Below are 229,913 nucleotides of genomic sequence, written 5' to 3' on the forward strand. Positions count from 1 at the left end.
CCACGGTCCTGCTGGCCACCGTGGCGGCGGTCGCGGGCCTGGTGGCGCAGATGCTGTCGTGGCGCGCCCTGCTGGGTGGCACGGGTCCGGTGCCACCCGTCATGGCGTCGGCCAGGATCTACTTCCACGGCCAGCTGGGCAAGTACGTGCCCGGCAGCGTGTGGACCGTGGTCGCCCAGGCGGAGCTCGGCAAGGCCCACCGCATCTCCCGCGCGCGCAGCGCGGTGGTGGCGCTCGGGGCGATGGCCGTGATGGTCGTCGTCGGCGGCGCCTTCGCGGTCGTCTGCCTGGCTGCGGGAGCCCCCGGGTCGCTGACCGAGTACTGGTGGGCGGTCGCCGTGGTCCCCGTGGGCGTCGTCGGCCTGGCGCCGCCGGTCTTCAACCGCGCGGTCGCGCTCCTCATGCGCGTGACGCGGCGCGGCCCGGACACCGTCCGCGTCGACGGCCGCGGCCTGCTCGCGTCCGCGGCGTGGTCCCTCGCGATGTGGCTGCTCTTCGGGGCGCACGCCGCGCTGCTCGTGACCGACCTCCACCCGGACGGCGGGGCGACCGCGGTGGTGATCGCCGCCGGCGCGTTCGCGCTCGCGTGGGTGGTCGGGTTCGTCGTCATCATCGCGCCGGCGGGCGCCGGGCCCCGCGAAGCGGCTCTGGTGCTCGCGCTGAGCGGCCTGATGGGCCGGCCGGACGCGCTGCTCGTCGCCCTGGTCAGCCGGGTGGCGATGGTGGTCGCGGACGCGGTGGTCGCGGCCGGCGCCGCCGTCCGGGCGCGCGGGGCATCGACCCCCGCTAGCGAGACCCGTACTGGATCTCCTTGATCCGCTCCAGCTGGTCCTCCAGGAGGACCCGGTTGGTGCGCTGCAGGTCGGAGAGCACCCCGAGCGCGCCGGCGAGGAGCGCGGCCACGGACATGATGGCGGCGAAGATCAGCGACTGGATGTTGCCCGAGTTGTCGCCCTGCAGGATCCAGATGATCAGGAACCGCACCATGGGGATGAGCGCCAGCACGCCGAACACGACGGCGAGCGTCGCGAAGATGACGTACGGCTTGAACATCAGGTAGCTGCGGACGATGGCCGACCCGGACTTGGCCATGTGGTGGAAGATGTTCTTGAACAGCCGGGACTCGCGCGTCTTCGCGTTGGTGGTCACGGGGACGGAGGCGATCCGCAGCCGCTTGTGCCCCGCCTGGATGATCGTCTCCATGCAGTAGGAGAACTCCGTGACCACGTTCAGCCGGTAGAGCGAGGCGCGGGAGTACGCCCGGAACCCGCTCGCCGCGTCGGGCAGCCGCGTGTCGGCCGCCTTGTTCACGACCGCGCTGCCCACGCGCTGCATCAGGCGCTTGAACGGCGAGAAGTGCGCGATCGTGGCCGTCTGGCGGTCCGCGATCACGATGTCCGCCACACCCTCGATGATCGGCGTGACCAGGTCCGGGATCCGGTCCTGCGGGTACTGGTTGTCGCCGTCGGTGTTGACCACGATGTCGGCGCCGTGCGCCAGCGCGTAGTCGACGCCGTCCCGGAACGAGCGCGCCAGGCCCATGTTGCGCGAGTGCCGCACGACGTGCGTCACGCCCAGCTCGCGCGCGACCTCGACCGTGCGGTCGGACGACCCGTCGTCGATCACGAGGATCTCGAGCTCGTCCACCCCCTCGATCTCCCGCGGGATCGACGCCAGCACCGAGGGCAGCGTCTCCTCCTCGTTGAGGCAGGGGATCTGGACGAAGACCTTCATCACGTTCCTGGATCGAGGGAGGAGCCGGCGTTCGGGCGACTGCCGAGGTTACCTCACCCGTGCCCGGGACCCGGGTGGCCCCCGGGAACCGCCCCGATGGGCCAGACTGTGTGCCCATGCGCGGCATCATCCTCGCGGGAGGCTCCGGCACCCGCCTGCACCCGATCACCCTGGGCGTCAGCAAGCAGCTGGTCCCCGTCTACGACAAGCCGATGATCTACTACCCGCTGTCCACGCTGATCCTCGCGGGGATCCAGGACGTGCTGATCATCACGACGCCGCACGACGCGGAGCAGTTCCGCCGGCTGCTGGGCGACGGATCCCAGTTCGGCATCTCGATCAGCTACACCGTGCAGGCGGAGCCCAACGGCCTGGCCCAGGCGTTCGTGCTCGGGGCGGACTTCGTCGGCGACGACTCGGCGGCCCTGGTCCTGGGCGACAACATCTTCTACGGCCCGGGCCTCGGCTCGCAGCTGAACCGGTTCGAGGGCATCGACGGCGCCGCCGTGTTCGCCTACCGGGTCGCGGACGCCACCGCCTACGGCGTCGTGGAGTTCGACGCCGACGGCCGGGCGCTGTCGCTCGAGGAGAAGCCCGCGCAGCCCAAGTCGCCCTACGCCGTCCCCGGCCTGTACTTCTACGACAACGACGTGGTGGCGATCGCCCGCGACCTCGAGCCGTCGGCGCGTGGCGAGTACGAGATCACCGACGTCAACCGCGCCTACCTCGAGCAGGGTCGCCTGCAGGTCGAGGTGCTGCCGCGGGGCACGGCCTGGCTCGACACCGGCACGTTCGACTCCCTGCTCGAGGCGTCCGACTACGTCCGCACGATCGAGCACCGGCAGGGCCTGAAGGTCGGCGCGCCGGAGGAGGTCGCCTGGCGGCGCGGGTTCCTCAGCGACGACGAGCTGCGCGAGCGGGCCGAGAAGCTGGTGAAGTCCGGGTACGGGACGTACCTGCTGGGGCTGCTCGCCGACGGCCGGGACTGACGCCGGCGCGGGGCCCCGGTCCGGGGCCCCGCGCCGCACGGGTCGCGCTCAGCCGAGGACGGACTCCGCGGCCACGGCCCAGCGCTCCCGCCAGTCGCCGATGGGCTCGACGCCCGCGGCGCGCACGCTCGCGTGGTCGAGCACCGAGTACGCGGGGCGCGGCGCGGGCCGGGTGAACGCCGCGCTCGTGGTGGGCCGGACGATCTGCTCGTCGAGGCCCGCGGCGCCCACGACGGCCTGCGCGAAGCCGTGCCAGCTCACCTGGCCCGACGACGTCCCGTGGTAGGTGCCCGCGGGCGCCTGCGCCTGCACGAGCGCGACGACGAGCTCCGCGAGGTCGGCCGTCCAGGTGGGCTGCCCGACCTGGTCGTCGACCACGTCCAGGCCGCCGCGCTCGCGCGCGACCCGGGCGATCGTCTTCGGGAAGCAGCCGCCGTGGGCGCCGTAGAGCCACGCCGTCCGGACCACGAGCACGTCGTCCGCCCCGGCGCGCGCGGCCCACTCGCCGGCCAGCTTCGTGCGGCCGTAGGCCGAGCGCGGCGCCACGGGCGCGTCCGCCGGGTACGGGTCCGTCGCGGAGCCGTCGAAGACGTAGTCGGTCGAGATCTGCACGAGCCGGCTCCCCGAGGCGGCGCACGCGCGCGCGAGGTTCGCCGGGCCGACGGCGTTCACGGCGAAGGCGGCCGGCTCGTCCGTCTCGGCGGCGTCCACGGCGGTGTACGCGGCGCAGTTCACCACGACGTCGTAGCCGCGGACCGCGGCGAGGGTCGCCGCCGGGTCCGTGACATCGAGCCCGGCGCTGCCCAGCCCGTCGGCGTCGTACCCGCGCTCGCCGAGCACCCGCAGCAGGTCCTTGCCGAGCATGCCGGTCGCGCCGACCACCAACCACCGCACGTCGTCTCCTGTCCGTCCCGTCCGCCCCGGTCCGGGCGGACACCTCGTCCAACCTACCCGGCTGGATAGGCTGTGCCGCGTACCCGCCGCACGAAGGAGAACCATGACATACCGCCCGCTCAGCGTCCCCGGCGCGTGGGAGATCACGCCGACCCAGCACGGTGACCCGCGGGGCGTGTTCCTGGAGGCGTTCCAGGGCGGCCCGTTCGCGGAGGCGGCCGGCCACCGGTTCGACCTGCAGCAGGCGAACCTCTCGGTGTCGGCGGCGGGCGTGCTGCGCGGGATCCACTTCGCGGACGTGCCCCCGGGCCAGGCCAAGTACGTCACGTGCCCCAAGGGCGCTGTGCTGGACGTCGTGGTCGACATCCGCGTGGGGTCGCCGACCTTCGGCACCTGGGACTCCGTGCTGCTGGACGACGTCGACCGCCGCGCGATCTACCTCGGCGAGGGCCTCGGTCACGCGTTCCTCTCGCTGGAGGACGACTCGACGGTGATGTACCTGTGCTCGACCGGGTACTCGCCCGGTCGCGAGCACGGCATCCACCCGCTGGACCCGGAGGTCGGCATCGACTGGCCGACGCAGGGGCGCGACGGCTCGCCGCTGACCCCGCAGCTGTCGGACAAGGACCTCGCGGCTCCGTCGCTCGCCGACGCCCGCGCGGCCGGCCTGCTGCCGGACCACGCGACCGTGCAGGCGTACCTGGCCGGCCTGGCCTGACCGGCCCGCGCAGCAGCTCCTCCGGCGCTGGTCGCCCCGTCCTCAGCGGCGGGCGGCCAGCGCCTGCTCGTAGGCGGCGACGTGCGCCCGCGCGGCGGCCTGCCAGGTGAAGGTGCCGGCCCGCTCCGTCGCGGCCGCCGCGAGGTGCACCCGGCGCGGGGCGTCGTCCAGCAGCTCCCGCAGCGCGACCGCGATCTGCCCCGCGGCCGTCCCCGTGTAGGCCACGGCGTCCCCGCCGACCTCGGGCAGCGAGAGCTCCCGCGTGGTCAGGACGGCGGCGCCGCAGGCCATCGCCTCGAGCACCGGCAGCCCGAACCCCTCGCCGAGGCTCGGGTACGCGAGCACCGCGGCACCGGACAGCAGCCCGGCCAGGTCGCCGAGCGGCAGGTAGCCGGTGCGCAGCAGCCGCAGCCCCGCGGGCACCGCCGCGATCGCGGCGTCCACCCGGGTGTCCCAGCCGGCGCCACCGGCCAGCACCAGCGCCGGCGGCGTGCCCGGCAGGCCGGCGCACGCCTGGACCCACGCCTCGATCAGCGCGGGGACGTTCTTGCGGGGCTCGAGGGTCCCGAGGAACGCGACGTACGGCTCGTCCTCGGCCAGGCCCACCGCGGCCCGGACGCGGGCCCGCTCCGCGGCGTCGACCGGGTGGAAGATCGCGGTGTCCACGCCGTGGTACGCCACCGTGAACCGTGCGGGGTCGCCGTGCACGTACCGGACCACCTCGTCGCGCGTGGCCCGGGACGGCACCACCAGCGCGGCCGCCCGGCGGACCGCGAGCCGGGTCCAGGTGCGGAAGAACCGCGCCTTGACCGGCGAGTGCAGCTGCGGGTGGCTGAAGAACGTGGCGTCGTGCAGCGTCGCCACCACGGGGACCGGGGCGGCGAGCGGGACGGTGTAGTGCGGGCTGTGCAGCAGGTCGGTGCGGCCGGAGCGCGCGAGCGCCGGCAGCCCCGACTGCTCCCACGCCAGCCGGGCCGGCCGGCGCTCGACGACCGCCGGGACCGTGACGACGTCGGCGGCGGGCACGAGCGCGGCGGTCTGGTCGGCGTCCCGGGCCTGGCACACCACCCGCAGGTCCACCCCCTCGTCCGCCAGCGCCGGGAGAAGGGCGTCGACGTAGCGGCCGACGCCGCCCCGGTCGGCGGGGATGGCCGTCGCATCGAACAGAACTCGCACCGGCACATCGTAGGTGCGCCGCGCCGGGCCGGGGATGCGGGAGGATGTCCGCCATGCACCCCGCGATCCCCGGCACGCCCGCATGACGGCCGCCACCCCGCAGGAGCTGGCGCCCGCCCGCACCGACGTCCGTCCGGCGCCCACCGCGCGGCTCGGCCGCTGGCAGGGGCACCAGCTGGACCCGCGCCGCAACGGCCTCAACGTCGTCCGGCTGGGCCTGGCGGCCCTGGTGCTGCACGCGCACGCCTACTACATCGCCGGGCGCGGCGAGGGCCCGCACGTGGACGGCGAGAACCTCGGCGGCTGGGCGGTCTTCGGCTTCTTCGCGGTCAGCGGCTACCTCATCACGGGCAGCCGGTGGCGCAACCCGCTGTCGACCTACCTCGTGCACCGCGTCGCGCGCATCCTGCCCGCGTTCGTGGTCTGCCTCGTCGTGATGGTCGTGGTCTTCGGTCCGATCGGCTTCCTCGCCGCGCACGGGACGCTGGACGGCTACCTGACCACCAGCACGACGCCCGCGAACTACGTGTTCAGCAACCTGTTCCTGCGGATCAACGTGTACGACGTCGCCGGGACGCCCGCCGGCGTGCCGTACCCGGGCGCCTGGAACGGCTCGCTGTGGAGCCTCTACTACGAGTTCCTCTGCTACCTGGTCGTGGGTGTGCTGGCCCTGGTCGGCTTCGTCCGGCGCAGCACCTGGGCGCTCGCCGGGGCCTGGCTGCTGTCGGTCCTCGGCCACGCGGGCTGGGCGCACGGCGTCGGCACGCTGCTCGGCGGCAACTACGACGCCCAGCTGCTGCTCAAGCTGCTGCCGCTGTTCCTGGGTGGCGCGCTGGTCGAGCGGCTGCGGCACCGGCTGCCCATGAGCGCCGTCGCCGCGGCGGTGTCGGTCGCCGTGGTGGCCGGTGCCGTCTGGCTGCTGGACGGCTGGGGCGCCCAGCTCACCGCGCCGTTCCTCGCCTACGCCCTGATCTGGTTCGGCTCGGTGCTGCCGATCCCGGGGCTGCTCCGCCGGCACGACGTGTCCTACGGCGTGTACATCTACGCCTTCCCGGTGCAGCAGCTGCTGGTCCTGGGCGGGGCGGACACGCTGCCCCTGGCGGTCTTCGACGTCCTGGCGCTGGCCGCGACGGCACCCCTGGCGATCGCGAGCTGGCTGCTCGTCGAGCGGCCCGCGATGCGCTGGGCCCGCCGCTCGACGACGGCCACCGCGCAGCCCGCCCCCGCCACGGTCTGACGCGGGGGCGGGCGGGCGGTCAGGCGCCCTGCTGCTCGTCGACCCAGCGGGCGAGCCGGTCGACGCCCTCGGCCAGCGACACCTGCGGGGCCCAGCCCAGGGCCTCGGCCGCCCGGGTGACGTCGGCCCACGCGTGCCGGACGTCGCCCTGCCGGTACTGGCCGGTGACGTGCGGAGCGGGCGCGCCGTAGAACTGCGCGATCAGCTGCGCGGCGTCGGCGATCGTCTGGTGCTCCCCCGAGCCGATGTCGATCGGGTCGCTGCCCGGTGCCGGCGCGGTGGTCGCGGCCAGCAGCGCCCGGGCGACGTCGTCCACCAGGACGAAGTCGCGCCGCACGGCGCCGTCCTCGTACAGCGGGATCGAGGTCCCCTCGCGGGCCAGGCGGCAGAACAGCGCCATGATCCCGGTGTAGGAGTTGGTCAGCGACTGGCCGGGCCCGTAGACGTTCTGCAGCCGCAGGACGACCGCCTCGACGCCCTCGGAGTTCGCCCACGAGGTGATGATGTGCTCCTGCGCCAGCTTGGTGGCGCCGTAGACGCTGACCGGTGCCGGGCGGGTGGTCGCGGCCGACATCGCCACCGGCTCCGCGCCGGGGAAGTCCCACTCGTGCCGCTCGAGGATCTCCGCGGTGCGCTGCCCCGGCAGGAACAGCGAGCCGTCGGCGCGGCGCCAGGCGCCCTCGCCGTAGACGGCGCGGCTGCTGGACAGCACGATCCGGCGCGGGCGGACACCGGCGCGGCGCAGGCCGTCCAGCATCTGGGTCGTGCCGACCACGTTGGCCTCGGCGTGCCGGGTGGACTCGGTGAGCGACTGCCCGGTGCCGGTCTCGGCCGCGAGGTGGACCACCACGTCCGGGCGGACGTCGGCGAGCAGCGCGTCCCACGCGGCCGGGTCGGTGACGTCGCCGACGACGAGCTCCACGCCCTCGGCCAGGTCGGCCGGGCGCTCGGGGCGGGCGTGCACCTGCGGGTGCAGGTTGTCGAGCGCGACCACGCGCCCGAACGTGCGCACCAGGTCCGCGGACATCGTCGTGCCGATGAAGCCCGCCCCGCCCGTGACGAGGACCGTCTCCTCCTGGGGCGTGCGGGCGGGCGTGGGCGCGTTCACTGCGGGGTCCTCTCGTCGGGTGCCGGCGGGTCGTCCGCCGTGCGTCGGTGTCGGGTCGGCGGTCACGGGCGCATGGGCCCGAAGGCGTGCCGGAGCATCGTGCTGACGCCGGCGCGCCCGGTGCGCGCCGCACGCGGCAGCAGCGTGAGCGCGTGCAGGCGCGAGGTCACGGCGAGGCGGGCGGCGCGCGCCGCCCGGTGCCAGCCCTGCGCGTCGCACCGCGCCGCCACGTGCGCGAAGTACGCGCGCTCGCCGCGGAACCGGCGGCCGTCGAGCAGCGACGCGGACGACGCGCTGTGGCCGTGCCGGCGGTACCGGAAGCAGACGGCGGGCTCGAGCACGAGCTGCTCGCCGTCCAGCACCATGTCCATGACCAGGGCCAGGTCCTGGATCAGCGGCAGGTCGTCGAGGAACGGCGTGCGCACCAGCACGTCCCGGCGGAACACCAGCGACGGCCAGTACAGCCAGTCGCCGTGCATGAGGTTGGCGGCGAGCGGCTCGCCCTGCAGCACCCGGGTGCCGCTCGCGCGCGGCCGGACGACGTCCTGCTTCACGCGGTCCGCGAGCGGGCGCACCACCCGGCCGTGCTCGTCGATCACCTCGACGCCGGGCTGGATGACGGCGGCGTCCGGGAACCGGGTCCGGGCGGCCAGGACCACGTCGACGAAGTCCGGCAGCAGCACGTCGTCGCAGCCGAGGATCACCACGGACTCCTGCGTCGCCATCGACACGCAGGTGCGGTAGTTCGCGGTGATGCCCTCGTTGACCGGCTTGCGGACGTAGGTCACCCGGGGGTCGTCGATCGTCGCGAACCACGCCGGGACGGACTCGTCCGGGTAGGCGTCGTCGACCACGGTGAGCAGCCAGTCGCCGTTGCGCTGGGCCAGCACGCTCGCCACCGTCTCGCGGAGGAGGGCGGGGTCGCCCCAGTACGGGACGAAGATGTCGAGCGGCATGCAGGGCCTTCCGTGACGGGCGGGTGACATGGGCCAGACTAGAGGCGCCGCGCCCGGCGGCCGACCCGACCCGGAGGAAGAACCCCTGTGACCGACTCGTCCACCGCCCTCCCGCGCGTCGCGCTCTCCATGCTGACGCTGGTCCCCGGGGGGATGGGCGGGACGGAGACGTACGCGCGGGAGCTCGGCCGGGAGCTGGCGACGTCGACCCGGGTGCGGGCGTCCGTGCTGCTGCCGGCCGCCGCCGCGGGCTTCGTCCCGGACCTCCCGGAGGCGCTCGCGCCGGAGATCACGCCGGGGCCGTCGACGGCGGCGCGGGTCCGCACGCTCGCGACCTCCGTGCGGCACCGGGACCGCCTGCTGGGCCGTGCACCGGCGGGCGCGGTGGTGCACTACCCGTTCACCGCGACGGTGCCGCTCCCCCGCCGCGGCGACCGCGTCGTCCAGTCGCTGCACGACGTCCAGCACCTCGACATGCCGCACCTGTTCTCCCGCGCGGAGCTCGCGTACCGCCGGCTGTACTACGACCGGGCGGCACGCCGCGCGGACCACGTGATCACGATCAGCGAGTTCAGCAAGCAGCGGATCGTGCACCACCTGGGCGTCCCGGCGGAGCGCATCACCGTCGCGCACCTGGCGGTCGACACGACGGCCTTCACCCCGCAGCTCGGTCCGCGCGAGCGGTTCCTGCTGTACCCCGCGCGCGGCTGGGCGCACAAGAACCACGCCCGGCTGCTGGAGGCGTTCGCGCTGCTGCGGACGACCGATCCCGACCTGCGGCTGGTGCTGACCGGCGGCGGGCACGAGACGCTCGGCCCGCTGCCGGACGGCGTCGAGTCCCGGGGCAACGTCCCGCGCGCCGAGCTGCTCGAGCTGTACCGGACGGCCGCCTGCCTGGTGTTCCCCAGCCTCTACGAGGGCTTCGGGATGCCGCCGATCGAGGCGATGGCGTCCGGCTGCCCGGTCGCCTCGTCGTCCGCCGGCGCGCTCGCCGAGGTGTGCGGCGACGCGGCCGTGCAGTTCGACGCGACCGACGCGCGCGCGATCGCGGACGGTGTGCGCGCCGCCCTCGCCGACGCGGCGGGCCTGCAGCGTCGCGGGCTGGACCGCGCCGGGCTGTTCACCTGGTCCGCGTGCGCGACGGCGCACGAGGACGCGTACCTGGCCGCGGCCCGGGGCAGCGCGTGACCGCCGACGCCGGGCCGGCGACCGGGCCCGCGACCGGAGGGTCCGCCCGGGTCGGCGGCGTCGGGCTCGCGTCCCTGGTCGCCGCGGCGGCGGGGTACCTGGTGCTGCTGGTGGCGGCGCGGGTGCTCACCCCCGCCCAGAACGCGGACTTCCTCGCGTTCTGGGCGCTGCTGTTCTTCTTCTTCGGCGTGCTGGGCGGGCTGCAGAACGAGACCACGCGCGCCGTGCACGTCGCCCTCGCGGCGCCCGGGGGCGCGCCGGGCCGCGGCCCCCGCGTGCTGCGCGCGGGGCTGCTCGTCGGCACGGCGCTCGCGCTCGCGCTGCTCGTCACCGCGCCCCTGTGGGGCGGTGCCGTGCTCGGGTCGCGGCCGTGGCCCCTGGTCGTCGTGGTCGCGGTGTCCGTGGTCGCGTTCGCCGGGCACGCCGCCGTGGCCGGCGCGCTCGCGGGCAGCGGGGCGTGGTCCGCCTACGCCCGGCTGGTCGGCACGGAGTCCGTCGTGCGGCTCGGTCTGACCGGCGTCGCGGCGGCCGTCGGCCTCGGTACCGCGGGGATGGCGGCCGGCGCCGGCTTCGCGGCCGCGACCTGGCTCGGGTTCTCCGCGGTGCCGGCCGTCCGCGCCGCGCGGGCGCTGCAGGTCGGCGTGCCGGGCCGGGCGTTCGCCGGGGCGACCGCGCAGGCGATGGCCGGCGCCGCGGCCAGCGCCGCCCTGGTGGTGGGGTTCCCGGTCCTGCTGCGGCTCACGACCCCGGCCGACGTGTACGAGCTGGCCGCCCCGCTGCTGATGGCCGTCCAGCTCACCCGGGCGCCGCTGCTGATCCCGCTCAACGCCTACCAGGGCGTGGCGATCACGCACTTCCTGGCGCACCGGGACCGCGGCGCGCGGCCCCTGCTGCAGGTGGCGGCGGTGGTGCTGGGCGTCGGCGCGGTCGGGGCGGGTGCGGCGGCCCTCGTGGGTCCGTGGCTGATGGCCACCGTCCTCGGCCCGGACTACCGCGTCGCCGGGGGCGTCCTCGCCGCCCTGACGGCGAGCGCGTGCGCGCTGGCGCTGCTGACCCTCACCGGCGCCGCGCTGCTGGCGCTGGGACGGCACCGCGCGTACGCCGCCGGCTGGCTGGTGGCCACCGCGGTGTCCGCCGCCGTCCTGCTCGCGCCCTGGTCGATCGAGGTGCGGGCCGTCGTCAGCCTCGCGGCGGGCCCGCTGGTCGGCGTGCTCGTGCACGCCGTGGCGGTGCGCCGTGCGACCGCCGGGCACCGCTAGGATGGCGCGCATGCTTTCCGCCAGCAGCGCGCGGATGCTCGTCATCGTGCCGGCCTGGAACGAGCAGGACACCGTGGCCAGCGTCGTGTCCGAGCTCCGCTCCGCCGTCCCGGACGCCGACGTCCTCGTCGTCGACGACGGCTCCGCCGACCGCACAGCCGAGCAGGCGGACCGCGCGGGCGCCCTGGTGCTCGAGCTGCCGATCAACCTGGGCGTGGGCGGCGCGATGCGCGCCGGCTACACCTACGCGATGCGGCACGGCTACGACCTGGCCGTGCAGGTGGACGCCGACGGCCAGCACGACCCGCGCGAGATCCCCCGGCTGCTCGCCGAGATGCAGCAGGAGCAGGCGGACATCGTCATCGGGGCGCGGTTCGCCGGGGTGGGCAGCTACGAGGCACGCGGCCCGCGACGGTGGTCCATGCGGCTGCTCGCCGGTGTGCTGTCCCGCGTCTGCGGCACCCGCCTGACCGACGCGACGTCCGGGTTCAAGATGAGCAGCCGCCGCGCCATCACCCTGTTCTCCACCAACTACCCCGCGGAGTACCTGGGCGACACGGTCGAGTCGCTGGTGATCGCCGCCCGCGCAGGCCTGGTCGTGCGCCAGGTCGGCGTGGCGATGCGACCGCGGGCCGGCGGCACGCCGTCGCACTCCCCCGTGCGCGCCGCGGTGTTCCTGGCCCGCGCGGCGCTGGCGCTCCTCATCGCGCTGTCGCGGCCGACCGTCCCCGCCCAGCCCGCGCTCGACATCGAGGCACCCGCATGAGGCTCACCGTCGTCGCGATCGTCGTCTGCCTGGCGCTGGTGCTGTCGCTGCTGCACCTGCTGCGGACGCGCCGCATCCGCGAGAAGTACGCCGCCGTGTGGATCGTCCTGACCCTGGCCGTCGTCGTGATCGGGGTGTTCCCCGGTCTCGCGTTCTGGCTCTCCGACCTGGTGGGCGTGCAGACACCCGCGAACCTGGTGTTCGCCCTGGCGAGCCTGGTGCTGCTCGCCGTGTGCATCCAGCTCAGCACCGAGGTGTCCGCGCTCGAGGAGGAGACCCGCACCCTCGCCGAGGAGGTCGCGCTGCTCCGCCTGGACGTCCGCCAGCACCTGGTCCGCGTGCAGGAGCACCAGCACCGGCCGGACAGCAGCCCGCCGGCCGCAGGGCCCGGCGACCAGCCCAGCCAGGAGGACGCCCGGTGAGGTCGCACGACAAGGTCTTCTGGGGCTGGTGGGCGGTCCTGTTCCTGCTGTCGTCCCTGTGGGCACTGGCCAACCCGCTCATGGCGTCGCCGGACGAGCCCGCGCACACCGTCAAGGCCGCGGCCGTGGCGCGCGGGCAGCTGCTCGGCGAGGACACCCAGGGCGGCACCGCCGTCGACGTCCCGTACTTCTACCGCCTGGTCACGGCCTACCCCACGTGCTACATGTTCGTGCCCGACGAGCCCGCCGGCTGCGACATCGTGCCGACGGAGGAGCTCGACGCCGCGTCGGACGCCGTCACCCCGGCCGGCCGGTACAACCCGCTGTACTACTCGGTGGTCGGGCTGCCGACGCTGCTCCCCGCCGGTGACGGCGCCCTCTACGCGATGCGGATCCTGTCGGCGGCGCTGACCACCTTCTTCGTCGCGCTCGGACTGCGCGCGCTCGCCCAGACGGGGCCCGCCCCCTGGGCCGTGCCCGGCCTGGCGGGCGCGCTCACCCCGATGGTCGTGTTCCTGACCTCGACGGTGAACCCCGCCGCGATCGAGATCACCGCGGCCTTCGCGCTGTGGAGCCTGCTGCTCGCGCTGCTGCGCCACCCCGATCCCGCGCTCGTCCGCAGCCGGATGTGGTGGGTCGCCCTGGCGACGACGTTCTTCGTCAACGCCCGCGGGCTGTCGCTGCTGTACTGCGCGGTACTGGTGGCCGCCGTCCTGCTCGTCTCGCCGTGGCGCTCGTTCCTCGACGTGGTCCGCACCCGTGCCGCCTGGCCGCCGCTGGCCGTCGTCGTCCTGGCGTGCGTCGCCGCCGCCGGCTGGGTGGTCGGCACCAACTCCCTGGGCTCCGGCGACGCCGTGAACCACCCGGACCTGACGTTCGTGCCCGCCGCGAAGCTGACGTTCTTCGCGTGGGACGGGTTCGTGCTCAACATGGTGGGCCAGTTCGGCTGGATGGACACGCCCCTGGAGGGCTGGGTGCTGATGGCGTTCGCCGCCGGGTCCGCGTTCGTCGTGCTCGCCGCCCTGGCGGTCGGCCGCTGGCGGGACCGCGCCGGCGTCGTGGCCGTCGCCGCCGCGACGTTCGCGCTGCCGGTGGTCGTGCACGCCTCGCAGGCGCACTTCCTCGGCTTCATCTGGCAGGGGCGCTACATCCTGCCCGTCGCGATCGGCGTCCCCGTGCTCGCCGCGTACGTGCTGCACGGCCGGTCGCAGGAGGTGCCCGTCGCGTGGGCCCCGGCCGTCCGGCGGATCGGCGCCCAGGTCGCCGTCGTGCTGGGCGCCCTGCTCGCGTTCGTCCAGCTCGCCGCGTTCCTGGAGAACCTGCACCGGTACGTGAACGGCGAGACCGGGGGCTGGTTCTCGCTCGCACCGGACGCGTGGCTGCCGCCGGTGCCGCTCGCCCTGCTCCTGCCGCTCGGGCTCGTCGCGACCGTCGCGTTCGGCGTCCTGGTCGCGTGGACCGCCCGGCAGCCCGGACCGCACCCGGCGGTCCCGGCTCCCGGCGGAGAGAGCGTGGCCGCCGATGAGCACGCCACCGCCGCGCCGGGCCGTGACCTCCCCGACCCGGACACCCGGGACGACCGCCCGGCAGGACCAGGACGCCCCGCGGTGGGCTCGGTCGGGTCCGCCGGGTGACCGTGCGCTCGGTCAGCGTCGTGGTCGTCACGTGGAACGGGCTCGACCTCACGCAGCGGTGCCTCGACTCGCTCGGCCGGCAGCAGGTCCCGGGCCGGGAGGTCGAGGTGGTGGTCGTCGACAACGGCTCGACGGACGGCACCGTGGCGGCGCTGCGCGCCCGGGGTGACGTGCGCGTGGTCCCGCTGGGGCGCAACACCGGGTTCGCCGGCGGCGTCAACGCCGGGGTCGCGGCGACCTCGGGCGACGTCGTCGTCCTGCTGAACAACGACGCCGTGGCGGAGCCGGGGTACCTGGAGCACCTGGTCGCACCGTTCGACGCCGAGCACGGCGGGCACGGCGGGCACGGCGTGGACGGCGCGCGGCTCGGCGCCACGACCGGCCGTGTCGTGCTCAGCGGGCGGTTCCGGTCCGGCGCGCCCGGCGAGCCCGGCCTGGTGGACCACGCCGGGGGCACCTGGGTCCGCACCGACGACGCGTCGGGTGCGCTGCTGCTGAACAGCACCGGCAACGAGGTCACCCGCTCGGGGAACGGCCGGGACCGCGACTGGCTGGCGCCCGCGTCGGCGCCCGCCGCACCCGCGGCGGTGTTCGGGTTCAACGGCGGCAGCGCCGCGATCGCCCGCGCCGCGCTCGAGGACGCCGGCCCGCTCGACGAGTCCCTGTTCATGTACTACGAGGACACGGAGCTGTCCTGGCGCCTGCGCCGCCGGGGCTGGGCGGTGGCGCACGTGCACGACGCCGTCACCGTGCACGACCACGCGGGCTCCTCCGACGCGACGTCCGCGTTCTTCCGGGACCACAACGAGCGCAACCGCCTGCTCGTCGTCCTCGTGCACGCCCCCGTGCCCGTCGTCGCCCGGGCGTTCGCCCGCAGCCTCGCGCGCGTCGTCCTCGGCCCGGAGCGACGGCGCCGCGCCACGGTGCTGGCGCGGGTGCTCGGCAGGACGCCCGGTGCGCTGCGACGGCGCCGCACGGTGGACCGCGCAGCACGCGTCCCGCGCGCGGACGTCGCGGCGCTGCTGGTGCCGGACGGGTCGCCCGCGTGACGGCGCCGGTGCACGTCGGCGTCACGGTCGAGCAGTCCTGGCAGCGGGTCCCAGGCGGGTCCGCGGCCTACACGGTCGCGCTGCTCGAGGCGCTGCGGGAGCGGGACGACGTCCGCCTGACCGGGCTCGCGGCCGCCCACCGGCACCCCGCGCCCGAGGAGTACCGGTCCCCGGTGCCCGTCCGGTCCATGGGGCTGCCGCGCTACCCGCTGTACCGCGCGTGGAACTGGCTGGGCGCCCCGCGGCCCGAGTGGGCGGTGCGCGGGCTCGACGTCGTGCACGCCTCCACGTGGGCCATCCCGCCGACGTCCCGGCCGCTGGTCGTGACGGTGCACGACGTCGCGTTCCTGCGCGACCCCGGGCACTTCACCCCCCGCGGCGTCTCCTTCTTCACCCGCGCGCTCGACCGGACCCGCCGCGAGGCCGCCGCGGTCGTGGTCCCGTCGCGCGCGACGGCCGACGACTGCGTCGCCGCCGGCATCACCGCCGAGCGCGTGCACGTCGTCCCGCACGGCGCGCCGCGCTGGACCGTCGGTCCCGACGAGGTCGCCGAGGTCCGGGCCCGGCTCGGGCTGCCCGAGCGGTTCGTCCTGTGGTGCGGCACCCTCGAGCCCCGCAAGAACGTCGGCGGGCTGCTCGCGGCCTTCGCGGAGCTGGCCGAGCGCGACCCCGCGGTGCACCTGGTGCTGGTCGGTCCGCCCGGCTGGGGGGACCTGCCGACCCGGCCGCCCGCCGGGGCGTGGGAGTCCCGCGTGCTGTCGCTGGGCCGGCTCGCCGCCGCCGACCTGCACGCCGCCTACGCCGCCGCGTCGGCGTTCTGCTTCCCCTCCACGTGGGAGGGCTTCGGGCTGCCGGTGCTCGAGTCGATGTCGGTGGGCACGCCGGTCGTCACGTCCCGCGGCACCTCGATGGCCGAGGTCGTCGGCGACGCGGGCGTGCTCGTGGACCCGCTGGACCCCACCGACGTCGCCGCCGGCCTCGAGCGCGCGCTCTCCGGCGACGGAGCGGCGCTCGGTGCGGCCGGGCGCGCGCGGTCCGCGCAGTTCCGCTGGGCCGACGCGGCCGAGCAGCACGCCGCCGTCTACCGCGCGGTCGCCCGCTGACCACGACGGCCGGCCCCGGCCCCACCCTCCGACCCGCCCCGGCACGAAAGCGAGCGCGCGTGGACATCCTCGTCGTCACGACCTCCGGCACCGCGGCACGGGCACGGTCCACCGTGCGCTCCGCCCTGCCCTTCGGTGCGGTGACCGTCCTGGACCTCGACGGGGGCTACCGGCCCGTCGGCGAGGAGCACGTGCAGGGGCCGGACGGGGTCCCGGTCACCACGACGGAGCTGCACCGGTGGGCGGTGCGGCACCCGCTGGACGTGGTCCGGTCCCGCGCCGCGCAGCGCCACCTCGCGCACCGCGACCCGGGGAGCCGCGCGGTGGTGGTGGTCGAGCCCGGCGTGCTGCTGCTGTCCGCACCGGACCGGCTGGTGGCCGCGGCCGCGGAGGCGGGTCTCGCCCTGGTCGCCCGGGCGGGTCGCCTGCCCGACGACCGCCGGGAGCCGACGCCCGCGGACCTGCTGGCGGCCGGGCCGCACAGCCCCGCGCTGCTGGCGGTGCGGCCGGACCGCGGCGACGCGCTCGCCGCCTGGGCGGACGGGCTGCGCGCGACGGACGACGTGGCCGCCTGGCCGCAGCTGGCGGCCGGGACGGTGCCGCACGCGGTCCTGCGGGACCCCGCCGTGCTCGTCTCCTCCTGGTCGCTGCTGCCCGAGCACGTCGTGGCCGACGGCGACCGGGCCGGGTTGCTGCTGGACGACCGCCCGGTCACCGCCCTCGACCTGACCCGGGCGGACCCCGCGGTCCCGTGGCTGCTGGACGCCGGCGTCTCCGGGGACCCGCGGGCCCGGCTGAGCGAGCACCCCGCCCTCGCGGCCCGCGTCGCGACCGCCCTGGCCCGGCTCGCCGAGGACGAGGTGACGTCGCCCCCGGGGGCCGAGACCTGGGCCCGGACGTCGCTGGGCGGCCGGGTCGACGCCCCGCTGCGCGCGCTGTACGCGGTGTCGGACGACGCGCCCGACCCCTTCGACCCGACGCAGCGCGCGGCGCTGCTCGACTGGCTCACCGCGCCCGCCGCCGACGGCGGCCCCGGCCGGTACCTGCGCGCCGTGCGGGCCGGCCGGCCGGACCTGGCCGGGTTCTTCGCCGGCGTGCCCGGCCGCGACGAGGAGGCCTATGTCGCGTGGGCGGTGGAGCACGCGGCCACGGAGGGCTTCGACGAGGACCTGGTCGCCGAGTCGGTCCGGCGCTGGACCGCCCCGCCGGCACCACCCGCGACGTACGAGCCGGGCGTGAACGTCGTGGGGTTCCTCCGTGGCGAGCTCGGCATCGGGGAGTCCGCCCGGCTGCTCGTCCAGGCGCTCGACGCCGCCGGCGTGCCCCGGGCCACCGTGCCGGTCGACACCCACCTGAGCAGCCGCCAGCGCCCGGCCGACGGACCGCCGGCGGTGCGCCGCGCTCCCCTCGCGACCACGGTGCTCTGCGTCAACTCGGACCTGACGCCGACCGTCGCGTCGACCCTGCCCGTCGCGTACGACGGCACCTACCGGATCGGCATGTGGTACTGGGAGGTGGAGGAGTTCCCGGCGTCCCAGCACGGCGGTCTGGCCGCGGTCGACGAGGTGTGGGTCGCGACGGACTTCGTCCGCGCCGCCGTCGAGCCGCACACCACGCTGCCCGTGCGCACGCTGACGCCACCGCTGCCGCAGCGTCCGGCGACGGGTCCCGCGCTGTCCCGCGCGGAGCTGGGGCTGCCGGACGGCCCCCTCTTCCTGTTCGCCTTCGACTTCCTCAGCACCGCCGAGCGCAAGAACCCGCTGGGGCTCGTCGACGCCTTCTGCGCGGCGTTCGGCCCGGAGGACGGTCCCGTGCTGGTCGTGAAGTCGATCAACGCCGACCAGCGGCCCGCCGACGCCGAGCGGCTGCGGCTGCGCGTGGCGGCGCTGCCGCACGTGCGCCTGGTCGAGGAGTACCTGGACGCCGACGCCCGGGACGCCCTGATGGCGGCGTGCGACTGCTACGTGTCGCTGCACCGCAGCGAGGGCCTCGGGCTCACGATGGCGGAGGCCATGGCGTGGGGGAAGCCCGTCATCGCGACCCGCTACAGCGGCAACCTGCAGTTCATGACGGACGCCAACAGCTACCTGGTCGACTGGACGCCCGCACCGGTGCCGGCGCACGCCGCGCCCTACCCGGCCGGCTCCACCTGGGCCGACCCCGACCTGGCGCACGCCGCCCGCCTCATGCGCGAGGTCGTCGCCGACCCGGCCGGTGCCGCCGCGCGCGGCGCGCAGGCGGCGCGGGACGTCGCCGAGCTGCACTCCCCCGCTGCGGCCGGCGCGGCGATCGCGGCCCGGCTGGCCGAGATCGCCGACCGGCCGCAGGCCGCACCGGCGTCCGCGCCGCGCCGGCTGCTCGGGCGGCTGCGGCCGGGACGGGACTGAGACGACGCGACCCGGTCCGGGCGGGTGCCCGGACCGGGTCGGTGGTCCTGCCGGTGCGCGGTCAGGCGCCCCCGGCCATGCGGCGCACCCGGCCGGCGGCGCGCCGGGAGACCTCGCCGAGCCCGCCCGCGCGCAGGTAGTCCCGCGCGAGGGCCAGATCGGCCCGGACGCTCGGTCGCGGGCGGATGTCGGGCACGCGCTCCGCCCGCTCCGCGGGTCCGCGCAGCGCGACGTCCACCGCCCGCCGGGGAGCCCGGCAGAACTCGACGAGCGGCGTGAGCACCCGCGACCAGGCGTAGTCGCCCGCGAACTCCCGCACGGCGGACCGGGCGGCGTCGGCCGCGGCGGAGTCGAAGAGCATCTCCTCGAGCGCCGCCTCCAGCGCCTCGACGTCCTCGGCCGGGACGACGCGGCCGAGGCCGTGCTCCCGGATCAGGGTCCCGAAGGTGTCGCCGTCCGTCGCGACGATCGGCAACGACGCCCACAGGTAGTCGAGGATCCGGGTGCGGAAGCTGAACGCGGTCTCGACGTGCTGGAAGTGGGTGGAGACACCCACGTCCGCGTCGAGCAGGTAGTCCGCCCGCTCCTCGTAGGGCACCCAGCCCTCGTTGAAGAAGACGTGCCGGCCGGTCAGACCGAGCTCGCGCGCCAGCTCCTGCGTCCGCCAGGCCACCTCCATGTCCGGGACCCCGGGGTTCGGGTGCTTCATCCCGAGGAAGTACAGGCGCACCTCGGGGTGGCGCTCGGCGAGCCGGGCCACCGCGCGCACCAGCGTGAGCGGGTCGAACCAGTTGTAGACGCCGCCGCCCCAGAGGATGACCTTGTCGTCCGGCCCGATCCCGTCGACCGCGCCCTTGATGCCGTGACGACGCTGGACCGGCGCCTCGTCGGCGACGCCGAACGGGACCACGGCGAGCAGGTTGTCGAGGTTCGCGTGCTCGTCGTACACGGACGGGTTCACGCGACCCTGCGCGGCCAGGTGGCCGAGCCAGAAGTCGCGCTGCTTCTCGGACGCGCACAGCAGGAAGTCGGCCCGGCGGATCTGCTCGTTGAGCAGGTCCGTGGTGGCGCGGACGGCACGCTCGCGCCCGTCGGGGCCGAGGTCCTTCGCCTGCTCCAGCTGCTCGAGGTGCATGGGGTCGTAGATGTCCGCGACGACGATCTTGTCGCTGTCCTTCAGCCAGGGCGCCTGCTCCAGCAGGAAGCCCTGGAAGATGATGACGTCGGCCCACCGCGTGGCCTCGACCAGGGCGGCCCCGTGCAGGTACTCCACCGAGAACGCCGACGACGTCCGCTTCGCGCCACCGGTCGAGACCAGCCGCACGTCGTGCTCCGCGGACAGGGCGGTCGCGACCTCCCAGGCGCGGATCGCCGGCCCGGCCATCCGCTCGAGCAGCGGCTCGCCGGTGACGACGAGCACGCGGTGCCGGCTGTTCACGTGCTCGGCGATGCCGAACGCCTCGACCAGCACGTCGTGCGCGGCCAGGTACGACGGCATGCCGTACGCGGGCTCCAGCGCCTTGCGGAACAGCGGGAACAGGTCCCGGTCGCTCCGCCGGCGGGTGGCCTGCAGCTCCCGGCGCGTCTCGAGCAGCGTCGGCAGCTGCTCGACGAAGTAGTCGATCGCGTAGGTCCCGGTCAGTGCCATCTTCGGCAGCTCGAGGCTGCCGACGTCGTCGCCGCCGGGCGAGCGCTGCAGGTCCAGCGACGTGGCGTCCACGTCCGCGCGCGCCAGGGACCGGCGGACGGCGAGCGCCATCGCCGCCGGCAGGGCGCGCGCGAGCGACTCGTCGTCGTAGTTCTTGTACATCGAGAGCAGCGCGTTGCGCTCCAGCAGGTAGCTCTCGCGGAAGTTGCCGAACTTCTTCATGGTCACGTGGTGCTTGTGGAACGCGACCGAGCCGGGGACGTACCGCACCCGGTGGCCGAGCAGGTTCAGGCGCCAGCCGAGGTCCACGTCCTCGTAGAACATGAAGAACCGCTCGTCGAACCCGCCGACCTCGCGGTACAGCTCGGCACGCACGAACATCGCCGCACCGGTGCCGAACAGCACGTCGTGCGCGGTGTCCCACTGGCCGGTGTCGGGCTTCTCGACCTCGCGCTTGTAGCCCATCCCGAACCAGGTCAGCGAGCCGTCGACGTAGTCGATCAGGCCGCCCTCCCAGTCGAGGACCTTGGACGCGACCGAGCCGACGCCCGGGTCGGCGCGCATCGCGTCGACCGCCGCGCGGACCCAGCCGCGGTCCGGGCGGGCGTCGTTGTTGATGAACGCGACGAACTCGCCGGTCGCGTGCGCGACGCCGAGGTTGCACCCCCCGGCGAACCCGGTGTTGGACCCCGCGTCCACGACGACGGCCCCCGGCACCGCAGCGCGGATCCGCTCCACGCTGCCGTCGCCGGAGTCGTTGTCGACCACGATCAGCTCGAGGTCCCCGGCGGGCCAGTCGACGTCGTCGAACGCGCGCAGGCAGGTGATCGTGTCGTCCGCACCGCGGTAGTTCACGAGGACCACGGACACCACGCCCGGCCGCACCTGCGGCCGCTTCTCCTTGCCGCTGCTCACGCCCCGGCCTCCCTCTCCACCAGCTCCAGGTCGTGGTCGACCATGCGACCGACGACCTCCTCGAAGTCCACGGTCGGGCGCCAGCCCAGCTCGCGCCGCGCCCTGCCGGGGTCGCCGACCATCACCGAGGTGTCCGCGGGCCGGAAGAACTCCGGGGCGGACTCCACGTGGCGCTCCCAGTCGTCGCCGAGCCCGGCCCGCCGCAGGGCGGCCTCCGCGAACTCGGCGACCGTGTGCGTCGACCCGGTCGCGACGACGAAGTCGCCGGCCACGTCGTGCCGGGCGGCACGGACCATCGCGTCGACGTAGTCCGGCGCCCAGCCCCAGTCGCGGCGCGCCTCCAGGTTGCCCAGCCGGATGGTGCCGGACCCCGTGCGGGCGATCTGGGCCGCGGCCGACGTGATCTTGCGGGTGACGAACATCGTCGGACGGCGGGGCGACTCGTGGTTGAACAGGATGCACGTCGCGACGTGCAGCCCCCGGCCCCGGTACACCGCCGCCGCGTGGTGCGCGTAGGCCTTGGCGGCACCGTACGGCGACACGGGGCTCAGCGGGGTCGACTCGTCCTGCGGGGACGACGGGGCGTCCCCGAAGATCTCCGAGCTGCTCGCCTGGACGAACGACACCCGCCGGCCCGTGCGCTCCTGCACGCGCGTGGCGGCGTCCAGCAGCACGGTGACCGCGAGACCGCTCAGCCGGCCGGTGAGGACCGGCTCCTTCCAGGACAGCGCGACCGAGCTGATCCCGCCGAGGTTGTAGACCTCGTCGGGCTCGACGTCGTCGAGGAGCCGCCGCAGCGACTCCTCGTCCCCGAGGTCGCCGTGGTGCAGCCGGATCCGCGGGTGCGACTCCGCGAACGCCGCCGTGGCGGCGTCCGCGGAGTGCACCAGCCCGTGGACCTCGGCACCCTCGTCGACGAGACGCTCGGCCAGGTAGCTCCCGTCCTGACCGGTGACGCCGGTGATGACGACACGTGCCACGTGTCAGCGCCCGGCCTGGGCGCGCTGCTCCTGGAGGTCGTTCTCGACCATCATCGTGACCAGCTCGGAGAACCCGACCTGCGGCTCCCAGCCGAGGACGTCGCGCGCCTTGGCCGGGTCGCCGATCAGCAGGTCCACCTCGGCAGGACGCATGAAGGCGGGGTCCTGGCGGACGTAGCCCGACCAGTCGTCGATGCCGACGGCCGAGAACGCGATGTCCAGCAGCTCGCCGATCGAGTGGGTCTCCCCCGTGGCGACGACGTAGTCGTCCGCGGTGTCCTGCTGCAGCATCCGCCACATCGCCTCGACGTAGTCGCCGGCGAAGCCCCAGTCGCGCTTGGCGTCGAGGTTGCCCATGACGATCTCGTCCTGGAGGCCGAGCTTGATGCGCGCCACGGCCTGCGAGACCTTGCGGGTGACGAACTCCGGCCCACGGCGCGGCGACTCGTGGTTGAACAGGATGCCCGAGGAGGCGTGCATCCCGTACGACTCGCGGTAGTTGATGGTCATGTAGTGGCCGAACACCTTCGCCACGCCGTAGGGCGAGCGGGGCCACAGCAGCGTGGTCTCGCGCTGCGGGACCTCCTGCACCTTGCCGAACATCTCCGAGCTGGACGCCTGGTAGAAGCGCACCTTCGCCGGGTCGTCGTGCGAGTAGAGGCGCACCGCCTCCAGCATGTTGAGCACGCCCTTGCCGGTGACCTCGGAGGTGAGCAGCGCGTTGTCCCACGAGTACGCCACGAACGAGATGGCGCCCAGGTTGTACACCTCGTCCGGCTGCGCCACCTCCAGCGCGCGGATCAGGCTCGACATGTCGGTCAGGTCGCCGGTCACCAGACGCACGTCCGGGACCGTGGACCGGACCAGCTCGAGCTTGGGGTTGTTCTGGCCGCGGATGAGGCCGTAGACCTCGTACCCCTTGGACAGCAGGAGCTCGGACAGGTACAGGCCGTCCTGGCCGGTGATGCCGGTGATGAGTGCGCGGGGCATGTTTCCTCGGTACGTGGTCGGGGCAGGGCGGCCCCAGAGTACCGACTCCCGGGGCGACGACCACCCTGGACAGGGCGCGGCCCTACAATCCATCAGGTGCCCGAGAACACGTTCGTGTCGTACGCCCAGAACCGCGAGGACGTCGTGCTGTGGCGCGCGCTCCGTGACGTCGGCGCAGGCCGCTACGTGGAGGTCGGCGCCAACCACCCGCGTCACGACTCGGTGACCCGCGCGTTCTACGAGCGCGGCTGGAGCGGCGTCACGGTCGAGCCGGTCCCGGCGTTCGTCGACCTGCACCGGGCCGAGCGGCCCCGCGACACCCAGGTCGAGGCCGCCGTCACGAGCCGTCCGGCCGAGACGGTCACGCTGCACGTCGTGGGCGGCACCGGCCTGTCCACGCTCGTCGACAGCATCGGCGCGGACCACGCCAGCGTCGGCCTCGACGTGAGCGAGGTCGAGGTCCGCGCGGCGACCCTGGACGCGGTGCTCGACGAGTCCCTGGCCGAGGACGACCCGATCCACTTCATGGTCGTGGACGTCGAGGGCGCCGAGCGCGAGGTCCTGGAGAGCGTCGACCTGCGCCGGCGACGCCCGTGGGTGCTGGTGGTCGAGGCCACCGCGCCGAGCAACGGCCGGTCGGACGACCGGGCCATCCGGCCGACCCACGACGAGTGGGAGGCGATCGTCACCGGGGCCGGGTACGTCTTCTGCCAGTTCGACGGGTTGTCGCGGTTCTACGTGGCGGAGGAGCACGCCGAGCTCGCCGAGGCGCTGTCCGTGCCGGCGGGCCCCCTCGACTTCTTCACGACCGACGAGCTCGTCGGCCTGCGGACCCGGATCAGCGCGCTGGAGGAGACGCACGACGAGCTGGAGCGCCAGACGGTGCACTGGCGCGCGGTCGCCATCGCGCAGTGGTCGGAGGCCCTGGCCACGGTGACCGCCGCCGCCCAGCCGCCCGTCGTGGTCGACGACGGCGGCCCGGCACGGGCGGAGCTCGCCGCGATGCGCCGCACCGTGTCCTGGCGCGTGACCCGGCCGCTGCGCCTCGCCCGCCGGGTCGCCGGCCGCGTGAAGCGGGCCCTGCGGTGAGCGCGACCGACCGCAGCACCCCCGCGGCCGACGTCCTGCTGGCCGCGTTCGCGCAGCGCCTCGCGGCCGCCGGGGCGGTGACCGGCCTCGTCGTCCCCGACGGCGAGCCGCCCGAGCGGGTCGCGGCCCGGCTGCTCCCCGCGCTCCTCGACGCGTGCCGGCCCGCGGACCGGACCGACCTGCGGTGGCTCCTGCTCACCGTCGTGCACGCCGCGTTCCCGACGGAGGCGGACGTCCAGGACCTCGGCCGGCGCCTGGAGCTCGCGCCCACCGAGCACGTGGAGTCGTGGCTGCTCGCTGAGGCGCTCGCGCGCGGCGGGTCGGGGCGGCACGACCTGCACGCGACCGTCGTGGACGGCGGCACCGTGGTGGACGTCGACTTCTGCGCCCGGTACGAGACGCACACCGGGATCCAGCGGGTCGTCCGTGAGACCGTGCCCCGCTGGGCGCGGGACCACGACCTCACCCTGACGGCGTGGGTCGACACCTACGACGCGATGCGCGCCCTCGCCCCGCGGGAGGACGCGCGCGTCCTGCACCACGGCGAGGTGGTCGACATCCCGCTCGAGGACGAGCTCGCCTACCGCCCGCGGCTCGTCGTGCCCTGGCGCAGCCTGGTGGTGCTCCCCGACGTGCCGAGCACCGCGACGTGCGACTGCCTGGCGGCGCTGGGACGGTTCTCCGGCAACCGGGTCGGGATGATCGGCTACGACATGATCCCGATCACCAGCGCCGAGCAGCGCCCCGACGTGGACGCCGTGGCGAGCGCGCAGTACCTCACCGTGGTCAAGCACGCGCACCGGGTCGCCGGGATCAGCGAGTCGGCCACCGCGGAGTTCGCGGGCTTCGTCCAGGCCCTGGCGGCCCAGGGCGTCCGGGGCCCGGTCGTCGCCGAGGTCGTGCTGACCGAGGACGCACCACCGCCCGCGGCCGCACCGGCACCGGACGCCGCGCAGCCCGCTCGCCGTCGACCGGTCGTGCTGGCACCGGGCACCCGGGAGCCGCACAAGAACCAGCGGACCCTGCTGCACGCGGCGGAGCGGCTCTGGTCGGAGGGGCTGGACTTCGAGGTCCGGCTGGTCGGTGGCCGCGGCTGGTCCGACGCCGTGCTCCAGCCGGCGATCGAGCGGCTGCTCGCGGACGGCCGGCCCCTGTCGGACGTCGGCCGGGTGCCCGAGGACCAGCTGTGGCGGGAGCTCCGCTCGGCCGACCTGGTCGCGTTCCTCTCCCTGCACGAGGGGTACGGCCTGCCGGTCGCCGAGGCGCTCGCGTGCGGCACCCCGGTGCTGACCGCCTCGTTCGGCAGCCAGGCCGAGATCGCCCGTGGTGGTGGCTGCGTCACCGTCGACCCCCGGGACGACGACGCCGTGACCGCCGCCCTGCGGCGGCTGCTCACGGACGAGGACGAGCGGGCCCGCCTCGCCGAGGCGGCCCGCTCCCGGCCCCGCCGGACCTGGGACGAGTACGCCGCCGAGCTGTGGGACTTCTACACGACGACGGAGGACCAGGACTGATGCGCGTACGTCTGCGCCGGACCGCGCCCGTGCCGGCGCCCGAGGCCGACGGCGCGCGCTGGGCCGTCTGGGCCGACCGCTCGGCGGAGCTCGCCCGCGCCCTGGGTGCGCCCGTCCCCGCCGGACCGCTCGCGTCGTCCGCCGACCTGGCGGCCGCGCTCGAGGGCGTGGTGGACGCGACCGACCGGGGCCACGTCTGGCTCGCGCTGGCCGTCCTGACCGCGCGGTTCCCCGACGAGCCGACGGTCGTGGAGGTCGCTCGCGCCGGGGAGTTCCGCGGTGCGGCCCCGCTGGCCGAGGAGATCGAGCGGCGGACGGGGCCCGAGGACCTCACCCGCCGGGTCCGGGTGAGCGACGAGGTGCTCGTCGACGTCGCGCACACCGTGTCCACCCCCCTGATGACCGGGATCCAGCGCGTGGCCCGGGAGACCGCGCGCCGCTGGCTCGACCGGCCGCGGGTGACGCCGGTGTCGTGGACGGCCGGCTTCGCCGCGATCCGCGAGCTGAGCCGGGCCGAGCACGACCTGCTGGTGAGCGGCCGGGCGTCCGCCTCGGAGCTCGCACCCCGGCCCGACGACCTGCTCACGGTGGTCGTCCCCTGGCGCGCGACCTACCTGGTGCCGGAGCTGGGCGCCGAGCCGGGGCGGACGGCGGCCCTGCTGGCGCTCGCCCGGTTCTCCGGCAACCGCACCGGGTCCATCGGGTTCGACCTGGTGCCGATCACGACCGCCGAGACGACGCAGCGCGGGTTCGCCGCCGTGTTCGCCCGCAACCTCGCGGCCGTGCGGTACTTCGACCGCGTCGCCGCCATCTCGCAGGCCGCGTGCACCGAGTACGAGGGCTGGCGGTCCATGCTCGCGGCGGTGGGCGTGCCCGGGCCGTCCATCCGGTCCGTCCCCCTGCCCGTCCACGCCGCCGAGCCGACCGTGCAGGACACGGCGAGCGCCCGCGAGCACTTCCTGGTCGGCACCCTGCCGACGGTCCTGGTGGTCGGCAGCCACGAGCCGCGCAAGAACCACCTCGCGGTGCTGCACGCGGCCGAGCTGCTCTGGCGGGAGGGCCTGCGCTTCTCGCTGTCGTTCGTCGGCGGCAACGCCTGGGGCAGCGACGCGTTCCAGGCCCAGCTCGCCGCGCTCGTGCGGGCGGGCCGGCCGGTCGACTCCCGCCGCGGGCTGTCCGACGGCGAGCTGTGGGCGGCCTACCGGCTCGCCCGGTTCACGGTGTTCCCCTCGGTGAACGAGGGCTTCGGGCTGCCGGTGGCCGAGTCGCTGGCGGTCGGCACACCGGTCGTCACCTCCGACTTCGGCAGCATGGCCGAGCTGGCCCGGGACGGGGGCGCCGTCACGGTCGACCCGCGCGACGACCACGCCCTCGCCGACGCCATGCGGCTGCTGCTGACCGACGACGAGGGGCTCGAGGAGCTCCGGTCGGCCGCGCTGGCCCGCCCCGGGCGCGACTGGGACCAGTACGCCGACGAGGCCTGGCAGTGGCTGACGGGACCCGCGGTCCTCCCGGAGGCGACAGCCGGCGCGTGACGGGCACGACGAGGGGGGCACCACCCGGTGGGTGGTGCCCCCCCCTCGTCACGTCAGCGCGGGAACCGCTGGACGGCCTTGTTCTTGTACTCCTGCGACCCGGCGATGCCCGTGCGCACCGCACCCTCGCCGCTGCGCAGCAGCACGTCCGCCCAGCCCTGCAGGCCCGGACCGTCGGGCTCGCGCTGCAGGAACACGCGGTAGTAGGCACCGGCTCGGCGCTTCGCGGCCTCGTTGGAGAACCAGATGCCGTCGACCACCCGGCCGCGGCCGAACTCCGGGGACGTCATCCGCGGCACCCAGACGGCCAGGTCGGCCGCCGAGGCGGGACGCCCGAGCACGGTCTGGTAGAGCCGCTGGACGTAGCCCGTGTCGGTCCCTCCCGAGCGGTTGAAGTACTCCACCGAGTCGTAGAACCGCCGCTGGACGTCGTCGACGGTCGCCCCGCCGCGGCGGATCACGTCCAGCCAGCCGGCGGCGCCGGCGGGCTCGGGCTCGCGCCCGAGCACCTCGACGTACGCCTGCCGCACCCGCTTGCTGATGTACTCGTCGCTGCGGGTGAGGGTCGCGACCAGCTCGGACTGGCTCGTGCCCTGCAGCAGCCGGTTGGTCCAGGTGCTCAGGCCGGTCGGGTCCGGGCCGCGGCCCAGCAGGTCGACGTACAGCGCGGTGACCACCGACGCGGCCTCCCCCGGCGAGGTCCAGCTGATGCTGAACCAGTCGCTCTTCAGCCCCAGGGCGACGCGCACCTGGTTGCCGGTCATGGTCGTGGAGCCGCTGGTCCCGGTGACGGCGACCTGCAGCACCCGGCCGCCCTCCGCACCGAGGCCGTTGCGGTGCGTGACGGCGATCGAGCGGATGGTGCCGACGCCCAGCCGGGCGGACGCCGTCGCGAGCGAGATCGGCGCGACCCAGCTGTGGTTCGGGTTCGAGGCGACCGCGTCGCCGGCGTCGACGACGGCCGGGAAGACCCCGCCCGCCGTGTAGCCGCCTGTCGACGAGCTGAACTCGGTCCGGGCGATCGCGCCGGTGCCCGGGACCTGGCGGACCACCCCGGCGGTGGCGTCGATCGCCTGGTTCGTCGCCGCGGCGTCGAGGACGGTCTGCGGCTGGCTCCACGGCTGGAACGCCGCGCCCGAGTAGACCTGGCACGCGGTGGTGTCGCACGTGGTGGCGCCCGAGGGCCGGGTGCCGGAGAGGGCGTAGCTGCGGGCGGCGACCGACTGCGCCATCAGCGCCTGCATGCCCCGTCCTCCGCCGGACGACCCCCAGGACGCCGGCGACTCGCGCGGCACGACGCCGCGGAGGTAGTCCTCCGACGCGACCTTGTTGAACGTCATCTGGTTGCTGCCGACCCGCTGGACGGTGAGCGAGCCGCGGTAGGCGCGCTCGCCGGCCCCCTCGCAGACCCGGATGAGGCGGTCGAAGCCCGCCTGGCTCGCGGTGCCGATCTCGAGGCTCCCCGCGCGGTAGGTGCCCGCGAGCCGCGTCCAGGTGGGACCGGCGCAGTTAGCACCGGTGAACAGCTGCACCGACCCGTCGGCCTGGGCCCGGGCGAGCAGCGCGACGTTCCCGCTGCCGACCGCGGCCCCGTTCACCCGCAGGTCCCGGCCGATGACCACGAGCTCCTTGCCGGTCAGCGCGGTGAGCTCCACCGTGATCTGCCGGCTGCCCACGTTCGCGGCGACCGTGCCGCCGTAGTAGTGGTCCAGGATCTGCGCCGCGCTCCAGCCGTGGTTCACGGCGTAGCCGAGGGCGCCGTACTGGCCCATGCCGCGGCCGTGCCCCCAGCCGTGGCCCGAGAACGTCAGGGTGTCGCCCGCCGCGGCGACCGTCCCGCCGGCCGCGGGGGCCAGGGCCGACGCCGGTGCCGGGGCCGGGCCCGTCACGAGGGCGACGGCAGCCACGAGGGCGAGCGTCGCGAGGCGCGCGACCGCTCGCGCGAGTCTGGCGGGCATGGTGGGCTCCGATCGTGCGGCGGACCCGCGGGGCGCGAGCCTGACCCGTTCATTATCGGCACCGCCCCTCCCGTCCTGAGGGCGTCCGCCAGGGTGCGTCCGGGTGACGGGTAGGCTGTCGGCGCCGGTCGGGCAGCCTCGACCGCAGGACGACCTCCCAGGAGAACGATGGACCTCCGCGACGCGCGCGCCGTGCAGCTCGCCGCCCAGCCGCTGCGAACCGCCGGGAGCCGCCCCGGCTTCTTCCGCGGGTTCAGCTCCTCCGTCCAGGACATCTGGGCCCACCGCGAGCTGCTCGACCTGCTCATCAAGCGCGAGGTGAAGGCCCGCTACAAGGACAGCGCCCTCGGCTTCGTGTGGAGCCTGATGCGGCCGCTGGCGATGCTGCTCATCTACTACATCGCGCTGGGCAAGTTCCTCGGCGCGGCCCGGGACATCCCGGACTTCGCGATCTTCATCTACACCGGCCTGACGGCGTGGGGCCTGTTCTCGGAGGCCGTGTCGACCGGCACGGCCTCGATCGTGCAGAACGCCGGGCTGGTGAAGAAGGTCTACCTGCCCCGGGAGATCTTCCCGCTGTCCTCCCTGGGCTCGGCGCTGTTCAACTTCGCCATCCAGCTGGGCATCCTGGTCGCGGCCACCGTCGCCGTCGGCAACTTCCCCACGGGGACGCGCTGGGGGTACCTGCCGCTGTCCCTCGCCGTCATCGTGGTGACCGCGCTCGGGTGGTCGCTGCTGCTGTCCGCGGTCAACGTCTACCTGCGGGACATCCAGTACCTGGTCGAGATCGCGCTGATGATCGCGTTCTGGGCCTCCCCGATCGTCTACTCGTGGGCGCTGGTGCAGGGCGAGCTCAGCCCGACGCTGCAGAACCTCTACCTCACCAACCCGATGACCGCCGCGATCATGGGCTTCCAGCAGACCTTCTGGGTCGCGGGGGCCGACCAGCCGGTGCCGGACGACCTGACCGGCATGCTGTGGGCCTGGCTGGGCATCGGCATCGTGTTCACGTTCATCGCCCAGCGCGTGTTCGCGCGCCTGCAGGGCAACTTCGCTCAGGAGCTCTGATGACCACCACCACCGTCGTCGAGGTCCGCGACCTGTCCAAGCGCTTCGTCATCCGCAAGGAGAAGTCGCTCAAGGAGCGCATCGTCAACTTCGGCCGCTCGAACCTCCACAAGGAGGACTTCTGGGCGCTGCGGGACGTCGACCTCAGCATCGAGTCCGGGACCACCGTCGGGCTCATCGGCCCGAACGGCTCGGGCAAGAGCACCCTGCTCAAGGCGATCGGCGGCATCCTGCAGCCGACCTCGGGCACGGTGCAGACCCGCGGCCGGATGGCGGCGCTGCTCGAGCTCGGCGCCGGGTTCCACCCCGACCTCACGGGCCGCGAGAACGTCTACCTCAACGCGTCCATCCTCGGCCTGTCGACGGCGCAGACGGACAAGTACTTCGACGCGATCGTCGACTTCTCCGGCATCGAGCGGTTCATCGACACCCAGGTGAAGTTCTACTCGTCCGGCATGTACGTCCGCCTCGCGTTCGCCGTCGCGGTGCACGTCGACCCGGACATCCTCCTGGTCGACGAGGTGCTCGCCGTCGGCGACGAGCCCTTCCAGCGCAAGTGCATGGACCGCATCCGCGAGTTCCAGCACGACGGCCGGACCATCGTCCTCGTCACGCACTCGCTGGACCAGGTGGCGGACGTCTGCGACCGCGCCGTCGTCCTCGAGAGCGGCCGGGTGATCGCCGACGGCGAGACCCGCGACGCCCTGCGCACCCTGCGCCACGAGTTCGACCAGCAGCGCCAGGAGGACATCGAGCACCGCCGCGAGACCCTGGAGAAGGTCGACGAGCCCGTCGCCCCGCGCGTGACCGTCCACGCGGTCGAGCTGCTGGGCCCCGCGGGCGAGCCGGTCAGCGAGATCACCCCTGGGTCCGACGTCACCATCGCGGTGACGGCGGAGGCGCTGGAGGCCGTCGCCGAGCCGATCATCGGGGTCGGCATCGAGACGGGGCTGGGCGTCACCGTGTTCGGCACCAACACCGCGCTGCTCGGGCAGACGCTGTCCCCGCTGGTCGGCCGGCAGCGCTACGAGATCCGCCTGCGGGACCTGCGGCTCGGCGAGGGGCAGTACAGCTGCCACGGGGCGGTCGCGGCCACGAGCGGCGCCGAGCTCGCGCGGCTGCGCGAGGTCGCGAGCTTCTCCGTGGCGTCGGACGGTGCGACGGTCGGGCCGGTGTGGGCTGCGCCCGAGCTCGTCCTCGACCATGTCTGAGGTTCGCACCTCCCCCCGGCCGGTCCGCGGCCGCCGGCTCCTGGCCGCGGTCGCGGGCGTGCCGGACCGCCTCGTCGTCCTGCTCTTCTGGACCTCGGTCGTCGTGTCGGTCACGGTCCTGGTCGGGCAGTTCACGCCGGTGGTCGTGCTGCCGCTCCTGGTGGCCGTGCTCGCGGCGACCTGGCGCCTCGTGCCCGCGCCGGTGCTGCCCACCCGGTCCGCCGCCCTGGGTGCCCTGAGCGCTCTCGGGCTGGTCGCGCTCTGGGTCGCGCTGAACGTCCCCTACGTGGCGCGGTACGTCGTCGTGACCCGCGACCCCGGGTTCCTCACCCTCGAGGGCTTCTGGCTCACCGAGCACGCGTCGCCGGACATCCCGATGGGGTCCGCCGAGGCCGTCGCCGACTCGGTGCGCGGCTTCACCGCGGAGACGGGTGCGTACTTCCCCTCGGACGGCGCCCTGCACGCCCAGGGCGCGAAGCTGCTGCCCGGGCTGCTCGGCCTCGGCGGGTGGGCCGGCGGCGACGCCGGGGTGCTCGTCACGAACCTGCTGGTGAGCGGGATCGCGCTGCTCGCCGTCTACGGCCTCGCCCGCCGGGTCGTGGGCTCCTGGTGGGCGCTGCTGCCCGTGGTGGCCCTCGGCGCGTCGATCCCCATGCTGGTGTTCTCCCGGGCGGCGTACACCGAGCCGCTGAACGTCGCGCTCGTGTTCGGGGCGCTGACCTTCTCGTGGACGGCGTTCGAGACCCGGTCGTGGTGGCGCCACCTGCTGTCCGGCGCGCTCGTCGGGGCGACCGCCCTCGCCCGGATCGACGGCGCCGCCTCGGTGATCGGCTTCATCGCCGGGCTGGCGGTCGCCGCCGGTGCCGCGCTGCTCCCGCGCGCCCGCCGCCGGGGCCAGGCGGCCTTCTTCGCCGCCGGAGGCGCCGCGCTGCTGCTGGTCGCGCTCGGCTACGCGGACCTGCGCCTGCACAGCCCCGGGTACCTGTCCGACCTCGGCGACCAGTTCGAGATGCTCGCCGGGGTGCTCGTCGCGACCGCGGTGGTCGGCGTGCTCATCACGGTCCCGAGGTTCTGGGACCCGCTGCGCCGCGTGCTCGTGCGCCGTCGCCGTGGGCTCGCCGCCGCCGCCGTGGTCGCGGTGGTGCTGGTCGCCGTGCTGCTGAGCACCCGGTTCCTCTGGCTTCCCGGGCACGACCTCGACCCCGCGAGCGGCTACGCGAACGTCGTCGCCGGGCTGCAGGAGCGCGAGGGCATGCCGGTCGAGCCGTCCCGCAGCTACGACGACTGGTCGGTGCGCTGGCTCTCCTGGTACTACGGCTGGCCCATGGTCGTGCTGTCCTTCGCCGGTCTGGCCGTCCTCGCCCACCGCGCGATCGCCCGGCGCGACCCGCGCCTCCTGGTGCTCCTCGCCGTCATCGCGGCGCCGTCCGCCCTGTACCTCTGGCGGGTCAGCATCACGCCGGACCAGGTGTGGGCGATGCGTCGCCTGCTCCCCGTCACGCTCCCCGGGTTCCTCGTGGCGACGGCGGTCACCCTCCACGCTCTCTGGACCGCCCGCCGCCGGTGGCTGCAGGTGGTGGCCGCGGCGCTCGCCGCCGTCGTCGCCGTCACGCCCTTCACCACGTGGACGCCGCTGCTGCGGGTGCCCGAGCAGGACAACCGGCTCGGTGAGATCCGCGCGATCTGCGCCGCGCTGCCCAGCGACCACGTGGTGTACATCCAGGCGGGGGGTCCGAACTACCTGGCCACGCTGCGGTCGATCTGCGACGTCGAGGTGATCCAGGTCGAGCGTCCGCCCACCGCCGACGAGCTCGAGCGCGTCCGCGAGGCCTGGGACGTGCCGGTGGTGTCCGTCGTGGCGTTCCGGCCGGACGACCTGCCGTTCGCCGGCGACGAGGTGCCGGCTCCGTTCCGGACGACCGAGATCTCCACCTGGTCGTACGCGCTGTCCTACCTGCCGTTCGAGCCCGAGGTGCGGACGTCGACCGTCTGGATCGGCACGGTCGACGAGGACGGCACCATCGTGACGCTGCCGCCCGAGGGCACGCCGGCCGGCTGACCCGGCCGGCGTGCACGAGGACGGCCGGCGGAGATCTCCGCCGGCCGTCCTGGTGCCCCGCTGCCTCGTCCCGGTGTCAGGCCGGGTACCGGACCAGCGCCTTCTTCTGGTACTCCTGCGACCCGGCGATGCCCGTGCGGACCGCGCCCTCGCCGCGCTGCAGCAGGACGTTCGCCCAGCTCTGCACCCCGGGGCCGTCGGGCTCGCGCTGCAGGAACACGCGGTAGTACGCACCGGCCCGCCGCTTCGCCGCCTCCTGCGAGAACCAGATGCCGTCCACGACCGCCGCGCGACCCTGCGGCGTGCCCATGCGGGGCGCCCACACGGCGACGTCCGCCGCGGTCGCCGACCGGCCGAGGACCGTCGAGTAGAGCAGCCGCACGTAGCCCGCGTTCGTCCCGCCCGAGCGGTTGAAGTACTCCTGCGAGTCGTAGAACCGACGCTGCGCGTCGTCGACCGTCGCGATGCCGCTGCGGACCGCGGCCAGCCAGTTGGCGGCACCCGCCGGCTCGGGTTCGCGGCCGAGCACCTCGCGGTACGCCTGCCGGACCCGCTTGTTGATGTACTCGTCGCTCCGCGTCAGCTCCGCCACCAGGTCGGCCTGGCTCGTCCCCTGCATCAGCCGGGTGGTCCACGTGCTCAGACCGGTCGAGTCGGTCCCCCGGTCCAGCAGGTCGGCGTACAGCGCCCGCACCACCGCCTGCGCCGTCGCGCGGGGCATCGCGGGCACGCCGAGGTTGGCGGCCGCGACCGCCCGGATGGTCCCGAGCGCCGCGTAGCCGCCGTTGCCCGGGCAGGCCGTGTAGGAGACGTCACGGTGCCCGAACACCCGCGGCAGGCTGACGGTCTGGTTCTTGTAGCGGGAGTTCTCGCCGTTGCCGGTCGCGTAGGACATCCAGCCCTGCGGGTCGCGGCTGTACACGCCCAGGCGCCAGCCGATCACCCGGCCGACCGCGTCCTGCGTCGCCGCGGACGGGGCGGCGTCGTAGGTGCCGAGCATCGCGACACCGACCGTGCCGGTGTTGAAGCCGCCGGCGTGCACGCCGATGACCGCCTTGCTCATGCTGCCGACGCGGCCCTCGTAGATGTTGCCCCACTTGTCGACGACGAAGTTGTACCCGATGTCGCACCAGCCGCGACCGCCGATGTGGTACGCCTGGTCGTTGCGGATCTGCTGCATCGCGGCAGCCACGGAACCGTACGAGTTGCTGCCGGCGGTGTGGTGCACGACCGCGCCGACGAGCGAGCCGGCGACGTCCGGGCTGCACACCGGCGCCTGGGCGCCCCACTGGGCTCGCGTGATGACGCCAGGGGTCGAGGCCGCGGGCACGACCGTCGCGGCGGCACGCGGGGTCGTGGCGACCGCGTTGCTGAACACGGCCTCGCCCGACGCGGCGCTGCTGCGTGCCGTCGCAGCTCCGGCGGGCTCGACCAGCGCGGACCCGACCAGCGTCAGGTCCAGGTCGGCCGGACCGCCGGCACCCGTGGCGGCGAACGACAGCTGCACCGCGTCGGCCTCGCCGATCCAGAACGAGTCCGTGCCCCCGCGCCGCTCGGCCCGGGCGTCCGCGGTGCCCTCGTCCGGACCGTCGTCCGCGACGTCGAGCTCGCTCCAGCCGGACCACTCGCCGGCGGTCAGCGTGCGCGCCCGGGGCGCCAGCTCGGCGGCGTCGGCGCCCTGCGGCCACGTGACGCCCAGCGTCTGCACGCCCTCGGTCGCGACGGACGGCGTCAGCACGCGACCGTCCTCGGTCAGCGCGTCGGCGACGACCGGCTCCTCGGCGGGGTCGACGCTCTCCTCGGCCGCCTCGTCCTCGGTGGCACGCGGCGTCAGGAGGGCACGCGCGCCCTCGCCCGCCGCCTCGCCGGCCCCTTCCGGGGCGGGCTGCTCCGGCGCGCCGGGAGCGGCGGAGGGCTCCGGGACGCCGGGCGAGGCGGACGGCGACGGCGTCGGGTCCGGCGCGGCGTCCGGCGCGGGCGCCGGGTCGGCGGTGAAGGCGTCCGCGGTCGCGGCCTGCGCGTCGGCCGCGGAGGCGACGACGAGCTCGGCGCTCGTGATCTCCACCTCCGGGTCCGTCGCCGGTGCGTCGGCAGCGGGCCGCACGACGGCGTCGGTCCGGCTCGAGGTGGTCGCGACCGAGGGGGACGCGAAGCCCGCCCCGGTGACGGCGACCGACAGGGCGAGGAGCAAACGCAACAGCATGACGAGTCCTGACATCGACCGGGCACGTACTCCGTGGAGGGTGAGGCCTCCTTGACAACGAGTCAAGGAACCGCGCGGAACCGGTCCTGTTTGCTCCGGTATGCCCGGCACCCGGCCCGCACGCGGACTCGGTATCGTGGTCCGTCGCAGCACCCCCGACCTGGAGGACCTTCCCGTGCGCATGCTCGTCACCGGCGGAGCCGGCTTCATCGGCTCCAACTTCGTCCACCAGGTCGTGCGCGAGCACCCCGAGGTCCAGGTCACCGTGCTCGACGCGCTGACCTACGCGGGTGACGAGAAGAGCCTGGCCCCGGTCTGGGAGCAGATCACCTTCGCCAAGGGCAGCATCACGGACCACGACGTCGTGGACGAGCTCGTCAAGAACAGCGACGTGGTCGTGCACTTCGCCGCCGAGTCGCACAACGACAACTCGCTGCACGACCCGTGGCCGTTCGTGCACACCAACGTCATCGGCACCTACACGCTGCTCGAGGCGGTGCGCCGGTACGACGTGCGCTACCACCACATCAGCACGGACGAGGTCTACGGCGACCTCGAGCTGGACGACCCGGCCAAGTTCACGCCGGACACCCCGTACAACCCGTCCAGCCCGTACTCGTCCACCAAGGCGTCCTCGGACCTGCTGGTGCGCGCGTGGGCGCGGTCGTTCGGCGTGCGCGCCACGCTGTCGAACTGCTCGAACAACTACGGGCCGTACCAGCACGTCGAGAAGTTCATCCCGCGGCAGATCACCAACGTCATCGACGGCATCCGCCCCAAGCTCTACGGCACCGGCGAGAACGTCCGCGACTGGATCCACGTCGAGGACCACAACAGCGCCGTCTGGGACATCATCACCAAGGGCCGCCTCGGCGAGACCTACCTGATCGGTGCGGACGGCGAGGAGAACAACAAGACCGTCGTCGAGCTGATCCTCGAGCTGACCGGTCAGCCGTCCGACGCCTACGACCTGGTGAGCGACCGCCCGGGCCACGACCTGCGCTACGCGATCGACGCGTCCAAGCTCCGCACCGAGCTCGGCTGGGAGCCGCGCTACACGACGTTCCGCGACGGCCTCGCGGCGACCATCGACTGGTACCGCGCCAACGAGGCGTGGTGGCGGCCGCAGAAGGACGCGACCGAGGCGAAGTACGCCCAGCTCGGCCGCTGACCCGCACCCGGCTCCACGACGGCCGCCCGACCCCGCGTCGGGCGGCCGTCGTCGTCCCCGGACGGGGCCGCGGAAGCGGGCCGCCGAGCGGGTGATCTGCACAGATCCTCCACGGCGCGCCCCCGGGTGGTCCGCCGGGCTCCGAGGGTCGGCTCCTATGCTTCCGTCCGTGACCTCCCGCCACGCCGCTCCCGCACGCCCGCGCGCCGTCCGCCACGGGCGGCCCCGGCGCAGCCACGCGGTGCTCCGCGGCGTCGCGCTCGGCGTGGTCGCGGTCCTGTGCTTCGGCGCCTCCGGAGCGGCGGCGCTGTACCTGCAGCTGAACAGCAACATCAACACGATCGACGCCAGCGACCTCATCCAGGCGCTGCCCGAGCCGACCCCCACCGGTCCCGCGGACCCCGACGACCCCAACGCCGGCCGGGACGTCAACATCCTGCTGATGGGCTCCGACGAGCGCGACGGGGAGAACGAGGCCATCGGCGGCTTCGTCGGCGGCATGCGGTCCGACACCACGATCGTGGCGCACATCTCGGCCGACCGGAGCCGCGTCGAGCTGATCTCGATCCCCCGCGACTCCCTGGTGGACATCCCGTCCTGCACCATGACGGACGGCTCCACCAGCTACGCGCAGCGCGACGCCATCTTCAACTCCGCCTTCGCCATCGGCGCGGACCAGGGCGGCGACATCGCCTCCGCCGCCGCCTGCACCGTCAACACGGTGCAGCAGAACACCGGCGTGCGGATCGACCACTTCGTCGTCGTCGACTTCGCCGGGTTCACCAAGATGGTCGACTCCATCGGCGGGGTCCCGATCTGCGTGCCGAACGACATGTCGGCGCCCAAGGCCGGCCTGTTCCTCAACGCGGGTCAGCAGACGCTCACGGGGTCCCAGGCGCTGGCCTTCGCCCGCGCCCGCACCGGCCAGGGCGTCGGCGACGGGTCCGACACCAACCGCCTGGGCCGGCAGCAGGAGCTGCTCGCCGCCGTGGTGCGCGAGGTGCTCGGCAAGAACATGCTGACGGACATCACCCAGCTGATCCGGTTCCTCGACTCCGCGACCGAGTCGCTGTCGATCGACAGCGGGTTCAGCTCGATCTCCGACATGGCCGGGCTCGCCTACAGCCTGCGGAGCACCTCGGCTGGGAGCATCACCTTCATGACCATCCCGTTCGCCGCGGCGCCGAGCGACCCGAACCGGGTGGTGTGGACCTCCGAGGCCGACACCATCTGGGCGAACCTCGCGGGCGACCAGCCGATGCTGGCCGGCACGTCGCAGGACGGCTCCGGGACCGGCACCGACGGTCCCGCCGACCCGGGCGCCGGCACGACCGATCCCGGCACGGGCACGACCGACCCCGGCACGGACGTCGGCGCCGACCCCGGCACCGGCACCGGCACCGCGACCACCGCTCCGGCCCCCGAGGTCGCCCAGACCCGTGAGGCGGGCAAGGAGGCCTTCTCGGCCGGCGACATCACCGCGGTCTGCGGCTGATCGTGGCCCGCCCCGAGGACCGCAACCCCCGCGACGCGTCCCGCGGGACGCCGCCCAGCTTCTCGCCGGGCGCCGCCGGCCGCCGGCCGTCCGCGGACGGCGCCGTGCCGGTCGGCGAGCCGCGCCCCGGCGCGCCCGCCCCTGGCGAACCGGCCGTACGGCGCGCGACCCGCCCCGGTCGTCCGCCCGTCCGCCCGGCCGCGCCCGGGCGGACCTCCGTGCCGCGCGCTGCGGGCGCTGGCGCCATGGGCGCTGCGGGTACGGCGGGTGCCGCCGACGCTGCTGCTCGCGGGCCCGCGAGCTTCGCACCGCAGGCCGGCGACGACGACGCCCGTCCCGTGCGCGTCTCCGGGCGCAGCACCGCGGAGCCGGCGCGCTCGTCGGTGCGCGCGGGCTCCCCGGCGGTGCCCGTGGGAGCCGACAGCCCTGCGCGCGCGCCGCGGCAGAGCGCACCGGTCGGTCCCGGTCGGGCCCGGCCCGCGAGCCCCGCCCGTCCGGGTGGCCCCGCCCGTCCGGGTGGCCCGGGTCAGCCGGGTGGCCCCGGTGTGCCAGGTACCGTCCCCGGCGGACCGCCCGCCGCCGCCCCGCGCCGCAGGCGCCGCCGCGGCCGCGTGGTCGCCGCCGTCGCCGTGCTCGTCCTCGTGCTGCTCGTCGCCTGGCCCGTGGGTCTGCTGTGGTGGGCGAACGGCAAGATCGAGCACGTGGACGCCCTGTCGGGCGCCGCGGACACGCCCGGCACCACCTACCTGCTGGCCGGCTCGGACTCCCGCGAGGACGGCGTGATCGAGGACGCCGAGACGGTCGGCTCCCGCACCGACACCATCCTGGTGCTGCACGTGCCGGAGTCCGGCCCGTCCGCGCTGATCTCGCTGCCCCGCGACACCTACACCGACATCCCCGGCTACGAGCCGAGCAAGCTCAACGCCGCGTTCTCGTGGGGCGGTGCCCCGCTGCTGGTGCAGACCGTCGAGGGCCTGACGGGCCTGACGGTCGACCACTACGTGGAGATCGGCTTCGGCGGCGTCGAGCAGATCGTCGACGCCCTCGGCGGGGTCGAGCTGTGCCTGGACGGCAGCACGGGGATCACGTTCCCGGTCAACGAGCCGCAGTCGGGGCTGATCTGGGACGCCCCGGGCTGCCAGACGGTCGGCGGCGAGATGGCCCTGGCGTTCTCGCGCATGCGGTACGCCGACCCGTCCGGCGACATCGGGCGCGGCCTGCGCCAGCGGCAGCTGATCAGCGCCGTGGCGTCGAAGGCCGCCGACCCGTCCGTGCTGGTGCAGCCCGGCAAGCAGGTGTCGCTGATCGACTCCGGCACCGGTGCGCTCACCGCCAGCGACGAGACCGGCATCGTCGACCTCGGCCGGCTCGCCCTGGCGTTCCGCGCCGCCACCGGCCCGGACGGCGTGACCGGCACCCCGCCGATCGCCGACCTGGACTACCGGCCGGGTGGGGTGGGCGCGACGGTCCTGCTCGACGAGGACCAGGCACCCGCGTTCTTCGCGGCGCTCCGCGACGGCACGCTGGAGCCGGGCTCCGTCGTCGGCGGCGTCCCCACGCCGTAGCCGGCCCGGACCAGCCGCCCGAGCGCGACGCCCGCGTCGCGGACCCGCTCGCAGCCCTGGGTGGTCGCCCGGCGCAGCCGCGGACCGAACGGGCGCTCGACGAACCGGTGCACCAGCCACGCCAGCACCAGCGAGAACCCCGTCGCGGCCAGCAGCACCGCCCACACGGGCAGCCGGTCGCCGAGCAGGTGGATCACCCACAGGCCCCAGTACTCGTGCGTGAGGTACAGCGGGTAGGTCAGCGCACCGGCGGCGGTCAGGCCGGCCCAGCGCCACCGGGCGAGCGGCGTGAGCGCCACCAGCGCCACGAGGCCGACGCAGCCCAGCAGCCCGGCGGTGAGCAGCCGGGCGTCCGGCGCCACCACCGAGTTGGCGCCGAGGGACTCCATCCGCGCCGGCACCAGGGCGGCGGTCGCCAGCGCCGCGTTGCCGGCGACCAGCAGCCACGGCAGCACCGCGTGCCCGGTCCGGAAGATGACGTACAGCGCCATGCCGGCCGCGAACAGGGGGGCGTACGGCGCGACGAGCCAGGTCACGGCGTCGTGCAGCCCGGCCTCGCGCGCCAGCATCGCGGCGGCGGGCCACAGGGCCGCGAACCACAGCACCCGGCGGCGGGTGATCCCGACCGCGGCGAACAGCGCGATCAGCACGTAGAACCGCAGCTCCACCCAGAGCGTCCAGTACACGCCGTCCACGTGGCCGACGTCGACCAGGCTCTGCAGCAGGGTCAGGTTGACCAGGACCTGGCCGCCGGTGATCTGCTTGCCCTCCCACACGAGCAGCAGCAGGGCACCGGTCAGCAGCACCGCCACCCAGTACGCCGGGTACAGGCGCGCGACCCGGGACCCGATGATATCGGGGACCGACCGGCCCCAGGCCGTCATGAGGATGACGAACCCGCTGATCACGAAGAACAGCTCCGGGCCGAGCGAGGTGTAGGTGGCCCAGCCGGACACGGCCGGCGCGACCTCGGCGAGGTCGCGGCCCCAGGCGTCGGTCTGCCGGGCGGTGAAGTGGTAGGCCAGGACCCCCACCGCGGCGAGGAACCGCAGGGCGTCCAGGGCCGCGAGCCGCGGGGCGCGTGCGGCGGGCACGGCGGCTCCGGGAGCGGCGACCGCGGCGGCGGTCGCGGCGTCGGCGTGGCGGGTCGGCGCGGTGGTCGTCACCACTCGACGCTAGGTCGCCTCCCGCACGACCGCCCGTCGAGCAGCCCCCGGTTCCCGGGTTCTCGACGAGACCTCCACACCGCCCCGAGGAACCCGCCCGCGGCGGCCGGGGCGCCGCGCCGGCGTCAGCTGCCGAAGCCCACCGACGGCCGGCGGCCCGCGCCGTGGGTGGCGCGCAGGCGCTCGCCCTTGGCGTCGGCCTGGGCGCGCAGGTCGTCCTGGAACGCCAGCATCGCGGCGGCGACGCGCCGGGCGACGTCGTCCGTGCCGGACCCGAGGATGCGCGCGGCCAGCAGCCCGGCGTTCCGGGCACCCCCGATCGACACGGTGGCGACGGGCACGCCCGCAGGCATCTGCACGATGGACAGCAGCGAGTCCATGCCGTCCAGGCGCGCCAGCGGCACCGGGACGCCGACCACGGGCAGCGGCGTCACGGCGGCGAGCATCCCGGGCAGGTGCGCCGCTCCCCCGGCGCCCGCGATGATCACGCGGAGCCCGCGGGCCGCGGCGCCGCGGCCGTAGTCGACCATCTTGTCCGGCTGCCGGTGCGCCGAGACGACGTCCACCTCGACCGGCACGTCGAACTCGCCGAGCGCCTGGGCGGCCGCCTCCATGACGGGCCAGTCCGAGTCCGAGCCCATGACGATGCCGACCAGCGGGTTCATGCGGAGCCTCCGGGGGTGGTGTCGGGGTCCTCGCCGCGCAGCACGGCGGCCGCGGCGACCGCGCGCCGGCGCACCTCGCCGAGGTCGTCGCCGCTCACGGTGACGTGCCCGAGCTTGCGGCCCGGGCGGACGCCCTTGCCGTACAGGTGCACCTTCGCGCCGGGGTCCAGGGCCGCGACCTCGGCCAGGCCGTCGGTCAGGGCGGCGCGGGTGCTGCCCAGGACGTTGGCCATCACCGTCCAGGGGGCGCGTGCGTCGGTGCTGCCGAGCGGCAGGTCCAGGACGGCGCGCAGGTGCTGCTCGAACTGGCTGGTCACCGAGCCGTCGATGGTCCAGTGCCCGGAGTTGTGCGGCCGCATGGCCAGTTCGTTCACCAGCACCCGCGGCGCACCGCCCTCGGGGTCGGCGACCTCGAACAGCTCGACGGCGAGCACGCCCGTGACGCCGAGGCCGTCGGCCACCTCCCGCGCGATCCGCTCGGCGGTCGCGGCGCTGCGCGGGTCCAGGTCGGGCGCGGGAGCGATCACCTCGCTGCACACGCCGTCGCGCTGCACGGACTCCACCACGGGCCAGGTGCGCACCTCGCCGGACGGGGTGCGGGCGACCAGCACCGCCAGCTCGCGGGTGAACGGCACCCGCTCCTCGGCCAGCAGCGGGGCGCCGGTGCCCTCGGCGGCGGCGGTCAGCCAGTCGGCGGCCTCGTCCGCGGACCGCACCACGCGCACGCCCTTGCCGTCGTAGCCGCCGCGCGCGGTCTTGACGACCGCGGTGCCGTCGCCGGCCGCGAGGAACGCGACCAGGTCCTCGGCGGCGGCCAGCGGCGCCCAGCGCGGGCACGGCACGCCGAGCGCGGTGAGCCGGGTCCGCATGACGATCTTGTCCTGGGCGTGCACCAGCGCGTCCGGGCCGGGGCGTACCGCGACGCCGCGGTCCTGCAGCTCGGTGAGCAGGGCGTTGGGCACGTGCTCGTGCTCGAACGTGAGCGCGTCGGCGCCCACCACCAGGCTCTCGACGGCGACCGGGTCGGCCGCCGCGCCGACGGGCGCGTCGACGACCACCTGCGCCGCCGAGGACACCGCGTCCTCCACCAGCACCCGCAGGTGGATGCCCAGCGCGGTCGCCGCGGGCGCCATCATGCGGGCGAGCTGCCCACCACCGACCACTGCCACCACGGGTGCTGCCACGGGAAGGGAGCCTAGTGGACGACCGGATGCGCGAGATCAGGCCGAGATGTCAGGTTTGTCCTGATCTGCGCGATCGGTGTCTGAAGCAACCCCCGCTCTTCGCTAGGATCACGCCGACATCCGGTCGACGTGAGGCGCAGCATGACGGAAGCGGTACGGGGGCAGACCGCGAGCGGGGTGGTGGTGATCGGCAACGGCGGGCACGCCCGCGCGTGCGTCGACGCCTGGCCCACGGCATCCCCCCAACAGCCGATCGGCTGCACCGGCAGCGACCCCGCCGAGCACGGCGAGGTCCCGTACCTCGGCCGGGACGACGTGCTGGCCGACCTGGTGCGGTCCGGGGTGACGCGGGCGTTCGTCGCCATCGGCTCCCCCGGCCTCCGCGCCCGGCTCACCGCCGACGCCGCGGCCCTGGGCCTCGCCCCGTTCACCGTCGTGTCGGGCAGCGCGCAGGTGGCGCGCACCGCCGAGGTCGGCGCCGGCAGCGTCCTGCTCCGCAGCGCCGTCCTCGGCGCCTACGCCCGGGTCGGTGCCGGTTGCATCGTCAACACCGGCGCGACGATCGACCACGACTGCGTCGTCGGCGACTTCAGCCACGTGGCCCCCGGCGCGCACCTCGCCGGCACCGTCCGTGTCGGCTCCCACGCCCTGGTGGGGGTGGGAGCGTCCGTGCGCCCCGGCATCACGATCGGCGACGGTGCCGTCGTCGGCGCCGGTGCGGTCGTGGTGCACGACGTCCCCGCCGGCGCGACCGTCGCCGGCAACCCCGCCCGAGCGCTCTCCCGGAAGGTCCCCGCATGATCCACGTCGCCGCCCCCGACCTCTCCGGGAACGAGCAGGTCTACGTCGCCGAGTGCCTCGAGACCACCTGGATCTCGTCGGCCGGTCGCTTCATCGCCGAGTTCGAGCGCGAGTTCGCCGCCCTGTGCGGGGTCACCCACGCGATCGCGACCAACAACGGGACGACCGCGCTCCACCTCGCCCTCGTCGCGGCCGGCATCCGCCCGGGCGACGAGGTCATCGTGCCGGTCCTGACCTACATCGCCTCCGCGAACGCGGTCCGCTACTGCGGCGCCGAGCCGGTGTTCGTCGACGTCGAGCCCGGCACCATGAACCTCGACCCGCGCGCGGTCGAGGCCGCGATCACGCCGCGGACCCGCGCGATCATGCCGGTCGACCTGTACGGGAACCCCGCCGACCTGCCCGCCATCACCGCGATCGCCCGGGCCCACGACCTCCTGGTGATCCAGGACTCCGCCGAGGCGCACGGCGCCGAGGTCGACGGCCGGCGGGTCGGGTCGCTCGCGGACGCCACCTCGTTCAGCTTCTTCGGCAACAAGATCGTGACCACCGGTGAGGGCGGCGCCGTCACCACCGACGACGACGAGCTCGCCGCGCGCCTGCGGCTCCTGCGCGGCCAGGGCATGGACCCCGAGCGCCGGTACTGGTTCCCGGAGGTGGGCTTCAACTACCGGATGACCAACGTCGCCGCCGCGATCGGGGTCGCCCAGCTCGAGCGGTTCGAGGACATGCTCGACGCACGGGACATGCTGAGCAAGACCTACGACGAGGCCCTGCGCGACGCCCCCGGCGTGACCCTCCCCCAGCAGCGTCCTGGTACGCGACGGGTGAACTGGATGTACACGGTGACGCTCGACGGCCTCACCGTCCAGCAGCGCGACGAGGTCATCGAGGGGATGCACGCCGACGGCATCGAGACCCGTCCCGTGTTCCACCCGCTGCACCACCTGCCGCCGTACCGGCAGGAGGACGGCCGCTATCCCGTGGCGGAGCGCCTGGGAGCGACGGGGATCTCCCTTCCGACCCACCTCGGCGTGACCGCCGCGGACGTGGAGCTGATCACGGCGCGCCTCGTCGAGCGCCTGGCCGCCGCCCGCGCGTGAGCGCGGACGCGCCCGCCCCGCCGGACGTCCGGGCCGGGGACGGCGCGGCGTCGCGCGCCCGTCGGCGTCGGCCCACACGGGCCGGCGTCTTCACCGCGGTCGCCGGCCTCTTGCTGTGGGCGCTGCTGCTGAACCTGCACGGCTTCTGGTTCGGCCGGAGCCAGCCGACACTGATGACGCTCCACGGGGCTGGGGTGATCCAGTGCATGCGGGACCAGGGCATCGAGAGCTTGTGGACCGCATGCCGCGCCCTCGGCGCTCCAGAAGGGCTTCCGCTGCTCACCGGGCTGCCGCAGCTGTACCTGGGGTGGCTGGTCGACTACCTGCCAGTGGTGGACCCGTGGGCGGCGCACCAGGTCTCCAACGCGATCGTGGACGGGGTGGGCCTCCTCGCCGGGTTTCTTCTCATGCGGCGCTGGGGCGCGCCCCGGTGGATCGCCCTTCTCACCAGCGCTTCATACCTCGCTTCTCCCAGCATCATCGCGATGAACGGCTTCGCGTACACCTTCAGCGGATTCGTGCTCCTTCCGGCGTACCTGTTGAGCGCCCTGGTCGTCGCCGACCTCATCGTGCGGGCACGGATACTGCGAGCTGTCGCGGTCGCGCTTCCTCTGGCCTTCGTCATGGTGTTCACGGACGGCTACTCGCTGTTCGCCGGCCTCCTGGCCGTCGGTGCCGTGCTCATCGCGCGCTGCTGGGACAGCGAGGTGAGCTGGCGCACTCGAGCGCTGCTTCTCGTAGTCCCCGGGGTTTCGTTCCTCGTCGCCCTGATCGCTTTCCTTGCCTACACCCCCGACAACATCACGGACATCCCCGTCGGCATCGGAGCCTTCCGTTACCTCGGCCTCGACCTCGCGACTCTGCTGGTTCCGCAGGACACGCTGTGGTGGGCGGACATCGCTGGTTTCGGCCGACTGGGGAGCACGCTCTGGGGTGACGGCTCCAACGTGGTGGGGAACTACGTCGGGTTCATGACGCTCGCCCTCGCCCTTTCCTACCTGGTGTTGCGGCGCTCCCGACCCGGGGAAGAGCGGCGCCTCGTTCTCGCTCTTGCTGTGGCCGGACTCGTCGCACTCCTCCTGGCGCTGGGTCCTGCGCTCAAGATCTACTCGACGACGCAACCCATCGACCCCGTGTGGGACGTGCCCGTCTCGATGACGGCCGGCGGGCTGCCGACGACGTGGCTCTATGAGAATGTGCCCGGCTTCGAGACCATGCGAGCGACCTACCGCTGGTTCCTTCTCACCCGCCTGGTCCTGGTGCTGCTCGCCGGCCTCGGTCTGGCCGCCTTGTGGCGGCATCGGCCTGCTCCCTCCCGTGCTGCTGCGCTGCGACCGGGAGTCGTGCTGCTGGCGGTTCTCCTCGTCCTCGAGACCGCCCCGAACATCCCTCGTGTGCTGCAGAGCACGCGCACGTACGCTGCGCACCTCACCTCGGTGCGCTCCGGTGTCATCGCCGACGCCGTCACTCTGGTTCGTCCCGGTGAACGCGTCCTCGTCCTGCCGAGCAGGAATGACTTCCTCGTCAACGGCTTGATCCCTTTCACCGGCGCCGCCGCGTACAACGCGGCACCCGACAAGAACTACCAGTTCGCGCGCGCGTCGTGGCCGGCCTCGGTCGAGCGTGCGGTAGTCGCATGGACGGACGACGCGGCACGGGCCGACGCGATCTGCGCCGCACTGGAGGACGACGTCGACGCGGTCGTCCTGCCGTACATCGATCCCTACTACGACGCCGTGTCCTGGCCACCTCCCCAGGACAGGGTCGAGGGCTACCGATGGATCGCGGACACTCTGGTTGCCGACCAGAGGTTCGTCGCTGCACGCGCGGACTCGCTCACGGTACTGCGCCCCTCCGGCGCAAGCTGCTGAAGCCACGCGAGGGGCACCTCCGTCGCGAGCCCGACGCGACCTTGTCAAGAAGTGCCGGGGCCAGCTGCTTCCAGGTGGGTCTCGGGGGAGGACGCCGGCACAGCGGTCGGTACGCAGTCGCAGGCGACGGGTCTAGCACGCTCAACGGGGTGGGAGCACGACCGGGGTCGTGGAGAACAGCTCTTCGACCCGCGCGGCCACGGTGTCGAGGACCCCGTCCAGGTCAGCGATCCCCCAGGTGTGCAGCACGCGGCTGAGGTCCGCGACGAGGCGCGCCCGCGGGCCGCTACCCGGACTGTCCCGGAGCACCCGGAGGAGCCCGTCCACGTAGGTGTCAGCGCTGTGGCGTTCGGCGACATGCGCCCGGGCTGCGGTGGAGAGCTCGGGTCCCGCCCGCTCCAGCAGCGAGCCGAGAGCGGCGGCCACCTCGCCCGGTCGTGGCGGCGTCGGCACGTGTTCCACGAACGGTCCAGAGACCTCGGCGTAGCTGCCGTCGTCCACCACGACGGCAGCCACTCCCGCAGCCAGGCTCTCGAGGAGCGCGTACGAGGCGCCCTCCAGGCAGGGCTCGCGCAGGACCACCGCGACGTCGGCCCGGTCCCGGAAAGCAGCAAGGGTGGCGTCGGAGGGGTTGTCGACGACAGTGACGTCGGTCAGCCCCGCAGCTGCGACCAGCGTGCGCACCTCGTCCACGCTCATCACACCAGAACGTCCCGCCACCACCAGGTGGACCCGGCGGGTGCGGGTGAGCCGGGCCATCGCCGCGACCACCACGTCGATCCGCTTGTTGGGGTTGAACACCCCCGCCTGGAGCACCACCGGGACGTCCTCCGGCAGGTCCGGCAGCGGGTCGGCGCCAACAGTCGTCGCCCGGCCGGGGGCGACCGGGAGACCGACCACCTCGACGTCCGCGAGCACCGCCGGCCTGACCCGCCGGGCGGCGAACTCCGAGTGCACGACGACCTGCCGGGCGCCCTCCGCAGCCAGGGAGACGAACGGGTACGCCGCTCCCCCTTCGGCGGCCCACGGCGCCTCGACCGGCTCGCCGGCGAGCGCGCGCTCGGCCTGCTCCTCGACCTCCGACCCGTACCAGCGGGCGTACTCCTCCGGGTAGTCGCCCCGTTCGAGCAGGTGACCGTGGAACAGGTTCGCCATCGCGACGTCGTGCAGGACGACGAGCCCGGGGACCCGCAGCGACGCCTTCCAGAGGTCCAGGTGGTTCCACGAGTGGTCACCCAGGTGGTAGACGACGTGGTCGTAGTCCTCGAGGACCTCGGCGTGCGCCGGGTCGAGCTGACGAGTCGTCCCTGACCACGTCCGGCCCCCGGACCGTGACGGGTGCCAGACGTCCACCTCGACGCCCTCGCGGCGCGCCAGCACCTCGACGGCCATCGCGCTCACCATGCCGATCGCGCTCTCGTGCGAGAACGGTGTGCACCAGGCGATCTTCACGACAGCAGCTCCTCGATCACGTGGTCCCATGACAGCCCCAGAGCCGCCACCTCGGCCTCCGCCGCGGCGCCCAGGGCACGGGTGCGCGGGCGGTCCGCATCGAGCCGGTCGAACGCCGCCGCCAGCGCTCCCGCCTCGGGGGCGGTGACGTAGCCCGTGCGGCCGTCGTGCACGAGGTTGAGGACGCCGCCCGAGTCCGCGAGGGTCACGACCGGCTTGCCCGCGGTCATGGCCTCGGCGGTGACGTAACCGAAGGAGTCCTCGTCCAGCGGCAGGTAGCAGACCGCCAGCGCCCCGGCGAGGAGGTCGCGCTTCTCCTCCGTGCCGAGGAACCGCAGCCTGAGGTCGACCCGGTCCCCGAGGCCGTGCCGCGCGACCGCGGCGTGCAGGTCCGCGACGATCTCGTCGCTGTCCGGCTGGCCGGCCACGACCAGGCGGACCCCGGAGGTGGTACGGGCGAGCGCCTCGACCGCCAGGTCAGGGCGCTTTCCCCGCGAGACGCGGCCGAGGCACAGCACGTAGTCGCCGAACGGTCCTTTCCGGATGTCGCCCTCGTCGGGGAGCGGCGGGTGCAGGATCGTCGCCTCGAGCCCGTTGTGGGTGCGCAGCCGGTCCCGCGTGACCGTGTCGTTCGCGAACAACCGCCGCGCGGAGGACAGGCTGTCCGTGTCGACGTGGCGGATGGCCGTGCGGATCTCCTGCCACGACGGGTCGTCCACCGGCGGGCCCCACGGTGTGTCCCACAGGTCGTAGACCTGGCGGAGCTGGTGCAGCAACCACACCGTCACCTGCGGGTGCCGGATCGCGTACGCCGGGAACTTGAGGGCGATCACACGGTCCACGTCCCGGATGTCGAGGGTCGCGGTGTACAGCATGACGTCCGCGATCTCCGCGGGGGTCTCCCACCGGAACGGGATGCGCAGGAGCGCCACCTCGTGCCCGCGGGCCTGGAGCTCGCGCACGAGGGCGTCGCCGAGCAGCTCGGCACCACCCCGCACGAACGGGACGCCGTTCGTCGCCACCAGGATCTTCATGCGAGGAGCCTCTCGACGACGTGGTCCCAGGAGATCTGGAGCCGCTGGACCTGATCGCGCTGGGCGAGGCCCATACGCGTCGCCTCGGCGCGGTGGAGCCACAGCCGGTCGAACGCGGCGGCGAGCGCCTCGGGCGTGGGGTCCACCACGAGGCCGTTCACCTCGTCGTCGACGAGCTCGGGGACACCACCGCTGTCCGAGGTGGTGACGACGGCCCGGTCCATGGCCGCCGCCTCCAGCGAGGGGTAACCGTAGGAGTCCTCGTCGAACGGGATGTAGAGGACGGCGAGCGAGCGCGCCATCGCGTCGCGCTTGAACTCCTCGGACACCCACCGGTCGTTCAGCACGACCCGGTCCTCGAGACCGTGCTCAGCGATCGTCGCCAGCATCTCCGCGCGGTACGGCCCACGTGGCTGCTCGAAGGCCCCCATCAGGTGGAGCCGGACCGGCGTCGTCGTCAGGGCCATCGCCTGCACGGCGAGCAGCTGCCGCTTGTGCGGGACCATCCGCGACGGGTAGACGATCGTGTCCCCCGGTGCATCCCCGCTGGGCGTGTAGCCACCCGCGGGGTCGAGGGGCGGGTACAGCACCTCCGCCTCGACCTCGTTGTACGTGCGCAGCCGGCGCCGCACCACGTCCGAGTTGCTGAACACCCGCGACTCCGCGAGCGCCAGGTCGTCCGAGGCGAACATCATCCGCCGGAACTCGTAGCCGTCGGCGTCGTCCGGCACGTCGGCCGCGACGGGCCAGAGGTCGTAGGAGGGGCGATGGTGGTGCAGGAACCACACGCTCTTGTGCGGGTGCCGTACCAGGTAGCTGGGCGTCCGGACCGCGATCAGCCGGTCGCACCGGCCCGTGAAGTCGAGCGAGCGCAGCCCGACCATCTGCGCCGGCATGGTCCCGGGGTCGGAGGTGAAGGGCAGGGCCAGCAGCTCGACCTCGTGACCGCGCTGCTCGAGCGCGAGCTTCAGCCAGTCGACGATGAGGGTGGCACCGCCCCGGACGAACGGGACGCTGGTGGTGACGACCAGGACCTTCACCCGTCCACCCGACCCGCGTCCTGCTGCTGCGCCGCGGCCGTGGCTCGGCGGACGAGGCAGACGGTCAGGGGCAGGCGGGAGTCGAGCGTCGCCCGGTCGCCCGAGACCGTCTCGAAGACGTCGGCGCTCCAACCCAGGGCGTCAGCCTCGGCGACCAGGCCGGCGGCACTGGTGCCGGCCCGCCGGAGGTGCTCGTCGGACAGCTCGGCGAAGACGACCACGCCGGGGTTCTGCGAGACGATCCGCTCCATGCCGTGCAGAACGGCGAGCTCGGCGCCCTCCACGTCGATCTTGACGACGTCGACCCGCGCGCCGGCGGGGATCAGGTCGTCCAGTCGCGCGACCTCGACCTCGACAGAACCTGTCGCCGTCGCCTCGGGGAAGAGGGAGTTGTGCCCGGAGTCCGCGCGGTTGGTCGCGAGCCGCGCACGGCCCGGAGCCGCGCCGGCCGCGCACTCGTGCACCTCCACGACGCCCGACTCCCACAGCCCGTTCAGCCGGATGTTCTGCCGGAGCATCTCGGCGGTGGCAGGGGTCGGCTCGACCGCGATCACCCGTCCCTCGGCGCCCACGGCCCGTGCCGCGGCGACGGTGTACAGGCCCAGGTTCGCGCCGACGTCCACGAACGTGCTGCCCGGCGCGACGCGAGCGAGCATGAGCGCCGACAGACCCGGCTCGGGGTGACCGCGGTGCTCGAGGAACGCGGCGAGCCGCCACTCCTCGCCCGGGACGCCGAGCAGCATCGAGTCGACCTCGACCACCCGGACGTCCGATGTCGGGCGCGGATCCGGCACCGGCTGCTCGAGCAGCACGTCCCGGTGCCGGACATCTCCGTCGGCCGCCGGCTTCGCCGGGACGGGGACGACCATGGGCGCCGCCGCGGCCACGGCTGAGCCGGTGGCTGCCAGCTCGAGCGTCGCGTACGCCAGCGCGCGCGAGGCGCGACGCATACGCCGCAGCCGGGTCAACGGGTCGCGCCCGGGCATCACGACCGCCAGGACGGCCTCGGGCTCCTCGTACGCACCGACCTTCACCAGGACCCGGTCCACGACCCGGGGGTCGGCGGCTGCGGGCAGGCCGTGCAGCAAGGCCCGGACGAGCACGGACTGCCACGGCGTGCTGCCGCGCGTCGGGTCGAGCTCGTGGACCAGCACCGCTGCGGGGACCCCCGCGCGCAGCCGGCCCACCAGCTGCGCGACCCCGTCCGGCGTCACCTGGGCTCGGGCCAGGACGACGACACCGTGTGCGAGTACCGCGTCGGCGTCGAGCCCGGCAGTGCGCTCCCCGGTCGCCTCGGCGCGCGCACGCCCCTCCTGTGATTCGAGGAAGGCGCGCAGCAGGTCGGCCCGAGGCGTCCCTGCGAGCAGCGCGGCGACGTTGGCGGCGAAGCCGTCCTCGTCGGGCTCACGCCCCAGCACCAGGTCGTACAGGCCGAGAACCAGCACCTCGGGGTCGGAAGGTCGGGAGCGCAGGCGGTCCACGAGCGACACGGTCGGCGGGGCCGCGCCGGTACCGGCCACGCGCGCGAGGTCACGGACCCCGGCGCGCAGGTGCGTGCTGACCGCGCGTGCGTTCAACGGCATGGGTCGTGCTCCCCTGGGTGGTGTCGTCCGCGCGCCGGACATCGACGCACGTGGCCGCGCGCCACCAGGTGCACGTCCAGACGGGTGAGCAGCCTATCGACAACCGACGGGGGTCGATGCGCACGCAGATCCGGAGGTCGGCCGCCGATCACCTCGCCACCCAGGTGTCCCCCAGCGTCTCGGGATACCGTGAGGCGGTGACTTCCTCCGGTGCGCCCGGCCTCACGGCCGCACCGGGACCCGCCCCCGAGGCCCGTCCCGGACGCCTGCGCGGCTCCCTGCTCCGCGCCGATCGGGCGACCCTGCGCGCCCGCGCGCTGGAGCTGCTGCGGTTCGGGTCGGTCGGCACGGTGGCGTTCGTCGTCGACCTCGGCGTGTACAACCTGCTGCGGTTCGGGCCCGTCGACCTGCTGCACGGCAAGCCGCTGACCGCGCGGGTCGTGGCCGTCGTGCTGGCCACGCTGGTGTCCTGGCTCGGGAGCCGGCACTGGACGTTCGCGGGGCAGCGCACGCACCGCGGCGGCCACGAGCTGGCGCTGTTCGGCGCCATCAACCTGGTGGGCATCGGGTTCACCGTGGGGGCGCTCGGCTTCTCGCACTACGTGCTCGGCATGTCGGGACCGTTCAGCGACAACGTGGCGAACGTCGTCGGCATCGTGCTCGGCACGGTGGTGCGGTACGTCGGCTACAAGCTGTTCGTCTTCCCGGGCGTCCCGGTGGCCCTGGCGGAGGTCGGCCACGAGTCGCGCACCGGGTCCGCTACGGGCTCGGCGGGCGGCGACGTCCCGCACCCGCGCGCCGGCGCGGTCGACGACGCCTGACGCCCGCCCGCACCCGCCACCGCGGCAGGGCGCGGCGTCAGACCCCGGCCACCACGCCGCCGTCGCCGCCGCGGCCCGTCCCGTCCGGACCGCGCCCGTCCGGTCCGGTGCCGTCCGGCCCCGTCGCCACCGCCGCCGGCGCCCCGGCCGCCACCGCCGGCCGTGCCACCAGCGCCGCGACGGCCAGCACCACCACCGCCACGACCGCCACCGTCACCACGTACGCGGGCGTCAGGTGGTCGGCGAGCACCAGCGCGAGGGCGGCCCCCGCCGCGACGACCACCCGGACGAGGGTGCGCTGCTCCGCGAACCACACGCCGACCGGCCCGGTGCTCACCCCGCGCCGCTCCCCCGCACCCCGCAGCGCCGCGGCACCCCGGGTCCACGAGGCACGCAGCGCCCGCGCGGCCGAGGACCCGCCCGCGAGGAACGCGACCAGCGCCACCACCAGCCCGAGCACGAGCGCCGAGCGCAGCGTGATCCGCAGCAGCGACACCACCTGGTCGTAGACGACCACGGCGGCGTCCGGTCGCTGCACGGCCGGCGGCAGCGCGTTCACGTACACCGATCGCCCGATGGCCAGCGCCGCGCCGAGCAGCAGCATCGCCCCCGCCAGCGACAGCCCGGCGACCACCAGGGCCCGCGCCTTGTGCCGGGACAGCAGCACGCCGGCGGCGAGCAGGCCCAGCACCACCCAGACAAGCCAGGTGCCGAGGACGTCGAGCACGTTGTACGCGTTCTGCGCGCGCACCAGGTCGGCGCTCTGCATCAGCGGGAAGCTGGCGTCGATCGTCGGCAGCCGGTCGACGATGGTGAAGCCCGCGTCGGACAGCGAGGTCTTCACCGTGTCGATCACGCCGGACAGGTCGACGGTGAGCGTCCCCTGCGCGTTGATGCTGGCGATGGCGTCCGGGTCGCCGCGCAGCACGGCGTTGAGCTGGTCGTGCACGGTGCGGTTGGCCTCGTCCCACACGGCGGCGAACAGGTCGGAGGTCACGACCCGGTCCACCACGTCGCGGACGAAGCCCGTCGCGGCGTTCACGAGCGGACCCTGCAGGGACCCGGCGACCGCGGCCACCCGCGGCGGCAGGTCCAGGCCCTCGACCGCGGCCACCCCGTCGGCGGCGAGCCCCTCCAGGTCGGCCGCCTCCACGATCGCGCCGGTGACGCGGTTGGTCACGGCGCTCTGGATCTGCGGGTCGTCGACCAGAGGCTCCACGGTCGCCAGGTACCGGTCGGTGTCGGTGACCAGGTCCTGGGCCCAGACGGCCACGACGGCCACGGGCGCGAGCAGGGCGGCGACGACGATCAGGACCGTCGCGGCCAGGGCCCGCCCGGGCCGGCGGCGCTGCGCGACGGGCGCCGGCAGCGGACCGGCCACGGCCGGCGTCGTGCGGGCCACGGCAGCGGCCCGCAGCTGGGCGTTCTCGGCCTCGAGGGCCGCGACGCGGGCGACCAGCTCGGCGGTCTCGTCCGCACCGCCGCGCACCGGGGGTCGTGGGTCGGGCATGTCGTCACCACCTGTCGGGCGCCGGGCGCGGCACGGCCACCGGTCCTCCGGGGGCGCCCTCGACCGCAACCTAGCGCGGCCTCGTCGCGGGTCCGCCACCCGCCGCGGGTGACCGCGGGCGGGCGGGACCGTCAGCGACGGCGGCGCGCCCGCTCGGACCGCGGCGAGATGATCGACCCGCGCGGGAGCACCACGTCCGGTGCCATCGCCGCGGGGACGCCGGTGAGGAACAGGGCGAACACCGCGGGCCGCCGCTGCGCGAGCTCGAGCCGCGCCCCGTCCGCGGACGCCAGGTCGCGGGCCAGCGCCAGCCCGAGCCCGGTGCCCTTGCCGGACGTCACCTCGCGCTCGAAGATCCGCGGCGCGAGCTCGTCCGGCACGCCGTCGCCCTCGTCGGCGACCTCGACGACCACCGCACGGGACGCGCCGGGCCGCGAGCGCACCGTCGTCGTGCCGCCGCCGTGCCGCAGCGAGTTCTCGATGAGGGTGGCCAGCACCTGGGCGAGCGCGCCCGGCGTGGCCAGGACCTGCGTCTTCGGGTCGACCTCGACCACCAGCCGGCGCCCCTCCTGCTCGAACGTCGGGCGCCACTCCTCCTCCTGCTGGTGCACGACGTCGACGAGGGCGATGGCCTCGGTGGTGCCGCCCTGCGCGCGCCGGGACCGGGTCAGCAGGTCGTCGACGACCGTGACCAGGCGCTCGACCTGCTCCAGCGAGATCCGGGCCTCCTCGCGCACCGCGGCGTCGTCGGAGGCGAGCATGATCTCCTCGAGCCGCATGCTGAGCGCCGTCAGCGGCGTGCGCAGCTGGTGCGAGGCGTCGGAGGCGAACTGCCGCTCGGCCGCCAGCCGCCCGGCCATCCGGTCGGCGCTGCGGGCCAGCTCGGCCGCGACCAGGTCGATCTCCTCGACGCCGGACGCCTCCAGCTGGGGACGCACCTGGCCGGACCCGAGCTGCTCGGCGGACGCGGCCAGGTAGACCAGCGGGGCCGCCAGCCGGTTCGCCTGCCAGATGGCCATCGCGATGCCGGCGGCGAAGGCGACCACGGCGGCCGCGACGACCAGGCCCATGATCTGCGCGCTCATGAGGAACACGTCCCACCACGGCGCGTACATGGTGATCCGGGCGCCGGTGGTGGACGTCTCGGTGATGGTGATGGTGCGCTCGGGCACCTCGGGGCCGGCCTGGTAGCGGGCGCCGTCCTGCGTCACGACGAAGATGGCCACCGCGATGCCGCCGCCGCGGTCGACGTACGGCTCGAGCAGGGTGTCGGACAGCGGCGTGCCCTCCTGGACGCGGCTGTCGATCTGCCGCGCCAGGTCGGACGCGCGGGTCTCGAGGGACCCGATCTCGTTGTCCCGGACGTACTGGGCACCGAGGAACGCGAGGGGGAAGCCGAGCAGCACCACCGCGACCGTGACGGCCGCGATGGTGGCCTGGAGCACACGGCGGCGCAACGTCAGCCCCGGTTGCCCTCGCCGGACTCGAAGCGGAAGCCCATCCCCCGCACCGTGCTGATGTACCGCGGCGCGCTGGCGTCGTCCCCGAGCTTGCGGCGCAGCCACGACACGTGCATGTCGAGCGTCTTGGTCGACCCGGTCGGGTCGGAGCCCCACACCTCGCGCATGAGCGTCTCGCGGGCGACGACGGTGCCGGCCGCCCCGACCAGCACGCGGAGCAGGTCGAACTCCTTGGCGGTCAGGTGCAGCTCGCGGTCGGCCTGGAACGCGCGGTGCGCGGCGACGTCCACGCGGACGTCCTGCCCGCGCAGCTCGTCCTCGTCGGGCGCGTCGCCGCCGGTCCGGCGCAGCAGCGCCCGGACGCGGGCGAGCAGCTCGGCGAGCCGGAACGGCTTGGTCACGTAGTCGTCGGCGCCGGCGTCGAGCCCGACGACCAGGTCCACCTCGTCGGCGCGGGCGGTCAGCACCAGCACCGGCGTCGTGAGGCCCTGGTTGCGGATCGCGCGGGCCACGTCGAGGCCGTCCATGTCCGGCAGGCCGAGGTCGAGGACGACCAGGTCGGCCTCGCTGGCGCGGTCGATGGCGCCCTGCCCGGTGCCCTGCACCCGGACGTCGTAGCCCTCCCGGGACAGCGCGCGCGCCAAAGGCTCGGCAATCGCGGGATCGTCCTCCGCCAGCAGCACCTGGGTCATTGCGCCATGTTAGGTCACGGAACGGTCTAAGCAACGGCGCACCGGGGTATCGGTTCGGTGATGTGCGTCTGATCCGCCTGGGGACGGACGGCACCGGGACCTCGGTCCGTCCCCGGGGGCACGCCGGGCCCCGCGGGGCCGACCTACGCTGGCGCGATGACGTGGTGGGAACGCCTCACGCGGTGGGAGGATCGCCACCGGTTCACGATCGACCTGGGCCTGACGCTGGCGGCGGGTCTGCTGGTCATCCCCCTCGGCGCCTCGGTCGCCGGGGCGTGGGCGGGCACCAGCACCGAGACCGTGGCGGTCGGCGCGCTGCTGAGCGCGCTGGTCTGGCTGCCCCTGGCGTGGCGGCGGCGCAACCCCGTGGCCTCCGCCGTGGCCGTGTACGCGGCCGGGCTGCTGCACCTAGTGCTCGGGCAGCCGACGCTGATGCCGGCCGACCTGGCGGTCCTGATCGCGCTGTACTCGGTGACGGTGCACGGCCCGCGCTGGGCGCACTGGACCGCGATCGGCTCGGCCCTCGCCGGGTCGCTCGTGCTCGGCACCACGCTGGCGGTGCTGGGGATGTCCGGCTACGCGCAGCCCGCGGAGACGGCCGTCACCGCGATCGTGCTCTGGGTCTTCTGCTCCGTCTGCGCCCTGGCCACCTGGGCGTTCGGCCTGCTGCGCCGGTCCCGCCGCGTGACGATCGCCGCGCTGCGCGACCGTGCCGAGCGGCTCGAGGTGGAGCGCGACCAGCAGGCGCAGATCGCCACGGCCGCCGAGCGCACCCGGATCGCGCGCGAGATGCACGACATCGTGGCGCACTCCCTGTCCGTGGTGGTGGCGCAGGCCGACGGCGGCCGGTACGCGGCCGCGGCGGACCCGGAGGCCGCCACCCGCGCGCTCGGCACCATCGCCGAGACCGGCCGGGCCGCCCTGGCGGACATGCGCCGCCTGCTCGGCGTCCTGCGGGAGCCGGAGGCCGCCACGGCGCCCGGGCTGCTCCCGGCGGGCGCCGTGCCGGGCGGCACGGGCACCGCGCCCACCCGCGCCGTCGCCGGGGCGGGTGCCGCCCCGTACACGCCGCAGCCCGCCGAGCACGACCTGGAGCAGCTGGTCGAGCAGGTGCGCGGTGCCGGCGCCCGCGCGTCGCTGGTCCGGATGGGCACGCCCCGGCGGCTGCCGCCGGGGATCGGGCTGACGGTCTACCGGATCTGCCAGGAGGCGCTGACCAACGTGCTCAAGCACGCCGGCCCGGACCCGACCGTGACCGTGCTCGTGCAGTGGCGGCCCGCGGCGCTGGTGCTGGAGATCACCGACGACGGCCGCGGGGCCGCGGCGGACTCGGACGGCGGCGGGCACGGCCTGCTGGGCATGCGGGAGCGCGCGACCATGGTCGGCGGGACGCTGAGCGCCGGACCGCGGCCCGGCGGCGGGTTCCGGGTGCGGGTGGAGCTGCCGCTGCCGCCCGGCGCGCCGACGCGGCCCGCGGCGCCCGTGCCCGGTGCCGCGTCCGCCTAGGCTGACCGCCGTGAGCGACTCCGAGACGATCCGCGTCGGCGTGGTGGACGACCAGCAGCTGGTGCGGGCCGGCTTCCGCCTGGTCATCGACTCCCAGCCCGACCTCACCGTGGTGCTCGAGGCCGGGGACGGCGCGCAGGCCGTGCAGGCGCTGACGCCCGGGACGGCGCAGGCGCGGGTGCTCGGCCCGGTCGACGTGGTCCTGATGGACGTCCGGATGCCGAACCTCGACGGCCTGGCCGCGACCGAGGCGGTCGTGGCGGCCGGCACCCCGGAGCACCCGGCGCCGCGGATCATCGTGCTGACCACGTTCGACCTCGACGAGTACGTGCTGTCCGCCATCCGCGCCGGCGCCAGCGGCTTCCTGCTCAAGGACGCCCCGCCGGAGGACATGCTCGCGGCGATCCGCACCGTGCACCGGGGCGACGCCGTCATCGCGCCATCCAGCACCCGGCGGCTGCTCGAGCACCTGGTCACGGCCCTGCCCGCGGAGCAGCGGCAGGACGGCGCGGGCGCCGAGGCCCTGGGCACGCTCACCGAGCGCGAGCGCGAGGTCCTCGTGCTGATGGCGCGCGGCCGGTCCAACACCGAGATCGGCGAGGACCTGTACGTCGCCGAGGCCACGGTCAAGACGCACGTGGGCCGGATCCTGGCCAAGCTCGGCGCGCGCGACCGCGTGCAGGCCGTCGTCGTCGCGTACGAGACCGGGCTGGTCGTCCCCGGCGCCTGAGCCGGCCGGGGTCCGGACCGGCTGGGGTCCGACCGGCTCGCGTCCGACCGGCTCGGGTCTGACCGGCTCGGCCCGGGGGTCGTACCCCGGGATGACCCGAGGTCGGGACCGCGGGTGGACGACGCGGGCACCCCCCGCTCCGTAGCGTCGAGGACGTCCGAACCCCCCACCTCGCCAGGAGCACACCCGTGGACCCGATCGTCCCCACCCCCGCCGGCGCACCCGGCCCGCACGCCGCCGTGCACGCCCGCGGCCTGACCAAGGTCTACGGCCGCGGCGAGGCCGAGGTCCGGGCGCTCGCCGGCGTCGACGTCGACTTCGCCGCCGGCGAGTTCACCGCGATCATGGGACCGTCCGGCTCCGGCAAGTCCACGCTGATGCACGTCCTCGCGGGCCTGGACGCCGCGACCTCGGGTGCGGCGTTCCTCGGCCGGACCGACGTGACCACGCTCGACGACGACTCCCTGACCCGGCTGCGCCGCGACCGCGTCGGCTTCGTGTTCCAGTCCTTCAACCTGCTGCCGATGTTCACCGCCGAGCAGAACATCCTGCTCCCGCTGGAGCTCGCCGGGGCCCAGGTCGACCGCGCGTGGTTCGACACCCTGGTGTCGACGCTGGGGCTCGGGCAGCGCCTGACGCACCGCCCGTCCGAGCTGTCCGGCGGCCAGCAGCAGCGCGTCGCCATCGCCCGCGCGCTGATCGCCAAGCCGGAGGTCGTGTTCGCCGACGAGCCCACGGGCAACCTGGACTCCCGCTCCGGCGCCGAGGTGCTGAGCTTCCTGCGCCGCTCGGTGCGCGAGCTGGGCCGCACGATCATCATGGTCACGCACGACCCGACCGCGGCGGCCTACGCCGACCGCGTGGTGCTGCTGGCCGACGGGCGGATCGCGGGCGACATCGTCGACCCGACCCCCGAGGCCGTGCTCGCAGGGCTGGACGCGCTGCGCCAGCTCGAGGTCACCGACGCCCCGGCAGGTGCCTGATGTGGCGGCTCACCCTGGCGCAGATGCGCGGCAGCCTCGGCCGGCTCACGGCGGCGGGCATCGCCGTCGCCATCGGCACCGCCTTCGTCGCCGCGACCCTGCTCGCCGGTGACGTCATGAAGCGGATCTCCTACGACTCGGTCACCGCGTCGTTCGGGACCGCCGACCTCGTCGCCGACAGCGGCGGCGCGCCGGTCACCCAGGCCCGGCTGGACGCCGTGCGGGCCCTGCCCGGCGTGGCCGCGGCCGACGCCCGCGTCGTCGCGTACTACGTCGACCTGTCCGCGGGCGACAAGGCCATCACCCAGACGATCGTCCCCGTCCCGAGCGACGACGCCTTCGACACCCAGCAGGTGACCGCGGGCGAGCTGCCGACCCGGGACGGCCAGATCGCGCTGCCCGAGCGCGCCGCCGAGCGGCTCGGCGTCGAGGTCGGGGACGACCTGACCGTGTCGTACTACCGGTGGGGCGCCGAGGCCGACGCCGCGGCGGGCACCGATCCTGCTGCGGGCACCGTCTCCCCGGACTCCGCGACCACCGCGCCCGACGCCGGTTCCGGCGACGAGGACACCGTCGTGCAGCAGCGCGAGGACACGGTCGAGGTCGTCGGCCTCACGACCGACCCGACGTCCGCGTGGGCGCAGTACGGCGGGGCCGCGCTGGCCACGGAGGCCGACACCCTCCTGTGGTCCAGCGCCGGGTCGGGCGCGGGCGCGCCCACCCTGGAGGACGCCGCGTCCTCGGTGGTCATGCTGGCGCTCGAGCCGGGGGCCGACACGGCCGGGGTGCAGCAGGCGGTCGGCGACGTCCTCGCGGTCGACGGCAGCACGCCGACCGTCCTCACCCGGGACGCCGCCGCGGAGCGCAGCATCTCCGGCGACGGCACGGGGCCGGTCCTGGTCGTCGTGCTCGCCTTCGCGGCGGTCGCCATGATCGTCGCCGGCCTGGTCATCGCGAACACGTTCCAGGTGCTCGTCGCCCAGCGCACCCGGATGCTGGCCCTGCTGCGCTGCGTCGGCGCCGTCCGGTCGCAGGTGCGCCGGTCCGTGCTGCTGGAGGCGAGCATCCTCGGGCTGGCGGCCTCGGTGCTCGGCACGCTGCTGGGTACCGGCCTGGTGCAGGTCGCGCTGTGGGTCATGCAGTCGGCCGACCTGCCGTTCCCGGTCCCGACGGCGGTCGTGCCGACCGTCGCGAGCGTGGTCGCGCCGCTCGCGGTCGGCGTGCTCGTCACCGTGCTCGCCGCGCTGACGCCGGCCCGGGTCGCCACCCGGGTGGCGCCGATCGCCGCGCTGCGGCCGGCCGACGCCCCCGCCGCCGGCAGCCGCGCCGGGCGGTTCCGCCTGGTGGTCAGCCTGCTGCTGGTCGCCGGCGGCGTGCTGCTGCTCGGCGGCGGCGTCGCGATGTCGCAGACGGACCTGCTCGGCGTGGCGGTCGCCGTGGCGATCCTCGGCGGCGCGGCGTCGTTCGTCGGCCTGCTGGTCGGCGCCGTGTTCTGGATGCCGAAGGTCGTCGCCGCGATCGGCCGGCTGGTCGGCCGCGCGGGGATGCCCGCCCGGCTCGCCGCCGCCAACACGGGCCGCAACCCGGCCCGCACCGCCGCGACCAGCACCGCCCTGCTGATCGGCGTGACGCTGGTCGCGATGATGAGCACCGGCGCGGTCACGGCCCGGTCCACCCTGGGCGGCGAGCTGGACACCCGGTTCCCCGTCGACCTGCAGGTCTCCGCGCCCACGTCGGTGGACAGCACGGGCGCGCCGGTCGCCGAGCCGCTGCCGGCCGGCGTCGCGGACTCGCTGGCGGACGTCCCGGGCGTCGCGTCCGTGACCACGCTCGCGTCCCAGACCGTCGTCCTGGGCGACCAGGAGGGCACCGTCGACGCGCGCGCCCTCACCCCGGACCAGGCGGCCGACGTCCTGCGGGACGCCGACCTGGCTGCGGCGGTGGCCGACGGCACCGCCGTGGTCTCGGCCGACGTGGCGGACTACTACAGCGTGGAGGCCGGCGACCGCGTCCCCGTCGCGCTGGGCGACCCCGTGACCGGCGCGGTCGCGGACGGCTCTCCCACGGTCGACCTGACCGTCGCCGTGTCCGCGCTGCAGGACTGGTCGGTGCTGGTCACCCCGGGCACCTTCGAGCAGCTCGGCTCCCCGGGCACGCCGAGCACGGCGTGGCTGCGCGTCACGGACGTCGACGAGTCCGGCCAGGTCGCCACCGAGGTGCAGGACCTGACGGCCGACTCCACACTCGAGATCTCGGGTGCGGCGATCGAGCGCGCGTCCTACCAGCGGGCCATCGACACCGTGCTCGCGGTCGTCGTCGGGCTGCTCGCCGTCGCGGTGGTCATCGCCCTGATCGGCGTGACCAACACGCTGTCGCTGTCGGTGATCGAACGACGCCGCGAGTCGGCGACGCTCCGGGCCCTCGGGCTCACCCGGCGCCAGCTGCGGGCGTCCATGGCGGTCGAGGGCGCCCTGATCGCCGGGGTCGGCGCCGTGGTGGGCGTGCTGCTCGGGCTGGCCTACGGCTGGCTCGGCTCGGCCGCGGTCCTGGCCGGCATCGCCGAGCTCGAGCTGCAGGTGCCGTGGGCCGACCTCGGCGTCGTGGTCGGCGTGGCGCTGGTCGCGGGCGTGCTCGCGTCGGTGCTGCCCGGCCGGTCGGCCGCGCGCACGCCCCCGGTCGCGGCACTCGCCGTCGACTGAGGAGGCCGGCGGGCTCGTCGGCCCGCCGCCGTCAGCGCGCTGTCACCGCCCGGTGCCGGCGGTCGTCCAGGAGACGACCGCCGGCACCAGCAGCATCGCCCCCGTGACCACCGCGAGCACCAGCACGCCGACGGACCAGGGCGCGACCTCGACGCCCAGCCAGCCGACCGCGAGCACGACGACCATGATCTGCACGGTCATCACCGGCGCGCGGCCCCAGCGGCGGCCGGCCAGCAGCGCCCGCGCGGCACCGGCCAGCAGCGCGGCCGCGCCGAGGGCGAGCAGCACCAGGAACACGACCGGTCCCGGCATCGACGACCCCCGCACCAGCAGGACGACGAGCGCGACGGCCGCGCCAGCCAGGGCGAGCGCCTGCAGCAGCACCAGCCCGGTCAGCACCCGGACGGGCGCGGGGACGGCGCCCCCGGGGGTCGACGGCGACGGCTGGGGCGTGCTGGATCCGGTCACGGAGGCGACCCTACGCGCGCCCCGGGTGAAATCGCCGGGCGTCCGCGCAGGTCCGCGGGCCGCGCCGTCCGGGACCGGGACGTCGGTCCCGGTGGGCGAGCGGAGTTGGCGCGCGGAGCCGTCCGGGGAGTACCGTGCGTGCTGGCGTCCAGGATCCACACAGGTGTGACCGACGCCTCAGCCGTCACGCGCCAGAAACCTGCTCGTAACCCCTTGTGCGCCCTCCGGCCCCATGTGAATCTTGTACTCAGCAGTTCGAAACCGAGCGCCGACGCTCACGCCCCCCGCGACATCTTTCCGTTCGTGCGTCGACGTGTGCGACTGCGCCTGCCACCCAGCCCCCTGGTCGTGGCTCGCCCCTGTGCTGAGGAGTTTTCCCATGGATTGGCGCCACCGCGCTGCATGTCTGACCGAGGACCCGGAGCTGTTCTTCCCGATCGGCAACACGGGCCCGGCCCTGCTGCAGATCGAGGAGGCCAAGGCCGTGTGCCGTCGGTGCGACGTCGTCGACACCTGCCTCAAGTGGGCGCTCGAGTCCGGCCAGGACGCCGGTGTCTGGGGCGGCCTCTCCGAGGACGAGCGCCGCGCCCTCAAGCGCCGCACGGCCCGCCAGCGCCGCGCCGGCTGACCCAGCCCGCACGACCGACGCCCGCCGCCCCTCCCCCGGGGGCAGGCGGGCGTCGCTGCGTCCGCCCCCGCCCTGCCCGCCCGTCGTCGTCGTCGAGATGACAGTTTCGGCCTGTGCCGACGGCGCCCGGCACAGGCCGGAACTGTCATCTCGGCGCGGGTGCGCCGCACGTCAGGCGACGGTGGCGGCCTCGCGGCCGGCGGCGCGCAGGGTCGCGCGCAGCACCACCTCGGTGCCGCCGCCCTCGCGGGCGGACCACGCAATGGACCCGCGCAGCTCGTTGGTGACCAGCGTCGACACGATCTGCGTACCCAGGCCGGTGCCGGCGCCGTGGTCCGACGGGATGCCCGCGCCGTCGTCCGCGACCGTGATGGTCAGGTCGTCCTCGACCCGCTCGGCGGTGACCTCGACGGAGCCGGACTCGCGGCCCGCCAGTCCGTGCTCGACGGCATTCGTCACCAGCTCGGTCAGCACCAGCGCGAGCGCCGTGGCGTCCTCCGCCGACACCGGGCCGAACGTGCCGCGCACGACCGTCCGCACGGAGCCGCCGGCCGACGCGACGTCGGCGGCGAGCCGCAGCGACCGGCCGACCAGGTCGTCGAACACCACGGTCTCGTCGAGCGTCTGCGACAGCGTCTCGTGCACCAGGGCGATCGTCGCGACCCGCCGCATGGCCTCCTCGAGCGCCGCCTTCGCCTCGGGCAGGTTCATCCGGCGGGCCTGCAGGCGCAGCAGCGCGGCCACGGTCTGCAGGTTGTTCTTCACGCGGTGGTGGATCTCGCGGATCGTCGCGTCCTTGGTGATGAGCTCGCGCTCGCGACGCCGCAGTTCGGAGACGTCGCGGCAGAGCAGCACGGCGCCGATCCGCTCGCGGTCCTCGGTGAGCGGCACCGCGCGCAGCGACAGGGCGACGCCGTGCGCCTCGATGTCGGTGCGCCACGGCGCGCGACCCATGAGCACCAGGGGCATCGACTCGTCGACCGTGGACTTCTGCTCGACCAGGTCCGCGACCACCTCGACCAGGGAGCGGCCGACCAGGTCGTCCATCGCGCCGAGCCGGTGGAAGCAGGACAGCGCGTTCGGGCTGGCGTACAGCACCTCGCCCTCGGAGTTCAGCCGGACCAGCCCGTCGCCGACGCGCGGCGCGCCCCGCCGGGGCCCGGTGGCGGCGTTGGGCAGCGGGAACTCGCCGCGCGCGATCATCGCCATCAGGTCGTCGGCGGCCTCGACGTAGTTGAGCTCCAGCCGGCTCGGCGTCCGCGCGCCGCCCAGGTTGGTCTGCCGGGCGATCACCGCGATGGCGCGGCCGTCCCGGACCACGGGCACGGCCTCCTCCCGCACGGCGTACGACCCGAACCAGCGCGGCTCACGGGACCGCTGCGCGCGGACCTCGGTGAGCGAGCGCTCGAGCTGCGGCCGCTGCCCGTCAGGCGCCCGGGAGCCGACGACGTCGTCGTAGTGCACGGTGGCGCCGGTGCTCGGCCGGCACTGCGCGATCGCGACGAAGTCCCCGTCCTCGATCGGCAGCCACAGCACGAGGTCGGCGAACGCCAGGTCGGAGATGACCTGCCAGTCGCCGACCAGCAGGTGCAGCCACTCGAGGTCCGCGGCGTCGAGGTGGGCGTGGCGCTGCGCGAGCTCGCTCAGGGTGGACACCTGTCCAGGGTAGGCGCTCCGGCGCGGCACCCAGCGGCCCGTCCACACCCGCACCGCCGCGTCTCCGTCCGCGCGAGGCACCCGTCGCCACGCGCGCGCGGGCCGCGCCCGATACCCTCGGCACACCCGTCGCGTCACCCGCGCACCTCGGAAGGAACCCGTCGTCGTGCACCTGCAGGTCACCGTCCCCGTCCCCACCGACCCCCGTGCGGCGGGGGTGATGCTGGCCGACCCGGGCTACGTGCGCGCGAAGGTCCGCGCGAGCGGCGCCGAGGAGCAGGTCGTCGACGTCGCCCCGGGCGAGGACGGCGCGTTCACCGTGACCACCCGCCGGTCGCTGCCGACCGATCAGATCCCGCCGAACGTCCGCGCGTTCGTGGGCTCCCGGCTCGAGGTCCGCGAGGTGGAGGCGTGGGAGCCCGCCGCGGCCGACGGCACCCGCACCGGCACCGTGGCGGTGGAGATCGCCGGCGCTCCCGTCCGGCTCACCGGCACCGTGGCGCTGACCGCGACCGCCGACGGGTCGGCCGTGACCTACGACGGCGAGCTCAAGGCGAACGTGCCGCTGTTCGGCGCGGCGGTGGAGGAGGCCGCGTCCAAGGCGGTCCGCGCCGCGCTCCAGGCCGAGGAGGCCGTCGCCCGCGACTGGGTCGCCGCGCACCCCCAGGGCTGACGCCGCACCCTCGCCTCGGCGCCGAGGCGCGCCCGGGCGCGAGGTCGTGACGTCCGGGCGAGGTCGTCACGTCCGGGCGAGGTCGTCACGTCCACGTGACGACCTCGTCGTGATGTGACGACCTCGCGGGTGGCCCACGGCGCGGGCCAGAGTGCGGGTCCCGGTTCGGGGCCACGGGGCGGGGCCACGGTGCGGGGCCTGGGCGTGGGTCCCGGCTCGGGTCACGACGCGGGGCCTGGGCGTGGGTCCCGGCTCGGGGGCCACCTCGCTGGGCCGCACCGAGCCGGTCAGGGCGTAACGATTCCGTAACGCGTTCAGCGGCCGCAACGCCCTGACCTGCGGCGATGGAGTCATGGGATCGCTTCCACGGCCCGATCGGACCACATCGGCTTGACACCCCTCACCCCGTGACGGGAGGGTGCGACCCAGGCGTGGAAGCGCTCCCGCAGTTCCACCTGGGAGCGATTCCACGAACGGACGCCGGTGCCGGCGTCCCCGATGGAGGCGGCGACGACGCCGCCCGCTGACGAGGGAGTCACAGTGCGCAGGAGCACGCGGAAGACGTGGGTGGCCGTGGCCGGAGCGACGGGTGTGGCGCTGCTCGCCACGGCGTGCGGCGGCGGGTCGGACGACACCGCCGGCGGTGGCGAGGAGGGCGGCGACGTCACACTGACCATCTCGACGTTCAACCAGTTCGGCTACGAGGACCTCCTGGAGGAGTACCAGGAGCTCAACCCGAACATCACCATCGAGCACAACAAGTTCGGCAAGTCCGACGACGCCAAGGAGCAGTTCCAGACCGCGCTCGGTGCCGGCTCGGGCCTCGCGGACGTCGTGGGCGTCGAGGTCGACTGGATGCCGCAGATCATCCAGTACTCGGACCAGTTCGTGGACCTGACCAGCGACAGCGTCGAGGGCCGCTGGAACCAGTGGACGCTCGACCAGGCCACCTCGCAGGACGGCGCGCTGCTCGGCTACCCGACGGACATCGGCCCGGAGGCCATCGCCTACCGCTCCGACATGTTCGCCGCCGCGGGCCTGCCGACGGACCGCGAGGCGGTCGCCGAGCTGTTCGGGGGCGACGACGCCACCTGGGACGACTTCTTCGCCGTCGGCGACCAGTTCATGGCCGCGGGCACCGGCCCGGCGTTCTTCGACTCGGCCGACGCCGTGGCCCAGGGCATGATCAACCAGATCGAGGCGCCCTTCGAGGACCCCGAGTCCGGCGAGATCACCGCGCTCGACAACCCGGAGATCCGGGACATGTACGACACGATCCTGTCGCACGCCGACCAGTCCGCCGGCCTCAAGCAGTGGGAGGCCGACTGGACGAGCGCCTTCCAGAGCGACGGCTTCGCGGTCGCGCTGGCCCCGGCCTGGTTCCTCGGCAACATCGAGGGCAACGCCGCGGGCGTCGAGGGCTGGGACATCGCCAACGTCTTCCCCGGCGGCGGCGGCAACTGGGGCGGCTCGTTCCTCGCGGTCCCGACCATGTCGGAGCACCCGGAGGAGGCCAAGGCCCTCGCCGACTGGCTGACCGCCCCCGAGCAGCAGCTCAAGGCGTTCGGCGTGAACGGCAACTTCCCGAGCCAGATCGAGGCGCAGCAGTCCGAGGAGCTCCAGGGCATGACCCGCGAGTTCTTCAACGACGCCCCGACGGGCCAGATCTACACCGACCGCGCCGCGGGCATCGCGACGCAGCCGTTCAAGGGTGAGAACTACTTCACCATCCGCACCGGCCTGTCGGACGCGTTCAACCGCGTGGACGTCGACAAGTCGATGACCCCCGACGAGTCCTGGACGGGCTTCGAGGACGCCGTCGCCGCGATCGGCTGACGCACCGGGCCGGGCCGTCGGGGAGCATCCCGGCGGCCCGGCCCGCGACCGCGGGCACGCACCGACGCGCCCGGCCCCGCCCGACCCGTCCGCACGAAGGAACCCCATGGCCACCCAGACGGCGCCCCCGAGGGGCGCGGCACCGCTCAGCGACGACGACCGCCCGCCCCGGAAGATCGGCTTCCGGCAGACGCTCGGCCGCTGGGACGTGCGGCTCTCGCCCTACCTGTACATCTCCCCGTTCTTCCTGCTGTTCGCGGTCGTGGGCCTGTTCCCGCTGATCTACACCGGCTGGGTCTCCCTGCACGAGTGGAGCCTGATCGGCGGCCGGGGCGAGTTCGTCGGGATGGACAACTTCACCTTCGTGCTGGGCCAGGACTTCTTCTGGAAGTCGCTGCGCAACACCTTCAGCATCTTCCTGCTGTCGACCGTGCCGCAGATCGTCGCCGCCCTGGTCATCGCGGCGATGCTCGACGCGAACCTGCGCGCCAAGACGTTCTGGCGGATGGGCGTGCTGCTCCCCTACGTCGTCGCGCCGGTCGCCGTCGGCCTGGTGTTCTCGCAGATGTTCGCCGACGGCTCGGGCATGATCAACACGCTGCTCGGCCAGATCGGCATCGACCCGGTCGGCTGGCACAAGGACGCGTTCGCCTCGCACATCGCCATCGCGTCGATGGTGAACTTCCGCTGGACCGGCTACAACGCGCTGATCCTGCTGGCCGCGATGCAGGCCATCCCCCGCGACATGTACGAGGCCGCGACGCTCGACGGCGCCAACCGCGTCAAGCAGTTCTTCTCCATCACCGTGCCGATGGTCCGCCCGACGATGATCTTCGTCATCCTGACCTCGACCATCGGCGGCCTGCAGATCTTCGACGAGCCGCGCATGTACGACGCGACCGGCCTCGGCGGGTCCAACGGGCAGTGGAAGACCGTCACGCTCTACCTGTACGAGCTGGGCTGGAACAAGCAGCAGCTCGGCCGCGCGGCCGCCGTCGCCTGGATCCTGTTCCTGATCATCATCGTGTTCGCGCTGATCAACAACTGGCTGACCCGGCGGATCGCGTCGGCGGACGACATGAGCCGGTCCGCGAGGGCCGCCCGCAAGCAGCAGCGCGGCCGGTCCCGCGACCTGCAGCGCCGGATCACCCGGACCTCCGACGCCGCGGTGCCCGCGGCCGCCCCGATCGAGGTGGACCCCCGATGAGCGCCCCGTCCCTCCCCGTCATCGAGCAGACCGCCGGCAAGGGCGCGGCCCGCGCGGCCCGTCGCCGCCGCGGCGACAGCGGCGGCGCCGACCGGCGCCCGGGCTGGGTGACCTACGTCGTCCTCGGGGTGTTCCTGCTGATCTCGGCGTACCCGCTGTACTTCACCTTCCTGCTGTCGTCGTCGACGTCGGCCGAGGTGGCGCAGAACCCGGTGCCCTCGCTCATCCCGGGCGGCGAGTTCCTGACCAACCTGCAGCGTGTGTTCGACGCCGACATCGACCTGGTGCGCGCGACCGTCAACTCGCTGGTCGTGGCCCTGGTCACGAGCGCCTCCGTGGTGTTCTTCTCGACGCTGGCCGGGTACTCGTTCTCCAAGCTGCGGTTCCGCGGCCGGGGACCGCTGCTGGTGTTCGTGATCGCGACGATGGCGGTGCCGACCCAGCTCGGCGTCGTCCCGATGTACATCGTCATGCGCGAGCTCGGCCTGACGGGCAACCTGCTCGCGGTGATCCTGCCGGCGGCCGTCACGGCGTTCGGCGTGTTCTGGATGACCCAGTACCTCGACTCGGCCCTGCCGTACGAGCTGATCGAGGCAGCGCGCGTGGACGGCGCCTCGATGTTCCGGACCTTCTGGTCCATCGCGCTGCCCGCCGCCCGGCCCGCCGCGGCGATGCTGGCGCTGTTCACCTTCATCACGTCGTGGACGAACTTCTTCTGGCCGTCCATCGTCCTCGGCGCCCAGAACCCGACGCTGCCGGTGGCGCTGAAGCTGCTCCAGGCCGGGTTCTTCCAGGACCTGCCGCTGATCATGGCCGGCGTCGTGCTGTCGATCATCCCGCTGCTGCTGCTCTTCGTGGTCGCGGGCCGCCAGCTGGTCGCCGGCATCATGGCCGGGGCCGTCAAGGGCTGACCGATACGATTCCGCGCGGGGGTCCGGCCCAGGGCCCCCGCGCGGGACCGCGCTGCGTCGGCGGCGCACCCGCGCCGCGCGCCCGCCACCCACTCACCACCTCCAGGGGGCGATCGACCGTGGTCGACCAGTCAGCCATCCCGTCGGTGACCCACCCGGTCCCCACGCTCGAGCAGGTCGCCGAGCGCGCCGGCGTCTCCCGGTCGACGGCGTCCCGCGCCATCAACGGCGGCCTGCGCGTCTCCCCGGAGGCGATGGAGTCCGTCGCCGCCGCCGTCTCCGACCTGGGGTACACCCCGAACCGGGCCGCGCGCTCGCTCGTCACCCGGCGCACCGACTCGGTGGCGCTGATCGTGCCCGAGCCGGACGAGCGCGTGCTGTCCGACCCGTTCTTCGCCGGCGTGCTGAACGGCGTCTCGACGCCGCTCGCCGCGTCGGACCTGCAGCTGCTGCTGGTGATCGCCCGGCCCGGCGAGTCCGAGCGCACCGCCCGGTACCTGCGCGCCGGCCACGTCGACGGCGCCATCGTGGTCTCGCACCACCGGGACGACGCGATCGACCGCGCCCTGCAGAGCTCGATGCTGCCGACCGTGTTCATCGGCCGGCCGCTGGCGGGCGGCGAGGGCGCCGCGGTCGTCGACACCGACAACGTGCTCGGCGGCCGGCTGGCCACCGATCACCTGGTGGCGATCGGCCGGCGGCGGATCGGCACCATCGCCGGCCCCGCCGACATGTCCGCCGGCATCGACCGGCTCGCCGGCTGGCGCGCGTCGCTGGCCGCGGCCGGTCTGCCCGCCGACGCGGTCGTGCACGGCGACTTCACGGTCGACGGCGGCGCCGCGGCGGCGCGCGAGCTGCTGGCGCGGCACCCCGACGTGGACGCGGTGTTCATCGCCTCCGACCTGATGGCCGCGGGCGCGCTGCCGGTGCTCGCCGAGGCGGGCCGCGACGTGCCCGGCGACGTCGCCGTGGTCGGCTACGACAACTCCGGCCTCGCGACGACGACCAAGCCGCACCTGACCTCCGTCACCCAGCCGGTGATCGCGATGGCCCGGGCCGCGGGCGAGGAGCTGGTCGCCCAGCTCCAGGGCCGCCCCTCCCGGGCGTCGGCGCAGATCTTCGCCCCGGAGCTCGTCGTCCGCGGCTCCGCCTGACCTGTCCCGCCGGGCGCACCGGCCCGCCGAGGTCGAGGGTCCGTCGCCCGACCGGTCCCGCAGACCCTCGACCTCGCCGCAGACCCTCGACCTCGGCGCAGGCCTTCGCCCGGCGGGCGCGTCGGGCAGCGCACCCGCCCGGCGGTCAGGGCGCCGGGCGGGTGCGGTCAGGGGGGGCTCGCCCGCGGGTCAGCGGGTGGGGTCGATGTGCCCGAACCGGTGGCGGGTGCGGCTGACCGCCTGCTCGCGCAGGACCGTCATCAGCTCGCGCCGGCCGCTCGCCACGACGGGCGCGTCGAGCACGGTCACCTCGCCCGTGCGGGCGACGGCCGCGGCGCGCAGCCCGGGCGCGGTGCCGACCACGCGCACCCGGCCGGTCACCTCGCCGGCGGCGACCCGCGCGGCGAACGCCTCGTCCGGCTCGTCCGCCGCGCGGGACACCGTCACCGGTACCCCGGCGGTGCGCGCGGCGGTGAGCACGCGGCGCAGCTCGCGCTCGCGGGCGTCGGCCCCGGCCCGCACGGTCAGGTGCGGCACGGGGCGGTAGCGCAGGGTGTTCTCCTCCGCCGCCAGGCCCGAGGGGTCGTGCGCGACGCCGAACTCCGCACCCCACCAGCGGGCGTCGTCCTGCTGCGCCCAGGCGACCCACGCGTCGTCGTCCAGCGCCGCGACCTCGGCGTCGTCCGCCCAGGTGCCGAGCTGCGCGACGTACGACGGGCCGCCCGCCTTGGCGCCGGGGCCGACCACGGACGCCTTCCAGCCGCCGAACGGCTGCCGCTGCACGACGGCGCCGGTGATGTGCCGGTTGACGTAGGCGTTGCCGACCTCGACGCGGTCCAGCCAGTGCGCGATCTCCGCCTCGTCCAGCGAGTGCAGGCCGCCGGTCAGGCCGAGCGCGACGGCGTTCTGCACCGCGATCGCCTCGTCCAGCGTGTCGACGCGGATCACGCCGAGCACGGGGCCGAAGCACTCGGTCAGGTGGAACCACGAGCCGGGGCGCACGCCGTGCTTGACGCCGGGCGTCCACAGCCGGCCCTCGTCGTCGAGCTTCCGGGGCCGGACCAGCCAGCCCTCGCCCTCGTCGAGCGTGGTCAGCGCGCGGAGCAGCTTGCCGGACGCGGGCTCGACCAGCGGCCCCATCGTGGTGCCGAGGTCGTCCGACCAGCCGACGCGCAGCGACGTGACGGCGTCCGCCAGCTGGCGGCGCAGCCGGTCCGAGGTGCCGGCGGAGCCGACCAGGATCGCCAGCGACGCCGCGGAGCACTTCTGGCCCGCGTGCCCGAACGCCGAGCGCACCAGGTCCGCGACGGCCAGGTCGACGTCGGCGGACGGCGTGATGATCAGGGCGTTCTTGCCGGAGGTCTCCGCCAGCACGTCCAGGTCGGGCCGCCAGCCGGCGAACAGCTGCGCCGTCTCGAGCGACCCGGTCAGCAGGACCCGCGCCACGTCCGGGTGCGTGACCAGCCGGCGGCCGACCTCGCCCTCGGGCGACAGCACGACCTGCAGCGCGGGCTCGGTGACGCCCGCGGCGTCGAGCGCGCGCTGGATCGCCGCGCCGGCCACGCGCACGCAGCGCGGGGTCTGGGGCGCGGGCTTGATCAGCACCGGCGAGCCGGCCGCGAGCGCCGCGAGCACCGAGCCGACCGGGATCGCCACCGGGAAGTTCCACGGCGGGGTGACCACGGTGACCCCGTGCGGGCGGAACAGCGCGCCCGGGACGGTGCCGTCGGCCAGCTCGTCGGCGCGGTCGGCGTAGTACCGCGCGAAGTCGACGGCCTCGCTCACCTCGGGGTCGGCCTCGGCGACGGTCTTGCCGCCCTCGTGCACCATCGTGGCGACCAGGTCGCCGCGCGCGGCCTCGAGCTCGTCCGCGGCGCGGCGCAGCACGGCGGCGCGCTCCGCGGGCGTGCGGGCGGCCCAGGCCGGTGCGGCACCGACGGCGCGCGCCACGACCTCGTCCACCTCGGCCTCGGTGGCCACGGTGACGGCCCCGGCGGGCGGTTCGACGTCCTCGGCGACCAGCCGTGCCGCCCAGGCCCGCGACTCGGCGACGGCCGGGTCGGTGTCGGCGGCGTTGCGGAACGCGCCGGGCCCGACCGGGCCGGCCGCGGCGTCGGACTCGGCGCGCGGCAGCCGGCGGCGCCCGGTCGGGACGGTGGCGGCCCGGGCGACCGAGGCGAGGAACGCCTGCTCCTGGCCCCCGATGCCGCGGTCGACCTCGGACAGGTCGACGCCGGACTCGGCGAACAGGGCGTGCAGGAAGTTCTGGTGCGCGGAGTTCTCCTCCAGGCGGCGCACCAGGTAGGAGATCGCGACGTCGAAGTCCTGCTTGGCCACCACCGGCGTGTAGAGCAGCACCTGCCCGACCTCGCGCTGCACGGCACGGGACTGGGCCGGCGCCATGCCCTGCAGCATCTCGATGTCCAGCGCCTCGCCGACGCCGCGCTGCTTCGCGAGCAGGTGCGCGTAGGCGACGTGGAACAGGTTGTGGCTGGCGACGCCGACCCGGAGCGCGTCGGTGCGGTCGGCCGCGAGCGCCTGGCGCACCAGGCGGACGTAGTGCGCGTCGACGTCGGGCTTGCCGGTGTACGGGGCCTGCGCCCAGCCGTGCAGCTCCGCCTCGACCTGCTCCATGGCGAGGTTGGCGCCCTTGACCAGACGCACCTTGAGCCGGGCGCCGCCGGCCGCGACCCGGCGGCGGGCGATCGCGGTGACCTCCTCCAGCGCGTCGGAGGTGTCCGGCAGGTAGGCCTGCAGCACGATGCCGAACTCGTGGTCGCGGACCGCCGGGTCGGAGACGAGCTCGTCGAACACCCGCACCGTCAGCGCGAGGTCGCGGTACTCCTCCATGTCCAGGTTGAGGAACGTGCCGTGCTCGGCGGCGGCCCGGTACAGCGGGCGCAGCCGCTGCACGACGCGGCGGACGCTGCCCTCGGTGTCCCAGGTCGAGAGCTGGCTCGCGACGGCCGAGACCTTCACCGAGACGTAGTCGACGTCGGGGCGCGCGACCAGCTCCGTGACGCGCTGCAGGCGGCGGTTCGCCTCGTCCTCGCCGAGGACGGCCTCGCCGAGCAGGTTGAGGTTCAGCCGGAAGCCGTCCGCCCGGGCGCGCGCGATGTGCGGGGCCAGGCCCGGACCGGCGTCGGCGACCAGGTGGCCGACCAGCTGACGCAGCCGGATCCGCGCGGCCGGGACCACGGCGGCCGGCAGCAGCGGCGCGACGCGGGCGCCGAGGCCGAGCAGGGCCCGGTCCGCCACGCCGAGGAACCCGGCGGCGTCGGCGGCGCGGTCCCCCAGGTCGGCCAGCTCCGCGGCGGCGACCCGCACGTCCTGCGGGCGGGCCACCCGGTCCACGAACCGGACGGCGATCTCCAGGCCGGCGGGGTCCGCCACCAGGGCGGCGAGCCGGCCGGTGGCCCGCCGCTCGGCGGGGGTCTCGTCGGCCGCGGTGGCGGCCATCCACCGGTGGGCGAGGGCCACGGCCTCGCTGGTGAGGAGCGCGTCGGCGGCAGGTGCGGCGTCCCCGGCGCGGGGGGCCGGGTGGTCGGTCGTCGTCATGGCGGGATCCTTCCCTGGCGGGGCCGCGCCCGTCTTGCACCCATCGTCCGGTCCACGGCGGCGGATCCGTGACACGAGCCCGTCACGCGCACCACCTACGCTGCCTGGCGACATGGAACGCCGTCCAGCCCTGCCGACCGCCGCCTCGCCCGAGGCCCGCGCGCTGCTGCGCGCCCTCACGCCCGCCCTGCTGCGGCTGTGCGACGACCTGACCGGCACGATGTTCTGCGCCAAGGACGTCACCGGCCGGTACGTGGTGGTCAACGACGCGTTCGTGCGCCGGACCCCCGAGCGCTCGCGCCGTGCGGTGGTCGGCCGCACCGCGGCGGAGCTGTTCCTGCCGCACCTGGCCGAGCGGTACGACGCGCAGGACCGGTCCGTGCTGGACACGGGCCGGGCGCTGCACCGCGAGCTCGAGCTGATCCGGCGCACGGGCGGCGCCCCGGGCTGGTACCTCACGTCCAAGGAGCCGGTGCGCGACGACGCCGGCACGGTCGTGGGCCTGGTGAGCATCTCCCAGGCGCTGCGCGCGGGGGACGCCGACGCGGCCACGGTCGCCGCGCTGTCCCGCGTGGCGGCGTTCGTGCAGGACCGGCTCGCCGACCCGCCGACCGTCGCGGAGCTGGCCGAGGCGGCGGGCTGCTCCGCCTCCACGCTCGACCGGCGGGTGCGCCGCGTGTACGCCCTGTCCCCGCAGCAGTACGTGCTGCGCGCGCGGCTCGACCACGCCGCCGCGCTGCTCACCGCGTCGCCGCTGCCGCTCGCGGAGGTGGCGGCGGCGGCCGGGTTCTACGACCAGGCCTCGTTCACCCGGACCTTCGGCCGGCTGACCGGCGAGACCCCGGCGCAGTTCCGCCGCGGCGCCCGCGGCCCCGCCGCGCTCACCGGCCCGGACGCGCTGGCGTGGCCGCGCGCCGCGACCTGGGTGACGATGGACGCATGACCCACCCCCAGATCCCCACCATCACCCTGCCCGGCGGCGAGATGCCGCTGCTGGGCCTCGGCACGTGGCAGGCGGAGGGCGGCGACGCCGAGCGCGCCGTGGTCGCCGCCCTCGAGCACGGCTACACGCACATCGACACCGCCACCGGCTACGGCAACCAGGCCCAGGTCGGCCGCGCGCTGTCCCTGCGCGACATGGACCGCGACGCGGTGTTCCTCACCACCAAGCTGCCGCCGGACCACGCGGGCCGCGAGCGCCAGACCCTCATGGAGTCGCTGGCCGAGCTCGGCACCGACCACCTGGACCTGTGGCTGATCCACTGGCCGCCGAACAAGCAGGCGACGCCCGCCACCTGGGAGCAGTTCATCGCCGCGCGCGACGAGGGCCTGGTGCGCTCGATCGGCGTGTCCAACTACTCCATCGCGCAGATCGACGAGCTGATCGCCGCCACCGGCGAGGCGCCCGCCGTGAACCAGATCCCGTGGAGCCCGTCCGACTGGGACGCCGACCTGGTCGCCCAGCACGCCGAGCGCGGCGTCACGATCGAGGGCTACAGCGCGTTCAAGCGCACCGACCTGGACGACCCGGTGCTGACCGAGGTCGCGCAGGCGCACGGGGTCACCACCCGGCACGTGGTGCTGCGCTGGCACATCGACCACGGCATCGTCGTCATCCCGAAGTCGGTCAACCCGGAGCGGATCGCCGAGAACCTCCGGGCGCTCGACTTCACGCTGTCCGCGGACGAGCTCGCGCGGATCGACACCCTGGGCGGCAGGTGACGGAGCCCGAGCAGCACACCCCGACCCGACGGGAGCGGCGCGCCGCGCGCAGCAGCCCCGGCGGGGCTGGGCGTGCGCGCGCCGTGGTCGCGGCGGCGACGAGCGCGCTGCTCGTCGCCGCCGTGGCCGTCGCGGGCGTCCAGCTGCACGCGGGTCGCGAACGCGCGGCCGAGGACGACCGGCGCGCGCAGGCGATCGGCCTGACCGCCGATCTCGCGCGCGCCGAGGACGACTTCCTGGCGGAGCGGGACGCGGCCGCCGACGAGGCCGCGGCGCAGCGCGGGACCGAGCGCGTGCAGCAGCTCGCCGAGCAGGCCGCCGCCGCGGCCGAGGCCGCCCGCCTCGCGCAGGAGCAGGCGGCCGCCGCGGAGGCCGCGCGGGTCGCGGCGGAGCAGGCCGCCGCCGAGCGGGCCGCGCAGGAGGCCGCTGCGCGGGACGGGGCCGGGGCGGCACCCGGGGGCCGGCCCGCCGACCCCGGTATCGCGGGCTACGTCGACGGCCGCCCGGTCGACGCCGCGGGGAACGTCCTGTGGGTCACCTCCGTGCCCACCGCCGACGGCGACGGGTCCAACGGGCGGATGCCGATGTCCAGCATGTGCCTGGTGCCGTGGGGCACGGACCAGCTCGGGTTCGCGCAGTACCTGCGGTGCGACGCCGCGGACGCGCTGACCGCGCTGAACGCCGCGTTCAGCGCGCAGTTCGGCGCCCCGCTCGACCTGGACCTCACCTACCGGTCCTACGAGGACCAGGTCGCGATGAAGGCCGCGTTCGGCGGGCTCGCCGCGGCGCCCGGGACCTCCTCGCACGGGCTCGGCACCGCGCTGGACGTCCAGGAGTGGCCCGGCACCTACGGGTTCGGCACCGCGCGGTACGACTGGCTGGTCGCGAACGGTCCTGCCTACGGCTGGTACGCCCCCGCACGGGTGCGCCAGGGGCAGCCGTACGCGGAGTACTGGCACTTCGAGTACGGCCCCGGCCGCACGTCCTGACACGCCCGCGCGCGGTCCCGGCGGAGCGACCGGTGACCCCGGCGCCGCTGTGGCACAGTGGCGGGCGAACCCGGAGGCTCACCTGACGGGAGCGGCAGCGAGGCCGCGACCTGGGCCGCCGGACCGCCCAGGAGGCACCCGCATGTCCGCCACGCACACCGTGCCCGACGCGTCGCCCACCCCCGCGACCGCCGCGCGCACCTCCCCCCTGACGACCGCGCTCGCGCAGCTCTCGTCCGCCGTCGAGCTGCTCGGCCTCGACGACGGCCTGCACCAGATGCTCGCCACCCCGCGCCGCGAGCTGCACGTGGCGGTGCCGCTGCGCCGCGACGACGGCCGGATCGAGCTGCACGCCGGCTACCGGGTGCAGCACAACATCTCCCGCGGCCCGGGCAAGGGCGGCCTGCGGTTCGCGCCGGGCGTGGACATCGACGAGGTCCGCGCGCTGGCCATGTGGATGACCTGGAAGTGCGCGGTCGTGGAGCTGCCCTACGGCGGCGCGAAGGGCGGGGTCGCGATCGACCCGCGGCAGTACTCCGCTGCGGAGCTGGAGCGCGTGACCCGGCGGTACACCTCCGAGGTGATGCCGATCATCGGCCCCGAGCGGGACATCATGGCGCCCGACGTCGGCACCACCGAGCAGACGATGAGCTGGGTGATGGACACGTACTCGGTGAACTCCGGCTACACGATCCCGGCCGTGGTCACCGGCAAGCCGCTGGCGGTCGGCGGCTCGCTGGGCCGGGCGACCGCCACCTCGCGCGGCGTCGTGCACGCGACGTCCGCGGCGCTGGCGGACGCGGGCGTGGAGCTGTCCGAGGTCACCGCGGCCGTGCAGGGCTTCGGCAAGGTCGGCTCGCACGCGGCGCGGTTCCTCGCGGAGGGCGGCGTCCGGGTGCTGGCCGTCAGCGACGCCGAGGGCGGCGTGCACAACCCGGCCGGCCTGGACGTCGCGGCGCTGCACGCCCACGTCGCCACCACGGGCACGGTCGCGGGCTTCCCGGGCGGCGACCCGATCGACAACGCCGGGCTGCTGGCCCTGGACGTCGACGTGCTGATCCCGGCCGCCACCGAGGACGTGCTCGACGCGGAGACCGCCCGCACCGTCAAGGCGCGCTGGGTGGTCGAGGGCGCGAACGGCCCGACCACGAGCGAGGGCGACCGCGTCCTGGCCGAGCGCGGGGTGGTCGTGGTGCCCGACATCCTCGCCAACGCGGGCGGCGTGGTGGTGTCGTACTTCGAGTGGGTCCAGGCCAACCAGGCGTACTGGTGGACCGAGCGCGAGATCGAGGACCGGCTGGAGCACCGGATGCGGTCCGCCTACGCGGCCGTCGCGCAGCGGGCGCGCGCCGACGGGATCACGCTGCGCGACGCCGCGCTGGTGATCGGCGTGCGGCGGGTGGCCGAGGCGCACCTGCTGCGCGGGCTCTACCCGTGACCGACCGGGCCCGGGGGCTGTGAGGCACGACGCGGCCGGGCCGGGAAGCAGCACCGGCCAGGCCGCGTTGGCGCAGGTGTGAGCACCGAGCCGAACCCCGTCCCGCTGTCCGTCCTCGACCTGGCCCCCGTGGGCACCGGGCGCACCAGCGCCGACGCGCTCGCCGACTCCACCGCCCTGGCCCGCAGCGCCGACGCCCTCGGGTACCGCCGGTTCTGGGTCGCGGAGCACCACTCGATGCCGGCCGTGGCGTCCACCTCCCCCGGCGTGCTGCTCGCGCACCTGGGCGCGTCGACCGAGCGGATCCGGCTCGGGTCCGGCGGCGTCATGCTGCCCAACCACCCGCCGCTGGTGATCGCCGAGCAGTTCGCGATGCTCGAGGCGCTGCACCCCGGCCGCGTCGACCTGGGCATCGGCCGCGCCCCCGGCGCCGACCAGGCGACCGCCGCCGCGCTGCGCCGCACCGTCGAGGGCCTGGGCGCGGAGGACTTCCCCGCCGAGCTGCTCGACGTGCTGCACCTGCTGGGCCAGCTGCCCGCGGGGCGCGCGCCCGGCGCCGCCGCGAGCCGGCTCACCGCGACCCCGGCACCGACCAGCACCCCGGAGGTGTGGCTGCTCGGGTCGTCCACGTTCAGCGCGCAGCTGGCCGGGGAGCTCGGCCTGCCGTTCTCCTACGCGCACCACTTCGGCACCGGCATCACCACCCAGGCCGCCGAGGTCTACCGCGCGTCGTTCCGGCCGTCGGCCGTGCTGGACGCCCCGCACCTGATGGTGTCGGCGTCGGTGGTCGTCGCCGAGTCGGACGAGCGCGCCGAGTGGCTCGCCGGGCCGAGCAAGGTGATGGCGCTGCGGCTGCGCACCCGCGGTGCGCTCGCGCCGATCGAGACGCCCGAGGACGCGGAGCAGCTGCTCGCGACGATCGACCCCGACCAGGCGCGGGAGTTCTTCTCCCGCGTCGCCGGCACCCAGGTCGCCACCACCGCCGACCGCGCCGCGGAGCGCCTGCGGGAGCTGGTCGCGCGCACCGGCGCCGACGAGCTGATCGTCACGGGGACCACGCACGACGTGGCCGACCGGATCGCCACCCTGGAGGCGCTCGCCGCCGCCTGGTGACCGGGCGCGCCGCCGCCCGCGGCCCTCGCCCGGCCCACCGTTTCTCGCTCGGCACCCCGCGCTCGCGGCGGGGTGCCGAGCGAGAAACGGTGGGCGACGCGAGAAACGGTGGCCGGGGCGAGACCGGCAGACGGCGCGAGACCGCGGGCGGCGGCGTGCGCCGTGGCGTGCCAGGATCGGCGGCATGGACGACGTGGTCGGCGGGACGTGGCGGTTCGTGCAGGTCGCGGGCGTGGGGCTGGAGGACGGGCCCGAGCGGGCGCACCCGGAGCTGACCTTCGCCGGTGACGGCCAGGTCTACGGCACCGGCGGCGTGAACCGGCTGCGGGGCACGTGGTCGTTCGCCGACGGCACGCTGACGTTCGGCCCGGTCGTGACGACGCTGATGGCCGGCACGCCCGAGCACACGGCGCGCGAGCGCGCGGTGCTGGACCTGCTCACCGGGCCGCTGCGCGTCGCCCTGGTGGACGGCGCGCTCGAGCTCACCGACGGCGCGGGGCGGGTCAGCCGCCTGCTGCCCGCCCCCGCCGGGTCGTCCGAGGCCTGACCGCGTCCCGGCAGGTCCGGGCACCTCGTGCCAGGTCCACCCCCGGTCGGGCCGGCGCGGCCGGTCAGCCGCGCGGCTGGCGCTCGGCCCAGTCCGCGAGCTCGACGCGCGGGCCCGTGTAGAACGGGACCTCCTCGCGCACGTGCCGGCGGGCGCCGGTGGCGCGCAGGTCGCGCATGAGGTCGACGATGCGGTGCAGCTCGTCGGCCTCGAAGCCGAGGATCCACTCGTAGTCGCCGAGCGCGAACGCCGACAGCGTGTTGGCGCGGACGTCGGCGTAGTCGCGGGCCGCGTGGCCGTGCTCGCGGAGCAGCTCGCGGCGCTCCTCGTCGCTCAGCAGGTACCACTCGTAGGACCGCACGAACGGGTACACGCACAGGTAGTCGCGGGGCTCCTCGCCGGCGAGGAACGCCGGGACGTGGCCGCGGTTGAACTCGGCCGGCCGGTGCATCGCGGCGACCGACCAGACGGGCAGCAGGTGCTCGCCCAGCTCGCTCGCCCGCAGCCGGTGGAACGCCTCCTGGACGGCCTCGATCGTCGGGGCCCACCACCACACCATGAGGTCCGCGTCGGCGCGCAGGCCGGCGACGTCGTACCAGCCGCGGACCACGAGGCCCTCGGGCGCGTCCGGGCCCGTCAGCGCGGCGAGCGCCGCGTCCACGACGCGGGTGCGCTCCGCGGCGTCCGCCGGCAGCGACGAGGACGTCTCGAAGACCGCGTACATCGCGTACCGGATGGCGGCGTTGATCTCGTCGGCGGTCTCGGGGCTGTGCCCGCCCTCCGGGGCCGTGCTGGTCGTGCTCATCGCGGTGCTGCTCCTTCGGTGGTGTCGTGCCCCCGCTGCTGGTTGATCGTCGGCAGGCCGGTGTCGACGCCCGCGCGCTGGAAGCAGCAGCCGACGGCGCACCGGTCCGGCCACGCGTCGAGCGCGCCGACGGTGACCCGCTCGGGGTCCTCGCCGCGCTCGGCCGCCGCGCGCTCGACCATCAGGTCGACCAGGCCGGCGACGAACGGCGCCCGGGTGGACGCCGAGCCGGCGCGGACGGCGGTGATGCCGAGGTCCCGCGACGTGGCCATCGCCTCGGTGTCGAGGTCGTAGGCGACCTCCATGTGGTCGGAGACGAACCCGATCGGCGACATCACGACGGCGGTGGTGCCCGCCGCGGCGCGCTCGGCCAGCACGTCGTTGACGTCGGGCTCGAGCCACGGCTGCGACGGCGGCCCGGACCGGGAGCAGAACGCGAGGCTCCACGCCGGCGCGACGCCCAGGTCGGCCTCGACGAGCGCGGCGACCTGCCGGCAGGCGTCCTCGTGCTGCGCGACGTAGCCGGGCCGCGCGGCGGCGGAGCCGGCCTCCATGGCGAGCGGGATCGAGTGCGTGACGAACAGCAGCGGCGCCTGCGCGACCAGCTCGGCCACGGGCCGGCCGGTCCGCTCGGCCAGCTCCCGGAACGCCTCGACCACGGCGTCGGCGTTGGCGCGCACGAAGCCGGGGTGGTTGAAGTAGTGCCGCAGCTTGTCGACCCGGACCCCCGCGGCCGCCTCGGCGTCCGGGGGCGTCTCGTCGAGGCCCGCCACGCCCGCGAGCGCCTGGGCGACGTGCTCGCGGTACTGCCGGCACCCCGAGTACGACCCGTACGCGCTGGTGACCAGCGCCAGGACCCGGCCCGCACCGTCCGCGCGCAGCCCGTCCAGGGCGCCCTCGGTGTAGGGCTCCCAGTTCCGGTTGCCCCACACGAGCGGGGTGCCGATGCCGCGGGCGTCCATCTCGGCGCGCAGCGCCGCGAGCAGGGCGCGGTTCTGGTCGTTGATGGGGCTGCGGCCGCCGAACAGCGCGTAGTGCTGGCTGACCTCGACCAGGCGCTCCTCGGGGATGCCCTTGCCGCGCGTCACGTTGCGCATGAACGGCAGGACGTCCTCGGGCTTCTCCGGGCCGCCGAACGAGAGCAGGAGCACGGCGTCGTACGGTGCGAGCGACGACACCGTCAGGGTGGGGGAAGACACCGCCCCATCATCCCATCGTCGCCAGGACCGGCCCGTCGAGGACCGGGTCCCCCAGACGTGACGTTGTCACGACGTCATGTCAGATCCGCCGGCGCGCACCGTCCGGCGTGCCGGCGCACGCACGTCAGGCCGAGGCGGCGTGCGGGGCCGCGGTCGCCCGCAGGTGCTCGGCGATCTCCCGCCCCCAGGCCTCGACGGCGGCGAAGTCGCGGTGGTCGCCCTCCTTGGCCCGGGCACCCGCGATGATGGCCCGCTCGGCGAACGCGAGGTCGGACCGCACCAGCCGGCCGGCGAACGCCCGGTGCCCCTGCGCGCCGATGTCGCGCGCGAGCGCCAGCAGCTCGTGCGGGCTGTTGGCCCGCGCCGCCGGCTGGGTCGCCAGACCGGACGAGAACAGCCACACGGGGCGCTCGCGCAGCCCGGCTGCGAGCCGCGCGGCGAGGTCGCGGGCGGCGGGCAGCCAGTGCGCGGTGTACACCGCCGAGCCCAGGACCACGGCGTCGTACGCGTCGACGTCCGCGACCTGCTCCGGTGCGGCCTCGACCACGTGGTGCCCGTCGGCACGGAGCACGTCGGCGATCGCGGAGCCGATCTCCGCGGTGGCACCGTGGCGCGAGGCCACCGTCACCAGGATCTGCAACGCTCTGCCCTCCAGCGGTTCGTGGCGGTCGACCGGTGCCCCTGCCCGGTCCGATCCGCCGTCATCCATCGTCCGGTGCGACAGGCGTCCCGGCGTGGGCCGGAGGTCCCCCGCCCGCCGCCCGGGTCAGGAGCCCGGCGACCGGTCCAGGTCGGCGATCCCCGCCTGCGCGGCCCGCAGGTCGCCCGCCACGCGGGTCAGCGCGGCCAGCTGCTCCGGGCCGAGCGCCCCGCCCACGTAGTGCGCGATCGCCTGCACGTGCCGCCGGCCGACCTCGCGCTGGAGCGCCGCGCCCTGCTCGGTGAGGGCGACGACGACGCCGCGCCCGTCGCCCGCGGCCGGCGCACGGCGCACCCAGCCGGCCTCCTCGAGCCGCTCGACCATGCGGCTCAGGCTGGGCTGGCTGAGCAGGCTGGACTCGCCGAGGTCCCGCAGCCGCAGCCCGTCCGGCGCGTCCGACAGCGTGTAGAGCACGTCGTACTCGCGCAGCGACACCCGGTCCCAGATCGGGTCGCGCTGCAGCCGGCGCATGATCGCGACCTGCGCCCGGAACAGCTCCTCCCACGCGGTCGCGGCGGCCCGGACGTCGACCGGCGCCGCGTCCGTCGCCGGGACCGTCGCCTGCTCCTGCGCCGTCATCGCTGCTCCGTCCGTCGGTCCATGCATTCGCATCTACCCTCCTGCAACGGCGGCGCACCCGCACGTGTTCCGACGGGCGCGCCCGGCCGCGCCGCCTGCGCCAGCCTGCGCCCCGCCTGCGCCCGCACGGCCCGGTCCTCCCCTACGCTGGCCCGATGCAGAACGACGGCGTCCGCTCGACGTACGTGCTGGTCGACGGCGAGAACATCGACGCGACCCTCGGCTCCTCCATCCTCAACGGCCGCCCCACCCCGGAGCAGCGACCCCGCTGGGAGCGGGTGCTCGAGTTCGCGCACCGCACCTGGGGGCAGCAGCCGAAGGGGCTGTTCTTCCTCAACGCGACCAGCGGCTCGCTGCCGATGTCGTTCGTGCAGGCGCTGCTGGCGATCGGCTACCAGCCGATCCCGCTGGCCGGCGAGGGCAAGGTCGTCGACATCGGCATCAAGCGCACGCTGGAGGCGCTGGCCGACCGCGAGGGCGACGTCCTGCTCGCCTCGCACGACGGGGACTTCGCACCCGAGATCGAGGCGCTGCTGGGCGGCGACCGCCGCGTCGGGCTGCTGGCGTTCCGCGAGTTCACCAGCACCGCCCTGTCGCACCTGTCGGAGCGCGGCCTGCAGGCGTTCGACCTCGAGTCCGACGTCCGCGCGTTCAACGTCACGCTGCCGCGGCTGCGGATCATCCCGCTCGAGGAGTTCGACCCGCTGCGCTACCTCTGACGCGGGCCGGTGTCCGGGGTGCACAGTGGGCACGTGGCCGGACCCGAGCGCGTCGTCGTCCTGCTCCGCGCGGTCAACGTGGGCGGGCACGGCGCGCTGCCCATGGCCGACCTGCGCGCGGCCGCGACCGACCTCGGGCACGCCGACGTCGCCACGTACCTCGCAACCGGCAACCTGCTGCTCACGCCCGCGCCGGGGTCGCCGGGCACCCCGGACGGGCTGGCCGCGCGCCTGACGGCCGACCTCGCCGAGCGCCTCGGGCGGCCGTTCGCCCTGACCGTGCGCACGGCCGCGCAGCTCGACGACGTCGTCGCGTCGAACCCGTACCCGCAGGCCGCGGCCGACGACCCGGCGCACCTGGTCGTGGTGTTCCTGGACGGCCCCGCGGCCGCCGACGGCCCGGCGGACCTGTCGGCGTACGGCCGCGAGCGCGTCACCTGGCGCGGCCGCGAGGGCTACGTGCACTACCCGGACGGCATCGGCCGGTCCCGGGTCACCGCCGGCGTGCTCGACCGCCTCGCCGGTCGCAGCGGCACCGGCCGCAGCTGGCGCACCGTGCTGGCCGTCCGGTCCCGGCTCTGACCGGCGGCCCGGGCGACCTGGGTAGCGTGGGGCCATGAGCACCCTGTTCACCCGCATCGTCGCCGGCGAGATCCCCGGCCGGTTCGTCTGGGCCGACGAGCGCGCCGTCGCGTTCGCGACCATCGCCCCGATCACCGACGGCCACGTGCTGGTGGTGCCGCGGGACGAGGTGCCGTCGTTCACCGAGGCGGACGACGACCTGCTCGCGCACCTGGTCCGCGTCGCCAAGCGCATCGGGCTGGCGCAGCAGGCGGCCTGGGACGCCCCGCGCGCCGCGCTGCTGGCGGCCGGGTTCGAGGTGCCGCACCTGCACCTGCACGTGCTGCCCGCGTGGGGCGAGGGCGAGCTCAGCTTCGCCAACGCCCGCACCGACGTCCCGGCGGAGCAGCTCGACGCCGCCGCCGAGCGGCTGCGCGCCGCCCTGCGGGACGCCGGGCACGCGGCCCACGTGCCGGCGGCCCTGGGGTCCCCCGCGCTCTGAGGCAGCCGACCGGCGGGCCGGCGTCGCGCTCAGGCCACCGGATCGTCCGCGCCGTACGGCGCGAGCCGCAGGGTCCGGGCGTCGGCCGCCAGGATCCGCTCGGTGACCTCGGCGAGCGTCGCGGGCGTGTCCGTCCCGGCGCGCACGAACCGCCCGGACAGCGCGTCCAGCCGGCCGGAGCCGAACGCGTCCACCAGCTCGACGGTCGCCTCGACGGGGGTCCACTCGCTGCGGTCGTCGTGCAGCGGCATGGCCTGGGTCATGTCGGTCACGACCACCCCCGGGGCGACGTCGAGCACCCGTACGCCGCGGTCGGCGTACTGGCGGTCGAGCATCGTGGTGAGCCGGGCGAGCGCGCCCTTGCTGATGCCGTAGCCGGTGTAGACGGACGACGGCCGGTGACCGGACCCGGAGTTGATGTTGACGACGTAGCCGCTGCCGCGCTCCAGCATCGCCGGCAGGACGGCGTGGCTCAGCAGCAGCGGCCCGCGCACGTTGGTCTCGATCACCCGCCAGACGTCCTCGACGTCGTCGGCGACCAGGTCCACCTCGGCGCGCTCGATGACGCCGGCGTTGTTGACCAGCAGCCCGAGCCCGCCGGCGTCCGCGAAGGCCGCCTCGACCCGCCCGACCGCCGCGGCGACGGCGGCACGGTCCACGACGTCCACCTGCTCGACGACCACCACCGCGCCGGCGCGGGCCGCCCGGGCCTCCTCGGCCACCGCGTCCAGGCGCGCCCGGGTCCGGCCGAGCAGGGCGACGTCCCAGCCCGCGCGCACCAGGCCCAGCGCGAGCCCGCGCCCGATGCCGCGGCCGGCGCCGGTCACGAGGGCGGTGCGCGGGGCGGGACCGACGGGGGGCACAGGGAGAACGGGGCTCGTCATGCCCCCATCGTCGCGCACCGCCGGGACCGCTCGCGCGGGCACCCCTGCCGCTCCGGGCCCCGGGCTCGGCATACTGTCGCTGCTCAGCACGTTGTCGTCACGGCGGCACCTGCGGTGCGCGCCGCGCACCCCACCAGCCCGATCCCCCGAGGAGCCGCCCGTGGCCACGGACTCCGCCGAACCGCTCTCGTCCCTCAGCTCGCCGGGACCCGCCCTGCGCGTCCGGCTGCCGTCGGTGAGCCCGTCGGTCCGCAGCTTCCTCGCCACCGAGGCCGGCAGCGCGATCTTCCTGCTCGCGGCCACCGTCGTCGCGCTGGTGTGGGCGAACTCGCCGCTCGCGCCCTGGTACGACGCGCTGTGGCACACGTCCGCCGGGTTCCACCTGGGCCCGTTCGGGCTGGACCTGGACCTGCACCACTGGGTGAACGACGCCGCGATGGCGGTGTTCTTCTGCGTCGTCGGCCTGGAGATCAACCGCGAGGTGACCAGCGGCGAGCTGCGCGACCGCCGGACCATCGCGGTCCCGGCCCTCGGCGCGCTCGGCGGTCTCGCGGTGCCCGCCCTGCTGTACCTGGCGTTCAACGCGGGCACGGAGGCGGCGCACGGCTGGGGCGTCGTGATGTCGACCGACACGGCGTTCCTGGTCGGCATCCTGGCGCTGTTCGGCCCGGCGTGCCCGGACCGGCTGCGGCTGTTCCTGCTGACGCTGGCGATCGTCGACGACATCGGCGCGATCACGGTGATGGCGGTGTTCTACAACGACGGGGTCGACCTGGCGGCGCTCGGCGTCGCGGGCGCCCTGGTGCTGGTGCTGCTGGCGCTCCGCTGGCTCGGCGTGTGGCGGCTGACGCCGTACGCGCTGGTCGGGATCGCGCTGTGGTTCGCGGTGAACGCCTCGGGCGTGCACGCGACGCTGGCGGGCGTGCTGGTCGGCCTGCTGCTGCCCTCCCGGGCCATGGCGCGCGAGCACGTGGACCAGGTGCCGCGGTGGGTGGACGGCCTGCTCGCGGACCCGACCGCCGACCGCGAGCGCCTCACCGAGCTGGCCGCGCGTGCCACGGTCCCGGCCGGCGAGCGGCTGCAGCGGCTGCTGCACCCGTGGTCGGCGTTCGTGGTGGTGCCGGTGTTCGGCCTGGCGAACGCGGGCGTGCGCCTGGACGCCGCGGCCCTGAGCGCCGCGGCGACGTCCCCGGTGACCATCGGCGTCGCGGTCGCGCTGGTCGCCGGCAACACGATCGGCATCACCGGCGCGGCCACGCTGGCGATCCGCACCGGGCTGGGCCGGCTCCCCGGCCGGGTGCGCTGGGGGCACCTGGTGGGCGGTGCGGTGCTGGCCGGGATCGGGTTCACCATCTCGCTGTTCATCGCCGAGCTGGCGTTCGAGGGCGCGCTGCGCGAGCAGGCGAAGATCGGCATCCTGGCCGGCTCGCTGGTCGCCGCGGTGCTCGGCACGGCGCTGCTGCGGATCCTGGGCGACCGGCTGCCGCTGTGCTCGCCGGACGAGGAGCTGCCGACCGGCCTGCCGCCGCGGCCCTGGGTCGCCGGGTCCTGACCGCCGGCCCTCAGCCGGTGGCGGCCGCCGACCGCACGGCGTCCCGCAGCGCCCCGAGCTCGATCGGCCCGCGGTACCGCTCGCCCTGCACCAGCAGGGTGGGCGTGCCCCGGATGCCGAGGTCGAGCCCGGCGAGGTAGTCGGCCTCGACGGCGTCGGCGAACCGCTGCGCACCGGGACCGGCCACGGTGGCCGGGTCCAGCCCGAGCCGGGCACCGACGGCGCGCAGGTCAGGCTCGGTCAGCCGGTCCTGCTGCGCGAACAGGGCCCGCTGCATCTCCCAGAACAGCCCCTGCTCGGCGGCCGCCTCGGCGGCGAGCGCCGCGATCAGCGCGTGCGGGTGCACCTGGAACAGCGGGAAGTGCCGCCACACCAGGCGCACGCCACCGTCGGACTCCTCGACCAGGCGGCGCAGCACGGGCTCGGCGGACCGGCAGTACGGGCACTCCAGGTCGCCGAACTCGGTGACGGTGACGGGAGCGTCCGGCGCACCCAGGACGAAGCGGTCGGTCATGGCACCAGCATCGCGCACCGGCGGGTTCGCCGGGCGGGGTCCGTCAGCGGGGCCGCATCGGCGGGCTCGCCGTCCCCGCGCCGCGCACCAGGCCGGCGAGCAGGTCGCGCATCGCCTGCACGCCGGTGTACCGCGGCCGGAACGCCAGCTCGCGCTCCGCCCGGCTCGTGTCGAGCACCGGCACGGAGGCGGCCAGGTCGAACCAGCCCGGACCGATCGGTGCCAGCCGCGCGTGCCAGGCCAGGCTCAGCCCGGCGCGCACCGGGCCGTGCGGCACCTCGCGCCACCTGCCCCGGGACAGCACGTCGGCGACGTCGGCCGCGCGGACCAGGCCGGGACCCGCGACGTTGTAGGCACCCCGCGCCTGCCGCACGACGGTTTCCCGCAGCGCCTCGGCCAGGTCGTCGGCGTGCACCGCCTGCACCCGCAGCCCCGCGGGCCACGGCAGCACCGGCAGCCGGCCGTCCAGCAGCCGCGCCGGCACGAACGGGCCGAGGAAGTAGCGCTTGATCTCGTGGCCGGCCGCGTGCTGGAACACCAGCGCCGGGCGCAGCCGGGCGACGGCGAGCGACGGGTAGCGCAGCTCGGCCTCGTCCAGCAGCCGCTCGACGGCCACCTTGTCGACGCTGTACTGCGAGGACCGGACGCCGCCGGTGTCCCAGTCCTCGTCCCGCGGCTGCTCGGTGTACGACGGGCTGTACGCGCCGACGGACGACACGACGACCAGGTGCGGGACCCGCGCCTCGACCACCGCGGCGAGCACGCGCCGCATGCCGTCGACGTTGACCCGCCGCAGCCGGTCGCGGTCGTGGCTCGGCTGGATCAGCCACGCCAGGTGGACCACCGCGTCGGCACCCGCGAACGCCTGACGCAGCCGGGAGACGACGGGCCCGTCCGGGCCGGGCTCGCCGATGTCGACGCCCACCCAGTCCGTCGTGTCGTACGGGGCGGGCACCGGGCCCTGCGGCGCCCGGCGCACGACGCCGCCGAGCGAGGTCACGGTCGGGTCCTGCCGCAGCCGGCGCAGCAGCGCCGTGCCGACGTTGCCGCTGCCGCCGACGACGACGACCCTCACGAGGAGCGCTCCGGCTGCCCCGGCTCGCCGTCCGCCGCGAACGCCTGCTCGCGGGCGACCGCCCCGAGCCGGGTCAGCGTGGCGATCTGGTCGTCCGCCTGCGCGAGCAGCCGGCGCAGGCGGTCGCCGTCCAGCCCGAGCTCGTCGGACCAGATGTCGAGCGTCTCCCACAGGCCGCGCTTGGCCGAGACCGCGCCGCGCATCAGGTCCATCTCGAGGACCGCGGACAGGGGCGAGGGGGTGGTCAGGCGGCCGTTCGGCTTGAGCCGGCCGGCCCGCTCGACGACCGCGAGGCCGAGCTGCTTGACCTTGCTCGGCGCGACGCCGAGCTGGTACGCCGTGTCGCGCAGCCACTCCCGCTCGTCGGCGACCTCCCGCGCGATCCGGTCGAGCTCGGGGCCCAGCGGGGTGTCCGCGTAGGCGTCGGCCATCCGCGCGAACCGCGCGCTGCCGCCCGTGGCCCCGGCGAGGTGGTCGCCGAGGTACGAGTCGAGCAGCGTGCGGTCGAGGCGCCTCACGGGGTGGCGGCGCCGCCGTCGGCGCCCTCGGCCCGCGGGTTCAGGTTGTCCGGGTCGGCGTCGGGGTCGCCCTGGTCGCCGTCGTCGGAGGACTGCGCGCCCGTGCGCGGGTTCAGCATCTCCGGGTCGGTGTCCGGGTCCTCGGCGGGGTCGTAGGCGTCGGTGGTGGTGTCGTCGGTGCTCATGGCCCCACGCTGGCACCACGGGCGTCGGCTCGCACGCCGAACGCACACGGCTCGACGGGCCCAGGACCTCGGTCCCTGGTGTCCGTCCGTCGGGGATGGTGCGCGAGTGCTCCTCCGCGCTGGTTACCATCGAGTCGTGCCCTCAACTGCTGAGCCGGTCGACGTCGTCCTGGTCGGTGGCGGGATCATGTCCGCCACCCTCGCCACGCTGCTGTCGGACCTCGAGCCCTCCTGGCGGATCGAGATCGTCGAGCGCCTGGACGGGATCGCCCTCGAGAGCTCCGACGGCTGGAACAACGCCGGCACGGGCCACGCCGCCCTGTGCGAGCTGAACTACACGCCGGAGCGGGCCGACGGCTCGATCGACATCGCGAAGGCCGTGACGATCAACGAGCAGTTCGCGCTGTCCTGCCAGCTGTGGGACCACCTGCGCGACGCCGGCCGGCTGCCCGGCGCCGGCTACCGCTCGCCCGTGCCGCACCTGACCTTCGTGCGCGGGGCGGCCGACGTCGACTACCTGCGCCGGCGGCACGCCGCGCTGAGCGCGCACCCGCGGTTCGCGCACCTGGAGTACTCCGAGGACCCCGCCACGATCGCGTCCTGGGCGCCGCTGGTCATGGCCGGCCGCGACCCGGCGGAGCCCGTCGCGGCCACCCGCGCGCTCGACGGCGAGGACGTCGACTTCGGCGCGCTGGCCCGGCACATGGTCGACGACCTGGTGGCCCGCGGGGCGAACGTGCGGCTGCAGCACGAGGTGCGGCGGGTGCGCCGGCGCCGCGGCGGCGGCTGGCGGCTGCACCTGGTCGACCGCGCCTGGAACGCCAGCCCGAGGCGGACCACCCTCGACGCGCGGTTCGTCTTCATCGGCGCGGGCGGCGGCGCCCTGCGCCTGCTGCAGGCGTCGGGCATCGACGAGATCAAGGGCTACGGCGGCTTCCCGATCAGCGGCCAGTTCCTGCGCACCACCGACCCGGCCCTGGTCGAGCGGCACCGCGCCAAGGTCTACGGCAAGGCCGCGGTCGGGTCGCCCCCCATGTCGGTCCCGCACCTCGACACCCGCGTGGTCGGCGGGCAGCCCGCGCTGCTCTTCGGCCCGTACGCGGGCTGGAGCATGAAGTTCCTCAAGCAGGGCTCGTGGACCGACCTGGTCCGCACGGTGCGCCCGGGCAACCTGGTGCCGCTGCTCGCGGTGGGGCTGCACAACCTGGACCTGCTGAAGTACCTGATCGGCGAGGTGCTGGCGTCCCGCACCGCCCGGCTGCGGTCGCTGCGGGCCTTCCTGCCCACGGCGCGCGACCGGGACTGGGAGCTCATCACCGCCGGGCAGCGCGTCCAGGTGATCAAGCGCGGCGAGGGCGGCGGCGTGCTGGAGTTCGGCACCGAGCTGATCACGGCCGCCGACGGCTCGATCGCCGGGCTGCTGGGTGCGTCGCCGGGGGCGTCCACCGCGGCGTCCGCCATGCTCGACCTGCTCCGGCGGTGCTTCCCCGACCGGTTCGCCGGCTGGCAGCCCCGGCTCGAGCAGATGATGCCGATGCTCGCCGACGACGCCGGGGCCGACCCCCGCGCCGTCGTCGCGGAGGCGCCCGACGCCGACCCGGACCTCGGCACCGAGGACCCGGCCGAGCCCGGTGCGTCGGAGCAGCGCGAGCCCGCGACGTCCGGCTCGCCCGCGCCGTCGATCCCCTCCGGGCGCCGCCCGGCGCGACCGAACCCGCCGCGCCGCCGGGACTCCCCCGTCGCCTGACCGGCGCCCGGGTCGCACCTCTGCCTCCCCGGGTGCACGGTGGGGCGATGAGAGCCGTCGTCCTCAACTGCACGCTCAAGCCGTCGCCGCAGCTGTCGAACACCGGGGCCCTGGCCCAGGTGGTGATCGACGCCCTCGCGGACCACGGCGTCACGACCACCACGTTCCGGCTGGCGGACCACCGGGTGCCGCCCGGGGTCGAGTCCGACCTCGGTGACGGGGACGAGTGGCCGACGATCCGCCGCGCGATCCTCGACGCCGAGATCCTCGTGGTCGCCACCCCGACCTGGGTCGGCCGCCCGTCGTCCTACGCGCAGCTGGTGCTGGAGCGCCTCGACGCGATGATCTCCGAGACCGACGACGACGGACGCCCCGTCGCCTACAACCGGGTCGCGGGCGTGGTCGTCACCGGCAACGAGGACGGGGCGCACCACGTGATCTCCGAGGTCGCCGGCGGGCTGGTGGACATCGGGTTCACGATCGCCCCGCAGGCGTGGACCTACTGGAACCGGGGCCCGGGCCCCGGGCCGGTCTACTCGGAGACCGAGGAGGGCCACGAGTGGAGCCGCTCCACCGGCCGCGCGATGGCGCAGAACCTGGTCGGGGTGGCCCGGGCCCTCGCGGCCGCGCCGCTCGGGCCGCCGGCGGGCTGAGAGGGTGGCCCGCCCGAGCCGCCCCCTGCGGGCTCGGACGGGCCACCGCACGGGTCCGGTGCCCCTCCGCACCGTCGCCCGTGTCACCCGGGAAGTCCCCGGGTGGCACCGATCCGTCACGCCACCCGCCTGTGACCTCGGTCACAGACGGGTGCGACCGCGGTCCCGGCGGGACCCGGGAGCCGGCGCCCGCCGTCCGGGCGCCGCGGCGCCCTGCGGATGCGGGCTCCGCGCGCCGCTGCCACCGTGGGGCCCATGACCAGCGAACTCCTGCTCGTCCGGCACGGCGAGAGCGTGGGCAACGTGGCCGCGACCCGTGCGGAGCGCACCGGGGCCGAGACCGTCGACGTCGCCACGCGCGACGCCGACACCCCCCTGTCCCCCACCGGCGAGGACCAGGCCCGGGCGCTGGGCGCCCACCTCGAGGAGCTCGGCGAGGACCGCGCGCCCGAGGTGCTGTGGTGCTCGCCGTACGTCCGGGCGCTGCGCACCGCGGAGCTGGCCGTCGCGGAGGCCGGGCTGGACCTGCGGCCGGTCGTCGACGAGCGGCTGCGCGACCGGGAGCTCGGCATCGTCGACGGGCTCACCCGGCACGGCGTCGACGCCCGGTTCCCGGACGAGGCCGCCCGGCGGGACCGGCTGGGCAAGATGTACTACCGGCCGCCGGGCGGCGAGTCCTGGGCCGACGTCGCCCTGCGCCTGCGCTCCGTGGTCGCGGACATCGAGCGGCAGGCCGCGGGCCGGCGGGTCCTGGTGGTGTGCCACGACGCGGTGATCTGGCTGCTGCGCTACGTGTGCGAGGGGCTCACCGAGCACGAGCTGATGGCGCAGGTCGCCGAGCGGAGCGTCCGGAACGCCTCCGTGACCGTGCTGGTGGGCGGCCCCGGCGGCTGGCGCGCCGAGCGCGTCGACGACGTGGCGCACCTGGCCGAGGAGCACTCCGAGGTCACCGAGCACCCGGGGCAGGGCGATGAGTGAGCCGGTCGTCCTCACCCCGGCGCTGCTCCGCGAGTGGTCGCTGCCCGCCCGCGACGGCACCAAGGACGCGCGCGGCGGGGTGCTCGTGGTCGGCGGAGCCCGCCGGACGCCGGGCGCGGTCGCGCTGGCCGGGCTGAGCGCCCTGCGGATCGGAGCGGGCCGGCTCACGCTCGCGGTCGCGGAGTCGGTGGCGCCCGCGCTCGCCGTCGCCACGCCGGAGGCCGGGGTGCTCGGTCTCCCCGAGACCGCGGACGGCTCCCCCACGGGCGAGCCGCCGGCGCACCTGACCGACGAGCTCGGCCGCGCCGACGCGGTGGTGGTCGGGCCCGGGCTCGACGAGCCGGACGGGGCCGCGGCCCTGGTGCGGGTCGTGCTGGCCGCCCTCGCCGAGGCGGGCGCCGACGGACCCGCGCTGCTGCTCGACGCCTTCGCGCTCGGCGTGCTGCCCGGCCTCGGCGACGACGCCACGCTGCCGGCCGGCCGCACCGTGCTGACCCCGAACCTCGCCGAGGCCGCGCGGCTGCTCGAGGTCGACGAGGTCGATCCCGGGGACGCGGCGGTGCGCGTCGCCGAGCGCTGGGGCGCGGTCGTCACCTGCGCCGGCACCGTCGCGCACCCCGACGGCCGGCGCTGGGTGTCGGCCACCGGGTACGCGGGGCTCGGCACCTCCGGGAGCGGCGACGTGCTGGCCGGCGCGATCGCGGGCGTGCTGGCGTCCGGGGCCCCGCCCGAGCAGGCCGCGGCCTGGGGCACCGCCGTGCACGGCACGGCGGGCGACCGGCTGGCCGCCCGGATCGGCCCGCTCGGCTACCTGGCGCGCGAGCTCGTGGACGAGCTGCCGGCCCTGCTGGTGGAGCTGCAGGCCTGAACCGCCGGCCTCAGCCCTCGCCGGCCCAGCCCACCTCGGCGACCCGGTCGGCCGCCACCTCGTAGCGGAACGTCGTCACGGTGGGCTCGTCGATGTCCATCCGCTCGGAGGACAGCGTGACCTCCTCGCGGCCGGACAGCCGGCCGGTGCCCGCGTCGACCAGCAGCAGCCGGACCACGGGGTCGACGTCCGCGGCGCCCGCGGGGACCGAGATCCCGACCGCCCGGCGCCCGGCGCGGTCGGTGACCTCACCGGCGAGCCCGACCCCCGGCTCGTCGGCGAGCACCGTCAGCACCGCCTGCTCCAGCTCGGCGGGCAGCACGTACGCGTCGAGCAGCGTGAGGCCCTGGTAGACGCACCAGGCGCCGTCGGCCGTGCCGGGGCCGCAGCCGAACACGTCACCGCCCGCGAGCTCGAGCAGCTGGCCGCGCAGCACGACGGGGTCGAGGGACAGGTCCGCGGCGAGGTCCGGGTCGCTGCTGCCCGCCGGGAACCGGTCCACCGACGCCGACGCGTGCGACGTGTCCACCGGCTCGAGCAGGCCGTCCTGCCGCAGGTCGGGACCCCGCCACTCGGCGGCCACCAGGGCGCCGTCGGCGGGCAGCCAGGTCTCCCGGACCGTCGGCTCGATGGCGGTGCGGGCGCCGTCGGCGTCCGACGTGGTGCTGGGCAGCCAGCTCTGCGACAGGACGTGCTGCACCGGGCCGCGCGCGCCGGGGTCCACCTGGTCCGCGGCGAGCGCGGCGAGGTCGAGCAGGGTCTCGCGCACCGGGGCGGAACCGGCGGCGGCGCCGGCCGCCAGCTCCTCCGGCGGCACCGGGTACGCGAGCATCGGCGGCGAGCCCGTGGCCACCGCGGTCGGGACCCGGTCGGCCGGCAGCAGCGCGATCGCGACGCCGGCCACCGTGGCGGCTGCGACGCCCGCCGCGACCGCCCAGCGCCTGCGGCCGCGCCGCGCGGCCCGGAGGGGCACCACCGGCGCGGGCACGCGGTCGGCGTCGGCACCGGCGTCGGCAGCGGCGTCGGACCCGCCGCCGACGGTCCCGTCGTCGGCCGGATCCGCCGCCGCCCGGGCCAGCAGCGTCGCGATCGCGACGTCGTCGTCGGCCCCGGGGGCGTCGGCGGGGTCGCCCAGACCGTGCGGGCCCAGGAGGTCCCGCAGCGCGGCGACCTCGGCGAGGGCGCGCTGCTCCGCGTCGTGGTCCTCGGTCATCGGGCCCTCCTCTCGAGATCGGCGGTGGTGCTGTCGTCCAGCGCCGCGGCGAGGCGCGTGCGCGCCCGCGACAGGCGGGAGGTGAGGGCGGTGAGCGAGCACCCGAGCACCTCGGCCGCCTCGCTCGGCGTGAGCCCCGCCCAGACCGTCAGCGACATCGCCTCGCTCTCGGCGGGCGGGAGCAGCGCGAGCAGCCGGCGGGCGCGGTCGTCGCCGGCGAGCCGGTCGGCGGGATCGGGCTCCGCCGGGCGGCCCGGTCCCGCCGCCACGACGCTCGCGACCGACCGCCGGACCCGCCCGTGCTGCTCGCGGACCCGCAGGATCTTGTTCCGGGCGACGCCGAACACCCACGGCCGCAGCTGCTCGGGACCCACCGGCAGGTCGCTCCAGCGGCGCCACACGACCAGGAAGGTCTCGGCGACGACGTCCTCGGCCTGGTCGTCGGGCACCTGGCGGCGGGCGTACCCGCGGACCTGCGGGGCGAGCAGGCGGTAGGCGGCGGCGAACCGGGCAGCGTCGTCCTGCTCCGCGGGGGCCGCACCGGCCTCCTCGTCGCCGCGTTCCCCCACGTCGTCCTCTGCTCGTCCGTCAGCATGTGCCCGGGCCCATGGTACGGACGGTCAGGGTGCTGACCGACGTGCCGCCGGTCTGCGCACCCGCCGCCCAGCAGCGCGGGGTCCCCGTGCCACCCGCTCCCGGGTACGTGTACACGTCGACGGCCATCCGGTTCCACACCGAGCGCGCGGTGGTCACGACCGGGGCCGACGTGCCCGCGGAGCCGACGGACCAGAACGCGCCCGTGAAGTCCGCTCCGGACCACACGCAGAACCGCCCCGCGAGGCACTGGCCCGCGGAGTGGCCGGTGATCTCCACCGGCCCGGGCTCCTCCGCCGCGCGCGCCGCGGGCGGCGGCGCGGACAGCGCGAGCGCGGCCAGCGCGGCGGCGACGACGAGGACGGGGCGGGTGGGGCCGGCAGGGCGGGTGGGGCGGGCGGGTCGCGGGGCGCAGGTGGTCGGCATACCGGGAGGTCCGCGCGCGGCCCGAGGGCGTCACCTCGTGAGCGCATGAGATGCGTCACACCCGGGCGCCCCGTGGCAGAGTCGTCCTCCGTGACGGACCGCTACGCCGCCGACGACCACCTCGGCCACCGCAGCCTGCTGGTGGCCGCCGCCTACGTCCTGCTGCTCCGCGACGACGAGGTGCTGCTGCAGCTCCGCCGCGGCACCGGGTACCTGGACGGGCACTGGGCGACGCTCGCCGGGCACGTCGACCCGGGCGAGTCCGTGCACGAGGCCGCGGTGCGGGAGGCCGCGGAGGAGGCGGGGGTGCGGATCGACCCCGCGGACCTCGAGCCGCTCACCACGCTGCACCGGTTCGAGCGGGGCGGCCCGGCCGTCGAGCAGCGCTGCGACGTGTTCTTCGTGGCGCGGCGCTGGTCCGGCGAGCCGACGCTCGTCGAGCCCGACAAGGCCGAGCAGCTGCGGTGGTTCCCGCTGGCGGCGCTGCCGGAGCCCGTGGTCCCGCACGAGCGGCTGGTGCTGGACGGGGTGCGCACCGGCGGCCTGCCCGCGGTGGTGTCCCTGCCGTCCTGAGCCCGTGGCGTCGTCGGTCCGGCTCGGCCCACCTCGGCCCGGCTCAGCCCAGCCGCAGCTCGGTGCGCAGGCCGGCCGCGCCGTCGGTCCGGTCGCCCAGCCGCACGTCGCCGCCGTGCTCGCGGGCGACCTCCCGCGCGATGGCCAGCCCGAGGCCGCTGCCGCCGCCGGGCCGGGCGCGGGCGTCGTCCAGCCGCACGAACCGCTCGAACACCCGCTCCCGGTCGTCCGCGGCGATCCCCGGGCCGTCGTCGACGACCACGACCGACCCGTCCGCGACCTCGACCCGCACGGCGCCCGCGGCGTGCCGCAGCGCGTTGTCCACCAGGTTCCGGACCACCCGGCCCAGCGCGGCCGCGTCGCCGCGGGCCGTCCCGGCGCCGTGGACCTCGACCGCCACGACCCGGTCGGGGTCCCGCCCGGCGGCCGCGAGCGCGACGGCCTCCCGCGCCACCGCGCCCAGGTCGACCGGGGTGCCGGGGACCGGCCGGGAGCCGAGGCGGGCGAGCAGCAGCAGGTCGTCCACGAGGACCTGCATCCGCCGGGTCTCCGCGGCGAGGTCGGCGACCAGCTCGTCGCGCGCGTAGGCACCCGGGTGCTCCCGGGCGACGTCGAGGGTGGCGCCCAGGGCGGCCAGCGGCGTGCGGAGCTCGTGCGCGGCGTCGGCGACGAACGCGCGCTGCCGCCCCGCCGCGACCTCGAGCCGGTCCAGCATCTCGTTGAGCGTGCGGGCGAGCGCACCGATCTCGTCGTCGGTGCCGGGCTCGGGCAGCGACCCCGGCCCGCCCGCCCGAGCCACCTGCGCGGCCGCGGAGCGCAGCCGCTCCACCGGGCGCAGCGCGCGACCGAGCGCCACCCAGATCGCGGCGGCGAGCAGCAGGGTCAGCACCGGCACGACGCCCGCCAGCGACAGGCGCAGCGCGCGCACCAGGCCCTCCACCTCGGCGACCGGGACCGTGGCGACCACGACCTCGTCGGCCGCGGCCCCCGCACCCGGCACGACCAGCACCGCGGCGCGGGCCTGCGCGTCGTAGGCGGAGTCCTCGGTGCCGACCACGAGCGGCACCGGTCCGCCGGCCGCCCCGCGCAGCCCGGCCAGCACGTCGGCGGGCAGCACCGGCAGCGTCCGGCTGGCGGTGGGCGAGGTCGCGACCACCCGGCCGTCGGCGTCGAGCACCTGGACGATCTCGCCCGGCTCGGCGACCGGCAGCGCGTCGGGCACCCGGTCCCCCGCCACCAGCCCGGCCACCGTCAGCGCGCGGTCGCGGACCACGTCGTCGAGCGCGGCGACCCGGCTGCGGGACAGCACCGTGCTCAGCACGACCGCCCCGACGACCAGCGCCACGCAGAGCAGGCCCGACGTCAGCACGGTCAGCCGCGCGCGCAGCGACCAGCGGCGGCGCGTCGCCTCCCGTGGCGTCACCCCGCCACCCGGTACCCGGCGCCGCGCACGGTCAGCACCGCGTCCCGGCCGAGCTTGCGCCGCAGGTAGCCGACGTAGACCTCGACGACGTTGCCGTCCTCGCCCGGGCCGTCCCACACGTGGTCGCGCAGCTCGACCTTGCCCACCACGCGGTCGGCGTGCCGCATCAGGTACTCCAGCAGCGCGAGCTCGCGGGCCGTCAGCTCCACCGGCACGCCGGCCCGCGTCACGGTGCGCGCGGCGGGGTCGAGCACGAGGTCCCCGACCGCGAGCACGGCCGGCCGCACCTGGGGCGGGCGGCGCAGCAGCGCCCGGATCCGGGCGACCAGCACGACGAACGAGAACGGCTTGGTCAGGTAGTCGTCGGCGCCGACGTCCAGCCCGTCGGCGACGTCGTGCTCGCCGTCCTTCGCGCTCAGCATCAGCACCGGCGTGGTGACGCCCGCCGCGCGCAGCCCGGTCACCACGTCGTAGCCGTTGCGCCGCGGCAGCATCACGTCCAGCACGATCGCGTCGTAGTCGCGGTCGGTGGCCAGGTCCAGCCCGGTCGCGCCGTCGTACGCCACGTCGACGGCGAACCCCTCGGCCGTCAGCCCGCGGCGCAGGGCGCTCACCAGCCCGCGCTCGTCGTCGACCACCAGGACCCGCACCCCGGCAGCATCCCACCCGCGACGCGCGCGAGGGGCACCGGGACGCGCACCCGCTCTCAGCACGGCCTCAGGGACGGAGGTCCACAGTGGACGCATGACCGAGACCCCGCGTGCTCCCCGCACCCTGTCCCCCCGCGCCCGCTGGGCGGTGCCCGGCGTCGTCGCCGTCGCGGTGGCCGCGGCGGTCGGCGTCCCCGCCCTGGCGTCCGCCGACTCCGCCGGCCCGCCCGACGTCACCGCCGAGCAGCTGCTCGCCCGCGTCGCCGAGGCCGAGCCCACGCCCGTCCAGGGCACCGTCGTCTACACCGCGCGGCTCGGTCTGCCCGAGCTGCCGGCGGAGATGACCGGCGCCGACCCGCTCAACCTGCTCGGCGGCTCCTCGACGCTGCGGCTGTGGTCCGACGGGTCCGACCGGTCCCGGGTGTCCCTGCTCGGGGCGACCTCGGAGTACTCCGTGGTCCGCGACGGCGCCGAGGCGTGGACCTACTCCTCGACCGACGACGTCGTGACCCACCTCGCGCTCGACGCCGCCGACCAGGCCCGGTACGACGCCCTCGCGGAGCAGCTGCGCGCCGGCGCCACCCCGCCCGCGGGCGCCGACCTGCCGACGCCCGAGCAGGCCGCCGCCCAGGTGCTCGCGCACGCCGAGGAGGACTCCGACGTGACCGTCGACCGCCCGACCACGGTCGCGGGCCGGGACGCCTACCAGCTCGTGGTCAGCCCGGCCGACGACGCCACGCTCGTGTCCCGGGTGGTCGTCGCCGTCGACGCGGAGACCTCGGCGCCGCTGCGCGTCCAGGTCTGGTCCACGTCCGACGGCGAGGCGCCGTCCCTGGAGGTCGGCTTCACCGACGTCGCGTTCACCGCGCCCGACGAGGCCGTGCTGGCCTTCTCCCCGCCGGCCGGGGCGACCACGGAGGAGGTCGTCGTCCCGCTGCCCGAGGCCGACCCCGCCGCGCTGCCGGAGGGCTGGGACCCCGGCACCGACCCGGCCGCGCTGCTGCCCGAGGGCGTGACGGTCAGCGGCTCCGGCTGGTCCACCGTCGTGGCGGTCGACGACGTGGACGTGGCCGGCCTGCTCGGCGGCGACGCCGCGTCCCTCGCGACCGTGCCCGGCGCGGACCGCGTGCTCGGCTCGGAGGAGGCCCAGGACCTGGTGCAGCAGTTCGTGCCGAGCGACGAGGAGGGCCGGCCCGCGAAGCCGTCGCTGGACGGCGCGGCGCTGTTCGACCAGATGACCGAGACCGTGCCCGAGGGTCGGCTGCTCAGCTCGACGCTGCTGAGCGTGCTCCTCACCGACGACGGCCGGGTGCTGGTCGGCGCGGTCCCGGCGGACGCGCTGCGCGCCGCGGCATGACCGACCCCGCCGCCACCGGCGGTCCGGACGGCGACCTCGCCGTCCGGACCGCCGGGCTGACCAAGCGGTTCCGGTCCGGCCAGGTGGCCGTCGACGGCATCGACCTGCGGGTGCCCCGCGGCGCCGTCTACGGGTTCCTCGGGCCGAACGGCTCCGGCAAGACGACGACCATCCGGATGCTGCTCGGGCTGGCGCGGCCGACCGCGGGCCGCGCCTGGCTGCTCGGCGCGGCGATGCCCGAGGACGCCACCCGGGTCCTGCCCCGGGTGGGCGCCCTGGTCGAGGGGCCCGCGTTCCACCCGTACCTGACCGGGCGGGCCAACCTGGCGCGGCTCGACGCCGGCGACGCGACCGCGGACCCGCGCACGTCGCGCCGCCGGGCCGACGCGGCGCTCGAGCGCGTGGGGCTGACGGCCGCCGCCACCAAGCCGTACCGGCAGTACTCGCTCGGCATGAAGCAGCGGCTCGGACTCGCCGCCGCGCTGCTGCAGCCCCGCGAGCTGCTGGTGCTGGACGAGCCGACCAACGGCCTGGACCCGCAGGGCACCCGCGAGGTGCGGCACCTGGTGCGCGAGCTCGCCGACGGCGGCGCGACCGTGCTGGTGTCGTCCCACCTGCTGGCCGAGATCGAGCAGGTCTGCACGCACATCGGGATCATGAGCCGCGGGCAGCTGCTGCTGCAGGGCGAGCGCGCGGCGCTCACCGACGCGGGGGCCGAGCGCGTCGTCGTCCGCACGCGGGCGGCGCAGCAGGCCACGGCGGCGGAGGTGCTCGCCGGGCTCGGCCTCACCGAGGTGGAGACCGCCGCGGGCACCGGCCGCGTCACCGCGCTGCTCGGGCCGACGCCGCCGGAGAAGGTCGCGGCCGCGCTGGTGCACGCCGGCGTGGACCTGGTCGGCCTCGCCGTCACGCGGCCGGACCTGGAGCAGGTGTTCGTGGAGCTGACCGGGGAGGGCTTCGATGTCGCGCGCTGAGACCGTGGACGGACCCGCGCCGGAGGTGCTGCCGACCGGCCGGGGCCCGGCGCCGGCGCCCGTGGCGTTCGGCCGGTTGCTGCGCTCCGAGCTGCGGCTGGTGCTCGGCCGGCGCCGCAACCAGGTGCTGCTCGCCGGGCTCGCGCTGGTGCCGGTCGTGATCGGCACCGTGCTGCTCGTGACCCGGGACAGCGCGCTGTCCGGGCAGGGCCCGGCGTTCCTGTCCCAGGTCACCGGGAACGGGCTGTTCCTGGTGGTGGCGGCGCTGTTCCTCTGCCTGCCGTTCCTGCTGCCGCTGTGCATCGGGATCGCCTCGGGCGACGCGGTCGCCGGCGAGGCGTCGCAGGGGACGCTGCGCTACCTGCTGGTCGTGCCGGTCCCCCGCGGGCGGCTGCTCGCCGTCAAGGCGGTCGCCGCGCTCACCTTCGCCGCCGCCGCGGTGCTCGCCGTGGCCGTCACCGGGCTCGTGGTGGGCGCGGTGTTCTTCGGCCTGCACGACACCACGCTGCTGTCCGGCGACACGGTCGGCGTGGCGGACGGCGTGCTGCGGGTGGCGGGCGTCGTGGCCTACGTCGGGCTGTCGCTGACCGGGCTGGTCGCCGTCGGGCTGTTCTTCTCGACGCTGACCGAGGTGCCCGTCGGGGCGATGGCCGCGACCGTGGTGGTGGCGATCGTGTCGACCGTGCTGGACTCGCTGCCGCAGCTGTCCGCGATCCACCCGGGGCTGCTGACGCACCACTGGTTCGACTTCGCCGAGTTCCTGCGGGTGCAGGTCGACTGGGGCGTCGTCGGCACCGGGCTGCTGGTGCAGGTGGCGTGGGTGGCGCTGTTCGGGTCGCTGGCGTGGGCGCGGTTCACCACCGCCGACGTCACGTCCTGACCGGAGGCGGTCCGGGCCGGGCTGCTCAGGCGAGCAGGCCAGCGACCGTCGCGATCACGGCGAGCAGCGGGAACGTACCCTGCACGACGGCCGCCCGCGCCTTGTCGCGGGACGACAGCAGCAGCACCAGCGCCGCCGCCAGCATCGACCCGGTCCCGGCCAGCACCAGGGCGCTGCCGACCGCCGTCGACCCGGTCGCTGTCACGACGACGCCCACGGCCGCGACCACCGCGAGGAACAGGTTGTAGAAGCCCTGGTTGAACGCCAGCTCCCGGGTCGCCTCCGCGCCCGCGGGCGTCGTGCCGAACACGGCGCGGGTGCGCGCGGAGGTCCAGGTCACGGACTCCAGCGTGAAGATGTAGACGTGCACGAGGGCCGCGAGGGCGGCGAGGACGAGTCCGGCGGTGATCACGCCGGTCAGTGTGCTCCTCCCCGGCCCGCGGCCGCGGGGGTTGTGGCGCGCGCCACACCCGGGTAACGTACAACCACATGGTTGTACGTCAACTGGAGGCCGACGAGGTGGACCGCGTGTTCGCCGCCCTGGCCGACGCCACCCGCCGGGACATCGTCACGCGGGTGCTGCGCCGGGAGGAGTCGGTGAGCGCACTCGCCGCCTCGTACGCGATGAGCTTCGCGGCGGTGCAGAAGCACGTCGCGGTGCTCGAGCGGGCCCATCTGGTGACCAAGCAGCGGCGCGGCCGCGAGCAGGTCGTGCACGCCGACGTCGCGACCATCCGGGCAGCCGCACGGCTGCTCGACCGGCTCGAGGAGATCTGGCGCGGTCGCGTCGACCGCATCGGCGACCTGCTCGAGGAGACGCAGGAAGGGGATGCCTGATGACGGTCGTGGACACGAGCAAGGACACCGACTCCCTCACGCTGACCATCGTGGCGGAGTTCGACGCGCCGCCGGAGCGCGTGTGGCGGGTCTGGTCCGACCCCCGGCAGCTCGAGCGCTGGTGGGGCCCGCCGACGTGGCCCGCCACGTTCACCGAGCACGACCTCACCGAGGGCGGCCGGGCGGCGTACTACATGACCGGCCCCGACGGGGACCGGGCGCACGGGTGGTGGCGGGTCCGCGTGGTCGACGCGCCGCGCTCCCTGGAGTTCGAGGACGGGTTCGCCGACGCGTCGGGGGCGCCGGACACCTCGATGCCCACGACCGTCGCGCGCGTCGAGCTCGCGCCCGCGGGCGCCGGCACCCGGATGACCATCGCGTCCCGGTTCCCCAGCGCCGAGGCGATGGAGCAGCTGGCCGAGATGGGCATGGTCGAGGGGATGACCGCGGCCCTCGGCCAGGTCCCGGCGATCCTCGCGGAGGGCTGAGCACCGCAGGAGCACCACGCCGGACCGCGCCCGGACCTTCGTCACGAGTCATGGGACGAAACGGGCGGACACTGGTCCGGTGAACGGCACCTCCCGGGGCCTCGCCCCGGTCGTCACGGGTCGGCCCGCTACCGGGACCGCCCGCACGGCTCGCACCCGCACGGCTCGCACCGTCCCCGGTCGCACCTTCCCGGGGCGGTGCGAGCCGTGAGGGTCCGCACCCGCCCGGAGCACCCCGTGACCGGCGCCGCGCTCGCGGTCGTCGGCGGGTTCCTCGACGCCTACACGTACGTCGCGCACGGCGGCGTCTTCGCGAACGCCCAGACCGGCAACGTCGTGCTGGTCGCGATGGACGCCGCGCAGGGCCGGTGGGCGCAGGCCACGGCGTACCTGCCCGTGATCGGGGCGTTCCTGCTCGGCCTGGTCGCCGCCGAGACGCTCGCGGCGCACCGCCCCGTGCTGCGCGACCCCACCCGCGTCGTCCTGCTGGTCGAGATCGCGGTGCTCGTCGCCGTCGCCGGGCTGTCCCCGGCCACGCCGCAGCTGGTGACCACGACCGCGGTCGCGTTCGTCGCCGCGCTGCAGGTCAGCACCTTCCGGCTGGTCCGGGAGACGAGCTACAGCACCACGATGACCACCGGGAACCTGCGCTCGCTCGTCACCGCCACGTTCGAGTGGCTGAGCGGCTACGACCGCACCCAGCGGGTGGTCGCGCTGCGGCTGGCGCTCATCGTGCTCGCGTTCGCCAGCGGCGCGGGCCTCGGCGCGGTCGTCAGCGCGCCGGACGCGCTCGGCACCCGCGCCACCCTGCTGGCGGCGGCGGTGCTGGCCGGCGTGCTGGTCGCGATCGAGACGCACACCCGTCGCACCGCGTCCCTGGACACCACGGCCGGGCCCGCGCGCGTCCCCGCCCCGGCGGGTGCCGCGGACGACTGATCCCGCCGGGACCCTGGTGCCGGCACCCGGATCACCGCTACCGTCCCTGGCGACACCAGGAGGACGCCGTGCACCGCAGCCGGATCTCGACCCTGCTCATCGACGCGCCGCACGCCGAGGCAGCGGCCTCGGTCGCGTTCTGGTCCGCCGCCACCGGCGTGGACGCGCGACCCGTGCCGGGCGAGGAGCAGTTCACGCACCTCGACGACCCGGTGCCGGGCCTCGTCACGGCCGTGCAGTCGATCGGCGAGCCCGGGCGGTACCACCTGGACATGGAGACCGACGACGTGGCCGCGGAGACGCAGCGGCTGCTGGCGCTCGGCGCCGTCGAAGTCGGTGCGTGGCTCGACTGCCGGACGCTGCGCGTCCCGGGCGGGCACCTGGTGTGCGTGATCCCGGTGCACAGCGAGCCGGCGGAGTTCGCCGCCCGCGCGCACGTCTGGCACTGAGCGACCCGACCCCCGCGCCGCCGGGCGCGACCCGCGGTCAGGCGGTCGGCTCGTCGCCGGCCAGGAGCCGGTACACGGCCTTGCGCGCGTCGGCGAGGATCTCGGCCGCCCGCTCGCGCTGCGGCTCCGTGCCACCGCGCGCCACCGCCCGGACCGCCTCCGCGAGCTGGCCGAGGCCGTCGCGCAGGTCCACGCCCTGCTGCGCGGCCTCGTCCGTCGCGAACGGGTCCGGCCAGCTCGCCGACTCCGCCTCGACGAGCGCACGACCCTCCGGCGTCAGCGTCGCCAGCTTGCGCCCCGCGGACGCCGTCAGGGTCAGCACGCCCTCGTCCTCCAGCAGGTTGAGCGTCGGGTAGACCGCACCCGGGCTCGGGCGCCACCGCCCGCCGCTGCGGTCGGCGATCGCCTCCATCAGCTGGTACCCGTGCATCGGCTGCTCGGCCAGCAGCAGGAGGATCGCGTTGCGGACGTCGCCGCGCGGCCGCCGGCCACGCCGGCCCCCGGGTCCCCCGGGTCCGAAGCCGGGCCCGAACCCGCCGAAGCCACCGGGACCGAAACCGCCGGGTCCGAAGCCGCCCGGCCCGAAACCGGCGCCGAAGCCGCCGCGCGGCCCCCGCCCCCCGGAGCCCCGCGGGCCGTGCCCGTGGTGCCCCTCGTGCGACCCGTGCGGGCCGCGACCGGACCGCTCCGCGCGGTCCTCGCTCTCGTCGTTCGTGTCGTTGTATCGCATGACGCTAACGATATATCGCTAGCGTCTCGTGTCAAGCAGATCCCCGGCTTCGCCTCCTCGCCGCCCCGCCCCTCTTCGCCGAGATGACACCTCTCGCCTGCGGCGCGGACGCCGCGCAGAGGCGGGAACTGCCACCTCGGCGGGACGGGCGACAGGGGCGGTGTGCCCTGAGCGCGGGTGAGGCGCGCGGGACTTGCGCTCGCGGCGCGGGGCCGTTGCGGTGACGCTGGGACGACGGCGTCCCGCCGCCCGGGACGCCGCGCCGTCCGGGGTGCGAGGAGGGGGCACGGCGTATGGAGTGGTTCGACGCCGAGCGGTACACGATCGCCCGCGAGATCGCGCAGCGCGGGGTCGCGGCGGTGTACGTGATCGCGTTCGTGGTGGTGCTGCGGCAGTTCCGGCCGCTGCTGGGCGAGCGCGGCCTGCTGCCCGTGCCGGAGTTCACCGAGCGGGTGCCGTGGCGGGCGTCGCCGAGCCTGTTCTTCTGGCGCTACTCGGACCGGCTGGTGGTCGCCGTCGGCTGGGTCGGGGTGCTGGTCGCCCTGGCGCTGGTGGCGGGCCTGCCGCAGCAGGGACCACCCTGGGCGCCGCTGCTGGCCTTCGCGGTGCTGTGGGTGCTCTACCTGTCCGTCGTGAACGTCGGGCAGACGTTCTACGGGTTCGGCTGGGAGTCGCTGCTGCTGGAGGCCGGGTTCCTGGTGGCGTTCCTCGGGTCGGAGGCCGTCGCCCCGCCGTGGACGGTGCTGGCGCTGCTCTGGTGGCTGGTGTTCCGGCTGGAGCTCGGCGCGGGCCTGATCAAGTGGCGCGGGGACCCGGCCTGGCGCGACCTGACGGCGCTGTACTACCACCACGAGACGCAGCCGATGCCCGGGCCCGCGAGCCGGCTGTTCCACCTGCTGCCGAAGCCGCTGCACCGCGTCGAGGTCGTCGCCAACCACGTCGCACAGCTGGTGGTGCCGTTCGGGCTGCTGGTGCCCGGGCCGGTGGCGAGCACGGCGGCGGGGATCATGATCGTGACCCAGCTGTGGCTGGTGCTGTCCGGGAACTTCGCCTGGTTGAACTGGCTCACCATCGTCCTGGCGGCCGCGGCGGTCGACGACGGGTCCTGGGCCGCGGTGCTCGGGCTGGTCGGCGTCGACGTCACGAGCGCGCCCACCGGGGACCCGGCGCCGTGGTTCGTCGTGCTGGTGCTGGCGGTCAGCGCGCTCTGCGTGGCGCTCTCCTGGTGGCCCGCGCGCAACCTGGTGTCCCGGCAGCAGCGGATGAACGCCTCGTTCAACGTCTTCCACCTGGTCAACGCCTACGGCGCCTTCGGCACCATCACCCGACGCCGCACGGAGGTGGTCGTGGAGGGCACCCGGGACGCGCACCCGGGGCCGGACGCGGTCTGGGCGGAGTACGGGTTCAAGGGCAAGCCCGGCGACGTGCGCCGGCTGCCGCGGCAGTACGCGCCGTACCACCTGCGGCTGGACTGGCTGATGTGGTTCCTGGCGCTCGGGTCCTCGGCGCAGCTGCGCTGGTTCGTGCCGTTCCTGGGCAGGCTGCTCGAGGCCGACCGGGCGACGCTGCGGCTGCTGGCGCACGACCCGTTCGACGGCGAGCCGCCGCGCTGGGTGCGGGCCCGCCTCTACCGGTACCGGTTCGCGACGCCCGCGGAGCGCCGCGAGACCGGCGAGCGGTGGGTCCGGCACGACGAGGGGCTCATGGTGGACGCGGTCAGCCGCGAGATGCTGGCGCGCCGGCGGTGAGCGGTCAGCGCCGGCGCGGCGCGAGCTCCTCCTGCAGCACCAGGGCGGCCGCCCCGACCGCCGCGGCGTCCGCGACGTGCGCCGCGAGCGCCACCCGCACCCCGTGCCGGTCCGCGGCGTGCAGCTCGACGCGGAGCCGGCGCTCGACCACCGCGGCGTACAACGAGCCCGCGGTGCTGAACGCCGGGCCGGCCAGCACCACCGAGTCGACGTCCAGCAGGTTGGCGGCGGTGACGGCGGCGTCGGCGAGGTAGCCGGCCGAGTCCTCGATCAGCTCCACGGCGAGCGCGTCCCCCTGCACCGCGGCCGTCGCCACGGCCCCGAAGTCGGTGATCGGGTCGCCGTCGGCGGACAACCGCGCGCTGGTGCGGCGGCCCGCGGCCACGGCGCGGCGGGCGGCCCGGGCGACGGCGTGCGGGGCCGCGAGCTCCTCGAGCGTCGGGCCGGCGTCGTGCCGTGCCCGGTGCAGGTGCATCAGGCCGAGCGGACCGACGTTGCCGCTGGCGCCCCGGTAGACCGCGCCCCCGACGACGATGCCCGCACCGATGCCCGCGCCCATGTAGAGGGTGCAGTGCGCGGCCGACCCGGCGGTGCGCCCCGCCCAGTACTCCCCCACGGCCGCCGCGGTGGCGTCGCTGTCCATCACCACCGGCAGCCCGACCGCCGCGCCGAGCCGCGAGCGCACCGCGTACCCCTGCCACCGGTCGAGCGAGCGCGACACCGCGATCGCCCCCGCGTCGAGGTCGAGCGTGCCGGGCACCGCCAGCCCGAGGCCCGCCACGCTGCGCCGCCCGACCCCCGACGCCCGCAGCAGCACGTCGACGTGCCGCGCGATGCCGGCCACCACCGCGTCGGGGTCGGTGCGCCGCGCGCCGCGGACCCGGGTGCGGGCGACCACCGCGCCCCGCGCGTCGGTGAGCGCGACGACCACCCAGTCCGCACCGAGCTGGACGCCGACGGCGCACCGGGCGAGCGGGTCGAGGGTGAGCATCACGCGCGGCTTGCCGCCGGTCCACTCGCGGTCACCGGTCTCCCGGAGCAGCCCCTCGTCCAGCAGCGCCCGCACCGCGTGCGAGATGGCGGCCTGCGTCAGCCCGGTGTGCTCCGCGAGCTCCACGCGGCTGATCGGCGCGCGGGTGCGGACCAGCTCGAGCACCTGGCTGCGGGTGGTCGACGGGGCGCGCCCGCCGCGCCGCACGGCGCCGCGGCCCTGCTCGACGCCGTCCATGGCGCTCAGCATGGCACGGTGCGCGCACAGGCCCGCGCACAGCCCGCCGCACGGGTGACGCACCGGTGGTGCGAGGGTCGCGTGCGGCGGTCCGGCAGGTCCCCGCGCAGGCCCCCGCGCAGGTCCCCGCGCAGGTCGCGGCGTCGCGCTGCCCGCGGGCCGTGCGATGCTGCGGGGATGACGCGCGAGCAGGCCCCCCACCCCCGCGGCACCGGCGTCCGGGTCGGGCTGGCGCTGCTGCCGGCGGACGACGACGGGGCGCTGGAGCCGTTCTACGCCGACCTGCTCGCGGGCATGGAGGAGGAGCTCGACGCGCACGGCGCCAGCGTGTTCGTGCACGTCGTGCCGGACCTGGACGCGGAGCTCGTGGCCTACCGGCGCTGGGCGCGCGAGGGCCTGGTGGACGCCGTCGTCATCTCGGACCTCGTCGAGGACGACCCGCGCGAGCAGACCTGCCGGGAGCTCGGCCTGCCGTCGGTGCTGCTCGGGGGCGAGCCCGGGGACGGGCGCTGGGTGGTCGACTACGACAACGACGCGGCGATGCGCACGGCCGTGCAGTTCCTGGCGGAGCTGGGGCACCGGCGGATCGGCTGGGTGTCCGGGCCGCAGCGGTACCGGCACACCCAGCTGCGCGGGACCGCGTTCGGCGAGGCGGTGGCGGCCGCGGGCGTCACGGGCGTGCACCGCGAGGGCGACTACGGCGACGCGAGCGGCGCCGCGCGGACGGCCGAGCTGCTGGCGCTGCCCGAGCCGCCGACCGCGATCGTCTACGACAACGACCTGATGCCGCTGGCGGGCCTGCGCGAGGCGACCCGGCAGGGCGTCCGCGTGCCCGAGGACCTCTCGGTGCTCGCCTGGGACGACTCCGCGGGGGTCCGCATCTCGCACCCGCCGCTGTCCGTGGTGAGCCGGGACGTGCACGAGCTGGGCGCCCTCACCGCCGAGGTGCTGCTGCGCGCCGTCGCCGGCGGCCCGCCCGGCACCACCCGGACGCCGGGCGTCCGCGTCGTCCCCCGCGGGTCGACCGCTCCCCCGCGCCGCTGACCGGGGACAGCCGGCACCCCCGCCGACGGCCCGGCGCACCCGCCGTCGAGCGGGTGCGCCGGTGCCGGTGCGGCCGGTTCAGACCTGCGTCACGTGCAGCACGAGGGCCTGGGCCGGCCACAGCGCCGGGATCTGCAGCCCGACCGTGCCGAGCACCGACCCGGGCAGCGTCACCTCGCCCGCGGCCAGCCACGGCGGCGTGATCCAGCCCCACCGCGCGGCGCCGACCTCGTCGCGCACCCGCACCCGGTACCGGGCGTCGGGCCGCAGCCCGTGCAGCCGGACCGGCTCGGGCCGCGCGTCCTCCAGGGTCGCGACGGTGGCGATCGTCCACACCCCCGCGGACCCGTCCGGGGCGACCGCGCCGGTGACCCGCAGCGCGGGGTCCCGGACGTCGGCGTGCACGGCGACCCCGGTGTGGATCAGGCCGCGCAGCTCGCGGTAGAGCCCGGCGAACCGGGTCAGCACGGCCACCTCCTCGTCGGAGCAGGTCAGCACGTCCCACTCGAACCCGGCGGAGCCCATCAGGCTGGTGGCCAGCCGGTAGGACAGGTCGACGGTCCGCCCGGACGAGTGCGCGGTCGGCGGGCCGACGTGCGCGCCCACCAGCTCCGGAGGCAGCAGCAGCTGCGTCCAGCGCTGGATGTCCTGCCGCTCGACGGCGTCGTTGGAGTCCGACGCCCACACCCGGTCGGTGACCTCGAGCACGCCCAGGTCGCTGCGCGCGCCGCCGGAGGAGCAGGACTCGATCTCCAGCCCCGGGTGCCGGGCCTTGAGCTCGGCGATCAGCGCGAGCGCGGCGCGGGTCTGCGCGTCGACGCCGGGCCGGCCGCCGTGCCGCGCGTCCACCAGGTCGCGGTTGTGGTCCCACTTGATGAAGTCGATCCCGAGCTCCGCCACGAGCGCCGACATCTGGCCCAGCACGTGCGCGTACGCCTCGGGGCGGGCCAGGTCGAGCACGTACTGGGTGCGGAACGACAGCCCGTCCGGGCTCGGCACCTGCGCGGGGTCGTGCAGCAGCCAGTCCGGGTGCGCGCGGGCGACGTCGGAGTCGAGGCTGACCATCTCCGGCTCGAACCAGAGCCCGAGCTGCATGCCGAGCCCGTGCACCCGCTCGGCCAGCGGGCCGAGGCCGTCCGGCCACACCGTGCGGTCGACGACCCAGTCGCCGAGGCCCTTCGTGTCGTCGCGGCGCGCGAGGAACCAGCCGTCGTCGAGCACGAACCGCTCGACGCCGATCGCGGCCGCCCGCTCGGCGAGCCGGAGCAGGGTGGCGTTGTCGTGGTCGAAGTACACGGCCTCCCAGGTGTTGAGCACGAGCGGCCGCGGCGACGTCGGGTGCTGGGGACGGGCGCGCAGGTAGGTGTGGAACCGCGCGCTGATCCCGTCCAGCCCCTCGCCGGACCAGGCGAACCACGCGGTCGGCGCGGTCCACGAGGCGCCCGGGGCCAGCACGACCTCGCCCGCCCGGAGCAGCTCGCCCGCGCCGAGCAGCGTCGGCTGGTCGGGCAGCCGGTCCGTCCGGTACGTGGCGTCCGCGGGCCAGGCCAGGTGCACCGCCCACACCTCGCCGTCCCGGTCCCGCGGCGCGCTGCCGGACAGGGCCAGGAGCCACGGGTGGTCGTGCCCCGGCCGGCCGCGGCGGGTCTGCCGGGCGAGGGAGCCCCGCGGCAGCGGGCCGGTGGCGGGGACCTTCTCCCGCGTCCACCGGCCGGAGAACGTGGTCTCGACGTCCGCGCGGGTCGGCACGGGCAGCGTCGGCTCCAGCGCGTGCACCTCGACCGTGCCCGGCGCCTCGGGGGCGACCGCGACCTGGTGCGTCACGCCGAGCAGGCCGCCGGCCTCGAGGTGCAGCCGCAGCCGCACCGTCAGCCCGGCGACGGCGTCCTCGGCGGTCACCTCGACCGCGTGGCCGGCGTCGTCCACGGTCACCGGACCCGGCGTCCACGCCGGGGTCAGCGGCACCCCGTCCCGCACGAGCTGCAGCCCGGGCCGGCCCGGGAAGCCGTCGGGCTCCGCGGGCAGCAGCGACGGGTGCGCCGCGGCGTCCAGGGTCCCGGGCGGGGTCTGCCGGTCGGCGGCCGCGCGCAGCGCCACCAGGTCGCCGGCACCGAGCGGCCCGAGGTCGGCGCCCCAGTGCTGCACCTGGGGCAGCCCGGTCGCGGGGTGCGCGAGCACCACGCTCACGCCGTCGCGGCGCAGCACGGTCCAGCGCAGGTCGGCGGACGCGTCGGGCAGGGCGGGCAGGTCGGGGGTCACGGGCTCTCCTTCGAGTCGGGATGACGGGTCAGACGACGGCCACGGGCTCCGCCGCGGGTGCGGGGACCGGTGCGACGGCGACGGCAGCGGGGACGGCGGCGACGGGGACGGGCGCGACGGCGACGGCGGCCGGCCGCCCCAGCGGCGACCGCAGCACGACCAGCGCCCCGCCCACCGCGGCCGACACCCGCACGTCGCGGGACAGCCGCACCCGCACCGGGCGCAGCAGCCGCGCCAGCGCACCGGCGTCGACCACCTGCTGCGCCCGCTCGACGTACAGCGGGCCCGCGACCCCGAACGCGGGACCGGCCAGCACCACCGTATCGAGGTCGAAGAGGTTCATCAGCGTCACCGCGGCGGTGCCGAGCCGGCGCGCCGAGGCGTCCACCAGCGCGAGCGCGGCGACGTCACCGGCGACCGCGGCGCGGGCGATCCGCTGGAAGTCCGCGAGCTGCGCGTCGAGCCCGCCGTCCAGCCCCAGCCGGGCCGCGAGCGCCGGGTCGTCGAACGCGGACCGCACCACCGCGCCGGGGCCGGCGAGCACCTCGACGCAGCCGCGGTTCCCGCACGCGCACGGCGGGCCGGCGGGGTCGACGGGGATGTGCCCGACCTCGACGGGGTTCGCGGTGCGGCCGCGGTACACCTCGGCCTCGGCGATCACGCCGCCGCCGATGCCGGTGGCCATGTAGAGCACGCCGAACGTGTCGACGTCGAGCGCGCCGACCCACTGCTCCCCCACGGCAGCGGCGGTGGCGTCGTTCTCCAGCAGAACCGGCAGGCCGAGCAGGCCCGACAGGGTCGAGGTCAGCGGGAACTCGCGCCACTCCGGGGTCGGCTGGCCGGTCAGCACCATGCCGAGCTCCCGGTCCTGGGGCCCGTGCGTGACGAGCCCGACGCCCAGCACCCGGTCCCGGGGGATGCCCGCGCCGTCCAGCAGCAGGTCGATGTGCTCGGCGAGCACGGGCAGGGTCTCCCCCGGCACGCCGCGCCCCACCCCCCGGACGCCGGTGGAGGCGACGCGCCGGCCGGCGAAGTCCGTGACCACGACGCTGCTGGCGCACCGGTCCAGCTGCACGCCGACCGCGTACCAGGCGCCCGCGTCCAGCTCGAGCAGCCGCCGCGGCGACCCGACGCCGCCGACGACGCGGCCGACCTCGTGCACCAGCCCCTCGCCGATCAGGTCCCGCACGACGTGGGTGATGGTCGCCGCGGTCAGCCCCGACCGGTCGGCGAGCTCGACCCGGCTCACGGTGCCGTGGGTCCGGATCAGGTCGAGGACGAGGGCGCCGGTGGCGGCCCGGGACGGTGCCCGCATGTCCCGACCATATCTTGACATGCTTAATTTAAGCACGTAACGATATGTCCCGAGCCGCACAGCCGCGGCCTCGACCAGACCGTCGGGCGCGACGGGTGGAAAGGACCAGCGATGTTCCTCAGGTCAGCACGGACCGTCCCGATCGCCGCCGGCGTCGCGGCGGTCGCCCTCCTCGCGACCGCCTGCAGCGGCGGCGGGGACTCGGGTGGCAACAGCAGCAGCAGCGGGTCGGGCGACGGCACCACGCTCGTCGCCTACACCGGCCAGTCCGGTGACTACCAGGTCAACTTCAACCCGTTCTCCCCATCGCGGATCGGCGGCCTCGGGGCGATCTACGAGCAGCTCTTCTTCATCAACAAGGCCGCCGAGTCGGAGCCGGTGCCGCTGCTCGGCACCGAGTACACCTGGAACGAGGACGGCACGGAGCTCGAGGTGGCGCTCCGCGAGGACGCGACCTGGACGGACGGCGAGCCGTTCACCGCGGACGACGTGGTGTTCACGTTCGACCTGCTCGCCAGCACCCCGGCGATCAACAACGTCGGCTACGCGGGCACCGCCACGGCCACGGACGACACCCACGTGACGTTCACGTTCGACGCCCCGGCGTTCGTGCAGGGCCCGGACGTGCTGTCCGGCGTGCCGATCGTGCCCGAGCACCTGTGGGCGGACGTCGACCCGACCGCCGACGTGGTGGAGAACCCGGTCGGCACGGGCGCGTACGAGCTCGGCGACTTCAAGCCGCAGGCGTTCACCTACACCGCCAACCCGGACTACTGGGGCGGCGAGCCGGCCGTGAAGACGATCCGGTTCCTGTCGCTGTCCGGCAACACCGCGGGCGCGGACGGCATCGCGAACGGCACGATCGACTGGCAGACCGGCCCCGTGCCGGACATCCAGAACGTCGCCGAGAACTTCCCCGGGTACGACACCCTGACCGCCGCGCAGAACCAGATGGTCCTGGCCACCTGCTCCAGCGTCGAGCAGGGCTGCTCCGGCCCGCAGACCGACCCGGCCGTCCGGCAGGCGCTGTACCTGGCGATGGACCGGACGCAGCTGAACCAGCTCGCGTTCGAGGAGACGGCCTCGGAGATCTCGCCGACGTTCGCGCTCACCTCCACGCAGCAGCCGTGGATCTCGGAGTCGGTCGAGGAGCCGGTGGCACCCGAGAAGGCGGACCCCGAGGGCGCCGCCGAGGTGCTGGAGGCCGCGGGCTGGGCCAAGGGCTCCGACGGCATCTACGCCAAGGACGGCGAGCGCCTGACCGTGACCGTCGAGGTCGTCACCGGCTGGACCGACTACATCACGGCCGTGCAGACCATCGCGCAGCAGGCCAAGGCCGCCGGCATCGACCTGCAGACCGCGCAGTCGTCCTGGAACGAGTGGACCGAGCGGCGCACGCAGGGCAACTTCCAGCTGGCGATCGACTCGCTGTGGCAGGGCCCGGCACCCGACCCGTACTACCTGTACACGTACTTCTTCTCGTCCACCTCGGGCGCGAAGGTCGGCGAGGCCGCGGGCAACAACTACTCCCGGTTCAGCAACCCGGACGTGGACGCGGCGCTCGACGCGCTCAAGACGCTGCCGCTGGACGACACCGGGGCGCGCCAGCCGCACTTCGACACCATCCAGCAGACGGTCGTCGAGGACATGCCGTACATCCCGATCCTCACGGGCGGCACGACCAGCGAGTGGAACACCGCCCGGTTCACCGGGTGGCCGACCGAGGACGACATGTACGCCTTCCCGGCGGTGTGGTCCGCCTTCGACGCCGCCGAGATCTTCAAGCGGCTCGAGCCGGCCGAGGGCTGAGCGGTCCCGGGCCGGGCGTCGCGAGGCGCCCGGCCCGGCAGCCGACCCCTCCCACCCGCCGTCGACCAGGAGGTCACACCGACGTGAGCTACGTCCTGCGCAAGCTGGGGTTCTACGCGGTCGCCCTGTGGGCCGCCGTCACCCTGAACTTCCTCATCCCCCGGCTGCTGCCGGGCAACCCGGTGGACATCCTGCTGGCCAAGCTGCAGCAGCGCGGCGGCACCGTCACCCCCGAGACCCGCGAGGCGTACTCCGCGCTGCTCGGCGGCGACACCACCGACTCCCTGCTGCAGCAGTACGGGACGTACCTGTCCAACCTGCTGCACGGCGACCTCGGCGTCTCCGTCACCTACTTCCCGACGCCGGTCAGCGAGGTCATCGGCACCTCGATGCCGTGGACCCTGGTGCTGGTCGGCATCGCGACCGTCATCGCCGCGACCATCGGCGTGCTGCTCGGCGCGTTCGTCGGCTGGCGGCCCGGCACCTGGCTCGACTCGGCGGTGCCGCTGACCACGCTGCTCGCCGCGGTGCCGTACTTCTGGCTCGCGCTGGTGCTGGTCTACCTGCTGTCCCGGGTGCTCGGCTGGTTCCCGTCGCAGGGCGGCTACGACGTCGTGCTGGACCCGGGCTGGAGCCCGGAGTTCATCTTCTCGGCCGTCGAGTACGGGTTCGTGCCGGCGCTGACCATCGTCATCGCCTCGATCGGCGGCTGGCTGCTCGGGATGCGCAACATGATGGTCTCCACGCTGTCCGAGGACTACGTGCTGACCGCCCGCGCCAAGGGCCTGCCGCAGGGCCAGATCCTGCGGAGCTACGCCGCCCGCAACGCCGTGCTGCCGTCGATCGCCGGCTTCGCGATCTCGCTCGGGTTCGTCGTCTCCGGGTCGGTCGTGACCGAGCAGGTGTTCTCCTACCCCGGCATCGGGTCCCGGCTGCTGGCCGCCGTCACCAACAACGACTACGCGCTCATGCAGGGCGTGTTCCTGTTCATCACCCTGGCCGTGCTCGGCGCGAACCTCGTCGTCGACCTGCTGTACGGCCTCATCGACCCGCGCACCCGCGCGAAGGCCTGAGGGGCGGCGCAGATGACGAACATCGGACCGGACGTGCAGGTCGCCGTCGAGGGGCCCGGCGGGCCCGTCGAGGTGCCCACCCAGGACCCGACCACCGCCACCGGGCCGGAGCCCGCGCGCGGCCGGGCCCGCCCGGCGTGGCGGATGCTGCTGCCGACCATGACGCCGTGGCTCGCCACCGGCCTCGTGCTCATCACCGGCGTGCTGCTGCTCGGCGTGGTCGGGCCCTACCTGGTCGGCGACCCCGACGCGATCAGCGACGTCGGCCTCAGCGGCCCGTCCGCCGAGCACTGGCTCGGCACCACCCAGACCGGGCAGGACGTGCTGGCCCAACTGGCGTACGCCACCCGCGGCTCGCTGCAGATCGGCCTGATGGTCGGCGTGCTCGCCACTGTGCTGTCGGCGTTCTTCGGCATCTACGGCGCCTACCTGGGCGGCGCGGCGGACGAGGGGTTCTCGCTGCTCTCCAACGTGTTCCTGGTGATCCCCGGCCTCCCGCTGGTGATCGTGATCTCCGGGTTCGTGCCGCGGGAGAGCCGCGGGCTGTGGACCATCGCGGTGGTGCTGGCCCTGACCTCGTGGGCCGCGTCGGCCCGCGTGCTGCGCGCGCAGACCCTGTCCGTGCGGTCCCGCGACTACGTCGCCGCCTCCCGGCTGTCCGGCGAGAAGCCGTGGCGGGTCATCGGCGTGGAGATCCTGCCGAACCTGCTGCCGGTGCTCGCGTCGCAGTTCGTGTACGCCGTGATCGCGGCGATCCTCGGCGAGGCGGGGCTGTCGTTCCTCGGCCTCGGCGCCTCGAACGCCTCCACGCTCGGCACGATGCTGTTCTACGCGCAGAACGGGTTCGCGCTGCCGCTCGGCGCCTGGTGGTGGTTCGTCCCGCCGGGCCTGGTGATCGCCCTGTTCGGCATGGGCCTGTCCCTGGTCAACTTCTCGATCGACGAGATCATCAACCCCCGCCTGAAGAACGCCCGGACCGCGCGCCGTCGCGCGAAGGCGGCCGCCCGCGCCGCCAGGAAGGCCGCCCGATGACCGCGCTCACCGACCGGGTGCCGCACGCCGCCGTGCCTGCGCGCCGCCCCGTGCTCACCGTCACCGACCTGACCGTCGTCTACGACGTCGAGCAGCCCGTCACCGCCGTGAAGAACGCGAGCCTGCAGCTGGGCCGCGGCGAGATCCTCGGCCTGGCCGGGGAGTCCGGCTGCGGCAAGACGACGCTCGCGTACGCGGTCAACCGCCTGCACCAGGCGCCGGCCCGCATCGCGTCCGGGTCCGTGGTGTTCCACGACCGGGACGGCGGCGACGTCGACCTGCTCGCGCTCGGCGAGGAGCCGCTGCGGAAGTTCCGCTGGTCCCAGCTGTCGATGGTGTTCCAGGGGGCGATGAACTCGCTCAACCCGGTGCGCACCGTCGGGTCGCAGCTGGACGACACCCTCCGCGCGCACTCCTCGATGTCCAGGGCCCAGCGCCGGGCACGGTCCGCGGAGGTGCTGACCCGGGTCGGCGTCGACCCCGGGCGGCTGCGGTCCTACCCGCACGAGCTGTCCGGCGGCATGCGGCAGCGCGTGATGATCGCGATGGCCATGCTGCTCGAGCCGCAGATCATGATCATGGACGAGCCCACCACCGCCCTCGACGTGGTGGTGCAGCGCGAGATCCTGCGCGAGATCGTCCGGCTGCGCGACGAGCTCGACTTCGCGGTCGTGTTCATCACCCACGACCTGCCGCTGCTGCTGGAGATCAGCGACCGGATCGCCGTCATGCTCGCCGGCGAGATCGTCGAGCTGGAGACCGCCGCGCAGCTGCACCGGTCCCCCGCCCACCCGTACACCCGCCGGCTGCTCGGGTCCTTCCCCAGCCTGTCCGGCGAGCGCGGCGCGTTCATCCGCGACGGCGTCGACCCCGAGGAGGGCACGGCATGACCTCCGTGCACGTCACCAACCTGACCAAGGACTACGCCCTGCGCTCCGGCCTGCGCCGCAGCACGCTGCGGGCCGTCGACCGGGTGTCGTTCGACCTGGTGCCGCGGCGCACCGTGGCCCTGGTGGGCGAGTCGGGCTCCGGCAAGTCCACCATCGCCAAGCTGCTCACCCGGATGGAGAAGCCGTCCGCCGGGCGGATCGACGTGCAGCTGGACGACCGGACGCCCGTGATGGGGTCGGTCTACCAGCGGCACGTGCAGATGGTGTTCCAGGACCCGTTCGCGTCGCTCAACCCGTTCCACCCCGTCGAGCACCACGTCGCCCGGCCGCTGCGGATCCACCGCCGCACGCACGACGCCGCGTCCACGCACGCCCGGGTGCTGGAGATGCTGGAGCGGGTCAACCTGCACCCCGCGGAGGACATCGCCGCCCGCCGCCCGCACGAGCTGTCCGGCGGGCAGCGGCAGCGCGTCGCGATCGCCCGCGCGCTCGCCCCGGGGGCGCAGGTGCTCATCGCCGACGAGCCGGTGTCGATGCTCGACGTGTCCATCCGGCTCGGGGTGCTGAACCTGCTCGGCCGGCTGCAGCGCGAGGACAACCTGGCCGTCCTCTACATCACGCACGACCTGGCCACGGCGCGGCACTTCTCCGACGAGATCCTCGTGCTCTACCGCGGCCGGGTGGTCGAGCGCGGGCCGTCCGACGCCGTCATCCTCGATCCGCACCACGACTACACGAAGATGCTCGCGATGGCCGCCCCCGACCCGGACCGGGTGGGCAGCGTCGGGCGCGAGGGCGACACGGCACCGGCGCGGGACGGCATCGACAACTCGGTCTGCTACGACCACACGCTCGGCGCGTGGGTGCCGATCGACGAGGCGGAGGCGGCGTCGTCCGAGGCGACGGCCTCGGCCGCGGCGTCCGCGAAGGCCGCGGCGAAGGAGCGGGCCCGTGCCTGAGTTCGTCAGCGCCGTCGTGCCCCCGCCGCCTGCCGACGCGCCGCCTCCGGTGCACCTGGTCGACGGCCTGGCCTACGGCGGCGACTACAACCCCGAGCAGTGGCCCCGCGAGGTCTGGCACGAGGACGTCGCGCTGATGCGCGAGGCCGGGGTCAACCTGGTCACCCTGGGCGTCTTCTCCTGGGGCCTGGTCGAGACCGCGGACGGCACGTTCGACTGGACCTGGTTCGACGAGGTGGTCGAGCTGCTGCACGCCCACGGCATCGCGATCGACCTGGCGACGCCGACCGCCGCGCCGCCGTCCTGGCTGCACACCGCGCACCCCGAGGTGCTGCCGTACGACGCGGACCTCTACCAGCAGCCGCCCGGCGGCCGGCTGGCGTGGTGCCCGAGCAGCGCGGTGTTCCGGCGGTACGCGCTGCGGTACGTCGAGGCGCTCGCGCAGCGATACGGCCGACACCCCGCCGTGCGGCTGTGGCACGTGAGCAACGAGCTCGGCGGCGGCAACGCCCGGTGCTACTGCGACGTGTCGGCGGCGGCGTTCCGCGACTGGCTGCGCGACCGGTACGGGTCGCTCGACGCCGTCGACGAGGCCTGGGGCACCGCCCAGTGGGGCCACCGGTTCGGCGCGTGGGACGAGATCCTGCCGCCGCGCGGCAAGCACGGCGCGCCCAACCCGGGGCTGTACCTGGACTACGAGCGGTACTCCTCCGACGCGCTGCTCGCGCACTACCTGGCGGAGCAGGAGGTGCTCGAGCGGCACTCCGACGCGCCCGTGACCACCAACATGATGGTCGGGCCGGGGGCGCAGGTCGTCGACTACGCGTCCTGGGCACCGCACACCGCCGTCGTCGCGAACGACCACTACACCCTGGTCGACGACCCGGACCGGGAGCAGGACCTCGCGTTCGCGGGCGACCGGATGCGCGGCATGTCCGCGGGCCGGCGGCCGTGGCTGCTGATGGAGCACTCGACCGGCGCGCCCAGCTGGCAGCAGCGCAACCGCGCCAAGGACCCCGGCGAGATCGCCCGGAACGCCCTCGCGCACGTCGCGCGCGGGTCCGACGGCGCGCTGTTCTTCCAGTGGCGCGCCTCGACCGCGGGCGCCGAGCAGTTCCACTCCGCGATGCTGCCGCACACCGGCACCCGGTCCCGGATCTGGCGGGAGGTCGTCGAGCTCGGCGGGCACCTGCGGGCGCTCGCCGAGGTGCAGGGCTCGGTGGTCGAGCCGGCGCGGGCGGCGATGGTCGTCGACGACCCCGCGGGCTGGGCGCTGCAGCACGGCCTGACCCCGCACCGGGCGCTGCGCTACGGGCGCGAACTGCGCACCTGGCACCGCGCCCTGTGGGAGCGGCAGGTGCTGTGCGACGTCGTGCCGCCCGGCACCGACCTGGACGGGTACGACCTGGTGCTCGTGCCGACGCTGCTGGTGGTCGACGACGCCGAGGCCGCCCGGCTGCGCGCCGTTCCCGAGCGCGGCGGCACGCTGCTGGTCACCTACCTGTCCGGCGTGTGCGAGCCGACCGGGCGGGTGCGCACCGGCGGGTTCCCCGGGGCGTTCCGGGACGTGCTCGGCGCGTGGACCGACGAGTTCTACCCCCTGCAGGCCGGCGAGCACGTCACCCTCGACGACGGCAGCACGGTCGCCGACTGGACCGAGCGCGTCGAGCTCGACGGGGCCGAGGCCGTCGTCCGGTACACGTCGTCGTCCCTCGCCGGGGCGCCGGCGGTGACGCGGCGTGCGGTCGGCGCGGGCGGGGCGGGCGGCGCCGGCGGCAGCGCCTGGTACGTCTCCGCCGCGCTGCCCCGCGAGGGCGTCGACCGGGTCGTCGACCACCTCGTCCAGGACGCGCGCCTCTCCCCCACCGTCGAGGCCGACCCCGGCGTCGAGGCCGTGCGCCGCGTCGCTCCCGGCGACGCGGCGGGTGCGTCCTGGCTGTTCCTGCTCAACCGCACCGACGTCGACCGGAAGGCGACCGCGACCGGCACCGACCTGCTCACGGGCACCGACCACGGCCCGGTCGTCACCGTGCCCGCGGGCGGCGTCCGGGTGCTGCGCGAACCGTCCTGACCCCGCTCGACGCCCCCCCTCGCCCGGCACCCCGGCCGACCCCGACCCCGCGCCCGCCCTGCGACTCCCCGCGAACCCTGCGACTTCTCTGCGACCTCCCCGCGACATGCTCGCGGCACCAGCGACACCCCAGGAGCACCCCGTGCAGCACACCGTCCTGTCCGACGGCTGGACCGTCACCGCCACCGCCGGCCCCGTCCCCGCCGCGATCGCCGGCACCCTCGGCGCGGGCCTGCCCGCGGCCGTCCCCGGCTCCGTGCACGTGGACCTGCTCGACGCGGGGCTGATCCCCGACCCGTACCTCGACGCGAACGAGGCCGCCGTGCGCTGGCTGCACGACGCCGAGTGGCGGTACGAGCGGCAGCTCGTCCTCGACCCGGCCGCCCCCGGCGAGCGCGTGGACCTGGTGCTGGACGGCGTGGACACCGTGGGCACCATCGCCCTCGGCGACCGGGTGCTCGGGTCGACCGCGAACATGCACCGCTCCTACCGGTTCGACGTGCGCGCGTTCGCCGACGGGACCGCCCGCGCCCTGACGGTCGACCTGCGCTCCGCGACCGCCTACGCCGACGAGGTGCGCGCCGCCCTCGGCGACCGGCCGTCCGCGTACAGCCCGGTGCCGTTCAACTTCGTCCGCAAGATGGCGTGCTCGTTCGGGTGGGACTGGGGCCCCGACCTGCGCACCGCCGGGCTGTGGAAGCCGGTGCGCGTCGAGCGCTGGTCCGTCGCCCGGCTCGCGCGGGTCCGCCCGCTCGTCACGCTGGACGCCGACGGCACCGGCCGCGTCACCGTGCACGTCGACGTGGAGCGGGCCGGGCTCGAGGACGCCACGGCGCTCACGGTCCGCGCCGGTGTGCTCGGCGCGACCGCCGAGCTCACGGTCCCGGCCGGCGCCAGCACCGCGACGGTCGAGCTCGCCGTGCCCGACGCCCCCGTCTGGTGGCCGGTCGGCCACGGCGACCAGCCGCTGGCCGACCTGGAGGTCACCCTGCTCGACGCAGGCCCGCGCGCCGCTGCGTCCGCGCTGGACGCGTGGCGGCGCCGCATCGGCTTCCGGTCCGTCGAGGTCGACACCTCCGACGACGAGCACGGCACGCGGTTCACGGTCGTCGTCAACGGCCGCGCCGTCGAGGTGCGCGGCGCCAACTGGATCCCCGACGACCACCTCGTCACCCGGATCACCCGCGAGCGCCTGGACCGCCGGATCGACCAGGCCGTCGGCGCGCACCTGAACCTGCTGCGGGTCTGGGGCGGCGGCATGTACGAGTCGGAGGACTTCTACGCGGCCTGCGACGAGCGCGGCGTGCTGGTGTGGCAGGACTTCCTGCTCGCGTGCGCCGCCTACCCCGAGGAGGAGCCGCTGCGCTCCGAGATCGAGGCGGAGGCGCGGGAGAACGTCGTGCGGCTGATGCCGCACCCATCGCTCGTGGTGTGGAACGGCGGCAACGAGAACGTCTGGGGCCACGAGGACTGGGGCTGGAAGCAGCTGCTCGGCGACGCGACGTGGGGGCGCTGGTACGCCGAGGAGCTGTTCCCGGCCGTGCTCGCCGAGCTCGACCCGACCCGGCCGTACGCCACCAACAGCCCGTTCACGCCGCGCCGCGACCCCGCGGACGTGCACCCCAACGACCCCGACCGCGGCACGCACCACCAGTGGGACGTGTGGAACCGGGTCGACTACACGCGGTACCGGTCGGAGATCCCCCGGTTCTGCTCCGAGTTCGGGTTCCAGGGGCCGCCCGCCTGGCGCACCCTCACCGAGTCCGTGCACGCCGCCGACGGCCGGCCGCTCGCCGACGCCGCCGTGCCGCAGGAGGACCCCGTGTTCCTCGTGCACCAGAAGGCCGACGACGGCAACGGCAAGCTCGACCGCGGCATGGCCCCGCACCTCGGCGTGCCGCGCGACTTCGCCGACTGGCACTGGGCCACCCAGCTCAACCAGGCGCGCGCCGTCCGGCACGCCGTCGAGCACTACCGCTCCTGGTGGCCGCGGACCGCCGGCTGGGTCGTCTGGCAGCTCAACGACTGCTGGCCCGTCACCTCCTGGGCCGCCGTCGACTCCGCCGAGCGCCCCAAGCCGCTGTGGTTCGCGCTGCGCGCCGCGAGCGCCCCGCGCGCGGTGTTCCTCGTCGAGCGGGACGGTGACCTCGCCCTGGTCGCGACCAACGACACGGACGAGCCCTGGACCGGGTCCGCGGACGTGCGGCGCGAGTCCCTGCTCGGCGTCGTCGCCGCGGCGGGCCGGCTGGCCGTCGACGTCGCGCCGCGGTCCGTCGTCGTGCTGCCGCTCCCGGCCGACGTCGCGACCCACGGCGACCCGTCCGGCGAGGTCGTCGTCGCCCGGTTCGGCGCCGGACCCGACGCGCGGGTCGCGACGCACGCGTTCGTCGAGGACGTCGCGTCCCGGCTCGACCCCGACGCCGTGCGCGCCACCGCGGCCCGCGAGCCCGGCGGGTACCGGGTGGACGTCGTCGCGCGGTCGTACGCCCGGGACATCACGCTGCACGTGGACCGGCTCGCCGCCGACGCCCGGGTCGACCAGGCGCTCGTGACCCTGCCCGCCGGTGAGCGCGCGACGTTCCACGTCACGACCGACGCCGTGCTCGACCTGGCCGACCTGGTCGCCGCCCCGGTGCTGCGCTCCGCGAACGACCTGCGCGGGGTGCCCCACGTCGACGCGCCGCCCGCGGCCGTCGCGGGTGTCGCGAACGCGACGCCGGAGCCCGCGCTGGAGGAGGCCCGATGAGCACCGTCGGCCCCGCTTCCGCCGGCCCGGCGCCCCGGCGGTTCCCGCGGGACTTCGTCTGGGGCGCGGCGACCGCGGCGTACCAGATCGAGGGCGCCGTCGACGAGGACGGCCGCGGCCCGTCCATCTGGGACACGTTCTCCCGCACCCCCGGGGCGGTACTGCACGGCCACACCGGCGACCGCGGCACCGACCACTACCACCGCCTCGACGAGGACGTCGCGCTGCTCGCGGACCTGGGCGTGGGTGCCTACCGGTTCTCCGTCGCCTGGCCGCGGGTCCAGCCGACCGGCAGCGGCCCCGCCAACGCCGCGGGGCTCGCGTTCTACGACCGGCTCACCGACGCCCTGCTCGCCCGTGGCGTCGCACCGGTTGTGACGCTCTACCACTGGGACCTGCCGCAGCCGCTGCAGGACGCGGGCGGCTGGCCCGCCCGCGACACCGCGTGGCGGTTCGCGGAGTACGCCGGACTCGTGGCCGACGCGCTCGGCGACCGGGTGGCGCTGTGGACCACGCTCAACGAGCCGTGGTGCTCCGCGTACCTGGGCTACTCCTCCGGCGAGCACGCGCCCGGCGTCCAGGACCCGGCGCAGGCACTGGCCGCCGTGCACACGCTCAACCTGGCGCACGGCCTCGGCGCCCGGGCCGTGCGCGCGTCCGTCGGCGACGCGGCCCAGGTGTCGCTCACCCTGAACCTCCAGGTGAACCGGGCGTCGTCGACGGCGCCGGCCGACGTCGCGGCGAAGCAGCGGCTGGACCGGGTCGCCAACGAGGTCTTCCTCGGCCCCGTCCTGGACGGCGCGTACCCCGAGGACGTGTTCGCGGAGACCGCGCACCTCACCGACTGGTCGTTCGTCCGCGACGGCGACCTGGACCTGGTGCGCACCCGCCTCGACGCGCTCGGCGTGAACTACTACACGACCTCCCTGGTCGGCGCGGCCCCCGAGATCGGCGACGAGGGCGCGGCGGCCGGTACCGAGAGGACGGTGGCCGGTGACGTGTGGGCGGACGCGGATGCCGACGCGCCGGACGTGCCCGCCGCCTCGCCCGGGTCGGTCGTGCACCCGCCCGCCGACGTCGCCACCGGAGTCCGGTGGCACCACCAGGACGGACCGCGCACCGCGATGGGCTGGGTGGTCGACCCGTCCGGGCTCACGGAGCTGCTGCTCGACCTGCACCGCCGCCGGCCCGACCTGCCGCTGCACATCACCGAGAACGGCGCCGCCTACGCCGACGAGGTGTCGCCGGACGGCCGCGTGCACGACCCCGACCGGGTGGCGTACCTGCACGCGCACGTCGACGCGGTCGGCGCCGCGATGGACGCCGGCGCGGACGTGCGCGGGTACTTCGCCTGGTCGCTGATGGACAACTTCGAGTGGGCCTACGGGTACGAGCGCCGGTTCGGCATCGTGCACGTCGACTACGACACGATGAGGCGCACCGTGAAGGACTCCGGGCACTGGTACCGCCGCCTCGCGACGACCGGCGTGCTGCCGCCGCCGGACGCGAGCGGGCCGGGCGCGGGCGGGTCTGGTGGGGGCGAGGGCGGCGAGACGCCGGGGAGTGCGGCTCGCCCGAGCCAGCCCGGCCCGGGCGAGCCGGGTCCGAGTCGACGGGACGAGGACGAACCCGGCCGGGGCGCGCGGGGCGAGGTCAGTACGGCGGTTCCTCGTCCGGACCGGGCGGGGGCGGCAGCGACCTGAGAAGCTCGGAGCGCGTGTCCGGTGCCGTCGGCCGCAGGTCGGGTGGGTCGGTGTCGACACCGGGCCGCACGTCGTAGACGTGCCCGGTGGGCGTGACCCACACGAACTCACCGGGCGCGCGCTGGCGCAGCCGGAACCCGCCCTCGGTCTTGACCAGGTGGTCGCGATGGCACAGCGGTCCGAGGTTGTCCGCAGCGGTGGTCCCGAGCGGCTCGTCGCCCGGGTCCCGCCCGCGCCGGGCGTGGAACTCCTTCGTGTGGTCGAGGTCGCAGGACGCCGCGGCCGCGTCGCACGACGGCTGGACGCAGGTCCGGTCCCGCGCCCGCACGTGGGCGGCGAGCGCCGCCGTCGGCCGGTAGCGGGTGCGGCCGAGGTCGAGCACGGCACCCGTCAGCGGATCCGTGACCAGGCGCTGCCAGACCCCGCCCGCGGCGAGTGCCCGCGCCGTCTCCGCGCTCACCGGCCCGTAGCCGGCGAGGTCGGCGGGCTCCTCGTCGAGACCGAGGAGCGTGGACATCGCCACGGTGACGTGGACCTGGGTGACGGGACGCCGCCGCGCGGGGCACGGCGTGCCACCGGCGGTACCAGTGCCGGTGCCGGTGCCGGTGCCGGTGTCGGTGTCGGTGTCGGTGTCGGTGTCGGTGTCGGTGTCGGCGGGATCGGACGCCATCCCCGCGGCATCGGACGCCGTCCCGGTGGCCCGGTCGGCATCGAGGGCGGCGGGCTCGGGTCCGGCCGGGGCGTCGGACGCCGTACCGGCCGTCGGGTCGGCGCCCGCGCAGGACGTGTGCAGCACGAGGTCGGTCAGGCCGTCCGCGCGGAGCTGGTCCAGCGAGCGCCCGTCCCCGGCGGCGCGCGCGGTCCGCGCGGCGGCGTCGAGCGTGGCGTGCATCCGCATCGCGCTCGCCGCCGGCAGCACCGCGTACAGCCCGGCCATCTCGTGCGGGAGCGGCCGAGGCTTGTCGACGCGCCGTCCGGCTCGCGCGTCCTTCCTCCGAGCGGCGGCCTCGGCGGGGTCGACGCGGATCAGCGCGCGCTCCACGTCACCACGCAGCTGGGAGACGGTCCTGCGGTGCGCCCGGGGCAGCACGGCCTCCTGCACGTCGAGCGCGACCGGCACGGGCAGCCCGGCGAGCCAGTCCGCCAGCACGCGCGCCCGGGGCTGGTCGATCACGCCGCACGCCAGCGCCTCGCCGGTCGCGCTCAGCTCGCGCTGGAACGAGCGGCCGTCGGCGGCCATGCGCCGGGCGGCCCGCCGCGACCACGCCAGCCGCATCGCGAGCTCCTCCCCCACCACGCCCTCGTCGGCCCGCCGCGGGTTCTGCACCGACCAGTCCGGGCGCATCGAGTCGCGGTCGGACAGCGCGGCGGCGTACCGGCCCGAGGCCGCCTGAGCCCAGGACGCGAGCCGCACCGCCGCCGCCGCCAGCTCCACCAGCGCGTGGTCGCTCGCCTGCTCGGGGTCGATCCGGGTCAGCAGGACGGCGAGCTCCGGGCCGGGCGCCATCGCGGCGAGGTCGACGCCGGGGTCGTCGAGGTCGGGTGCCGCGGGCTCGCAGTCGGCGGGTGCCTCGGGGTCCGCCCACCGGAACGGGAAGCGCGTCGACGGGTCGGGGGCGCTCGTCGCGGCGCGCAGCGCTTCCTGCCCTTGGTCGGCGACGGCGGCGACCCGGTCCGGCGGGAACGCCGCGGCCGGCTTCGGCCGGACGAGGTCGGCGTGGCGGAGCGCGTCCGCGAGGAGGGTGTCGACGACGGGGCGGTGTCCCGCAGGACCGCCCTGCCGCGGGACACCTCGGCCGGCACCGTTCCGGGACCGGGCCGGTCCGGGTGCACCGGCGCGCGACGGACCCGTCGAGGGGCGTCGGCGCAGGTCATCGGGCATGGCCCGAACCTACCGACGACCACTGACACGCCTCCTCGGACCACCGTCGGGCCCGACCGGACCGGGTCCGGAGCGGCCCGGGCCCCGGGAGCAGCCGGCGCTCCGTACCGACGCGCGCGTGTCAGGGGCGCGCGGCAGGATGGCGGACGTGCTGCTCGCCGACGTCGCCGCCACCTCCGCCGGCCTGGCCGCGACCCGCTCGCGCCTCGCCAAGCGGGCGCTGCTGGTCGACCTGCTCGGTCGCACCGCGCCCGCCGAGGTGCCGGTCGTCGCGCGCTACCTCGCCGGCGAGCTCCGTCAGCGCCGCACCGGGCTCGGCTGGCGGTCGCTGCAGCAGCTGCCGACGCCGGCGGCCGAGCCGAGCCTCGACGTGCTCGCGGTCGACGCGGCGTTCGAGCGCATGGCCGGGCTGTCCGGTCCGGGGTCCGCGGGTGCGCGCACCACGCTGGCCGCGGAGCTGTTCGGCGCCGCCACCGCCGAGGAGCAGCGGTTCCTGGCCGGCCTGGTCTCCGGCGACGTCCGGCAGGGTGCGCTGGACGCCCTGCTGCTGGACGCGGTCGCCGAGGCGGCAGGCGTGTCCGTCGCGACCGTGCGCCGCGCCGCGATGCTCGCCGGTGCCAGCGAGCCCGTGGCCGAGGTGGCGCTCGGCGCCGCCGACCCGGCGGCCGCGACCGCCGCGCTGGAGGCGTTCGGCCTGACCGTCGGGCGCCCGGTCCGGCCGATGCTCGCCGCGTCCGCACCGGACGTCCCGACCGCGGTCACGGGGTTCGGCGGCCGGGCGGTGGTCGTCGACGCGAAGCTGGACGGGATCCGGATCCAGGTGCACCGCGACGGCGACGACGTCCGGGTCTACACCCGCAGCCTGGACGACATCACCGCGCGGGTGCCGGAGGTCGTCGAGGCGGTGCGCGGGCTCCCGGTCCGGACCGCGGTCCTGGACGGCGAGGCGCTGGCGCTGGGCCCGGACGGGCGGCCCCGGCCGTTCCAGGAGACCGCCGCCCGCAGCGCGACCCGGGACGCCGAGCTGGCCGCGGCCACCGCGCTGCGGCCGTTCTTCTTCGACGTGCTGCACCTGGACGGCCGCGACCTGCTGGACGCGCCGCTGACCGAGCGGCTCGCCGTGCTGGACGCCGTTGCCCCCGCGCACGCGGTCGAGCGCGTCGTCACCGCCGACCCGGACGTCGCCCAGGAGGCGTTCGCCGGCTGGGTCGCCGCCGGCCAGGAGGGCGTCATCGTCAAGGACGCGTCCGCACCGTACGAGGCCGGCCGCCGCGGTGGTGCGTGGGTCAAGGTCAAGCCGCGGCACACGCTCGACCTGGTGGTGCTCGCCGTCGAGCGCGGCTCGGGCCGGCGGGCCGGGCAGCTGTCGAACATCCACCTCGGCGCGCGGGACGGCGACGGCGGGTTCGTGATGCTGGGCAAGACGTTCAAGGGCATGACGGACGAGATGCTCGCCTGGCAGACGGCGCGGTTCCGCGAGCTCGAGGTCGCGGACGACGGCTGGACGGTGACGCTGCGGCCGGAGCAGGTGGTCGAGATCGCGTTCGACGGGGTGCAGCGCTCGCCGCGGTACCCCGGCGGGATGGCCCTGCGGTTCGCCCGGGTGCTGCGGTACCGGGACGACAGGACCGCGGCGGAGGCGGACACGCTGGACACCGTGCGGACGCTGGCCGCGCCGGGCCGGACGGACGCCACCTGACGGGCAGGGGCGCCCCGCTCAGCCCTCCGCGTGCGCCGTGACGATCCCCTGGTCCGCGGCCCACCGGCCGATGTCCCGCCGCTCGATCGCCGCGGCCATGAGGTCCGGGAACAGGTCCGGCGTGCACGCGAAGGCCGGCACGCCGACCTCCGCGAGCGCCGCGGCGTGCGCGCGGTCGTAGGACGGGGCTCCGGAATCGCTGAGCGCGAGCAGCGCCACCACCGTCACGCCCGCGCGGACCATCGCGGCGGCCCGGGCGACCATCTCCTCGGCGATGCCGCCCTCGTACAGGTCGCTGATCAGGACGACGACGGTCTCCGTCGGCCGCTCGACCAGGCCCTGTCCGTACGCGAGGGCGCGGTTGATGTCGGTGCCGCCGCCCAGCTGCACGCCGAACAGCACGTCCACCGGGTCGGACACCCGCTCGGTGAGGTCGACGACCTCGGTGTCGAACGCGACCAGCCGCGTCTGCACGGACCGCAGGGAGGCGAGCACGGCGCCGAAGACCGAGGAGTAGACGACGGACTCCGCCATGGAGCCGGACTGGTCGATCAGCAGCACGATCTCCCGCTGCACCTGGGTGCTGCGCCGGGCGTGGCCGACCAGGCGCTCGGGCACGACGGTGCGGTGCTCGGGGAGGTAGTGCCGGAGGTTCGCGGCGACGGTCGCGGCCCAGTCGATGTCGGCGGCGCGGGGCCGCCGGGTGCGCGCGGACCGGTCGAGCGCGCCGGTGACCGCCTGCACGGTGCGCTGCCGCAGCCGCTCCTCGAGCTGGTCGGTGACCACCCGGACCACCCGCCGCGCCGACTCCCGGGAGTGCTCCGGGATGACCCGTCCGAGCCCGACCAGCGTCGTGACCAGGTCCAGGTCGGGCTGCACCGCGGCCATCATCTCGGGCTCGAGCAGCAGCTGGCGCAGGCCGAGCCGGGTCATGGCGTCCCCCTGCATCACCTGGACGACCGACGACGGGAAGTAGGTGCGGATGTCGCCGAGCCAGCGGGCGACCTTCGGCGCCGACCCGCCGAGCCCGCCGGACCGGTCGGCACCGGCCTCGCCGTACAGGTCGCGCAGCACCTGGTCGCGGCGCGCGTCGTCGGCGCTCAGCGAGACGCCGCCCAGGCCCTCGTCGGCGGGCTCGCCGAGCACCAGCCGCCAGCGCGTGGCCCGGTCGCGGGCGGTCGTGCCCCCGGGCACCACGTCGTCGTCGCTCACGCGGACACCTCCAGGCCGATCAGCCGGGCGACGGCGCGCGCCGCGGGCAGGCCGCGCGGCAGGTCCAGGTCGGTCGACCCGGCCCGCGGGTCCCCCGGGGTGCGCAGCCGGTGCCCGACCTGGCGGCGCTCGGCCGCGCTGAACCGGCCGAACGCGCGCCGCAGCAGCGGCAGCAGGTCCTCGAACGTGCGCTCGTCGACACCGGCCACCCAGTCGTCGACCAGGCCGAGCAGCGCGGGGTCGTGCAGCAGGAGCAGGGCGTCGCCCTCGAGGAACCCGTCGAGCCACGCGGCGCCGTCGGCGGCCGGGGCGCCGACGGACAGCCGCCGGGACATCCGCTCGGCGGCGGTGGCCGCGTCGATCGCCCCGGAGTCGAGCAGCAGCCGGTGCACCCGCCCGGACACGGCGGCGTGCGCGCCGGGGTCGGCGGCGAGCGCGAGCAGACCCGCGCGCCACGGCTCGGCCAGGGCGGGGTCGTCGAGCAGCCGGACGCCGCGGTCGGCGGACTCGACGGCGAGCCGCAGCTCCGCCCCCGCGTCGTCGTCCAGCGCCAGGCTCGCGGCCCGCAGCCCGACGGCGACGCGGGTGACGACGGTCCCGAGGACGCGGGCCACGCCGGCGGTGTCCACCTCGCGGACGTCGCCGTACCGGCGGGTCCGGGCCAGCGGCTCGACGGCGCGCAGCAGGGTCACCGGGTCGTGCTGCTGCGCGGTCCGCCGCTCCAGCGCCACCAGCACGGCGGCGAGCGCGTCGGGCAGGTCGCACAGCAGGCACTGCTCGACCAGCCCGGCGAGCGCGGACAGGTCGGTGGCCGCGGCGGCCCGCTCGCGCACGGTGCCCTCCGCCGCGGCGGGCACGGTGGTCCCCCGCAGACCGGCCTCCACCACGCGGACCGCGAGCTCGGGCGCCCAGAGCAGGTCCCACGCCTCGCGGAACGTGCCGGTGGTCCGGGTGCCCGGCTCGGCGGGCCGGCCCCAGGGCACGTCGAGCAGCAGCAGCCGGTGCTGCAGCAGGGAGCGCGCGCGGTGCAGCTCCTTGCGCAGGTCCAGCTGCAGCACGGCCGGCACCGCGGACGGGGTCATCCGCAGCGCGCGCTGCCGCCGGGCCAGGTCGGCGGCGAGCGGCACCATCGGCACCGCGTCCGGCACGCTGCCCATCGCCTCGCCGACCACGAGCGTGCGGTGCACCAGCGCGAGCGGCGCGGCCGACCCGCCGCAGAGCACGGCCTGCGCGGCGTCGGTGACCTCGGAGAGCCCGACCGACGGGCGCCCGCGCACGACGGCGAGCGCGGCCGCGAGCCGGGTCGCCTCCACCACGGACGCCGGCGGCGCGTCGAGCTGCTCGTCCCGCAGCGCCCGGCCGACGCGCACCAGCCAGGACGCGGTGACGTCCTCGGGCGTGCTGCCGGGGCGCTGCCCCTCGACGAACAGGTGCTGGTACCAGCCGGGCGACGTGACGCCGGCGCCGTACCCGCTGGCGACCGCGAGCCGCCCGGCGGTCCACGGCGCCCAGGTCGCGGTGACCTTGACCTTCGGCAGCCCGGCGAGCAGCGCGGTGTCCTCCCGGACCGGCACCCGCGCGTCGGGGTGCACGGCCGGGGCGTGGAACGCGCCGCAGACGAACGCCACCCGCTCGGCGCCGCCCCGGAGCGCGGCGCGGACCGCCCGGCGCATCGCGGCCTCCCGGCGGCGGGTCTCCAGGTCGTCCTCCGGGCCGGTCGCCCGGACCGCGGCCATCGCCTCGCGGAGGGCGTCGAACCGCTCGGGCGCCGAGCCGGAGCGGTGCTCGACGGCGTCCTCCCACCAGCGCTCCGGGTCGTCGTAGCCGGCGGCGGCCGCGAGCTCGGCGATCACGTCGAGGCGCTCGTGCACGACCGGGGCGGTGGTGCCGGCCGCCGAGTCGTCGGACGGGTCAACCGACGGGGCGTCCGACGCGGCGTCGGGCGCCTGCTCGGCGTCCCGCAGCGCCAGCACGTGCGTCGCGGGCAGGTCGGCCAGCTCGACGCGCCGCCCGCGCGCGACGGCCCAGCGCAGCGCCACCCACTCGGGCGAGAACGCGGCCATCGGGTAGAAGCTCGCGCGTCCCGGCTGGTCGACCGCGTAGACCAGCCCGGCGACGGGCGGCACCAGCCCGGGGTCGGCGACGAACGGGACCAGCGGCGTCAGCTCGGGCGCGCCCTCGACGAGCACCACGTCCGGGTCGATGACGTCCAAGGCCTCGGCGACCGACCGGGCGCTGCCCGGCCCGTGGTGCCGGACGCCGAGGACGTGCACGCGCTCGGTCACGCGAGCTCCCGGCAGGCGCGGTACAGGTCCTCCCAGCCCGGCCGGTCCCGGACGACGGTCTCCAGGTACTCCTGCCAGACCAGGCGGTCCTGCACCGGGTCCTTGACGACCGCGCCGACCAGGGACGCGGCGACGTCCTCCGCACGCAGCACGCCGTCGCCGAAGTGCGCCGCCAGCGCGGTGCCGTTGGTCACCACGGAGATCGCCTCGGCGGTGGACAGCGTCGCGGACGGCGACTTCACGGTGGTCCGGCGGTCGAGCGTGGTCCCGCCGCGCAGCTCGCGGAACACCGTCACCACCCGCTCGATCTGCGCGAGCTCCGCCAGCTCCGGCGGCAGCTCCAGCGACCGCCCGACGGCCGCGACCCGGGTGCGGACGATCTCGACCTCCTGGTCCAGCGTGTCCGGCAGCGGCAGCACGACGGTGTTGAACCGCCGGCGCAGCGCGGACGACAGGTCGTTGACGCCCTTGTCGCGGTCGTTGGCCGTCGCGATGACGTTGAACCCGCGCCGGGCCTGCACCTCGGTGTGCAGCTCCGGCACCGGCAGCGTCTTCTCGGACAGGATGGAGATGAGCGCGTCCTGCACGTCGGCGGGGATGCGGGTCAGCTCCTCGATCCGGACCAGCGCGCCGCGCCGCATCGCGGTCATCACCGGGCTCGGCACGAGGGCGTCGGTGGACGGCCCCTCGGCGAGCAGCCGGGCGTAGTTCCACCCGTACCGCAGCTGCTCCTCGGGCGTCCCGGCGGTGCCCTGGACCACCAGCGTCGAGTCGCCGCTGACCGCCGCGGCCAGGTGCTCGCCGACCCAGGTCTTCGCGGTCCCGGGCACGCCGAGCAGCAGCAGGGCCCGGTCCGTGGCGAGCGACGCCACGGCGATCTCCATCAGCCGGCGGGACCCGAGGTACTTGGCCTGCACCTCCGTGCCGTCGGGCAGCGTGCCGCCGACCAGGTAGGTGGTGACCGCCCACGGCGACAGGCGCCAGCCCGGCGGGCGCGGGCGGTCGTCGGCGGCCGCGAGCGCGGCGAGCTCGGCGGCGTACGCGTCCTCGGCGTGCGCCCGCAGGATCGGCGCGTCGGCGGGGCCGCCGGACAGGTCCTCGGACCGGTCGGCGGGCTGGGGCTCGGGGTGCTGCGACGTCATGCGAAGGCCTCGTCGATCGTGCGGAGCAGGGACAGGTGCTGGAGCAGGTCCGCCAGCGCGCGGGCACGGGTCCGGGCGGCCGACGCGGCGAGCGCGAGCCGCCCCGACTCCTGGGGGTCGCGGGCGCGCTCGACGGCGCGCTCCGCGTCGGTGGCCGCGCGGTCGGCGACCGCCCGGGCCCGGTCGAGCGCGTCGGTGGCGGCGGGGTGCAGCCGGCGGCCGAGCAGCTCGACCGGCAGCGTGAGGGTGCGGTAGGTCGTCGGGTCCGCGGCGACCCGGGCGACCGCCTCGGCGACGGCGACGCTGAGCCCGGCGTCCCACGGGCCCGGCACGGTCTGCGCCATCGGCACCAGGGCGTCGGCCGGCCCGGCGGCGAGCCAGCGCAGGGCGGCGGCGCGCTGCTCGGCGGGCGGCAGCACGGACGCCGCGGCGGCGTCCCACTCGTCCGCGACCATCGCGCGCGCCCACGCGACGTCCCGCCGGGCGACGACGACCCGGCGGACCGCCGAGCGCAGCGCCTGGTCCGGGTCCAGCCGCAGCACGCCGGCGGGGTCGGTGCCGGTGGCGGCGGTGAGCACCGCCAGCGGCGCACCGGTGACCAGCCGGTCGAGCACCGCCGCGTCCCGCGCCCCGCCCGGGCCGGCGCCCAGGCCGTCCCGGCGTGCGGCGGCGTCCAGCGGGCCGGGCGCGGCGACCACGAGGCGCTTGCGCAGCAGCCCGGTGACCTGCAGCAGCGGGGCGAGGCGCGCGGCCATCCGCTGCGCCCGGGCCGAGGTCGGCAGGGCGTCGAGCAGCTCGAGCGCGACGGCGCGCACCGTGACGGCGCGGTCGTCGAGCGCGGGCTCGAGCACGGCGTCGTCGGCAGGGCCGAGGCCGGTCGCCAGGGTGCGGAGCAGGGTGGCGCGCGACTCGGCCCCGGCCGTCGCGGACGCCGCCACCACCAGCGCGCGGGCCCGGTCGGGGTCGGTCGCCCGCAGCGTGGTGAGGCGCTCGGCCAGCTCCCGGACCGGGAGGCGGAGCAGGGTGGCGTCGTCCTCGGGCGCCTCGGCCTGACCGGCACCGCCGCCCGCGGCCCACGCCCACTCCGGGCGGCGCGCCGCGAGCCAGCGGCCCCGGGCGTCGAGCACCGGGAGCAGCGACGCGCGCAGGGCCGGGCGGCGGGTGCCCTCGGCGAGCAGGGTCGGGAGCAGGGCGTGCGGCACCCGGCGCCCGTGCGCGGCGGCGGTGTCGCACCACCGGTGCAGCAGCGGGTCGCGCAGGTCGCGACCGACGGGCGGCTGGGTCAGCACGAGCTGGAGCACCTGCAGCGCGCGGGCCGGGGCCGGCGGGTGCGCGTCGGCCGGAGCCGGGCCGGGCGGTGCGGTGGCGGCCGGGACCGCGCGGCCCGCGGCCCGCAGGGCACCGCCGACGGCCGCCGCGTCGAGCAGCGCGAGCTCCGGCCCGGCGTCCGGGCGCTCCCCGACGCCCAGCCCGGGCAGGTCCGGCAGCCGGGGCACCCGGCCGCGCGCCGTGCCGACCAGCGCCGCGGCGGTCACCGCGGCCCACCAGGTGTCGGGCGGGCCGGGCTGGCCGGTCGGGCCGGGCTGACGGGCCGGGCCGGGCCGGCCGTGCACGTCGGCCGTCACGCCGCCACCACCCCGTCGGCCCCGGCGACGCCCGCCCCGGACAGCACGCGGAACGCGCCGTCCTCGAGCTCGCCGAACAGGTCGACCGGCGCGCCGCCGGCCCGTGCCAGCAGGGTCCACGGGTCGACGTCGGTCGCCACGGGCAGCTGCCCGCCGGCGCCGTCCCGGACGACGACCGCGGGATCCGGCCCGCCCGATCCGGCCGCGCCCGCCACGTCGAGCGTCACGCCCCGCAGCACCGCCGGGACGCGGCGCGTCCACGGGCTCGCGGCGAGCACCTCGGCCAGCAGCGCGTGCGCCGCCGCGAGGTCGCCGCCGCCCGGCAGCGCGGCCGCGGCCCCGACGACCTCCGGCGCGCCCACGAACGTCGCGCGGCGCACGCCCGCCCCGGGGTACCGGGCGACCTCGCCGCGCAGCCGCGCCCCGACGGTCTGCGCCACGGGCAGCGGGTCGGCGCCGGCCGCGAAGTCGAGCACCTGCACCGTCTCGCCGGACTCCTCGCCGCGGAGCCAGGTGCGCTGCTGCTGCACCCGCCCGTCCAGCGTCCGGAACGCGCCGAGCACCACCCAGGTGCCGGCGACCCGGTCCTGGCCGCGCACCTCCTCCGCCGCGACGGCCCAACCGACCGCGGTGCGCAGGTCGCCGGTCAGCCCGGCGTCCAGGTCCTCGCGCCGGCGCCACGCCTGCACCACCGTCCACCACCGGCCGACGGCGGCCAGCAGCACCGGCACCCAGTCGTCCTCGCGCTGCAGCCGGCCGCCGACCGCCCGCACCTCGTCGGCCAGCCCGGGCAGCTGGGCGTCGACCAGCCGGGCGGCCGCCGCGTCCCACCAGGACAGCGGCTGCCGGCGCGCGGCGGCCAGCCCGCCCCGGACCAGGTCCGCCAGCCACAGCGCGAGGTCCTCGACGCCGGCGCTCATCGTGGCCACCCGCTGCGCGCGCCGCCGCTCGGCGGCCTCGGGGTCGACGGGCTGCGCGGGCCGGCCCTCGGCGCGCTCGGAACGCCGGGTCGCGCGCCCGGCGCGGTCGTCCGCCCACTCCTGCGCGAACGCGGCGACGGTGCCGTCGCCCTCGGCCAGCGCCCCGGAGGACCAGAGCAGCAGCAGCGCGAGGGCGTGCTTGCACGGGAACTTCCGGCTCGGGCACGAGCAGCGGTACGCGGGGGCCGTCAGGTCGACGCTCACCTGGTACGGCGTGCTGCCCGACCCCTGGCACCGCCCCCAGACCAGCACGTCGCTCGCCCCCGTCGACGACCACGGGCCCGGCCGGGCGAGCTTGCGCGCGGCGGCCAGCGACGACGCGTCGGGCGCCTTGGCCTGCACGTCCTCGAGGGTCCAGCGCTCCATGGTGCGGCCATCCTGCCGCACGCCCCCGACAGCCGGACACCGGTCCGCGCCCGGATCCCTCGTCCGGCGGTGCTCCCACAGGACCAGGTGCGGGTCCTCCCCCGGTCCGACACCACGCCGCGCGGGTGGGCCCGTCGCCGGACGCGGCCGACGCGGGCGGGGCGGGAGCGTGGTGACATGACCACCTCCCCCGCTCCTCGCCCGGTGCGCCACCCGGTCCGCCACCGCCGCCCGGCTGCCGCCGCCGCCCTCGCCTGGGTCCTCGTGCTCGGGCTGGCCGCCTGCACGGCGCCGGGTTCCCGGGACCGCGCCGCCGCCGCCGAACCCGACCCGGGGCTCGCGCCCGGCACGGTGGCCGCGGTGGAGCAGCCCACCCCGCCGCTGGATCCGGGTACGGCCGGCACCGAGGGTCTCGACCCCGAGCTCGCCGCCCGGTTCGCGGCCGCGCAGCAGGCCGCCGCGGCAGACGGCGTCGAGCTGCGGCTCGTCTCCGGCAGCCGCACCGCCGAGGAGCAGCAGGCACTGGTCGACCAGGCGGTCGAGGAGCACGGCGTGCCCGAGGCCTACCGCTGGGTGCTGCCGCCCGAGGACTCCGCGCACGTGCAGGGCCTCGCGATCGACGTCGGCCCCACCGAGGGCACGTACTGGCTCGTCGAGCACGGCCTGGAGCACGGGCTCTGCCAGACCTACGCCAACGAGGTGTGGCACTTCGAGCTGCTGCCCGACGGCGCCGAGGTCTGCCCCGAGCAGCACGCCGACGCCTCCTGGGCGTGGTGAGGCGGCGTCCGGTCCAGGACCGAGGTCCCGGGCGCGGCAGGGCGCGCGGACCATGCTGGAGGGGTGGGCCGACCCGGCCCGCAGGCCGCGAGGACGCGACCCGTCCTCCGCGGCGACCCTCCGGTGGCGCGACCCGCCACCCCGGCCGTGCGGGAGGACCCCATGCACCCCGACCTGTTCCTCGTCGTGTACCGCCAGCAGGAGCGCGAGCTCGCCGACCGGCTCGAGCACGAGCGCTCCCGGGCCACCCGGCGTGATCTGCCCGCCCGGCGCGGCACCCACCGCGGCCCGCTCGCGGCGCTGGTGGCCCGCCGGCGGCGGTGACCGGAGCCGGGTCTGCGTCCGCAGGGGCCTCAACCGATCCGCGGGAGCACCTGGTCCGCGCGGAGCACGTCCCGGAACGGGTCCCCGCGCTCGGCGACCCGGTCGAGCACCGTGCGCACCGTGAACGCGTCCGGGCGCAGCCACGGCTCGTCCAGCTCGTCCCAGGTGATCGGCGCCGACACCGGCGCCCCCGGCCGGGCCCGCGGGCTGTAGGGCGCGACGAGCGTCTTGTTGATCGCGTTCTGGGTGTAGTCCAGCCGCGCCTGCCCGCCGCGCGCCCGGACCTCCCACTTCCAGCTGACGAGCTCGGGGACCACGGCGCCGACCGTCCGGGACACCCGCTCGACCCACGCACGCGTCTCGTCGAACGACGGCCCCGTCGCGATCGGGATCCAGATCTGGATGCCGCGCTGACCGGTCACCTTCGGGACCGCCCGGACGCCGAGGTGCTCGAAGGCGTCCCGGTGCAGCCGGGCCAGCAGCAGGACGTCGTCCCACGTGGTCGACGGGCCGGGGTCCAGGTCGACGAGCGCGTACGTCGGCCGGCGCGGCGCGTCGGTGCGGGACGTCCAGGCGTGCCACTCCAGCGCACCGAAGTTCGCCGCCCAGACCAGCGCCGCGGGCTCGTCGACGACCAGGTAGGTGCGCGTGTCGTCGTCGTCCGCCTCGGGGTTGTCCCAGCGGGGCAGCCAGTCGGGCGCGTGGTCCGGCAGCTCCTTGTGCCAGAACCCGGCCGTGCCCGCGCCCTGCGGGTACCGGTGCATGTTCAGCGCCCGGCCGCAGGTACGGCAGCGCGACCGGTGCGATGCGCGCGGCGTAGCGGAGCAGCTCGCGCTTGGTCACCGGCTCCTCGCCCTCGCGGGCCGGGAACAGCACCTTGTCCAGGTTGGTCACCTTGAGGCGCCGGCCGTGCACCTCCCAGGTGCCGCCCTTCGGGCCCAGGTCGTCCAGGGCGGCGAGCTCGTCGTCCGTCGGGGGGTCGACCTCGGGCGGCCGCAGGTCCACCGACGCCTGCGCCGCCGGCAGGTCGGAGCGCCACAGCCGGTCCGGGTCGGCCTTCACCTCGTCGTTGGTCCGGCCGCTGAGCACCGAGCGCGGGTGGTCCTCGGCGTCCCAGCCGGGCACGGCGTGCTCGTCGTGCTTGTGCAGGAGCAGCCACTGCTCCTTGCCGCCGGGGTCCGGCCGCCCGCTGCGCACCAGCGCGATCCGGCCGCGCAGCTTCTCCCCGAACACGTCGGCGTGCAGCTCGCCGGCCGCGATCGTGGCGGCCGGGTCGTCCGTGCCGTGCGGCTCCCAGGTGCCGCGGTCCCAGACGATCACGTCGCCGCCGCCGTACTCGCCGGCGGGGATGACGCCCTCGAAGTCCTCGTACTCGATCGGGTGGTCCTCGACGTGCACGGCCATCCGCCGCACGTCCGGGTCCAGGGTCGGGCCACGGGGCACCGCCCAGGACACGAGCACGCCGTCGACCTCGAACCGGACGTCGTAGTGCAGCCGCCGCGCGCGGTGCCGCTGCACGACGAAGCGGCGGCGCGCGCCGGCCGCGGCGGGTGCCGGGTCGGCGCCCGCGGGCTCGGCGGTGCGGTCGAAGTCGCGCATCGAGCGGTACGTCTCGAGGCCGCGGCCGTCACCGGCGCGTCGTCGCTCCGCCACGTGCGTGCCCTCCCGTCGCCTCGGCCGTCCTCCGCCGGGTCCAGCCTGGCGGACGCGGGGCGACGGTGCGCGGCGAGCCGGGTCGCCGGGCCGGCCCCGCGCACGACCGGGACCAAAGTCCTAGACGCGACAGGCACCGTGGCCGATAGGTCGGGCACCGGAGCACAGGGGGTGCTCCGGACGCCTTCCGGAGGACCGCACGTGACCACCACCACCGCCGCCACCCGCCCGTCGCTCGTCTCCTGGGTGCGCGACCGCGGCGTGAGCACCCGCATCCTCGCCGCCGTGCTGCTGGCGGCCGTCGTGGGCACCGTCGTCGGCGTCGTCGGCATCTCGGCCCTCGCGAGCACCAACGCGGCGACCACCGCCATGTACGAGCAGAACTTCGCCGGCCTGCAGCACGCCGCCACCCTGCGGCGCGCCATGGTCCAGATGCGCCTGGACGTCACCAACCACGCGCTGTCCGTCGACGACTCCACCATGGCGGGCTTCGAGGACAAGATCGCCGCCAGCGAGACCGAGCTGCGCGAGGCGCTCGCGGCGTACGCGGCGCTGCCGCAGGACGCGACGTCGGAGCAGGCGCTCGCGGACTTCGAGTCCGCCCTCGCCCAGTACGTCGGCATCCGCGACGACCAGCTGCTCGTCGCCAGCCGGGCGCACGACACCGACGCCTTCGCCGAGGTCCGCGACGAGGTCGCGCAGCCGGTGATCGACGCGATGTCCGCGGCGGTCACCACGCTGGTCGACACCGAGGAGACCACGGCCGCGGCCGCCGCCGCGCAGGCCGCCGCGGACTACCGGGCCAGCCGGACCACCATGCTCGTCGTCCTCGTGGTCGGCACCGCGCTGGCGCTCGGGCTCGGCACCCTGGTGGCGCGGTCGATCGTCCGCGGGCTGCAGCGGGTCCGCACGCTGGCCGACGCGCTGGAGCGCGGCGACCTCACGGTGACCGCCGGGCTGACGGGCGGGGACGAGGTGGCCCGGATGGGCACCGCGCTCGACGCCGCGGTCGGCACGCTGCGCGGCGTGATCGGCACCATCGACGCGTCGTCGTCCGCGCTCGCCTCCGCCGCGGAGCAGATGTCGGCGGGCAGCGGTCAGATCGCGGCCGCCGCCGAGGAGACCGCCGCGCAGGCGGGCGTCGTGTCCGCCGCGGCGGAGCAGGTGTCCCGGAACGTGCAGACCGTGGCCGCGGGCTCCGAGCAGATGGGCGCCTCGATCCGGGAGATCGCGCAGAGCGCGTCCCGGGCGGCCGAGGTCGCCGGGCGCGGGGTGGCCGCCGTCGGCGCGACCACCGCGACGATGGACCGCCTCGGCGAGTCGAGCAGGGAGATCGGCGACGTGGTCCAGCTGATCACCTCCATCGCCGGGCAGACCAACCTGCTGGCGCTGAACGCCACCATCGAGGCGGCCCGCGCCGGCGAGGCGGGCAAGGGCTTCGCCGTCGTGGCCGGCGAGGTCAAGGAGCTCGCGCAGGAGACCGCGCGCGCCACGGAGGACATCGCCCGCCGGGTCGAGCTGATCCAGGCCGACGCCGCCGGCGCCGTGACCGCCATCGACCAGGTTGAGTCGATCATCACGCAGATCAACGACCTGCAGACGTCCATCTCCGGCGCCGTGGAGGAGCAGACCGCCACCACGTCGGAGATCAACCGCAGCGTGGCCGAGGCCGCGACCGGGTCGGGCGAGATCGCCGCGAACATCGCCGGGGTCGCCGGGGCGGCGGACCTGACCACCCAGGGTGCCGCGGAGTCCCGGGGCGCCGTGGCGTCGCTGGCGCAGATGTCGGCCGAGCTGCAGCAGGTCGTCAGCCGGTTCCGCGTCTGAGCCGTGCGCGGCGCAGGGCTACGGTGCGGTCAGGATGAACCTCACCGACGAGCTCGTCGCGGCCCGCGCCGCGCACGCCCGGGGCGACTGGCCGACCGCCTACGGGGCGCTGTCGCGGGCGCGCGCGGTCGCGGAGCTCGAGCCCGCCGACCTCGCCCGGCTCGGCGGCGCCGCGTGGTGGGTGGGCCGGCTGCAGGAGTCGCTCGAGGTCACCGAGACCGCGTTCCGCCGGCTGGAGGACGCCGGGGACGCCGCAGGAGCGGCCGACCGGGCGCTCGACCTGGCGCTGGTGTGGTTCACCCGGGGCGACCTGGTGGTCACCTCCGGCTGGCTGAACCGCGCCCGGCGGCTGCTGGCCGGCCTGCCCGAGAGCACCGCGCACGGGCACCTGCTGTACCTGGACGGCTCGCTCGCCCTGTTCCGGCGGGACCTGCCGCCCGTCCGCCGGGCCGGCGAGGAGCTGGCCGGGCTCGCCCGGCGGGTGGGCGACCCCGCGCTCACCTCGCTCGGCCTGGTGCTGACCGGGCTGGCGGACCTGCGGCTCGGCCGGACGGCCGACGGCTTCGCCCAGCTGGACGAGTCGATGCTTCCGGTGCTCGCCGGCCGGCTCCCGCCGGAGTGGGCGGGCGAGGTCTACTGCACCGTCATCCACGCGTGCCACGAGCTGGGGGACCTGGAGCGGATGCGCGCCTGGACCCGGGCGACCGAGCGGTGGTGCGAGCAGTTCCGCGGCGAGGTGGTGTTCTCCGGCATCTGCCGGGTGCACCGGCTGCAGCTGCAGTGCACCGAGGGCGGGTGGGCCGACGCCGAGGCGGGCGTCGAGCGCAGCGGCGCCGAGCTGGAGGGCCGCAACGACTGGGTCGCCGCCGAGGCGTTCTACCAGCTCGGCGAGCTCCGGCGGCTGCGCGGCGACCGCGACGGCGCCCGGGTGGCGTACGCCCGGACCCGCGCGCTCGGCACCGACCCGCAGCCCGGCGAGGCCCTGCTCCGGTACGCCGCCGGCGACCGCGCGGGCGCGTGGGCGGGGCTGTCCGGCGCGCTGGCCGGCCGGGACCGGCTCGCGAGCGCCCGGCTGCTCGCGGCGGGGGTGCCGCTGGCGCTCGCGCTGGGGACGGTCGCGGAGGCCGAGCGCTGGTGCGACCGCCTGCAGGAGGTCGCGGCCGAGTTCGACACCCCCGGCTTCCGCGGCTGGGCGGCCCAGGCGCGCGGCGCCGTGCAGGTGGCCCGCGGCCGGTACGCCGACGCGGTGGCGTCCCTGGAGGCCGCCGCCCGCGAGTACCGCGGGCTGCACTGCCGGTACGAGCTCGCGCAGGTGCACGAGCTGCTCGCCGCGGCCCACGTCGGCGCCGGGCGGCCGGAGGTCGCCGCGGCGGACCGGGCCACGGCGCTCGCGATCTACGTCGAGCTGGGGGCGCTGCCCGACGTGCGGCGCCTGGACGAGGGCGCCGGGCTGCCCGGCGGCCTGACCGACCGCGAGGGCGAGGTGCTCGGCCTGGTCGCGGCCGGGCGGAGCAACCGCGAGGTCGCCCGCACGCTGGTCATCAGCGAGAAGACCGTGAGCCGGCACCTGGCGAACATCTTCACCAAGCTCGGCGTGCCCTCGCGCACCGCGGCGGCGGCGTGGGCGCACGAGCACGGGGTGCGCACCCCCGGCTGAGCGCCTGCACCACCCGCCCCACCGTCCGGCCCGGGCGCTGCACCGAAGGCCCGACGCGGCACCCGCACCCCCGCTCCTAGCGTCGCAGGCATCCGGCGCACGGCCGGGCACCGGCAGGAGCGGACGGACATGGCACTCGACCTCGCGGTCGTCGCGGGCAGCGTCTCGACGGCGGTCTTCGCCGGGAGCATGCTGCCCATGGTGGCCAAGGCGCTGCGCACCCGGGACCTGGCCTCGTACAGCGTGCCGAGCCTGCTGCTGAGCAACGCGGGCAACGTCGTGCACTCGGTGTACGTCTTCAGCCTGCCGGCCGGGCCGATCTGGGCGCTGCACACGTTCTACCTGGTGGTCACCGCGCTCATGCTCGCGCTGGCCCTGCGGCACCCCGTCGCCGCGGACGTGCGCCATCCGCCCCACGCCGGCGCCGACGGGACGCACGATCTGCCCGATGCCACCGTCCCGGCCCCGTTCCTAGCGTCGGAGCACGCCGGCCACCCGGGCCCGGCAGAACCGAGAGGACGACCGTGACGACGACGACCCGCACCACAGGCACCACGACCACGACCGCGCTCGAGCCGACCGCGCTCGACCCGACCCCGCTGTCCGCGTCCGAGGCGGCCGCGGCGCAGCAGTTCGCCGGGCGGATGCTCGGCGTGCTGAACGACGCGGCGGTCGCCCTGCTGACCAGCACCGGGCACCAGACCGGCCTGCTCGCGACGATGGGCGGGCTGCCGGCCGCGACCAGCGAGCAGGTCGCCGACGCCGCCGGCCTCGAGGAGCGGTACGTCCGCGAGTGGCTCGGCGGGATGACCGCGGCCGGCGTCGTCCGGTACGACGCCGCGTCCGGCACCTACCTGCTCCCGCGGGAGCACGCGGCCGTGCTGACCCCGGCCGCCGGGCCGGACAACCTCGCGGTGCTCATGCAGCACGTCGCGATGATGGGCGAGGTCGAGCAGCGGACCATCGCGCGGTTCCGGGACGGCGGCGGGCTGTCGTACGCGGACTACCCGACGTTCCACCGGAACATGGCCGAGACGAGCGCAGCCGTGCACGACGCCGCGCTGGTCGACGGCATCCTGCCGCTGGCCCCGGACCTGCCGGCGGTGCTGCGGGCCGGCGCGGACGCCGCCGACGTCGGCTGCGGGCGGGGGCACGCCGTGAACCTCATGGCCCGTGCCTTCCCGGCGAGCCGGTTCACCGGCTACGACTCGTCGGCGGCCGCGATCGACGCCGCCCGGGCGGAGGCCGCCGCGATGGGGCTGACCAACGCGGTGTTCGAGGTGCGGGACGTCGCCACGCTCGACGTGCACGAGGCGTACGACCTGGTCACGGCGTTCGACGCCGTGCACGACCAGGCGCGGCCCGCGGCCGTGCTCGAGGCCGTGCGGCGCGCTCTGCGTCCGGGCGGCACGTTCCTGATGGTCGACATCCAGGCGTCCAGCCACCTCGAGCAGAACCTCGCCCTGCCCTGGGGTGCGTACCTGTACGCGATCTCGACGTACCACTGCATGAGCGTCTCGCTCGGCCAGGGCGGTGCCGGGCTCGGGACCGTCTGGGGCGTCGAGCGGGCGGCGGCGATGCTCGCCGAGGCCGGGTTCGGGCACGTCGAGCAGCAGCAGGTGGCGGCCGACCCGTTCAACGCCTACTTCGTGGCGCGACGCTGACGCGGGCTGCCGGTGCGGGCGCCCGTGACGCGTGCTGCCCGCACCGGTCAGGCCAGCCAGCGCCGGAGCCCCGGGCGCCGCGCCGCCCGCCACGCGTCCCGCACCTGCTCCTCCGCGGCGCGGCCGCGCGCCTCCTCCAGGGCGTGCAGCCGCCCGTAGAGGAACGCGACGTCGGTGGTCGGTGCGTGCCGCGCCAGGTCGCGCAGCCGGCCCCGGGTGACCACGGAGTCCTGGTGCTCGCCGAGCACCTCCTGCAGGTCCTCCATCGCCGCCGCGTACCGGGTCGCGTCCGCCCCGAGCACGCCCTGCACCGCCTCGCCCGCGTACCGCGCCCCCTTGGCGGCCTTGCGGGCCGCGTGCAGCGCCTCGTCCCGCCGGTGCCCGGCCGGCCGCCGGCGCGCCCGGCGCAGGCGCTTGCGCACCTTCGCGTCCCGCTCCGCCACCTGCCGGGGCAGCACCTTCGTCGCGCGACCCGCGGCCCGCGGGGTGAAGGGCGGGTCGGTCACCAGCGCGTGCAGGTCCGCCAGCAGCCGGTGGTAGCGGTCGGAGTCCAGCACCGCGAGCACCTCGCCGAGGCTCTCGCGCGCGGCCCGGCCCAGGTCCGTGTCCGCCGTGGCGGCCGCCGCCAGCGACGCGTCCGCGGGGTCCTCGGCGTCGGCGCCGGACCGGACCCGGTCGCGGAGCACCTCCGCGTCGCGCGCCCGGCCGAGCTCGCCCGCCAGCCAGCGCAGCTCCTCGCGCAGCGGGCGGACCACCGCCGGGTCGAACAGGGACCCGAAGGTGCGCAGCGCGTTGCGCAGCCGCCGGGACGCCACCCGCGCCTTGTGCACCGAGTCGGGTGCGCCGAGCCGGACCAGCAGGTCCTGGGCGCGCAGCTGCTCGTCCTGGTCGGCGAGGTAGGCCTGCACGACGTCGCCGGCGGACGCCTTGCGGGTCGGCTCCGGGACCGGCGCACCGGCCGTGCCGGCGCCGCCCAGCAGGCGGTCGAGCTTGGAGGTGGCCTTCGCCGGCTTCGCGCCGATCCCGCGGAGCCGCTCCTCGACGACGTCCAGCAGCGCGGGGTCGCCGTCGACGAGCTCGACCTCGAGCTCCCGCCACGTCGTCGTCGCGCCGGTCGCGTCGCCGGACCCCTGGACGGGCCGCACCCGGCGGGCCTGCACCCGGTCGTCGACCACCTCGAGCAGGGCCCGGCCGGTCGCGTCGACCAGCCGGTGCACGGTCCGCTCGGTGCGCACCTCGGCGATCGGGCGCAGCGTCCCGCCGCGCGTGACGGCGCGGACCGTCGCGCGCAGCGGCGCCGGGACGGTCCGCACGGCGCGGCCCGGCGGCAGCCGCACCTCGTCCCGGGTGTCCGCGCCCGCCGGCACCTTGAGGTGCCAGCCCGCGTCCGCCCCGCCGGTCCGGCGCCGGAGCGTCAGGCCCGCGGCCGCCAGCCGCAGGTCGTCGGTGTCGAAGTAGGTCGCGGTCAGCTGCACGACCTCCTCGCCCGACGTCACCGGGGTGCCGCTGCCGGCCCACGCGGCGGACCCGGCCAGCAGCTCGCTCAGCGGGGGCAGCACGACCTGCGGCCCGGCGGTGTATTTGCGCTCGACCTCGCGGTGCACGTCAGCCATGGTCCGTTCCTACCGTGGTCGGTCCCGGGCGGCGAGCGGGGGAAGCGGGCGGGGTCGCGTGTCCGGGGCCGCGGGTAGCCTCCGAGCGTGCTGATCCTGGACGACGGCTCGCTGGCCTACAGCGCGACCGACATGGCGGACGCGGCCACCTGCGAGTTCGCGGTGCTGCGGGCCCTCGACGCCCGCCTGGGCCGTGCCGAGCCGCTGCGCCGGGCCGCCGACGCCACGCGGGAGCGGGCCGCCGTGCTCGGCGCGCGGCACGAGCAGCGGGTGCTGCGGCAGCACCTGGAGCGGCACGGCCGGTACGACCCGGCGACCGGGCGCGGCGTCGTCGTGATGGACCGCCCGCGCCGCACCACCCGCGCCGCGCTGCTCGCGGCGCACGACGCGACGCTGCAGGCGGCGGCCGCCGGCGCGGACGTCGTGCACCAGGCCGGCTTCTTCGACGGCCGGTTCACCGGCTGGGCGGACTTCCTGGTCCGCGAGGGCCGGCACACCGGCGACCGCCCGCGGTACGCCGTGGTCGACACGAAGCTCGCCCGGCACGAGCGGCCGACCGCGCTGCTGCAGGTGACGGCGTACGCGGACCAGCTGCTCGCCGCGGGGGTGCCCGTCACCGACGAGGTGCACCTGGTGCTCGGCGACCAGGTGACGACGGACCACCGGCTGCGCGACCTGCTGCCCGTGTACCGCGAGCGCCGGCGCCGGCTGCAGGACCTGCTGGACCGGCACCAGGACGCGGGTGGCCCCGTGCGGTGGGGCGACGACCGGTTCCGCGCCTGCGGGCGGTGCGACGCCTGCGCGCCCGAGCTCGAGCGGCGCCGCGACGTGCTGCTGGTCGCGGGGGTCCGCACGACCCAGGCCGCCCGGCTGCGCGCTGCCGGCGTCCGGACGGTCGAGGACCTCGCGGCACGGCGGGAGCCCGTGGCGGGCATCGGCACCAGCACGCTCGCGGCGCTGCAGCAGCAGGCGGCCCTGCAGGCCCGGCAGGACGCCGTGGCCGCCCCGGGGTACGTGGCGTTCGAGCTGGTCGACACCGCGGCCGTGGCGGCGCTGCCCGCGCCGGACCCGGGCGACGTGTTCTTCGACTTCGAGGGCGACCCGCTGTGGGCCGCGGGCGAGGTCGGCCCCGACGGGCAGCCCGCGGTCTGGGGCCTGGAGTACCTGTTCGGGCTGGTCGAGGCCCCGCAGGGTGCCGCCGAGCCGGCGTTCCGTGCGTTCTGGGCGCACGACCGGGCGCAGGAGAAGCAGGCGCTGGTCGACTTCCTCGCCTACGTGCAGGAGCGGCGCGCCGAGCACCCGGGCATGCACGTGTACCACTACGCCCCGTACGAGAAGACGGCCCTGCTGCGGCTGGCCGGGCGGCACGGTGTCGGCGAGGACGTCGTCGACGAGCTGCTGTCCGCCGGGGTGCTGGTGGACCTGTACGCCACCGTGCGCGCGAGCCTGCGCACCGGGCAGCGGTCGTACTCGCTGAAGCAGCTGGAGCCGCTGTACATGCCGGAGGCCCGCACCGGCGACGTGACGACCGCCGGCGACTCCATCGCGGAGTACGCGCACGCGTGCGCGCTGCGGGCCGAGGGCGACGAGGCCGGCTGGACGGCGGCCGTCGCCGCGATCGGCGCCTACAACGCGTACGACTGCCGGTCGACGCTCGCGCTGCGGGACTGGCTCCTGGCGCGCGCGGCGGACGTCGGCGTCGTGCCGGGCCGCCCGGTCGCGGCGCAGGACGTGGCGGGCGACGCCGACGGTGCCGACGGTGCCGACGGTGCCGACGGTGCCGCGCCGGAGCACGACGACCTCGCCGCGGCGCTGCTCGCGCACGCCGACGACCCGGCCCGGCACGTCGACGGCCGGCGCAGCGACGACCAGCAGGCCGTCGCGCTGCTCGCCGCGTCCCTCGGGTACCACTGGCGCGAGCACAAGCCGTTCTGGTGGGCGCACTACGACCGGCTGGTCGCCGATCCCGCGGACTGGACCGACGCGCGCTCGACGTTCGTCGCCGACCGCGTCGAGGTGCGGGAGGACTGGCACGTGCCGCCCGGGCGGCGGACCCGGCGGCGGGTGCTCGAGATGACGGGCCGGCTCGAGCCCGGCAGCGAGCTGCGGGCCGGCGCGGCGTGCCTCGGGCTGTTCGACCGGCCCGTGCCCGGGCACGCGCGGACCAGCGCGGCCGGCGCGCGCGGCTGGGCGCCCGGCTTCACCGTCGAGGAGGTCACGTCCACCGGCGACGGCCCGGCGGCGCGGGACGTGCTGCGGGTGGCCGAGCAGCTCCGGGCCGCCGACGACCCGCACGACTCGGCGCCGATGGGCCTCGGCCCGACCCCGCCCCCGAGCACCACCACGATCGCCGCCGCGCTGCGCGACCTCGCCGCGGGCATCGCGGACCGGCTGCCCGACCTGCCGCCGCAGCCGGCGCTCGACCTGGCCCGCCGGCGCGCGCCGCGGCTGCGGTCCGGCGGGCCGCTCCCCCGCCCCGGCACCGGGCCGGACGCGATGGTCGCCGCGATCACCGCCGCCGTGCGGGACCTGGACGGGTCGTACCTGGCGGTGCAGGGGCCACCCGGGACCGGCAAGACGTACACCGGCTCGCACGTCGTCGCCGACCTGGTCGCGTCGGGCTGGCGCGTCGGCGTCGTCGCGCAGTCGCACGCCGTCGTCGAGAACATGCTGGCGAAGGTCGTCGAGGCGGGCGTGGACGCGGCGGCGGTCGCCAAGAAGCCGCGCACGCGGCCCGACCCCGCGACGCCGTGGGTGCAGCCACGGGACACCGCCGCGTTCGGTGCGTTCTACGCGTCGCGGACCGGTGGCTACGTGGTGGGTGGCACGGTGTGGGACTTCACCAACGCCGCACGGCTGCCCGCGGGCGGCCTCGACCTGCTGGTGGTCGACGAGGCCGGGCAGTTCTGCCTCGCCAACACGTTCGCCGTGTCCGGCGCGGCCCGGAACCTGCTGCTGCTCGGCGACCCGCAGCAGCTGCCGCAGGTCTCCCAGGGGCACCACCCCGAGCCGGTCGACGCCTCCGCGCTCGGCTGGCTGACCGACGGCCACGACACGCTGCCGGCGGAGCTCGGGTACTTCCTCGCCACCACCTGGCGGATGCACCCGGCGCTGTGCGCGCCCGTGTCCGCGCTGTCCTACGACGGTCGGCTCACCGCGGTCGACCGGGCCGCGGGCCGCGCGATCGAGGGCGTCGAGCCGGGCGTGCGGTGCGTGCTGGTCGACCACGTCGCCAACTCGGTGTCCTCCGTCGAGGAGGCCGACGAGGTGGTCGCGCAGGTCCAGGGCGTGGTCGGCCGCCGGTGGACCGACCCCGTCGCCGGCGTGGACCGGCCGCTGGTCGCGTCCGACGTGCTCGTGGTCGCCGCCTACAACGCCCAGGTGTGGACCCTCACCCGCGCCCTGGAGCGGGCCGGCCTGCACGACGTCCGGGTCGGCACGGTCGACCGGTTCCAGGGGCAGGAGGCGCCGGTCGTCGTGGTGTCGACCGCCGCGTCGTCGCCGGAGGACGTCCCGCGCGGGATGGAGTTCCTGCTCAGCCGGAACCGGCTGAACGTCGCGCTCTCGCGCGCGCAGCACACGGCCGTCGTCGTGCGGGCGCGGGAGCTGACCGACTACCTGCCCGCCACGCCGGCGGGCCTGGCCGAGCTCGGGGCGTTCATCGGGCTGTGCGAGGACGCCGGAGAGCTCGCGCGCGCGACCGCGTGACGCGGTGCCCCCGCTGCCGGCACCGCCCGGCCGCCCGCTACAGCGGGTCCAGGATCCGGCGCAGGAACTGCCGGGTCCGCTCGTGCGCGGGCCGGCCGAGCACGTCGGCGGGCGGGCCCTCCTCGACCACGACGCCGCCGTCGATGAACACCACGTGGTCCGCCACCTGCTGCGCGAACCGGATCTCGTGGGTGACGACGATCATCGTCCAGCCCTCCGCGGCGAGGTCGCGCATCACGGTGAGGACCTCCCCGACGGTCTCCGGGTCGAGCGCCGACGTCGGCTCGTCGAACAGGATCAGCTGCGGGCGCAGCGCGAGCGCCCGCGCGATGCCGACCCGCTGCTGCTGCCCGCCGGAGAGCTCGTGCGGGTAGGCGTCCGCCTTCTCGGCCAGGCCGACCTTCTGCAGCAGCGCCCGGGCCTCGGCCGTCGCCTCGGCCACGGGGCGGCGCTGCGCGTGCACCGGGCCCTCGGTCAGGTTCTCCAGCGCCGTGCGGTGCGGGAACAGCTGGTGGGACTGGAACACCATGCCCGACCGCGCCCGCAGCCGGCGGAGCTCGGCCTGGTTGTGCCGGGTTGCGAAGTCGAGCGTCGTGCCGGCGACCTCGACGGTGCCCGCGTCCGGGATCTCCAGCGCGTTCAGGCAGCGCAGCAGCGTCGTCTTGCCCGAGCCCGACGGGCCGATGATCACGGTGACGCTGCCGGGTGCGACGTCCAGGTCGATGCCGCGCAGCACGCGGTTGTCGCCGAACGACTTGGCGAGCGCGCGCACCCGGACCAGCGGGCCCGCGGCGGGGGTGTCGGTCACGTCGTCCTCCGTCATGTGGCCACGTACCGGTCGAGGCGCTTCTCGAGCCGGACCTGCAGGGCCGAGAGCACCAGGCAGATCAGCCAGTAGATCACCGCGGCCAGCGAGTACAGGGTCATGAACTCGTACGTGGGCGCCGCGATCTCCTGCGCCTTGCGCAGCAGCTCCGTCACCATGATCGTCGAGGCCAGCGAGGTGTCCTTGACCAGCGAGATGAAGGTGTTGGACAGCGGCGGCACCGACACCCGCAGCGCCTGCGGCAGCACGACGCGGCGCAGGGTGAGCGTCGGGCCGAGGCCGATCGTCGCCGCCGCCTCCCACTGCCCGCGCGGCACCGACAGGATCGCCGCGCGGATCGTCTCCGCGGCGTACCCGCCGACGTTCAGCGAGAACGCGATGACGGCCGACGGGAACGGGTCGATCACGATCCCGAGCGACGGCAGCGCGTAGAAGATCAGGAACAGCTGGACCAGCAGCGGCGTGCCGCGGATCACCGAGATGTACGCGCGGGCCAGCCACGACAGCGCCCGCACCCGCGACAGGCGCGCGAGCGCCACGAGCAGCGCGATGACGAGCCCCGCCACGAACGAGATGATCGTCAGCGGGATGGTGCCGCGGATCGCCCCCTCGAGCAGCGGACCGATCGAGGTCCGGACCAGGTCCCAGGTGGAGTCGTTCACGCGCGGCACCTGCAGCGCCCACCGGGGACGTGACGGCGGTGACGCGGGGTCACTGCGTGACGTCCTGCCCGAACCACTTCTCGGAGATCTCCGCGAGCGTGCCGTCGGCGCGCAGCTCGTCCAGCGCCTCGTCGATGGCCGGCGCCAGGTCCGAGCCCTTGAGCACCGGGAAGCCCTGCTCCACGACGTCGTCGGTCTCGAAGGCGATCTTCACGTCGGTGTCGCCGGAGGACTTCAGGTAGTCCAGGACGGCGAGGTTGTCGTTGAACGTCAGGTCGATGCGGCCCTGCTTGAGCAGCGCGATCGCCTGGGTGAAGCCCTCGACGGACTCGACGGTCGCGCCGGCCTCCGTGGCGACCTGCGTCCAGTTGGACGTCGCGGACTGCGCGGTGGTGAGGCCGGCGACGTCCTCGATCGAGGTGATGTCGGTCGAGTCCGCCGGCACCACCGCGACGCCCGTCGACACCGTGTAGGGCTCGCTGAAGTCGTACTTCGCGGTGCGCTCCTCGGTGATGCTGACCTGGTTGGCGACCACGTCGTAGCGGCCGGCGTCCAGCCCCGCGAAGATCGAGTCCCAGGTGGTCTCGGAGAACTCCGCCGTGACGCCGAGGTTCTCGGCGACCGCGGTGATCACCTCGACGTCGTAGCCCGTGAGCTCGTCCGACGCGTCGTGGAAGGAGAACGGCGCGTACGTGCCCTCGGTGCCGACCCGCAGCACCCCCGCGTCCTGCACCGCCGCCAGCGCGGAGCCGTCGGACGAGGCCCCCTCGTCGCCGTCCCCGGAGCCGGAGCCGCAGGCCGTGAGGGCGAGCGCGGCGGCAGCCGCGGCGGCGACGGCGAGGGCGCGGGTCCGGGCACGGCCGGGGCGGGGGGCGGGAGCAGGCATGGGAGGTCCTTCCGGACGACGGGAGATGGCGGTGGTGCCGGGCGGTGACGGAGGGGGTGCGCTCACGACCGAACGCGGGGGGACGACGGCGGTGCGGGGGCCGGGCCCGCCGGCATCGGCCGGTGGCCCGGGGCGGCGCCCGGGAGGCGCCGGACGACGCGCGTCAGCGTCGGGGGCGACAGCAACACGACGCGGGCAGGGCGACGACGCGCCGGGCCGGGGTCGGTGCTGCAGTCACGCCCGTCAGGCTAGCAGCGCGAGCCCGCCGCCACCTGCGGTGGCGACGGGCTCGTCCCCCGGGTCGGCCGGCGACGGGCCGGCACCCGGCCGAGGCTCCTGCGTCAGGCGACCAGGCCCACCAGCGCGCCGAGCAGCGCCGTCACGGCGACGCCCAGCACCGTCCATCCCGCCATGCTGCCCGCGAGGTAGCCGGCGAACCGGCCGCGGCTGCCCGGCTCCCACCGCGGCGCGGGGTCGTCGTGCACGTGCGCCAGGACGGAGCGGACCGTCGGGCGGGACGCGGGACGCAGGGAGGTGCTGACGGCGGACATGGTGGCTCTCCTGGTGGGTGAGGTGCGGCACGGGCGTCGGGATCGCCGACGCCCACCAGCATGCCGTGCCCGGTCGCGCCGCCGCCTGGGCTCTTCGGCCCGGGTGTGCCGGTCAGAGCGACCGGGCGATCTCCCGGCCCACCGCGCGCAGCAGCGCCGGCGCCTCGGCGAGGCAGCGCGCCACGTCCGGCTCGCGCTCGACCAGCGTGTACGTCGCCGTGAACCCCAGGGCCCGCAACGCGTCCGGTGCGAGCGTCGTCCGCCCGGCCACGGCGACCGCCGGGACGCCTGCGGCGGCCGCGGCCCGGGCCACCCCGACCGGGGTCTTGCCGCCGGCGGACTGCTCGTCGAGCGACCCCTCCCCCGTCACCACCAGGCGCGCGCCCGCGAGCTGCTCGGCCAGCCCGACGATCTCGAGCACCACCTCGACCCCGGGCCGGACGCGCGCGCCGAGCGCCGCGAGCGCCGCGAAGCCGACCCCGCCGGCCGCGCCGGCGCCGGGAGCCGCCGCGGACGCCGGTCCGACCAGTGCGGCCCACCGGGCGAGGGCGTCCGCGAGCGCCTCGACCTGCCGGGCGTCGGCACCCTTCTGCGGGGCGAACACCGGCGCGGCACCCCGCCGGCCGAGCAGGGGGTGGTCGACGTCGGTCGCGACCACGACGTCCGCGTCCCGCAGCCGGGCGTCCAGCCGCGTCAGGTCGACGGCGTGCGTGCGGAGCGGGTGCCCCAGCCCTGCCGGGACCGGAGCGCCGTCGGCGTCGAGCAGGACCGCACCCAGGGCCTGGAGCATCCCGGCGCCGCCGTCGGTCGAGGCGCTGCCCCCCAGGCCCAGCACGATGCTGGTGCAGCCGGCGTCGAGGGCCGCCGCCACCAGCTGGCCCGTGCCGTAGGTCGTGGCGGTCGTCGGCGCGGGCCGCGAGCCCACCAGGGCGAGGCCCGAGGCGAGAGCCAGCTCGACCACCGCGGTCCGGTCCCGCACGGCGACCACCGCGTCCACCGGGTCGCCCAGCGGCCCGCGTACCCGCACCGGCAGCGCCCGGAAGCCCTGCCGGAGCGCCGCGTCCACCGTGCCCTCGCCGCCGTCCGCGACGGGCACCTCGACGACCGTCGTCCCCGGGGCCACGTCGAGCAGGCCGGCGCGCAGCGAGCGCGCGACCTGCTCGGCGGTGGCCGAGCCCTTGAACTTGTCCGGGGCGAGGACGACGGTGCCGGTCATCGGGCCGACGTCGCCGCCGTGGCCCGCCGCGCCCGCTCGGCCAGGGCGTCCAGGTCCCCGCCGGGCAGCAGGGCGTCCCCGAGCAGCGGGCCGCTGAGGCCGACCGCCGCGGCGCCGCGGTCCAGGTAGTCGTCGATCTCGTCGATGCCGACACCGCCGGTCGGCATCATGGGGATGTCGGGCAGCGGCGCCCGGAGCTGGTCCAGGTACTCCACGCCGCCGAGCGGCCCGATGGGCGACACCTTCACGGCCGGCACCCCGGTCTCCCACGCGTCCAGGATCTCCTTGGGCGTCAGCGCCCCGGGGATGAACGGGACACCCTCCGCCCGGGCCAGGTCGACCAGCCCGGGCCGCAGCACCTGGCTCACCAGGAAGTCGGCGCCGGCGTCGACCGCCTCGCGCACGTGCTGCTCGGTCCGGACGGTCCCCACCGCCAGCAGCAGGTCGTCGGGCAGCGCCCGGCGCACCTCGCGGGCGGCGTCCAGCGCACCCCGCGTGGTGAGCGTGAACTCCAGGCACCGGAAGCCCGCCTCCCACAGCACCTCCGACACGGCGACGAACCGGTCGGCGTCCGGCGCGCGCAGGATCGCCACCACCGGCCGCGGACCGAGCCGCGCGACCAGGTCCGACCCGGGGGCCGTCACGACCGGTCCCCGCCGACCCGCGCGCCGGCCAGCTCCTCGTAGTACTGCACCAGCCCGCTGTGGTCCTCGGCGCCGTGCCCGCCGGCGTCGAGCCGGTCCATCATCGCCAGCACCGACGTGGTCAGCGGCAGCGGCGCGTCCAGCTGCTCCCCGGTCTCCAGCGCGTTGCGCAGGTCCTTCGCGTGCAGCTCGATCCGGAAGCCCGGCGCGAAGTCCCGGCGCAGCATCATCGGCGCCTTCGCCTCCAGGACCGCGCTGCCCGCGAGGCCGCCGCGGATCGCGGCGACGACGGCCGCGGGGTCCACCCCCGCCCGCTCGGCGAGCACCAGCGCCTCGGACACCGCGGCGATGTTCGCGGCGACGACGACCTGGTTGGCGAGCTTGGCGGTGCTCCCCGCGCCGATGGGGCCGACCCGCACGACGGACGCGCCCAGCACCTCGAGCACCTCGCGGACGCGGTCGAACACCTGCTCGTCGCCGCCGACCATGATCGACAGCGTGCCGTCGACGGCCTTGGGCTCGCCGCCGCTGACCGGCGCGTCCAGCACCGGCACGCCGACGGCGGCGAGGCCGTCGTGCACCTCGCGGGCCGCGGTCGGCGCGATGGAGCTCATGTCGACGTGCACCAGCCCCTCGTGGGCGCCGGCGGCGATGCCGTCGTCGCCGAGGGCGACCTGCAGCACCTCGGGCCCGTTCGGCAGCATCGTGAGGACCAGATCCACCTGGCCGGCGATGTCGCGCGGGCCGTCCGCGAGCGTCGCGCCGGCGTCGGCGAGCTGTCCCGCCGCGCCGCTGTGCCGGCTGACCACGACGTCGTGGCCCGCGCGGACGAGGTTGAGGGCCATGGGCTTGCCCATGATGCCGAGGCCGATGAATCCGATGCGCATGACCATCCGGTCCTTCCCGGGTTCCGCTGGATCTGTCGACCGTAGGAGCCGTCGGTCATGCGCGTCCAAGCCCAAGAACGCATGGACTCATGCGTGGGCGGTATCGCGGATCGCTCGACCGGGCGGCAACTCGTCATATAAGTTCACCACTCATCGGACAACCTGACTGACGCCGACGTCGAGGAGCAACCCATGACCGCCGACCGGATCCGCCGGCTGACCCTGTCCCACGTGGTGCTGCCGCTCGACCAGCCGGTCAGCGACGCCAAGGTGCTGACCGGCCGGCAGCAGCCGCTGACCGAGACCGTGCTGCTGTTCGTCGAGGTCCTGAGCGAGCAGGGCCACCGGGGTACCGGGTTCAGCTACTCCAAGCGCGCGGGCGGGCCGGCGCAGTACCGGCACCTGGCCGAGATCGCCGAGGTCGCGATCGGGCAGGACCCGTCCGACATCGAGCGGATCTACGACTCGCTGCTGTGGGCGGGCGCCTCGGTCGGCCGGTCCGGCGTGGCCACGCAGGCGATCGCGGCGCTCGACGTCGCGCTGTGGGACCTCAAGGCCCGCCGCGCGGACCTGCCGCTGGCCAGGCTGCTCGGCGCGCGCCGCGACTCCTGCCGGGTCTACAACACCTCCGGCGGGTTCCTGCAGGCGTCGCTCGACGAGGTGAAGGAGCGGGCGACGCAGTCGCTCGAGGCCGGCATCGGCGGGATCAAGATCAAGGTCGGCCAGCCCGACTGGGCCGAGGACCTGCGCCGGGTGTCCGCCCTGCGCGAGCACCTCGGCGACGCGCCGCTGATGGTCGACGCCAACCAGCAGTGGGACCGGCCGCGCGCCCGCCGGATGTGCCGCGCTCTGGAGGAGCACGACCTGGTCTGGATCGAGGAGCCCCTGGACGCCTGGGACGCCGTGGGGCACGCCGACCTGTCCCGGACCGTCGACACCCCGATCGCCACCGGCGAGATGCTCACCTCCGTCCCGGAGCACCTGGCCCTGCTGGACGCCGGCTACCGCGGCATCGTGCAGCCGGACGCACCGCGGATCGGCGGGATCACGCCGTTCCTGCGGTTCGCGACCCTCGCGTCGCAGGCCGGGCTGGCGCTGGCCCCGCACTACGCGATGGAGATCCACCTGCACCTCGCCGCGGCCTACCCGACCGAGCCGTGGGTGGAGCACTTCGAGTGGCTGGACCCGCTGTTCGAGGAGCGGATGGAGATCCGGGACGGCCGGATGTGGCTGTCGGACCGCCCCGGGCTCGGGTTCACGCTCAGCGACCGCATGCGCGCGCTCACCCGCGAGACCGCTACCGTCGGCCGGTGACCACCACGCTCGCGCAGGTCGTCGTCGACGGCGTGAAGGCACGGATCCTCGACGGCTCGCTGCCGCCCGGCTCCCGGCTGCCGTCCGAGGCGGAGCTGATCGCCGCGCACGGCGTGTCCCGCACCGTGGTCCGGGAGGCGGTCACGCGGCTGCGCGGCGAGGGGCTGGTCGAGACGTTCCAGGGCCGCGGCTCGTTCGTGCTCGCGGTGCCGGAGCCGACGCCGTTCGCCATCGAGGCGGCGGCCGTCCGCAGCCAGGCGGACGTGCTGGCGATGATCGACTTCCGGCTGGGCGTCGAGACCGAGGCCGCGGCCCTGGCCGCCGCGCACCGGACGCCCGCGGCCGCCGACGCCGTGCGGGACGCCCTGGCGGCGTTCGCGGCGGCCGGCCCGGACGAGGCGGTGGAGGCCGACTTCGCCTTCCACCGCGCCGTCGCCGCGGCCAGCGGGAACCGGTTCTACCTCGACCTGGTCGACTCCCTCGGGCCGATGATGATCATGCTGCCGCGGACGCGCCTGCGGGACGAGTACTCGCTCACCGACACCGCGCACGTCGAGCGGGTGCGGCGCGAGCACGCGGGGATCGCCGAGGCCGTGCTGGCGGGCGACCCCGAGACGGCGCGCGCCGCGATGCGGGTGCACCTGGGCGGGACGCGGAGCCGGCTGCGTTCCTGAGCCCTCACCACCGCGCCGTGTTCGGGGTGAACGCGGGGTCCACGGTCCGCATGTAGACCGTGTCCTCGCGCCGCCGCACGCCGCAGGTCCGGTACTGCTCGTGCAGCACGGCGAGCATCTCGCGGTCCAGCTCGACCCCCAGCCCGGGGCCGGTCGGCACCGCCACCGCGCCGTCCTCGAACGCCAGCACGCCCGGCGCGACCAGGTCCTGCGTCTTCCACGGGTAGTGCGTGTCGCAGGCGTAGGTGAGGTCCGGGGTCGCCGCGGCCAGGTGCACCATCGCCGCCAGGGACACGCCGAGGTGCGAGTTGCTGTGCATCGACAGGCCCAGCCCGAAGGTGCCCGCGATCCCGCCCAGCAGCGCGGACGCGCGCAGCCCGCCCCACAGGTGGTGGTCGGACAGCACCACCTGCACCGCGCCGGCCGCGACCGCCGGCGGCAGGTGCTCGAACGCGATGACGCACATGTTGGTCGCCAGGGGCAGCGCCGTGCGGGCGGCCACGTGCGCCATGCCGTCGATGCCCGGCGTCGGGTCCTCCAGGTACTCGACGACGTCCGCGAGCCGCTCGGCCACGCGGACCGACGTCTCCGGCGTCCACGCGCCGTTCGGGTCCAGCCGCAGCGGCAGGCCGGGGAACGCGTCCCGGAGGGCCTCCATCGCGGCGCACTCGTCGTCCGGGGGGAGCACGCCGCCCTTGAGCTTGAGCGAGCCGAACCCCCAGCCGTCGACCATCCGGTGGGCCTGGGCGACGATCCCGTCCGGGTCGAGCGCGGCGCCCCAGTCGTCGTCGGGCTCCCCGGGGTGCCCCGCCCACTTGAAGAACAGGTACCCGCTGAACGGCACCCGGTCCCGGACGGCGCCGCCGAGCAGGTCGCTGACCGGCCGCCCCGTGGCGCGGCCGACCAGGTCCAGGCACGCCACCTCGAACGGGGACTCCACCGTCGGCACCGCCGACGTGACGTCGAGCATCCCGCCGAACGACGCGCCGCCCCCGCCGGTCTCCCGGCCGAGCACGTCGGTCACCAGCCGGTGCAGGCCGTGCGCGTCCCAGGGGTCGTGACCGGGCAGCGCCGCCGCGACCGCCTCGAGCCGGGCCAGGTGCACCTCGTCGGCGTAGGTCTCCCCCAGGCCGACCAGGCCGTCGTCGGTGTGCACCTCCACGACCGCGCGCAGCGCCCACGGCTGGTGCACGCCGACGACGTTGAGCAGCGGCGGGTCGCGGAACGCGACCGGGGTGACGACGACGCGGCTGACCCGCCCGGCACTCCCAGCCGTCACGCGGGGACCTTGACGGCCAGCACCGGGACGCTCGCCTCCAGCAGGATCCGCTGCGCGTCGCTGCCGAGCACGAGCTTGCCCACGGGAGACCGCCGGCGCAGGCCGATGACGATCATCCGGGCGCCGGTCTCGCGCACCAGGTCCTCGAAGGCGTCGAGCATGTCGCGGCCGTGCGTGGGCTGCTCGAGCCGGGCGGGGACGCCGGCCGCCGCGGCGCGGTCGACCAGCGCGCGGGCGGTGTCGTCGTCCACCTGGTCGGCGTCGACGGTGGCGCCGCGCCGCGCGCTGTTGACGATCACCACGTCCTCGCCGTGCACCGCGGCCTCGGCCAGTGCGGCGTCCAGCGCCGCCTCGCCGACGGGGGTGGGGATGTAGCCGATCAGGAGAGTCATCGGTCCGCCTTTCCGGAGGGGGTACGGGTGTCCTGCGCGGTCGGGTCGGCGGCGGGGGCGCGGGACGCGGCCCGGCGCCCGCGCAGCAGCTTCACGGCCGGCCAGAGCGCGACCAGCACGAACACGACCAGCAGCGTCCCGGAGATGGGCCGGGTGAAGAACCCGGTGGGGTCGCCGTCGAAGATCAGCAGCGAACGCCGCACGCTGGACTCGACGATCGAGCCGAGCACGAACGCCAGCACCATCGGCCCCGGCTCGAACCCGAGCTTCTTCATCAGGTAGCCGACGACCCCGAACGCGATCATCACGAAGATGTCGAAGGTGGAGTTGTTGATCGTGTAGACGCCCAGGATCGTGATGAGCGCCGTGATCGGGGCCAGGATCGCCGGCCGCACCCGCAGCACCCGGACGAAGATGCCGACCAGCGGGATGCTGAGCACCAGCAGGATCAGGTTGCCGATGTACATCGAGTTGATGACGCCCCAGAACAGGTCGGGGTTCTCGTCCACCAGCTGCGGCCCCGGGCTGATGCCGAGGATCAGGAGCGCGCCGAACAGCATCGCCATCGACGCGTTGGCCGGGATGCCGATGGTCAGCAGCGGGATGAACGACGACGTCGCCGCCGCGTTGTTCGCGGTCTCCGGCGCCGCCACGCCCTGCAGCGCGCCCCGGCCGAACCGCTCCGGGTGCTTGCTGATCCGCTTCTCGGTCGCGTACGCGGCCAGCGACGCCATCACGGCACCGCCGCCGGGCAGCACGCCCAGCACGAAGCCGATCAGCGAACCGCGGCCGATCGACCCGGAGGACTCCCTCAGCTCCTTCCGGGACGGCCAGACGTTGGCCACGGCGGCGGGCACGTGCGGCTTGCCGTGCCGCTCCTCGAGGTTGTAAAGGATCTCCCCCACCCCGAACAGGCCCATCGCCACGATCACGAAGTCGATGCCGTCCGACAGCTGCAGCGAGTCGAACGTGAACCGCTCGGCACCGCTGAACGAGTCCCGGCCGATGGTGGCGAGCAGCAGCCCGATCGCCGCCGAGATCATCGCCTTGACCATGCCGCCGTTGCCGATGGAGGCGACCAGCAGCACGCCGAGCAGCGCCAGGGCGGCGTACTCCGGCGGGCCGAAGTCGAGCGCCCACTCGGCGACCAGGGGCGCGAGCAGCGTCAGGCCGATGATCGACACGGTGGCGCCGATGAACGAGCCGATCGCCGAGATGCCGAGTGCGGTGCCGGCGCGACCCTGCTTGGCGAGCGCGAACCCGTCGAAGACCGTCACCACGGACGACGCCTCGCCGGGCAGGCGCAGCAGCACCGAGGTGATGGTGCCGCCGTACTGCGCGCCGTAGTAGATGCCGGCCAGCATGATGATCGCCGAGACCGGGTCGATCGTGTAGGTGATCGGCAGCAGGATCGCGATGGTGGCCGCCGGGCCGAGGCCCGGCAGGACGCCGATGAGCATGCCGATCAGCACGCCGACCAGGCAGTAGAGCAGGTTGGCGGGCTGGGTGACGAGCGCGAAGCCGTCGACGAAGGCGGAGAGGTCCACGTCGGCTCCTCAGAACAGGTGGGGCAGCGGCACGCGCAGCCCGTAGATGAAGAGGGCGTAGAAGGCCGCGACGGTGCCGACCGAGACCAGCACGGTGCTGCGCCACGACTCGCCGCCCAGCAGCCGGAGCCAGATCGCGCACAGCAGCAGCGACGGGATCTCGAACCCGATCACGGGCATCAGGGCCCCGAGCCCGACGAACGTCGCGATGCCCGCGGCCGGGATCAGGCTGGACCGCGAGAACCGCTCGGTGTCCGTCGCACCGCGGCCGCCGACCAGCAGCGCCGCGCCGAGGACGACGACCACCACGCTGATCACGAACGGCCACAGCCCGGGCCCCGGGCGGTCCAGCGACCCCAGGCCGTACCCGAGCGCCAGGACGGCGCCGAGGCCGCCGACCGCGATCGTCACCACCGCGCCGGCTACCTGGTACGCCGGCCCGCCCGCGGGTGGGCGCTCCTCGGCCAGGTCGCGGGCGACCTCCTCCTGGAGCTCGGCGAGGACGTCGGTGCCGTCGCTCTCGGCTCCGGGGGCGCGCTGCTCGCTCATGTCAGCTGTCGCCACCCAGGTCGATGCCGTACTCCTCGACCAGGTCGGCGTACCGCTGCTTGTCCTCCTCCAGCTGCGTGACGACCTCGTCACCGGGGATCTCCATCGGCGTCAGGCTGTTCTGCTCGTTGAACGACTGGTACTCCTCCGTCCCGAAGGTCTCCTCCAGGCCCTCGACCAGCCGGTCCTTCACGTCGTCGGGCGTGCCCTTCGGCACCGTGAGGAACCGGTACTGCGCGACCTCGACGTCCAGGCCCTGCTCCTGCGCGGTCGGCACGTCCGGCAGGTACGCGATCCGCTCCGGCGAGAACACCGTCAGCGGCACGAGCTTGCCGGACTCGATGTTCTCCACCGCCTCCCCGACCTGCAGGCACGCCGTGTCGACCTGGCCGCCGAGCACGGCGGTCAGCGCCGGCGCACCGCCGTCGAACGGCACGGCCTCGCCCTCGACCCCGGCGCTGCCGAGCAGCAGCGCGCAGGACACCTGCGCGCCGGTGCCGACGCCCGTGGTGCCGTAGGTGACCGTCTCGGTCGCGGCCTGCACGGCCTCGAGGTCGGCGTACTTCCCGCCGGCGGTCACCATGACGTAGTCGTCGCGGGAGATGCCGTGCACGACGTCGAAGTCGTCGATGCTCGTCACCTCGTCCTCGCTGACGGCGAGCGGCGTGATCGCGAACAGCGAGGCGTTCTGGATCGCGATCGTCGACCCGTCGGGTTCCGCGGAGGCGACCTCCGCCGCCGCGATCGCGCCGTTGGCGCCCTCGCGGTTGATGACGGGGAACGTGCCACCGAGGGCGTCCGCGAGGCCCTGCGAGACGGCGCGGCTGATCAGGTCCGAGGAGCCGCCGGCCGAGGCGCCGACCAGCATCTCGACGGTTCCGCTCGGGTACTCCTCGGTCTCTCCCCCGCCCCCTCCGGTCGAGGTGGAGACCCCGTCGCACGCGGTGAGGGCCAGGGCCGCCGCCCCGGCGACGAGGGCGAGGCGTGTGGTGTGGTGGCGCATCGTTGCACTCCTTGTCCAGGACGCTGTGACCTATGACACTAGGCACGGCCACGATGCCCGTCCAAGCCCCGTTGGGCATGGACTGATCCACATCGTGCATCGTCGATCGGAGAGCCCGTGATCACCCTCGAGCAGGTCCGCTCGTTCGTCGCCGTCGCCGAGGAGCTGCACTTCGGCCGCGCCGCCGAACGGCTCCGGATGACCCAGCCGCCGCTGTCCCGGCAGATCCAGAAGCTGGAGCGGTCGGTGGGCGCGCTGCTGCTCGAGCGGGACAACCGCCGGGTCGCGCTGACGGCTGCCGGAGCCGCCTTCCTCGAGGAGGCGTACCGGATGCTCGCCCTGGTCGAGTCCGCCGGCGTCCGGACCCGGCGGATCGACGCGGGCGCCGCCGGCGTCGTCCGGCTCGGGTTCACCGCGGTGTCCGCGATCGCCGTGCTCGGCCCGCTGCTGCGCCGGCTGACCGCCGAGCTGCCCGACGTCGACGTGCTGCTCTCCGAGCGGGTGACGATGGCGCAGGTCGAGGGCATCCGGCGCCGCGAGCTGGACCTGGGCCTCGCGCGGCCGCCGTTCGACACCACCCTGCTGTCCTCGCGAGTGGTGCTGCGCGAGCCCCTCGTCGCGGTGCTGCCCGAGGCGCACCCGCTCGCCGCCCTGGACCGGCCCCTGGCGCCGGACGACTTCGAGGGGCAGCCCGTCATCGGCTACCACCCGCAGCAGTCCCGCTACTTCCACGAGCTGCTGGTGCGGTTCCTCGCGAACGCCCACCCGCGGATCGAGCAGTCGGTGCACCAGGTGCTCACCGCCATGCTCCTGGTCGCCGCCGAGCAGGGCGTGGCGCTGGTGCCGGCGTCGGCGACCTCGCTGCAGGTCGGCGGGGTGGTGTTCCGGCCGCTGGTGCAGCACGGCGGCGACACCCGCCTCGACGCCGACCCGGAGCGACCGGTCGAGCTGCACGCCATCTGGTCCCGGGAGCACGTGACGCCGGTCCTGCGCCGGGTGCTGGACGTGGTGGCGTCGGTGACGCCGTGAGGCTCCGGTGATGCCCCGGGAGCATCGCGGGATGCGGGATCGGGCTTGGACAGGCATCGCCGCCCGTCCGTACGGTCGAGGGCACTCCGCCGACGACGAGGGGCTGCTGGCATGAGCGTCACGATCACGCGGGTCGAGGTGGTGCCGGTGGCCGGCCGCGACTCGATGCTGCTCAACCTGAGCGGCGCGCACGCGCCGTACTTCACCCGGAACATCGCCGTCGTCACGGACAGCGACGGCCGTGAGGGGGTCGGGGAGGTCCCCGGCGGCGAGGGCATCCGGTCGACGATCGCCGACGCCGCCGACCTGCTGGTCGGGCAACCCGTCGCCCGCTACCGGTCGCTGCTCCGCGAGGTCGCCGCCCGGTTCGCCGCCCGCGACGCCGGCGGCCGGGGCCTGCAGACCTTCGACCTGCGGACCACCGTGCACGCCGTGACCGCCCTGGAGTCGGCCCTGCTCGACCTCGCCGGCCAGGAGCAGGGCGTCCCCGTCGCCGAGCTGCTCGGCGACGGGCAGCAGCGCACCTCGGTGCCCGTGCTCGGCTACCTGTTCTACGTCGGCGACCCCGACCGCACGCCCCTGCCCTACCTGCGTGAGCCCGACGGGGCGTCCGACTGGGAGCGGGTGCGGCGCGAGGAGGCACTCACGCCCGACGCCGTCGTCCGGCTCGCCGAGGCCGCGCAGGCCCGGTACGGGTTCCAGGACTTCAAGCTCAAGGGCGGGGTGCTGGCCGGCGAGGAGGAGGTCGCCGCCGTCACCGCGCTGCACGAGCGGTTCCCCGCCGCGCGCATCACGCTCGACCCGAACGGCGGCTGGCTGCTGGCCGACGCCGTCCGGCTGCTGCGCGACACCGGCGACGTGCTCGCGTACGCCGAGGACCCGTGCGGCGCCGAGGGCGGTTTCTCCGGCCGCGAGGTGATGGCGGAGTTCAAGCGCGCCACCGGGTTGCGCACGGCCACCAACATGATCGCCACCGACTGGCGGCAGATGGCGCACGCGATCCGGACCGACGCCGTCGACATCCCGCTCGCCGACCCGCACTTCTGGACGATGGCGGGGTCGGTGCGCGTCGCCCAGCTGTGCGCCGACTTCGGCCTGACGTGGGGCTCGCACTCGAACAACCACTTCGACGTGTCGCTGGCGATGTTCACGCACGTCGGCGCCGCCGCACCGGGCGCGATCACGGCGCTCGACACGCACTGGATCTGGCAGGACGGCCAGGAGCTCACCACGGCGCCGCTGCAGATCGTCGACGGCGCCGTCGCCGTGCCGACCACGCCCGGGCTGGGCGTCGCGCTGGACCGGGACCGGGTGGCTGCCGCGCACGCGCTGTATCTCGAGCACGGCCTGGGGGCGCGGGACGACGCCGTCGCGATGCAGCACCTGGTGCCGGGGTGGGCGTTCGATCCGAAGCGGCCGTGCCTGGTGCGGTGATCCCGCGGTCCGGGACGACGAAGGCCCGGACCTGGTGGTCCGGGCCGTCGTCTTCTGCGTAGCGGGGACAGGATTTGAACCTGCGACCTCTGGGTTATGAGCCCAGCGAGCTACCGAGCTGCTCCACCCCGCGTCGGTAGCCACCACCTTACGCGAGGACGGCGCCAGGTTCCTACCCGCCGGGCTGCGACGAGGGCCACACACCGGCGGTCCGTGCGTGGCGGCGGGCGGCAGGCGCGAACGACGAAGGCCCGGACCGTGTGGTCCGGGCCTTCGTCACCGATCTGCATCGGCGTTGAGTAGCGGGGGCAGGATTTGAACCTGCGACCTCTGGGTTATGAGCCCAGCGAGCTACCGAGCTGCTCCACCCCGCGTCGGTGATCACCACGTTACGCCAGGGTGTCCACGAGGTCCAAATCGACCCGAGGTGCCCTCGGTCACAGCCCGCGCCCGCCCGCTCCCGTCGCCGAGGTCGAGGGGTTGTCGGACGCGCCGCTCCGGAGACCCTCGACCTCGCGCCGAACCCTCGACCTCGCCGGAGGCCCTCGACCGGGACGGCCGCGGGCCGGGGCCCCGGTGAGGGGTCCCGGCCCGCGGCCGTCGTGCGGTCGGAGCTCAGCCGCCGGAGCCGTTGAGCTCCTGGTCAGCCGCCAGCGCGTCGTCGAGCGCCCGCTGCAGCCGCTCCTGCGCCTCGCCGTAGGCGGCGAAGTCACCGTCGGCCAGGGCCTGCTGCCCGTCCGCGATCGCCTGGTTCGCGGCGTCGAGCGCCTGGGTCAGGCGGGTCGCGGCGTCGGCGGAGCCACCGGCGTCGGCACCCTCGGTGGGCTCCGGCGCGGGGGTGGCCGGCGTGGTGGTGCCGTCGCCGACGTCGCCGGTACCGGCGTCGCCCGAGGTGTCGGGCGGCTCGATCTCGTTGCCCGCGTCGCCCGCGGCGGTGCCGTCGTCGCCGCCGAACACCTGGTCGAGCGCCTCGTCCAGGGTGCTCGCGAACCCGATCTCGTCACCGAAGGACACGAGCACCCGCTGCAGCAGCGGGAACTGCGTGCCGCTGGCGGCCTGGACGTAGACGGGCTGCACGTACAGCAGACCGCCGCCGACCGGGAGCGTGAGCAGGTTGCCGCGGATGACCTGGGAGTCACCGCGCGCCAGGATGTTCAGCTCGTTGGACACGTCCGGGTTCGACGAGAAGTTGTTGTTCATCTGGTTCGGACCCGGGACCGTCGAGTCACGGGGCAGCTCCAGCAGGCGCATCTTGCCGTAGCCCTCCGCGGGCTCCCCCGCGGCCGACCCGGCCTCCGCGTCCACCGCGATGTACCCGGTGAGCACGTCCCGCGCGTTCCCGCCCGCCGGCACGTAGGTCGACATCAGCGAGAACGTCGCCTCCTCCTGCGTCGGCATCTCGAGCGTCAGGTAGTACGGCGGCTGCGCGACCTCCTGGCCCGACGCCGTCGGGTCGTTGGGGGTCCGCCACGCGTCGTTGCCGGAGAAGAACTGCCCCGGGTCGGTCACGTGGTAGGTGCCGAGCAGGGTCCGCTGCACCTTGAACAGGTCCTCGGGGTAGCGGATGTGGCTCATCAGCTCGCTGCTGATCTCCGAGACCGGCGCCAGCGAGGTGTCGAACACCTCGCTCCACGCCTGGAGGACGGGGTCCTGCTCGTCCCACGCGTAGAGGGTGACGCTGCCGTCGTACGCGTCGACGGTCGCCTTCACGGAGTTCCGGATGTAGTTGACCTTCTCCGGCTGCAGGGCCGCGATCGTGGTCGAGGTCTCCGTCAGCGAGTCCACGGTGGCGTCCTCGAGGGACTGCGCCGCGGCGTACGGGTACTGGTTCGACGTGGTGTAGCCGTCGACGATCCACTTGACCCGCCCGTCGACCACGGCCGGGTACACGCGGCCGTCGAGCGTCAGGTACGGGGCGACCTTCTGCACGCGGTCGACCGGGTCGCGGTCGTAGAGGATCTGCGACTCGGACGTCACGCGGTCGGAGAACAGGATCTGCTCGGAGCCGAACTTGATCGAGTAGAGCAGCTTGTGCCAGAAGCTCCCGATCTCCGGGCCGGCCGAGACGTCGGACGTGGGGAACGAGGTGTTCACCGCGCCGCCGGACTCGTCGTCCGGGTAGTCGAGCTCCCACTCCTGGCCGTCGGGCGACCCGACGATGGAGTAGGTCGGCGAGCTCTGGCCGAAGTAGATCCGCGGCTCGTACTCGCCCATCTCACCGGTGGACGGGATGCCGCCCTGCCAGAACTCCGGCGCGCCGGAGGAGGTCGTCGTGTTGCCGTAGGCGGCGACGACGCCGAAGCCGTGCGTGTACACGGTGGTGTCGTTGGTCCAGTTGCGGCGCTGGGCGTCCAGACCCTCCAGGTCGAGCTCGCGCACCGCGATCACGGTGTCGCGGCTCTCCTCCGCCACGTCGTACCGGTCGACGGACAGCGTGTCGGGGAACGAGTAGAACCCGCGGATCTGCTCGAGCTGCCGGAACGAGTCGGACACGACCTGCGGGTCGAGCAGGCGGATCGACGCGGTGGTCTCCGCGTCCTCGCGCAGCGCGCCCGGCTCGGCGGTGACGTTCGCGTTGTAGTCCGAGGTCTCGACGTCCTCGAGGTCGTACGCGGCGAGCGTCGCGTCGATGTTCCGCTGGATGAACTCGGACTCGGCGTCCTGCTGGTTCGGGTTCACCTGGAACCGCTGGACGACCGCCGGGTAGATGCCGCCGATCACGATCGCGCTGACGATCATCAGGCCGACGCCGATCGCCGGGAGCCGCCAGGTGCCGCGCACGGCGGTGACGACGAACATGACGGCGACCAGCAGGGCCACGCCCGCGAGGATGCTCTTGGACGGGATGACCGCGTTGACGTCGGTGTAGGACGCGCCGGCGAACCGGTCGCCCTCCTGCGTCAGGATCGAGTAGCGGTCCAGGAAGTAGTTGGCGGCGATGAGCACCATGAGCACCGCGGCGATCACCGAGAGGTGCACGCGGGCGGCCTTGGTCATCCGGGGCGTGCCGCCGGTCCCGCCGATCCGGAACCCGCCGTACAGGTAGTGCGTGGCCACGGCGGCGATGCCGGACAGCACGACGACGGCCATGAGGAAGCTGACCACGAAGCGCATGCCGGGCAGCTCGAACATGTAGAACGACAGGTCGATGTTCCACTGCGGGTCGCTCTGGCCGACCTCGGTGCTGTGCAGCCACAGCTGGATCGCGCTCCACTGCTGCGACGCGGCGATGCCCGCGAACAGCCCGAGCACGGCGGGGCCGGCGATCAGCACGACGCGGCGCAGCGGCTCGATGGCCTCGCGGTAGGAGTCGAGGCTGACCTGCTCCTGGTTGGACGGCGCGTAGACCGGCCGGGTGCGGTACCCGACGGCCAGGCTGGTGAACACGGCGCCGCCCATGAGCAGCAGGCCGGCGAGGAAGAGGGCGCCGCGCGTCAGCCACTGGGTCCACAGGACCTGCGAGTAGCCGAGCTGGTCGAACCAGAGGACCTCGGTCCAGAACTGGGCGAGCACGAGCACGGCGACCACGACCAGCGCGAGCACCACGACGGTGATCGCGATCGGGCTGGGGCGACGTCGGCCCGCGGCTCCGCGGGGTGGCCGGGGCGGTCGCGGCCCCCGGGGCTGTCGGGCGGACGGATTGGCGAAGGTCACGGCCTGGAGGTCCTCGTCGTCGGGTACGGGTCACGCTGCACGCGTCGGGAACGCACACCCGACGCACACGCTGGTCACAACGCGCCAGGAGACGCCCAGGTTCCCACACCCCGCGGGCCGTGAGCGGTCGTCCCCAGCACCTGCGTGGGTGCGAGGATGGCGGGCGTGACGCAGAACCCGCAGACCCCCGGCCCCACCGACGACCAGGCCCCCGCCCGCACCGCCGCCCAGCGTGCGCTCGCGGACGCGGTGGTGGAGATCGAGCGGCACGTCGCCACCGGCGGCTGGGACGGCCCGGTGCGGGTGTTCGCGCTGGTCCGGACGCAGGCTGCCCTCGCGGCCGAGCCCGCGCTGGCGGACCAGCTGCCCGCCGACGTCCTCGCGACCGCGGCGGCGGACCCGGACCACCTGACCTCGATCGAGCAGGAGGGCCTGCCCTCGAGCGACGACCTGGAGGGCCTGCTCGGCGCGATGGGCTGGCCCGAGGGCGTGCACGGCGCCGCGCTGACGGTCGAGCGGATCATCCTGCCGCCCGAGGCCGAGGAGGGGCTGCCCGAGGACGCCGACGCCGCCCTCGCCGCGCTGCTCGCCCACCCCGAGCGCCAGGACGTCCGGATCGCCGTCGGCGTGCTGCGCGACGGCACCTCGTGGTGCGCCGTGCGCCAGCGGTCGGCCGACCGCGACGAGGCCGTGGGCCAGGGCCCCGACGTCGTGCCCGGCCTGGTCGAGGGGCTCCGGGCGACCTTCGCCTGAGCCCGCGCGGCGCGGCTGCGACGCGGCTCAGGCCGCGGCGTCGGCCGTGCAGGTCGGCAGGTCCGCCGCGTCGCCGGCGCCGATGGCCTCGACGGCCTCGCGCGCCTCGTGCAGCGTCTCGACCCGCACCACCCGCAGCCCGTCCGGGACGTGGTCGACCACCTCGGCGCAGTTGTCGGCCGGGGCGAGGAACCAGTCCGCCCCGTCCCGCAGCGCGCCGGCCATCTTCTGCCGGATGCCGCCGATCGGGCCGACGGCCCCGTTGAGGTCCATCGTGCCCGTGCCGGCGATGACCTCGCCGTTCGCCTCGTCCTCGGGGGTCAGCTTGTCGATGATCCCGAGCGCGAACATGGTGCCCGCGCTGGAGCCGCCGATCTGGTCGATGCGGATCGACACGTCCACCGGCGGGTCGAACGACGGGTCGATGTACACGCCGAGCTGGCTGCCGTCACCGTCGTCGCGCGCCCCGGTGACCACCTCGAGGTCCAGGTCCTCGCCGTCCCGCTGCACGCCGAGCGTGACGGTGCTGCCCGGCTCGGTGCCGGCCAGCAGGTCGATCAGCTGGCCGTACGAGGTGAGCTCCGTGCCCTCGTAGGACACCAGCACGTCGCCGGGCTCGACGACGCCGACCGCGCCCGAGCCCTCGACCGCGTCGTGCACCGTGAGCGTGACCGGCACGGTGTACCCGAGCTCCTCGAGGGCGGCGACGGCGGCGTTCTCCTGCGAGGAGACCATCTGGGCCTCGTTCTGCTCGTCGAGCTGCTCCTGCGTCGTGCCCTGCGGGAACACCGACTCGACCGGCAGCACCAGGCGCGAGCCGCTGACCCAGCCGGCCAGCACGCCGAGCACGCTCGACGGGTACCCCGGGCCGCCGGTGGACGACACCGTGGTCAGCCGGAGCTCGCCGGTCGAGTCGTACGTCTCGGCGCCGTCGATGCTGATGAGCGCCTCGTCGTCGTGCGAGCCGAGCGTGTCCAGGGTCGGGCCCGGGGAGTTCACGGCGTACGGCACCGGCATCAGGAGCAGCAGCACGAGCAGCGCGGCGGTCAGCAGCATGCCGCCGGACAGCAGCGCCGCGCGGCGCGTCACGGGCTCGGAGCGGGGCGCGGCGTCCTCGTCGGACGGGGTCGCGGGGTCCGACGGGGCGTCCGCGGGCAGGTCGGGCTGGGCGTGCACCGGACGATCATGCCCCACCGGTGGCGTCCGCGGCCGGTGCGAGGGGGCGGACGCGTGAAGGTCCGGTGCAGGGACCTGCGCCTCCCTGCGCCCTCAGCGAACCGGCCGACCCGGTCCTGCTCCGCCGCAGGGGGCTGTGGTTACGGTGGCACCACGACGAGCCCCGGGAGCACCCATGAGCACTGACGACCCGCGCCAGCCCGAGCCCACCGGCGGCTCCGCCTGGGAGCAGATGCTGCGCCAGATGTTCGGAGCCGACGCGGACGAGGCGCTGCGGCAGATGCGCGAGCAGGGCCTGGACCCGGCCGAGATGGCCAAGGCGTCCGGGCTGCCCGACGACCCGGCGCTCATGAACCAGGTGATCGCCCAGGTGCAGCGGATGCTGTCCTCCGGCGGCGACGGGCCCGTCAACTGGGACGTCGCGCACGACATGGCGCGCCAGGTGGCCGTCGCCGGCGGCGACCCGACGCTGAGCCCCGCCGAGGCGCGGCTGGCCACCGAGGCGCTGGGCGTCGCCGAGCTCTGGCTGGACGCCGCGACCGACCTGCCGCCCGCGGGCGGTCACGTCCGCGCCCTGTCCCGCTCCGAGTGGGTCGAGCGCACGCTGCCGACCTGGCGGGCCCTCACCGAGCCGGTCGCGACCTCGATGTCCACGGCGCTGGCCGCGACGCTGGCCGACCAGCTGCCCGAGGGCACCGGGCTGCCGCCCGGCCTCGGCGCGCCCGGCCTGGACCCGGCGACGATGATGCGGCAGCTCGGCGCCCTGGTGTTCGGCATGCAGGTCGGCCAGGCTGCGGGGTCGCTGTCCCGCGAGGTGTTCGGGCTGACCGACGTCGGCCTGCCCCTGGTCGCGGAGCCGTCCACCGCGCTGGTCCCGGGCAACGTCGCCGCGTTCGCCGACGGCCTGGACGTCCCGCTCGAGGAGGTGCGGCTGTTCCTCGCGCTCCGCGAGGCCGCGCACGCCCGCCTGTTCACGCACGTCACCTGGTTGCGCGGGCACCTGCTGGCGGCCGTCGACGCCTACGCGCGCGGCATCACCATCGACGTCGAGAGCCTGGAGGAGTCGGTCCGGTCCATCGACCCGACGGACCCCAGCGCGCTGCAGGGGGCGCTGTCCTCCGGCGTCTTCGCGCCGCAGACCACCCCGGAGCAGCGGGCGGTCCTCGCGCGGCTCGAGACCGCGCTCGCGCTGGTGGAGGGCTGGGTGGACGAGGTCGTGGCCACCGCGGCGCTCCCCCACCTGCCGCACAGCGTGGCGCTGCGCGAGATGATCCGCCGCCGCCGCGCCGCGGGCGGACCCGCCGAGCAGACGTTCGCGACCCTCGTGGGCCTGGAGCTGCGGCCGCGCCGGTCCCGGGACGCCGCGGCGCTCTGGGCGAAGATCGCGCGGGAGCAGGGCCCCGAGGCGCGCGACGCCGTCTGGGACCACCCCGACCTGCTGCCCACCGCCGAGGACCTCGACGACCCCGCCGGCTACGGCACGCGGCGCGCGGCGGCGGAGGGCGAGCACGCGGACCTGGACAAGGCGCTGGCGGAGATCCTCGGCGAGGACCACGACGCCCCGGAGGCACCCGGGGACGAGCCGGAGGACGGCGGCCCGCGCTAGTCCCTCCCCGCCGGCACCGGCCGTCCCAGGAGCTGCTCCAGCCGTCGCCGCACCGCCTCGGCCTCCTCCTCCGAGGCGAGCACGACGACGCACGTCCGTCCGACGGCGGGCTGGATCCGCACGGCGGGTCCGGCCCGGTTGACGAGGGCGAGCACGCCACCACGCGCGAGGCGGAGCCCCCAGCCGCCGTACCCGAGGGGGTGCGCCCGGGCGAGCATCTGCACCGCGACCACCTCGCCGGCGCCGATCCGCCGGGTGAGGAACGGCCGGAACCGGAGCACGATCCCGGCCCGCTCCACCACGACCCAGTGGCGCATCGTCGCGGTCAGGACGACGGCCGCGCCCGACACGGCGACCGCGAGCGCGGCCGCCCAGGGCGGCATGTCGCCGGCCGAGGCGGCCAGCGCGGCGGCGACCCCGGAGGCGGCGAGGACCACCACGAGGAGGCCCCGGACCGGGAGGGCGAGCGGGATCCTGGTCGTGGTGAGCTCGGTCCTGGTCAGGTCCATCGTCGGGTACCGCCTTTCATGATCGGGGGGACGGGGTCGGGGTGCGGCACGCGCCGCTCGGCCCGCGGGAGCACCGCCCCGGCCGGCAGCGTCGCCGGCCGGCACCGCGCGAAGGTGCGCAGCAGCACGCTCGCTGGGGTGGTGCGGAGCGCCCCGCCCGCGGGCGCCGCGACGACGGCGCCGGGGAGGACCGAGCCGACGGGGAGCGCGAGCGGGGTCGAGGCGGAGCGCGACGCCCTCACCTCGCTGCCGGATGCATGAGGACGACCCTTCGTGAGACGTCGTCGTCACCGAGGGGCTGGCCGGGTCTCACGGGCAGCGGGCCGCGTGAGCTCCGTCCCGGCCCGTCGGCGTTCGACAGACGATCGGGAAACGGATGCAGCGGCTGACAACCAGAGTCGGAGGTCCCAGGCGGAGGCACAACCCCGTTCGGGATGTCCGAAGGGGGGCTGGTCGAGGCACGGCGCGCTGGGCAGACTGGCGGCACCGCTCACGCTCCGACCGGGAGGGCGCCGTGTACGTCGAGCTCACCCACCTCGAGACGTTCGTCGCCGTCGTCAGGCACGGGTCGATGACGACGGCGTCCGCGGAGCTGCCGTGCGCGGTCAGCACCGTGAGCGCGCACGTCGCGCACCTCGAGCGCCGCCTCGACGCCCGGCTGCTGCAGCGCGGGCTCGAGGGCTGCACCCCCACCCCCGCCGGGGCCCGGGTCGCGGAACGGGCCGTGGAGCTCCTGGCCCTGCACGCGCAGCCGCTCGCCGAGACCAGGGCCGGGACCGGCGGTGACGTGCCGCGACCCCGCCTCCCGGAGGACGTGCCGGTGCAGGACGGGTGATCGGCTCCGCCCGGCTCGCCGCACACCCTGCGCCCGCGTGCCACCGCCGACGGGCCGGCGCGGACGCGCCTCAGGCCTCGCCGGCGTCCACGTCGTCAGCCGCCTGCTCGGCGCCGGCGCCGTCCACCGGGTCGCCCGGCGCGCGCTCGGCGAAGGAGTAGCCCTCGAGGAACCCGCGCGCCCGCTCGGTGCGCGGGTACGCCTCCAGCTCCGCCCAGAAGTCCGGCCCGTGCCCGGCGTGCAGCAGGTGGTTCAGCTCGTGCAGCAGCACGTAGTCGGTCACCCACGACGGCATGCCGCGCAGCCGGTCGGAGATGCGGATGCTGCCCTCGCCGACGGAGCACGAGCCCCAGCGCCGGCCCTGGTTCGCGGACCACCGCACGCTCGACGGCACCGCGCGGCCGCCGAGGTACCGGGTGGACAGCTCGGTGGCCCGGCGGACCAGCTGGTCGTCGGACGGCCGGCGCCGCTGCTCCTGGTTCGCCAGCCGGTCGAGCATCCGGCGCACCCACTCGCGCTCCTGCGCGCGGGTGAAACCCGCCGGGATCGCGACGACCGTGCGACCGTCCTCGCGGAACGCCGTGACGGTCCGGGACCGGCGCCGCGACCGGCGCACCTCGACCGGGCCGAGCCGCGGGTCGCCCGACCGGTCGCCGGTCGGGGGCGCGGTCGCGGGCACGTCGGAGCCCGCCGGGTCGACCGGCGTGCGCGGGTGCTCCCTCGACGGCTGCACGCGAGCACGGTAGCGGTTCGGGGCCGTGATCACGGCGAACTCCCCCGGTGACGTGCGGGCGGAACCCTCCCCGGGCGGGCGATCAGCGTGGATACTGGCCCGGGCGCCGGGAAGCGGCGCCATCCGTTGCGAGCTGAGGAGACCCCCCATGGCCGAGACCTACGCCGGCGAGTTCTACTGCGTGAAGTGCAAGGAGAAGCGCCAGGCCGAGGGTGACGTCGTCGTCTCCGAGTCCGGGCGCCGGATGGCCAAGGCCGTCTGCCCCGTCTGCAGCACCAAGCTGAACCGCATCCTCGGCAAGGCCTGACGAACCCGTCCTGTGGACGGCCGCGGGCGGACCCGCCCGGCGTGCCACCGTGGTCGGTGACCGGGTGGTCGTCGACGGGACGGGGTGGGACGCGCATGCAGCTCAGGCAGGGACTGCGCGTCGTCCGGCGTGCGCCGGACGAGGTCCAGGTCGGCACCGACCCCCGCTGGGCGGTCCGCGTCCGCGGCCTCGCGCCGGAGCAGGCCGACCGGCTGGTCGAGGCCGGTGACCGCGCGCTCGACGGGCTGCCGCCGGCGGTGCTGGCCGGTCTCGCGACCGCCGGGCTGCTGCGGCCGCGCCGTGCCCGCCCGCCCCGCGTCCGGGCGGGGCACCTCCCCGAGGTGCTCGCCCACGGGCTGACCCGGCTGGACGGCGACGGCGTCGGTCTCCTGCGCCGCCGGGCCCGGGCGACGGTGGCCGTCACCGGCCTCGACCGGGTCGGTGCCACGATCGCGAGCACGCTCGCGGGGTCGGGCGTCGGGACCCTGGAGCTCGCGGACCCCGCCCCGGTGCGCCCCGCGGACGTCGGCGGCGTCCTGACGCCGGCCGACGTCGGGTCGGCGCGGGTCGCGGCCGTCGGCGCCGCGCTGGAGCGGCTCGCCCCGCACGTCCGCGTGCGGGAGCGCGGCAGCTCGGGGACCACGGCGGACGTCGCCGTGACCGTGGCCCGGGACGCCGCCGACCCCGCCGTCGCGCTGGCGCTGCTCGGGACGGACGTGCCGCACCTGCCCGTCGTGACGCGGGAGGCGGATGCGCTCGTGGGACCGTTCGCGGTCCCGGTCGTACCGGGCGGGGCGCCGGCTCCGTGTCTGCGGTGCGTCGACCTGCACCGGGCCGAGGCCGACCCGGCGTGGCCCGTCGTGCTCGCCGAGCTGCTGGCGACGCAGCGCCGGCCGCGGCGCCGCGACGGACGGACCGGGTCGTCGGGCCCGCCGGCCGCGCTGGCCGCCGTCACCGGCGGGCTCGCGAGCGCCGAGGTGCTCGCGCACCTGGACGGCGGCCTGCCCCGCACGCGCGGGGCGCAGTACGAGATCGCGGTGCCGGAGGTCGAGCCGCGGCTGCGGCCGTGGGCGGCGCACCCCGAGTGCGGGTGCGCCGCCCTGACCGGCTGAGACGGGCGGTGCCGTGGCGGTGCCGTGGCGGCCGGCCCTCCCCGGACCGCCCGGCCCCTCCGGTCAGGCGACCGGGCCGGCGTCCTTGCGGGGCCGTCCGCGACCGCGCTTGACCGCGACCACCTGACCACCGACGAACACCTCGCCGCCCCACACGCCCCACGGCTCCTCGCGCTCGACGGCGCCGGCGAGGCAGCCCTCGAGGAGCGGGCAGGAGCGGCAGAGCGTCTTGGCGCGCTCGACGTCCGCCGTGCGCTCGGCGAACCAGAGCTCGGGGTCGTTCGAGCGGCAGGGGATGAGGCCGGCGACGAGCGCGTCGAACTGCACGTCTGCGACGGTGGCGGCCTCGGCAGGCGGCCAGGGACCGGATCCACCCTGGTCGATCGTGTCGAGCAGCGTCGTGAGCCGCACGATGTCCTCCTGATGACTTGCGGGTTGAGCGAGGTGGCGGTGGATCCGCTGCTCGCCCACTCCCGGCCACCAAGGGACGGAGAATGAGAAAGACCGCGGGATCCGGTGGACTCCGCGGCCTGGTGAGATCGGTCATCGACTCAGATGACCGGTCCCCCTGGGAGGGAGTCGGGAGCGATCCAGAGATCGCGCTTGCGCAGCCGGAGACCGGTGCCGCCGAGGCCGGAGACGATCCCGGTGCCGTGGACGGCAGAGGGCGCAGTGGTCCCCTGGTACACGCCGGCGGTGGGTGCGATGAACGGCAGCGCGATCACGCTCAGCACGTTCGTCATGAACTTCTTCACAGCACCCACCTCCTTCGCATGCTCGGGCCGGCTGCTGGCGCAGCGCGACCTCCCATCAGGACTCGTTCACCGTAGAGGGGCCCGGGCGGGCCGCACAACCGAATTAACGACAGAACTTCGACGAGTTCCGGCCGGTCACCCGGCGACCGTCCCGTCGGCCGCCGCGGCGGGGCGCCGGCCGGCGACGATCGCCAGCAGGTCGGGGCCGTACCGGTCGATCTTGGCCGGGCCGATCCCCTGCACGCGCGCGAGCTCCGGCACGCTGCCCGGGCGCAGCTCCGCGATCGCCGACAGCGTCGCGTCGCCGAGCACGGTGTAGGTCGGCTTGGCGGTCTGCTTGGCCAGGTCGGCGCGCCACGCGTGCAGCGCGGCCAGCAGCTCCGCGTCGACCTGCCCCGTCAGCCGCGGCACGGCGCGCGGGCGCCCGTCGCCGAACCGCGCCCGGCCCTCCTGCGGCCACAGCCCGTCCAGGAACCGCGAGCGCCGCCGGGTCGCGCGGCCGCCCGGCGTGCGGGACCGCCCGTAGGACAGCTCCAGGTGCAGGCGGGCGCGGGTGATGCCGACGTAGAGCAGGCGCCGCTCCTCGGCGATGTCGGCCGCGGTGTCGGCGGAGGCCCACGGCACGAGGCCCTCGCTCAGCCCGCACAGGAACACGGCGTCCCACTCGAGGCCCTTGGCGGCGTGCAGCGACGCGAGCGTGACGCCCTCGACGGTCGGCGCGTGCTGCACGGCGGCGCGGTCGTCGAGGTCGGCGACCAGGTCGGAGACGGTCGCGGTGCGGCCGTCCCGGGCGGCGGCCGCGGCGAGGTCGTCGGCCAGGGCGACCAGCGCGTGCAGGGTGTCCCACCGCTCGCGCGCGGCGCCGCGGGCCGCGGGCGGCTCGTCGGACCAGCCCGCGGAGCGCAGCGCGTCGCGGACCGTCTCGGTCATCGGGGCGTCGGCGTCCGCCGCGACGGCCGCGCCGCGCAGCCGGACGATCGCGTCCCGGACCTCCTTGCGGGCGAAGAACCGCTCGCCGCCGCGCAGCACGTAGCCGATGCCGACGTTCGCCAGGGCCTGCTCGAACGCCTCCGACTGCGCGTTGGTCCGGTACAGCACCGCGATCTCGCTGGGCCTCGTGCCCGCCGCGATCAGCCGGCCGATGCGCGTCGCGACGCCGGCGGCCTCCGCCTCGTCGTCGTCGTACACCGCGAACCGCACCGGGCCGCCGGACGGGCGCTGCGCGAGGAGCTCCAGCGGCTCCCACCGGGCGCCGTCCTTGGGGGCCCGGCGCAGCACCTCGTTGGCCAGCCCGACCACCTGCGGCGTCGACCGGTAGTCGCGCACCAGGCGCACGACCTGGGCCTTCGGGTGCTCGGCGGTGAACCGGGTCAGGTAGTGCGGGGTCGCACCCGCGAACGAGTAGATGGTCTGGCTGGGGTCGCCGACCACGCACAGCTCGTCGCGGCCGCCGAGCCACTGGTCCAGCAGGAACTTCTGCAGCGGGGAGATGTCCTGGTACTCGTCGACGACGAACCGCCGGTACTGGCCGCGGACCTCGTCCGCGACCGCGCCGTTCTCGACGAGCATGCCGGACAGCAGCCAGAGGATGTCCTCCATGTCCATCACGCCGCGGGCGTCCTTGGCGTCCTCGTACGCCGTGATCAGCCGCGCGACGACCTGGTGGTCGTGGCCGGCCGGTGCCGGTCGGTCGGCGGCGGCCGCGGCTCGCACGTAGTCGTCCGCGGTGATCCGGGAGACCTTGGCCCACTCGATCTCGGACGCCAGGTCGCGCACCGCCACCCGGTCGACGGACAGCCCCAGCCGGTGGCACGCGTCCGCGACGACCGGTGCCTTCTGCGCGAGCAGCGTCGGCACCGGGCCGCCGACCACCCGCGGCCAGAAGTACCGGAGCTGGCGCAGCGCGGCGGAGTGGAACGTCCGTGCCTGCACGCCGGGCACGCCGAGGTCCCGCAGGCGGGTCCGCATCTCCCCCGCGGCCCGCGCGGTGAACGTCACGGCGAGCACGCTGGTGGGCGCGTAGACGCCGGTCCGCACGCCGTACGCGATGCGGTGCGTGATGGCGCGGGTCTTGCCGGTGCCCGCGCCGGCGAGCACGCACACCGGCCCGGTGAGCGAGCGTGCGACGTCCCGCTGGTCGGGGTCGAGGGCGTCGAGCAGGTCGTCGGGAGACATCGCCGACGATCCTCGCACCTCCCGCCGACACCGTCGCACCGCCGTCCCCAGGGGCCCGCGGCGAGCCGGACCGCACGACGGCAGACGTGTCAGGGATGATCTGGCCGCGCCCGGGCGTTCACCCGGTGCACCGACCTCCCCACCATCGAAGGCAGACGATGACCACCACGCAGGACCTGCCCGCCGCGGGCACCGTGACCATGTACTCGACCACCTGGTGCGGCTACTGCCGCCGGCTGAAGACGCAGCTCGACTCCGCGGGCATCGCCTACACCGAGGTGGACATCGAGCAGACGCCCGACGCCGCCGCGTTCGTGGAGCAGGTCAACGGCGGCAACCAGACCGTCCCGACCGTGCTGTTCCCGGACGGCTCCGCCGCGACCAACCCGTCGCTGGTGCAGGTCCGCGAGCGCCTGAGCGCCTGACCCGCACGCCGGGGCGCGCCCGGGGCCTGCGGCAGGCGGGGGTCCGCGACGTCGCGGACCCCCGCCTTCTGCGGTCCCGGCGGCGGACGCCGCGAGGGTTCGTCCCCGGTCAGTCCGTGCCCGGCAGGGCGTCGTCCGCGGCCGGCGCGGCGGCGCGGCGCTGCCGGCGCGTCAGCGCTGCGGGCGCCGTGGGCTCCGTCGTCGTCGGACGCCCGTCGGACGCGGCCGACTCCTCCCGCGCCGGGTCCGTCCCCGTGCCGGCGGGCTCCGGGGGCGCGCTCGCGCCGCGGCTCCAGCCCGCGCCCGCCGGGGACTCCGGCAGCGGCCCGCCGAACCAGTCCTCGATCAGCGCCCGCGCGATGGACGTGCCGGAGGGCAGCACCACCGCACCGCTCGCGACCTCCGAGCGCAGCGTGTCGCGGTCGAACCAGCGCGCGGAGCGCAGCTCCACCCCGTCGACGGTGATCTCGGTGGACAGCGCGCGGGCACGGAAGCCCAGCATCAGCGAGGCGGGGAACGGCCACGGCTGGCTGCCCCGGTACTCGACCTCGCCGACCACCACCGCCGACTCCTCGCGGACCTCGCGGCGGATGGCGTGCTCGACGGACTCCCCCGGCTCGACGAACCCGGCGAGCGTGGAGAACCGGTGCTCGGGCCACGCCGCGGAGCTGGCCAGCAGCAGCCGGTCGTCGTCGTCGACCACGGCCATGATCACGGCGGCGTCGGTCCGCGGGTAGTGGTCCGTCCCGTCCACCGGGCAGCGGCGCACCCAGCCGCTGGACACCGGCGTGGTCTCGGCGCCGCAGCGGGGGCAGCGCGGGTGGCGCACGTGCCACTCGTACAGGGCGACGGCGGCCGTGGCGAGCCCCGCGTCCCGCGCGGACAGGTCGCCGCCGACCTCCCGCAGGGCCGTCCACTCGTCGCCGGCCGCCAGCGCGGCGGTCATGCCCTCGGGGACGTGGTGCGCCAGGTACGCGGGCCCGTCGGGCCGCGTCTCGCCCGGCGCGACGCCCGGCACCCGGTCGGCGTCGTCGTAGCCGAGGAACGCCCAGCGCTCCTCCAGCGAGCCGGAGGGCGCACGCAGCGCCGCCTCCTGCGGGGAGAACAGCGCGAGGGAGCGGCGACGGCCGCGGGAACGGGTGACGACCCGCCCCCCGGACACGAGGAGCACCCGGGTGGAGTCGTCGTCGAGCAGCGCGGCCAGCAGGTCCTCGTCACCGCGGAGGTCCGCGGCGCGGTCCGTGACCGTCCGCGACAGAGGGAGGTCGGAGGCGAACACGTCGCCACCGTACGCGTCGCGCGGCCGGGTCGCAGTCGGCGGCCGGGCGGCGGCCCGTCCCGACGCGGCACGGGGGCAGGACCGCTGCCGGGCGTCCGCCGGACCTGTGCCGGACGTCCGCCGGACCGACGCGGGACACGCCCGACGGCGCGCGCGGACGACCCCGGGCGCCCACGCGTCCTAGGCTGGGCCGGTGCGTTCTCCCCTCGCCCTCGCCGCCCTCGCGACCGTCGCCGTCCCCGGCTTCGACGCCCGCGAGGTGCGCGCCGCCGCGGGCGCGGGAGACGACGACGTCGCGCTGGTGACCGACGCGCAGCGCCGGCACTGGGTGGTCCGCGCGCCCCGGACCGCGGCCGCGGGCGCCGCCCTGGAGGCCGAGCTGGTGCTGCTGGCCGCGCTGGCCGAGCAGGTCGACGCCGGGCGGCTGCCGTTCGACGTGCCGCGCGTGGCCGGCGCCGCGCCCCTCGAGGAGGGCGGCCGCGTCGTCGTGCACCGGGAGCTGCCCGGGCGTCCGGTCGACCTGGAGCGGCTCGCGCCCGGGCCCGGCGTCGCCGCGTCGCTGGGCCGGTCGATCGCCGCCCTGCACGAGCTGCCCGCCGCCGTCGTCGAGGACGCGGGGCTGCCCGTGTACGACGCCTCCGCCTACCGCACCCGCCGGCTCGCCGAGGTCGACGAGGCCGCGCGCACCGGGCGCGTCCCCGCCACCCTGCTCCGGCGCTGGGAGGAGCGGCTCGAGGACGTCTCGCTGTGGAAGTTCGCGCCCGTCGTCGTGCACGGCGACCTGTCCGCCGACCACGTGCTGGTCGCCGACGGCGCCGTCACGGGCGTGCTGTCCTGGGGCGAGGCCAAGGTCGCCGACCCTGCGGACGACCTCGCCTGGCTGCTGGTCGCCGCCCCGCAGGACGCCACCGACTCGATCCTCGAGGCCTACCAGCTGCGCCGCACCGAGCTGACGGACCCGCACCTGGCCGACCGCGCCCTGCTCGCGGGCGAGCTCGCGCTGGCCCGGTGGCTGCTCTACGGCGTCCGCGCCGGGGACGACGAGGTCGTGGCGGACGCGGTGCAGATGCTGGACGAGCTGGACGAGCAGACCCGCGACGTCGCCGAGCCGGGCGCCGCGCCGCTCTGACGGGTCGGCGGCGGCGCGCGGTCGTGCCCGCCACCGGCGTCAGGCGTCGGGGTCCTGCGTCGCCGCGAGGAGCAGCCGCTCGATCTCGTCGGCGCCGAGCAGGCGCTCCGGGCGCACGGTGCGCCCGGCGCCGACGTAGCAGAACGCCGCGCTGACCCGGTCCAGCGGCGTGCCCGTCCACCGGGACCACGCGAGCCGGTACACCGCGAGCTGCAGCTCGCGCACGGCGGTCGCGGCCGGGTCGCTCGGCGGGGCGCCGGTCTTCCAGTCCACGACCACGACCGCGCCCGGCACATCGGGCTGCTCGGGGTCGCGGAACACCGCGTCGATCCGCGACCGCAGCACGTACCCGGCCACCGTCGTCTCGACGTCCACCTCGACGGCCACGGGCTCCAGCGCGGCCCACGGCGTCGCCAGGAACGCCGCGCGCAGGGCGGCCTCGTCGGCGTCGACGGCCACCGAGTCGTCGTCCGCGCCCGGCAGGTCGTCCAGGTCGACCAGCGCGGGCGCGCCGTAGAAGCCCTCGACCCACGCGTGGAACTGGGTGCCGCGGCGGGCCTGCGGGGACGGGCGGTTCGGCACCGGCCGGCGCAGCGCGCGGGCGAACTCGCCGCCGTCCGCCGCCAGCCGCACGACCGCCGAGGCGGACAGGTGCGCGGGCAGCTCGACCTCGGGGCGGGGCCGGGCCTCCAGCGCGCGCTCGGCGAGCAGCAGGTCGACCGTGCGGTCCCACCCGGTGGCGGGCCGGCGGGCGCCACCCCGGGCGCGCGCCGCCCGGACCGCCGCCGCGGCCGCCTCGACCGCGGGCCGGCGGGACGGGGCGCCGTCGCCGGGTGCGCTGAACGGGTCGACCGGCCACACGGCCGACGCGGCCTCCTGCGTGCGCGGGTTCTCGGCACCGTCGTCGGGCAGCAGCGACCAGCCGTCGACCCGCGCCAGCCCCGCGTCGACGACCTCGGTCAGGAACAGCGACGGCGGCCGGGGCCGGCTGCCGTCGCCCCACCACGCCCCGGTGAGCAGCAGCGCCGACCGTGCGCGGGTGAAGGCGACGTAGGCGAGCCGGCGTTCCTCGGCCACCTGGTGGTCGCCGGCGTCGCGCAGGAACTGCTGGCGCCGCTCCTCCAGCTCCTTCGGGTCCGAGGCCCCGGCCACGACCAGCTCGGGCAGGTCGTGCCGGTCGCCGCGCAGCGGGTACGGCAGCTCGCCGAGACCGGTCAGCCACGCGGAGTCGGTCGGGCCGTCCTTGCCCTGGGTCCGGGTGGCGGGCAGGCCGCCGTCGACCAGGCCGGCCACCGCGACGACGTCCCACTCCAGGCCCTTGGCGGCGTGCACGGTGATCAGCTGCACCGCGTCCGGGTCCGGCTCGGCCACCGGCATGTCCAGGCCGTGCTCGTGCGCGTCCGCCGACTCCAGCCACGCGAGGAACCCGCCGAGGCTCGGGTCGTCGGTGGCGTCCGCGTACCGGACGGCCACCTCGCGGAACGCGTCCAGGTGCGCGCGGGCCCGGCCCGGGGCGACGCCGGCGCGCGCGGCGACCTCGATGTCGAGGCCCCAGAGCCGCTCGGCGTGCGCGACCAGCTCGGGCAGCGAGAGGTAGGTGTGCTGCCGGACGGCCCGCAGCACCTGACCGACCGCGGTCACCCGCTCCAGCCCGCCGGCGGTGAGGCCCCGGCCCGACGGGCTGGTCCAGCCCGGGGGCGGCGGGGAGTCGACGGCGTCGACGATGCTCCGCTCGTCCACGACGTCGGCGACCACGGGGGCACCCGGGGCCTCACCGGCGTCGGGAGCGGCGTCGGGGGCGGCGTCCGGCGAGGCACCGGCACCGGCACCGGCACCGGCACCGGCACCGGCACCGGCACCGGCACGCTCCCGCGCCACCGCGGCCGCCGCCCGCGCGTCCAGGCCGCGCGCGAGGTGCCCCGACCAGTCCGCGAGCGCGTGCAGGTCCGCGGCGCCGAGCCGGGTGCGGGCGCCCGTGAGCAGCCGCATGAGCGCGTCGCCGCGGGACGGGTCGTGCGCGGCCTGCAGCAGCGCGACGACGTCGACCACCTCCGGCGTCGCGAGCAGGCCACCGAGACCGACCACCTCGACCGGCAGGCCGGCGGCCCGCAGCGCGCGGTGCAGCACCGGGAACTGGGCACGCTTGCGGCAGAGCACGGCGGCCGACACCCGCGCGCCGCCGGGTGCCGGCGCGCCACCGTCGACGCCGGGACCGCCCTCGGGCCGCCAGCGCGCGGCGACGAACTCGGCGACCGCCTGCGCCTCCTCCTCCAGCGTCGGGGCGAGGTGCGCCACGACGTCACCCTCGCCGGCGCCGGGCCGGGGGTCGAGGGTGGGCAGCGCGACCCGGGCGCGCTCCGCCCGGCGCAGCGGTGCGGCGACCCGGTTGGCGGCGGCCAGCACGGCGACGTCGTTCCGCCACGACGTGGACAGGGCGTACACCGCCGCGCGGCGCCGGTCGCCGTCGTCGGCGACGTCGGGGAAGTCGGTCGGGAACCGCTCGAGGCCGCCCGCGCTCGCCCCGCGCCAGCCGTAGATGGACTGGTGCGGGTCGCCGACCGCCGTCACCGGGTGCCCGCCGCCGAACAGGGCGGACAGCAGCACCAGCTGCGCGTAGGAGGTGTCCTGGTACTCGTCGAGCAGCACCACCCGGAACCGGGCCCGCTCCCCCGTCGCGACCTCGGGCACGTCCCGGGCGAGCCGCGCGGCGATCGCCACCTGGTCGCCGAAGTCCAGGGCGTCGGCCGCGCGCTTGCGCTCCCGGTACGCCGCGACCAGGTCGAGCATCCGCTGCCGCTCCCGCAGCGACCCGACCAGGTCGCGGACCTTCGCGTAGGGCGCCCGCGGGGGCGTGCCGGGCGGCGTCTCCTCGACCGCGTCGACGATCGCCTCGATGCCGCGCCGGGCGCCGTCGGCGTCCAGCAGGTGCTCGTCCAGGGCGCCGGACAGCGTCAGCACCGCCTCGACGACGGTCGACACGGCCGCGGCGGAGTCCAGGTCGGCGGTCCAGGACTCGACGACCTCGCTGGCGAGCTGCCACTGCGCGGCCTCCCCGAGCAGCCGGGCCGACGGCTCCACGCCGATCCGCAGCCCGTGGTCGGTCACCAGCGAGGCGGCGTAGGCGTTGTAGGTCGAGATGGTCGGCCGGGCCACGGTCAGCAGCGCGGCGCCGCCGTCGGCCGCGTCCTCGGCGACCGACAGCCCGGGCAGGTGCACGCCCTCGGCGGCGGCGTTGCGCGCCAGGTGCCGCAGCCGGCGGCGCACCCGCTCGGCCAGCTCGCCCGCGGCCTTGCGCGTGAAGGTCAGCCCCAGCACCTCCTCGGGCGCGACCAGGCCGTTCGCCAGCAGCCAGACCACGCGCGCGGCCATCGTCTCGGTCTTGCCCGAGCCGGCCCCGGCGACGACGAGCGCGGGGCGCAGCGGCGACTCGATGACGGCCACCTGCTCGTCCGTCGGCGGGTCGCGGTGCAGCAGCGCGGCGACGTCCCGCGCGGACAGCACGGGGGTGGTCACGCCGGTCATCCGACCACCTGCCCGCCCTCGTCGCGCAGCGGGCAGGACCGGCGCACCGGGCACCGGTCGCACAGCGGGTTGACGGTCGCCGCGAACGACGACGCCGCCATCCGCTCCGCGACCTGCTCGATGTGCGTGCGCGCCCAGGACGGGTCGTCGGGCGACTCGGGGCCGATCGCGGGCTGCTCGCGCAGCGCCGCCCGCGCCTTGTTCACGTCCGACACGAACACGAGCTGCGCGCCCGCGCTGCGGGCCTCGGGCGGCAGCCCCTCGACCGCGCCGGCGTCGACCGCGAGCTGGTACGCGCCGAGCTGCGGGTTGGTCTGCGCCTCCTGCGCGGACGGCGCGGACCGGCCGGTCTTGAGGTCGACGACGCGCACGGGGACGGTGCCGTCCTCGCCGCCGTCGGCCCCGGACGGCGACCCGGACGGCGCGGCCCGCTCGACCCGGTCCAGCGTCCCGCGCACCACGGCGCGGTCCAGGGACAGCTCGAACCGCGCCTCGATCGCGAGCGGCTCGCCGGCCTTCGCGAGGTAGTCGGCGAGCCGGCCCACCATCGCCTCCGCGCGCCGCCGCTCCAGCGTCGCCGGCCAGCCGGTGCCCAGGCCGAGCTCGGGCCAGCGCCGGTCCAGCTCGGCCAGCAGCTGCTCGCGCCCGCCGGTCGGGTACGTCTGCGCGAGCGCGTGCACCAGGGTGCCGAGCGACTGCTTCGCGCTGCTGGGCGAGGTGCCGCCCGCGGCCTCGAGCGCCCAGCGCAGGGTGCACGTCCCCGCCGTCTCGATCCGGGACGGGGAGACGGTGACGCGCTCGCCCGCCGCCCACAGCGGGTCGTCGCTGGACGGGTCGGCCAGGCCGTGCCACTCCGCCGGGTCCGCGCCCGGCACGCCCTCGTCGGCCAGCCGGGCGAGCACCGCCGCGGCGCCGCCGTCGGGCGCGCCGTCCCGGGCCGCCTGCTCCATCCGGCCGCGCAGCTGGGCGACGAGCCCACGCAGGTCGAGCGGCGCCGGCGCGACGGTGCGGCGCGGGTCCTCGTCCTCGTCGTTCGGCTCGACCAGGTCGAGGAACGGGGACGGCTGGTCGTCCTCGTCGGACACGGCGGTGACCAGCAGCAGCCGGCGGGCCCGCGACACCGCGACGTGGAACGACCGCAGCTCGTCCGCGAGCACCGCCGCGCGCGCCGCCGCGCCGGCCTCGGCCGCCGACCGCGGGTCCCCGGGCGCGCCGGGCGCACCCCGGCCGGACAGCACGTCCACCAGCGCCTGCGAGCCGAGCAGCGAGTCGCGCAGCCGCAGGTCCGGCCACACCCCCTCCTGCACGCCGGCGACCGCCACGACGTCCCACTCCCGCCCGGCCGCACCGGCCGGCGTCAGCACGGAGACGGCGTCCCGGCTGGCGCGGGCGGCGATCGTGTCGGAGGGCAGCTCCTGCGCCTCGACCCACTCCAGGAACGCGGCGGCGCGCGCCTGCGGCATGCGGTCCACGAACGTCTCGGCCGCCCGGAACAGCGCGAGCACGGCGTCGAGGTCCCGGTCCGCCCGCGCCCCGCCCGGCCCGCCGGCGAGCGCCGACCGCCGCCACGGCTCCGCCAGGCCGGACGCGTCCCAGATCGCCCAGAGCACGCCCTGCGCGTCCGCGCCGGGCGCCGTCGCCGCGGCCCGTCCCTGGGCGAGCACCGTCGCGAGCCGGGCCACCGGCCGGCGCAGCCCGCCGGACAGCGTCTCGGCGCGCGCGGGCGCACCGAGCACCTCGACCAGGAGCTCGTCGCTGGGCCGCCCGCCCCCGCCCGCGACCTCCTCGGAGCGCAGGGCGCGCCGCAGCCGCCGCAGGCCGACGGCGTCGAGCCCGCCCAGCGGCGACAGGCAGAGCCGCGCCGCCAGCTCGGCGTCCAGCGCAGCACCGCCGCCGTCCGGGCCGAGCGCGCAGCGCAGGGCGTCCAGCAGCGGCCGCACCGCGGGCTCGTCCCGCAGCGGGACGTCGCTGCCGACCACCGCGACCGGCACCTGGGCCGAACCCAGCGCGCGCCGCAGCGCGGTCACCTGGCCGCCGGACCGGGCGATCACGGCCATCTCGGCCCACGGGGTGCCGTCCTCCAGGTGCGCGCGGCGCAGCGCGTGCGCGATCCACGCGGCCTCCTGCGCCGCGCTGGGCAGCACGACGCACCGGACGACGTCGTACGGCACGCCACCGGCCGTACCGGGCTCGCCGGCCGCACCGGTCGCGCCGCCCGCACCGACCTCGCCGCGCGGCGCGGGGACCACCGGCACGCCGTGGCTCACCGGCAGGGCGCGGCTCACCGGCAGGGCGCGGCGGTGCGCGGCGCCGCCGACCACGGCGATGCGCTGCGCCACGCCCGCCGCGACGCCGCGCAGCACCGGGCCGTGCCGCCGGACACCGTCCAGCACCATCCGGTGCGCGCCGAGCTCGCCCGGGCCGGAGCCGGCGGCGTCGGCGCGCCCCACCAGCGCCGGCGTGGCGCCGCGGAAGGTCTGGACCGCGGCGTCGGGGTCGGCGAGCAGCAGCAGGCGGGCGCCGTCGTCCTGCAGCACGCGCAGCAGCCGCGCGGTCGCCTCCGTGGCCTCCTGGTAGTCGTCGACGACCACGAGCCGCCAGCGCGGCCGGGCGGTGCCGGGGAGCTCGGCGTCCCACGCGCGCAGCGCCTCGGCGGCCTCCTCGACCACGACGGCCGGGTCGAGGCGGGCGCCGGCGTCGGGGGTGCCGGTCCGCAGCGTCGTGACGTCGAGGTACTCCTCGTACAGCACGGCGGCGGACACCCACTCGGGACGGCCGTGCCGCTCGCCGAGCAGCGCCAGGTCCTCGGGCACGAGCCCGCGCTCGGCCGCGCGCATCACCAGGTCGCGCAGCTCCCCGCGGAACGCCCGCAGGGTGAGCGCCTCGTCCGGCACCCCGGCCGGCCAGCGCATCGGCACGCCCTCGCCCGCGGCGTGCCCCGCCAGCAGCTCCGCGAGCGCCAGGTCCTGCTCCGGCCCGGAGATGAGCGTCGGCGCGGGCTCGCCCAGCAGGCCGGCGCGTGCCCGCAGCACCGCGAACGCCGCCGACGCCGCCGTGCGCACCATCGCCTGACCGGTGGTGCGGCGGACCCGGGCGCCGATCCGGTCGCGCAGCTCCGCCGCCGCCCGCCGCCCGGACGCCAGGACGAGCACCTCGTCGGGTTTCGGCCGGCCGGGCCCCGGGAACAGCGCGTCCTCGTCCTCCCCCAGCGCGGCGGCCACGACCTCCACGGCGAGCAGGGTCTTGCCCGTCCCCGCCGCGCCCACCACCAGCAGCGCCGGGTCCGTGCCCGCCAGCAGGCGGTCGACCACCGCGCGCTGGTCGGCGCCCAGGCGGACGGGCGCGGGCACGTCCGCCAGCGCCGGCCGCACCAGGCGCAGCGCGGTGGCGGAGGTCGGGTTCACGGGCTCGATCCCACCACACGCCACCGACACCGGGAGACCGCGCGGGCGTGCTCGCAGGCCGTCGCGGCGGGTCGGGAGGAGGCCCCGTGGAGCCGCTCGTCGCTGGCTATCATCGCCCGATGGACCAGCCCCCGCCCGGCCGCGGTCGCCCGGTGCGCATGCCCCGCGCCCTGCGGCGCGCCCAGGTGCTCCGCATCGCGCAGGAGCTCTTCACCTCGGAGGGCTTCCACCACGTCTCGATGGACGACATCGCCGACCGCGCCGAGGTCAGCAAGCCGGTGCTGTACCGGCACTTCCCGTCCAAGCTCGACCTCTACCTGACGGTGGTGGACGCGCGGGGCGACGAGCTGCTGTCCGCCGTCGACGCCGCCGTCGCGACCCACCCGCCGGGCGAGGTGCGGCCGCACGACGCCCGCGCCATCGTCACCGGCGTCGTGCGCGCCTACCTGGACTTCGTCGACGACGCGGGCGAGTCCTCGGCGCTGCTGTTCGAGTCGGACGTCCGGCACGACCTGGAGGTCCGCGCCCGGGTCGAGCGCGCCACCGGGTCCGTCACGCGGCGGCTCGAGGCGGTGCTCACCGAGATCGCCGGCGTGCCGGCGGCCACCGCTGCCCTGCTGGCCCCGTCGATCGCCGCGATGGCCCAGGCCGCCGCCACCCGCCGGCTGCGGACGCCGGGTGCGGCGACCGCCCGCGAGACCGCCGTGCTGGTGTCCCGCCTGGCCTGGGGCGGCGTCGCCGACTTCCTCCCCGAGGGCGCCGTCGAGTCGGCCGAGGGCGAACGCGACGCCCGCGGCGGTCCGGTCGGCGCGCGCCCGGCCTAGGATGACCGGGCAGCATCACCACGAGCGAGGAGACGACCAAGCGTGGACATCACGATCGGTGTGCAGAACCTGCCCCGCGAGCTGGTGATCGAGTCGGACCAGACGGCCGACGAGGTCACCGCCGCCGTCACCGCGGCACTGGGCGGCGCCCCGGTGCTCGAGCTGGTCGACAACCGGGGCCGGCGCGTGATCGTGCCGTCCGCCTCGATCGGCTACGTCGAGATCGGCACGGAGTCGAAGGGCCGGGTCGGCTTCGGCGCGATCTGAGCCCTCTCGGCGCCCCCGGCACCCCCGGGCAGCGACGACGCCCCGCACCGATCCGGTGCGGGGCGTCGTCGTGTCTGCGGCGGTGGGCTCAGGCGGTGAGGCCGAGGCGCGACATCCGGCGGGTGTGCTCGGCCGTGAGCTCGCCGAACAGCTTCGCGGGCGCGGCCGGGTCCTCCGGCGTCGCGGCAGCGGGTGCCTCCGCGGTGGTCGCCTCCGCGGCCGCCGCCGCGTCCGCGGCGTCCCGGCGCGTCACGAGCCGGCCGAGCCCCGGGTGCGCGGACATCGCCTGCTGCACGACGCCGAGCGCCTCGCCGACCAGGCGGCGGCCCCAGAGCGCGAGCCGGGACACCAGCACCTCGTCCTGCGCCCCCGCCGCCTCCAGCTCGCCGACGGCCAGGTTCGCGTGCTCGGCGTCGTCCAGGACCTCCAGCAGCAGGGCCCGGGACTCGGCGTCGACCGCGGCCGCCGCGATCCGGCAGAAGTCGTCGGACACCCCGTCGGCCACGTACGAGCGCAGCAGCCGCTCCCACCAGGTGCTGGGCTGGGTGCGGGAGTCGAAGTCCTCGAGCAGCCGCGCGTACGCGCCCAGGCAGAGCTCGGGGTCGCCGCCCAGCGCGACGACGCGGCCGAGCACGCGGTCCCGGCGGTCGACGGCGGCGGCGGCGAGCCGGCTCAGCTCCAGCTGCTGCGCGGTCGTGGGTGCCACGCGGGCGTCCTCGGCGAGCCGGTTGAACGCGACGTGCTGCAGGTGGGCGACGAGCCCGAGCAGCTCGACGGTGTCGGCGGCGGGGGGCGCCTGTGCTTCGGGAACGGCGTCGGTCATCCGGCGATCGTATCGCCGCGCGGTCCCCGGCGGCCTCGTCCCGGTAGGATGGCGCCCAGCTGAGGGACATCGGACGCGACCTGGAGGCGGGGAGGCGCGTCGCCCGTCTCGTGCACCCGGAGGGTCCCTCACGTGTCCGCCCTGAGCGCCTACGCGCGCCTGTTCCGCCTGGCCGGCCCCGCCTACGTCGTCGTCGCGTTCCTCGGGCGCCTGCCGATGGCGATGGCCCAGCTCGGCGCCCTGCTCCTCGTCTCCACCGCCACCGGCACCTACGGCCTCGGCGGTCTGGCCGCCGGCGCGCTGGCCGTCGCGAACGCCGTCGGCGCGCCGGTCGCCGGCGGGCTCGCCGACCGGTTCGGGCAGCGGCCCGTGGTCCTGGTCCAGTCGCTGGCCGGCGCGGCGTCGCTCACCACGCTGACCCTGCTCGCCGACCACGGCGCGTCCGGCACCGTCCTGGTGGCCGTCGCCGCCGTGACCGGCCTCGCGCTGCCGCAGGTGGGCCCGCTGGCCCGCGTCCGCTGGCGCCCCATCACCGCCGGCACCGGCCCGGAGCAGCGCCGCCTGGTCGACGCCGCGTTCTCCTACGAGGGCGCCGTCGACGAGGCGTCGTTCGCGATCGGGCCCGCCCTGGTCGGCGTCGTCGCGGTCGCGCTGTCCCCCGCCGGCGCGCTGCTGACTGCCGCCGCCCTGCTCGCGGTGTTCGGCACCGCGTTCGCGCTGCACCCGACCGCCCGCCGCACCGGGTCCGGCCCGCACGTGCGCCACACCGGGCGGCTGCTGACCGTGGCGTTCGGCGTGCTCGTCGTCGCGCAGACCGCCGTCGGCATGCTGTTCGGCTCCGTCCAGACCGGCACCACGGTGCTCGCCACGCAGGCGGGGCAGCCGGGGCTGGCCGGACTGGTGCACGCCGTGCTCGGGGTCGGCAGCGCCGTGGCCGGGATCGGCACCGCGTTCCTGCCGGCCCGGTTCGGGCACGAGCGGCGCGTCCTCGTCGCGGCGGCCGCGATGGTGGCGCTGTCCTGGCCGCTGCTGCTGGTCGGGTCGCTGCCCGCGCTCACCGCCGCCGTGGCGGTGCTCGGGTTCGCGATCGCGCCGTACATGATCGGCGTGTTCTCCCTCGGGGAGCGCGTCGTGCCCGCCGGCCGCACCGGCGCCGCGATGACGGCCCTGGCCAGCGCCACCGGCGTCGGGTACGCGCTCGGTTCCAGCATCGCCGGCCGGCTCGCCGACCTGTCCGGGCACCGCGCGGCGTTCGCGGTGACGGTCACCGCGACGGTGGTGGCGCTGCTCGTCGCCGCGACCCAGCAGCGCCGGCTCGCCGCCGTCGTCCGGGCCGCCGAGGTGCCGGAGGCGGCACCCGTCGCCGTCTGACCGCGCGGGCGCGCCGGGGATCCGGCACGCCCGTCCGGCGCCCGATCCAGGGCCGCGCGGGCCGTCGGTGCGTATCATGGCGGTGTTCATCGGTTGCCCGGTCGTCTCGACCTCGGTGCTCCTCGAGCGGCGCGGCGCCTGCGGGCGCGCGGTCCGCCTCGACTGACCTGCACGATCGGCTGCCGGACCACCTGTGGCGATGCCCGTCGCGGATCCGCTCGCGGGCGCGACGTGCGGCACGCCACCTGCACGAGTGAAGAGCAGTCCGTGACCTCGACCGACCCCACCACCGACGCCGGCCTCGCGCCCGAGGACGTCGCCGTGGAGACCATCGACACCCCGACCGCCGCGTCCGTCCAGGCCGCCGACGTGACCTTCGCGGACTTCGACGTCCGCCCGGAGATCGTCGCCGCGCTCGCCGACGCCGGCATCACCACCCCGTTCCCGATCCAGGCGATGACCCTGCCCGTGGCGCTGTCCGGCCACGACATCATCGGCCAGGCCAAGACCGGCACCGGCAAGACGCTCGGCTTCGGCGTCCCGCTGCTGCACCGCGTCGTCGCCCCGGACGAGGAGGGCTTCGATGCCCTGCCCGCCCCCGGCAAGCCGCAGGCGCTGGTCATCGTCCCCACCCGCGAGCTCGCGGTGCAGGTGGCCGGCGACCTGGACACCGCGTCCAAGCGCCGGTCGGTGCGCGTCGCGCTGCTGTACGGCGGCCGCGCCTACGAGCCCCAGATCGCCATGCTGGAGCGGGGCGTCGAGGTCGTCGTCGGCACCCCCGGCCGCATGATCGACCTGATGAACCAGGGCCACCTGGACCTGTCGCGCGTGAAGTGCGTCGTCCTGGACGAGGCCGACGAGATGCTGGACCTCGGGTTCCTGCCCGACGTCGAGAAGCTGCTCGCCCGCACGCCGGCCTCCCGCCACACCATGCTGTTCTCGGCGACCATGCCGGGTGCCGTCGTGGCGATGGCCCGCCGCTACATGACGCAGCCGACGCACATCCGCGCCAGCGAGCCGGACGACGTCGGCCAGACCGTCAAGAACATCAAGCAGGTCGTCTACCGCGCGCACGCGCTCGACAAGGTCGAGGTGCTGGCCCGCATCCTGCAGGCCGAGAACCGCGGCCTGACCATCGTGTTCGCCCGCACCAAGCGGACCGCCGCGAAGGTCGCCGACGAGCTGGTCGACCGCGGGTTCGCCGCCGGCGCCCTGCACGGCGACCTCGGCCAGGGCGCCCGCGAGCAGGCTCTGCGCGCGTTCCGCAACGGCAAGGTGGACGTGCTGGTCGCGACCGACGTCGCCGCCCGCGGCATCGACGTCGACGACGTCACGCACGTCATCAACTACCAGTGCCCCGAGGACGAGAAGACCTACCTGCACCGCACCGGCCGCACCGGCCGCGCGGGCAACAAGGGCACCGCGGTCACGTTCGTCGACTGGGACGACGTCCCGCGCTGGGGCCTGATCAACAAGGCCCTCGAGCTCGGCTTCCCGGAGCCGCAGGAGACGTACTCGAGCTCCCCGCACCTGTTCACCGACCTGGACATCCCGGCCGGCACCAAGGGCCGGCTCCCCCGGTCCAAGCAGACCCGCGAGGGCCTGGGCGCCGAGGTGCTCGAGGACCTGGGCGAGACCGGCAAGCGGCACACCCCGAGCCGGGACTCCGGCTCGCGGGACGGCGGGCGCGGCTCGCGCGACGGCGGCCGCGGACCCCGCGGCGAGGGTGCCGGGCGCGGCGAGCGCGGCGAGCGCGGTCCCCGCGCCGAGGGCGAGGGCGGCGGCCGGCAGCGTGAGCGTCGCCGCGGCGGCTCGGGCTCCGGCGAGGGCGCCGCGGCGGCCACCGAGGCGTCGGCGCGGCCCGCCGAGGGCTCGACCGGCCCCGCCGAGGGCCGCTCCGAGGACGGCGCGGCCCCGCGTCGCCGCCGCAACCGCCGCCGCACCCGCAGCGGTGGCGAGGGCACGTCGGCGTCGCAGCCGGCTCAGGCCCCCACGGAGGCCTGAGCAGCACCCGCAGCACCCGCGAGGGCGTCCCGGCACCAGCCGGGGCGCCCTCGCGCCGTCCCGGGGCGCCGCGCGCCGGTGCACCGGCTCGCGAGGTCGTCATGTCGCGGCGAGGTCGTCAGTCGTCCATGACGACCTCGCCGTCGTGTGACGACCTCGCCATGGTGCGACGACCTCGCGGGAGGAGCCGCGGGCAGCCGCGGGCTACCCGGCCGGCGTCGGCGGGGCCGGGTCGGCCGCGAGCGCCCACCGGATCGCGCGCGTGACCACGTGGCCGCCGCCGCGGGCGAGCGTCGCGTCCAGCCACGGCACGTCGGGCAGGCCGAGCGGCGCCCGGGCCGCGCGGGGCAGGCCGGCGATCGCCGCCGCGCTCAGCACCGCGTACGGCGCCCGCGCGGCGGCCGACAGCGGCGGGTGCACCAGCAGGAACCGCGCCGCCTCGCGCGCCTCGGGCGTGCCGCGGAGCTCGGGGAGGTAGGAGTCGAGCGCGTCCTGCAGGCCCGCGGCCGTCTCCGGCAGGTCCTCGGCGCCGAGCGCCCGCCCGACCCGCGCGCCCTGCGCGACGTAGGCGTCGCAGCCCGCGGCGTCGAGCGGGTCGGCGCCGTACCGCTGGTGCGCGGCGAGGAACGCGTGCGCCTCGGTGACGTGCACCCAGCGCAGCAGGTGCGGGTCGGACGCCGCGTACGGCTCGCCCTCGGCGGTGACGCCGCTGATCCGGTCGTGGATCGCGCGCACCGTCCCGATCACCTGCTCGGCGTGCGCCGCGGTGCCGAACGTCGTCGTCGCGATGAAGGTGCTGGTGCGCTGCAGCCGCCCCCACGGGTCGCCCCGGTAGCCGGAGTGCGCGGCGACGGCCGCCATCGCCAGCGGGTGCCAGGACTGCAGCAGCAGCGCGGTCAGCCCGCCGACGAACATCGACGCGTCGCCGTGCACGCGGCGGATCGCGTCGTCCGGGCCGAACCAGCGGGTGCCGGGCGTGGTGTGGATCCGCTCGCGCACCTGGTCGCCGCGCGGGCCGGCGACCCGGGCGAACAGCTCGCCGCCGAGCCGGCTGCGCAGCGTGGGGGTGGAGGTGGTCACGGGCCGATCCTCGCCCCGCGGGCGCGAGGCTGCCAGCGCGAGCCCCGTCCCCGGCCGGTTCTCGCATCCCCGGCCGGAAGATCGGCCGGTACCGCGAGAATCGGCCGGCGAAGCGGCCGAGTCCTACGCGGCCTTGACGAACGCCGTCACCGCGTCCGCCACGAGCTGCACCGCGATCGCCGCCAGCAGCAGGCCCGCGATGCGGGTGACCAGCGTCGTCCCGGAGTCGCCGAGCAGCCGGTGGATCACCCCGGCGAACCGCATCGCCAGCCACAGGCAGACGTGCACCAGCACGATGCCGATCGCGATCGCGAGCCAGTCGGCCAGGGTGCCGTCGCTCTGCTGCACGAACACCATCACCGCGACGATCGCGCCCGGCCCGGCCAGCAGCGGCGTGCCCAGGGGCACCAGCGCCACGTTGACCTTGGTGTTGCCGGACGGCTGCGGCTCCTCGGACTTGCCGGTCAGCAGCTCCATCGCGACCAGCAGCAGGAGCAGGCCGCCGGACGCCTGCAGCGCGGGCAGCGAGATGTGCATGTAGGACAGCAGGCTCTGCCCGAACACCGCGAACGCCAGGATGACGCCGAACGCGACGAGGATCGCCTGCCGCGCCGCGCGGTTGCGCTGCTGGCGGGTCATGGTGCCGGTGAGGCCGAGGAAGATCGGCACCGTCCCCGGCGGGTCCATGATGACGAACAGGGTGATGAAGACCTCGGAGAGGAGTCGCCAGTCGAGCACGGCGCTCATCGTCCCACCACCGCGGTGCGGCCCTGGCGCTCGATCTCGGCGAGCACCTCCGGCGTGGTGGTGTTCTCCCCCAGCAGGTTGCGCTTGCCGGTGCCGTGGTAGTCGCTCGACCCGGTGACCAGCAGGCCCAGCCGGTCCGCGAGCGCCGTCAGCCGGGCCCGCTGCTCGGGTCCGTGGTCGCGGTGGTGCACCTCGAGCCCGGCCATGCCCGCCTCGGCCAGCTCGGCGATCACGGCGTCGGGGACGATGCGCCCGCGGCCGTCGGCGCCGGGGTGCGCGAACACGGGCACCCCGCCGGACGCGCGGATCGCCTCGACGGCCTCGACCGCCTCCGGCGCGTAGTACGGGACGTAGTAGTCGCCGCGCGTGGAGAGCACGTCCGCGAACGCGGCGTCCCGGTCCGGCACGACCCCGAGCGCGACGAGCGCGTCCGCGACGTGCGGCCGCCCGACCACGGTGCCGGGGGCCTGCTGCGCGAGCACGTCCTGCCAGGTGATCGGGAAGTCCGAGGACAGCCGCTCCACGATCGCCCGGCCGCGGTGCAGCCGCGCCTCGCGGGTCCGGGCGACCAGGTCGCCGAGCGCGGGGTGCGCCGGGTCCTGCAGGTAGGACAGCAGGTGCACGCTGACGTGCCGGGACAGCGCCGACACCTCGGTGCCGGGGACCAGCACGATGCCGTGCTCGCGCGCGGCGTCGGACGCCTCGGCCCAGCCCGCGGTCGTGTCGTGGTCGGTCAGCGCGACGACGTCCAGCCCGGCGGCGGCCGCGGACGCCACGACGCCGGCCGGGGGCTCGGTGCCGTCGGAGGCCGACGAGTGGGTGTGGAGGTCGATGCGCACCGCGGAAGCCTACTCACCGGTAGCGCCCCGCCCGCACACCTGCCCGCACGCCCGCCCGCACGACCCGTCCGCGATGCCAGACTGGCCCCATGGCGACCGACCCCACCCCCGAGACCCCCGCGCCCGCGCTGTCCGAGCCCGCCCCCGGCGAGCAGACCCTCGCGGACCGCGGCTCCAACCGCAGCCAGCGCCCGCAGTCCGCCGCGTTCCTGGACTGGGTGACGTCCGGCTGGGCCGAGCGACCCGCCAGCACCGCGGTCGCCGGCGACGCCGCGCCGTTCACCGCCGCGCGCCGTGCGCGCCTGGCCGCCGCCTTCCCCGGCGAGCGGCTCGTGGTCCCGGCCGGCGCGTACAAGGTGCGGTCGAACGACACCGACTACCGGTTCCGCCCGCACTCCGCGTTCGCGCACCTGACCGGCCTGGGTGCCGAGCAGGAGCCCGACGCCGTGCTGGTGCTGCACCCGGCCGCCGACGGCGAGGGCGACCCGCTGCCCGACGGCGGCCGCTCGACGCACCGCGCGGTGCTCTACCTGCGCCCGCTGGCCGGCCGGGACACCGAGGAGTTCTTCTCCGACGCCCGGTACGGCGAGTTCTGGGTCGGCCCCCGACCGACGCTCGAGGACATGGCGACCGTCACCGGCATCGCGACCGCACACAGCGACGACCTACGCGACGCGATCGCCAAGGACGCCGGCCCCGACGGCGTGCGCGTGCTGGTGGTCCCCGGCGTCGACGAGGCCGTCGAGGCCGTCGTCGAGGAGATCCGCGCCGCCGAGGCCGCGGGCGAGCGGGACGCCGCGCTGGTCGAGGCGCTGTCCGAGCTGCGCCTGGTCAAGGACGCGCACGAGGTCGCCGAGCTGCGGTCCGCGGTGGCGGCCACCGCGGAGGGCTTCGAGCAGGTCGTGCGCCGGCTGCCCGAGGCCGTGGCGCACCGCCGCGGCGAGCGGGTCATCGAGGGCACGTTCCTGTCCCAGGCCCGCGTCGAGGGCAACTACGTCGGCTACGAGACCATCGCCGCCGCCGGCTCGCACGCGACCACGCTGCACTGGACGGACAACGACGGCCGGGTCCGCGAGGGCGAGCTGGTGCTGATCGACGCGGGCGTCGAGGTCGACTCGCTCTACACCGCCGACATCACCCGGACGCTCCCGGTCGACGGGACGTTCACGGACGCCCAGCGCCGGGTGTACCAGGCGGTGCTGGACGCGGCCGACGCCGCGTTCGCCGCCGCGGTGCCCGGCAACAGGTTCCGGGACGTGCACGCCGCGGCGATGGAGGTCATCGCCGCGCGTCTGGACGAGTGGGGCATGCTGCCGGTCCCGGCGGCCGAGTCGCTGAGCCCCGAGGGCCAGCAGCACCGGCGCTGGATGGTGCACGGCACGAGCCACCACCTCGGCCTGGACGTGCACGACTGCGCGCAGGCCCGCAAGGAGATGTACCTGGACGCGGTGATCGAGCCGGGCATGGTGTTCACCATCGAGCCGGGCCTGTACTTCCAGGTCGACGACCTGCGGGTGCCGGAGGAGCTGCGCGGCATCGGCGTGCGCATCGAGGACGACGTGCTGATCACGGCCGACGGCAACGAGAACCTGTCCGCGGCCCTGCCGCGGCGCCCGGAGGACGTAGAGTCCTGGATGGCGGGCCTGCTCGGTCGCTGACCCGACCCCCGGACGCGACGACGGCCCGGTCCCCGCGACCGCGGGGGCCGGGCCGTCGTCGTCGGGCTCAGTCCTGCTTCTCGGGCGGCGTGCCCGGCTGCTGCTCGGTGTCCTGCACCGGCGGCTGCGGCTGCGGCGCGAGCTGCCCGTAGCGCGGCTCGGCCGGCGGCTGGCCGGGCTGGGGCGCGAGCTGGCCGTAGCGGGGCTGGGCCGGCGGCGGCGTGGCGGGCGCCTGCGGGGCGGCCGGCTGCCCGTACGCGCCGGACGGGTCGGACGGCCGGGTGCCGAACGGCTGCGCGGGCGGCACCGGGGCGCCCGCGCCGACCCGGACGCCGCCGACCTCGCGGAGCATCTGCCGCGCGTCGTGCGCCCGCTCCACCTGGCACAGCACCGCGTACTGCGAGGCGACGATCTGGCTCTGCGAGGTGAAGTCCCGCCGGCCGCGGCTGGTGGCGTAGACCAGCACCGCGAGCAGCAGGCCGGCCGCGCCGCCGAACAGCACGGCGGCGAGCAGGATGCCCGACTCCCCGCCCGCCATGAGGAACAGCAGGCCGATGAACACGCCGAACCAGGCGCCGGACCCGAACCCGCCGATCGCGACGCGCGCGTAGGTCAGGCGGCCGGTGACGCGCTCGACCATCCGCAGGTCCGTGCCGACGATCGTCACCAGCTGCACCGGGAACTGGTGGTCCGAGAGGTGGTCCACCGCCTTCTGCGCCTCGAGGTACGTGCCGTAGGACGCGACGGTCTCGCCCTGCGGCAGCGTGGGGGTGTTGGGGACGCGGGCACCACCGGTGAACGACATGGCCCCATCCTCGCCCCGCGGGCGGTGCCGACGCCAGACGACCGGGGCGATACGCAGGGACTTCGTGGCGGACGTCCAGACCGGGCACAGGCCGCACCGGGGTGACGGCGGTCACGGTGCCCGCGGCCGTCGCGCGCCTGCGACGGGGCACCCCCGCGTCTACGCTGACGACCGTGAGCGGCTCCGGGACCCGAGTGTTCGTCGCACGACTCGCCGGCACCTCCGTCTTCGACCCCATCGGCGACCAGGTCGGCCGGGTGCGCGACGTCGTCGTGCTGCTCCGGCCGAAGGGCGCGCCGCGCGCCGTCGGCCTGGTCGTCGAGGTCCCCGGCAAGCGCCGGGTGTTCGTGCCGCTCACCCGCGTGACCGCGATCGACTCCGGCCAGGTGCTGTCGACCGGCCTGGTCAACATGCGCCGGTTCGAGCAGCGGCCGTTCGAGACGCTGGTCGTGGGCGAGCTGTTCGACCGCACGGTGCAGCTGGCGGACGGCTCCGGCTCCGCGGCCGTCGAGGACGTCGCGATCGAGCGGCAGCGCAACGGCGACTGGCTGGTGTCCAAGGTGTTCGTGCGCCGGCACCGCCCGGGCCGCGGCGTGCTGCGGCGGCGCGGCGAGCCCGAGCTGCTGGACATCGACGCCATCGCCGGTCTGGCCCGCACCGCCGCCGACGCCCAGGGCGCCGCGCTGCTCCTGGCGCAGTACGACGAGCTCAAGCCGGCCGACCTCGCCGACGTGCTGCACGACATGGGCGCGACCCGGCGGCTGGAGGTGGCGACCGCGCTGGACGACGAGCGGCTGGCCGACGTGCTGGAGGAGCTGCCCGAGGACGACCAGGTGGCGATCCTGTCCGGCCTGGCGCGCACCCGCGCCGCCGACGTCCTGGAGGCGATGCAGCCCGACGACGCCGCCGACCTGCTCGGCGAGCTGCCCGACGACCAGCAGGCCGAGCTGCTCGGCCTGATGGAGCCCGAGGAGGCGCGCGACGTCCGCCGGCTGCTCGCGTACGCGGAGAACACCGCGGGCGGCCTGATGACCACCGAGCCCGTGGTCCTGGGCCCGGAGACGCCGATCGCGGCCGCGCTCGCGCACGTGCGGCGCCGCGAGCTGACGCCGGCGCTGGCGTCGATGGTGTTCGTGGTGCGGCCGCCGCTGGAGACGCCGACCGGCCGGTTCATCGGCGTGGTGCACCTGCAGCGGCTGCTGCGCGAGCCCCCGCACGAGCCGATCGGCTCGCTGGTCGACACGGACATCGACCCGGTGCCCGCCGACGCGCCGCTGATGGCGGTCACCCGCCGGCTGGCGACCTACGACCTGCTGGCGATCCCCGTCGTCGACGACGACCGCCGGCTGCTCGGCGCGGTCAGCGTCGACGACGTGCTGGACCACCTGCTGCCCGAGGACTGGCGCGAGACCGACGAGGAGGTGCAGCCGGTGCCGGCCGCACCCGTCGCCGGCCCGCCCGCCGCCGGCCCGCCCGCAGCGACCCGGGCACCCCGAGGGGGTCGCCGTGGCTGAGCGCCTCGACACCCCGAAGGCCGCGCGCCGCACGTTCCTGCCCAAGCTGCAGGAGGACGCGTTCGGCAAGGTCTCCGAGGGCATCGCCCGGTTCATGGGCACGCCGAAGTTCCTGCTGTGGCTGAGCCTGTTCTGCCTGGCCTGGCTGTCGTGGAACGCGTGGGGTCCCGAGCTCCTGCGCTTCGACAAGGCCGAGAACGGGTTCACCGCCCTGACCCTGATGCTGTCGCTGCAGGCGTCGTACGCAGCGCCGCTGATCCTGCTGGCGCAGAACCGGCAGAGCGACCGCGACCGCGTCCAGGCCGAGCAGGACCGGCAGCGCGCCGAGCGGAACCTGGCCGACACCGAGTTCCTGGCCCGCGAGATGGCGGCGCTGCGCATCGCCCTGTCCGAGGTCGCCACCCGCGACTTCGTGCGCTCGGAGCTGCGCAACCTGCTCGAGGACCTCGTCGAGGACCGCGAGAACGCCGAGGACGACGCCGCCGACGCCCCGCGCGACGCCGCCGAGCGCGACCGGCTCGACCGCGGCCGGGCGGACCGGGCCCGGGACCGGCGCGCGGTGGCCGACGACCGCGGCCGGGGGCCCGGCGCCTGACCCCGTCCGCACCGCCCCAGTCCGCACCGCCCCCGTCCGCACCGCCCTCGTCCGCACCACCTCCGTCCGCACCGCCCCCGGCGGGACCGGGTCCCACGGGAAGCCCGGCCGCGCGGACCTACGATGGGCGCATGCCGTTGGACACGCGTGACCCCGAGGTCGTCGCCGCCGCCGTCCGGGAGGCCCTGACCCGGGTGATCGACCCCGAGATCCGCCGCCCGATCACGGACCTGGGCATGGTGCGCTCGGTGGACGTGGACACCGCCGCGGCCGGCGGCACCCGGGTGACCGTCGGCATCGACCTGACGACCGCGGGCTGCCCGCTGCGGGACACGATCACCAAGGACGTCACGGCGGCGGTGCGCACCGTCGAGGGCGTGGCCGACGTGCGGATGGCCATGGGCGTGATGAGCCCCGAGCAGCGCGCCGCGCTGACCGAGCGGCTGCGCGGCGGCGCCGAGCCGGTCATCCCGTTCAGCAAGCCGACCTCGCTGACCAAGGTGTTCGCGGTCGCGTCCGGCAAGGGCGGCGTGGGCAAGTCGTCGGTCACCGCGAACCTCGCGGTCGCGATGGCGGCGGACGGGCTGCGGGTCGGCGTGGTCGACGCGGACATCTACGGGTTCTCGATCCCGCGGATGCTCGGCGTGACGCAGCCGCCGACCCGGGTCGACGAGATGCTGCTACCGCCCATCGCGCACGAGGTGAAGGTCATCTCGATCGGGATGTTCGTGCCCCCGGGCCAGCCCGTGGTGTGGCGCGGACCGATGCTGCACCGTGCGCTCCAGCAGTTCCTCGCCGACGTGTTCTGGGGCGACCTGGACGTGCTGCTGCTCGACCTGCCGCCCGGGACCGGCGACATCGCCATCTCCGTGGCGCAGCTGCTGCCCGGCTCCGAGCTGGTCGTGGTGACCACCCCGCAGCTCGCCGCGGCCGAGGTGGCCGAGCGCGCCGGGTCCATCGCCACGCAGACGCGGCAGGGCGTGGTCGGCGTCGTCGAGAACATGGCGTGGCTGGAGCAGCCCGACGGCAGCCGGCTGGAGCTGTTCGGCTCCGGCGGCGGCGCCCGGGTGGCCGAGGGCCTGTCGCGGTCGACCGGCGGCACCGTGCCCCTGCTCGGCCAGGTGCCGCTGGACATCCGGCTGCGCGAGGCCGGCGACGGCGGGACGCCCGTGGTGCTCACCGACCCCGACTCCCCCGCGGCGGTCGCGCTGCGCGGGGTGGCCTCGTCGCTGACCGCGCGGTCGCGCGGGCTCGCAGGGCGGTCGCTGGGGCTCACGCCGGTCGGTCGCTGACCGGCCTCGGGCGCTGACCGCCGCCGGACGCCGACGGGCGGCCGCACCTCCCGCCGGTGGTCGTGTCGGTGGTGCGCGCGAGGATGGGGCCCCGTCCACCGAGGGTCGAAGGAGCCGCTCGTGCGCGTCGTCGTCACCACCCCCACCGGGCGCGTCGGGTCCCGCGTGGCCACCCTGCTCGTCCAGGCGGGCGAGCGTCCCGTGCTGCTCGCCCGCGACCCCGGCCGGCTGGACCCCGCGCTGCGCGCCCTCGCCGAGGTCGTCGCCGTCGACCTGACCGACGCCGACGCGGTCGTCCGCGCCACCGCGGGGGCCGACGCCCTGCACTGGGTCAGCCCGTCGCTGCCCGCCGACGACCCCGTCGAGGCGTACGCCCGGCTCGGTGCCGTCGCCGCCCGCGCGGTGCGGGAGAACGGGATCGGGCGCGTGGTGCTGCAGAGCAGCGTCGGGGCCGAGGCCCGGCACGGCTTCGGGGAGATCGACGGGCTGGCGCGCACCGAGGAGCAGCTCGACGCGACCGGTGCCGCCGTCACGCACCTGCGGTGCGGCTACTTCTACTCGAACCTGCTGCTGGACCTGCCCGGGCTGCGCGCCGGCGCGCTCACGACGACGCTGCCGCTGGACCAGCGCATCCCGTGGGTGGACCCGCGGGACGTCGGCGACGTCGCGGCGGCCCGGCTGCTGTCCACGGCGTGGTCCGGGCGGTGCACCCAGGGCGTGCACGGCCCGGCCGACCTGTCGTTCGCGGAGGTCGCCCAGGTGGTCGGCGACGCGCTCGGCCGGCCGGTCGAGGCGGTGCGGATCACGGACGACGACGCGGCGGCGTCCCTGCGGGGTCTCGGCCTGACCGAGGCCCAGGTGGACGGGGTGGTCGGCATGCTGCGGGGGCACCGGGGCGGGTTCGTCGCCGAGGACCCCCGTACGGCGGCGAGCACCACCCCGACGACCCTCGTCGCCTGGGCCCACGCGACGCTGCGACCGGCGGCGGCCGCTACGGAGGCGGCGGAGGCCGCGGACCCGGAGGACTCGGTCGTCACGCGCGGCTGATGTTGGTTCGTGTGCGGTCGTGGTGGATACTGTCGCCGTGCTCGCGAGTCAACGGCAGGACCGCATCCTCGCGGACGTGCGCGCCCGCGGCGCGGTGCGCGTCGCCGACCTCGTGGAGCAGCTCGACGTCTCCGAGATGACCGTGCGCCGGGACATCACCGAGCTGGACCGGGCGGGCCTGGTCCGCCGGGTGCACGGCGGCGCGGTCGCCCCGGACGGGTCCGGTCGGCCGACGGACGAGCCGGGGTTCGAGGAGAAGAGCACCTGGGCCACCGCCGAGAAGGCCGCGATCGCGACCCTGGCCGCCGGCACCGTCGAGCCCGGGCAGTCCATCGCCCTGTCGGCGGGCACCACCATCCACCTGCTCGCGCAGCGGATCGCCGCCGACCCCGCGCTGCGGCCGCTGACCGTGGTGACCAACTCGCTCCCGGTGGCCCAGACGCTGCACCGGGCGGTCCCCGGCGCCGGCCCGCTCGACGTGATCCTGACCGGCGGCACCCGCACGCCGTCCGACGCGCTGGTCGGGCCCGTCGCCGACACCGCGCTCGCGACCCTGCGGGTGGACCGGCTGTTCCTCGGCGTGCACGGCCTCGACGAGCACGGGCTGATGACGCCGAACCTGGCCGAGGCCGCCACCGACCGGGCGCTGCTGGCCTGCAGCGCCCGCGTGACGGTGCTCGCCGACCACACCAAGTGGGGCGTGGCGGGGCTGGCCCGGATCGCCTCGCTCGAGGAGGTCGACGTCGTCGTCAGCGACGCCGCCCTGCCCGGGAGCGCCCGCACGGTGCTGGCCGACGCCGGCTGCACGCTGCTGGCGCCGGACTCCCCGGCCCCCGACCCCCGCACGTCCGACCACCCCGAGCCGGACCGCCCCGCGTCCGACCACCCCGAGAGGCGTTGACCCCGATGGAGCAGCAGCACGAGCCGACGACCGCCCCCGTGTGGGTCGAGGCGTGGGAGCCCGCCGACGGCGACGCCCGCGTCCGCGCCCTGTTCGCGGACCGGTTCGGCACCGCCCCGGACGGCACCTGGTCCGCGCCCGGCCGGGTCAACCTGATCGGCGAGCACACCGACTACAACGGTGGCCTGTGCCTGCCGTTCGCCCTGCCGCACCGCACGTACGTCGCCGTGCGGCGCACGGACACCGGCGTGGTCCGGCTGGTCTCGGCGCAGGAGACCACCGGGACCCGCGAGGTCGTGCTGTCCGAGGTCGCGCCCGGGGCGGTCAGCGGCTGGCCGGCGTACGTCGTGGGCGTCGCGTGGGCGCTCGCCGAGGCCGGCCACCAGGTCGGCGGCTTCGACGTCGCCGTCGACTCGTGCGTCCCGTACGGCGCGGGCCTGTCGTCCTCCGCGGCGCTCGAGTGCGCGGCGGCCGTCGCGATCGACGCCCTCTACGGGCTGGGCCTGGCGGGCACCGCCGAGCAGCCCGACGACGCCGGACGCGCCACCCTCGCGGCCGCCTGCATCCGGGCGGAGAACGAGATCGCCGGCGCGAGCACCGGCGGGATGGACCAGTCGGTGTCGCTGCGCGGCCGCGCGGGCCACGCGCTGCTGCTGGACACGCTCGACGGCTCGGTGCGGCACGTGCCGTTCGACCTCACCGCGCACGGGCTGGCGCTGCTGGTCATCGACACCAAGGCCCCGCACACGCTGAACGACGGCCAGTACGCCGCGCGCCGGGCGTCCTGCGACGAGGCCGCCTCCCGGCTGGGCGTGGGGACGCTGCGCGAGATCGACGCGCACGGCCTCGGCGACGCGCTGGCGGCGCTCGCGCACGGCACCGGGCCCGTCGGCGAGGGCCGCGACGAGGTCGAGGTGCTGGTCCGCCGGGTGCGGCACGTGGTCACCGAGATCGCCCGCGTCGAGGAGTTCGTCGCGCTGCTCGACGCCGACCGGGTGGAGGAGGTCGGGGACGCGATGGACGCCTCGCACGCCTCGCTGCGGGACGACTACGAGGTCTCGTGCCGGGAGCTCGACGTCGCCGTCGAGGCGGCTCGCTCGGCCGGCGCGCTCGGTGCCCGCATGACGGGCGGCGGGTTCGGCGGCTCCGCCATCGCGCTGGTCCGCGCGGACGCGGTGGACGAGGTCGCGGCCGCGGTCGCCGCCGCGTTCGCCGCCGAGGGCCTGCACGCGCCCGCGTTCCTGGTGGCGACGGCGAGCGCTCCCGCCGCCTGACCGCCGGGGCCGAGGGGGCGACACCCCCGGAGCCGACGGGACCGAGGAGCCGGCGCGGGGTCGGCGGTCGCGCGACCGCCGGCTCCGCCGCGACCCTCGACGCCCGGCCCCCTACCCTCGGCCCTCGGCCCTCGGCCGGACCCTCCCCGCGTCCTCCCCCGGAACCGGGTGCTCAAATCCGCCCCGGTAGTGCGCTCTGCGCGGTAGCGTTCCTCGCGACATAGCGTTCGGCGACCGGTCGCGCGCGTGCACCCGAGGGAGGCGCCGTGGGCGTCACACGCAGGATCGTGTTCCCCGCGATCCGCATCGTGCTGTGGGCGGTCATCGCCGTCGCGCTGGCCAAGATCGCGTTCACCGGCGCCGGCTCGGCGGCGCAGGCCGAGGACCCGCTGCAGCCGTCCATCGAGGTCGTGGAGCCGCAGGTGGCGGTCACCACGGGCACCGTGACCAACGCGGTCACCGTGTCGGCGGCCGTCGTCGCCGACCCGGCCGTCCCTGTGCGCGCCACGATGGCCGCGGGCGTGCACCGCCTGCTCGCCGAGGAGGGGCAGGTCGTCGCCGCCGACACCCCCGTGCTGGAGCTGCGCTCCGAGACGCCGGTGGACCCGACGGTCACCACGGACCCCGAGACGGGCCTGGAGACGGTCACCGAGCACAAGCCGAAGGTCCGGTGGGAGACGGTGCGCGCCGGGACCGCCGGCGTCCTGCACCTGACGGTGCTCGCGGACCAGGTCGTCGCGGTGGGCGACGTCGTCGGCTCGGTGGCCCCCGGCACGCTGTCGGTGCAGGGCACCCTGACGCCGGACCAGCAGTACCGGCTGATCGACGCGCCGGGCGAGGCGACGGTCACGCTCAAGGGCGGGCCCGCGCCGTTCGTGTGCACCGGGCTGCGGATCGGCGCGGCCGCGCAGGACCCGGCGGCACCGGAGGACCCCGCGGCACCGGCCGCGACCCCGTCCTCGGGCACCGTGACCTGCGCGGTGCCGGCCGGGGTGACGGCGTTCCCCGGGCTGGGCGCCGACGTGGAGATCGTGAACGGCACCGCCGACGGCGCGCTCCTGGTGCCCGTGACGGCGGTGCAGGGCTCGGTGCAGAACGGCAACGTCTGGCTGGTCGCCGCGGACGGCAGCACCGAGGAGCGCGCCATCGTCCTCGGCCTCACCGACGGCGAGCAGGTGCAGGTAGTCGAGGGCCTCGCCGAGGGCGACACGGTGCTCGAGTACGCGCCGGTGCCCGGCGCGGGCGACGTCGACTGCACCGACCCCGCCACCGCCGACCCCGCGATCTGCGGCGGCTGAGCGTGCTCGAGCTGACGGACGTCACCCGCTCGGTGCGGCTCGCCGACGACCGGGTGCTGCACATCCTCACCGGGGTCACGCTCAGCGTCGCCGCCGGCGAGCACGTCGCCGTGGTCGGCCGGTCCGGGACGGGCAAGTCGACGCTGCTGAACATCCTCGGGCTGCTCGACGCGCCCACCGGCGGCGAGTACCTGCTGGACGGCACGTCCACCCGGCGGCTGTCCGGCCGGCGGCGCGCCCGCCTGCGCGGGGAGTCGTTCGGCTTCGTGTTCCAGCAGTTCAACCTGCTGACCGGCCGCACGGTGCTGGAGAACGTCGCGGCGCCGCTGCTGTACGCCCGCGGGCGGCAGTTCTGGTCCCGGAACCGGCTCGCGGCCGAGATGCTGGAGCGCGTCGGGCTCGGCGACCGGCTGGAGGACATGCCGGACCGGCTCTCCGGCGGCGAGCAGCAGCGCGTCGCGATCGCCCGGGCCCTGGTCCGCCGCCCCCGGGTGATCCTCGCCGACGAGCCCACCGGCGCCCTCGACGTGGACACCGGCACCGCGGTCATGACGCTGCTGGACGACATCGCCCGCGAGTCCGGGGCGGCGCTGGTCACCATCACGCACGACCTCGCGGTGGCCGCGCGCTCGGGCCGGCACTACCGGCTCGCCGACGGCGTGCTGGTGCCGGTCACGCTGGTCTCCCCGGACCGGCCGGGGTCCCTGGCCGAGTGGGTGGGCGACGTGCCGACCCTCGGCGCCAGCACCGACGGCGCGACCCCGAGCGGGGCCCTCACCGCCGGGGACCCGCGGTGACCGGGCTGGCCGGCGCGCTCGTCGAGGCGTGGGACGAGCTGCGGGTGCACAAGCTGCGCGTGCTGCTGTCGCTGATCGGGGTGGCGGCCGCCGTCACCGCGATCACCGGGGTCACCGCCGCCGTGGAGATGCTCAGCCAGGCGGGCCGCGAGCAGACCGAGAGGTGGAGCGGCCGGGAGACCACGCTCTCGGTCTCCGCGTGGCCGATGACGGGTTCGGGTGACCCCGCACCGGCGGTCGCGGCCCTGGAGGGCGTCGTGGAGCGGTACTCCGTGACGTACGCGTCGCGGTCCACGTGGGGGCAGATGGCCGTCGACCTGCCGAGCGGCACGCAGCTGCTGCAGGGGCAGCTGGTCGACCCGGACTACGGCGTCATCCACCGGATCGTGCCGGGCGAGGGCCGGTGGTTCGCCGACTCCGACACCGACCGGTTCGCGCCGACGCTCGTGGTCAACGAGGCCTTCCTGGCGGCGCTCGGCGTGCCGGACGTGTCCGGCCACCCGACCGTGGTGCTCCAGGGCCGGCAGCCGGTGCGCGCGGAGATCATCGGGGTGGTGCCCGACCAGTACGCCGAGGAGGGGCCGACCTGGACGGCGCTCGTCGACCAGGCCGACCGCTGGGGGCTGGCGGCCGACCCGTGGCAGCAGGGCGCGTCCGTGCCGCTGCTGGAGCTGTGGGTGCCGCCTGCCGACGTGCCCGCGGTCAAGGAGCGGGTGACCCAGGACCTGCGGGCGGCGCTGCCGGGCTGGCAGGTGGACGTCACCGAGCCGCTGGGCGACGCGGGCGTCCTGGACTCGGCCGCGCGCTGGGTGATCATCGCGGTGAGCGGGTTCGCGCTGCTGCTGGGCGGGCTCGGCCTGCTCAACATCGCGCTGGTGACGGTGCGGCAGCGGATCCGGGAGATCGGCATCCGCCGCTCGTTCGGGGCGACGTCGGGCCGGGTGTTCTTCGGGGTGCTGCTCGAGTCCGTCGTCGCGACGCTCGTGGCCGGCGTGGTCGGCGTGGTGCTGGCGGTGGTCGCGCTGGAGAACCTGCCGGTCGAGCGGCTGCTGGGCACCGGGCTGCAGGACGCGCCGCCGTTCCCGGTCTCCGCGGCGCTCACCGGGCTCGCCTGCGCGGCGGGCGTCGGCGCGGTGGCGGGGCTGCTGCCGGCGCTCTGGGCCGTCCGGGTCAAGGTGATCGACGCGATCCGGTACTGATCACGCGGGCCGGCGCGGCAGCCGGGCGGCGTCCTCGTGCAGGGCGAACAGCACCGAGTACGGCGTCCCGTCCGGGGTGGGCCGCCGCTCGGCGAGCTCGACGAAGAACGCGTCGACCCGCGTCATCAGCTCCGCGTGCTCCTCGGCGCTGAGCCGGACCCCGAGCCGGGTCATCCGCACCGAGTCGGGGTCGGCCTCCGCGACCTCCTCCACGAACGTCGACAGCATCAGCTGCCACTTGCCCGGGAAGTCCGGCGCCCGCCAGGACTTCCGGGTCGCCCGGTACGGCACCTCGCGCGACCCGCGGGCGCCCCGGCGCACCGGGCCGGCGACCAGGAAGCCGCGCTCCACCAGCGTGCGGACGTGGTGCAGCACCGTCGCGGGGTTCTTGCCGAGCCGGTCGGCGATCTCGCGGTTGGTGAGGTCCTCGTCGAGGCACAGCCGCAGGATCCGCAGCCGGACCGAGGACGCGAGGGCGCGGGCGTCGGCGTCCAGCTCGGCAGCGTCGGGCTCCGCGGGACCGGGCCCGGTGCCGTCGGGACGGGCGGGGTCGGGCGCGGGCGACGGAGCGGTCATGGCGTCGATCGTACCCACTGATTGACATCTCTCAATCAGTCGCGCCATCCTGACGGCATGACGACGCCCCCGCCCGCCGGCCCTCCGGTCGACTCCCCGCCGCCCACGGCGCCCGGCACCGCCGCGGCGGACCCGGCGACCGGGCCCGTGGCCGAGGCGGCGAGCGGTCCGGCAGCCGGGCGGCGCCGCTCCCTCGCCCGGCACCCGGACTTCCGCCGCCTCTGGGCGGGCGACGCGCTCGGTCAGCTGGGGTTCCAGCTGACCGGCATCGCGCTGCCGGTGCTCGCGGTGCGCGACCTCGGCGCGACCGAGTGGCAGATGGGCCTGCTCACCGCGGCGGAGACCGCGGCGTTCCTCGTCATCGGGCTGCCGACCGGAGCGTGGGTGGACCGGATGCGCAAGCGCCGGGTGCTCATCACGGCCGACCTGGTGCGCGCGGCGACGCTCGCCGTCGTCGTGGCGCTCGCGCTGACCGGCCAGGCCTCCATGGGCGTGCTGTACGCCGGGGCGCTCGTGATGAGCGTCGCCACGGTGTTCTTCGACGTGGCGCACCAGTCGTACGTGCCCGGGCTGGTCGGGCTCGAGCACATCGGCGAGGGCAACGCGAAGCTGCAGGCGACCCAGTCGGTGGCGGGCGTCGCCGGCCCGGCGCTGGGCGGGGCGCTGCTCCGTGTCCTCGCGGCACCGGTGCTGCTGGCGGTCAACGCCGGCACCTACCTGGTCTCGGCGTTCGCGCTGTCCCGGATCCGCCAGGTCGAGCAGCTGCCGCCCGCCGCGGACCGCCGGCCGCTGAAGACCGAGATCGCCGAGGGCCTGCAGTTCGTGCTGCGGCAGCCGCTGCTGCGCCGGATCGTCGCGTGCACCGCGATCGGGAACCTGTTCACCGCGGCCGCCGGGGCGGTGACGGTGATCTACGCGCTGCGCGTCCTCGGACTGGACGCCGCCGCGTACGGGACGGTGCTGTCCGCGTCGGCCGTCGGCGGGCTGCTGGGCGCGCTCGCCTCGGACCGCCTGGTCCGGTGGGTCGGCGAGGGCCGGGTCATCCCGCTCGCCGCGCTGGCGTTCGCCCCGGGCGCGGCCCTCACCCCGCTGGCCGTGGTGCTGCCGTTCCCGCCGCAGGCCACCCTGATCGCGGGCGGCGTGCTGTTCTACGGCGCGGTGGTGACCTACAACGTCGCGCAGGTCAGCTTCCGGCAGCGGATCTGCCCACCGCCGCTGCTCGGCCGGATGAACGCCTCCGTCCGGTTCATCGTGTGGGGCACGACGCCGTTCGGCGGGCTGCTCGGCGGCTGGCTCGGGCACACGTGGGGCGCGCTGCCCACGCTCTGGGTCGGGGTGGCGGGGTCCGTCGTCGCCGCCCTGCCGGTGCTGCTGTCGCCGCTGCTGCGGATGCGCGAGCTGCCTGGGGCGCCCGCGCCGGTGTGACGGAGCCCGCCGGCGCGAGGGGCGCCCGCGCCGGAAAGCCGGACGCCCCCGCCGACGTGCCGGAGGCCGTCCGCGCCGCGGTCAGACGTCGTACGTGACGACCACCGGCGCGTGGTCGCTGAACCGCGCGTCGTAGGTGGCGGCGCGGTCGATCTCCACCGAGCGCACCCGGTCCCCGAGCCCCGCCGTCGCGAGCTGGTAGTCGATCCGCCAGCCGGAGTCGTTGTCGAACGCCTGCCCGCGCCAGGACCACCACGTGTACGGGCCGGGGCCGTCCCCGCCGTGCTCGCGGCCCAGGTCGCGCCAGCCCTGCTCGTCGAACCAGGTGTCCAGGTACGCGCGCTCCTCGGGCAGGAAGCCCGCGGCCGTGCGGTTGCCCTTCCAGTTCTTGATGTCGACCTCGCGGTGGGCGATGTTGAGGTCGCCCGCGACGACGGCGTCGTGCTCGCCGCCGGCCAGCTCGGCCATCCGCTTGGTCATGACGTCGAGGAACGCGTACTTCTCGTCCATCTTCGGGGTGCCGGCCTGACCGGAGTGCACGTACGCCGACACGACGGTCAGCACGCGCGGCCGTCCGCCGTCGACCGCGGGCAGCTCGAGGTCGGCCTCGACCCAGCGGCCGCTGTCCGTCGGCACGCCCGTCCCGATGCCGATCCGCACGGCGCTCATCGGCAGCCGGGACGCGATCGCGACGCCCGCGCGCCCCTTCGTCTCGCTGGCCTCGTGCGCCAGGTGCCAGCCCTCGACGGACAGGTGGTCGGCGAGGATCTCGTCGGACGCGCGCACCTCCTGCAGCAGCAGGACGTCGGGCCGGCGGGCCTCGACCCACTCCCCCATCCCCCGCTTGAAGGCGGCTCGGATCCCGTTCACGTTCGCAGTCGCTACCGTCAGCACGCGCACCATCCAACCGCACGGCACCGACACGACGTGCATCGGCGAGGTCAGCCGCCCGCTACCCGCCGAGCCGCCCGCGCGGCGGCGCGCTCGACCAGGGCCGCCACGCCGTCGAGCATCAGCCGCAGGCCCCAGTCGTGCTCCTCCACCGGCTCCACGCCCGGCGGTTCCGGGTCGAACGCCCCCGCCGCGAGCGCCTCGGCGAGCACCGGGTGCTGCTCGGGGTCCGTCACGGCGCGGAGGAGCCCGGCGTAGTCGACCAGCGCCGGGTGCGGCGCGAGGTCCTGGCTGCCCTCGCTGGTCCCGGCGGCCTCGGCCGCCCGCGCGGCCCGGACCTCCGCCGCGACGACCTGCCCCTCGCTCAGCAGGTGCAGGGAGAGCCGGCCGACCACGGCCGTCTTCTCCGACCAGGTCAGCGGCGTGCCGCCGAGCGCGCGCAGACCCCGCTCGATGAAGGCGATCCGCGCGGGCCCGGGCAGCGCGGCCGCGACCGCCGGCTCGACGGACCACGGGTGCACGGACGCCAGGCCGAGCTGGTCGCGGCACCAGCGCTCCAGCGCGGGCCGCCAGCCGGGCTCGTGGTCGTCGTCGGCCCGGGCGGCGTCCGCCGCCTCGACGGCCTCGCGCAGCGCGGTCTCCATCATCAGCGCGAGCAGGTCGTCCTTGCTGGACACGTACCGGTAGAGCGCCATCGTGGTGACGCCCAGCCGCTCCGCGACCCGCGCCATCGACACCCCGGCCAGCCCGTCGGCGTCCGCGAGCGCGATCGCCGCCCCGGCGATCCCCGCCGTCGTCAGCCCGGGCCGCGGCCCGCGCCGACGCACGGGTGCGGGTCGCCAGAGCAGCGCGAGCCCGGGCGGCAGGTCCGGGGCGCCGGCGTCCGGCGTCCCGTCCTGCTCCGCGGGGTCCTCGGCCGCCAGCGCCCGCAGCCGGGCGCGCTCCACCTGGCGTGCCGCGCGCTGCGCGGCCAGCACGGCGTCCAGCGCGGCCTTCTGCGCCTCGCGCTCGGCCCGGTCCGCCTCCCGCTCGACGTCCCGGACGGCGCGGTCCTGCTCGGCGCGCAGCCGCATCTCCTCCTTGGCCGCCGCGCGGACCGCCTTGTCCCGGTCCCGCTGCGCCTTCTCGGCGTCGCGCGCGGCGCGGTCCCGGTCGCGCTCGGCCCGCGCGAGCTCCTTGGCGGCGGCGCGGGCGGCCTTCTCCCGGTCCTTGCGCAGCGCCTCGGCGTGCCGGCGCGCGTGCTCGTCCACCGGCTCTGCCGGCTCGAGCGGCTGGAGCGGCTCGGGCGGCTCGTGCGGCTCGGGCGAGGTCGGCACGGGGTGGTCCTCGGGTGACATCGGGCTCCTTGACTGCTGGGACCGGAACTGTGTACAACATACACATCAGCCGATCCGTGTACGACGTAGACAGAAAGGAGCCGGCGGTGGAGACGCTCATGATCGAGACCCGGGGCCTGCGCAAGGCGTTCGGGTCCACCACGGTGCTGACGGCCGTCGACCTGGCCGTGCCGCGGGGCCAGGTCCTCGCCCTGCTCGGCCCGAACGGCGCGGGCAAGACCACCACGGTCGAGATCCTCAGCACGCTGCTGCGCCCCGACGGCGGCACCGCCGCGGTCGCCGGGCACGACGTCGTGCGCGCCGGGGACCGGGTGCGCGAGGCGATCAGCCTCACCGGCCAGTACACGGCCGTCGACCAGCTGCTCACCGGCCGGGAGAACCTCCGGCTGATGGCGCGGCTGGCGCACCTGCCCCGCGAGTACGGCCGGCGCCGGGCCGACGACCTGCTCGGGCTGTTCGACCTCGCCGACGCCGCGGACCGCCTGGTCCGCACCTACTCCGGCGGGATGCGACGGCGCCTGGACCTGGCCGTCAGCCTGCTGACCCGGCCGCAGGTGATCTTCCTGGACGAGCCGACGACCGGGCTGGACCCGCGCAGCCGCCAGGACCTGTGGGCGGTCATCCGGGGCGTGGTGGCCGAGGGCGCGACGGTGCTCCTCACGACGCAGTACCTGGACGAGGCCGACGCCCTGGCCGACCGCGTCGCGGTCCTGCACCACGGCCACGTCATCGCCGAGGGCACGGCCGACGAGCTCAAGCAGGGGGTGGGCGCGGCCCACGTCGAGCTGCAGCTGGCCGACGGCCGCACGGAGCGGATCGCCACCGACGCCTCCGTCCCGGACGTGCGCCGCATCCTCGCCGACGTCGAGCTGCGCCGGCTGCCCGTCACCGGGTGGCGCGTCGCGGTGCCGACGCTCGACGACGTGTTCCTCACCCTGACCGGCAGCCCGGCGGACGCCGAGCCCGCCCTCGCCGCCCGGGAGGCGTCGTGACCACCACCACCGCACCCGCACCCGCACGCGCCACCGCCACCGCGCCGTTCGGCGGCTGGGCGCTGCAGGACACCGCCGCCATGATCGGGCGCAGCCTGCGCCGGTCGCTGCGCACGCCCGACACGCTGATCATGGGCATCGCCCTGCCGGTCATCCTCATGCTGCTGTTCGTCTACGTGTTCGGCGGGGCCATCCAGACCGGCCAGGCCGCGTACGTCGACTACGTGGTCCCGGGCATCGTCCTGCTCTGCGCCGGGTACGGCGCCGCGACCACGGCGGTGTCCGTCGCCTCGGACATGACCGACGGCCTGATGAACCGGTTCCGCACGCTGCCCGTCCGCCCGGTCGCCGCCCTCACGGGGCACGTCGTGGAGTCCCTGGTGCGCAACGCCGTGTCGACGGCGCTGGTGATCGGGGTCGCGTTCGCCGCCGGCTTCCGCCCCACGGCGGGGCTCGGCGAGTGGCTCGCGGTCGCGGGGCTCGTGCTGCTGTACGTGCTGGCCCTCACCTGGACGGCCGTCGCGATCGGCATCGTCGCCTCGGGGCCGGAGGCCGCCAACGGGTTCACGTTCGCGATCATGTTCCTGCCGTACGTGTCGAGCGCCTTCGTCCCGCCGGAGTCGATGCCGCGGGTGCTCGAGGTGATCGCGACGTACCAGCCGGTCACCCCGGTGACGGACACCGTCCGCGCGTGGCTGACGGGGGCGCCCGGCGGGCAGCCGCTGGTCGCGCTCGCCTGGTGCGTCGGGCTGCTCGTCGTCGCCCGGCTCACCGCCGCCTGGCTGTTCCGGCGCCGCGCCGCCCGGTGACCGCGTCCCGACCCCGTTCGTGACCACGGCGCGCGCGCGGTCGTCCCCAGGCTCCGGCCGCGGGGGTGACCGCGGGCGTCGTCGGTGGTGGGATGGGGTGCATGACCGAGGGCACCACGGCACGCGAGCGGTTCGCCGCCGACGCCGACCGACGCACCGTCGCCGACCTCCGCGCGGCCGGGGGCCTGAAGTGGTCCCTGTTCCCGGACCGGATCGGGGCGTTCGTCGCGGAGGCCGACTTCGGCACCGCTCCCGTCGTCCGGGACGCGCTGCGCGAGGCGGTCGAGGCCGAGCGGTTCGGGTACCTGCCGCCGTCCGCCGCCGAGGCGATGGCCCGGGCGTACGCCGGCTGGTCCGCCGAGCGGTACGGCTGGGCGCCGCCGGCCGAGCGGGTGCGGCCCGTGGGCGACGTCATGGCCGCGTTCCGGGCGACCGTCCGGCACCTCACCGCCCCGGGCTCGACGATCGTGCTGCCGACGCCCGCGTACATGCCGTTCCTCACCGTGCCCGCCACCCTCGGCCGGGGGGTCGTCGAGGTGCCGCTGGTCCCCGACGGCGACCGGCTGGTGCACGACCTCGACGCGATCGGCCGGGCGCTGGCCGACGGCGGCGGGCTGCTGGTGCTGTGCAACCCGCACAACCCGACGGGCCGGGTGCTCGACCGCGAGGAGCTGCTGGGCGTCGCCGCGGTGGCCGAGGCGCACGGCGCCCGGGTGTTCGCCGACGAGATCCACGCACCGCTCGTGTACGCGGGCCGGCGGCACGTCCCGTACGCGTCCGTCTCCCCCGCCGCCGCCGCGCACGCCGTCACCGCGACCTCGGCGTCGAAGGCGTGGAACGTGCCCGGCCTCAAGTGCGCGCAGGTCGTGCTGACCTCGGACGCCGACGCGGCCGTGTGGCAGGAGGTCGGCGAGGAGTACGAGCACGGCGCCTCCCAGCTCGGCGTCGTCGCGAGCACCGCCGCGTACACCGCGGGCGGGCCGTGGCTGGACGACGCCCTGGCCTACCTCGACGGCAACCGGCGCGAGCTCGCCGCCCTGCTGGCCGAGCAGCTGCCCGCCGTCCGCTACACGCCGCCCGAGGGCACCTACCTGGCCTGGCTCGACTGCCGCGGCCTCGGCCTCGGCGACCACCCCGGGCAGCACTTCGCCCGCAGCGGCGTGGCGCTGACCGACGGGCCCGCGTGCGGCCGGGCCGGCCACGGGTTCGCGCGCTACACGCTCGCGACGCCCCGGCCCGTGCTGCGGGACACCGTCCAGCGCCTGGCCGCGGCCGTGCCGGGCTGACCCGTCGCCCGCCCGCCGTAGCCCGTGCCGTCCCCCGCCCGAGGAGTCCCCGTGCCCGTACCGCCACCCACCGACGCCGTCCCCGCCGCCGACCCCGGCACCGCCGTCCCGCCCGGTCGCGCGCTGGCCGTGGAGTCGGCCGGCGTCGACGTGATCGCCGACCGCGACCGCAAGGGCACCCCGCGCCAGCTGTTCTGGCCGTGGTTCGCGGCCAACGTGTCCGTGCTCGGCCTGTCCTACGGCGCCTGGGTGCTCGACTTCGGGGTGTCCTTCACGCAGGCCGCGGTGGCCAGCGTGGTGGGCATCGTGTTCTCGTTCCTGCTGTGCGGCGTCGTGGCGCTGGCGGGCAAGCGGGGTTCGGCGCCGACGATGGTGCTGTCCCGCGCCGCCCTCGGCGTGCAGGGCAACCGGGTGGCCGCGGTGCTGTCCTGGCTGCTCACCGTGGGCTGGGAGACCATCCTCACCGCGCTCGCCACCCTGGCGACGGCCACCGTGGTCGAGGCGCTGGGCTGGGGCGGCGGCTCGGGCGTCCAGGTGGTCGCGCTGGTCGTCGTGGCCGGTCTGATCATCGCGGGCGGGGTGTTCGGCTTCGACCTCATCATGCGGATGCAGACCGTCATCACCGTCGTCACCGCGGTGCTCACCGTGGGCTACGTGCTGCTCGTGCTGGACCACGTCGACCTGGACGCCGTGTCGGCGCTGCCGTCCGGGACCGCCCAGGCGTTCATCGGCGCGCTCGTGTTCATGATGACCGGGTTCGGCCTGGGCTGGGTCAACATGGCCGCCGACTACTCCCGCTACCTGCCGCGGCACGCCTCCGGTACCGGGGTGGTCGCCTGGACGACGTTCGGCGCCTCGCTGGCACCGGTGGTGCTGCTGGTGTTCGGCCTGCTGCTCGCCGGCTCGGACGCCGAGCTGCGCGCCGCGATCAGCGACGACCCGATCGGCGCGCTCACCACCGTGCTGCCGACCTGGTACCTCGTGCCGTTCGCCGTCGTCGCGGTGCTCGGCCTGATCGGCGGGGCCGTGCTCGACATCTACTCCTCCGGCCTGGCCCTGGTCTCCACGGGCCTGCCGATCTCCCGGCCCGTCGCCGCCGGGATCGACGGCGTCATCATGGTCCTCGGCACCGTCTACATCGTGTTCGGCTCGGACACCTTCTTCGGCGTGTTCCAGGGCTTCCTCATCACGCTCGGCGTCCCGATCGCCGCGTGGGCGGGCATCATGCTGGCCGACGTCCTGCTGCGCCGCCGCGACTACGACGACCGCGACCTGTTCCGCCCCGAGGGCCGCTACGGCCGGGCACCCGCGGTGCCGCTCACGCTGCTGGCGGCCGGCACGTTCCTCGGCTGGGGGCTGGTCACCAACGCGTCGGCCGCGTGGCTGTCGTGGCAGGGCTACCTGCTCGGCGTCCTCGGCCTGGGTGGGACCGACGGCGCCTGGGCGTACGCGAACCTCGGGGTGCTGGTCGCCCTCGCGGTGGGGTTCCTCGGGACGCTGCTGCTGCGCCGGTCCGCCGTCCGGCGTGAGGAGGCGCTGCCGCCGTCGTCCGCGGACCTCGACGCCGCGCCCGCCGCCGGGGCCGGCCGGTGAGCGGCCCGGAGGTGGCCGGCGCGGAGCCCGGCACGGTGCGCGGCGCGGTGCCCGGGCGCGCGGTGCTCGTCGCGGTGGACATGCAGCCCGTCTTCGCCGACCCGGAGTCCCCGTGGGCCGCCCCGCGGTTCGCCGAGGTGCTGCCGGTGGTCCGGTCGCTCGCCGACGCCGCGGGCCCCGACCGCACGGTGCTGACCCGGTTCGTCGCCCCGGAGCACCCGGAGGGCGCCTGGGTGCCGTACTACGCCGACTGGCCGTTCGCGCTCCAGCCGCCGGACGCGCCCGCCTACGCGCTGGTCCCGGAGCTCGCCGACCTGGCAGCCGCGGTCCCGGTCGTCACCGCGACGACGTTCGGCAAGTGGGGCGCGGAGCTCGCCCGGCACCTGGCGCCCGGGGACACGATGCTCCTCACGGGCGTCTCGACCGACTGCTGCGTGCTGTCCACCGCTCTGGCGGCGGCCGACGCCGGCATCGCGGTGCGGGTGGTGGCGGACGCCTGCGCCGGCGCGGACGACGCGGCGCACGCCCGCGCGCTGGACGCGATCCGGCTCTACGCGCCGCTCGCGGACGTCGTCGACTCGACGACGGCGCGCGCGATCCTGGCCACGACCGCGTCCGGTCGGGCGACGACGGACTGAGCGCGGCGGGCGCCCGGCCGCGCGGGTCAGGCGGCGGGCTCGGGCTCCCCCGCCTCGGCGTCGGCGTCGGTGTCGGACGGTGCCGGCGGGTCGGCGGTCCACGCGGCCGCCAGGAGCACGATCCGCGCGATCAGGTTGATCCAGATCAGCAGCGTCACGATCACCGCGAAGGACGCCAGGATCGCGTTGTTGTCCGCCGAGCCCGCCACGACCGACGTCCCGAGCACGCGGACCAGACCGAGCCCGACGGCCGCGACCACGGCCCCCTGCCGCAGGTCCCGCCACGCGGGACGCTGGGCGCCGAGCACGATCACGATCAGGCAGAACGTCGCCGCGTCCATCACGAACGCGACCAGGATCCCGGCGCCGCGCAGCACCAGGCTGCCCACCGTCGACCCCTCGAGGCCGAGCAGCCCCAGCGCCCAGTCGGCCGCCGTGGTCGTCGTGATGCTCAGCACCGCGGACAGCAGGATCGCGAAGCCGATGCCGGCGAACCCGCCGAGCTCGCGCAGCTTGCTGCTCACGATGTTCTGCCCGGCGGCGTCGGCGCCGAACATCGCACGGACCGCCGTGCGCAGCGCCGCCATCGCCGAGATCGCGCTGACCAGCAGCACGACGACGGCGATGATGCCCGTCACCCCCAGGCCGGTGCTGAGCACCAGGTCCGCGGGGTCGATGACGCCGTTGTCGTCGCTGCTGGTCTTGACCAGGCCGGGGAGGTTCGAGTCGATGGTGTCCAGCACGGTCTGCCGGAGGGTGTCGTTGCCGCCGAGCACCGCCATGAAGATCGTGTAGCCGATCGCGAGCCCCGCGAACACCGAGAAGATCGTCGCGTAGGCGATGCCGCCGGTCAGCACGCCGCCGCCGGCGACGCCGAACCGCGCGTTCGCCCGGGCCGCGCGGGTCTGCTGCCACCAGCCGAGCAGGTCCTTCAGCCGGGCGGTGACACCGGCGAACCCGCCGGGGTACACCCGGGCGCCGACGTCGCGACGGTTGCCGGCCGCGACGTCCTCGGTGCTGGCCGCGCCGGCGTGTGCCCGCCCGGCGCCCTGCGGTTCGGCCGGGAGTCCCATGCCGACGACCCTAGGAGCCGATCGTCCCCTCGGCATCCGGGCGCGGCGCCGCCCGCGCGCGGCGTCGCCGCTGGTGGTGCGGGTCGTGCGGCCGGTGCGGGTCAGCCGCCGAGCGGGAAGGCGCCGATCGCGCGCCACATGCCGTCGTCGCCGTGCTCGTAGACGTGGATCTCCGTCACGTCGAACCGGGCCTCGTAGTCCGCCATGTCGGCGAACGCCCGGTCCAGCGCCTCCTCGGGCACCTCGTGCGCGATGGTGACGTGCGGGTGGTAGTGGAACCGGAGCTCGCTGCGGAGCACGCCGGCGCGGATGTCGACCTCCAGCAGCTCGCAGGGCGCGATGCCCTCCACGACCTCGACGAACACCACCGGCGACACCGGCCGGAACGAGGCGGTCCCGCGCAGGTGCACCGAGAACGGCGCGTGCTGCGCCGCGACCGCGCGCAGGTGGTCGGCGACGGCGTCGAGCTCCGCGACCGGCACCACGGTCGGGCCGAGCAGCGTGATGTGCGGGCGGATCAGCGACGCCGCGGGGTCGCCCACGCGGGCGCGCGCCGCCTCGAGCTCGGCGGCGTACGGCTCCGGGACGGTGACGGCGACGCCGACCCGGAGCTCCTCGCCGAACGGCCCGGTGGGGTTCATGCGGTCCGGCGGCGCGGCAGCAGCCCGAACCGGTCGGTGACCCGGTCCAGCGTGCCCCGCGCGATGGCCCGGGCACGCTCGGCGCCGTCCTCGAGCACGGCGTCCAGCGAGTCGGGGTCGGACAGGTACCCGTTCACCCGCTCCTGGAACGGCGTCAGGAACTCGGTGACGACCTCGGCCAGGTCCACCTTGAGGTGCCCGTAGCCCTTGCCGTCGTAGTCGGCGACGATCGACTCGACCTCGCGGCCGGTCAGCGCCGAGAAGATCGTCAGCAGGTTCGCGACGCCGGGCTGCTCCGCGCGGTCGTACCGGACCACGCCGACGGCGTCCGTCACGGCGGACTTGATCCGCTTGGTCACCGTCTTCGGCGGGTCGAGCAGCTCGATGATGCCGTTGGGGCTGGCCGCGGACTTGCTCATCTTCGCGGTCGGGTCCTGCAGGTCGTAGATCTTCGCCGTCGCCTTCACGATGTGCGCCTCGGGCACGACCGTCGTGTCGGCGCCGAACCGCCCGTTGAGCCGCTGGGCGAGGTCGCGGGTCAGCTCCAGGTGCTGGCGCTGGTCCTCGCCGACCGGCACCAGGGCCGTGTCGTACAGCAGGATGTCCGCGGCCATGAGGATCGGGTAGGTGAACAGCCCGACCGTGGTGCCCTCGGCGCCCTGCTTGGACGACTTGTCCTTGAACTGCGTCATCCGGCCGGCCTCGCCGAAGCCCGTGACGCAGGACAGCAGCCAGGACAGCTCCGCGTGCTCGGCGACGTGCGACTGCACGAACAGGATCGAGCGCTCCGGGTCCACGCCCGCCGCCAGGTACTGCGCGGCCGTGCGCCGGGTGCGCTCGCGCAGGGCGGCGGGGTCGGGCGCGACCGTCAGGGCGTGCAGGTCCACCACGCAGTACAGCGCGTCGTAGGCGTCCTGGAGCGCGACCCACTGGGTCAGCGCGCCGAGGTAGTTGCCGAGGTGGAGCGAGTCGGAGGTGGGCTGCATCCCGGAGAAGATGCGAGGGGAGCCGGAGACCATGGGTCCATTCTGACGGTTCGTGGGGCCGGTGGGCCCGGTGGGGGGCGGGAGGGGGCGTGCGGCGCGGCGGCCGCGCGTGGTCAGGTGGCCTCGTCGTCGAACGGGGCGGGCACGTCCGGGGCGAGCTGCGTGGTCGCCGCGGGGGCGGCGCGGGACGTCCGCGCGGCGGCACCGGCGCCGGCCGCGGCGGCGGAGGCGCGTGCGCCGGCGGCCGGGGTCTCGGGGTCCAGCAGCGCGTCGCGGACGATGCGCCGCGGGTCGTAGCGCCGGGGGTCGAGCGCCTCCCAGTCGATGTCGCGGGCCTCGTCGCCCAGCTCGTCGTCCACGCGGCGCCGCGCGTCGGCCAGGTAGCGCCGGGCCTGCTTGGTGAGGCGGGCGAGCTGCTCGGCGTACCCGGGCAGCCGCGTCGGTCCGATGACGATCACGGCGACGAGCAGGATCACGAGGAACTCGCCGCCGTTGATGTCGAACACCTGCCCAGGCTACCGCCCGCGGCCCGCGCCTCCCAGCCTCGGTTCAGCCCGCGGCGGACTCGTCCAGCACGACCCGCACGTCACGCTCCGTCCCGTCGGCCGCGCGCACCCGCAGGGACACGGCGTCGCCGGGCGTGCGGGCGCGGATCGCGACCACCAGCTCGTCGGAGGCGGTCACCGGCCGGCCGTCGATCGCGAGGATCACGTCGCCCGCCCGGATGCCGGCGCGGTCCGCGGGACCGTCGGGCGTCACGGGCTGCTGGTCGTTCTGCGGCGCGGTCGCCACCTGGACGCCCTCACCGGTGTACGTGCCGTCCAGCAGGACGCCGATGACCGGGTAGGTCGCGGTGCCGGTCTCGATCAGCTGCTCCGCGGTGCGGCGCGCCTGGTTGGACGGGATCGCGAAGCCCAGGCCGATGCTGCCGCCGCTGGTGCCGCCGGTGCCCGGCGGCTGGGCGATCGCCGAGTTGATGCCGACGACCTCCCCCGCCGCGTTGACCAGCGGGCCGCCGGAGTTGCCCGGGTTGATCGCGGCGTCGGTCTGGATCGCGTTGATGAACGCCGTCGAGTCGGTGCCGTCGCCGGCCGCGACCGGCCGGTTCAGCGCGCTGACGATGCCCGACGTGACGGTGCCCGCGAGCCCGAGCGGCGCGCCGACGGCGACCACCGGGTCGCCGACCTGGACCTGGTCGGAGTCCCCGAGCACGAGCGGCGTGAGCCCCTCGGCGTCGACCTTGACCACGGCCAGGTCGTAGTCGGCGGTGCTGCCGACCACCGAGCCGGTCAGCTGCGAGCCGTCGGCGAACAGCACGACGACCGCGGCGCCGGCGTCGGTCGCGCCGGCGACCACGTGGTGGTTGGTCAGGATGTAGCCGTCCTGGCGCAGCACCAGCCCCGACCCGGTGGCCGATCCGGCGGCGGACGTCACCTCCAGGGAGACGACCGACGGCAGCACCGTCCCGGCGATCCCGGCGACGCTGTCCGGCGCGCGGTCCCCGGCGCCCGTGCCGACGGCGGCGGGCAGGCCGGCGTCCGCGAGGTGGGTGTCGCCGGCCTCGAGGCGGGCCCCGATCACGCCGCCCAGCACACCGGCGCCGAGCGCCGCGACGACGAGGCCGGCCACGACGCCGAGCGGGACGCGCCGGCGCCCGCGACGGCGGGCCGGCGGCGGGGGCACGAGCAGGCCGGGCGGCATCCCGCCCGCGAACGGGTCGGCGGGCAGCGTCGCGGGGCCGGGCGCGGCGCCCGGGTCGGCCGGCAGCGGCGCGGGGGGCGCGGCGCCGGCGACGGCCGGGTCGACGGGTGCGGCGGACGGCCGGCCCGCGGCGGGTGGGAACGGGTGGGCCCCGTACGGCTGAGCACCGTAGGGCTGGGTCGCGTACGGCTGGGCGCCGTACGGCTGCGTGCCGGGGGCCTGCTGCGGCGCGTGCTGCTGCGGCGGGGCGTACGGCGAGGGTGCGGGCGGCTGCTGGCCGGGCTCGGCCGGCGCCGGCCGGCCCCAGGCCGCGGGCGGCGCCCAGCCCGCGGGCGGCGCTGCCGGCGGCGCGAACGGGTCGGCCGGGCGGGGCCCCGGCGCGGCGAACGGGTTCGGCGGCGGGGTCCGGTCCTCGGGCTGCTGCGGGCGCTGCGGCTGGTCGGGCGTCGTCACGGCAGGTGCACCGCGGCGGCGAGGGTGTCCCAGCCGCGGGTGAGCCGGGCGGGCAGCCCGGAGTCGAAGTCGCCGCCGGGGAACTGGGCGACGACGGCCGTGGCCTCGGGCCCGGTGCGGGCCGAGACGACCTCGACCACGGTGTCGCCGGACTGCCAGGCGGCGTGCCACGGCTCGGTGGACAGCAGGTACACGGTGTGCCCCTCGACCTCGATCGGCTCGGCGGCAGGCAGCGCGGACAGGTCCAGGCGGCCGTGCTGCTCGGTGACGACGACCTCGCCGGCGGGACCGGCCAGGTCGACCTGCAGGGTGCTGCCCTCGTCGCGCAGCCGGACGGACGTGACGGACCAGCCCGCGGGGACCTGCGCCGGGCAGGTCCAGCCCTGGGCGCGCATCCAGTCCAGGTACTCCTGCGTCGAGGCGCCGGCGGCGGGCTCCGTGACCGAGCCGGGCGCCGTGCCCGTCGACAGCACGGGGACCGCCGTCGCGTTGGCGTCGCCGAGCAGCGCGAGGGCCTCGGTGGACTCCGGCGCCGGGGCGACCGCCGGGCGGTCGCCGAGCAGGAACAGACCCACGGCGACCACGCCGAGGCCGGTGATCGAGCCGACGGCGGCGCGCAGGCCACGGCGGGCGCCCCCGGGAGCGCGGTCCCCGACCGGGCGGCCGCCGAGCACGCCGCCGCCGCCGAGCAGGCCGCGTCCGCCCAGCACCGGCCGGCCGCCCAGGACCGAGCCGCTGCCGAGCACGGACCCGCCCAGCAGGCCGGTGAGGCCGCGCGCCGGCGTGGACGTGCCGCCGGTGAACGCCGCGGTGGCACCGGCGGCGCCGGACGGCGGCACGAACGGGTCCATCGGGCGTGCCGGGGCCGGACGCGGCGTGCCCGCGGGATCGGCCGGGCCGCAGCCGCCCAGCGCCAGCAGCCGTGCCGTGAGGTCGCCTGCGGGCCGGACGTCGTCGACGTCGCTCAGCACGCGGCGGGCGGCACGGGCCGCGGCGAGGTCCGCCGCGCAGCGCGGGCAGCAGGCCACGTGCGCCAGCGCGCGCTCGGCGACCGCCGGCGCCAGCTGGCCGTCGACGAGCGCGCTGACGCGGTCGCCCAGGTGCGCGCTCATCGCGAGCCCGCCGTGGCGGTCACCCCGTGGGCGTCGGCGTGACCCGCCGGGTCCGCCACGTCGGGTGCGGCGCGGACCGCGGCCGGGGCCCGGTGCTCGAGGGACACCCGCAGCCGCGCGCGGGCGCGGTGGATCCGCGAGCGGACGGTGCCGAGCTTGATGCCGAGGGTGACGGCGATCTCCTCGTAGGACAGGCCCTCGATGTCGCACAGCACGACGGCGGCGCGGTACTCCGGCGGCAGCTCGTCCAGCGCGCGCTGGACGTCGACGTCGAGGTTCTCGTGCTCGAACGCGCGCTCGGGCCCGTCCCGGCCGTCGACGGCCGGGTAGCGGTCGCCGTCCTCGCCCATCGCGTCCATCCGGATGCGCTGGCGGCGGCGCGCCTGGTCGAGGAAGAGGTTGGTGGTGATGCGGTGCAGCCAGCCCTCGAAGGTGCCGGGCGTGTACGTCGACAGCGAGCGGAACACGCGGACGAAGACCTCCTGGGTGAGGTCCTCGGCGTCGTGCCGGTTGCCGGTCAGGCGGTAGGCCAGCCGGTACACGCGCGCGGAGTGCTCCCGGACGATCGCCTCCCACGTCGGGGGCTGCCAGTCCGGATCGGGCAACGGAGTCGCCATCCACGTCCTTCTGCTCGGGGGCCGCGGGTGCGGCGCATCGACCTGAGGACCCAGTGTCCCAGGGCGGGGGCCCCGGTGCGAACCGTGCCTCCCCTGTCCACCCACAACGCGCACCCCGCGCGCACGGTTCCCGCGCGAGCGGGTGACGCCCGCGCGTCGCGCGCGGGCACGCCGTCCCGCCCCCGTGCGGCCACTAGGCTGGCGACCGCCTGCACCCGCGCGCAACCACCACCGTCGTCCAGGAGGACACCATCGCCACCGACAAGGCAGCCAGCTGGGTCTACGCGGAGGGCTTCGCCCCCGAGGACGACACGCTGCTGCGCGCGCGCGACCGCGCCGGCGAGCTGGGCTGCACCCCGGTCGCACCCGGCACCGGCGCCGCGCTGACGGTGCTGGCGGCGGCGGCCCGGGCCCGGGCGGTCGTCGAGGTGGGCACGGGCGCCGGCGTCAGCGGCCTGCACCTGCTGCGCGGCATGCCGTCGGACGGCGTGCTGACGACCATCGACATCGAGGTGGAGCACCAGCGCGCGGCCAAGCAGGCGTTCGCCGAGGAGGGCGTCCGCCCGGCCCGCACCCGCACGATCTCCGGCCGGGCGATCGACGTCCTGCCCCGGCTCACCGACGGCGCCTACGACCTCGTGCTGGTCGACGCCGACATCGAGGGCTACCCCGCCTACGTCGAGCAGGCCGTGCGCCTGCTCCGCCCCGGCGGCGTGCTCGCCGTGGACGACGCGCTGTGGCACGACCGGGTCGCCGACCCGGCCCGCCGCGACGAGGCCACGACCATCGTCCGCGAGACCGGCCGCCAGGTCCGCGAGGACGAGCGGCTCCTGCCGGCGCTGCTGCCGGTCGGCGACGGCCTCCTGGTCGCCGTCCGCCGCTGACCCGCCCGCGCTCGCCGGCCACGCCGGCGGTCCGCGCCCGGCACGCCCCCGGTCGCCGAGGTAGAGCGTCCGCGCCGAGGTAGAGCCGTGCACCACCCTACCTCGCGGGGACGGCTCTACCTCGGCGACCGCACGGGACGCGGGACGCGGGACGAGGCGGGGCGTGCGGGGGCGAGGCGGGGCGTGCGGGGGACGACGGCGGCCGCGCACCCCGTGGGGTGCGCGGCCGTCGGTGTCGCGGTGCGCGGGTCAGCGCAGGGCGGCGAGGTAGCGCAGCAGCAGGCGGGCGCCGTAGCCGGTGGCGCCCTCGGTGACCTCGTGCTTGTCGGCGGTGGCGCGCGCCGGGCCGGCGATGTCCAGGTGCGCCCAGGCCCGCGAGCCGACGAACTCCCGCAGGAACAGCGCGGCCGTGATGGAGCCGCCGCCGTACTTCAGGTCCTGCGGCACGTGCCGCAGGTCGGCGAGCGTCGAGCGCACCGCGTCGGCGTAGTCCTCGACCAGGGGCATCGCCCAGACGGGCTCCCCGGACTCGGCGGCGGCCGTCTCCAGCGCCGCGGTCAGGCCGGCGTCGGTCGTGTACAGCGCGCCGTGCTGCTTGCCCAGTCCGAGGCTCGCGGCCCCGGTCAGGGTGGCGACGTCGACGAGCACGTCCGGGTCGAGCGTGGCGTCCGCCCACGCGAGCGCGTCCCCGAGCACGAGGCGGCCCTCGGCGTCGGTGTTCGCGATCTCGACGGTCCGGCCGCCCCACATCCGCAGCACGTCACCGGGCCGGAACGACGCGGCGCCGACGTGGTTCTCGGCCAGCGGCAGCACGGCGGTGACCCGGTGCGGGACGCGCCCGGCCGCGGCACCGAGCACGGTGGCGAGCGCGACGGCGGCACCGGCCATGTCGGTCTTCATGGGGACCATGGCCTCGCGCGGCTTGATCGAGATACCGCCCGTGTCGTACGTGATGCCCTTGCCGACGACGACCACGTGCTTCCCGCGGCGCGCGGGCGCACCGTCCGGGAGGTCGGCCGGGTCGTACGACACGGTGACGAGCCGGGGCGGCGACGCCGACCCCGCGCCGACGGCGAGGATGCCGCCGAAGCCCTGGGCCTCGAGCTCGCGCGGGCCGAGCACCTCGACCCGCAGGCCGGCCTCGCGGGCCAGCTCGCCGGCGCGGTCGGCGACCCACCCGGGGTTCTTGGTGCTCGACGGCGTGTTGGCGAGGTCGCGGACCAGCCAGGTCGCGGTCGCGCCGCGGACCGCCTCGTCCAGTGCCGCACGTGCGTGAGCGCCGTCCCGCCCGACGACCACCAGCTCGGTGGCCGGCGCCTCCTTCGGGCTCGCCGGGGCGCCGATCCGCTGCACGCGGTAGGCGGCCAGCAGGTAGCCCTCGGCGAACGCGCGCACCGCCGCCGGACCGCCCGGGCCCGGCTCGGTGGCGACGGTCGTCAGGACGCGGCGCAGGCCGCGGGTGGCCCGGGCCAGCGCGGCACCCGCGCGCCGCAGCTCGTCCGGGGTGCCGTCGCCGACCCCGACCAGCACCAGGCGGCGCGGCAGGCCCGCCCAGGGCAGCGCGGCGCCCGCGCTGCCCACCGGACGCGGCAGCAGCAGCGTCCAGGCCTCCCCCGCGGCACCGGTCAGGCCGGCGCGCTCGGCGAGCTCGGCCAGGTCGATGCCGTACCGGGCGGCCGCGTCCGCGGTGCCCCGGCGCGGCTGGAGGTCGGTGTCGTCCGGCTCGTCCGGCGCCGACGGGGCGACCGGGACGGCCACCGCGTCGACGTCGGCCTCGAGCAGCAGGTCGGAGGTCGCCAGCGAGCCGGCGACCAGGCCGACCGCCGGGACGGGGCGACCGATGCGCACCGGGGAGGAGGTCAGGGAACGAGCCACGTCAGCGCGAGCCCGGCGTCGTCAGGAGACGACGGAGGTCAGGGCCTCGCCCAGCTCCTGCGCCTCGGTCGCGTTGAGCTCGACCACGAGCCGGCCACCGCCCTCGAGCGGGACGCGCATGACGATGCCGCGGCCCTCCTTGGTCACCTCGAGGGGACCGTCACCAGTCCTCGGCTTCATCGCGGCCATGCGGGGCTCTCCTCTGTCGCTGGGTCTCCGGGGTCCGACGGCCCGGTCCCGGGGGTGCGGGACGGGCTCGCGCGGGCGCCCGGATCGGCGGATGTCCGCTGGCCAGTCTAGTTCACCGAGGCGACAGGGCGGGCCGGGTCCGCGCCGGCACCCTCGCGCAGCCCCTCGTCAGACCGCCGCGGGCCGCATCACGGCGGCCAGCCCGACGGCGGCACCAGCCGCCAGATCCGCCAGACCCAGACCACCTGCAGCGCGAGCATCAGGACCACCACGGCGCCCGTCCAGGCCCACCGGGCCCAGCGCGGCCGGGGCACGACGCCCGCGGTCGCGGCGGCCAGCGGGAACGCCAGCAGCAGGAACCGGGCAAGGCTGCTGCCGGGCTCGACCGCCGCGGCCAGGTAGAGCAGGTACGCCGCCGACCAGGCGTGCAGCTCCCGGCCGAGCCGCCAGGTGGACGGCGCGACGAGGCACCCCACGACCAGCAGCGCCGCCCCGAGGACCACGAACGGCGCGGCGTCGCCGAACCAGAACCCCGGCACGTAGGCCCAGCCGGCGAACGGCGCGGTGGTCCGGGCCCCGCGCCAGGACTCCTGCGTCTGCAGGTACGCGTCGGGGACCCCGGTCACCCAGCCGCAGATCGCGATCCACGCGAACCCGGAGACCACCGCGGCCACCGCGAGCCCGGCGAGGCCCGCGAGGTCCCGCCCCGGCGGCCGCCGGCCCTCGGCGCGCCACTCGCGCCAGCGGACCAGCGCGTGCACCACGACGACGACGGCCATCGGCAGGGCGACCGCGCGGGTGAACCCCAGGGCCAGCACCGCCGCGCACGCCCAGCCGTAGCGCCGGGTCACGACCGCCAGCAGCGAGGCCGCGACCAGCAGCAGCGCGAGCGCCTCGGTGTACCCGACCTGCAGCACGACCGACGTCGGGAACACGCTGACCAGCAGGACCGTCGCCAGGGGCAGCCCGGGGCGTGCCGCGACGGCGCGCGGGGCACCCCGCACCACCGTGCGGTGGATCAGCAGCACCGCGCCGGCCCCGGCCAGCAGCGACACGGTCGGCGCGACCACCGCCCACGAGCCGCCGGTCACCGACATCACGCCCCGCACCAGGAACGGGTACAGCGGGAAGAACGCCCACTCGTTCTGCTGGACCAGGCCGTCCGCGCCGACCGGCAGCGCGGCCGGGTAGCCGCCCTCGGCGATCCGCCGGTACCAGGTCGCGTCCCACATCAGGCCCGCGTAGTCGGCGTAGCCCGGTGCGGCCCCGGTCCAGCCGTTCGCCGCCTGCCGGGTCGCGACCACCAGCAGCAGCACCGCCGAGAACGCCCGCGCCGCGCCGTACACCGCCAGGGTCTGCAGCCACCAGGGCCAGGTGCGCGGGTCGGCGCGCGGGCGCGGCGGCGCCCCGGCCACGGCGGACCGCGCGCGCCCGGACCCCGTCCCGGCGGGGTCGGTCACGCGAGCCCCCGCACCGCGCGGGCGGGCGGTGCGTCGCCGCGCAGCGCCGCCACGGTGTCGACCACCCGCCGGGTCGCCCGGACGTCGTGCGCCCGGAACACCCGCGCGCCGAGCCAGGCGGCGACGGAGGTGGCGGCGAGCGTGCCCTCCAGCCGGTCCTCGGGCGGCAGGTCCAGCGTCTCGCCGACGAAGTCCTTCCGGGACAGCGCCACCAGGACCGGGTAGCCCAGGTCGGTCAGCGCGGCGGTCCGGCGCACCAGGTGCAGCGAGTGCCAGGTGCTCTTGCCGAAGTCGTGCGTCGGGTCCACCAGCACGCTGGACGGGTGCACGCCGAGCCGGACCGCGCGGGCGGCGGACGCGCGCAGGGTCGCCAGCACGTCGAGCAGCACGCCGTCGCGCGGGTCCGCGTCCGCCGGCGCGTCGTCCGGGAGCGGGTAGGAGACCCGCAGCGGGTCCGTGCGCGGGGGCAGGCCGCCGGTGTGCGAGCACACCACGCCGAGCCCGCGCTCCGCGGCCACCTCGACCAGCGCCGGGTCGTGCCCCGCCCACGTGTCGTTGAGCAGGTCGGCACCGGCGTCGGCCGCGGCCCGCGCCACCTCGGCGCGCCAGGTGTCCACGCTGACCAGCAGGTCCGGGTGCCGGCGCCGGACGCGCTCGACCAGGGGGACGACGCGGGCGATCTCCTCCGCGAC

197 protein-coding genes, 2 tRNA genes and 2 pseudogenes (2 of these 201 running past the window's edge) are annotated in these 229,913 nt (G+C 75.9%); 107 read left to right on the plus strand and 94 right to left on the minus strand.

Going from position 1 to position 229,913, the window contains the following annotated elements:
• Positions 1–815: the 3' portion of a lysylphosphatidylglycerol synthase domain-containing protein gene (locus AC1050_RS05830; protein ID WP_482386415.1), read on the plus strand. Its footprint begins 121 nt before the window's first position; only the last 815 of its 936 coding nucleotides appear in the window; its start codon lies beyond the left edge, outside the window; the stop codon is at positions 813–815.
• Here AC1050_RS05830 and AC1050_RS05835 read toward each other — a convergent pair.
• On the minus strand, positions 787–1,734 hold the full coding sequence (locus AC1050_RS05835; RefSeq protein ID WP_482386416.1) for a glycosyltransferase family 2 protein: 948 nt from the start codon (positions 1,732–1,734) through the stop codon (positions 787–789). The genes AC1050_RS05830 and AC1050_RS05835 overlap by 29 nt on opposite strands.
• Before the next feature lie 116 nt (positions 1,735–1,850).
• On the opposite strand from AC1050_RS05835, the gene rfbA reads away from it, so the two are divergent.
• Positions 1,851–2,723: a glucose-1-phosphate thymidylyltransferase RfbA gene (gene rfbA / locus AC1050_RS05840; RefSeq protein WP_482386417.1), complete on the plus strand. Its 873-nt coding sequence runs from the start codon at positions 1,851–1,853 to the stop codon at positions 2,721–2,723.
• Positions 2,724–2,771: 48 nt separating this feature from the next.
• Here rfbA and rfbD read toward each other — a convergent pair whose 3' ends face one another.
• Positions 2,772–3,617 carry a dTDP-4-dehydrorhamnose reductase gene (gene rfbD, locus AC1050_RS05845; RefSeq protein WP_482386418.1) on the minus strand — a complete coding sequence of 282 codons (846 nt, stop codon included), beginning with the start codon at positions 3,615–3,617 and terminating at the stop codon, positions 2,772–2,774.
• A 103-nt stretch (positions 3,618–3,720) separates the two neighbouring features.
• Here rfbD and AC1050_RS05850 point away from each other — a divergent pair, with 103 nt between their 5' ends.
• A complete protein-coding gene (locus AC1050_RS05850) occupies positions 3,721–4,335 on the plus strand; it encodes a dTDP-4-dehydrorhamnose 3,5-epimerase family protein (RefSeq protein WP_482386419.1) in 615 nt (204 codons plus the stop codon).
• Positions 4,336–4,377: 42 nt separating this feature from the next.
• Here the strand turns inward: AC1050_RS05850 and AC1050_RS05855 are convergent, their stop codons facing one another.
• Complete coding sequence (locus tag AC1050_RS05855; RefSeq protein WP_482386420.1) at positions 4,378–5,511, minus strand: glycosyltransferase family 4 protein; 1,134 nt, start codon at positions 5,509–5,511, stop codon at positions 4,378–4,380.
• 82 nt (positions 5,512–5,593) lie between these two features.
• Between AC1050_RS05855 and AC1050_RS05860 the strand changes: the two genes are divergently transcribed.
• Positions 5,594–6,748 carry an acyltransferase family protein gene (locus tag AC1050_RS05860; RefSeq protein WP_482386421.1) on the plus strand — a complete coding sequence of 385 codons (1,155 nt, stop codon included), beginning with the start codon at positions 5,594–5,596 and terminating at the stop codon, positions 6,746–6,748.
• A 19-nt stretch (positions 6,749–6,767) separates the two neighbouring features.
• Here the strand turns inward: AC1050_RS05860 and AC1050_RS05865 are convergent, their stop codons facing one another.
• Both AC1050_RS05865 and AC1050_RS05870 read right to left on the minus strand, forming a co-directional pair.
• A complete protein-coding gene (locus AC1050_RS05865) occupies positions 6,768–7,856 on the minus strand; it encodes an NAD-dependent epimerase/dehydratase family protein (protein WP_482386422.1) in 1,089 nt (362 codons plus the stop codon).
• Between the two features lie 62 nt (positions 7,857–7,918).
• Entirely contained in the window at positions 7,919–8,812 is an 894-nt protein-coding gene (locus AC1050_RS05870; protein WP_482386423.1) for a glycosyltransferase, read from the minus strand.
• 87 nt (positions 8,813–8,899) lie between these two features.
• On the opposite strand from AC1050_RS05870, the gene AC1050_RS05875 reads away from it, so the two are divergent.
• The 8 genes from AC1050_RS05875 to AC1050_RS05910 are packed head-to-tail and all read left to right on the plus strand — an operon-like array spanning position 8,900 to position 18,620.
• Positions 8,900–10,000, plus strand: coding sequence for a glycosyltransferase family 4 protein (locus tag AC1050_RS05875; RefSeq protein ID WP_482386424.1), 1,101 nt, complete (start codon positions 8,900–8,902; stop codon positions 9,998–10,000).
• Complete coding sequence (locus AC1050_RS05880) at positions 9,997–11,259, plus strand: hypothetical protein (protein WP_482386425.1); 1,263 nt, start codon at positions 9,997–9,999, stop codon at positions 11,257–11,259. The genes AC1050_RS05875 and AC1050_RS05880 overlap by 4 nt, the downstream gene beginning before the upstream one ends.
• Positions 11,260–11,269: 10 nt before the next feature.
• On the plus strand, positions 11,270–12,025 hold the full coding sequence (locus AC1050_RS05885) for a glycosyltransferase family 2 protein (RefSeq protein ID WP_482386426.1): 756 nt from the start codon (positions 11,270–11,272) through the stop codon (positions 12,023–12,025).
• Positions 12,022–12,447, plus strand: coding sequence for a DUF2304 domain-containing protein (locus AC1050_RS05890; RefSeq protein ID WP_482386427.1), 426 nt, complete (start codon positions 12,022–12,024; stop codon positions 12,445–12,447). Before AC1050_RS05885 ends, AC1050_RS05890 begins: the two co-directional genes overlap by 4 nt.
• Positions 12,444–14,081: a DUF2142 domain-containing protein gene (locus AC1050_RS05895; protein ID WP_482386428.1), complete on the plus strand. Its 1,638-nt coding sequence runs from the start codon at positions 12,444–12,446 to the stop codon at positions 14,079–14,081. The genes AC1050_RS05890 and AC1050_RS05895 overlap by 4 nt, the downstream gene beginning before the upstream one ends.
• The gene (locus AC1050_RS05900) at positions 14,078–15,130 is read left to right on the plus strand and encodes a glycosyltransferase family 2 protein (protein ID WP_482386429.1); all 1,053 of its coding nucleotides are present in this window, start codon (positions 14,078–14,080) and stop codon (positions 15,128–15,130) included. Before AC1050_RS05895 ends, AC1050_RS05900 begins: the two co-directional genes overlap by 4 nt.
• On the plus strand, positions 15,127–16,233 hold the full coding sequence (locus AC1050_RS05905) for a glycosyltransferase family 4 protein (RefSeq protein WP_482386430.1): 1,107 nt from the start codon (positions 15,127–15,129) through the stop codon (positions 16,231–16,233). Before AC1050_RS05900 ends, AC1050_RS05905 begins: the two co-directional genes overlap by 4 nt.
• Positions 16,234–16,292: 59 nt before the next feature.
• Positions 16,293–18,620 carry a glycosyltransferase gene (locus AC1050_RS05910; protein ID WP_482386431.1) on the plus strand — a complete coding sequence of 776 codons (2,328 nt, stop codon included), beginning with the start codon at positions 16,293–16,295 and terminating at the stop codon, positions 18,618–18,620.
• Between the two features lie 61 nt (positions 18,621–18,681).
• Here AC1050_RS05910 and AC1050_RS05915 read toward each other — a convergent pair whose 3' ends face one another.
• Genes AC1050_RS05915 through AC1050_RS05925 form a run of 3 tightly spaced genes read right to left on the minus strand, consistent with a single transcriptional unit; the run spans position 18,682 to position 23,153 of the window.
• On the minus strand, positions 18,682–21,183 hold the full coding sequence (locus tag AC1050_RS05915) for a glycosyltransferase (protein WP_482386432.1): 2,502 nt from the start codon (positions 21,181–21,183) through the stop codon (positions 18,682–18,684).
• Positions 21,180–22,163, minus strand: a complete 984-nt coding sequence (locus AC1050_RS05920; protein ID WP_482386433.1) for a GDP-mannose 4,6-dehydratase — start codon at positions 22,161–22,163, stop codon at positions 21,180–21,182. Before AC1050_RS05920 ends, AC1050_RS05915 begins: the two co-directional genes overlap by 4 nt.
• A 3-nt stretch (positions 22,164–22,166) precedes the next feature.
• On the minus strand, positions 22,167–23,153 hold the full coding sequence (locus AC1050_RS05925) for a GDP-mannose 4,6-dehydratase (RefSeq protein WP_482386434.1): 987 nt from the start codon (positions 23,151–23,153) through the stop codon (positions 22,167–22,169).
• A gap of 96 nt (positions 23,154–23,249) precedes the next feature.
• Between AC1050_RS05925 and AC1050_RS05930 the strand changes: the two genes are divergently transcribed.
• From AC1050_RS05930 to AC1050_RS05940, 3 genes are read left to right on the plus strand one after another with little or no spacing between them, the layout of a single operon-like run.
• On the plus strand, positions 23,250–24,242 hold the full coding sequence (locus AC1050_RS05930; protein WP_482386435.1) for an FkbM family methyltransferase: 993 nt from the start codon (positions 23,250–23,252) through the stop codon (positions 24,240–24,242).
• A complete protein-coding gene (locus AC1050_RS05935) occupies positions 24,239–25,756 on the plus strand; it encodes a glycosyltransferase family 4 protein (protein WP_482386436.1) in 1,518 nt (505 codons plus the stop codon). The genes AC1050_RS05930 and AC1050_RS05935 overlap by 4 nt, the downstream gene beginning before the upstream one ends.
• Positions 25,756–27,291 carry a glycosyltransferase family 4 protein gene (locus AC1050_RS05940; protein WP_482386437.1) on the plus strand — a complete coding sequence of 512 codons (1,536 nt, stop codon included), beginning with the start codon at positions 25,756–25,758 and terminating at the stop codon, positions 27,289–27,291. Before AC1050_RS05935 ends, AC1050_RS05940 begins: the two co-directional genes overlap by 1 nt.
• 53 nt (positions 27,292–27,344) lie before the next feature.
• Here the strand turns inward: AC1050_RS05940 and AC1050_RS05945 are convergent, their stop codons facing one another.
• Positions 27,345–29,249, minus strand: a complete 1,905-nt coding sequence (locus tag AC1050_RS05945) for a DUF4214 domain-containing protein (protein WP_482386438.1) — start codon at positions 29,247–29,249, stop codon at positions 27,345–27,347.
• A gap of 168 nt (positions 29,250–29,417) precedes the next feature.
• Here AC1050_RS05945 and AC1050_RS05950 point away from each other — a divergent pair, with 168 nt between their 5' ends.
• Genes AC1050_RS05950 through AC1050_RS05960 form a run of 3 tightly spaced genes read left to right on the plus strand, consistent with a single transcriptional unit; the run spans position 29,418 to position 33,587 of the window.
• Positions 29,418–30,317, plus strand: a complete 900-nt coding sequence (locus AC1050_RS05950; protein ID WP_482386439.1) for an ABC transporter permease — start codon at positions 29,418–29,420, stop codon at positions 30,315–30,317.
• Positions 30,317–31,528, plus strand: coding sequence for an ABC transporter ATP-binding protein (locus tag AC1050_RS05955; protein WP_482386440.1), 1,212 nt, complete (start codon positions 30,317–30,319; stop codon positions 31,526–31,528). The genes AC1050_RS05950 and AC1050_RS05955 overlap by 1 nt, the downstream gene beginning before the upstream one ends.
• The gene (locus AC1050_RS05960) at positions 31,521–33,587 is read left to right on the plus strand and encodes a hypothetical protein (RefSeq protein WP_482386441.1); all 2,067 of its coding nucleotides are present in this window, start codon (positions 31,521–31,523) and stop codon (positions 33,585–33,587) included. The genes AC1050_RS05955 and AC1050_RS05960 overlap by 8 nt, the downstream gene beginning before the upstream one ends.
• Before the next feature lie 76 nt (positions 33,588–33,663).
• Here the strand turns inward: AC1050_RS05960 and AC1050_RS05965 are convergent, their stop codons facing one another.
• Positions 33,664–35,790, minus strand: coding sequence for a DUF4214 domain-containing protein (locus AC1050_RS05965; RefSeq protein ID WP_482386442.1), 2,127 nt, complete (start codon positions 35,788–35,790; stop codon positions 33,664–33,666).
• Between the two features lie 175 nt (positions 35,791–35,965).
• Here AC1050_RS05965 and rfbB point away from each other — a divergent pair, with 175 nt between their 5' ends.
• The 3 genes from rfbB to AC1050_RS05980 all read left to right on the plus strand — a co-directional run bounded on the left by rfbB (position 35,966) and on the right by AC1050_RS05980 (position 40,021).
• Positions 35,966–36,961 (plus strand): dTDP-glucose 4,6-dehydratase, encoded by a 996-nt coding sequence (gene rfbB / locus AC1050_RS05970; protein ID WP_482386443.1) that lies wholly within the window; start codon positions 35,966–35,968, stop codon positions 36,959–36,961.
• Positions 36,962–37,130: 169 nt separating this feature from the next.
• Positions 37,131–38,456 (plus strand): LCP family protein, encoded by a 1,326-nt coding sequence (locus AC1050_RS05975; RefSeq protein WP_482386444.1) that lies wholly within the window; start codon positions 37,131–37,133, stop codon positions 38,454–38,456.
• A gap of 545 nt (positions 38,457–39,001) precedes the next feature.
• Positions 39,002–40,021: an LCP family protein gene (locus AC1050_RS05980; RefSeq protein WP_482386445.1), complete on the plus strand. Its 1,020-nt coding sequence runs from the start codon at positions 39,002–39,004 to the stop codon at positions 40,019–40,021.
• A gap of 119 nt (positions 40,022–40,140) precedes the next feature.
• Here AC1050_RS05980 and AC1050_RS05985 read toward each other — a convergent pair.
• The 3 genes and pseudogenes from AC1050_RS05985 to AC1050_RS05995 all read right to left on the minus strand — a co-directional run.
• A pseudogene (locus tag AC1050_RS05985) lies at positions 40,141–41,190 on the minus strand (acyltransferase family protein); the annotation flags it as partial.
• Positions 41,191–41,312: 122 nt separating this feature from the next.
• Positions 41,313–41,852, minus strand: a complete 540-nt coding sequence (purE, locus tag AC1050_RS05990; RefSeq protein WP_482386446.1) for a 5-(carboxyamino)imidazole ribonucleotide mutase — start codon at positions 41,850–41,852, stop codon at positions 41,313–41,315.
• Positions 41,849–43,036: a 5-(carboxyamino)imidazole ribonucleotide synthase gene (locus AC1050_RS05995; RefSeq protein ID WP_482386447.1), complete on the minus strand. Its 1,188-nt coding sequence runs from the start codon at positions 43,034–43,036 to the stop codon at positions 41,849–41,851. Before AC1050_RS05995 ends, purE begins: the two co-directional genes overlap by 4 nt.
• A 141-nt stretch (positions 43,037–43,177) precedes the next feature.
• On the opposite strand from AC1050_RS05995, the gene AC1050_RS06000 reads away from it, so the two are divergent.
• Genes AC1050_RS06000 through AC1050_RS06010 form a run of 3 tightly spaced genes read left to right on the plus strand, consistent with a single transcriptional unit; the run spans position 43,178 to position 46,811 of the window.
• Positions 43,178–43,837 carry a NeuD/PglB/VioB family sugar acetyltransferase gene (locus tag AC1050_RS06000; RefSeq protein ID WP_482386448.1) on the plus strand — a complete coding sequence of 220 codons (660 nt, stop codon included), beginning with the start codon at positions 43,178–43,180 and terminating at the stop codon, positions 43,835–43,837.
• Positions 43,834–44,940, plus strand: a complete 1,107-nt coding sequence (locus AC1050_RS06005; protein WP_482386449.1) for a DegT/DnrJ/EryC1/StrS family aminotransferase — start codon at positions 43,834–43,836, stop codon at positions 44,938–44,940. The genes AC1050_RS06000 and AC1050_RS06005 overlap by 4 nt, the downstream gene beginning before the upstream one ends.
• The gene (locus tag AC1050_RS06010; RefSeq protein WP_482386450.1) at positions 44,937–46,811 is read left to right on the plus strand and encodes a hypothetical protein; all 1,875 of its coding nucleotides are present in this window, start codon (positions 44,937–44,939) and stop codon (positions 46,809–46,811) included. Before AC1050_RS06005 ends, AC1050_RS06010 begins: the two co-directional genes overlap by 4 nt.
• 141 nt (positions 46,812–46,952) lie before the next feature.
• Here the strand turns inward: AC1050_RS06010 and AC1050_RS06015 are convergent, their stop codons facing one another.
• The 4 genes from AC1050_RS06015 to AC1050_RS06030 are packed head-to-tail and all read right to left on the minus strand — an operon-like array spanning position 46,953 to position 51,920.
• Positions 46,953–48,263, minus strand: coding sequence for a glycosyltransferase (locus AC1050_RS06015; protein WP_482386451.1), 1,311 nt, complete (start codon positions 48,261–48,263; stop codon positions 46,953–46,955).
• Positions 48,260–49,297 carry a glycosyltransferase family 4 protein gene (locus AC1050_RS06020; protein ID WP_482386452.1) on the minus strand — a complete coding sequence of 346 codons (1,038 nt, stop codon included), beginning with the start codon at positions 49,295–49,297 and terminating at the stop codon, positions 48,260–48,262. The genes AC1050_RS06015 and AC1050_RS06020 overlap by 4 nt, the downstream gene beginning before the upstream one ends.
• Positions 49,294–50,337: a glycosyltransferase family 4 protein gene (locus AC1050_RS06025; protein WP_482386453.1), complete on the minus strand. Its 1,044-nt coding sequence runs from the start codon at positions 50,335–50,337 to the stop codon at positions 49,294–49,296. The genes AC1050_RS06020 and AC1050_RS06025 overlap by 4 nt, the downstream gene beginning before the upstream one ends.
• Positions 50,334–51,920 carry an FkbM family methyltransferase gene (locus AC1050_RS06030; protein ID WP_482386454.1) on the minus strand — a complete coding sequence of 529 codons (1,587 nt, stop codon included), beginning with the start codon at positions 51,918–51,920 and terminating at the stop codon, positions 50,334–50,336. Before AC1050_RS06030 ends, AC1050_RS06025 begins: the two co-directional genes overlap by 4 nt.
• Positions 51,921–52,117: 197 nt before the next feature.
• Here AC1050_RS06030 and AC1050_RS06035 point away from each other — a divergent pair, with 197 nt between their 5' ends.
• Positions 52,118–52,741, plus strand: coding sequence for a GtrA family protein (locus AC1050_RS06035; RefSeq protein ID WP_482386455.1), 624 nt, complete (start codon positions 52,118–52,120; stop codon positions 52,739–52,741).
• A gap of 37 nt (positions 52,742–52,778) precedes the next feature.
• Here AC1050_RS06035 and AC1050_RS06040 read toward each other — a convergent pair whose 3' ends face one another.
• The 3 genes from AC1050_RS06040 to AC1050_RS06050 all read right to left on the minus strand — a co-directional run bounded on the left by AC1050_RS06040 (position 52,779) and on the right by AC1050_RS06050 (position 56,403).
• Positions 52,779–54,251, minus strand: a complete 1,473-nt coding sequence (locus tag AC1050_RS06040) for a hypothetical protein (RefSeq protein WP_482386456.1) — start codon at positions 54,249–54,251, stop codon at positions 52,779–52,781.
• A gap of 131 nt (positions 54,252–54,382) precedes the next feature.
• Positions 54,383–55,708, minus strand: coding sequence for an ATP-binding protein (locus AC1050_RS06045; RefSeq protein WP_482386457.1), 1,326 nt, complete (start codon positions 55,706–55,708; stop codon positions 54,383–54,385).
• Positions 55,709–55,710: 2 nt separating this feature from the next.
• Complete coding sequence (locus AC1050_RS06050; RefSeq protein WP_482386458.1) at positions 55,711–56,403, minus strand: response regulator transcription factor; 693 nt, start codon at positions 56,401–56,403, stop codon at positions 55,711–55,713.
• Between the two features lie 156 nt (positions 56,404–56,559).
• On the opposite strand from AC1050_RS06050, the gene AC1050_RS06055 reads away from it, so the two are divergent.
• From AC1050_RS06055 to AC1050_RS06070, 4 genes are all read left to right on the plus strand, one after another.
• Positions 56,560–57,909: a sensor histidine kinase gene (locus tag AC1050_RS06055; RefSeq protein ID WP_482386459.1), complete on the plus strand. Its 1,350-nt coding sequence runs from the start codon at positions 56,560–56,562 to the stop codon at positions 57,907–57,909.
• Position 57,910: 1 nt separating this feature from the next.
• The gene (locus AC1050_RS06060) at positions 57,911–58,639 is read left to right on the plus strand and encodes a response regulator (protein WP_482387247.1); all 729 of its coding nucleotides are present in this window, start codon (positions 57,911–57,913) and stop codon (positions 58,637–58,639) included.
• 188 nt (positions 58,640–58,827) lie between these two features.
• The gene (locus AC1050_RS06065; protein WP_482386460.1) at positions 58,828–59,622 is read left to right on the plus strand and encodes an ABC transporter ATP-binding protein; all 795 of its coding nucleotides are present in this window, start codon (positions 58,828–58,830) and stop codon (positions 59,620–59,622) included.
• Positions 59,623–59,645: 23 nt separating this feature from the next.
• The gene (locus AC1050_RS06070) at positions 59,646–62,321 is read left to right on the plus strand and encodes an FtsX-like permease family protein (RefSeq protein WP_482386461.1); all 2,676 of its coding nucleotides are present in this window, start codon (positions 59,646–59,648) and stop codon (positions 62,319–62,321) included.
• A gap of 42 nt (positions 62,322–62,363) precedes the next feature.
• On the opposite strand, the gene AC1050_RS06075 is transcribed toward AC1050_RS06070, so the two are convergent.
• Positions 62,364–62,789 (minus strand): hypothetical protein, encoded by a 426-nt coding sequence (locus AC1050_RS06075; RefSeq protein ID WP_482386462.1) that lies wholly within the window; start codon positions 62,787–62,789, stop codon positions 62,364–62,366.
• A gap of 379 nt (positions 62,790–63,168) precedes the next feature.
• On the opposite strand from AC1050_RS06075, the gene AC1050_RS06080 reads away from it, so the two are divergent.
• Positions 63,169–63,417, plus strand: a complete 249-nt coding sequence (locus tag AC1050_RS06080; protein WP_122151410.1) for a WhiB family transcriptional regulator — start codon at positions 63,169–63,171, stop codon at positions 63,415–63,417.
• Positions 63,418–63,588: 171 nt separating this feature from the next.
• On the opposite strand, the gene AC1050_RS06085 is transcribed toward AC1050_RS06080, so the two are convergent.
• Entirely contained in the window at positions 63,589–65,073 is a 1,485-nt protein-coding gene (locus AC1050_RS06085) for a sensor histidine kinase (protein ID WP_482386463.1), read from the minus strand.
• Positions 65,074–65,239: 166 nt separating this feature from the next.
• Between AC1050_RS06085 and AC1050_RS06090 the strand changes: the two genes are divergently transcribed.
• The 5 genes from AC1050_RS06090 (at position 65,240) to AC1050_RS06110 (ending at position 70,854) form a co-directional block, all read left to right on the plus strand.
• Positions 65,240–65,746 (plus strand): DUF2505 domain-containing protein, encoded by a 507-nt coding sequence (locus AC1050_RS06090; RefSeq protein WP_482386464.1) that lies wholly within the window; start codon positions 65,240–65,242, stop codon positions 65,744–65,746.
• A 573-nt stretch (positions 65,747–66,319) separates the two neighbouring features.
• The gene (locus AC1050_RS06095; protein ID WP_482386465.1) at positions 66,320–67,582 is read left to right on the plus strand and encodes an ABC transporter substrate-binding protein; all 1,263 of its coding nucleotides are present in this window, start codon (positions 66,320–66,322) and stop codon (positions 67,580–67,582) included.
• Positions 67,583–67,688: 106 nt separating this feature from the next.
• Positions 67,689–68,789 carry a carbohydrate ABC transporter permease gene (locus AC1050_RS06100; protein ID WP_482386466.1) on the plus strand — a complete coding sequence of 367 codons (1,101 nt, stop codon included), beginning with the start codon at positions 67,689–67,691 and terminating at the stop codon, positions 68,787–68,789.
• The gene (locus AC1050_RS06105) at positions 68,786–69,700 is read left to right on the plus strand and encodes a carbohydrate ABC transporter permease (protein WP_482386467.1); all 915 of its coding nucleotides are present in this window, start codon (positions 68,786–68,788) and stop codon (positions 69,698–69,700) included. The genes AC1050_RS06100 and AC1050_RS06105 overlap by 4 nt, the downstream gene beginning before the upstream one ends.
• Before the next feature lie 119 nt (positions 69,701–69,819).
• Complete coding sequence (locus AC1050_RS06110) at positions 69,820–70,854, plus strand: LacI family DNA-binding transcriptional regulator (protein WP_482386468.1); 1,035 nt, start codon at positions 69,820–69,822, stop codon at positions 70,852–70,854.
• A gap of 189 nt (positions 70,855–71,043) precedes the next feature.
• Here AC1050_RS06110 and AC1050_RS06115 read toward each other — a convergent pair whose 3' ends face one another.
• Positions 71,044–74,412 carry a proline dehydrogenase family protein gene (locus tag AC1050_RS06115; protein ID WP_482386469.1) on the minus strand — a complete coding sequence of 1,123 codons (3,369 nt, stop codon included), beginning with the start codon at positions 74,410–74,412 and terminating at the stop codon, positions 71,044–71,046.
• Between the two features lie 112 nt (positions 74,413–74,524).
• On the opposite strand from AC1050_RS06115, the gene AC1050_RS06120 reads away from it, so the two are divergent.
• The 6 genes from AC1050_RS06120 (at position 74,525) to AC1050_RS06145 (ending at position 80,221) form a co-directional block, all read left to right on the plus strand.
• Positions 74,525–75,355 (plus strand): helix-turn-helix transcriptional regulator, encoded by an 831-nt coding sequence (locus AC1050_RS06120; RefSeq protein ID WP_482386470.1) that lies wholly within the window; start codon positions 74,525–74,527, stop codon positions 75,353–75,355.
• Positions 75,352–76,134 carry an aldo/keto reductase gene (locus tag AC1050_RS06125; protein WP_482386471.1) on the plus strand — a complete coding sequence of 261 codons (783 nt, stop codon included), beginning with the start codon at positions 75,352–75,354 and terminating at the stop codon, positions 76,132–76,134. The genes AC1050_RS06120 and AC1050_RS06125 overlap by 4 nt, the downstream gene beginning before the upstream one ends.
• The gene (locus AC1050_RS06130) at positions 76,131–77,123 is read left to right on the plus strand and encodes a M15 family metallopeptidase (RefSeq protein WP_482386472.1); all 993 of its coding nucleotides are present in this window, start codon (positions 76,131–76,133) and stop codon (positions 77,121–77,123) included. Before AC1050_RS06125 ends, AC1050_RS06130 begins: the two co-directional genes overlap by 4 nt.
• Positions 77,124–77,265: 142 nt before the next feature.
• A complete protein-coding gene (locus tag AC1050_RS06135) occupies positions 77,266–78,561 on the plus strand; it encodes a Glu/Leu/Phe/Val family dehydrogenase (RefSeq protein ID WP_482386473.1) in 1,296 nt (431 codons plus the stop codon).
• Between the two features lie 78 nt (positions 78,562–78,639).
• Positions 78,640–79,674 (plus strand): LLM class flavin-dependent oxidoreductase, encoded by a 1,035-nt coding sequence (locus tag AC1050_RS06140; protein WP_482386474.1) that lies wholly within the window; start codon positions 78,640–78,642, stop codon positions 79,672–79,674.
• A gap of 184 nt (positions 79,675–79,858) precedes the next feature.
• Positions 79,859–80,221, plus strand: a complete 363-nt coding sequence (locus tag AC1050_RS06145; RefSeq protein ID WP_482386475.1) for an META domain-containing protein — start codon at positions 79,859–79,861, stop codon at positions 80,219–80,221.
• A 64-nt stretch (positions 80,222–80,285) separates the two neighbouring features.
• Here AC1050_RS06145 and hemQ read toward each other — a convergent pair whose 3' ends face one another.
• From hemQ to AC1050_RS06165, 4 genes are all read right to left on the minus strand, one after another.
• Positions 80,286–81,026 (minus strand): hydrogen peroxide-dependent heme synthase, encoded by a 741-nt coding sequence (gene hemQ / locus AC1050_RS06150; protein WP_482386476.1) that lies wholly within the window; start codon positions 81,024–81,026, stop codon positions 80,286–80,288.
• Positions 81,023–82,225: a ferrochelatase gene (locus AC1050_RS06155; RefSeq protein WP_482386477.1), complete on the minus strand. Its 1,203-nt coding sequence runs from the start codon at positions 82,223–82,225 to the stop codon at positions 81,023–81,025. Before AC1050_RS06155 ends, hemQ begins: the two co-directional genes overlap by 4 nt.
• A 124-nt stretch (positions 82,226–82,349) precedes the next feature.
• The gene (locus AC1050_RS06160; protein WP_482386478.1) at positions 82,350–82,847 is read right to left on the minus strand and encodes a flavodoxin domain-containing protein; all 498 of its coding nucleotides are present in this window, start codon (positions 82,845–82,847) and stop codon (positions 82,350–82,352) included.
• 144 nt (positions 82,848–82,991) lie between these two features.
• Positions 82,992–83,504: a MarR family winged helix-turn-helix transcriptional regulator gene (locus AC1050_RS06165; protein WP_482386479.1), complete on the minus strand. Its 513-nt coding sequence runs from the start codon at positions 83,502–83,504 to the stop codon at positions 82,992–82,994.
• Positions 83,505–83,659: 155 nt separating this feature from the next.
• Between AC1050_RS06165 and AC1050_RS06170 the strand changes: the two genes are divergently transcribed.
• Genes AC1050_RS06170 through AC1050_RS06180 form a run of 3 tightly spaced genes read left to right on the plus strand, consistent with a single transcriptional unit; the run spans position 83,660 to position 85,286 of the window.
• Positions 83,660–84,223 carry an NYN domain-containing protein gene (locus AC1050_RS06170; protein ID WP_482386480.1) on the plus strand — a complete coding sequence of 188 codons (564 nt, stop codon included), beginning with the start codon at positions 83,660–83,662 and terminating at the stop codon, positions 84,221–84,223.
• 33 nt (positions 84,224–84,256) lie between these two features.
• The gene (locus AC1050_RS06175; protein ID WP_482386481.1) at positions 84,257–84,805 is read left to right on the plus strand and encodes a DUF1697 domain-containing protein; all 549 of its coding nucleotides are present in this window, start codon (positions 84,257–84,259) and stop codon (positions 84,803–84,805) included.
• 34 nt (positions 84,806–84,839) lie between these two features.
• Entirely contained in the window at positions 84,840–85,286 is a 447-nt protein-coding gene (locus AC1050_RS06180; protein WP_482386482.1) for an HIT family protein, read from the plus strand.
• Positions 85,287–85,315: 29 nt separating this feature from the next.
• Here AC1050_RS06180 and AC1050_RS06185 read toward each other — a convergent pair whose 3' ends face one another.
• Positions 85,316–86,170: an SDR family NAD(P)-dependent oxidoreductase gene (locus tag AC1050_RS06185; protein ID WP_482386483.1), complete on the minus strand. Its 855-nt coding sequence runs from the start codon at positions 86,168–86,170 to the stop codon at positions 85,316–85,318.
• A gap of 160 nt (positions 86,171–86,330) precedes the next feature.
• On the opposite strand from AC1050_RS06185, the gene nhaA reads away from it, so the two are divergent.
• Positions 86,331–87,722, plus strand: a complete 1,392-nt coding sequence (nhaA, locus tag AC1050_RS06190; RefSeq protein WP_482386484.1) for a Na+/H+ antiporter NhaA — start codon at positions 86,331–86,333, stop codon at positions 87,720–87,722.
• Between the two features lie 10 nt (positions 87,723–87,732).
• Here nhaA and AC1050_RS06195 read toward each other — a convergent pair whose 3' ends face one another.
• Genes AC1050_RS06195 through AC1050_RS06210 form a run of 4 tightly spaced genes read right to left on the minus strand, consistent with a single transcriptional unit; the run spans position 87,733 to position 90,014 of the window.
• Positions 87,733–88,236, minus strand: coding sequence for a DsbA family protein (locus AC1050_RS06195; protein ID WP_482386485.1), 504 nt, complete (start codon positions 88,234–88,236; stop codon positions 87,733–87,735).
• Between the two features lie 43 nt (positions 88,237–88,279).
• Positions 88,280–89,311, minus strand: a complete 1,032-nt coding sequence (locus tag AC1050_RS06200; RefSeq protein WP_482386486.1) for an NAD-dependent epimerase/dehydratase family protein — start codon at positions 89,309–89,311, stop codon at positions 88,280–88,282.
• Positions 89,308–89,829, minus strand: a complete 522-nt coding sequence (locus AC1050_RS06205) for a hypothetical protein (protein WP_482386487.1) — start codon at positions 89,827–89,829, stop codon at positions 89,308–89,310. The genes AC1050_RS06200 and AC1050_RS06205 overlap by 4 nt, the downstream gene beginning before the upstream one ends.
• A complete protein-coding gene (locus AC1050_RS06210) occupies positions 89,826–90,014 on the minus strand; it encodes a hypothetical protein (RefSeq protein ID WP_482386488.1) in 189 nt (62 codons plus the stop codon). Before AC1050_RS06210 ends, AC1050_RS06205 begins: the two co-directional genes overlap by 4 nt.
• Before the next feature lie 136 nt (positions 90,015–90,150).
• Between AC1050_RS06210 and mqo the strand changes: the two genes are divergently transcribed.
• The 4 genes from mqo (at position 90,151) to AC1050_RS06230 (ending at position 94,260) form a co-directional block, all read left to right on the plus strand.
• Entirely contained in the window at positions 90,151–91,761 is a 1,611-nt protein-coding gene (gene mqo, locus AC1050_RS06215; protein ID WP_482386489.1) for a malate dehydrogenase (quinone), read from the plus strand.
• 47 nt (positions 91,762–91,808) lie between these two features.
• The gene (locus AC1050_RS06220) at positions 91,809–92,414 is read left to right on the plus strand and encodes a flavodoxin family protein (protein ID WP_482386490.1); all 606 of its coding nucleotides are present in this window, start codon (positions 91,809–91,811) and stop codon (positions 92,412–92,414) included.
• A 255-nt stretch (positions 92,415–92,669) separates the two neighbouring features.
• Entirely contained in the window at positions 92,670–93,392 is a 723-nt protein-coding gene (locus AC1050_RS06225) for a histidine phosphatase family protein (protein WP_482386491.1), read from the plus strand.
• Positions 93,385–94,260, plus strand: a complete 876-nt coding sequence (locus tag AC1050_RS06230) for an NAD(P)H-hydrate dehydratase (protein ID WP_482386492.1) — start codon at positions 93,385–93,387, stop codon at positions 94,258–94,260. Before AC1050_RS06225 ends, AC1050_RS06230 begins: the two co-directional genes overlap by 8 nt.
• Before the next feature lie 10 nt (positions 94,261–94,270).
• Here the strand turns inward: AC1050_RS06230 and AC1050_RS06235 are convergent, their stop codons facing one another.
• Genes AC1050_RS06235 through AC1050_RS06245 form a run of 3 tightly spaced genes read right to left on the minus strand, consistent with a single transcriptional unit; the run spans position 94,271 to position 96,493 of the window.
• Positions 94,271–95,473 (minus strand): hypothetical protein, encoded by a 1,203-nt coding sequence (locus AC1050_RS06235; RefSeq protein ID WP_482386493.1) that lies wholly within the window; start codon positions 95,471–95,473, stop codon positions 94,271–94,273.
• Positions 95,470–96,042 (minus strand): RNA polymerase sigma factor, encoded by a 573-nt coding sequence (locus AC1050_RS06240; RefSeq protein ID WP_482386494.1) that lies wholly within the window; start codon positions 96,040–96,042, stop codon positions 95,470–95,472. The genes AC1050_RS06235 and AC1050_RS06240 overlap by 4 nt, the downstream gene beginning before the upstream one ends.
• Before the next feature lie 19 nt (positions 96,043–96,061).
• Complete coding sequence (locus tag AC1050_RS06245) at positions 96,062–96,493, minus strand: peptidase inhibitor family I36 protein (RefSeq protein WP_482386495.1); 432 nt, start codon at positions 96,491–96,493, stop codon at positions 96,062–96,064.
• Between the two features lie 90 nt (positions 96,494–96,583).
• Between AC1050_RS06245 and AC1050_RS06250 the strand changes: the two genes are divergently transcribed.
• Positions 96,584–97,066 (plus strand): NUDIX domain-containing protein, encoded by a 483-nt coding sequence (locus tag AC1050_RS06250; protein ID WP_482386496.1) that lies wholly within the window; start codon positions 96,584–96,586, stop codon positions 97,064–97,066.
• A gap of 43 nt (positions 97,067–97,109) precedes the next feature.
• Here the strand turns inward: AC1050_RS06250 and AC1050_RS06255 are convergent, their stop codons facing one another.
• Together AC1050_RS06255 and AC1050_RS06260 are read right to left on the minus strand one after the other, a co-directional pair.
• Positions 97,110–98,489: an ATP-binding protein gene (locus tag AC1050_RS06255; protein WP_482386497.1), complete on the minus strand. Its 1,380-nt coding sequence runs from the start codon at positions 98,487–98,489 to the stop codon at positions 97,110–97,112.
• On the minus strand, positions 98,486–99,139 hold the full coding sequence (locus AC1050_RS06260; RefSeq protein ID WP_482386498.1) for a response regulator transcription factor: 654 nt from the start codon (positions 99,137–99,139) through the stop codon (positions 98,486–98,488). The genes AC1050_RS06255 and AC1050_RS06260 overlap by 4 nt, the downstream gene beginning before the upstream one ends.
• A gap of 94 nt (positions 99,140–99,233) precedes the next feature.
• Between AC1050_RS06260 and AC1050_RS06265 the strand changes: the two genes are divergently transcribed.
• From AC1050_RS06265 to AC1050_RS06275, 3 genes are read left to right on the plus strand one after another with little or no spacing between them, the layout of a single operon-like run.
• Positions 99,234–100,496: a LolA family protein gene (locus tag AC1050_RS06265; RefSeq protein WP_482386499.1), complete on the plus strand. Its 1,263-nt coding sequence runs from the start codon at positions 99,234–99,236 to the stop codon at positions 100,494–100,496.
• Entirely contained in the window at positions 100,493–101,470 is a 978-nt protein-coding gene (locus AC1050_RS06270; RefSeq protein ID WP_482386500.1) for an ABC transporter ATP-binding protein, read from the plus strand. The genes AC1050_RS06265 and AC1050_RS06270 overlap by 4 nt, the downstream gene beginning before the upstream one ends.
• Positions 101,457–102,350, plus strand: a complete 894-nt coding sequence (locus AC1050_RS06275) for an ABC transporter permease (protein ID WP_482386501.1) — start codon at positions 101,457–101,459, stop codon at positions 102,348–102,350. Before AC1050_RS06270 ends, AC1050_RS06275 begins: the two co-directional genes overlap by 14 nt.
• Positions 102,351–102,375: 25 nt before the next feature.
• On the opposite strand, the gene AC1050_RS06280 is transcribed toward AC1050_RS06275, so the two are convergent.
• Positions 102,376–102,762 (minus strand): DUF1304 domain-containing protein, encoded by a 387-nt coding sequence (locus AC1050_RS06280; RefSeq protein WP_482386502.1) that lies wholly within the window; start codon positions 102,760–102,762, stop codon positions 102,376–102,378.
• 77 nt (positions 102,763–102,839) lie between these two features.
• Between AC1050_RS06280 and AC1050_RS06285 the strand changes: the two genes are divergently transcribed.
• From AC1050_RS06285 to AC1050_RS06300, 4 genes are all read left to right on the plus strand, one after another.
• Positions 102,840–103,187, plus strand: coding sequence for an ArsR/SmtB family transcription factor (locus AC1050_RS06285; RefSeq protein WP_482386503.1), 348 nt, complete (start codon positions 102,840–102,842; stop codon positions 103,185–103,187).
• Positions 103,187–103,675, plus strand: a complete 489-nt coding sequence (locus tag AC1050_RS06290; protein WP_482386504.1) for an SRPBCC family protein — start codon at positions 103,187–103,189, stop codon at positions 103,673–103,675. The genes AC1050_RS06285 and AC1050_RS06290 overlap by 1 nt, the downstream gene beginning before the upstream one ends.
• A 207-nt stretch (positions 103,676–103,882) precedes the next feature.
• The gene (locus tag AC1050_RS06295) at positions 103,883–104,611 is read left to right on the plus strand and encodes a YoaK family protein (protein WP_482386505.1); all 729 of its coding nucleotides are present in this window, start codon (positions 103,883–103,885) and stop codon (positions 104,609–104,611) included.
• 68 nt (positions 104,612–104,679) lie between these two features.
• Positions 104,680–105,060: a VOC family protein gene (locus AC1050_RS06300; protein ID WP_482386506.1), complete on the plus strand. Its 381-nt coding sequence runs from the start codon at positions 104,680–104,682 to the stop codon at positions 105,058–105,060.
• Between the two features lie 37 nt (positions 105,061–105,097).
• Here AC1050_RS06300 and AC1050_RS06305 read toward each other — a convergent pair whose 3' ends face one another.
• The gene (locus tag AC1050_RS06305; RefSeq protein ID WP_482386507.1) at positions 105,098–105,790 is read right to left on the minus strand and encodes a PadR family transcriptional regulator; all 693 of its coding nucleotides are present in this window, start codon (positions 105,788–105,790) and stop codon (positions 105,098–105,100) included.
• 293 nt (positions 105,791–106,083) lie between these two features.
• Between AC1050_RS06305 and AC1050_RS06310 the strand changes: the two genes are divergently transcribed.
• Positions 106,084–107,538: a lipase maturation factor family protein gene (locus AC1050_RS06310; protein ID WP_482386508.1), complete on the plus strand. Its 1,455-nt coding sequence runs from the start codon at positions 106,084–106,086 to the stop codon at positions 107,536–107,538.
• Positions 107,539–107,542: 4 nt separating this feature from the next.
• Here AC1050_RS06310 and AC1050_RS06315 read toward each other — a convergent pair whose 3' ends face one another.
• The gene (locus AC1050_RS06315; protein WP_482386509.1) at positions 107,543–108,778 is read right to left on the minus strand and encodes an ROK family transcriptional regulator; all 1,236 of its coding nucleotides are present in this window, start codon (positions 108,776–108,778) and stop codon (positions 107,543–107,545) included.
• Positions 108,779–108,943: 165 nt separating this feature from the next.
• Here AC1050_RS06315 and AC1050_RS06320 point away from each other — a divergent pair, with 165 nt between their 5' ends.
• A complete protein-coding gene (locus tag AC1050_RS06320; protein ID WP_482386510.1) occupies positions 108,944–109,810 on the plus strand; it encodes a LacI family DNA-binding transcriptional regulator in 867 nt (288 codons plus the stop codon).
• Positions 109,811–109,888: 78 nt separating this feature from the next.
• Here AC1050_RS06320 and AC1050_RS06325 read toward each other — a convergent pair whose 3' ends face one another.
• Together AC1050_RS06325 and AC1050_RS06330 are read right to left on the minus strand one after the other, a co-directional pair.
• Positions 109,889–112,069: an alpha-galactosidase gene (locus AC1050_RS06325; RefSeq protein WP_482386511.1), complete on the minus strand. Its 2,181-nt coding sequence runs from the start codon at positions 112,067–112,069 to the stop codon at positions 109,889–109,891.
• Positions 112,070–112,097: 28 nt separating this feature from the next.
• Positions 112,098–113,384, minus strand: a complete 1,287-nt coding sequence (locus AC1050_RS06330; RefSeq protein ID WP_482386512.1) for an ROK family transcriptional regulator — start codon at positions 113,382–113,384, stop codon at positions 112,098–112,100.
• Between the two features lie 111 nt (positions 113,385–113,495).
• Here AC1050_RS06330 and AC1050_RS06335 point away from each other — a divergent pair, with 111 nt between their 5' ends.
• From AC1050_RS06335 to AC1050_RS06370, 8 genes are all read left to right on the plus strand, one after another.
• On the plus strand, positions 113,496–115,193 hold the full coding sequence (locus AC1050_RS06335; RefSeq protein WP_482386513.1) for an ABC transporter substrate-binding protein: 1,698 nt from the start codon (positions 113,496–113,498) through the stop codon (positions 115,191–115,193).
• Positions 115,194–115,276: 83 nt separating this feature from the next.
• Complete coding sequence (locus AC1050_RS06340; RefSeq protein ID WP_482386514.1) at positions 115,277–116,266, plus strand: ABC transporter permease; 990 nt, start codon at positions 115,277–115,279, stop codon at positions 116,264–116,266.
• 12 nt (positions 116,267–116,278) lie between these two features.
• Complete coding sequence (locus AC1050_RS06345) at positions 116,279–117,298, plus strand: ABC transporter permease (RefSeq protein WP_482386515.1); 1,020 nt, start codon at positions 116,279–116,281, stop codon at positions 117,296–117,298.
• Positions 117,295–118,188 (plus strand): ABC transporter ATP-binding protein, encoded by an 894-nt coding sequence (locus AC1050_RS06350; RefSeq protein WP_482386516.1) that lies wholly within the window; start codon positions 117,295–117,297, stop codon positions 118,186–118,188. Before AC1050_RS06345 ends, AC1050_RS06350 begins: the two co-directional genes overlap by 4 nt.
• Complete coding sequence (locus tag AC1050_RS06355) at positions 118,185–119,147, plus strand: ABC transporter ATP-binding protein (protein ID WP_482386517.1); 963 nt, start codon at positions 118,185–118,187, stop codon at positions 119,145–119,147. Before AC1050_RS06350 ends, AC1050_RS06355 begins: the two co-directional genes overlap by 4 nt.
• Complete coding sequence (locus AC1050_RS06360; protein ID WP_482386518.1) at positions 119,140–121,218, plus strand: beta-galactosidase; 2,079 nt, start codon at positions 119,140–119,142, stop codon at positions 121,216–121,218. The genes AC1050_RS06355 and AC1050_RS06360 overlap by 8 nt, the downstream gene beginning before the upstream one ends.
• 142 nt (positions 121,219–121,360) lie before the next feature.
• Positions 121,361–123,964, plus strand: a complete 2,604-nt coding sequence (locus AC1050_RS06365) for a glycoside hydrolase family 2 protein (RefSeq protein ID WP_482386519.1) — start codon at positions 121,361–121,363, stop codon at positions 123,962–123,964.
• A complete protein-coding gene (locus AC1050_RS06370; RefSeq protein ID WP_482386520.1) occupies positions 123,961–125,667 on the plus strand; it encodes a glycoside hydrolase family 1 protein in 1,707 nt (568 codons plus the stop codon). Before AC1050_RS06365 ends, AC1050_RS06370 begins: the two co-directional genes overlap by 4 nt.
• Here the strand turns inward: AC1050_RS06370 and AC1050_RS06375 are convergent.
• The gene (locus AC1050_RS06375; RefSeq protein ID WP_482386521.1) at positions 125,618–127,549 is read right to left on the minus strand and encodes an HNH endonuclease signature motif containing protein; all 1,932 of its coding nucleotides are present in this window, start codon (positions 127,547–127,549) and stop codon (positions 125,618–125,620) included. The genes AC1050_RS06370 and AC1050_RS06375 overlap by 50 nt on opposite strands.
• 148 nt (positions 127,550–127,697) lie before the next feature.
• Between AC1050_RS06375 and AC1050_RS06380 the strand changes: the two genes are divergently transcribed.
• Positions 127,698–129,248 carry an ATP-dependent DNA ligase gene (locus AC1050_RS06380; protein ID WP_482386522.1) on the plus strand — a complete coding sequence of 517 codons (1,551 nt, stop codon included), beginning with the start codon at positions 127,698–127,700 and terminating at the stop codon, positions 129,246–129,248.
• Between the two features lie 18 nt (positions 129,249–129,266).
• Here AC1050_RS06380 and AC1050_RS06385 read toward each other — a convergent pair whose 3' ends face one another.
• From AC1050_RS06385 to AC1050_RS06405, 5 genes are read right to left on the minus strand one after another with little or no spacing between them, the layout of a single operon-like run.
• On the minus strand, positions 129,267–130,460 hold the full coding sequence (locus tag AC1050_RS06385; protein ID WP_482386523.1) for a VWA domain-containing protein: 1,194 nt from the start codon (positions 130,458–130,460) through the stop codon (positions 129,267–129,269).
• Positions 130,457–132,745 (minus strand): DUF5682 family protein, encoded by a 2,289-nt coding sequence (locus AC1050_RS06390; RefSeq protein ID WP_482386524.1) that lies wholly within the window; start codon positions 132,743–132,745, stop codon positions 130,457–130,459. Before AC1050_RS06390 ends, AC1050_RS06385 begins: the two co-directional genes overlap by 4 nt.
• Positions 132,742–133,887, minus strand: coding sequence for an ATP-binding protein (locus AC1050_RS06395; RefSeq protein WP_482386525.1), 1,146 nt, complete (start codon positions 133,885–133,887; stop codon positions 132,742–132,744). The genes AC1050_RS06390 and AC1050_RS06395 overlap by 4 nt, the downstream gene beginning before the upstream one ends.
• Entirely contained in the window at positions 133,884–135,512 is a 1,629-nt protein-coding gene (locus AC1050_RS06400; RefSeq protein WP_482386526.1) for a DUF5691 domain-containing protein, read from the minus strand. Before AC1050_RS06400 ends, AC1050_RS06395 begins: the two co-directional genes overlap by 4 nt.
• The gene (locus tag AC1050_RS06405) at positions 135,509–136,858 is read right to left on the minus strand and encodes an SWIM zinc finger family protein (RefSeq protein WP_482387248.1); all 1,350 of its coding nucleotides are present in this window, start codon (positions 136,856–136,858) and stop codon (positions 135,509–135,511) included. The genes AC1050_RS06400 and AC1050_RS06405 overlap by 4 nt, the downstream gene beginning before the upstream one ends.
• A 177-nt stretch (positions 136,859–137,035) precedes the next feature.
• On the opposite strand from AC1050_RS06405, the gene AC1050_RS06410 reads away from it, so the two are divergent.
• A complete protein-coding gene (locus tag AC1050_RS06410; RefSeq protein ID WP_482386527.1) occupies positions 137,036–137,635 on the plus strand; it encodes a D-alanyl-D-alanine carboxypeptidase family protein in 600 nt (199 codons plus the stop codon).
• 162 nt (positions 137,636–137,797) lie between these two features.
• Positions 137,798–137,959, plus strand: coding sequence for a hypothetical protein (locus tag AC1050_RS06415; protein WP_482386528.1), 162 nt, complete (start codon positions 137,798–137,800; stop codon positions 137,957–137,959).
• Between the two features lie 29 nt (positions 137,960–137,988).
• Here AC1050_RS06415 and AC1050_RS06420 read toward each other — a convergent pair whose 3' ends face one another.
• A complete protein-coding gene (locus AC1050_RS06420) occupies positions 137,989–138,729 on the minus strand; it encodes a DNA polymerase domain-containing protein (protein WP_482387249.1) in 741 nt (246 codons plus the stop codon).
• 373 nt (positions 138,730–139,102) lie between these two features.
• Positions 139,103–139,612 (minus strand): annotated as a pseudogene (locus tag AC1050_RS06425) (DNA polymerase ligase N-terminal domain-containing protein); the annotation flags it as partial.
• A gap of 201 nt (positions 139,613–139,813) precedes the next feature.
• Here AC1050_RS06425 and AC1050_RS06430 point away from each other — a divergent pair.
• From AC1050_RS06430 to AC1050_RS06445, 4 genes are all read left to right on the plus strand, one after another.
• Positions 139,814–141,439 carry a methyl-accepting chemotaxis protein gene (locus tag AC1050_RS06430; protein WP_482386529.1) on the plus strand — a complete coding sequence of 542 codons (1,626 nt, stop codon included), beginning with the start codon at positions 139,814–139,816 and terminating at the stop codon, positions 141,437–141,439.
• 34 nt (positions 141,440–141,473) lie between these two features.
• A complete protein-coding gene (locus tag AC1050_RS06435) occupies positions 141,474–143,096 on the plus strand; it encodes a LuxR C-terminal-related transcriptional regulator (RefSeq protein WP_482386530.1) in 1,623 nt (540 codons plus the stop codon).
• A 129-nt stretch (positions 143,097–143,225) separates the two neighbouring features.
• Positions 143,226–143,624, plus strand: coding sequence for a hypothetical protein (locus tag AC1050_RS06440; RefSeq protein ID WP_482386531.1), 399 nt, complete (start codon positions 143,226–143,228; stop codon positions 143,622–143,624).
• The gene (locus tag AC1050_RS06445; protein WP_482386532.1) at positions 143,621–144,760 is read left to right on the plus strand and encodes a class I SAM-dependent methyltransferase; all 1,140 of its coding nucleotides are present in this window, start codon (positions 143,621–143,623) and stop codon (positions 144,758–144,760) included. The genes AC1050_RS06440 and AC1050_RS06445 overlap by 4 nt, the downstream gene beginning before the upstream one ends.
• 47 nt (positions 144,761–144,807) lie before the next feature.
• On the opposite strand, the gene AC1050_RS06450 is transcribed toward AC1050_RS06445, so the two are convergent.
• On the minus strand, positions 144,808–146,373 hold the full coding sequence (locus AC1050_RS06450; RefSeq protein ID WP_482386533.1) for a CYTH and CHAD domain-containing protein: 1,566 nt from the start codon (positions 146,371–146,373) through the stop codon (positions 144,808–144,810).
• An 87-nt stretch (positions 146,374–146,460) separates the two neighbouring features.
• Here AC1050_RS06450 and AC1050_RS06455 point away from each other — a divergent pair, with 87 nt between their 5' ends.
• Positions 146,461–150,081 carry a TM0106 family RecB-like putative nuclease gene (locus AC1050_RS06455; protein WP_482386534.1) on the plus strand — a complete coding sequence of 1,207 codons (3,621 nt, stop codon included), beginning with the start codon at positions 146,461–146,463 and terminating at the stop codon, positions 150,079–150,081.
• Positions 150,082–150,118: 37 nt separating this feature from the next.
• Here AC1050_RS06455 and AC1050_RS06460 read toward each other — a convergent pair whose 3' ends face one another.
• From AC1050_RS06460 to garR, 7 genes are all read right to left on the minus strand, one after another.
• Entirely contained in the window at positions 150,119–150,904 is a 786-nt protein-coding gene (locus AC1050_RS06460; RefSeq protein ID WP_482386535.1) for an amino acid ABC transporter ATP-binding protein, read from the minus strand.
• Positions 150,901–151,569, minus strand: coding sequence for an amino acid ABC transporter permease (locus AC1050_RS06465; RefSeq protein WP_482386536.1), 669 nt, complete (start codon positions 151,567–151,569; stop codon positions 150,901–150,903). The genes AC1050_RS06460 and AC1050_RS06465 overlap by 4 nt, the downstream gene beginning before the upstream one ends.
• A 49-nt stretch (positions 151,570–151,618) precedes the next feature.
• Positions 151,619–152,455 (minus strand): amino acid ABC transporter substrate-binding protein, encoded by an 837-nt coding sequence (locus tag AC1050_RS06470; RefSeq protein ID WP_482386537.1) that lies wholly within the window; start codon positions 152,453–152,455, stop codon positions 151,619–151,621.
• 341 nt (positions 152,456–152,796) lie between these two features.
• Entirely contained in the window at positions 152,797–153,006 is a 210-nt protein-coding gene (locus AC1050_RS06475; RefSeq protein WP_482386538.1) for a chemotaxis protein CheW, read from the minus strand.
• A 112-nt stretch (positions 153,007–153,118) separates the two neighbouring features.
• Positions 153,119–154,222 (minus strand): glycerate kinase, encoded by a 1,104-nt coding sequence (locus tag AC1050_RS06480; RefSeq protein ID WP_482386539.1) that lies wholly within the window; start codon positions 154,220–154,222, stop codon positions 153,119–153,121.
• A complete protein-coding gene (locus tag AC1050_RS06485) occupies positions 154,219–154,866 on the minus strand; it encodes a bifunctional 4-hydroxy-2-oxoglutarate aldolase/2-dehydro-3-deoxy-phosphogluconate aldolase (RefSeq protein WP_482386540.1) in 648 nt (215 codons plus the stop codon). The genes AC1050_RS06480 and AC1050_RS06485 overlap by 4 nt, the downstream gene beginning before the upstream one ends.
• The gene (gene garR, locus AC1050_RS06490) at positions 154,863–155,753 is read right to left on the minus strand and encodes a 2-hydroxy-3-oxopropionate reductase (RefSeq protein WP_482386541.1); all 891 of its coding nucleotides are present in this window, start codon (positions 155,751–155,753) and stop codon (positions 154,863–154,865) included. The genes AC1050_RS06485 and garR overlap by 4 nt, the downstream gene beginning before the upstream one ends.
• Positions 155,754–155,945: 192 nt before the next feature.
• On the opposite strand from garR, the gene AC1050_RS06495 reads away from it, so the two are divergent.
• Together AC1050_RS06495 and AC1050_RS06500 are read left to right on the plus strand one after the other, a co-directional pair.
• Positions 155,946–157,067, plus strand: a complete 1,122-nt coding sequence (locus tag AC1050_RS06495; RefSeq protein WP_482386542.1) for an L-talarate/galactarate dehydratase — start codon at positions 155,946–155,948, stop codon at positions 157,065–157,067.
• On the plus strand, positions 157,064–157,741 hold the full coding sequence (locus tag AC1050_RS06500) for a FadR/GntR family transcriptional regulator (protein WP_482386543.1): 678 nt from the start codon (positions 157,064–157,066) through the stop codon (positions 157,739–157,741). Before AC1050_RS06495 ends, AC1050_RS06500 begins: the two co-directional genes overlap by 4 nt.
• 4 nt (positions 157,742–157,745) lie before the next feature.
• Here AC1050_RS06500 and AC1050_RS06505 read toward each other — a convergent pair whose 3' ends face one another.
• From AC1050_RS06505 to AC1050_RS06525, 5 genes are read right to left on the minus strand one after another with little or no spacing between them, the layout of a single operon-like run.
• Entirely contained in the window at positions 157,746–159,020 is a 1,275-nt protein-coding gene (locus tag AC1050_RS06505; RefSeq protein WP_482386544.1) for an enolase C-terminal domain-like protein, read from the minus strand.
• Positions 159,017–159,412, minus strand: coding sequence for a universal stress protein (locus AC1050_RS06510; RefSeq protein WP_482386545.1), 396 nt, complete (start codon positions 159,410–159,412; stop codon positions 159,017–159,019). Before AC1050_RS06510 ends, AC1050_RS06505 begins: the two co-directional genes overlap by 4 nt.
• Positions 159,409–160,959 (minus strand): tripartite tricarboxylate transporter permease, encoded by a 1,551-nt coding sequence (locus AC1050_RS06515; RefSeq protein ID WP_482386546.1) that lies wholly within the window; start codon positions 160,957–160,959, stop codon positions 159,409–159,411. The genes AC1050_RS06510 and AC1050_RS06515 overlap by 4 nt, the downstream gene beginning before the upstream one ends.
• Before the next feature lie 9 nt (positions 160,960–160,968).
• Positions 160,969–161,508, minus strand: coding sequence for a tripartite tricarboxylate transporter TctB family protein (locus AC1050_RS06520; RefSeq protein ID WP_482386547.1), 540 nt, complete (start codon positions 161,506–161,508; stop codon positions 160,969–160,971).
• Position 161,509: 1 nt separating this feature from the next.
• Complete coding sequence (locus AC1050_RS06525) at positions 161,510–162,511, minus strand: tripartite tricarboxylate transporter substrate binding protein (RefSeq protein ID WP_482386548.1); 1,002 nt, start codon at positions 162,509–162,511, stop codon at positions 161,510–161,512.
• 117 nt (positions 162,512–162,628) lie between these two features.
• On the opposite strand from AC1050_RS06525, the gene AC1050_RS06530 reads away from it, so the two are divergent.
• Together AC1050_RS06530 and AC1050_RS06535 are read left to right on the plus strand one after the other, a co-directional pair.
• Entirely contained in the window at positions 162,629–163,540 is a 912-nt protein-coding gene (locus tag AC1050_RS06530) for a LysR family transcriptional regulator (RefSeq protein ID WP_482386549.1), read from the plus strand.
• Between the two features lie 111 nt (positions 163,541–163,651).
• A complete protein-coding gene (locus tag AC1050_RS06535; protein WP_482386550.1) occupies positions 163,652–164,974 on the plus strand; it encodes an enolase C-terminal domain-like protein in 1,323 nt (440 codons plus the stop codon).
• A gap of 59 nt (positions 164,975–165,033) precedes the next feature.
• Here the strand turns inward: AC1050_RS06535 and AC1050_RS06540 are convergent.
• The 3 genes from AC1050_RS06540 to AC1050_RS06550 form a co-directional block, all read right to left on the minus strand.
• A tRNA-Met gene (locus tag AC1050_RS06540) sits at positions 165,034–165,107 on the minus strand.
• A 167-nt stretch (positions 165,108–165,274) separates the two neighbouring features.
• A tRNA-Met gene (locus AC1050_RS06545) sits at positions 165,275–165,348 on the minus strand.
• Positions 165,349–165,589: 241 nt separating this feature from the next.
• Positions 165,590–168,628, minus strand: a complete 3,039-nt coding sequence (locus AC1050_RS06550) for a UPF0182 family membrane protein (protein ID WP_482386551.1) — start codon at positions 168,626–168,628, stop codon at positions 165,590–165,592.
• Positions 168,629–168,784: 156 nt separating this feature from the next.
• On the opposite strand from AC1050_RS06550, the gene AC1050_RS06555 reads away from it, so the two are divergent.
• Complete coding sequence (locus tag AC1050_RS06555) at positions 168,785–169,381, plus strand: PPA1309 family protein (protein WP_482386552.1); 597 nt, start codon at positions 168,785–168,787, stop codon at positions 169,379–169,381.
• A 27-nt stretch (positions 169,382–169,408) separates the two neighbouring features.
• Here the strand turns inward: AC1050_RS06555 and AC1050_RS06560 are convergent, their stop codons facing one another.
• Positions 169,409–170,557 (minus strand): YlbL family protein, encoded by a 1,149-nt coding sequence (locus AC1050_RS06560; RefSeq protein WP_482386553.1) that lies wholly within the window; start codon positions 170,555–170,557, stop codon positions 169,409–169,411.
• 175 nt (positions 170,558–170,732) lie between these two features.
• Between AC1050_RS06560 and AC1050_RS06565 the strand changes: the two genes are divergently transcribed.
• Entirely contained in the window at positions 170,733–172,163 is a 1,431-nt protein-coding gene (locus tag AC1050_RS06565) for a zinc-dependent metalloprotease (protein WP_482386554.1), read from the plus strand.
• Here the strand turns inward: AC1050_RS06565 and AC1050_RS06570 are convergent.
• Positions 172,160–172,672: a hypothetical protein gene (locus AC1050_RS06570; protein ID WP_482386555.1), complete on the minus strand. Its 513-nt coding sequence runs from the start codon at positions 172,670–172,672 to the stop codon at positions 172,160–172,162. The two genes, AC1050_RS06565 and AC1050_RS06570, sit on opposite strands and share 4 nt — an antisense overlap.
• A gap of 514 nt (positions 172,673–173,186) precedes the next feature.
• Here AC1050_RS06570 and AC1050_RS06575 point away from each other — a divergent pair.
• Positions 173,187–173,507, plus strand: coding sequence for a LysR family transcriptional regulator (locus AC1050_RS06575; RefSeq protein WP_482386556.1), 321 nt, complete (start codon positions 173,187–173,189; stop codon positions 173,505–173,507).
• A gap of 70 nt (positions 173,508–173,577) precedes the next feature.
• On the opposite strand, the gene AC1050_RS06580 is transcribed toward AC1050_RS06575, so the two are convergent.
• Positions 173,578–174,186, minus strand: coding sequence for a YgjP-like metallopeptidase domain-containing protein (locus AC1050_RS06580; protein WP_482387250.1), 609 nt, complete (start codon positions 174,184–174,186; stop codon positions 173,578–173,580).
• A gap of 202 nt (positions 174,187–174,388) precedes the next feature.
• On the opposite strand from AC1050_RS06580, the gene AC1050_RS06585 reads away from it, so the two are divergent.
• Positions 174,389–174,547: a DUF5679 domain-containing protein gene (locus tag AC1050_RS06585; protein WP_454049548.1), complete on the plus strand. Its 159-nt coding sequence runs from the start codon at positions 174,389–174,391 to the stop codon at positions 174,545–174,547.
• Positions 174,548–174,642: 95 nt separating this feature from the next.
• Positions 174,643–175,659: a ThiF family adenylyltransferase gene (locus AC1050_RS06590; protein ID WP_482386557.1), complete on the plus strand. Its 1,017-nt coding sequence runs from the start codon at positions 174,643–174,645 to the stop codon at positions 175,657–175,659.
• A 63-nt stretch (positions 175,660–175,722) separates the two neighbouring features.
• Here AC1050_RS06590 and AC1050_RS06595 read toward each other — a convergent pair whose 3' ends face one another.
• From AC1050_RS06595 to AC1050_RS06605, 3 genes are all read right to left on the minus strand, one after another.
• Positions 175,723–176,070: a WhiB family transcriptional regulator gene (locus AC1050_RS06595; RefSeq protein ID WP_482386558.1), complete on the minus strand. Its 348-nt coding sequence runs from the start codon at positions 176,068–176,070 to the stop codon at positions 175,723–175,725.
• Positions 176,071–176,210: 140 nt separating this feature from the next.
• A complete protein-coding gene (locus tag AC1050_RS06600; protein WP_482386559.1) occupies positions 176,211–176,414 on the minus strand; it encodes a hypothetical protein in 204 nt (67 codons plus the stop codon).
• Between the two features lie 135 nt (positions 176,415–176,549).
• Positions 176,550–178,589 carry an ATP-dependent helicase gene (locus AC1050_RS06605; protein WP_482386560.1) on the minus strand — a complete coding sequence of 680 codons (2,040 nt, stop codon included), beginning with the start codon at positions 178,587–178,589 and terminating at the stop codon, positions 176,550–176,552.
• A gap of 158 nt (positions 178,590–178,747) precedes the next feature.
• Here AC1050_RS06605 and AC1050_RS06610 point away from each other — a divergent pair, with 158 nt between their 5' ends.
• Positions 178,748–179,014 carry a mycoredoxin gene (locus AC1050_RS06610; RefSeq protein WP_482386561.1) on the plus strand — a complete coding sequence of 89 codons (267 nt, stop codon included), beginning with the start codon at positions 178,748–178,750 and terminating at the stop codon, positions 179,012–179,014.
• A 109-nt stretch (positions 179,015–179,123) separates the two neighbouring features.
• On the opposite strand, the gene nudC is transcribed toward AC1050_RS06610, so the two are convergent.
• Entirely contained in the window at positions 179,124–180,293 is a 1,170-nt protein-coding gene (gene nudC / locus AC1050_RS06615) for an NAD(+) diphosphatase (protein WP_482386562.1), read from the minus strand.
• A gap of 193 nt (positions 180,294–180,486) precedes the next feature.
• Between nudC and AC1050_RS06620 the strand changes: the two genes are divergently transcribed.
• Positions 180,487–181,422 carry a phosphotransferase gene (locus AC1050_RS06620; protein WP_482386563.1) on the plus strand — a complete coding sequence of 312 codons (936 nt, stop codon included), beginning with the start codon at positions 180,487–180,489 and terminating at the stop codon, positions 181,420–181,422.
• 39 nt (positions 181,423–181,461) lie between these two features.
• Here the strand turns inward: AC1050_RS06620 and AC1050_RS06625 are convergent, their stop codons facing one another.
• Positions 181,462–184,944, minus strand: coding sequence for a UvrD-helicase domain-containing protein (locus AC1050_RS06625; protein ID WP_482386564.1), 3,483 nt, complete (start codon positions 184,942–184,944; stop codon positions 181,462–181,464).
• Positions 184,941–188,348, minus strand: coding sequence for an ATP-dependent helicase (locus AC1050_RS06630; RefSeq protein ID WP_482386565.1), 3,408 nt, complete (start codon positions 188,346–188,348; stop codon positions 184,941–184,943). Before AC1050_RS06630 ends, AC1050_RS06625 begins: the two co-directional genes overlap by 4 nt.
• Positions 188,349–188,467: 119 nt before the next feature.
• Between AC1050_RS06630 and AC1050_RS06635 the strand changes: the two genes are divergently transcribed.
• Positions 188,468–189,172: a TetR/AcrR family transcriptional regulator gene (locus tag AC1050_RS06635; RefSeq protein WP_482386566.1), complete on the plus strand. Its 705-nt coding sequence runs from the start codon at positions 188,468–188,470 to the stop codon at positions 189,170–189,172.
• Between the two features lie 42 nt (positions 189,173–189,214).
• Positions 189,215–189,439, plus strand: a complete 225-nt coding sequence (locus AC1050_RS06640) for a DUF3107 domain-containing protein (protein ID WP_482386567.1) — start codon at positions 189,215–189,217, stop codon at positions 189,437–189,439.
• An 88-nt stretch (positions 189,440–189,527) separates the two neighbouring features.
• Here AC1050_RS06640 and AC1050_RS06645 read toward each other — a convergent pair whose 3' ends face one another.
• Positions 189,528–190,262, minus strand: coding sequence for a ferritin-like fold-containing protein (locus AC1050_RS06645; protein WP_482386568.1), 735 nt, complete (start codon positions 190,260–190,262; stop codon positions 189,528–189,530).
• 132 nt (positions 190,263–190,394) lie between these two features.
• Between AC1050_RS06645 and AC1050_RS06650 the strand changes: the two genes are divergently transcribed.
• Together AC1050_RS06650 and AC1050_RS06655 are read left to right on the plus strand one after the other, a co-directional pair.
• Positions 190,395–191,633 (plus strand): MFS transporter, encoded by a 1,239-nt coding sequence (locus tag AC1050_RS06650; RefSeq protein WP_482386569.1) that lies wholly within the window; start codon positions 190,395–190,397, stop codon positions 191,631–191,633.
• A 267-nt stretch (positions 191,634–191,900) separates the two neighbouring features.
• A complete protein-coding gene (locus tag AC1050_RS06655) occupies positions 191,901–193,637 on the plus strand; it encodes a DEAD/DEAH box helicase (RefSeq protein ID WP_482386570.1) in 1,737 nt (578 codons plus the stop codon).
• A 204-nt stretch (positions 193,638–193,841) separates the two neighbouring features.
• Here the strand turns inward: AC1050_RS06655 and AC1050_RS06660 are convergent, their stop codons facing one another.
• The 3 genes from AC1050_RS06660 to AC1050_RS06670 all read right to left on the minus strand — a co-directional run bounded on the left by AC1050_RS06660 (position 193,842) and on the right by AC1050_RS06670 (position 196,303).
• A complete protein-coding gene (locus AC1050_RS06660; RefSeq protein ID WP_482386571.1) occupies positions 193,842–194,717 on the minus strand; it encodes an oxygenase MpaB family protein in 876 nt (291 codons plus the stop codon).
• A gap of 123 nt (positions 194,718–194,840) precedes the next feature.
• Positions 194,841–195,464, minus strand: coding sequence for a MarC family protein (locus AC1050_RS06665; RefSeq protein ID WP_482386572.1), 624 nt, complete (start codon positions 195,462–195,464; stop codon positions 194,841–194,843).
• Positions 195,461–196,303 (minus strand): PHP domain-containing protein, encoded by an 843-nt coding sequence (locus AC1050_RS06670; protein WP_482386573.1) that lies wholly within the window; start codon positions 196,301–196,303, stop codon positions 195,461–195,463. The genes AC1050_RS06665 and AC1050_RS06670 overlap by 4 nt, the downstream gene beginning before the upstream one ends.
• 89 nt (positions 196,304–196,392) lie before the next feature.
• On the opposite strand from AC1050_RS06670, the gene AC1050_RS06675 reads away from it, so the two are divergent.
• Entirely contained in the window at positions 196,393–197,961 is a 1,569-nt protein-coding gene (locus tag AC1050_RS06675; protein ID WP_482386574.1) for an aminopeptidase P family protein, read from the plus strand.
• A 67-nt stretch (positions 197,962–198,028) separates the two neighbouring features.
• Here the strand turns inward: AC1050_RS06675 and AC1050_RS06680 are convergent, their stop codons facing one another.
• Positions 198,029–198,766 (minus strand): YflT domain-containing protein, encoded by a 738-nt coding sequence (locus tag AC1050_RS06680; protein WP_482386575.1) that lies wholly within the window; start codon positions 198,764–198,766, stop codon positions 198,029–198,031.
• Between the two features lie 173 nt (positions 198,767–198,939).
• Between AC1050_RS06680 and AC1050_RS06685 the strand changes: the two genes are divergently transcribed.
• The 9 genes from AC1050_RS06685 to AC1050_RS06725 all read left to right on the plus strand — a co-directional run bounded on the left by AC1050_RS06685 (position 198,940) and on the right by AC1050_RS06725 (position 208,683).
• Positions 198,940–200,280 (plus strand): magnesium transporter MgtE N-terminal domain-containing protein, encoded by a 1,341-nt coding sequence (locus AC1050_RS06685; protein WP_482386576.1) that lies wholly within the window; start codon positions 198,940–198,942, stop codon positions 200,278–200,280.
• Positions 200,273–200,875, plus strand: coding sequence for a DUF1003 domain-containing protein (locus AC1050_RS06690; protein ID WP_482386577.1), 603 nt, complete (start codon positions 200,273–200,275; stop codon positions 200,873–200,875). The genes AC1050_RS06685 and AC1050_RS06690 overlap by 8 nt, the downstream gene beginning before the upstream one ends.
• A gap of 131 nt (positions 200,876–201,006) precedes the next feature.
• Entirely contained in the window at positions 201,007–202,167 is a 1,161-nt protein-coding gene (locus tag AC1050_RS06695; RefSeq protein WP_482386578.1) for an Mrp/NBP35 family ATP-binding protein, read from the plus strand.
• A gap of 120 nt (positions 202,168–202,287) precedes the next feature.
• The gene (locus AC1050_RS06700; RefSeq protein ID WP_482386579.1) at positions 202,288–203,214 is read left to right on the plus strand and encodes an NAD(P)H-binding protein; all 927 of its coding nucleotides are present in this window, start codon (positions 202,288–202,290) and stop codon (positions 203,212–203,214) included.
• A 19-nt stretch (positions 203,215–203,233) separates the two neighbouring features.
• Positions 203,234–204,115, plus strand: a complete 882-nt coding sequence (locus tag AC1050_RS06705; RefSeq protein ID WP_482386580.1) for a DeoR/GlpR family DNA-binding transcription regulator — start codon at positions 203,234–203,236, stop codon at positions 204,113–204,115.
• Positions 204,116–204,120: 5 nt separating this feature from the next.
• Positions 204,121–205,389 carry a galactokinase gene (gene galK / locus AC1050_RS06710; protein WP_482386581.1) on the plus strand — a complete coding sequence of 423 codons (1,269 nt, stop codon included), beginning with the start codon at positions 204,121–204,123 and terminating at the stop codon, positions 205,387–205,389.
• 266 nt (positions 205,390–205,655) lie between these two features.
• The gene (locus AC1050_RS06715; protein WP_482386582.1) at positions 205,656–206,687 is read left to right on the plus strand and encodes a permuted SH3 domain-containing protein; all 1,032 of its coding nucleotides are present in this window, start codon (positions 205,656–205,658) and stop codon (positions 206,685–206,687) included.
• Entirely contained in the window at positions 206,684–207,484 is an 801-nt protein-coding gene (locus tag AC1050_RS06720; RefSeq protein ID WP_482387251.1) for an ABC transporter ATP-binding protein, read from the plus strand. Before AC1050_RS06715 ends, AC1050_RS06720 begins: the two co-directional genes overlap by 4 nt.
• On the plus strand, positions 207,481–208,683 hold the full coding sequence (locus AC1050_RS06725; RefSeq protein ID WP_482386583.1) for an ABC transporter permease: 1,203 nt from the start codon (positions 207,481–207,483) through the stop codon (positions 208,681–208,683). The genes AC1050_RS06720 and AC1050_RS06725 overlap by 4 nt, the downstream gene beginning before the upstream one ends.
• Here the strand turns inward: AC1050_RS06725 and AC1050_RS06730 are convergent, their stop codons facing one another.
• Complete coding sequence (locus AC1050_RS06730) at positions 208,684–209,259, minus strand: winged helix-turn-helix transcriptional regulator (RefSeq protein WP_482386584.1); 576 nt, start codon at positions 209,257–209,259, stop codon at positions 208,684–208,686.
• Positions 209,260–209,316: 57 nt separating this feature from the next.
• Here AC1050_RS06730 and AC1050_RS06735 point away from each other — a divergent pair, with 57 nt between their 5' ends.
• Positions 209,317–210,684, plus strand: a complete 1,368-nt coding sequence (locus tag AC1050_RS06735) for an MFS transporter (RefSeq protein ID WP_482386585.1) — start codon at positions 209,317–209,319, stop codon at positions 210,682–210,684.
• A gap of 81 nt (positions 210,685–210,765) precedes the next feature.
• Here the strand turns inward: AC1050_RS06735 and AC1050_RS06740 are convergent, their stop codons facing one another.
• Positions 210,766–211,578, minus strand: coding sequence for an exodeoxyribonuclease III (locus AC1050_RS06740; protein WP_482386586.1), 813 nt, complete (start codon positions 211,576–211,578; stop codon positions 210,766–210,768).
• Between the two features lie 47 nt (positions 211,579–211,625).
• Entirely contained in the window at positions 211,626–212,912 is a 1,287-nt protein-coding gene (locus AC1050_RS06745; protein ID WP_482386587.1) for a TetR family transcriptional regulator, read from the minus strand.
• 86 nt (positions 212,913–212,998) lie between these two features.
• Between AC1050_RS06745 and AC1050_RS06750 the strand changes: the two genes are divergently transcribed.
• The 5 genes from AC1050_RS06750 to AC1050_RS06770 all read left to right on the plus strand — a co-directional run bounded on the left by AC1050_RS06750 (position 212,999) and on the right by AC1050_RS06770 (position 218,230).
• Positions 212,999–213,904 (plus strand): ATP-binding cassette domain-containing protein, encoded by a 906-nt coding sequence (locus tag AC1050_RS06750; RefSeq protein WP_482386588.1) that lies wholly within the window; start codon positions 212,999–213,001, stop codon positions 213,902–213,904.
• Positions 213,901–214,713 carry an ABC transporter permease gene (locus tag AC1050_RS06755; RefSeq protein WP_482386589.1) on the plus strand — a complete coding sequence of 271 codons (813 nt, stop codon included), beginning with the start codon at positions 213,901–213,903 and terminating at the stop codon, positions 214,711–214,713. Before AC1050_RS06750 ends, AC1050_RS06755 begins: the two co-directional genes overlap by 4 nt.
• Positions 214,714–214,814: 101 nt before the next feature.
• Positions 214,815–215,999, plus strand: a complete 1,185-nt coding sequence (locus AC1050_RS06760) for a MalY/PatB family protein (RefSeq protein WP_482386590.1) — start codon at positions 214,815–214,817, stop codon at positions 215,997–215,999.
• A gap of 51 nt (positions 216,000–216,050) precedes the next feature.
• Positions 216,051–217,592 carry a purine-cytosine permease family protein gene (locus AC1050_RS06765; RefSeq protein WP_482386591.1) on the plus strand — a complete coding sequence of 514 codons (1,542 nt, stop codon included), beginning with the start codon at positions 216,051–216,053 and terminating at the stop codon, positions 217,590–217,592.
• On the plus strand, positions 217,589–218,230 hold the full coding sequence (locus AC1050_RS06770) for a cysteine hydrolase family protein (protein ID WP_482386592.1): 642 nt from the start codon (positions 217,589–217,591) through the stop codon (positions 218,228–218,230). The genes AC1050_RS06765 and AC1050_RS06770 overlap by 4 nt, the downstream gene beginning before the upstream one ends.
• A gap of 26 nt (positions 218,231–218,256) precedes the next feature.
• Here the strand turns inward: AC1050_RS06770 and AC1050_RS06775 are convergent, their stop codons facing one another.
• The 7 genes from AC1050_RS06775 to sigE all read right to left on the minus strand — a co-directional run bounded on the left by AC1050_RS06775 (position 218,257) and on the right by sigE (position 224,813).
• Positions 218,257–219,303, minus strand: a complete 1,047-nt coding sequence (locus AC1050_RS06775; protein ID WP_482386593.1) for a YihY/virulence factor BrkB family protein — start codon at positions 219,301–219,303, stop codon at positions 218,257–218,259.
• Between the two features lie 101 nt (positions 219,304–219,404).
• Entirely contained in the window at positions 219,405–219,944 is a 540-nt protein-coding gene (locus tag AC1050_RS06780) for a 2'-5' RNA ligase family protein (RefSeq protein WP_482386594.1), read from the minus strand.
• A complete protein-coding gene (trpS, locus tag AC1050_RS06785; protein WP_482386595.1) occupies positions 219,941–220,963 on the minus strand; it encodes a tryptophan--tRNA ligase in 1,023 nt (340 codons plus the stop codon). The genes AC1050_RS06780 and trpS overlap by 4 nt, the downstream gene beginning before the upstream one ends.
• Positions 220,964–221,043: 80 nt before the next feature.
• On the minus strand, positions 221,044–221,436 hold the full coding sequence (locus AC1050_RS06790; RefSeq protein WP_482386596.1) for a twin-arginine translocase TatA/TatE family subunit: 393 nt from the start codon (positions 221,434–221,436) through the stop codon (positions 221,044–221,046).
• Between the two features lie 43 nt (positions 221,437–221,479).
• Positions 221,480–223,084, minus strand: coding sequence for a S1C family serine protease (locus AC1050_RS06795; protein ID WP_482386597.1), 1,605 nt, complete (start codon positions 223,082–223,084; stop codon positions 221,480–221,482).
• Positions 223,081–224,196: a zf-HC2 domain-containing protein gene (locus AC1050_RS06800; protein WP_482386598.1), complete on the minus strand. Its 1,116-nt coding sequence runs from the start codon at positions 224,194–224,196 to the stop codon at positions 223,081–223,083. Before AC1050_RS06800 ends, AC1050_RS06795 begins: the two co-directional genes overlap by 4 nt.
• Positions 224,193–224,813, minus strand: a complete 621-nt coding sequence (gene sigE / locus AC1050_RS06805) for an RNA polymerase sigma factor SigE (RefSeq protein WP_482386599.1) — start codon at positions 224,811–224,813, stop codon at positions 224,193–224,195. Before sigE ends, AC1050_RS06800 begins: the two co-directional genes overlap by 4 nt.
• Before the next feature lie 251 nt (positions 224,814–225,064).
• Here sigE and AC1050_RS06810 point away from each other — a divergent pair, with 251 nt between their 5' ends.
• Positions 225,065–225,697 carry an O-methyltransferase gene (locus AC1050_RS06810; RefSeq protein WP_482387252.1) on the plus strand — a complete coding sequence of 211 codons (633 nt, stop codon included), beginning with the start codon at positions 225,065–225,067 and terminating at the stop codon, positions 225,695–225,697.
• 249 nt (positions 225,698–225,946) lie between these two features.
• On the opposite strand, the gene AC1050_RS06815 is transcribed toward AC1050_RS06810, so the two are convergent.
• The 4 genes from AC1050_RS06815 to folP form a co-directional block, all read right to left on the minus strand.
• Positions 225,947–227,572, minus strand: a complete 1,626-nt coding sequence (locus AC1050_RS06815; RefSeq protein WP_482386600.1) for a leucyl aminopeptidase family protein — start codon at positions 227,570–227,572, stop codon at positions 225,947–225,949.
• A gap of 21 nt (positions 227,573–227,593) precedes the next feature.
• On the minus strand, positions 227,594–227,761 hold the full coding sequence (locus AC1050_RS06820) for a DUF3117 domain-containing protein (protein ID WP_082812748.1): 168 nt from the start codon (positions 227,759–227,761) through the stop codon (positions 227,594–227,596).
• A 188-nt stretch (positions 227,762–227,949) separates the two neighbouring features.
• Positions 227,950–229,221: a hypothetical protein gene (locus AC1050_RS06825; RefSeq protein WP_482386601.1), complete on the minus strand. Its 1,272-nt coding sequence runs from the start codon at positions 229,219–229,221 to the stop codon at positions 227,950–227,952.
• On the minus strand, positions 229,218–229,913 hold the 3' portion of the coding sequence (folP, locus tag AC1050_RS06830; protein ID WP_482386602.1) for a dihydropteroate synthase. The gene runs 264 nt beyond the window's last position; only the last 696 of its 960 coding nucleotides appear in the window; the start codon falls outside the window, past its right edge; it ends in the stop codon at positions 229,218–229,220. The genes AC1050_RS06825 and folP overlap by 4 nt, the downstream gene beginning before the upstream one ends.

It is taken from the genome of Cellulomonas sp. NEAU-ZC6 (genome assembly GCF_056844425.1).

Excerpts from the sequence above, each read along its gene's own strand:
- AC1050_RS05955 (WP_482386440.1), top strand. The coding sequence starts at position 30,317 with ATGACCACCACCACCGTCGTCGAGGTCCGCGACCTGTCCAAGCGCTTC.
- AC1050_RS05885 (WP_482386426.1), top strand. The coding sequence starts at position 11,270 with ATGCTTTCCGCCAGCAGCGCGCGGATGCTCGTCATCGTGCCGGCCTGG.
- AC1050_RS06105 (WP_482386467.1), top strand. The coding sequence starts at position 68,786 with ATGAGCGCCCCGTCCCTCCCCGTCATCGAGCAGACCGCCGGCAAGGGC.
- hemQ (WP_482386476.1), bottom strand. The coding sequence starts at position 81,026 with ATGAGCACGACCAGCACGGCCCCGGAGGGCGGGCACAGCCCCGAGACC.
- galK (WP_482386581.1), top strand. The coding sequence starts at position 204,121 with ATGGAGCAGCAGCACGAGCCGACGACCGCCCCCGTGTGGGTCGAGGCG.
- trpS (WP_482386595.1), bottom strand. The coding sequence starts at position 220,963 with ATGGTCTCCGGCTCCCCTCGCATCTTCTCCGGGATGCAGCCCACCTCC.
- garR (WP_482386541.1), bottom strand. The coding sequence starts at position 155,753 with ATGCGCATCGGATTCATCGGCCTCGGCATCATGGGCAAGCCCATGGCC.
- AC1050_RS06605 (WP_482386560.1), bottom strand. The coding sequence starts at position 178,589 with ATGTCTCCCGACGACCTGCTCGACGCCCTCGACCCCGACCAGCGGGAC.
- AC1050_RS06040 (WP_482386456.1), bottom strand. The coding sequence starts at position 54,251 with ATGCCCGACCCACGACCCCCGGTGCGCGGCGGTGCGGACGAGACCGCC.
- AC1050_RS06100 (WP_482386466.1), top strand. The coding sequence starts at position 67,689 with ATGGCCACCCAGACGGCGCCCCCGAGGGGCGCGGCACCGCTCAGCGAC.
- AC1050_RS06610 (WP_482386561.1), top strand. The coding sequence starts at position 178,748 with ATGACCACCACGCAGGACCTGCCCGCCGCGGGCACCGTGACCATGTAC.
- AC1050_RS06225 (WP_482386491.1), top strand. The coding sequence starts at position 92,670 with ATGACCAGCGAACTCCTGCTCGTCCGGCACGGCGAGAGCGTGGGCAAC.
- AC1050_RS06115 (WP_482386469.1), bottom strand. The coding sequence starts at position 74,412 with ATGACGACGACCGACCACCCGGCCCCCCGCGCCGGGGACGCCGCACCT.
- AC1050_RS06735 (WP_482386585.1), top strand. The coding sequence starts at position 209,317 with ATGACGACGCCCCCGCCCGCCGGCCCTCCGGTCGACTCCCCGCCGCCC.
- AC1050_RS06345 (WP_482386515.1), top strand. The coding sequence starts at position 116,279 with ATGACGAACATCGGACCGGACGTGCAGGTCGCCGTCGAGGGGCCCGGC.
- AC1050_RS06370 (WP_482386520.1), top strand. The coding sequence starts at position 123,961 with ATGAGCACCGTCGGCCCCGCTTCCGCCGGCCCGGCGCCCCGGCGGTTC.
- AC1050_RS06120 (WP_482386470.1), top strand. The coding sequence starts at position 74,525 with ATGGAACGCCGTCCAGCCCTGCCGACCGCCGCCTCGCCCGAGGCCCGC.
- AC1050_RS06415 (WP_482386528.1), top strand. The coding sequence starts at position 137,798 with ATGCACCCCGACCTGTTCCTCGTCGTGTACCGCCAGCAGGAGCGCGAG.
- AC1050_RS06375 (WP_482386521.1), bottom strand. The coding sequence starts at position 127,549 with ATGCCCGATGACCTGCGCCGACGCCCCTCGACGGGTCCGTCGCGCGCC.
- AC1050_RS06680 (WP_482386575.1), bottom strand. The coding sequence starts at position 198,766 with ATGTCGTTCACCGGTGGTGCCCGCGTCCCCAACACCCCCACGCTGCCG.
- AC1050_RS05860 (WP_482386421.1), top strand. The coding sequence starts at position 5,594 with ATGACGGCCGCCACCCCGCAGGAGCTGGCGCCCGCCCGCACCGACGTC.
- AC1050_RS06625 (WP_482386564.1), bottom strand. The coding sequence starts at position 184,944 with ATGACCGGCGTGACCACCCCCGTGCTGTCCGCGCGGGACGTCGCCGCG.
- AC1050_RS06055 (WP_482386459.1), top strand. The coding sequence starts at position 56,560 with ATGACGTGGTGGGAACGCCTCACGCGGTGGGAGGATCGCCACCGGTTC.
- AC1050_RS06730 (WP_482386584.1), bottom strand. The coding sequence starts at position 209,259 with ATGACCGCTCCGTCGCCCGCGCCCGACCCCGCCCGTCCCGACGGCACC.
- AC1050_RS05940 (WP_482386437.1), top strand. The coding sequence starts at position 25,756 with ATGCGCGTACGTCTGCGCCGGACCGCGCCCGTGCCGGCGCCCGAGGCC.
- AC1050_RS06440 (WP_482386531.1), top strand. The coding sequence starts at position 143,226 with ATGGCACTCGACCTCGCGGTCGTCGCGGGCAGCGTCTCGACGGCGGTC.
- AC1050_RS06185 (WP_482386483.1), bottom strand. The coding sequence starts at position 86,170 with ATGACGAGCCCCGTTCTCCCTGTGCCCCCCGTCGGTCCCGCCCCGCGC.
- AC1050_RS06275 (WP_482386501.1), top strand. The coding sequence starts at position 101,457 with ATGTCGCGCGCTGAGACCGTGGACGGACCCGCGCCGGAGGTGCTGCCG.
- sigE (WP_482386599.1), bottom strand. The coding sequence starts at position 224,813 with ATGGCGACTCCGTTGCCCGATCCGGACTGGCAGCCCCCGACGTGGGAG.
- AC1050_RS06800 (WP_482386598.1), bottom strand. The coding sequence starts at position 224,196 with ATGAGCGCGCACCTGGGCGACCGCGTCAGCGCGCTCGTCGACGGCCAG.
- AC1050_RS06780 (WP_482386594.1), bottom strand. The coding sequence starts at position 219,944 with ATGAACCCCACCGGGCCGTTCGGCGAGGAGCTCCGGGTCGGCGTCGCC.
- AC1050_RS06320 (WP_482386510.1), top strand. The coding sequence starts at position 108,944 with ATGACGCGCGAGCAGGCCCCCCACCCCCGCGGCACCGGCGTCCGGGTC.
- AC1050_RS06335 (WP_482386513.1), top strand. The coding sequence starts at position 113,496 with ATGTTCCTCAGGTCAGCACGGACCGTCCCGATCGCCGCCGGCGTCGCG.
- AC1050_RS06395 (WP_482386525.1), bottom strand. The coding sequence starts at position 133,887 with ATGACGTCGCAGCACCCCGAGCCCCAGCCCGCCGACCGGTCCGAGGAC.
- AC1050_RS06080 (WP_122151410.1), top strand. The coding sequence starts at position 63,169 with ATGGATTGGCGCCACCGCGCTGCATGTCTGACCGAGGACCCGGAGCTG.
- AC1050_RS06775 (WP_482386593.1), bottom strand. The coding sequence starts at position 219,303 with ATGGGACTCCCGGCCGAACCGCAGGGCGCCGGGCGGGCACACGCCGGC.
- AC1050_RS05870 (WP_482386423.1), bottom strand. The coding sequence starts at position 8,812 with ATGCCGCTCGACATCTTCGTCCCGTACTGGGGCGACCCCGCCCTCCTC.
- AC1050_RS06820 (WP_082812748.1), bottom strand. The coding sequence starts at position 227,761 with ATGGCCGCGATGAAGCCGAGGACTGGTGACGGTCCCCTCGAGGTGACC.
- AC1050_RS06210 (WP_482386488.1), bottom strand. The coding sequence starts at position 90,014 with ATGAGCACCGACGACACCACCACCGACGCCTACGACCCCGCCGAGGAC.
- AC1050_RS05890 (WP_482386427.1), top strand. The coding sequence starts at position 12,022 with ATGAGGCTCACCGTCGTCGCGATCGTCGTCTGCCTGGCGCTGGTGCTG.
- AC1050_RS06470 (WP_482386537.1), bottom strand. The coding sequence starts at position 152,455 with ATGCCTGCTCCCGCCCCCCGCCCCGGCCGTGCCCGGACCCGCGCCCTC.
- AC1050_RS06745 (WP_482386587.1), bottom strand. The coding sequence starts at position 212,912 with ATGTCACCCGAGGACCACCCCGTGCCGACCTCGCCCGAGCCGCACGAG.
- AC1050_RS06125 (WP_482386471.1), top strand. The coding sequence starts at position 75,352 with ATGACCCACCCCCAGATCCCCACCATCACCCTGCCCGGCGGCGAGATG.
- AC1050_RS06330 (WP_482386512.1), bottom strand. The coding sequence starts at position 113,384 with ATGCGGGCACCGTCCCGGGCCGCCACCGGCGCCCTCGTCCTCGACCTG.
- AC1050_RS06020 (WP_482386452.1), bottom strand. The coding sequence starts at position 49,297 with ATGAAGATCCTGGTGGCGACGAACGGCGTCCCGTTCGTGCGGGGTGGT.
- AC1050_RS06495 (WP_482386542.1), top strand. The coding sequence starts at position 155,946 with ATGACCGCCGACCGGATCCGCCGGCTGACCCTGTCCCACGTGGTGCTG.
- AC1050_RS06290 (WP_482386504.1), top strand. The coding sequence starts at position 103,187 with ATGACGGTCGTGGACACGAGCAAGGACACCGACTCCCTCACGCTGACC.
- AC1050_RS05965 (WP_482386442.1), bottom strand. The coding sequence starts at position 35,790 with ATGCTGTTGCGTTTGCTCCTCGCCCTGTCGGTCGCCGTCACCGGGGCG.
- AC1050_RS06070 (WP_482386461.1), top strand. The coding sequence starts at position 59,646 with ATGCGCGGCAGCCTCGGCCGGCTCACGGCGGCGGGCATCGCCGTCGCC.
- AC1050_RS06305 (WP_482386507.1), bottom strand. The coding sequence starts at position 105,790 with ATGCGATACAACGACACGAACGACGAGAGCGAGGACCGCGCGGAGCGG.
- AC1050_RS06145 (WP_482386475.1), top strand. The coding sequence starts at position 79,859 with ATGGACGACGTGGTCGGCGGGACGTGGCGGTTCGTGCAGGTCGCGGGC.
- AC1050_RS06665 (WP_482386572.1), bottom strand. The coding sequence starts at position 195,464 with ATGAGCGCCGTGCTCGACTGGCGACTCCTCTCCGAGGTCTTCATCACC.
- AC1050_RS06000 (WP_482386448.1), top strand. The coding sequence starts at position 43,178 with ATGACGGAAGCGGTACGGGGGCAGACCGCGAGCGGGGTGGTGGTGATC.
- AC1050_RS06635 (WP_482386566.1), top strand. The coding sequence starts at position 188,468 with ATGGACCAGCCCCCGCCCGGCCGCGGTCGCCCGGTGCGCATGCCCCGC.
- AC1050_RS06535 (WP_482386550.1), top strand. The coding sequence starts at position 163,652 with ATGAGCGTCACGATCACGCGGGTCGAGGTGGTGCCGGTGGCCGGCCGC.
- AC1050_RS06030 (WP_482386454.1), bottom strand. The coding sequence starts at position 51,920 with ATGCCGTTGAACGCACGCGCGGTCAGCACGCACCTGCGCGCCGGGGTC.
- AC1050_RS06570 (WP_482386555.1), bottom strand. The coding sequence starts at position 172,672 with ATGGACCTGACCAGGACCGAGCTCACCACGACCAGGATCCCGCTCGCC.
- rfbA (WP_482386417.1), top strand. The coding sequence starts at position 1,851 with ATGCGCGGCATCATCCTCGCGGGAGGCTCCGGCACCCGCCTGCACCCG.
- AC1050_RS06760 (WP_482386590.1), top strand. The coding sequence starts at position 214,815 with ATGACCGAGGGCACCACGGCACGCGAGCGGTTCGCCGCCGACGCCGAC.
- purE (WP_482386446.1), bottom strand. The coding sequence starts at position 41,852 with ATGAACCCGCTGGTCGGCATCGTCATGGGCTCGGACTCGGACTGGCCC.
- AC1050_RS06220 (WP_482386490.1), top strand. The coding sequence starts at position 91,809 with ATGAGAGCCGTCGTCCTCAACTGCACGCTCAAGCCGTCGCCGCAGCTG.
- AC1050_RS05950 (WP_482386439.1), top strand. The coding sequence starts at position 29,418 with ATGGACCTCCGCGACGCGCGCGCCGTGCAGCTCGCCGCCCAGCCGCTG.
- AC1050_RS06590 (WP_482386557.1), top strand. The coding sequence starts at position 174,643 with ATGCAGCTCAGGCAGGGACTGCGCGTCGTCCGGCGTGCGCCGGACGAG.
- AC1050_RS06675 (WP_482386574.1), top strand. The coding sequence starts at position 196,393 with ATGGCGACCGACCCCACCCCCGAGACCCCCGCGCCCGCGCTGTCCGAG.
- AC1050_RS06165 (WP_482386479.1), bottom strand. The coding sequence starts at position 83,504 with ATGACGGCGCAGGAGCAGGCGACGGTCCCGGCGACGGACGCGGCGCCG.
- AC1050_RS05835 (WP_482386416.1), bottom strand. The coding sequence starts at position 1,734 with ATGAAGGTCTTCGTCCAGATCCCCTGCCTCAACGAGGAGGAGACGCTG.
- AC1050_RS06315 (WP_482386509.1), bottom strand. The coding sequence starts at position 108,778 with ATGCTGAGCGCCATGGACGGCGTCGAGCAGGGCCGCGGCGCCGTGCGG.
- AC1050_RS06460 (WP_482386535.1), bottom strand. The coding sequence starts at position 150,904 with ATGACGGAGGACGACGTGACCGACACCCCCGCCGCGGGCCCGCTGGTC.
- AC1050_RS06525 (WP_482386548.1), bottom strand. The coding sequence starts at position 162,511 with ATGCGCCACCACACCACACGCCTCGCCCTCGTCGCCGGGGCGGCGGCC.
- AC1050_RS06405 (WP_482387248.1), bottom strand. The coding sequence starts at position 136,858 with ATGGAGCGCTGGACCCTCGAGGACGTGCAGGCCAAGGCGCCCGACGCG.
- AC1050_RS06565 (WP_482386554.1), top strand. The coding sequence starts at position 170,733 with ATGAGCACTGACGACCCGCGCCAGCCCGAGCCCACCGGCGGCTCCGCC.
- AC1050_RS06195 (WP_482386485.1), bottom strand. The coding sequence starts at position 88,236 with ATGACCGACCGCTTCGTCCTGGGTGCGCCGGACGCTCCCGTCACCGTC.
- AC1050_RS06355 (WP_482386517.1), top strand. The coding sequence starts at position 118,185 with ATGACCTCCGTGCACGTCACCAACCTGACCAAGGACTACGCCCTGCGC.
- AC1050_RS06180 (WP_482386482.1), top strand. The coding sequence starts at position 84,840 with ATGAGCACCCTGTTCACCCGCATCGTCGCCGGCGAGATCCCCGGCCGG.
- AC1050_RS06265 (WP_482386499.1), top strand. The coding sequence starts at position 99,234 with ATGACCGAGACCCCGCGTGCTCCCCGCACCCTGTCCCCCCGCGCCCGC.
- AC1050_RS06695 (WP_482386578.1), top strand. The coding sequence starts at position 201,007 with ATGCCGTTGGACACGCGTGACCCCGAGGTCGTCGCCGCCGCCGTCCGG.
- AC1050_RS06005 (WP_482386449.1), top strand. The coding sequence starts at position 43,834 with ATGATCCACGTCGCCGCCCCCGACCTCTCCGGGAACGAGCAGGTCTAC.
- AC1050_RS06510 (WP_482386545.1), bottom strand. The coding sequence starts at position 159,412 with ATGACTCTCCTGATCGGCTACATCCCCACCCCCGTCGGCGAGGCGGCG.
- AC1050_RS06410 (WP_482386527.1), top strand. The coding sequence starts at position 137,036 with ATGACCACCTCCCCCGCTCCTCGCCCGGTGCGCCACCCGGTCCGCCAC.
- AC1050_RS06435 (WP_482386530.1), top strand. The coding sequence starts at position 141,474 with ATGAACCTCACCGACGAGCTCGTCGCGGCCCGCGCCGCGCACGCCCGG.
- AC1050_RS05960 (WP_482386441.1), top strand. The coding sequence starts at position 31,521 with ATGTCTGAGGTTCGCACCTCCCCCCGGCCGGTCCGCGGCCGCCGGCTC.
- AC1050_RS06235 (WP_482386493.1), bottom strand. The coding sequence starts at position 95,473 with ATGACCGAGGACCACGACGCGGAGCAGCGCGCCCTCGCCGAGGTCGCC.
- AC1050_RS06480 (WP_482386539.1), bottom strand. The coding sequence starts at position 154,222 with ATGACCGGCACCGTCGTCCTCGCCCCGGACAAGTTCAAGGGCTCGGCC.
- AC1050_RS06050 (WP_482386458.1), bottom strand. The coding sequence starts at position 56,403 with ATGACCCAGGTGCTGCTGGCGGAGGACGATCCCGCGATTGCCGAGCCT.
- AC1050_RS06585 (WP_454049548.1), top strand. The coding sequence starts at position 174,389 with ATGGCCGAGACCTACGCCGGCGAGTTCTACTGCGTGAAGTGCAAGGAG.
- AC1050_RS05850 (WP_482386419.1), top strand. The coding sequence starts at position 3,721 with ATGACATACCGCCCGCTCAGCGTCCCCGGCGCGTGGGAGATCACGCCG.
- AC1050_RS06230 (WP_482386492.1), top strand. The coding sequence starts at position 93,385 with ATGAGTGAGCCGGTCGTCCTCACCCCGGCGCTGCTCCGCGAGTGGTCG.
- AC1050_RS06170 (WP_482386480.1), top strand. The coding sequence starts at position 83,660 with ATGCAGAACGACGGCGTCCGCTCGACGTACGTGCTGGTCGACGGCGAG.
- AC1050_RS06245 (WP_482386495.1), bottom strand. The coding sequence starts at position 96,493 with ATGCCGACCACCTGCGCCCCGCGACCCGCCCGCCCCACCCGCCCTGCC.
- AC1050_RS06135 (WP_482386473.1), top strand. The coding sequence starts at position 77,266 with ATGTCCGCCACGCACACCGTGCCCGACGCGTCGCCCACCCCCGCGACC.
- AC1050_RS06475 (WP_482386538.1), bottom strand. The coding sequence starts at position 153,006 with ATGTCCGCCGTCAGCACCTCCCTGCGTCCCGCGTCCCGCCCGACGGTC.
- AC1050_RS06555 (WP_482386552.1), top strand. The coding sequence starts at position 168,785 with ATGGCGGGCGTGACGCAGAACCCGCAGACCCCCGGCCCCACCGACGAC.
- AC1050_RS05925 (WP_482386434.1), bottom strand. The coding sequence starts at position 23,153 with ATGCCCCGCGCACTCATCACCGGCATCACCGGCCAGGACGGCCTGTAC.
- AC1050_RS06285 (WP_482386503.1), top strand. The coding sequence starts at position 102,840 with ATGGTTGTACGTCAACTGGAGGCCGACGAGGTGGACCGCGTGTTCGCC.
- AC1050_RS06450 (WP_482386533.1), bottom strand. The coding sequence starts at position 146,373 with ATGGCTGACGTGCACCGCGAGGTCGAGCGCAAATACACCGCCGGGCCG.
- AC1050_RS06270 (WP_482386500.1), top strand. The coding sequence starts at position 100,493 with ATGACCGACCCCGCCGCCACCGGCGGTCCGGACGGCGACCTCGCCGTC.
- AC1050_RS06520 (WP_482386547.1), bottom strand. The coding sequence starts at position 161,508 with ATGAGCGAGCAGCGCGCCCCCGGAGCCGAGAGCGACGGCACCGACGTC.
- AC1050_RS06645 (WP_482386568.1), bottom strand. The coding sequence starts at position 190,262 with ATGACCGACGCCGTTCCCGAAGCACAGGCGCCCCCCGCCGCCGACACC.
- AC1050_RS05945 (WP_482386438.1), bottom strand. The coding sequence starts at position 29,249 with ATGCCCGCCAGACTCGCGCGAGCGGTCGCGCGCCTCGCGACGCTCGCC.
- AC1050_RS06350 (WP_482386516.1), top strand. The coding sequence starts at position 117,295 with ATGACCGCGCTCACCGACCGGGTGCCGCACGCCGCCGTGCCTGCGCGC.
- AC1050_RS06310 (WP_482386508.1), top strand. The coding sequence starts at position 106,084 with ATGGAGTGGTTCGACGCCGAGCGGTACACGATCGCCCGCGAGATCGCG.